Origin of the sequence: Shewanella sediminis HAW-EB3 (assembly GCF_000018025.1) — a bacterium.
In the GTDB taxonomy this organism is placed as follows: Bacteria; Pseudomonadota; Gammaproteobacteria; order Enterobacterales; family Shewanellaceae; genus Shewanella; species Shewanella sediminis.
The window spans coordinates 3806316-4037001 of the sequence record NC_009831.1 but is presented as its reverse complement, the minus strand read 5'-3'; the positions used below and the strand labels follow the sequence as shown (position 1 = coordinate 4037001).

171 protein-coding genes and 1 riboswitch (2 of these 172 only partly in view) are annotated in these 230686 nt (G+C 46.0%); of the genes, 95 read left to right on the top strand and 76 right to left on the bottom strand.

Annotation, left to right across the window (positions count from 1 at the left end; translation table 11 throughout):
* On the top strand, positions 1-830 hold the 3' portion of the coding sequence (gene rlmM, locus SSED_RS17355) for a 23S rRNA (cytidine(2498)-2'-O)-methyltransferase RlmM (protein WP_012143653.1). Its footprint begins 253 nt before the window's first position; only the last 830 of its 1083 coding nucleotides appear in the window; the start codon falls outside the window, past its left edge; the stop codon is at positions 828-830.
* A gap of 179 nt (positions 831-1009) precedes the next feature.
* On the opposite strand, the gene SSED_RS17350 is transcribed toward rlmM, so the two are convergent.
* Positions 1010-2017 carry an isocitrate dehydrogenase gene (locus tag SSED_RS17350; RefSeq protein ID WP_012143652.1) on the bottom strand — a complete coding sequence of 336 codons (1008 nt, stop codon included), beginning with the start codon at positions 2015-2017 and terminating at the stop codon, positions 1010-1012.
* A gap of 280 nt (positions 2018-2297) precedes the next feature.
* Here SSED_RS17350 and SSED_RS17345 point away from each other — a divergent pair, with 280 nt between their 5' ends.
* From SSED_RS17345 to SSED_RS17330, 4 genes are all read left to right on the top strand, one after another.
* Complete coding sequence (locus tag SSED_RS17345) at positions 2298-5123, top strand: alpha/beta hydrolase family protein (RefSeq protein ID WP_041421770.1); 2826 nt, start codon at positions 2298-2300, stop codon at positions 5121-5123.
* 124 nt (positions 5124-5247) lie between these two features.
* Complete coding sequence (locus tag SSED_RS17340; RefSeq protein ID WP_012143650.1) at positions 5248-5907, top strand: MarC family protein; 660 nt, start codon at positions 5248-5250, stop codon at positions 5905-5907.
* Between the two features lie 60 nt (positions 5908-5967).
* Positions 5968-6435: a methyltransferase family protein gene (locus tag SSED_RS17335; protein ID WP_150104356.1), complete on the top strand. Its 468-nt coding sequence runs from the start codon at positions 5968-5970 to the stop codon at positions 6433-6435.
* Between the two features lie 3 nt (positions 6436-6438).
* Positions 6439-7038, top strand: coding sequence for a GNAT family N-acetyltransferase (locus SSED_RS17330; protein WP_012143648.1), 600 nt, complete (start codon positions 6439-6441; stop codon positions 7036-7038).
* A gap of 432 nt (positions 7039-7470) precedes the next feature.
* On the opposite strand, the gene SSED_RS17325 is transcribed toward SSED_RS17330, so the two are convergent.
* The 6 genes from SSED_RS17325 to SSED_RS17300 form a co-directional block, all read right to left on the bottom strand.
* Positions 7471-7998 carry a hypothetical protein gene (locus SSED_RS17325; RefSeq protein WP_012143647.1) on the bottom strand — a complete coding sequence of 176 codons (528 nt, stop codon included), beginning with the start codon at positions 7996-7998 and terminating at the stop codon, positions 7471-7473.
* 450 nt (positions 7999-8448) lie between these two features.
* Positions 8449-8862, bottom strand: a complete 414-nt coding sequence (locus SSED_RS17320) for a DUF3192 domain-containing protein (RefSeq protein ID WP_012143646.1) — start codon at positions 8860-8862, stop codon at positions 8449-8451.
* Between the two features lie 159 nt (positions 8863-9021).
* Positions 9022-9789, bottom strand: a complete 768-nt coding sequence (gene xni / locus SSED_RS17315; protein ID WP_012143645.1) for a flap endonuclease Xni — start codon at positions 9787-9789, stop codon at positions 9022-9024.
* Between the two features lie 110 nt (positions 9790-9899).
* On the bottom strand, positions 9900-11252 hold the full coding sequence (gene ppnN / locus SSED_RS17310; protein WP_012143644.1) for a nucleotide 5'-monophosphate nucleosidase PpnN: 1353 nt from the start codon (positions 11250-11252) through the stop codon (positions 9900-9902).
* A gap of 109 nt (positions 11253-11361) precedes the next feature.
* Positions 11362-12918, bottom strand: a complete 1557-nt coding sequence (locus SSED_RS17305; RefSeq protein WP_041421768.1) for a GGDEF domain-containing protein — start codon at positions 12916-12918, stop codon at positions 11362-11364.
* A 312-nt stretch (positions 12919-13230) separates the two neighbouring features.
* Positions 13231-15387 (bottom strand): tetratricopeptide repeat protein, encoded by a 2157-nt coding sequence (locus SSED_RS17300; RefSeq protein ID WP_012143642.1) that lies wholly within the window; start codon positions 15385-15387, stop codon positions 13231-13233.
* A 175-nt stretch (positions 15388-15562) separates the two neighbouring features.
* Between SSED_RS17300 and SSED_RS17295 the strand changes: the two genes are divergently transcribed.
* On the top strand, positions 15563-17359 hold the full coding sequence (locus SSED_RS17295; RefSeq protein WP_012143641.1) for a M61 family metallopeptidase: 1797 nt from the start codon (positions 15563-15565) through the stop codon (positions 17357-17359).
* A gap of 84 nt (positions 17360-17443) precedes the next feature.
* On the opposite strand, the gene rdgC is transcribed toward SSED_RS17295, so the two are convergent.
* A complete protein-coding gene (rdgC, locus tag SSED_RS17290; protein WP_012143640.1) occupies positions 17444-18355 on the bottom strand; it encodes a recombination-associated protein RdgC in 912 nt (303 codons plus the stop codon).
* A gap of 291 nt (positions 18356-18646) precedes the next feature.
* On the opposite strand from rdgC, the gene SSED_RS17280 reads away from it, so the two are divergent.
* From SSED_RS17280 to SSED_RS17265, 4 genes are all read left to right on the top strand, one after another.
* Positions 18647-19591, top strand: coding sequence for a porin (locus SSED_RS17280; protein WP_012143638.1), 945 nt, complete (start codon positions 18647-18649; stop codon positions 19589-19591).
* A 246-nt stretch (positions 19592-19837) separates the two neighbouring features.
* Entirely contained in the window at positions 19838-20527 is a 690-nt protein-coding gene (phoB, locus tag SSED_RS17275; RefSeq protein WP_012143637.1) for a phosphate regulon transcriptional regulator PhoB, read from the top strand.
* 95 nt (positions 20528-20622) lie between these two features.
* Positions 20623-21942, top strand: a complete 1320-nt coding sequence (gene phoR, locus SSED_RS17270; protein WP_012143636.1) for a phosphate regulon sensor histidine kinase PhoR — start codon at positions 20623-20625, stop codon at positions 21940-21942.
* 237 nt (positions 21943-22179) lie between these two features.
* Entirely contained in the window at positions 22180-23151 is a 972-nt protein-coding gene (locus tag SSED_RS17265) for a PstS family phosphate ABC transporter substrate-binding protein (RefSeq protein WP_012143635.1), read from the top strand.
* Between the two features lie 1717 nt (positions 23152-24868).
* On the opposite strand, the gene SSED_RS17260 is transcribed toward SSED_RS17265, so the two are convergent.
* Entirely contained in the window at positions 24869-25699 is an 831-nt protein-coding gene (locus SSED_RS17260) for a collagenase (RefSeq protein ID WP_083758955.1), read from the bottom strand.
* Positions 25700-25907: 208 nt separating this feature from the next.
* Between SSED_RS17260 and SSED_RS17255 the strand changes: the two genes are divergently transcribed.
* Positions 25908-27701 (top strand): M1 family metallopeptidase, encoded by a 1794-nt coding sequence (locus tag SSED_RS17255; RefSeq protein ID WP_012143633.1) that lies wholly within the window; start codon positions 25908-25910, stop codon positions 27699-27701.
* A 605-nt stretch (positions 27702-28306) separates the two neighbouring features.
* Here SSED_RS17255 and SSED_RS17250 read toward each other — a convergent pair.
* Positions 28307-28792 (bottom strand): glutathione peroxidase, encoded by a 486-nt coding sequence (locus SSED_RS17250; RefSeq protein ID WP_012143632.1) that lies wholly within the window; start codon positions 28790-28792, stop codon positions 28307-28309.
* 279 nt (positions 28793-29071) lie between these two features.
* Between SSED_RS17250 and SSED_RS17245 the strand changes: the two genes are divergently transcribed.
* The gene (locus SSED_RS17245; protein WP_012143631.1) at positions 29072-29611 is read left to right on the top strand and encodes a YfaZ family outer membrane protein; all 540 of its coding nucleotides are present in this window, start codon (positions 29072-29074) and stop codon (positions 29609-29611) included.
* Positions 29612-29894: 283 nt separating this feature from the next.
* Positions 29895-31565: a diguanylate cyclase gene (locus tag SSED_RS17240; RefSeq protein WP_049772133.1), complete on the top strand. Its 1671-nt coding sequence runs from the start codon at positions 29895-29897 to the stop codon at positions 31563-31565.
* Positions 31566-31646: 81 nt separating this feature from the next.
* Here SSED_RS17240 and SSED_RS24865 read toward each other — a convergent pair whose 3' ends face one another.
* Both SSED_RS24865 and SSED_RS17235 read right to left on the bottom strand, forming a co-directional pair.
* Positions 31647-31817 carry a hypothetical protein gene (locus SSED_RS24865; RefSeq protein ID WP_190273168.1) on the bottom strand — a complete coding sequence of 57 codons (171 nt, stop codon included), beginning with the start codon at positions 31815-31817 and terminating at the stop codon, positions 31647-31649.
* Between the two features lie 246 nt (positions 31818-32063).
* The gene (locus SSED_RS17235; protein WP_041421765.1) at positions 32064-33455 is read right to left on the bottom strand and encodes an RsmB/NOP family class I SAM-dependent RNA methyltransferase; all 1392 of its coding nucleotides are present in this window, start codon (positions 33453-33455) and stop codon (positions 32064-32066) included.
* Between the two features lie 501 nt (positions 33456-33956).
* Between SSED_RS17235 and SSED_RS17230 the strand changes: the two genes are divergently transcribed.
* Complete coding sequence (locus SSED_RS17230; protein ID WP_012143628.1) at positions 33957-34628, top strand: class I SAM-dependent methyltransferase; 672 nt, start codon at positions 33957-33959, stop codon at positions 34626-34628.
* 31 nt (positions 34629-34659) lie between these two features.
* On the opposite strand, the gene SSED_RS17225 is transcribed toward SSED_RS17230, so the two are convergent.
* The 3 genes from SSED_RS17225 to SSED_RS17215 form a co-directional block, all read right to left on the bottom strand.
* Positions 34660-35451, bottom strand: coding sequence for a substrate-binding periplasmic protein (locus tag SSED_RS17225; protein ID WP_012143627.1), 792 nt, complete (start codon positions 35449-35451; stop codon positions 34660-34662).
* A 270-nt stretch (positions 35452-35721) separates the two neighbouring features.
* Positions 35722-36390: a glutathione S-transferase family protein gene (locus SSED_RS17220; protein WP_012143626.1), complete on the bottom strand. Its 669-nt coding sequence runs from the start codon at positions 36388-36390 to the stop codon at positions 35722-35724.
* A 57-nt stretch (positions 36391-36447) separates the two neighbouring features.
* Positions 36448-37119, bottom strand: coding sequence for a DUF2461 domain-containing protein (locus tag SSED_RS17215; RefSeq protein ID WP_012143625.1), 672 nt, complete (start codon positions 37117-37119; stop codon positions 36448-36450).
* A gap of 303 nt (positions 37120-37422) precedes the next feature.
* Between SSED_RS17215 and SSED_RS17210 the strand changes: the two genes are divergently transcribed.
* Complete coding sequence (locus tag SSED_RS17210) at positions 37423-39249, top strand: S8 family serine peptidase (protein WP_012143624.1); 1827 nt, start codon at positions 37423-37425, stop codon at positions 39247-39249.
* A 153-nt stretch (positions 39250-39402) separates the two neighbouring features.
* Here SSED_RS17210 and SSED_RS17205 read toward each other — a convergent pair whose 3' ends face one another.
* The 4 genes from SSED_RS17205 to SSED_RS17190 form a co-directional block, all read right to left on the bottom strand.
* Positions 39403-42390, bottom strand: coding sequence for a PKD domain-containing protein (locus SSED_RS17205; protein WP_012143623.1), 2988 nt, complete (start codon positions 42388-42390; stop codon positions 39403-39405).
* A gap of 243 nt (positions 42391-42633) precedes the next feature.
* On the bottom strand, positions 42634-43014 hold the full coding sequence (locus tag SSED_RS17200; RefSeq protein WP_012143622.1) for a hypothetical protein: 381 nt from the start codon (positions 43012-43014) through the stop codon (positions 42634-42636).
* Between the two features lie 23 nt (positions 43015-43037).
* The gene (locus SSED_RS17195) at positions 43038-44624 is read right to left on the bottom strand and encodes a S41 family peptidase (protein WP_041421762.1); all 1587 of its coding nucleotides are present in this window, start codon (positions 44622-44624) and stop codon (positions 43038-43040) included.
* A 248-nt stretch (positions 44625-44872) separates the two neighbouring features.
* The gene (locus tag SSED_RS17190; protein WP_012143620.1) at positions 44873-47017 is read right to left on the bottom strand and encodes an OmcA/MtrC family decaheme c-type cytochrome; all 2145 of its coding nucleotides are present in this window, start codon (positions 47015-47017) and stop codon (positions 44873-44875) included.
* A 753-nt stretch (positions 47018-47770) separates the two neighbouring features.
* Between SSED_RS17190 and SSED_RS17185 the strand changes: the two genes are divergently transcribed.
* Positions 47771-48505, top strand: a complete 735-nt coding sequence (locus SSED_RS17185) for a DUF599 domain-containing protein (RefSeq protein ID WP_012143619.1) — start codon at positions 47771-47773, stop codon at positions 48503-48505.
* Positions 48506-48624: 119 nt separating this feature from the next.
* Here SSED_RS17185 and SSED_RS17180 read toward each other — a convergent pair whose 3' ends face one another.
* Together SSED_RS17180 and SSED_RS17175 are read right to left on the bottom strand one after the other, a co-directional pair.
* Positions 48625-50562: a sensor domain-containing phosphodiesterase gene (locus SSED_RS17180; protein WP_012143618.1), complete on the bottom strand. Its 1938-nt coding sequence runs from the start codon at positions 50560-50562 to the stop codon at positions 48625-48627.
* A 257-nt stretch (positions 50563-50819) separates the two neighbouring features.
* On the bottom strand, positions 50820-52109 hold the full coding sequence (locus SSED_RS17175) for an O-acetylhomoserine aminocarboxypropyltransferase/cysteine synthase family protein (protein WP_012143617.1): 1290 nt from the start codon (positions 52107-52109) through the stop codon (positions 50820-50822).
* Positions 52110-52323: 214 nt separating this feature from the next.
* On the opposite strand from SSED_RS17175, the gene SSED_RS17170 reads away from it, so the two are divergent.
* Entirely contained in the window at positions 52324-52782 is a 459-nt protein-coding gene (locus SSED_RS17170) for a hypothetical protein (protein ID WP_012143616.1), read from the top strand.
* Here SSED_RS17170 and SSED_RS23735 read toward each other — a convergent pair.
* Together SSED_RS23735 and SSED_RS17160 are read right to left on the bottom strand one after the other, a co-directional pair.
* On the bottom strand, positions 52779-54230 hold the full coding sequence (locus tag SSED_RS23735) for an ATP-binding protein (protein ID WP_012143615.1): 1452 nt from the start codon (positions 54228-54230) through the stop codon (positions 52779-52781). The genes SSED_RS17170 and SSED_RS23735 overlap by 4 nt on opposite strands.
* On the bottom strand, positions 54223-54909 hold the full coding sequence (locus tag SSED_RS17160; RefSeq protein WP_012143614.1) for a response regulator transcription factor: 687 nt from the start codon (positions 54907-54909) through the stop codon (positions 54223-54225). Before SSED_RS17160 ends, SSED_RS23735 begins: the two co-directional genes overlap by 8 nt.
* Positions 54910-55119: 210 nt before the next feature.
* Between SSED_RS17160 and SSED_RS17155 the strand changes: the two genes are divergently transcribed.
* The 3 genes from SSED_RS17155 to SSED_RS17145 all read left to right on the top strand — a co-directional run bounded on the left by SSED_RS17155 (position 55120) and on the right by SSED_RS17145 (position 59085).
* Positions 55120-56379 (top strand): hypothetical protein, encoded by a 1260-nt coding sequence (locus SSED_RS17155; protein ID WP_012143613.1) that lies wholly within the window; start codon positions 55120-55122, stop codon positions 56377-56379.
* A gap of 156 nt (positions 56380-56535) precedes the next feature.
* The gene (locus SSED_RS17150; protein WP_012143612.1) at positions 56536-57360 is read left to right on the top strand and encodes a DUF3465 domain-containing protein; all 825 of its coding nucleotides are present in this window, start codon (positions 56536-56538) and stop codon (positions 57358-57360) included.
* 681 nt (positions 57361-58041) lie between these two features.
* Positions 58042-59085, top strand: a complete 1044-nt coding sequence (locus SSED_RS17145) for a hypothetical protein (RefSeq protein WP_012143611.1) — start codon at positions 58042-58044, stop codon at positions 59083-59085.
* Positions 59086-59183: 98 nt separating this feature from the next.
* On the opposite strand, the gene SSED_RS17140 is transcribed toward SSED_RS17145, so the two are convergent.
* On the bottom strand, positions 59184-60341 hold the full coding sequence (locus tag SSED_RS17140) for an MFS transporter (RefSeq protein WP_012143610.1): 1158 nt from the start codon (positions 60339-60341) through the stop codon (positions 59184-59186).
* Between the two features lie 101 nt (positions 60342-60442).
* On the opposite strand from SSED_RS17140, the gene SSED_RS17135 reads away from it, so the two are divergent.
* The gene (locus tag SSED_RS17135) at positions 60443-61225 is read left to right on the top strand and encodes an AraC family transcriptional regulator (RefSeq protein ID WP_012143609.1); all 783 of its coding nucleotides are present in this window, start codon (positions 60443-60445) and stop codon (positions 61223-61225) included.
* 177 nt (positions 61226-61402) lie between these two features.
* On the opposite strand, the gene SSED_RS17130 is transcribed toward SSED_RS17135, so the two are convergent.
* Positions 61403-62266, bottom strand: a complete 864-nt coding sequence (locus tag SSED_RS17130; protein WP_012143608.1) for a nuclear transport factor 2 family protein — start codon at positions 62264-62266, stop codon at positions 61403-61405.
* 325 nt (positions 62267-62591) lie between these two features.
* On the opposite strand from SSED_RS17130, the gene SSED_RS17125 reads away from it, so the two are divergent.
* Positions 62592-63263, top strand: a complete 672-nt coding sequence (locus SSED_RS17125) for a Crp/Fnr family transcriptional regulator (protein WP_041422261.1) — start codon at positions 62592-62594, stop codon at positions 63261-63263.
* 330 nt (positions 63264-63593) lie between these two features.
* Here the strand turns inward: SSED_RS17125 and tsgA are convergent, their stop codons facing one another.
* Together tsgA and deoD are read right to left on the bottom strand one after the other, a co-directional pair.
* On the bottom strand, positions 63594-64772 hold the full coding sequence (gene tsgA / locus SSED_RS17120; protein WP_012143606.1) for an MFS transporter TsgA: 1179 nt from the start codon (positions 64770-64772) through the stop codon (positions 63594-63596).
* A 143-nt stretch (positions 64773-64915) separates the two neighbouring features.
* Positions 64916-65620 carry a purine-nucleoside phosphorylase gene (gene deoD, locus SSED_RS17115; protein WP_012143605.1) on the bottom strand — a complete coding sequence of 235 codons (705 nt, stop codon included), beginning with the start codon at positions 65618-65620 and terminating at the stop codon, positions 64916-64918.
* Positions 65621-65910: 290 nt separating this feature from the next.
* On the opposite strand from deoD, the gene SSED_RS17110 reads away from it, so the two are divergent.
* Complete coding sequence (locus tag SSED_RS17110) at positions 65911-66453, top strand: hypothetical protein (protein ID WP_012143604.1); 543 nt, start codon at positions 65911-65913, stop codon at positions 66451-66453.
* A gap of 29 nt (positions 66454-66482) precedes the next feature.
* On the opposite strand, the gene SSED_RS17105 is transcribed toward SSED_RS17110, so the two are convergent.
* From SSED_RS17105 to fdxA, 3 genes are all read right to left on the bottom strand, one after another.
* Positions 66483-68285, bottom strand: a complete 1803-nt coding sequence (locus tag SSED_RS17105) for an HD domain-containing phosphohydrolase (protein ID WP_012143603.1) — start codon at positions 68283-68285, stop codon at positions 66483-66485.
* A gap of 355 nt (positions 68286-68640) precedes the next feature.
* On the bottom strand, positions 68641-69003 hold the full coding sequence (locus SSED_RS17100; RefSeq protein WP_012143602.1) for a putative quinol monooxygenase: 363 nt from the start codon (positions 69001-69003) through the stop codon (positions 68641-68643).
* Positions 69004-69527: 524 nt separating this feature from the next.
* Positions 69528-69851 (bottom strand): ferredoxin FdxA, encoded by a 324-nt coding sequence (fdxA, locus tag SSED_RS17095; protein ID WP_012143601.1) that lies wholly within the window; start codon positions 69849-69851, stop codon positions 69528-69530.
* A gap of 271 nt (positions 69852-70122) precedes the next feature.
* Between fdxA and SSED_RS17090 the strand changes: the two genes are divergently transcribed.
* Complete coding sequence (locus SSED_RS17090; protein WP_012143600.1) at positions 70123-71742, top strand: NAD(P)/FAD-dependent oxidoreductase; 1620 nt, start codon at positions 70123-70125, stop codon at positions 71740-71742.
* Between the two features lie 125 nt (positions 71743-71867).
* Entirely contained in the window at positions 71868-72566 is a 699-nt protein-coding gene (locus SSED_RS17085) for a pseudouridine synthase (RefSeq protein WP_012143599.1), read from the top strand.
* Positions 72567-72677: 111 nt separating this feature from the next.
* On the opposite strand, the gene SSED_RS17080 is transcribed toward SSED_RS17085, so the two are convergent.
* Positions 72678-74348 carry a phosphoethanolamine transferase gene (locus tag SSED_RS17080; protein ID WP_012143598.1) on the bottom strand — a complete coding sequence of 557 codons (1671 nt, stop codon included), beginning with the start codon at positions 74346-74348 and terminating at the stop codon, positions 72678-72680.
* A gap of 213 nt (positions 74349-74561) precedes the next feature.
* Between SSED_RS17080 and SSED_RS17075 the strand changes: the two genes are divergently transcribed.
* The 8 genes from SSED_RS17075 to SSED_RS17040 all read left to right on the top strand — a co-directional run bounded on the left by SSED_RS17075 (position 74562) and on the right by SSED_RS17040 (position 86394).
* Positions 74562-75002, top strand: coding sequence for a hypothetical protein (locus tag SSED_RS17075; RefSeq protein WP_150104355.1), 441 nt, complete (start codon positions 74562-74564; stop codon positions 75000-75002).
* Between the two features lie 171 nt (positions 75003-75173).
* Entirely contained in the window at positions 75174-76535 is a 1362-nt protein-coding gene (locus SSED_RS17070; protein ID WP_012143596.1) for a multiheme c-type cytochrome, read from the top strand.
* Complete coding sequence (locus SSED_RS23730; RefSeq protein ID WP_190273167.1) at positions 76528-78609, top strand: diguanylate cyclase domain-containing protein; 2082 nt, start codon at positions 76528-76530, stop codon at positions 78607-78609. Before SSED_RS17070 ends, SSED_RS23730 begins: the two co-directional genes overlap by 8 nt.
* Positions 78610-78617: 8 nt before the next feature.
* Complete coding sequence (locus tag SSED_RS17060) at positions 78618-79502, top strand: AraC family transcriptional regulator (protein ID WP_012143594.1); 885 nt, start codon at positions 78618-78620, stop codon at positions 79500-79502.
* Between the two features lie 562 nt (positions 79503-80064).
* Positions 80065-81675, top strand: coding sequence for an Ig-like domain-containing protein (locus SSED_RS17055; RefSeq protein ID WP_012143593.1), 1611 nt, complete (start codon positions 80065-80067; stop codon positions 81673-81675).
* 172 nt (positions 81676-81847) lie between these two features.
* Positions 81848-83494, top strand: coding sequence for an amidohydrolase (locus tag SSED_RS17050; protein ID WP_012143592.1), 1647 nt, complete (start codon positions 81848-81850; stop codon positions 83492-83494).
* A gap of 298 nt (positions 83495-83792) precedes the next feature.
* The gene (locus SSED_RS17045; protein WP_012143591.1) at positions 83793-84689 is read left to right on the top strand and encodes a type IV pili methyl-accepting chemotaxis transducer N-terminal domain-containing protein; all 897 of its coding nucleotides are present in this window, start codon (positions 83793-83795) and stop codon (positions 84687-84689) included.
* A 28-nt stretch (positions 84690-84717) separates the two neighbouring features.
* Complete coding sequence (locus tag SSED_RS17040; RefSeq protein WP_012143590.1) at positions 84718-86394, top strand: methyl-accepting chemotaxis protein; 1677 nt, start codon at positions 84718-84720, stop codon at positions 86392-86394.
* A gap of 99 nt (positions 86395-86493) precedes the next feature.
* On the opposite strand, the gene SSED_RS17035 is transcribed toward SSED_RS17040, so the two are convergent.
* Positions 86494-87009 (bottom strand): GNAT family N-acetyltransferase, encoded by a 516-nt coding sequence (locus tag SSED_RS17035; RefSeq protein WP_012143589.1) that lies wholly within the window; start codon positions 87007-87009, stop codon positions 86494-86496.
* A 214-nt stretch (positions 87010-87223) separates the two neighbouring features.
* A complete protein-coding gene (locus SSED_RS17030; protein ID WP_041422252.1) occupies positions 87224-88477 on the bottom strand; it encodes a YeeE/YedE family protein in 1254 nt (417 codons plus the stop codon).
* A 431-nt stretch (positions 88478-88908) separates the two neighbouring features.
* On the opposite strand from SSED_RS17030, the gene SSED_RS17025 reads away from it, so the two are divergent.
* Positions 88909-89772, top strand: coding sequence for a substrate-binding periplasmic protein (locus tag SSED_RS17025; RefSeq protein WP_150104354.1), 864 nt, complete (start codon positions 88909-88911; stop codon positions 89770-89772).
* 65 nt (positions 89773-89837) lie between these two features.
* Here SSED_RS17025 and SSED_RS17020 read toward each other — a convergent pair whose 3' ends face one another.
* Positions 89838-90500, bottom strand: coding sequence for an ankyrin repeat domain-containing protein (locus SSED_RS17020; RefSeq protein WP_223295921.1), 663 nt, complete (start codon positions 90498-90500; stop codon positions 89838-89840).
* Positions 90501-90632: 132 nt separating this feature from the next.
* Positions 90633-92141 (bottom strand): catalase KatE1, encoded by a 1509-nt coding sequence (katE1, locus tag SSED_RS17010; RefSeq protein ID WP_041421758.1) that lies wholly within the window; start codon positions 92139-92141, stop codon positions 90633-90635.
* Positions 92142-92338: 197 nt separating this feature from the next.
* Between katE1 and SSED_RS17005 the strand changes: the two genes are divergently transcribed.
* Positions 92339-92911 (top strand): Crp/Fnr family transcriptional regulator, encoded by a 573-nt coding sequence (locus tag SSED_RS17005; RefSeq protein WP_012143584.1) that lies wholly within the window; start codon positions 92339-92341, stop codon positions 92909-92911.
* A 92-nt stretch (positions 92912-93003) separates the two neighbouring features.
* Entirely contained in the window at positions 93004-93516 is a 513-nt protein-coding gene (locus tag SSED_RS17000) for a YgjV family protein (protein WP_012143583.1), read from the top strand.
* 134 nt (positions 93517-93650) lie between these two features.
* Here the strand turns inward: SSED_RS17000 and SSED_RS16995 are convergent, their stop codons facing one another.
* The 4 genes from SSED_RS16995 to SSED_RS16980 all read right to left on the bottom strand — a co-directional run bounded on the left by SSED_RS16995 (position 93651) and on the right by SSED_RS16980 (position 97693).
* Entirely contained in the window at positions 93651-95072 is a 1422-nt protein-coding gene (locus SSED_RS16995) for a DUF3300 domain-containing protein (protein WP_012143582.1), read from the bottom strand.
* A gap of 143 nt (positions 95073-95215) precedes the next feature.
* Positions 95216-96625, bottom strand: a complete 1410-nt coding sequence (locus SSED_RS16990) for an ATP-binding protein (RefSeq protein WP_012143581.1) — start codon at positions 96623-96625, stop codon at positions 95216-95218.
* Positions 96618-97313: a response regulator transcription factor gene (locus tag SSED_RS16985; RefSeq protein WP_012143580.1), complete on the bottom strand. Its 696-nt coding sequence runs from the start codon at positions 97311-97313 to the stop codon at positions 96618-96620. Before SSED_RS16985 ends, SSED_RS16990 begins: the two co-directional genes overlap by 8 nt.
* 53 nt (positions 97314-97366) lie before the next feature.
* Positions 97367-97693 (bottom strand): PepSY domain-containing protein, encoded by a 327-nt coding sequence (locus tag SSED_RS16980; RefSeq protein ID WP_012143579.1) that lies wholly within the window; start codon positions 97691-97693, stop codon positions 97367-97369.
* Positions 97694-97977: 284 nt separating this feature from the next.
* Here SSED_RS16980 and SSED_RS16975 point away from each other — a divergent pair, with 284 nt between their 5' ends.
* The 3 genes from SSED_RS16975 (at position 97978) to SSED_RS16965 (ending at position 102223) form a co-directional block, all read left to right on the top strand.
* Positions 97978-98964: a choice-of-anchor H family protein gene (locus SSED_RS16975; protein ID WP_012143578.1), complete on the top strand. Its 987-nt coding sequence runs from the start codon at positions 97978-97980 to the stop codon at positions 98962-98964.
* A gap of 92 nt (positions 98965-99056) precedes the next feature.
* Positions 99057-99563, top strand: coding sequence for a hypothetical protein (locus SSED_RS16970; protein ID WP_223295920.1), 507 nt, complete (start codon positions 99057-99059; stop codon positions 99561-99563).
* Between the two features lie 224 nt (positions 99564-99787).
* Positions 99788-102223, top strand: coding sequence for a TonB-dependent receptor (locus SSED_RS16965; RefSeq protein ID WP_012143576.1), 2436 nt, complete (start codon positions 99788-99790; stop codon positions 102221-102223).
* A 177-nt stretch (positions 102224-102400) separates the two neighbouring features.
* On the opposite strand, the gene SSED_RS16960 is transcribed toward SSED_RS16965, so the two are convergent.
* Entirely contained in the window at positions 102401-102835 is a 435-nt protein-coding gene (locus tag SSED_RS16960) for a carboxymuconolactone decarboxylase family protein (protein WP_012143575.1), read from the bottom strand.
* A 167-nt stretch (positions 102836-103002) separates the two neighbouring features.
* Between SSED_RS16960 and SSED_RS16955 the strand changes: the two genes are divergently transcribed.
* Positions 103003-103911 carry a LysR family transcriptional regulator gene (locus tag SSED_RS16955; protein WP_012143574.1) on the top strand — a complete coding sequence of 303 codons (909 nt, stop codon included), beginning with the start codon at positions 103003-103005 and terminating at the stop codon, positions 103909-103911.
* Positions 103912-104323: 412 nt separating this feature from the next.
* Positions 104324-104767, top strand: a complete 444-nt coding sequence (locus SSED_RS16950; protein ID WP_012143573.1) for a DUF4823 domain-containing protein — start codon at positions 104324-104326, stop codon at positions 104765-104767.
* A gap of 15 nt (positions 104768-104782) precedes the next feature.
* On the opposite strand, the gene SSED_RS16945 is transcribed toward SSED_RS16950, so the two are convergent.
* Positions 104783-105034, bottom strand: coding sequence for a hypothetical protein (locus SSED_RS16945; protein ID WP_012143572.1), 252 nt, complete (start codon positions 105032-105034; stop codon positions 104783-104785).
* 187 nt (positions 105035-105221) lie between these two features.
* Here SSED_RS16945 and SSED_RS16940 point away from each other — a divergent pair, with 187 nt between their 5' ends.
* Positions 105222-105488 carry a hypothetical protein gene (locus SSED_RS16940; protein ID WP_012143571.1) on the top strand — a complete coding sequence of 89 codons (267 nt, stop codon included), beginning with the start codon at positions 105222-105224 and terminating at the stop codon, positions 105486-105488.
* Positions 105489-105644: 156 nt separating this feature from the next.
* Here SSED_RS16940 and SSED_RS16935 read toward each other — a convergent pair whose 3' ends face one another.
* The 7 genes from SSED_RS16935 to SSED_RS16905 all read right to left on the bottom strand — a co-directional run bounded on the left by SSED_RS16935 (position 105645) and on the right by SSED_RS16905 (position 114195).
* Positions 105645-107279, bottom strand: coding sequence for a methyl-accepting chemotaxis protein (locus SSED_RS16935; protein WP_012143570.1), 1635 nt, complete (start codon positions 107277-107279; stop codon positions 105645-105647).
* 170 nt (positions 107280-107449) lie between these two features.
* The gene (locus SSED_RS16930) at positions 107450-108583 is read right to left on the bottom strand and encodes a hypothetical protein (RefSeq protein WP_012143569.1); all 1134 of its coding nucleotides are present in this window, start codon (positions 108581-108583) and stop codon (positions 107450-107452) included.
* A 369-nt stretch (positions 108584-108952) separates the two neighbouring features.
* Complete coding sequence (locus SSED_RS16925) at positions 108953-110290, bottom strand: MFS transporter (protein WP_012143568.1); 1338 nt, start codon at positions 110288-110290, stop codon at positions 108953-108955.
* A gap of 510 nt (positions 110291-110800) precedes the next feature.
* Positions 110801-111088: a ferredoxin family protein gene (locus SSED_RS16920; RefSeq protein ID WP_012143567.1), complete on the bottom strand. Its 288-nt coding sequence runs from the start codon at positions 111086-111088 to the stop codon at positions 110801-110803.
* Positions 111085-112377, bottom strand: a complete 1293-nt coding sequence (gene fixC / locus SSED_RS16915; RefSeq protein WP_012143566.1) for an FAD-dependent oxidoreductase FixC — start codon at positions 112375-112377, stop codon at positions 111085-111087. The genes SSED_RS16920 and fixC overlap by 4 nt, the downstream gene beginning before the upstream one ends.
* A gap of 91 nt (positions 112378-112468) precedes the next feature.
* Positions 112469-113413 (bottom strand): FAD-binding protein, encoded by a 945-nt coding sequence (locus SSED_RS16910; RefSeq protein ID WP_012143565.1) that lies wholly within the window; start codon positions 113411-113413, stop codon positions 112469-112471.
* 8 nt (positions 113414-113421) lie between these two features.
* A complete protein-coding gene (locus SSED_RS16905; RefSeq protein ID WP_012143564.1) occupies positions 113422-114195 on the bottom strand; it encodes an electron transfer flavoprotein in 774 nt (257 codons plus the stop codon).
* 1116 nt (positions 114196-115311) lie between these two features.
* Between SSED_RS16905 and caiT the strand changes: the two genes are divergently transcribed.
* The 20 genes from caiT to SSED_RS16805 all read left to right on the top strand — a co-directional run bounded on the left by caiT (position 115312) and on the right by SSED_RS16805 (position 147850).
* Positions 115312-116856: an L-carnitine/gamma-butyrobetaine antiporter gene (gene caiT / locus SSED_RS16900; protein WP_012143563.1), complete on the top strand. Its 1545-nt coding sequence runs from the start codon at positions 115312-115314 to the stop codon at positions 116854-116856.
* A 56-nt stretch (positions 116857-116912) separates the two neighbouring features.
* Positions 116913-118049: a crotonobetainyl-CoA dehydrogenase gene (caiA, locus tag SSED_RS16895; protein ID WP_012143562.1), complete on the top strand. Its 1137-nt coding sequence runs from the start codon at positions 116913-116915 to the stop codon at positions 118047-118049.
* Between the two features lie 211 nt (positions 118050-118260).
* A complete protein-coding gene (gene caiB, locus SSED_RS16890) occupies positions 118261-119487 on the top strand; it encodes an L-carnitine CoA-transferase (protein WP_012143561.1) in 1227 nt (408 codons plus the stop codon).
* A gap of 10 nt (positions 119488-119497) precedes the next feature.
* On the top strand, positions 119498-121051 hold the full coding sequence (gene caiC, locus SSED_RS16885; RefSeq protein WP_012143560.1) for a crotonobetaine/carnitine-CoA ligase: 1554 nt from the start codon (positions 119498-119500) through the stop codon (positions 121049-121051).
* 71 nt (positions 121052-121122) lie between these two features.
* The gene (gene caiD, locus SSED_RS16880; RefSeq protein ID WP_012143559.1) at positions 121123-121908 is read left to right on the top strand and encodes a crotonobetainyl-CoA hydratase; all 786 of its coding nucleotides are present in this window, start codon (positions 121123-121125) and stop codon (positions 121906-121908) included.
* 182 nt (positions 121909-122090) lie between these two features.
* Positions 122091-122942, top strand: a complete 852-nt coding sequence (locus SSED_RS16875) for a MaoC/PaaZ C-terminal domain-containing protein (protein WP_012143558.1) — start codon at positions 122091-122093, stop codon at positions 122940-122942.
* A gap of 378 nt (positions 122943-123320) precedes the next feature.
* Positions 123321-123911 carry a carnitine operon protein CaiE gene (caiE, locus tag SSED_RS16870; protein ID WP_012143557.1) on the top strand — a complete coding sequence of 197 codons (591 nt, stop codon included), beginning with the start codon at positions 123321-123323 and terminating at the stop codon, positions 123909-123911.
* 337 nt (positions 123912-124248) lie between these two features.
* On the top strand, positions 124249-125199 hold the full coding sequence (gene lipP1, locus SSED_RS16865) for a LipP1 family hormone-sensitive lipase (protein WP_012143556.1): 951 nt from the start codon (positions 124249-124251) through the stop codon (positions 125197-125199).
* A gap of 464 nt (positions 125200-125663) precedes the next feature.
* Positions 125664-126560 carry a LysR substrate-binding domain-containing protein gene (locus tag SSED_RS16860; protein ID WP_012143555.1) on the top strand — a complete coding sequence of 299 codons (897 nt, stop codon included), beginning with the start codon at positions 125664-125666 and terminating at the stop codon, positions 126558-126560.
* 133 nt (positions 126561-126693) lie between these two features.
* Entirely contained in the window at positions 126694-129000 is a 2307-nt protein-coding gene (locus SSED_RS16855) for a penicillin acylase family protein (RefSeq protein ID WP_012143554.1), read from the top strand.
* A 324-nt stretch (positions 129001-129324) separates the two neighbouring features.
* A complete protein-coding gene (locus SSED_RS16850) occupies positions 129325-129867 on the top strand; it encodes a hypothetical protein (RefSeq protein ID WP_012143553.1) in 543 nt (180 codons plus the stop codon).
* 389 nt (positions 129868-130256) lie between these two features.
* Positions 130257-132803, top strand: a complete 2547-nt coding sequence (locus tag SSED_RS16845) for a TonB-dependent receptor plug domain-containing protein (RefSeq protein WP_012143552.1) — start codon at positions 130257-130259, stop codon at positions 132801-132803.
* Positions 132804-133290: 487 nt separating this feature from the next.
* The gene (locus tag SSED_RS24165) at positions 133291-136146 is read left to right on the top strand and encodes a sensor domain-containing protein (protein ID WP_012143551.1); all 2856 of its coding nucleotides are present in this window, start codon (positions 133291-133293) and stop codon (positions 136144-136146) included.
* 173 nt (positions 136147-136319) lie between these two features.
* On the top strand, positions 136320-137522 hold the full coding sequence (gene trpB / locus SSED_RS16835) for a tryptophan synthase subunit beta (protein WP_012143550.1): 1203 nt from the start codon (positions 136320-136322) through the stop codon (positions 137520-137522).
* Between the two features lie 157 nt (positions 137523-137679).
* Positions 137680-138570, top strand: a complete 891-nt coding sequence (locus SSED_RS16830; protein WP_012143549.1) for a LysR family transcriptional regulator — start codon at positions 137680-137682, stop codon at positions 138568-138570.
* A 90-nt stretch (positions 138571-138660) separates the two neighbouring features.
* Positions 138661-139764, top strand: coding sequence for an efflux RND transporter periplasmic adaptor subunit (locus SSED_RS16825; protein WP_012143548.1), 1104 nt, complete (start codon positions 138661-138663; stop codon positions 139762-139764).
* Positions 139765-139772: 8 nt separating this feature from the next.
* Positions 139773-142856 carry an efflux RND transporter permease subunit gene (locus SSED_RS16820; protein ID WP_012143547.1) on the top strand — a complete coding sequence of 1028 codons (3084 nt, stop codon included), beginning with the start codon at positions 139773-139775 and terminating at the stop codon, positions 142854-142856.
* A gap of 1 nt (position 142857) precedes the next feature.
* On the top strand, positions 142858-144342 hold the full coding sequence (locus tag SSED_RS16815) for an efflux transporter outer membrane subunit (RefSeq protein WP_012143546.1): 1485 nt from the start codon (positions 142858-142860) through the stop codon (positions 144340-144342).
* Between the two features lie 302 nt (positions 144343-144644).
* Entirely contained in the window at positions 144645-146831 is a 2187-nt protein-coding gene (locus tag SSED_RS16810) for an OsmC domain/YcaO domain-containing protein (RefSeq protein ID WP_012143545.1), read from the top strand.
* Between the two features lie 209 nt (positions 146832-147040).
* Positions 147041-147850 carry a RecX family transcriptional regulator gene (locus tag SSED_RS16805; protein WP_012143544.1) on the top strand — a complete coding sequence of 270 codons (810 nt, stop codon included), beginning with the start codon at positions 147041-147043 and terminating at the stop codon, positions 147848-147850.
* A 40-nt stretch (positions 147851-147890) separates the two neighbouring features.
* Here SSED_RS16805 and SSED_RS16800 read toward each other — a convergent pair whose 3' ends face one another.
* The 3 genes from SSED_RS16800 to SSED_RS16790 all read right to left on the bottom strand — a co-directional run bounded on the left by SSED_RS16800 (position 147891) and on the right by SSED_RS16790 (position 151309).
* Positions 147891-148364, bottom strand: coding sequence for a response regulator (locus SSED_RS16800; protein WP_012143543.1), 474 nt, complete (start codon positions 148362-148364; stop codon positions 147891-147893).
* Positions 148351-149706 (bottom strand): ATP-binding protein, encoded by a 1356-nt coding sequence (locus SSED_RS16795; RefSeq protein ID WP_012143542.1) that lies wholly within the window; start codon positions 149704-149706, stop codon positions 148351-148353. The genes SSED_RS16800 and SSED_RS16795 overlap by 14 nt, the downstream gene beginning before the upstream one ends.
* Positions 149707-149884: 178 nt before the next feature.
* Complete coding sequence (locus SSED_RS16790) at positions 149885-151309, bottom strand: SLC13 family permease (protein WP_012143541.1); 1425 nt, start codon at positions 151307-151309, stop codon at positions 149885-149887.
* A 445-nt stretch (positions 151310-151754) separates the two neighbouring features.
* Between SSED_RS16790 and SSED_RS16785 the strand changes: the two genes are divergently transcribed.
* The gene (locus SSED_RS16785) at positions 151755-153020 is read left to right on the top strand and encodes a tetratricopeptide repeat protein (RefSeq protein WP_012143540.1); all 1266 of its coding nucleotides are present in this window, start codon (positions 151755-151757) and stop codon (positions 153018-153020) included.
* A gap of 323 nt (positions 153021-153343) precedes the next feature.
* Here the strand turns inward: SSED_RS16785 and pfaD are convergent, their stop codons facing one another.
* The 5 genes from pfaD to SSED_RS16760 all read right to left on the bottom strand — a co-directional run bounded on the left by pfaD (position 153344) and on the right by SSED_RS16760 (position 172431).
* Positions 153344-154969 carry an eicosapentaenoate synthase subunit PfaD gene (gene pfaD / locus SSED_RS16780; RefSeq protein WP_012143539.1) on the bottom strand — a complete coding sequence of 542 codons (1626 nt, stop codon included), beginning with the start codon at positions 154967-154969 and terminating at the stop codon, positions 153344-153346.
* 191 nt (positions 154970-155160) lie between these two features.
* Positions 155161-160974: an eicosapentaenoate synthase subunit PfaC gene (gene pfaC / locus SSED_RS16775; protein WP_012143538.1), complete on the bottom strand. Its 5814-nt coding sequence runs from the start codon at positions 160972-160974 to the stop codon at positions 155161-155163.
* Positions 160974-163271: a PfaB family protein gene (locus SSED_RS16770; RefSeq protein ID WP_012143537.1), complete on the bottom strand. Its 2298-nt coding sequence runs from the start codon at positions 163269-163271 to the stop codon at positions 160974-160976. The genes pfaC and SSED_RS16770 overlap by 1 nt, the downstream gene beginning before the upstream one ends.
* The gene (locus tag SSED_RS16765) at positions 163271-171565 is read right to left on the bottom strand and encodes a type I polyketide synthase (protein ID WP_012143536.1); all 8295 of its coding nucleotides are present in this window, start codon (positions 171563-171565) and stop codon (positions 163271-163273) included. The genes SSED_RS16770 and SSED_RS16765 overlap by 1 nt, the downstream gene beginning before the upstream one ends.
* Positions 171565-172431: a helix-turn-helix domain-containing protein gene (locus tag SSED_RS16760; RefSeq protein WP_012143535.1), complete on the bottom strand. Its 867-nt coding sequence runs from the start codon at positions 172429-172431 to the stop codon at positions 171565-171567. The genes SSED_RS16765 and SSED_RS16760 overlap by 1 nt, the downstream gene beginning before the upstream one ends.
* A gap of 399 nt (positions 172432-172830) precedes the next feature.
* On the opposite strand from SSED_RS16760, the gene fusA reads away from it, so the two are divergent.
* On the top strand, positions 172831-174879 hold the full coding sequence (gene fusA / locus SSED_RS16755; protein ID WP_012143534.1) for an elongation factor G: 2049 nt from the start codon (positions 172831-172833) through the stop codon (positions 174877-174879).
* 627 nt (positions 174880-175506) lie between these two features.
* On the opposite strand, the gene SSED_RS16745 is transcribed toward fusA, so the two are convergent.
* On the bottom strand, positions 175507-178425 hold the full coding sequence (locus SSED_RS16745; protein WP_012143533.1) for a cadherin-like beta sandwich domain-containing protein: 2919 nt from the start codon (positions 178423-178425) through the stop codon (positions 175507-175509).
* Positions 178426-178536: 111 nt separating this feature from the next.
* Positions 178537-178619, bottom strand: a riboswitch (cyclic di-GMP riboswitch).
* Between the two features lie 649 nt (positions 178620-179268).
* On the opposite strand from SSED_RS16745, the gene SSED_RS16740 reads away from it, so the two are divergent.
* The 5 genes from SSED_RS16740 to SSED_RS16720 all read left to right on the top strand — a co-directional run bounded on the left by SSED_RS16740 (position 179269) and on the right by SSED_RS16720 (position 184708).
* The gene (locus SSED_RS16740; protein ID WP_012143532.1) at positions 179269-180036 is read left to right on the top strand and encodes an outer membrane lipoprotein-sorting protein; all 768 of its coding nucleotides are present in this window, start codon (positions 179269-179271) and stop codon (positions 180034-180036) included.
* A gap of 56 nt (positions 180037-180092) precedes the next feature.
* On the top strand, positions 180093-181376 hold the full coding sequence (locus tag SSED_RS16735; RefSeq protein ID WP_012143531.1) for an ABC transporter permease: 1284 nt from the start codon (positions 180093-180095) through the stop codon (positions 181374-181376).
* Positions 181366-182598 (top strand): ABC transporter permease, encoded by a 1233-nt coding sequence (locus tag SSED_RS16730; protein WP_012143530.1) that lies wholly within the window; start codon positions 181366-181368, stop codon positions 182596-182598. The genes SSED_RS16735 and SSED_RS16730 overlap by 11 nt, the downstream gene beginning before the upstream one ends.
* Positions 182599-182732: 134 nt before the next feature.
* Positions 182733-183416, top strand: a complete 684-nt coding sequence (locus tag SSED_RS16725) for an ABC transporter ATP-binding protein (RefSeq protein WP_012143529.1) — start codon at positions 182733-182735, stop codon at positions 183414-183416.
* Positions 183413-184708: a hypothetical protein gene (locus tag SSED_RS16720; RefSeq protein WP_012143528.1), complete on the top strand. Its 1296-nt coding sequence runs from the start codon at positions 183413-183415 to the stop codon at positions 184706-184708. The genes SSED_RS16725 and SSED_RS16720 overlap by 4 nt, the downstream gene beginning before the upstream one ends.
* A gap of 130 nt (positions 184709-184838) precedes the next feature.
* On the opposite strand, the gene SSED_RS16715 is transcribed toward SSED_RS16720, so the two are convergent.
* The 7 genes from SSED_RS16715 to SSED_RS16685 form a co-directional block, all read right to left on the bottom strand.
* Complete coding sequence (locus SSED_RS16715) at positions 184839-185063, bottom strand: hypothetical protein (protein WP_041421753.1); 225 nt, start codon at positions 185061-185063, stop codon at positions 184839-184841.
* A 230-nt stretch (positions 185064-185293) separates the two neighbouring features.
* Positions 185294-185773: a cupin domain-containing protein gene (locus SSED_RS16710; protein WP_012143526.1), complete on the bottom strand. Its 480-nt coding sequence runs from the start codon at positions 185771-185773 to the stop codon at positions 185294-185296.
* Positions 185774-185962: 189 nt separating this feature from the next.
* Positions 185963-186199 (bottom strand): thioredoxin family protein, encoded by a 237-nt coding sequence (locus SSED_RS16705; RefSeq protein WP_012143525.1) that lies wholly within the window; start codon positions 186197-186199, stop codon positions 185963-185965.
* Between the two features lie 4 nt (positions 186200-186203).
* A complete protein-coding gene (locus SSED_RS16700; RefSeq protein ID WP_012143524.1) occupies positions 186204-187211 on the bottom strand; it encodes a permease in 1008 nt (335 codons plus the stop codon).
* Positions 187212-187359: 148 nt separating this feature from the next.
* Positions 187360-187950: a sigma-70 family RNA polymerase sigma factor gene (locus tag SSED_RS16695; protein ID WP_012143523.1), complete on the bottom strand. Its 591-nt coding sequence runs from the start codon at positions 187948-187950 to the stop codon at positions 187360-187362.
* Positions 187951-188173: 223 nt separating this feature from the next.
* Positions 188174-189427 (bottom strand): HD-GYP domain-containing protein, encoded by a 1254-nt coding sequence (locus tag SSED_RS16690; protein ID WP_012143522.1) that lies wholly within the window; start codon positions 189425-189427, stop codon positions 188174-188176.
* Between the two features lie 154 nt (positions 189428-189581).
* The gene (locus SSED_RS16685) at positions 189582-191507 is read right to left on the bottom strand and encodes a methyl-accepting chemotaxis protein (protein ID WP_012143521.1); all 1926 of its coding nucleotides are present in this window, start codon (positions 191505-191507) and stop codon (positions 189582-189584) included.
* Between the two features lie 245 nt (positions 191508-191752).
* Here SSED_RS16685 and SSED_RS16680 point away from each other — a divergent pair, with 245 nt between their 5' ends.
* Positions 191753-192691 (top strand): 4'-phosphopantetheinyl transferase family protein, encoded by a 939-nt coding sequence (locus tag SSED_RS16680; protein ID WP_012143520.1) that lies wholly within the window; start codon positions 191753-191755, stop codon positions 192689-192691.
* 242 nt (positions 192692-192933) lie between these two features.
* Here the strand turns inward: SSED_RS16680 and SSED_RS16675 are convergent, their stop codons facing one another.
* A complete protein-coding gene (locus tag SSED_RS16675; protein ID WP_012143519.1) occupies positions 192934-194124 on the bottom strand; it encodes an alginate export family protein in 1191 nt (396 codons plus the stop codon).
* A 507-nt stretch (positions 194125-194631) separates the two neighbouring features.
* Positions 194632-196632, bottom strand: coding sequence for an alkyl/aryl-sulfatase (locus SSED_RS16670; protein WP_012143518.1), 2001 nt, complete (start codon positions 196630-196632; stop codon positions 194632-194634).
* A 165-nt stretch (positions 196633-196797) separates the two neighbouring features.
* On the opposite strand from SSED_RS16670, the gene SSED_RS16665 reads away from it, so the two are divergent.
* From SSED_RS16665 to SSED_RS16650, 4 genes are all read left to right on the top strand, one after another.
* Positions 196798-197706, top strand: coding sequence for a LysR family transcriptional regulator (locus SSED_RS16665; protein ID WP_012143517.1), 909 nt, complete (start codon positions 196798-196800; stop codon positions 197704-197706).
* 96 nt (positions 197707-197802) lie between these two features.
* Positions 197803-198705 carry a LysR family transcriptional regulator gene (locus tag SSED_RS16660; RefSeq protein WP_012143516.1) on the top strand — a complete coding sequence of 301 codons (903 nt, stop codon included), beginning with the start codon at positions 197803-197805 and terminating at the stop codon, positions 198703-198705.
* A gap of 212 nt (positions 198706-198917) precedes the next feature.
* Positions 198918-199589: a hypothetical protein gene (locus SSED_RS16655; protein WP_190273166.1), complete on the top strand. Its 672-nt coding sequence runs from the start codon at positions 198918-198920 to the stop codon at positions 199587-199589.
* Between the two features lie 108 nt (positions 199590-199697).
* The gene (locus SSED_RS16650; RefSeq protein WP_012143514.1) at positions 199698-200477 is read left to right on the top strand and encodes a hypothetical protein; all 780 of its coding nucleotides are present in this window, start codon (positions 199698-199700) and stop codon (positions 200475-200477) included.
* Positions 200478-200730: 253 nt separating this feature from the next.
* Here the strand turns inward: SSED_RS16650 and queF are convergent, their stop codons facing one another.
* Positions 200731-201588, bottom strand: a complete 858-nt coding sequence (queF, locus tag SSED_RS16645; protein WP_190273165.1) for an NADPH-dependent 7-cyano-7-deazaguanine reductase QueF — start codon at positions 201586-201588, stop codon at positions 200731-200733.
* 60 nt (positions 201589-201648) lie between these two features.
* Here queF and syd point away from each other — a divergent pair, with 60 nt between their 5' ends.
* A complete protein-coding gene (gene syd / locus SSED_RS16640; RefSeq protein ID WP_012143512.1) occupies positions 201649-202302 on the top strand; it encodes a SecY-interacting protein in 654 nt (217 codons plus the stop codon).
* A 45-nt stretch (positions 202303-202347) separates the two neighbouring features.
* Here syd and SSED_RS16635 read toward each other — a convergent pair whose 3' ends face one another.
* Positions 202348-203121, bottom strand: coding sequence for a Zn-ribbon-containing protein (locus tag SSED_RS16635; protein WP_012143511.1), 774 nt, complete (start codon positions 203119-203121; stop codon positions 202348-202350).
* Entirely contained in the window at positions 203121-203453 is a 333-nt protein-coding gene (locus tag SSED_RS16630; RefSeq protein ID WP_012143510.1) for a hypothetical protein, read from the bottom strand. The genes SSED_RS16635 and SSED_RS16630 overlap by 1 nt, the downstream gene beginning before the upstream one ends.
* Before the next feature lie 162 nt (positions 203454-203615).
* On the opposite strand from SSED_RS16630, the gene SSED_RS16625 reads away from it, so the two are divergent.
* On the top strand, positions 203616-203972 hold the full coding sequence (locus tag SSED_RS16625; protein ID WP_012143509.1) for a DUF3192 domain-containing protein: 357 nt from the start codon (positions 203616-203618) through the stop codon (positions 203970-203972).
* A gap of 7 nt (positions 203973-203979) precedes the next feature.
* Here the strand turns inward: SSED_RS16625 and SSED_RS16620 are convergent, their stop codons facing one another.
* Positions 203980-204210 carry a DUF2789 domain-containing protein gene (locus SSED_RS16620; RefSeq protein ID WP_012143508.1) on the bottom strand — a complete coding sequence of 77 codons (231 nt, stop codon included), beginning with the start codon at positions 204208-204210 and terminating at the stop codon, positions 203980-203982.
* Positions 204211-204691: 481 nt separating this feature from the next.
* Here SSED_RS16620 and SSED_RS16615 point away from each other — a divergent pair, with 481 nt between their 5' ends.
* Complete coding sequence (locus tag SSED_RS16615) at positions 204692-205339, top strand: GNAT family N-acetyltransferase (RefSeq protein WP_012143507.1); 648 nt, start codon at positions 204692-204694, stop codon at positions 205337-205339.
* Between the two features lie 1522 nt (positions 205340-206861).
* On the opposite strand, the gene SSED_RS16610 is transcribed toward SSED_RS16615, so the two are convergent.
* Both SSED_RS16610 and SSED_RS16605 read right to left on the bottom strand, forming a co-directional pair.
* A complete protein-coding gene (locus SSED_RS16610; protein ID WP_012143506.1) occupies positions 206862-207251 on the bottom strand; it encodes a DUF3301 domain-containing protein in 390 nt (129 codons plus the stop codon).
* Positions 207248-208261, bottom strand: a complete 1014-nt coding sequence (locus SSED_RS16605) for a DUF3549 family protein (protein ID WP_012143505.1) — start codon at positions 208259-208261, stop codon at positions 207248-207250. Before SSED_RS16605 ends, SSED_RS16610 begins: the two co-directional genes overlap by 4 nt.
* Before the next feature lie 240 nt (positions 208262-208501).
* On the opposite strand from SSED_RS16605, the gene SSED_RS16600 reads away from it, so the two are divergent.
* The 5 genes from SSED_RS16600 to purU all read left to right on the top strand — a co-directional run bounded on the left by SSED_RS16600 (position 208502) and on the right by purU (position 212859).
* Positions 208502-208822, top strand: coding sequence for a YqcC family protein (locus SSED_RS16600; RefSeq protein ID WP_012143504.1), 321 nt, complete (start codon positions 208502-208504; stop codon positions 208820-208822).
* A gap of 1 nt (position 208823) precedes the next feature.
* Complete coding sequence (gene truC / locus SSED_RS16595) at positions 208824-209660, top strand: tRNA pseudouridine(65) synthase TruC (protein WP_012143503.1); 837 nt, start codon at positions 208824-208826, stop codon at positions 209658-209660.
* A 438-nt stretch (positions 209661-210098) separates the two neighbouring features.
* A complete protein-coding gene (locus tag SSED_RS16590) occupies positions 210099-210563 on the top strand; it encodes a flavodoxin (RefSeq protein WP_012143502.1) in 465 nt (154 codons plus the stop codon).
* Positions 210515-211984, top strand: a complete 1470-nt coding sequence (locus SSED_RS16585; protein WP_012143501.1) for a PTS transporter subunit EIIC — start codon at positions 210515-210517, stop codon at positions 211982-211984. Before SSED_RS16590 ends, SSED_RS16585 begins: the two co-directional genes overlap by 49 nt.
* A 41-nt stretch (positions 211985-212025) precedes the next feature.
* Entirely contained in the window at positions 212026-212859 is an 834-nt protein-coding gene (purU, locus tag SSED_RS16580) for a formyltetrahydrofolate deformylase (RefSeq protein ID WP_012143500.1), read from the top strand.
* Positions 212860-213053: 194 nt separating this feature from the next.
* On the opposite strand, the gene SSED_RS16575 is transcribed toward purU, so the two are convergent.
* From SSED_RS16575 to map, 4 genes are all read right to left on the bottom strand, one after another.
* A complete protein-coding gene (locus SSED_RS16575; protein WP_012143499.1) occupies positions 213054-213398 on the bottom strand; it encodes a DUF3718 domain-containing protein in 345 nt (114 codons plus the stop codon).
* Positions 213399-213650: 252 nt separating this feature from the next.
* Positions 213651-214475 (bottom strand): 2,3,4,5-tetrahydropyridine-2,6-dicarboxylate N-succinyltransferase, encoded by an 825-nt coding sequence (dapD, locus tag SSED_RS16570; protein ID WP_012143498.1) that lies wholly within the window; start codon positions 214473-214475, stop codon positions 213651-213653.
* 192 nt (positions 214476-214667) lie between these two features.
* Complete coding sequence (gene glnD, locus SSED_RS16565) at positions 214668-217247, bottom strand: bifunctional uridylyltransferase/uridylyl-removing protein GlnD (protein WP_012143497.1); 2580 nt, start codon at positions 217245-217247, stop codon at positions 214668-214670.
* A gap of 76 nt (positions 217248-217323) precedes the next feature.
* Positions 217324-218121: a type I methionyl aminopeptidase gene (gene map / locus SSED_RS16560; protein WP_012143496.1), complete on the bottom strand. Its 798-nt coding sequence runs from the start codon at positions 218119-218121 to the stop codon at positions 217324-217326.
* Positions 218122-218473: 352 nt separating this feature from the next.
* Here map and rpsB point away from each other — a divergent pair, with 352 nt between their 5' ends.
* The 13 genes from rpsB to lpxA form a co-directional block, all read left to right on the top strand.
* On the top strand, positions 218474-219202 hold the full coding sequence (gene rpsB / locus SSED_RS16555; RefSeq protein ID WP_012143495.1) for a 30S ribosomal protein S2: 729 nt from the start codon (positions 218474-218476) through the stop codon (positions 219200-219202).
* Positions 219203-219336: 134 nt separating this feature from the next.
* Entirely contained in the window at positions 219337-220185 is an 849-nt protein-coding gene (gene tsf, locus SSED_RS16550) for a translation elongation factor Ts (RefSeq protein WP_012143494.1), read from the top strand.
* Positions 220186-220274: 89 nt separating this feature from the next.
* Positions 220275-221012, top strand: a complete 738-nt coding sequence (pyrH, locus tag SSED_RS16545) for a UMP kinase (RefSeq protein WP_012143493.1) — start codon at positions 220275-220277, stop codon at positions 221010-221012.
* 74 nt (positions 221013-221086) lie between these two features.
* Positions 221087-221644: a ribosome recycling factor gene (gene frr / locus SSED_RS16540; protein ID WP_012143492.1), complete on the top strand. Its 558-nt coding sequence runs from the start codon at positions 221087-221089 to the stop codon at positions 221642-221644.
* A gap of 80 nt (positions 221645-221724) precedes the next feature.
* Positions 221725-222519 carry an undecaprenyl pyrophosphate synthase gene (gene uppS / locus SSED_RS16535; protein ID WP_012143491.1) on the top strand — a complete coding sequence of 265 codons (795 nt, stop codon included), beginning with the start codon at positions 221725-221727 and terminating at the stop codon, positions 222517-222519.
* Positions 222520-222537: 18 nt separating this feature from the next.
* Positions 222538-223395: a phosphatidate cytidylyltransferase gene (locus tag SSED_RS16530; protein WP_012143490.1), complete on the top strand. Its 858-nt coding sequence runs from the start codon at positions 222538-222540 to the stop codon at positions 223393-223395.
* 3 nt (positions 223396-223398) lie between these two features.
* Positions 223399-224586 carry a 1-deoxy-D-xylulose-5-phosphate reductoisomerase gene (gene ispC / locus SSED_RS16525; protein ID WP_012143489.1) on the top strand — a complete coding sequence of 396 codons (1188 nt, stop codon included), beginning with the start codon at positions 223399-223401 and terminating at the stop codon, positions 224584-224586.
* Positions 224587-224605: 19 nt separating this feature from the next.
* On the top strand, positions 224606-225991 hold the full coding sequence (rseP, locus tag SSED_RS16520) for a sigma E protease regulator RseP (protein ID WP_012143488.1): 1386 nt from the start codon (positions 224606-224608) through the stop codon (positions 225989-225991).
* Positions 225992-226020: 29 nt separating this feature from the next.
* Positions 226021-228504 (top strand): outer membrane protein assembly factor BamA, encoded by a 2484-nt coding sequence (bamA, locus tag SSED_RS16515; RefSeq protein WP_012143487.1) that lies wholly within the window; start codon positions 226021-226023, stop codon positions 228502-228504.
* Between the two features lie 69 nt (positions 228505-228573).
* On the top strand, positions 228574-229068 hold the full coding sequence (locus tag SSED_RS16510) for an OmpH/Skp family outer membrane protein (RefSeq protein ID WP_012143486.1): 495 nt from the start codon (positions 228574-228576) through the stop codon (positions 229066-229068).
* Positions 229069-229087: 19 nt separating this feature from the next.
* Positions 229088-230113 carry a UDP-3-O-(3-hydroxymyristoyl)glucosamine N-acyltransferase gene (gene lpxD / locus SSED_RS16505; protein WP_012143485.1) on the top strand — a complete coding sequence of 342 codons (1026 nt, stop codon included), beginning with the start codon at positions 229088-229090 and terminating at the stop codon, positions 230111-230113.
* Between the two features lie 29 nt (positions 230114-230142).
* Positions 230143-230604: a 3-hydroxyacyl-ACP dehydratase FabZ gene (gene fabZ / locus SSED_RS16500; RefSeq protein WP_012143484.1), complete on the top strand. Its 462-nt coding sequence runs from the start codon at positions 230143-230145 to the stop codon at positions 230602-230604.
* Positions 230601-230686, top strand: the 5' portion of a protein-coding gene (lpxA, locus tag SSED_RS16495; protein WP_012143483.1) for an acyl-ACP--UDP-N-acetylglucosamine O-acyltransferase. Its footprint extends 682 nt past the window's final position; the window shows 86 of its 768 coding nt (coding positions 1-86); its start codon is at positions 230601-230603; its stop codon lies beyond the right edge, outside the window. Before fabZ ends, lpxA begins: the two co-directional genes overlap by 4 nt.

Below are 230686 nucleotides of genomic sequence, written 5' to 3'. Positions count from 1 at the left end.
GGATCACGCCAATCATGGAAGCGTTATCCGACGTTAGAAATGCCGGCGAGCTACGAGTCGAGACACCGGATACCGATGCAGCAAAAGAACGAACTACTTTTTGCCGTAAATTTACTGTCCCATTAAGACAGAAGTTGAAGAACTCTGGAAACTTACTTAAAAAAGAGAGTAGCAGTCGCCCAATTATTCATGTCTGTTTTGTGGCTTCAGGAACGGCTTATGTTGGTTTTTCTTTTAGCAATAATAGTTCTCCCTATCCAATGGGGATCCCAAGACTGAAAATGGCCAGCGATGCACCTAGCCGTTCAACACTTAAACTCGATGAAGCATTTATCCACTTTATTCCAGAAGAGGAAAAAGAGCTGAGATTAAGCAGCGGCATGAATGCGGTCGATCTTGGCGCCTGTCCTGGAGGTTGGACATATCAGCTTGTTCGTCGTGGTATGTTTGTCGCCGCAATCGATAATGGAGCGATGGATGAAGGCTTAATGGAGACGGGGCAGGTTAAGCATTACCAGGCCGATGGTTTTCGTTTCGAGCCGCCACGTAAGAATATCTATTGGTTGGTCTGCGACATGATTGAGAAGCCTTCGCGTGTGGCTGAGTTGATTGAAGCCTGGGCGATCAATGGCTGGTTTAAAGAGGCGATGTTTAATCTTAAATTGCCTATGAAGAGTCGCTATCAAGACGTGACGACTATATTAGAGACCATGGCGACTGTGCTTAAAGAGAACGAGATAAAGAACTTCTCGATAAAATGTAAGCACCTTTATCATGACCGTGATGAGGTGACGGTTTACCTGAGTTTAAATCCGACTCAGGTTAGCTAATTAGGTTTTTATAGATTCAATAAAAAGGCCCTATGTGAAAACATAGGGCCTTTTGCGTATGGAACGCTTATGCCTATTTCCCAAGGATGGGCAGAAATAGGCTTTGCGTATAGGCTGCTAGAACCTAGAACCTAGAACCTAGAACCTAGAACCTAGAACCTAGAACCTAGAACCTGCTTTTATAATCGTTCAATCACAGCTTGTGTGAAATCGGTCGTACCATGGGTGCCGCCCAAGTCGCGTGTAGTACGGTCGCCTTCGGCAATCACTGCGGTAACGGCGGCGCGGATGCTCTCCGCTTTATCAGCCATACCTAAATATTCAAGCATCTGGATCGAAGCCAGAATAACCGATGTTGGGTTTGCCAGGTTTTTACCGGCAATATCGGGCGCACTACCATGAACCGCTTCAAAAATTGCCGCATCTTTACCTATGTTGGCACCCGGAGCCATACCTAAGCCACCGACTAAACCTGCACAGAGATCAGAAAGAATGTCACCGAAAAGGTTTGTCGTTACCATAACGTCAAAGTTTTCAGGGTTCATGACCAGTTTCATACACGTCGCATCGACAATCATCTCTTCGGTGATGATGTCAGGGTAACGTTGGCTGACTTCACGGGCGACTTTCAGGAAGAGTCCTGATGTCGACTTCATGATGTTAGCCTTATGAACGATAGTCACTTTCTTACGATTCTCTTTACGAGCGAGTTCATAAGCGAAAGTTGTGATCTGTTCGGCACCCTGACGAGTGATAATACTTGTCGCTTCAGCTGTTGCGCCATCATCTGAGACCGTCTGGCCCAGACCCGAATACATACCTTCGGTGTTTTCACGAACGGTAATGATATCGATATTATCGTATCGAGCCTGAGTCCCTTTGAAAGAGAGAACCGGGCGAACATTCGCGTACAGGCTGAATTTCTTACGCAATGATACGTTGATAGAGGTAAAGCCCTCACCAACAGGCGTAGTCAATGGGCCTTTCAGAGTAATACGGTTCTTCTCGATCATATCGAGGGTACGCTGGGGTAAAAGCTCACCTTGCTTTTCAAGCGCGGCTAAACCTGCATCGGCAAATTCATATTCAAAATCGCAACCGGCTTTATCAAGAATTTTTATGGCTGCATCGATAATGCTTGGTCCAATCCCATCACCAGGGATCACGGTTATAGTTCTTTTTGACATGGAGAGTCCTTCCACGGTTTGTCGTTACTGCTATGTCTGGCCATGTCTAAAGACACGGTAGTATGACTTGGAATTTGTTTTTATTGTTCACTGCTTTATTTTAAACACTTTTAAACAAATTTTACAGAAAATAGTGAGCAATCTCACATTTTTTTATATAGTGGAACTTGCAATAAACAAGGCTTATGACGATGATTGATCGTTAAAGGTTAAAAAAGTCGACTTTAGTCTAATGAAGGCTTGGGTTTACGTTAATAAAATAAGAAAAATGAGGAAGACCTTGAAGTCACTACCCATAGCATCTTTTATTCTTGCATCGGCGAGCCTGCTCACTGCCGGAGCCTACGCTTCATCCCCCTCCAACTCTCATTCAATCGTGCCTGATGACATTATGCATTTTGAATCATTGAAGAAACCTGTGGTTTCAGATTCCGGCACTATGTTGGCCGTCGAGGTGGCTCCCGATCGGGGTGATAGTCATGGACTGGTTAAGAGTCTGACATCGTCCAAAAAGTTTACTGTAGATGGCGGTTCTAAGCCTAAAGTGAGCCGAGACGGCCGTTTTGTTGCTTTTGTTGTGAAAAATTCGTTACTCGATTCTGAGATGGCATCTGCCAAAGAGAAGAAAAAACTCAAATCCGGCATGGTGTTACTCGACACTACATCCGGAATAGAAACGCGTTTTGAAAGAGTTAAAACGTTTGAGTTTAATGAAACCGGAACACACTTAGCCGTTTGGTTTGAAGCCGAAGAGAAAGAGGGTGATAGTAAAAAAACCGATAAAAACGCCGACAGTAAGAAAAAAGAGCAGAAAAGTAAGCAGGAAAAAGTTGATAAGTTCGATAAGGGAACCGAGTTTCAGCTTATCTCACTTAAAAATGGCTATAAGCAAAGCGTTAAAAATGTGACCCGCTTCTATTTTGATAAAGTAGGTAAGCATCTGGTGCTGGCAAGCAATGATGTGAAATTGAAAAAGCATCAACTGGTATCAATAAAACTCAATAGCAACGAAAAAGAGATTGTACGTCAGTACAGTGACCAACAGATTGGTGAGGTATCGCTGAGTGAAGACGGCCGATACATCGCCTTCACCCACGGCGTGGCAGCAAGTGCACCCTATGGGCGTGAATATAAGTTGTCTCTGCTTGAGATAGCAACCGGAGTCGTTAAACCTGCACCCGTTAATGATGAGTGGAAACTTAATCGTTATACCACATTGAGATTTTCACAAGACAGTAACCGACTCTTTTTTGGACGGGTTCCCCATGTGAGCCAACAGCTTGAGATCAAAAAGATTGAGAACCAAGCCGACCTCTTTAACGAAAAGATAGTCACAGGTCAGCGTGAGCTGCGTATCTGGCACGGTGATGACGCACGTATTAAGCCCAATGAGGTAAAACAGTACAAGAAGGAGCAGGAACGGACCTATTTGGCCGTTTTACATCTGCAGGGAAACAACCTTGTGCAGTTAGCCGATGAAGCTGTACCGGACATTGAGCTGCAGGAGCAGTCACGATTCGTTATTGCCAGCTCGGATATTCCCTATCGTAAGATGATCACCTGGGCCGGTTTTTATCGGGACTATTATCTGGTCGATCTTAATACGGGTCGCAAAATTCCATTCTTGACTCAGCAGCCCACAAATGAAGCGCCAAACCTCTCTCCTAAGGAGCGATTTGTCTCTTACTACCAGCAAGGGCAAGTGTATCTCTATCAGATTTCCCAAGATCGCAGACATAATCTAACCAAAGATTTGAAGGTCTCTTTTGCCGATGAGGACCATGATTATCCCTCTAATGCCCCTGGATATGGCTTTGGCCCCTGGCTAGAGAATGATGCCGGTCTATTGGTTTATGATAAATATGATATCTGGCAGATGAATACAGAATCTCTGGAGGCGTTCAAGCTTACGGCGGGTAAAGGACGTAAGCAGGGGATCCAATATCGAGTCACCGGCTTAGTGGAGGATGAGAATAGCCCCGATCTCTTTGCTATCGATCAGCAGGTGCTGCTCCATGGCTATAACGAGAAGACCAAAGGTGACGGTTATTATCAGGCAAAAATTGGTGTCTCCGGTGTGACAACCTTGATGGAGGGGGATTATAAGATAAAACCTCTCGCACGCAGCAAAGATTCCAATACCTTAGTGTTCTCGAAAGAGCGCTTCGACCTGTTTCCGGATCTCTATACCGCAGAGTACTCAGCGCCACAGGCAGCGACCCGTCAAACCGACTTGGATGCTCAGAAGCGTAAATTTAATTGGAGTCAGTCTGAGCTGGTTCACTGGACCAATGGTGATGGACAGCCGTTAGATGGTGTGTTGATTAAGCCGACAAACTATGAAGAGGGCAAGCGCTATCCGGTACTGGTCTATTTCTACCGTTTTATGAGTGACCGCTTGCATGCCTTTCCCCAGATGAAACTCAACCATAGACCTAACTTTGCCTGGTACGCCGATAACGGTTATGCCATCTTCCTGCCGGATATTCGTTTCGAGGTGGGTTATCCCGGTGCAACCTCTGTTCAGGCATTGACGTCCGGTGTGCAGAAGTTGATCGAAATGGGTATCGCAGACCCCGATGCTGTCGGGATCCAGGGACACTCCTGGGGCGGTTATCAAACAGCCTTTGCCGTCACGCAGACTCATATCTTTAAGGCTGCGGTAACCGGGGCTCCGGTCTCTAACATGACCAGCGCCTATAGCGGGATCCGTCATGGTAGTGGTTTGGCTCGTCAGTTCCAGTATGAAACCGGACAGAGCCGAATTGGTGAGAGCCTGTTCAGAGCGCCGCAGAAGTATATTGAGAATTCGCCTGTTTTCTATGCTGAACGTATCAAGACGCCTATGATGATCATGTTTGGCGATAAAGACGATGCGGTGCCTTGGGAGCAGGGAATAGAGCTTTATCTCGCCATGCGCCGTGCGGGTAAAGATGTGGTCTTTTTGCAATATCAAGATGAACCACATCACTTGAAGAAGTATCCGAATAAGCTCGATTACAGCATTCGTATGATGGAGTACTTCGACCACTATCTGAAGGGCAAACCCGCACCTGCCTGGTTAACTCAGGGCGAGGCATATACCGAATATAAGAAGGCCGACTAATTAGGCTGAGATTTTTTGCCAAGATAATAAAATAAAAGCCGAGTTTATTGCTCGGTTTTTTTATGGACAGCGCCTGTTTTTGTGGTAAGAATTGGGCATTAACTGCGTGAAGGAGTGGTGAAAGATGGATGGACTCTGGTTGCATCTTGGGACAGTTTTTATGGGGTTCTTTGCCATAATGAACCCTATTGCCAATGTACCGATATTTTTGGGGTTAACCTCTGAGGAGGATGAACAGACGACGAAAGCGATTGCCTTCAGAGCACTCCTGCTGGCATTTATTATCATCACTGTTTTTGCTCTGATGGGGCAGTTTATCTTCACTCTGTTTGGTATATCTCTCTCTGCATTTCGTATCACTGGGGGATTTCTGGTTTTTTTAATTGGCTTTCATATGCTACAGGGCAATAATTCCAGTGTGCATCATCCTGATAGTGCTCAGGTTGAGGAGAGTAAAGCCAAGAGCGGCGATACACAGAGGGAGGCTGCATTGAGTATTGCGGTATCTCCGCTGGCACTGCCCATACTTGCAGGTCCCGGCACCATAGCGACGGCGATGAGTTTCTCTGCTGTAGGGGGAGTCGCCGAAATGCTGATCACCATAGGTACCTTTGGCGCTCTATGCGTAGTGACGTATCTGTTCTTTATTTTTGGCGGCAGGTTGGTCAACTACCTGGGGAGTGCCGCGCTGGGTGCTATTACGCGTATGATGGGGTTGATCCTGGCCGTCATCGGAACTCAGATGGCCATAGAGGGCATAAAAGGCGCATTTGCTATCGGGTAGCGGTTATACCGACTCGTCGCCTGTCAAACTGAAGTAATGGAGAAGCATATGGAGAGGTTTATGGAGAAAGATCTGAAAGGTGCCGGAGTTAAAATTCCCCCGCCGGTTATTTTTATCCTGTTTATGTTATTGGCTCATGCAAATGAACTGTTATTTCCCATCGGGATAATCTTTGCGCCGGTGATAACCTATATCGGCCTGGGCTTGGTGATGACCGGGCTTATTTTACTGCTCTCCTTGTTGCTACAGTTTAAGCGGGTAAAGACCTCAATAGAGCCTTGGCAGCCGACTTCATCAATTATTAAGACCGGGCTCTATAAGTATTCAAGAAACCCCATCTATCTGGCCTTGTGTACCATCCCAATCGGGTTAGGCCTCTACTTTAGTCATATTTGGCTTATCACCAGTGTGATCCCATCTTGTATCGGTATCTATTATGTGGCCATCAGGCCCGAAGAGGTCTATTTAACCCGTAAATTTGGTGATGAGTATACTCGTTACCAGCAACAGGTTCGCAGGTGGTTTTAATCTATGTTTACGATTCCAAGAGTTAAGACAAAGCGAACCATGCTGACTATTTTGCAGTATTATGAATATCAGCTATTAATCGATTATTACCAGAAAAATAGCGCCCATTTAGCGCCTTGGGAACCAGAAAGGGATCCTGATTATTTCAATCCCACGAAGGTAAAGCGGAGGCTACTTGAGAGTAATGAGCTGTTTGCGGTGGGCGGAGCGGTGCACTTCGTTGCGTTTGCATTAGATGAGCAAGCCTGTTCCGGTAGCGACGAGAACCGCAGTGAGATTATTGGTGTTTGTAATTTTACCAATGTTATCAAAGGCTCCTTTCAGGCCTGCAACTTAGGTTACTCCATTGCCGGGGAGCATCAAGGCAAAGGCTTAATGAAAGAGATCTTAACGGCTGGGGTCGACTATATTTTCAGTGAGCTTAACCTGCACAGAGTTATGGCTAACTATATTCCTTCTAATACACGTAGCGGCCAACTGCTCTCATCACTGGGGTTTGAAGAGGAGGGACTGGCGAAGTCTTATCTTAAGATCGCCGGACAGTGGCAGGACCATCGACTGACATCGAAGATAAACCCAGAGTACTCAGAAACAGCACCGTGAATAGATTGCAAACCTTCTGGTTGCAACACCATTTTTTACTTATCGAATAACAAGTTTCAAGTATCTTCTTGGATGATTCATCTGACGGTGTCGGTATTAAGTTCGATATTGAATGGCATGACTTCAAATATAATTTATAGCCTGCGGCTCGCTGAATGTGCAGATACTTCTGCGAGGCGCCATGGACACTCCCATGTGGGCTCTGCCAAAACATCCATGTTTTGGAAGCTCGCAGCTGCATCTACACTGGAGTGTTTATCTCTTCGATTTTAGTTCTTTGTTATAAACACGTTTGTGGACACAAAAGAGTCAGAGCTTAGCCTCTAACTCATGAGCTTTTGGTTAGGAAAACTACGGCAATTAGATGTGCGGTAACGCCCGCGTAATAAGCGCGAGCTTGCGAGCGTCTTAATTGGCGCGCTTGTTAACAGTTTACTGAGCTTTTGCCAACGTTACTTCTTGATCTAACTTGCTAAAGTCCCAGTATGTAAAGTTTTCTCTCAATGAGAAGCCGCCTAGGCTCTCCTCCCATGTAAAATCGGTATCGCTTCCATTCCATTTTACGGAATAAAGCAGAGCATCACCCTTTTCGTTGCACTTTAGTTTCTTCGGTGTCCCATCTGAGAATTTATCTGCGGTTTCAATTTCTTTGTTAGCGCTACATGGAGTAACAAATTTTGCAAAACCGCTAAGACTGTAATCTTCGTTTTTATACACATAGACCACATAACCTTTTCTTAAGTTGGCCTTTCTAAGAATACTTTTACCTTCCACCTCACGAATCTGGATGCGATGATATTTATCATGCCAAACCCACTCGGTATCTGTAGCGTAACTGAGCTCTTTTTCATCTTTTTTCTTCTGCTCATTCTCGTCATAAAAATAGTAGCTGACACCAGCTACGACTGAGAGCAAAACAAGTGCAATAATCCCTTTTAGTAATGCTTTTATAAACTTCACGATGAACCCTATTTATTGACTGCTAACAGCTTACTCAATAGCAGCACGATAACGTTCTTGGCTGCTTGAATATTTAGGTAAAACTACCATCTACAACTCATTGCTGCAAAAGGATTATTCCTTATTTCGAAATAGAAAATACTAAAACCTGCCGATAAAAAGATGCGTGGGAGTTTATGAGGTCTGCATAAGGCTTTAGTGGGTTTCACTACAAGCTGATATTTAGCGGATAAAGCCTAATCGAAGAGATAACTTTCTTGTAAATCAGCCAGTGTGGATGCGGCTGTGACCGTCCGTGACTATAGGGATATACTTGTGTCGTGTCACAGAAGTATCTACACATCCCCTCGCCGGAGGCGATAGACAGCAATGAAGGTACAACCTTCAAACACACATTCCAATACAAAAAGAACCAAAGAAAAAATGTAATCAGCCTTCATTCGAAGGCTATCAGATATCGGTATTGCTACTGGTGCTGACACTGGTTTTAATTGGCTTCAGATACTCCTGATAGGATGCATCGCCCCATGAAATGAGCTTTTGATCTCTGAACAGTAGTGGCGTGCACTCATCTCTGGTTGTTTCACCATCTGACTTTGTATGGTGAGTACGATAGAAGAGTACCTGCAGGGTCGATTCGTTAACCATCTTTGCTTCTGAGAAGTCAGCCTTTCCCATCAGCGATTTTATTTGAGTGATCGACTGACCTATTGAGATCTCAGTGAGCTTGCCATTGATATAAGCCTGTCTGTCTTCCCAGTCCATCTCATCTACAGTGGGCTCATAGACGAGTACCACTACGGCAACGAAGGCGAGGTAAGCTGCAAAAATAGAACCGACTATAACGGGGAGTTTAGATTTCATTGGTACGATTGGTCCTTGGTATTAACGCAAACAATTTCGATTTCAGACTAACACTCACTAATATAAATCATAAATCAGTCAGATGTAATAAGATACCCTATCAGCTGTAGTTGGTGAATCACAAACAAGTAACTTAATGTTTACATTCATCGGGGGAGGCTATGCATTCGGATTAGGCAGCCTGAACTGGCTCAGGTTTATATTCAGCGGAATATCGGTCTGCAGTTGAACTAATTTATAACTCAACCTTGCCATCTGTTTGCCCGCTTCAAGTTTTTTAGCTTGCTTGGCCCCAATTTTATCCAGCGACGCATAGATATTGGCCAGTGAACGAAATGTTCTTAACAGCTCGATGGCTGATTTCGGGCCGATGCCGGGCACCCCGGGTATCTTATTTCCACTATCACCGGCTAAGGCAAGATAGTCGATAAACTGTGAATGCTCTACGCCTAACTTCTCCTCTCTCTCTTCAATCGTCATGTAATGCTGATTGAAATGATCCCACCTCTGAATATAGGGATCACTGAGTTGAGTAAATCCCTTATCGGTGGATACTATGATGGCCTTGCCACCATTGGCGACCAATTTACTCGCTAAGGTCGCGATAACATCATCGGCTTCTGATGCCGCATCAATTGAATTAACGCCTTGCTCTGCAAGGTATGACTTTAGGGCAGGTAGGGTGTTTGACAAGGCTTCCGGCATAGGCTTTCGGCCTTTTTTATAGTCCTCAAAGAGGTGTTTTCGCCATGAAATATCATCACCATCCCATACGACTGCAACGTGGGTTGGCTGATGGTATTTAACCAGCTTCTTGCAAGCTGAGCCTACACGAATATCGAGCCCATTTACGTCGTTTTCATTGGGTTGTGCCGCATGCATTCGGCGAACCAGGTTCATGCCATCAATTATTAAAAATGTGTTCATCGTGCCTATTTTTCAAGTGATTTAAATCAGATGTAGTGACTGTTGAGCCAGGTTGCCGTCATTTTTTCAATCAGGCTATCGTCATGCTCACTGCCGATAGCCTACATTGGCTAAGTATTGATTTTGTAACAGGGGACGTATTCGGTTCCCGGTAACTTCATTCTTTGCTGTTTAACGAATTCACTCAATAACTTATCCAATAATGCCATCAGATTGGGATCGCCTTTTATTTCAAAGGGACCCTCTTTCACCACACTCCTGATGGTTTCCATTTTAACATTACCGGCGACAATGCCGGAGAAGGCTCTGCGGAGATTCGCCGCCAGTTCGGCCTTATTGGATTGATAGTGTAAGTTCAGATTCCCCATCATCTCATGAGTCGGGATAAAGGGGAGTTGAAATTCCGGTTCAATCTTGAGTGACCAATTGTATTGATAGGAGTCTCCGGAGATTTTACGATGATCTTTTATCACATCCATACCATGGCTCATGATCCTTGCTACCCGGACCGGATCATCGATGACAATCTCATATTTGCTCTGGGCCTCATCACCTAAAGTTGCGGCAATAAACTCATCGATTCTCATGAAGTATTCGGCACTCTCTTTAGGGCCGGTTAATACTAACGGGAAAGGCATCTCTTCATTTTCTTTGTTAAGCAGTATGCCTAACAGGTACAACAGCTCTTCGGCCGTCCCGGCGCCACCGGGAAAGATCACTATGCCATGTCCGAGTCGGACGAAGGCTTCTAGTCGTTTTTCGATATCGGGCAGTATGACAAGCTCATTGACGATCTGATTTGGCGGCTCAGCCGCAATAATGCTTGGCTCCGTGAGTCCGATATAGCGTGCCTGACCGATACGTTGCTTCGCATGACCAATGGTGGCGCCTTTCATCGGCCCTTCCATGGCTCCGGGTCCACAACCCGTACAGATATTCATCTCTCTCAGACCAAGCTCATACCCCACCTCTCGGGTGTATTGAAATTCGTTGGCATTGATGCTGTGTCCACCCCAGCAGACCACAACGTTTGGATCTTCGAAGGGGATAACCTGTCCATTGCGCAATATGTCGAAGACAACATTAGTGACATGGCTGGAGTTAGTTAAATTGATGTGCCTGAGGTTTTCATACTTATCACTGAGATAGACAATGTCTCTCAGTACGGCAAAAAGGTGCTCTTGAATACCTGCGATAATCTTGCCATCGACGAAGGCTTCTTCCGGTGGGTTTACCAGTTCGATTTTAATGCCGCGTTCACGGCGCAGGACATTAATATTAAAGTTACTGAACTGTTTGAAGAGACCTTCGGCATTATCGCCCTGGATACCCGAGGCGAGCACTGCGAGGGAGCAGTTGCGAAAAAGTTGGTAGAGCTCGCTTTTGGCACTCTGTTTGACACGATCGACTTCGAGTTGAGAAAGCTGATCCATGCTTCCCCTTGGGCTTACTTTTACTATCATAGCAACTCCTTGGCAGTGACCGGAGTTCAAGGATGTGTTGTAAGGGCACCTTTAACGCGAGGTGACAAGCCTGATTTTCTATATCGAAAGCTTGTTAGATAAAATTGGCTTACACGTCGATGATAACTCTGTCTCTGCTTTCATGTTTAGCTCGGTAGAGTGCTGCATCGGCTCTTTCAAACGTTTCATTGATAAGCTCATTTTCTAAAATTTGTGCAGCACCTATAGATACTGTAACTGTAATTCTCTGATTTTTAAACTTAAAAGGAATACTTTTTACTTTTTCCCTTACTCGGTTTAAAAGATGATCAATATCTTCGGCATTGACATCCGGGATGATAAGTACGAACTCTTCACCACCGTATCGTGCAACAAACTCAGTATCTCTGAGAGAATTTTTTAGTGCCATAGCAATGACTTGCAAGGTTTTATCACCGGTACTGTGACCGAAACTGTCATTGATGGTTTTGAAGTGATCTATGTCGGCGACAGCAACCCACAGGGGGAGTTTTTGGCGCTGAAAATTACGAAACTCTTGATCCATTCTCTCTTCGAGTGCCGCACGGTTAGGTAGCTGAGTTAATGAATCGAGCAGGTTGAGCTTCTGTTGCTCGAACAGACGCTCCTTGTAGGTATTGGCTTCTTTACTGAGGTCATTAAGCTCTTTACGCATCGTCTCCATCGACTTTCGAAGCAATGTCTGTTCGCGTTCTTCCAATGCTTCCTTGCGGCCCAAGGCGGTGCGAATAGAGGCTAGATGTTCTGTGACCTGAGATTTAAGGCTATGAATGTCATCGATATCAATAATGGCTTCACCGACATCATCAACTCTTGAGTTTATCTCACGGTTTAGCTGTTTCTTTAACTGAAAACTGCGTTGGGTATTGTTGTATGAGTCGGTGACGACTTCCCTGACCGCAGACAAGGCATCATTGAGGGCGAATAAAAACTCTTGAGAAGCCGATTTTTCACGTGCAATATTATCAAGAAGTAGAGACAGGATGACTTGATAAGAGTCGATTAAGCTATCGACTTCGATCTCATTAGAGAGGGTTTCTTTGATAACGAGTACTTGATCACGCTGATCTTTTCTAAACTCTACCTCGGAAATCATATGTGCCAGCTCATGGGCCAGCTGTCTATGCTTAGGTAGAACAACGAGCTTATCACCTTGAGCTAGCTGCTCTTGTAATATGCTTTCATAAAAGCCAACCAGTTGTTCGACTTTCGGGATGTAGTCCCAAAATGTATGAAAAGGCTTGGCGAGATCTTTCTTATAGTAGTTGATCTCTTTCTTTACTTTATCCGGTACCGACTCAACCCTTTGGATCTGTCTGATGACGCGAGACAGGCTTGCACGGCTATCTTCGAGTTGCACCATGACATGGTTGTACTGTTGCTTAAGCAGTTGCTCTACTTCAACAAGCTCTGGGAGGGATTCTTCGACGTTGTCAGCATTGCTGAGCTGGTGTCTCAACTTGGCCAGTTTATTATCTAACTCGAGGTTTTGTCCTTTGCAAGCAAGGCTCAAGTGACCGATGAATTGCAGCAGTGTGTGCAACTTTTCATTGTTCCCTTCTGTCATTTCATCGAGAGCAACTTTTGCAGAATGGAGCTTTTGCTTTAATAAGCTGAGTTGAGATGTGCTCGCCATCGAATCCTTCATTGATAATCACGTCCTAGTTGGTACAGACAAAAAGTGAGCGATACTTAGATTTTTACTCAATTAAGTAACATTAATGGTATAGCAATCCCTTTGGAGTGCAAATTTCATTTGCGAGATCGAGACATATATACCCAAGCCACTTCGTAATGCTAGTTTCTGAGCTCCTGCACGGCAGGGCGACAAGCAAGCAATTTCTACATTATGAAATAGTAAACCAGAATAACGACTCCTGCTATTTCATACCTTGAAGCTTGTCACTTCTTGACTCGTTCAGTCCTGCATCTTCAAGTTATTTGACTATAACCATTCTAATCAATCTATTTCTGAATGTTGAAATTTCAGATCACTTTCCCATTTTGGCCACAAGATCAGTTTCTTATCGCCATTGGTCTCAACCTTGAGTAGTCCTCGAGCAATGCCTTTTTCCAGGTGCAGATATAAAGGGGGAGAGAAGATGGCCGAAGGAGCAAAGTTAAGGGCTTTTAATGTAACAAAATAGTCTTTATCTGTCCCCAGGCTGAGCGCCGCCGCTAACGTCATCTGCGAGGCGCCAAAGTGGATCTCCGGAGTGAGTTTTATTTGAGGATCGCTCAACAAAGGCATCGGAAGGTAGCCCATATGAATGCAGGTGTCTCCATGGACCTTATCGATTGCGTTACTGCATTTTTCCAGTAGTAGTCCCGCTTGAATAGGCTCTCTGACCGATATTACAAACAATCCGGGTCTAACCAGAAAAACCTTACCTGAAAAACACTGTGATATGGCTTCCATTTGAATCTTATTTATATTTGAACTTTCCTCAAGCCCTTGATGTATATCGTTATTCATCTGGTTTCTCAAGGATATCAATGCGATGGCTTTAGGTTTCTCTGTTCGATGAGTATTAAGCTCCTCGATGAAGCCTCTGTAGCCTGGGAGTGCGCTAATTGGCTCCAGATTATTGATTTCATTGGCATGGGCTAGTTCGGTAGATAATATTTCCCTCATGCGCCATTGATTAAAAGAGAACAGGGAGATTAATATCGCCGCAATCATCACAGTGATAAGGATGATTCGAGAGCGTTCCAACTGCTTGTTGAGTTGACTCTGTTCTGTCTTGATTTGATTTAGCTTAAGTTTTAATTTCTGCTCGGCAAGGATCGAAGGTGTATAACTCTCTTTGGTTACCACCTTTTCCTGCTCCATTTGACTCAGGGCTATCAGTTTATCTGTTAGGTTAAATGCCTTGTCATACTGCTTTAACCCTCTTAAGGCCTTAACGGAGTATTCGAGGGCTTCAATCTGTTCTTGTCTGAGAGAGAGGGCTTCGGCTATTGATAGTGCTGATGTTGCGTGCTTATCTGCCAGTTGCCATTTTTTATCTGCCACAGCAACTTGAGCGATTAACAGATCACTATAGACTTGATAGTGTTTACTTTTCCTTTCCACGAAAAGTGCGTTCGATTTAAGTAAAAAGTCTAACGCAGTGGTGCTATTACCACTGTTAAAATAGGCTTCGCCCAGATTATGGAAGTTTAACGCTTGAGCCGTAATGTTTTGGTTTTGTAAGTCGAGTTGTTGGGCGTTCAGGTAATAATCAATGGCTTGATTCCAGTCTCCCTGGTTCGCATATATCATAGCGATAACCGTCATACAATTAGAGCGGTAGCCGTTTTTTTCGAGCTTCTCGAAAGCCTGAGCGGCTTCATGAGCATATTGAAGCGCATCATCCCAAAGCTCTAAATCACGATAGACCCGGGCGATTTTAAGTTGAAGGTCGGCTTTTAAAAAAGGCCTATTTTGTCTATTCGAGAGTCTCAAGGCCTCGCTGTAATGTTGTACCGCGTCCGTGAGTTGGTCACGCTTGTTGTAATAGCTTCCAAGAGAGGCCTCGGCTTGGGCAATAAAATAATCGTCCCTGAGTTGATAGGCCATCTCCCGGTATTGATTAAGATAAACCAATGCCGGCTTATCCTGTCGTATGATTCTGTTTAAGTCGCCCAGATTGTCATAGGCGAGTAGTTTCAGCAGCTGAGATTTGATCTCTTGTTCGGGTAATATGGTGTTAATCGATTGTTCGTAATGTGGTATTGCCTTCTTGTAATCGCGAGTGCTTCTGGCTATGTAGCGCCCTGTTAACATCTGAAGGTAAGCTTGGTCATAGGTTGTGGTGCCTATGACTTCGAGTAGTTTGAGCAGGGATTCTGCTTTTGTGTATTTATTCTTTTCTTTGATGCTGGTGTCCAGATACAGGCGCGCCAGTAACTGCATCTTCTGTTTTAACTCATCAACGGTATAGCCTTGCTCACTCGAAACTTTGCTAAATTCGGCACTGGTATTGGCCTGGATAGGTAAGGATACCGATGCGATAACCTCTTCAAAGAGCTGGATCGGTGCCTCTCTGAACTTTATCTCAATGGCCTTATGATCTTGAGCATAGGCTAAGCTACTGAATAGAAAGAGAGTGATTGCAATAAGAATGGTGCGCATAGAATATCGATACCTCGCCCTCTTATAGGGACTTGCGGTGTTAGAGCGACTGCAGTTAATTAAATATTGTTTTTGTTGCAACTTGTGTCGAACTGCCAGATACGGAAGTGCGAGTGTTATACTCTTCGTCCGAACATCTTAAAAATAAAAACAATAATAACAGAAGGAAGCAAGAGTGAAACCTGTTGTCCCATTGATTTTAACTTTTAGCGGACTATTCTCTGCGACCATTCAAGCCGAAGTGAGTTACCGAATCGATCTGACCCAGCCACTGCACCACAGTGCAAGCGTGGAGGTTAATTTCCCTAAAACGAGTTCGAGTCACTTTACCGTCAACTTACCGGTTTGGCGTACAGGCAAGTATCAAGTATTGCCTCTGGCCGATAGCATCCGATCCTTTTCTGCCAAGGATGAAGCGGGTCAGCCACTGCCCGTTGTTCGTATGGCGAGTGGAGAGTGGCAAGTCGGGTTAACTCAGCCGACTGCGGTTTCAGTGTCATATCAGCTACATGCTAATCAGCTGGGAGAAAGAGTTGCACATATCGATGGGACTCACGCATTTTTGGATGCCAGTGGCGTGTTTGTCTACAGTCCCGAGTTCAGAGATGAAGCGATAACTGTGTCGATGCAGGTGCCTGACAGTTGGCGAAGTTATTCGGGGATGGCAAAAGGCGAACAAGCACATTCGTTTGTTGGCACCAGCTACGATGTGTTAGTCGACTCACCGATAGAGACAGGGATAAACCATCATAGACAGTTTAGCGCCGATGGGCGTGATTATGAACTCGTTGTCTGGGGAGAGGGGAACTACGATCTTGATAAGATGGTGGCTGATCTGACCAAGCTTAGTGGTCAAGCTAATGCGATTTGGGAGGGATATCCTTTCGAGCGTTATGTCTATATGGTCCACGCGACCAGCGGTGTCAGTGGGGCTACGGAACACCTGAACTCGACGATTATTCAACGTCCCAGGTTCAGCTTCCGTGAACGAAAAGATTATTTAGGTTTTATTAAAACGGCTTCCCATGAATTTGTTCATACCTGGAACGTAAAGGCATATCGCCCTGTGGGGTTGGTGCCTTACGATTACCAAAAAGAGAATATGTCTGAACTCTTATGGTTATCGGAAGGCTCTACCAGCTATTTTCAGAGTCAGTTACTCCTTCGCGCCGGGGTGATCACTGTGAAGGAGTTTTTTGACGATCTGGCCAAACGTATTGCCAAAAATGAGTTAACGCCGGGTCGGGAGGTCCAGTCTGTTGCCGAGGCGAGTGTCAATCAGTGGTCCAGCGGCGATGGTGATTATGCCATTAATCACAGTGCTAATATCTACTCAGAGGGGGTTCTCGCCTCACTGGCCCTCGATTTTTCTCTCTTAGATGAGTCAGGTTTGAAGCACTCCTACAGAGATCTGCATAAAGCACTCTATCGTGACCACAGGGTACCGGCAGGCTTCGATGTATCGGATGTGCAGCAGATACTAATGAAGTTGACCGGCGAAGATTATAACGCCTGGTGGCAAACACATATTAATTCGCCATTGAGTCTGGACTTTCCAGCTTTGCTGAAAAAAGCCGGGTTAAAGATGGATTACTCAAAAGATTCGAAAAGCATCCCATATACAGGGATGAAACCCGACTCTTCGCTTATTTTGACTCAAGTGTTGAGGGATAGCCCTGCATGGAATGCCGGGATTGTCGCCGGCGATGAGATTGTTGCCATCAACGGTCTTAAGGTCACTGCGAAAGGCTTCGATGCACGCATTAAAGACTTTAAAGCCGGCGGCCAGATTGAGATCACTCTGTTTAGTGATGACAGGCTTAAATCTGTGCTCTTAACCTTAGGCGAGCAGCAAAGTGGGCAGTTAATGCTTAAGAGTGTGAAAAAGCCAAGCCGTAGTCAGAAGGCCTTCTTTGAGGCTTGGTCAGGCATAGATTGGCCTTTCGATAGGAAAGGGCTGCTAAAATCTTGAGTTAGTTGAGTTAGTTGAGTTAGTTGAGTTAGTTGAGTTAGTAAAAAGGCGCCTTAGGCGCCTTTTTTTACAGCATGTAACGTATTAAATGCTGTCTTCTACACCGCCGAGCACTTCGACTAATGAGTTCATCAAGGCGATAAGCTCACTGCCCATTAAGGCAAAGTCTGCATCTAAGCGCGCCATAGGATCTTCAGTGCCGACCTCATCGTTGCCCGCTCTGAACTCTTCAGAGAACTTTAAACGTTTAATCCCGGCATCAGACTGCAGCAGGAAGGCGATAGACTGGCCGAAATACAGAGCCAGCTTGTGAACCTGCTTACCCACTTCAATGTGAGCGAGCACTTCATCTTCGGTGAGGTCTTGTTGCTTAAAGCGAACGATGCCGCCCTCATCGGAGTCAGTTTTAAGTTCGGCTTCATCCTGCATGATAAAAGGAGCCGGAGTCGAGTTTCCTTTTAACCATTCGGTTAACTGAGTCTCGATTGGGGTCTTAAAACTTAACGGAATGATAGGAAGTGAGCCCAGGGCTTTACGTAGCAGAGCCAGTAACTCTTCTGACTTAGCAGCACTTGAGCTATCGACGAGAATCATCTCAATTTCCGGAATGATCAGTGCGCGGATCTGACTGCGGCGAGTGAATGCACGAGGAAGCAGAGTCATGACGATCTCCTCTTTCATTGCATCTTTCTCTTTCTTTGCCAGTTTGCGATCTTCCTCGGCTTCAATTTGAGCAACTTTATCTTCGAGTGCTTCTTTTATCACCTGTGAAGGAAGGATCTTCTCTTCCTTTGTTGCACAGATAAGGTGTCTTTCACTGGCACTGTGTACCAGTGTTTGGCCTTGTTTTCCAAGTGCATTGGAAAAACCGAACTTGCTGATGTCTTGGCTTGAGCATGGAGAGAATGTGAAGTCTTCCAATGACTTTTCAAGAGCTTCTGTATCAACAGAGAAAGGTTTATTAAAACGGTAAACAGTCAGATTTTTAAACCACATAATAAGCGCTCAATCATAAATAAAGGCGCAGTGTAAGCCATTGGCCAGCTCGGGTAAACCGCAAAAAACTTATCCATATAGCAATGCTCAGCATAATTCATGAAACTGTCATATTCGAAAAATTGCTGCTGTAGCCCTTGGTAGATAAGGCTTTCAAAGGTTCCACTGCTTGAATTTCGTTCTTGTTTAACAAAGCTGAGTGGAGTTGAAATAAAACTGAAACAGAAACGTTGCAAACTTTCGGCCGTCCAAACCAATAACCAAGACGAACTGATACGTCGAAAGGATTTAATGATGAACGTTTTCTGTAAAACTTTACTGGCATCTGCTCTTGCTACTGCAACTCTGGCTTCTGCACATGCTGCTGAGCCGCTCACTGTATACGGTAAGTTGAACGTAACGGCTCAGTCTAATGATGTCGGTGGTGATGCTACAACAACGATTCAGAGTAATGCCTCTCGCTTCGGCGCAAAGGGGACATTTGAATTGAGTAACTCTTTGGAAGCTTTTTACACTATCGAGTATGAAGTCGATACCGGTGATGATACGAAAGAGAACTTCAAGGCACGTAATCAATTCGTGGGCCTTAAAGGCAGCTTTGGTGCCGTGTCTGTGGGTCGTAACGACACTATGTTAAAGCAATCACAGGGTAAGATAGATCAATTCAACGACCTTTCCGGTGATTTGAAAAACCTGTTTAAGGGTGAGAACCGTCTGGCTCAGACGGCCACTTATATCACTCCCTCTTTCAGTGGATTTAAGCTTGGTGTCACCTACGCAGCCGAAGGCGATAGCGACCAGCAAGGCCAGGATGGTTTCAGTGTTGCGGCCATGTATGGTGATTCCAAGTTAAAGAAGTCTCCTGTCTATGCATCGATTGCCTATGACTCAGATGTCAAAGGCTACGAAATTGTTCGTGCAAGTGTACAGGGCAAAATTGCAGGCCTTAAAATTGGTGGTATGTACCAGCAGCAGGAGAAGACCTTCGACGATGGTCAAGCCGTATCTAACGACAGTGATACAGGTTACCTCTTGAGTGCGGCGTATAAGATCGATGCGGTAGTCTTGAAGGCTCAGTATCAGGATATGGAAAACAAGGGCGATTCCTGGTCTGTTGGCGGTGATTACAAGTTAGGAAAGCCGACTAAGCTGTTTGCCTTCTACTCGAACCGTGCCTTTGAGGGCGATGAGAATGATGATAAATTCTTCGGCCTGGGTCTGGAACACAAGTTCTAATTTCAAATATCAGCGATAAGAATCAAGGAGGCTTCGGCCTCCTTTTGCGTTTTTGTCTGCTAATTAATCGACGCGATTGCCGGAACTGCTTTTGCTGCGATAAATTTAGTTCTTCATGTGCGACAATGTGAGGGGTTTATGACAAGTCACGCCGCTTTATGACAATATAAAGTTAGTTGATCATAATTTTGTAATATTACTGACCAATAATAGACGCGTGAACATTCATCGGATAGAAGATCGCATATGACTGCTAGGATATTAATTGTTGAAGATGAGTTAGCCATCAGAGAGATGCTAACCTTTGTACTGGAACAGCACGGTTTTACGACGACTGCTGCGGAAGATTTTGATTCGGCACTAGAGATGCTGTCTGAGCCTTATCCTGATCTGATCCTATTAGATTGGATGTTCCCCGGGGGGAGTGGAATTCAGCTGGCTAAGCGCTTGCGTCAGGATGAGTTCACCCGTCAGATCCCGATCATCATGTTAACGGCACGAGGTGAAGAGGAGGATAAGGTCAGGGGACTCGAAGTGGGAGCCGACGATTATATAACCAAGCCTTTCTCTCCCAAAGAGCTGGTGGCCAGAATAAAAGCGGTGATGCGTCGCAGTTCGCCAACAAGTTTAGAGGAGCCTATCGATGTTCAGGGGCTGATGCTGGATCCCACCAGCCATCGGGTGATGGTGGATGAGCAGGTATTAGAGATGGGGCCGACCGAGTTTAGGTTGCTGCATTTCTTTATGACCCATCCAGAACGTGTTTATAGCCGAGAGCAGTTACTCGATAATGTCTGGGGAACCAATGTCTATGTAGAGGACAGAACGGTAGATGTACATATCAGACGGCTTCGAAAGGCTGTCGAACCTTCGGGACACGACCGATTGATCCAGACTGTCCGTGGCGCGGGATATCGCTTCTCTACGCGTCTCTAGTTTTATACCTATTACATTAAATGAAGTTAAGTTGGGCACCCCGGATGATTTAAGTTATCTTGTGCCCAGCTTCTATTTATGGCCACGCAATTTATATGTTTGATTCATATTCAGGTTACCGACTGCTTTCCCGGTTAATAACCTACCTGTTGTTATGTTTTATTCTGGGTCTCATTGTAGGCCAGGTGGTTTGGGTTCTCCTTATCGGCGCTATCGCGCTACTTTTTTGGCATTATCGTCAACTCTCCCGACTCAACTTTTGGCTATGGCGTGACAGGCGTTTAACTCCTCCCAACGGCAGTGGCAGCTGGGAGGGTGTATTCAATGGTATCTACCGCCTTCAGGGTAAGAACAGGAAAAGAGTGTCTCAACTAGCCTTTCTGCTTGGTCAGTTCAGGCAGGGGGCGGAGGCACTGCCTGATGCGGCGGTGGTGCTCGACTCTGAACACAATATTATCTGGTGTAATAAACTCGCTCAGCTGCTGCTTGGTTTTGTCTGGCCGTTAGACCGTGGTCAACGTATCGATAACCTTTTGCGTCACCCGGATTTTGCTAACTACTTGAAGAAAGCGGAATATCAAGAGCCACTGGAACTCGCATCTCCCCATGCCGAAGGTCGTGTCCTTGAGATTAGGGTGATGGGATATGGTTCGGGGCAGTTTTTGTTGATCGCCAGAGATATCACCAGAGTAAGACAGCTCGAGGGGATGCGAAAAGACTTTGTCGCTAATGTTTCCCATGAACTCAAGACCCCACTCACGGTGTTGCAAGGTTACCTTGAGATGATGCAGGGAATGGCTGAGCCCGGCTCTCCTAACATTAAAGCCGTGGAGCAGATGCAGCAGCAGACGAATAGAATGCGCTCTATGGTAGAGCAGTTACTGGTGCTATCCAGAATCGAAGATTCGGCGGAAATAAACCTGGCGCTCACGGTTAATATGTCCCACATGATGGAGATATTAAAGGAGGAGGCAAATGCATTGTCCCAAGGTGAATATGAGTTGAGTTTCTATTGTGAACCCGACCTGCACCTCTATGGCAATGAACTCGAGTTACGTAGCGCCTGCTCTAATCTTATCTCCAATGCCATCAGGTACACAGAGCCTGGAGGTAAAATCGATATCAGCTGGAAAAAGGTGGCCACAGGGGGCATTTTCAGTGTTAGTGATAGTGGAGATGGTATTGCACCACAGCATATTGGTCGTCTGACCGAACGTTTTTATCGTGTCGACAGTGCGCGCACGCGGCAAAGAGGTGGGACAGGGTTGGGCCTCGCGATCACCAAGCATGCCCTCAGTCACCACCAGAGCGAACTTATGGTTACTAGTGAGCTGGGCAAGGGGAGTACATTCAGTTTCCTTATCCCGTCTAATCTTATGGAGAGCAAGACTGAAATCCTGGATGAACAGCAGTGAATGAGTTAAGGGGAGTACATTCCGTTTCCCCCTTTTATTTTTACCAGCTCGATGATCGCCTCAATAGATAAATCATTCTCATAAATTGCTCCTTGTCATCTAAGTGTCATATCAAGGTAATAGACTTGTCATCATTGGAACTGATACTGACTGCAACTTAACTAGCTAGCCAATATCTGGCTAGTCGACATTTAGCAAGTCAACATCTAGCAAGTTCGCTTAATACTGGAGCAAAGAATGAAACTGAAACAGCTTGTCAGTGCGGTTAGTTTTACAGCCGCTAGTGTATTTTCTGCAGCATCTATGGCTGCAATCGATCAGTCGCTACCTGTGTATGAAAAATCGAGTGGCGTATCGGGTAACCTTTCATCGGTCGGTTCTGATACTTTGGCAAACATGATGACACTCTGGGCTGAAGAGTTTAAAGAGATGTATCCAAACGTGAACATCCAAATTCAAGCGGCAGGTTCCTCTACAGCGCCACCGGCACTGACAGAAGGCACATCTCAATTTGGTCCTATGAGTCGTAAGATGAAGCCAAATGAAGTTGAAGCGTTCGAGAAGCATTATGGCTATCAGCCAACGGCTATTCGTGTGGCTATCGATGCCCTTGCAGTCTTCGTTCATAAAGATAACCCTATCAAAGGGTTAAGCATTGAACAGATAGATAACATCTTCTCTGCTACTCATAAGTGTGGCGGCAGCGACGTTAAGCGTTGGGGCGACCTTGGGTTAGAGGGGGGCTGGTCTGCCAGAGATGTGCAGCTATATGGCCGTAACTCAGTGTCGGGTACCTATGGTTACTTTAAGAAGAAAGCACTCTGTAAGGGGGACTTTAAGGCTAATGTGAATGAGCAGCCAGGGTCTGCATCTGTCGTTCAGTCGGTCTCACAATCGCTGAATGCTATCGGTTACTCAGGTATCGGCTATAAGACGGCTGGCGTTAAAGCGGTAGCTATCTCTAAGAAGGGCACTAAGTTCATAGAGGCAACGGCTGCGAATGCTGCAAGTGGTACTTATCCTCTGTCACGCTACCTTTATGTTTATGTGAATAAGCATCCGAATAAAGACTTAGCGCCTATGGACCGTGAGTTCCTGAAGTTTGCACTGTCGAAGCAGGGCCAGCAAATTGTTGAGAAAGATGGCTATGTTCCACTACCTCGCAGTGTAACGGCTAAAGACTTAGAGAAAGCGGGTATCCGTCTTTAAACCGCTAAGCACTAAGCACTGAATTTTATATTCGGGCACTCATTCGATTTTAAAGAATGCTATTTAAAAGGCCTCATAAGAGGCCTTTTATTGTTTAGACAAAAATATTATGTTCCCGCCATTCTCAATCCTTGTAGGAGCGGCTTTAGTCGCGAATACTTTTTCGCACCTCGCACCTCGCACCTCGCACCTTTCTTTATCTTTCAAATTTCAGGCAAAAAAAAACGACCCGATTAAGGTCGTTACAAGTTCCAAGATTTGGAATTAGGTGGGCAGTTGCGCTAGAAACTACCAAAAAGTAGAGATGATGATGAACAGTGAAAAAGCGGTAATCGATAATTATTAAGTGTTAACCATCGAAGCCATAAATTCGGTTCATATACTCAGAGTGCAACAAGCTTAAAAAGTTCATTGGTTTATCAGAAATAGTTAAAACAGATAATAAAAACTCACTATTTATAATCTTGATGTGGCTCCGCCTGATCGGTGAGGCGGTGCGGTGAGTTAGAGCCACGGCGGCTTGTTAGCGCTGAGGCGATCTTTTTTAACGGTGAAGCGTCATCAATCGAGCCGGACCGGAGATGGAAAACGGGCAAAAAAAATGGCAACCCTTATCGGGTTGCCATAAAAAGTTCGATAAACTTAAAAAGAAGAGTCTGACTGAGCGCTAGCAATGTCTGAGCCTTCTTTAGATAACCCAAACAGGTTACCAAGGGAGATGATGATGAACAGTGAAAAAGCGGTAATCGATAACTAGATAACTAATAATTTACTAGTGCTAACCATCGAAGCCATAAATTCGGTTCATATACTCAGAGTGCTGTCAGCTTAAAAAGTTCATTGGTTTATCTGAAATAGTTAAAATAAATAAGATCTCACTATTTTTTATCTCGCTATTTTTATCTCGCTATTTTATCTCAATACGGAGCTGACAGTTCGGTGAGGCGGTGCGGTAAGTTAGAGGCGCGATGGTTCGTTAGCGCTGCGGCGATCTTTTAAAACTGTGGTGCGTCATCAATCGAGCCGGACCGGAGATGGAAAATGGGTAAAAAAAATGGCAACCCTTATCGGGTTGCCATAAAAAGTTCGATAAACTTAAAAAGAAGAGTCTGACTGAGCGCTAGCAATGTCTGAGCCTTCTTTAGATAACCCAAACAGGTTACCAAGGGAGATGATGATGAACAGTGAAAAAGCGGTAATCGATAATTATTAAGTGTTAACCATCGAAGCCATAAATTCGGTTCATATACTCAGAGTGCAGCAAATTTAAAAAGTTCATAGCAATAGTTAAAATAGTTAAAAATATCTAAAAAGTTCAAAATTGTTTATATGCCGGGCTTACTCTCTTTGAAAGGCGGTTATACCGATTGGTATTAGTGCTGCACTATTCATTAGAAGAGGGGACTAGAAGCGGGTAACGAGAAGAGCGTAATGAGAGTCGCGGGCAAAAAAAATGGCAACCCTTATCGGGTTGCCATAAAAAGTTCGATAAACTTAAAAAGAAGAGTCTGACTGAGCGCTAGCAGGGCCTGAGCCTTCTTTAGATAACCCAAACAGGTTACCAAGGGAGAATGATGATGAACGGTAACAAAACAAAAAATGATGCAATGTAACGGATTCATAAAATAAGACAGACCATTTTTTAATTGGTTCAATCTTTCATCCCTTTTTTTTATCTATTTTCTTATATCTTTTAAAACTATTGGAAACAGAGGGCTTAACTTAATCTCTTTAACCAGCTCTGGAACTCCTCATCCATGCTGGTTCCCCACTCATTAACCAGGGCTTGATATCTTGGATAGTCGCCCTTACGGGTAAAAGAAAGCATGGTATCGACCTTATCTTTATGTTGCTCCATCATAAAGCGCACAGCGAGATAGCCCCACCGATAGACACGCTCACCGCCGCCATTTTTCTCATAGCTGGTGTTAAACAGCTCACTCAGTTGATAGTTTTTCCCTTCGCTGGTGGGTCTCTTCGCTATGGCAATGGCTGGTGCATTATCATCGCCATGAGAGATGTACTCGCCTAACCCTTCACTCCACCACACTAAGTGGGGGAGCAGAGGTGCTGGTTTGGGGCAGTATTCGGGGGCGCTGTGGGAGTCATGCAGTGATGCACAAAAATCACCATACAAGTTGAAGTGCCCATCTAAATAGTGCACATATTCATGTGCCAGGTTCCAGATCTGCCCCTTTTTTTCATAGGCAACAAATTCTGCCTGATTGTCAGCCTTGTGTGGTAACCCCTCTAAGAACATGCCGCCATTGTCACTGGGCACATCGAAATGAGCCGTCACATAGCGCTTGTAATCGTCACTGGAGTGGTAGACATTCGCTCGCATGCTCACATTATTATCATTCGTTACCGGTTTACCTTGAGTACCAAAAAGCTGATGAAACTTAACCTCCTGCTTACTCATTAGTTCACAGGCTTGCTCTATCTGAGTTTTCGTCAATGCTTGAGAGCGGATCACTATGGTGTCGCTGCATGCATGGTTCTGTATCAACACTTCAGGTAATGGCGCAATTTCCTGGCCTTGTACCATAGATGAGCACAAACATAAGATGCCGGTGATAGGGAGTAAATGAGTTCTGTTCACTAAATGTTTCCTCAAAAATGGCTTTTGTATACAATATCCGCCAAGTGTTTCATCTTAGTGTATTTATGTCAATTACCATGACAACCAAACCTAATGTAATATATTTAAAACGATAAGAAGTCTCTTACTCTGCCGCTTTTAAAAGGAAGAACCAGTGCCAAATCGATGGGATAACAATCACGACTATCATTCATTCGCCAACGTAGATGAAGTCAGAGTTCGACACCTTGCACTTACACTCGATGTCGATTTTCACTCTAAGCAGTTATCGGGTGTTGCCGAACTCGATCTGGAGTTTATCGACAAATCCTGTCGTGAACTTTGGTTGGATCTGCGCGAACTATCGATTATTAAGGTGGTGGATGATAATGAAGAGCTGTTAGCCTTTAACATAGATAGAGAGGACTCAGTCTTAGGACAGAGACTGAATATTGCATTGAAGTCGGCAACAACTAAGGTCAGGGTGCATTACCTTACTTCCCCCGATGCACAAGGTTTACAATGGCTGACGCCGGAGCAAACCAGCGGTAAAAAACTGCCATTTCTGTTTAGCCAATCTCAACCGATTAATGCAAGAAGTTGGATCCCACTGCAAGACAGCCCCAAGGCCCGAATAACCTTCGAAGCCAGTGTTACCGTGCCACTTGGCATGCGCGCCGTTATGAGTGCGATGAACGATGCCGGTGCGGATTTAGACGGGCTGTTTACCTTCTCGATGGAGAAGGCGATGCCGACTCACCTGTTAGCGATAGCGGTGGGAGAGCTTGCCTTTGGCAAAATTGGAGAGCGAACCGGTGTCTATGCCGAACCGGAAGTGCTGGCCGCTGCAGTAAAAGAGTTTGAAGACACCGAGAAGATGGTTGAAATTGCCGAATCCTTGCTAGGGCCCTACCCCTGGGGGCGATATGACATGATTGTATTGCCGCCCAGTTTTCCGTTTGGGGGGATGGAGAACCCACGACTGGCATTCATCACCCCGACCTTGATTGCGGGCGATAAGAGTTTAGTGTCCACCGTTGCCCATGAGTTGGCACACTCATGGACCGGAAACTTAGTCAGCAACGCCACCTGGCGAGATCTCTGGCTGAACGAAGGTTTTACGACCTACTTCACTAACCGGATAGTCGAGGCGGTATTCGGTAAAGAGCAGGCGGAGCTTGAAGTCGTCATAGAGTATGGACGCTTAAAGGAGGAGCTGGCGACAACGGCATTTGAAGCTCAAAACCTCCCCGCGAATGTACAGACACAAGATCCCAATGATGCCTTCAATCGCTTTACCTATGACAAGGCGTCAATGTTTGTTCACGATCTCGAGAAACGACTAGGTAGAGAGGTATTCGATAAGTTTCTCTATCACTATGTTCAGCATTTCGCATTTCAGGCGATAACGACCGAAGTGTTTGTTGAATACGCCAGAGATACGTTACTGATCCAACACGCCGATAAAATTACCGAGGCTGAGTTGTTAGAGTGGATCTATGGCTGTGGTATGCCTTCGTGCTTTACACCTCCTCAATCGGATAGTCTTGATAAGGTCGATGTTGCACTTTCAATGTGGTTGAAAGGGGCTAGCGCCGAATCATTAGCGACGCAGAGTTGGCGTGTACACCATTGGCAATATTTCCTGACTAGTTTGCCGGAAGTATTACCGCAGGCCCAGTTGATGGAGTTAGATGATTGCTTCAAATTAACGGCGTCTACCAATGCTGAAATCGCTTGTGACTGGTTCCGTGTGGCGATTCGAAACCATTATGACCCGGTCCTTCCTGCACTGACGGAGTACTTAATTCGGATCGGGCGAGGTAAGTTTGTCAGACCTCTGTTCTCTGAACTTCAGGTGGCGGGTTACGATACAGAGATTAAAGCAATTTATGATAAGGCCAGAAAGGGCTATCACCCATCTATCGTGGTTCAACTGGATAAGAGTTTAAAATTTACCTCGTCATAAACCGTATTAAGTTCGATTCATCGGTTTGGTAAGCTGCCGTGAGCTGTGTGGTTAGTCTGTCCGTTTCCTGGGGCTACTGCACTTATCACTGCTTTAAACAGACAAAAAAAATGGCATCCATTTTCTCTATCGAGTTGGGATGCCATAACATTCTTAATAAGAATCAGTATCTGGAATCGATAAGCAATTAGCGCTAGCAGTCTGCTTAACTCTTCCTGCGGGAACTCAGTTGAGACCCTAAAGGGAGGTGATGAACCATGATGAAAACATTAACATGTAACACTTAACTCGCTACATATATTCAGAGTGTCACTATGGCGAAAAGTTCAAATCGGGTAATAAATAGTTTAAAAAATCTTTTTGAATCGATCAAAATTCTTCGGCGTGCTCTTGTTGCAGACAAATGCTGCAGGCAAAAAAAGGGCAACCATCTGGCTGCCTGATGATCTCGAAAGATCAAGGGGACCGCGCTAGAAGTCCCGGGAGAATGATGAACAAGAAAAAGCATTTCGCTGTTCATATATTTTGATGCTCCAGAGACGTAAAAGTTCAAAAAGTAATCATGTTTTTTGTGGTTTTTTGCACGAATTTATTTATCTTATTGTTTATTCAAGTAAACTAATTATTCTCTTTTCTATCGATTCGGGTTTAGTGGTTGAGGCGTAACGCTCGAGAACCTTTCCGTCTGCATCGATTAAGAATTTAGTAAAATTCCACTTTATCCCTTCGCTGCCCAATATGCCTTTAGCCGATGATTTCATATATTGATATAGCGGGTGCGCTCCTTCGCCATTGACCTCTATTTTTTCAAACAGTGGGAAACTGACCCCGAAGTTCAATTCACAAAAAGATTGAATTTGATCTTCACTACCGCTCTCTTGTTCACCGAATTGATTACAGGGAAACCCCAGTATGACGAAATTATCTGGTCCATACTTTTCGTAGAGCGCCTGCAGGCTTTTATATTGAGGCGTGAAACCACAAGCACTGGCGGTATTAACTATGAGCAGTACCTTGCCTTTGAATTGAGAAAGCGAAACTGCTTCTCCCTGAATATCCTTGACCGAAAAATCATAAATGGATGTCGTCATCTCTTTTTCCTCATCTGTTTTGTTTAATATAACAACATAGACCATTGTGCGCAAGTGAGTTGCGCGCAACTCAATTGGCGTTTCGTAGCGCTGAACGCCGCGATACAGCCTGTCACATGGTGCCCGACCTTTGATTGAATGTTGTGAACTTAACCTGAATGTGAATATTTAATTACTGCCTTGTTTGTTTCTATTGTTTTTTATCTTTTTAAAACAATGATATATATTTTGGTGGTAGCGTTTTTGGTATTATTGTGAAAACGAAAAACTGAGGTTTATATGAAACTTAAAATGTGGGGTTGCGCACTCCTTCTATCCAGTGTTTCCATTACCGCTCATGCCAATGATTTTAGTCTTGGCCTGAATGATAATGTGATCTCCACCGATCTTATCTTCGATCTTAACAAACACTCCAATGCCTCTGTGGGTTATATCTACTCTAACGATGGCGGCCACCTTGCATCCACAGCCATGCACATAGAGCACGATGCAGGCATACATCATTTTGAAATAGGAGCTAAATATTCCTATGTCTGGGCAAAACAGAGTGCAAATGGCAGTGTCGTGGGAATTGGTGGTCGTTATGCAATGGACTTAGGCTCTAATGTATCATTTCATGCTTCAGGTTATTACGCGCCAACGGTACTCTCTTTCGGTAGCGTCGATGGCCAGTACGAATTAGACAGCAAGGTGCAGTTTAAACTCAATCCGAATCTGGCGTTATTTGCAGGTTACAGGAATATTCGTTTCCAGTACGACAATGCCTCAAACTCAACATTTGATAGTGGCTTCTATATCGGTGGACAGGCGAGTTTCTAAGCTTGGTATAGAGTTAGCCAATTTATCAATAGGCTGAAAAATCGCATTTATTCTGCGTAACAGTCCCAATCATAGGATTGTTACGCGGCTATCCTTCCTGACATGCGAGTGTCGCCAGCACCCCAATTCCCCCTCCAATATTTTAAACTCAGTAAATATGACCTATTAAGTTGCAAACCGCTCTTAGCGTTAATAGAATTGATCTTGTTGTCGCTTTGTATTCGACCCTCTTCGAGGAGCCGAAAAAATAACACCTATTCGCTATCTATCTGGGCTTATCGCAATGATCCATAGAGCGTGCGTTTTATTACTTCTGTGTTTGAGCCTTATCGGGTGCAGTTTCGTCTCCTTCGCGGCTCCCTCTCTGGATCAATCGTTTCTGTTTCATGCCTCTCCCCGTGAAAGTGCTCCCTCTAAGCACAGTGATGTGATGACGTGGATGTCAACGCTGGAAAAAGCCGACAAGATCGGTCTAACGGGTGGGAGTTATTGGTTAGCCATGCCTGTTTTGATGTATGAAGCTGAGCCTGAGTGGGTGATCAATGTTAGAAACTCAGTAGTGGAGTCACTGGATTACTACGTTATCGGAGATGATGGCAGTTATCAAAAGGCACACAGCGGCTACGATGCACCCTATGAATTCCTGTTCGATTATGGTCGCCAAGTTGAATTAAATTACGGCGTAGAGTACTGGTTAATTGTTCGAATGGAGAGCCGCTACTTCTCTTCGGTTCCTAAAGTGGAGCTAAATGCATACGGTGAACATAAGAGGAGTTCAGATCTGGAGGCGATGGCGGTGATCTTATGCCTCGGCGGCCTCTTGTTTATTGCTCTATATAATTTACTAATTTACACCTCAATTTTAGACCGGGCCTTTCTCTATTATGGCCTATATGTATTGGTTTACTTTGTAGGGTGGGGCTTAACTTTCCATATACCGGCTCACTTAATGAGCTTTCATAACTTAGAGCTTCATCATCTGTTCTTTATTGGTTTGCCGATTTTTAATATCCTATTTTATAAGCACTTTCTCCAGCTTCCTGAATATTCACCTCAGTTATGGTATTTAAGTAAAGTGTTGTTGTGGGCCTGTGTGATTGCCTTGCCGACAAGTATCTTTCTGGTCTCTCATACGGCGCTCATCGCCTCTGTGTTAATCATGCTCTGGATCGCGCTTGCCATCACATGTGGCAATGTTTGTCTGCTCAAAGGATTTTCCCCTGCACGTTATTTTATCTTTGCCTTTACCTGCCTGTTACTGCCAGCTGTGATTATCTTACCCGGTAACCTGGGACTCACTCCGGACTTTTTTGCGTACGCCGAGCTAGCCACCTTGGTGGGCGGCACCGCCGATGCCCTGCTTTTATCACTGGCGCTGGCAAATAAGATAAAGTTACTCTCCGAAGAGCGGAAAACATACATAGAAACATTAGGGGAGGCCTGGGAAAAGGTACGTCAAGATCGGCTGACCCAGCTACCGAATCGTCATGCGTTCGATGAGTTTATGCAGTCTGAGACATTACTTGGCAAAGATGCGAAGCAAACTCAGCATCTGTTTCTATTAGATCTCGATGGCCTCAAGCAGGTCAATCACCAGCTTGGGCATCAAGAGGGAGATTGTTTATTGCAGTATGCGGCTAAACAATTGACAGCCATCTGTGATGGGTTTGAAAACACGAGTCTGTTTCGTATCGGAGGCGATAACTTTGTTATTCTGGTATCGGTCGAGCAGACTCCCGATATCGAAGCCCGGTTAGCTGAACTCTCAATAACTATCGAAAAAGAGGGCGGTAAAGATACCGGGCTGAGCTATGGTTATGCCTTAAATCAGGATGCGAATGATGCCAGTGAGTGGTTGAGAACGGCAGATATGAATATGTATATTCGTAAGGCGGAGAAACGTCGACTCAAGCACAGCCAAAGCAGAACGATTCCGATGGATTCGTTGGTATAGCGTCTGGGCTGTGAGTCGCAGGAGCTTGTATCAATGTCAGTACTTGGCCTTAAACCACGAGCATTCCTTGCTTAGCTAAGGTTATTGCCACTTCTGCTCCTGATACTCACCTTCGAGCCCCTCGAAGTATTGACGCTTCTGAACTGACTCTTGCCTGCGTCTGTGCTTATTTCGCTTACTTCTCTGTTTAGCCTGACCATTTTCGTCCTCACTTTCCCAGAGCGGATCACTGTTTTCATAGAAGTTTGTCATATTCATCTCCAATTAAGCAGCGGCTAATTCCATGTGTCGCTGTCCTTTCTCATGCTGTGGAGATGAGAATAAAAACTCCCTATGACAAATCGATGACAAGATGATGAAAGAAAGATGACAGGCGGCTTAGCGAGTGCATCGGGTCAAGGTGTGAAATTGAGTGAGGAGAGGCATGGGGGCTGGTTCGTAAAGAAAAGGCGACCCGAGGCCGCCTTTTCTTTTATCTCACTTTACCATGGAGGGAGTTTAGCTTCGTCTCATTCGTGCCACAAACATACCGTCTGTATCGGCTTCGAACGGGAATACGGTTAGCATCTCTGTTTCGTTGCCGGTGAACGGGTGAGTGATTGACTCTAAGGTGAATTCACTCTGTTCGGCTAAAAAGGCATTAACCACCTCTTCATTCTCAACGGGAGAGAGTGAGCAGGTGGCATAGACTAAAGTGCCGCCACGTTTAACTGCCTGACTGCTTCTGCGCAGAATATCGAGTTGCAACTCAGGTTTGTCTTGTACCACTTCCACGGCATCTATCCAGCGCATATCCGGATTTCGACGCCAGGTGCCGGTGCAGCTGCAAGGCGCATCGACGAGCACGCCATCGAAATGGGCGTGAGGTACCGGCAGCTCATCGGATTTCCACGGGGAAACAGTGATCCCCTTAAAGCCGGCTCGCTTAGCTCGCTTGGCTAACTCCTCTAAGGGTTTGCGACGTATATCGGATGCTATGATACTACCAGTGGATTGAGAGCTCTGCTGAAGCATCAGAGATCTGAGCTGTAGGCTTTTCCCTCCGGCGCCGCTACAGGTGTCCCACCAAAGGTCATTCTCTTTGGGGGCACAGATATGGCCAATCACCTGAGAGCCAAGATCCTGTATCTCCAGCTTGCCCTCTTTATACAGAGATAAGCCATTCAAGTTAATGCTCTTATGGCCTAAGTTAATCGTGTCACTGAAATAGTCACTGGCTGTTGCCGGAACATCGACCAGATTGAGCTGCTCAATGGCGGTAGTTGTATCGATATTCTGAGCGCGGCTCCAGATAGGAGGGCGTGATGACAGAGACTCGACCATAGCCAATCGCTGCGCCGCATCTTCGATCGGACAAACCTGCCAGAACCACCCCGGTACCAGCTCATCGGTATCAAATGTCAGTGGGGCAAATTGTGCATTCATCCACTCACACTTGCTGCTCACGCAAGGGAATGCAGTCGATGGCGCATCCTGGTTATAGCTAGAGCCAGAAAAGTCGATACCTGAAAACTCTCCCCAGGCTTGAATTATGTCATGCCAGGCGTGTGATTCCATGGTCGCGGTTGCGGTGAGCATAGAGAACCAGGCTTGACTCGACTGAGCATCGCTGAATTTGTTTAACCAGCCCCACCAACGGAACATGGCAAACAGACTCTCACGGATCACGCGTCGGTCTTTAGAACCGTGCTTCTTATTGACTCTGAAATATTCGCCTACGACACGATCGGCGGGTTGCTGCTTATCCATAACCTGATGAAACAGCAGATATATGGTATTGGCGTAGCTCAGTGCCCGCTTCTGAGACGTGGTCTCGGCTTGTACATCTGTTATTGAGAGTAAGTCTTTTGGGGTGGAGTTACTTTGGCTCGAGTTCAAGGAGTCGCCCATGGGTAGTTGCCTAGCGCTGGTATTTATCTGGGCGCAAGTGTAACAGAAGTTGGGCAGCCTTAGAATGAAGGCTGGTGGCATTTTTTATGTGGGTTGTTGGTACCGGGGAGTGGGTTTGAAGTGTGTTCCTTCATTGGTATCTATCGCCTCCTGCGGCAGGCTGTGCAGATGCTTCTGTGAGTCGCCGCAAGCACTTCCATGTGGGCTCTACACTTGGTGATTTTAAAGAAGGAGATCTCTTCGTCTTGGCTGTGTTAATTGGTGGGAGGGGGCAAGGTGATATGTCAAAGTGTATGATTCTATTGGATTCAAAAATATGCCTTTACTGGTAATTTGATTTATCTAACACGCCAAACTGATTCTCGATTATCTAAATTCTCGGCTTCTCCGGACAAAATGGTCATTGCCTCACAGAAACCATGCTAATAAGTTACTAAAATAATTGTGAATAAATTGTGCTTTGCGGTTAGGTGGATTCAAAATCAAAAGAGATATCATGTGATGAAAGAAGTGATAGGTACTCAAAAATCCAGTTTGGCCAAACAGAAAAGTCACTGGGAAACCACTCTCTCAAGTAAGCCGGATATGTTTGGTGAACTACAGAGCGCTTGCGCTTCAATAGCGGTCGATCTATTTAAGAAAGAGGGAGTGAGTGACATTCTAGAGCTTGGAGGTGGCCAGGGGCGCGATACCATGTTCTTTGCTAAAAGTGGCTTTCAGGTTCAAGTGATAGATTATTCACCGTCTGGAGTTGTAGAGATAAAAGAAAAAGCAGCATCACTAGGGCTTTCTCATCTCATAACTGCCAAATGTCACGATATCAGAAACCCATTACCTTTCAAAAATGATTCACTCGATGCCTGTTATTCTCATATGCTCTATTGTATGGCGCTCACCACCAGTGAGCTTGAGTTCCTGTCAAAGGAGGTTAGAAGAGTACTGAAGCCAGGCGGCCTAAATATCTATACTGTCAGACATACAGGGGATGCTGATTATGCTGTCGGCACCCATCATGGCGAGGATATGTATCAGGCTGGGGGCTTTATAGTGCACTTCTTCTCAGAAGATAAGGTGAGACATTTAGCCGAGGGGTTTAAAATAGTTGAAATTGATGAGTTTGAGGAGGGGGCGCTTCCTCGAAAGTTATTTCGGGTGACCTTGAGAAAGGAATGAAGATAGTAGCTCACAAGCTTTTCCCAACCTCTTATTGATTATTACCGAACCATTTTTGTTTGAGCTTGCCGAGTTCTCCACTTTCTATGAGCTGTTTTTTGCCTTGTTCAAAGGCTTTGAATAATGTTTTGCGCCTGGGGTTACTCTTGAGAGATGCCAGGTACTCATGAGTAGAGTCGAGGATGGCGAGCTTTCGATATTTGTGTTTCCAACCTGCTTGTTTTAAAAAATAGTCCCAGCTGTATTCGTAACCAAGAAGGGCATCAATCCGGTTTGACGCTAACATTTTAAATCCTTGTTGACTGCCGTTGACATCAAATTTGATTATATCTGTGGTTGAGTTCCATCTATCCCCATAGTTGAAAGCTCTTTTAACACCAACTGTTAACCCTTCCAGCGATGCTAAACCTTGCCACTGTATTGTGCTGTCTGCATTTACATAAAGCGCAAAATTAATCTCGCTGATGGGCTCCTTTGAGTAATCAAATACCTTTAGTCGCTCTACGCTCTTTCCTGCCGGGAATAGAATATCAACTTTGCCGCTTTGCAGAGAGTGTAGCGCTCTGGCCCATGGTGTAACTGATATTTGAATCGAGTAGCCCATCCTATGGAAACTTGCTCTGAACACATCCCAGCTATATCCGCTAAACCCTACAGCATCTTGACCTACAGGAATGAACTGATTACTTTTGCTATCTTCACTCGCCATACAGAAAGGAGCGTAATCACTTAATGTTGCAACACTGATTACTTTATCATTAGCAAAGGAGAAGTTGCTGATTAAAAGTAAAGTTATAGCAATTAAGTGATGTTTATAGCGCATATAATCTCCAAATAACGTCCTTCGATAGCAGATTGACGAATATTTTTTAAATATAGCATTTGTGTACGACATCATTCTTTTTTCGCGGACAAAGCTAAGATGTTGGCTAACTAAGACTGCCATATCTAAAAGCCAGTTCGGCATCCATGCCTCTCATACTTGAGCCTAAGGTTTATGGGAATGCTATATAGAATCAAGTGTTATTTAATTTTTAGCGCATGATAAACGGGGTTTAGCGGTCAAACTGCCTCGCACCTCGTCGCTCTAAGCCTACTCCGTCACCATCTTCCTAATCTCCTTGGCTAGCTCCTCCTCGCTCAGTTCCGATGAAGGTGGGGTGACGATTCCTTTCTGAGAAGCGGGCCTTAGTGCTAACTCCTCAATCCAACGCTGAAGGTGGGTTAGTCCTGTGATATCGACACCGCTCCACTCATAGGTTCTCACCCAAGGCCAGGTGGCCATGTCGGCGATGGTGTATTGATCGCCCGCTATGTAGCGGTTGTCGGCAAGCTGGTTATTCATCACCTCGAACAGGCGACGGCTCTCATGTTGGTAGCGAACGATAGCCGCGGGAATTTTTTCCTGGAAGTAGCGATAAAAGACATTGGCTTGTCCCATCATGGGGCCGACGCCGCCCATCTGGAACATCAGCCATTGAGTCGCTTGCGAACGTTCCTTAGGGTTAGCAGGCAGGAATTTCCCCGTCTTTTCGGCGAGATAAAGCAAGATTGCACCGGATTCGAAGACGGTAAAATCATCGTTACCCCTGTCTATGATGGCAGGAATACGGCCATTAGGGTTGATGGCTATAAACTCGGGCCTTTTCTGCTCCCCAGCCATCAGATCGATATGGATAACCTGATAATCCAGTCCCATCTCCTCTAAGGCGATAGAGATCTTATGTCCGTTGGGTGTTGCTGCAGTGTAGAGTTCTATCATAGTTATTCCTTAGACTGCTCACAAACTTGACCTGTTCACAAGCTTAGCGAGTACGTATCAGTAATCCAGATCCAACGCGAAGCACAAATAACCCATCAGCTTCTGAGTCTGCTTGAATTCATTGGCACACCAATTCACAAAATCTTTGTCGTATATCTGCTTGGCGTCGATATTCTTGATAGCGATAAAGTCTTTTCGTTTAAGCTCCTCGAGCATGGGGTGGGCTTTATCATAGCCACGCGGTGGGCGCACTAAGCTATCTCCCTCCATCTCAAACCCTCCGGCTCTCAATTGCGCCAGCGCTTTCTTATAGGCATTGGGGTTCTCATCGAGACAGGTGCGGATCTTGTTTAGCGCCTTCGAATCGGGGTGCCAAATTCCGGCACCGAGAAAGCAACCTTCGTTGGCGATATGCAGATATAAACCCGGGGCGTGGACATCTTTGCCCTGAAAATGCCTGAACTGAATGCCGACATTGGTTTTGTAGGGGGTCTTATCTTTACTGAACCTGGCATCACGCTGTGGCCGCATCAAGCTGCCACCCACCTTCTTAGGCACCGCCGTCAGTCTGGGCGAGAGGGAGACTATATGCGGCTGCATGGCTTCGATGAATTTGAGTGCCGGCGTGCGCACCTCATCTTCATATCGAGCCTGATGGGATTTGAACCATTCGCGCTCATTGTTACTGGCGAGCAGAGATAAAAACGAAAAACTTTCCTGACTAAACATAGGGATGCACTACCCGATCACTGACTGGAGTTGGTAATGCTAGAAAGTAACACAGGAAGCCTGTTATCGGGGAAAAATAGGTGTTTGCGATTGGTAGATTTTAAATGTGACACAAAGTATTAGATTATACTTACATTTGTTAAATCTTTGTTGTTCTATTGTTATGTTTTGTGATGTCTGTTAGTTTCTAAAGCGTTAAGCCAACGATAATGTCGAAAAAAGCACGCTCAACAGTGAAAAGTGTTGCGGCATTATTCAGTAGCCATAGTAACTCTATACTAAAAAATAAATCGGAGAGACTTTATGAAATTATCTAAAATTGCGGGTGCAATCATTGCCCTGACAGTGAGTGTATCGACAACCGCAAAAGCAGATGACGATCGTTATATTATTCAAGTGGACAATAACAATAAAGGCATCGTTAAGGCGTTAGCTAACAAGCTTGGTGCTCAAATACATGTAGATGGAAATGGTTTTATTTCGGCAACGTTTGCCGGTAAAGACCTTTTACAGGTTAAAGGGTTACTGAATAACCCACACATTAAACTGGTCGAAGCCGACCAACGTCGTCACCTGATGTCTGCCTTCAGTGATGATGCGGGTAACCCTATGACTGAGCAGGTAACGCCTTATGCGGTTTATCAGTCTCAGGCCGATCAGCTTACCTTTAATGCCAATGCCGGTATGAAGGTTTGTATTATCGATTCGGGTCTGGATAGCAGTAATGGTGATTTCGAGTGGAATAACATTAGCGGTGACAATGACTCGGGTACGGGGAACTGGAATGACCATGGTGGCCCACATGGTACACACGTTGCGGGTACCGTAGCTGCGGCAGATAATGGTTTTGGAGTTGTAGGTATGGCGCCGGGCGCCGATCTGCATATCATCAAGGTATTTAATGAAGATGGCTGGGGCTACTCATCAGATTTAGCTAAAGCTGCCGATCTATGTAGTGCCGCGGGTGCTAACATCATCAGCATGAGTCTTGGTGGTGGTGGTTCAAACTCTACCGAATCCAATGCCTTTCAGGCATTTACCGATGCGGGTGGCTTGGTCGTGGCCGCTGCCGGTAACGACGGTAATAACGTACGTTCATATCCTGCGGGTTACCCCTCTGTGATGATGATTGGTGCGAACGATGCCGATAATAATATCGCCGATTTCTCTCAGTTCCCAACTTGTCTGTCTGGTCGCGGCAAGCGTGCGAAAGATGATGAGACTATCTGTGTCGAAGTGACGGCAGGTGGTGTCGATACCCTATCGACGTACCCTGCGGGTATGGCTACATCGGCAAACATGACTGCCGATGGTGTGGCTTACGCGAGCTCCGCGATGGAAAACTCTGGTGCTGTTAACGGTAGTACTTACTACATGGGTACCGCCGAGGCGACCGACGGTGGTGCTAACGGTAATATCTGTGTGATCGATCGCGGCGTGATCTCTTTCCACGATAAAGTGGCTAACTGTGAAGGTTCCGGCGGCGTTGGTGCGATCATCATCAACAATGAAGCGGGTATGCTCTATGCCACTTTAGGTGACACCAATACTACAAGTATCCCGGCTGTTGGCGCTGCCTTCGAAGATCGAGCGGCGTTGTTAGCTGCCGGCAGTGCGAATATCGATATCGGTACCTCTGACTTTGGTTTCATGAGTGGAACCTCGATGGCGACACCTGCGGTTTCTGGTCTTGCGGCGCTGGTTTGGTCAAATCATAACGAGTGTACGGGTACAGAAATTCGTGAAGCACTTAAAGCGACAGCCATGGACAGCGGCGCTGCGGGTAAAGATGATTACTTCGGTTACGGTATCGTCAAGGCGGCTGCAGCCGATGCTTACCTGACGGCTAATGGTTGTGCCGGTAACGGCGGTGGCACAGAACCAGGTGGTGACTTCACTCTTTCTGCGAGCGGTTATAAGAGCAAAGGCGTGAAGAAAGTCGACTTGAGCTTTAGCGGTGCGGCGGGCAGCAATGTCGATGTGTATCGTAATGGCAGCATGATTACTACTACATCGGCAAGTTCGACTTATACTGACTCAATCACATCTAAGGGCGGCGGTTCATACACCTATAAAGCCTGTGATGAAGGTACATCGACCTGTACTGGTGAGCAGACGGTTAACTTTTAAGTGATGTGTCGCCTCGACAGTGTGTTAAACCGTACTCGAAGCTACTGAGCTTAATTAAAGAAAAATAAAAACCGCAGCCTTCGCTGCGGTTTTTTATTATGACAAGCGTGCGTGGTGTAACCATCTGTTGCAGGTTCCAAGAGAACCGTGATTTTAAAAGATCACAGTCACCACCTCCGAGCAGTCTCCGCCGCCGGCGTTACACACCTGAATAGAATGATTGCCACCGCCTTTCAGGCCGGTGTTGAGATCGTAACCATAGGGTTCACTACTTTCTGCGCTAAAAGTAACGGCGTCAGCATTATCGAAGTAGATATCGACATCTGGGTATTGATACCACTGCAGGTCGATATGTTTAATTCCCTTAACCTTCCTGCCAGTGGCGGTGAGGCTGATGGGGCTTGCAGCATCGGTGGTGGCCGAAACGGTATTGGACTCAAGCGAGCTGCCATAACCGTTAAAGGCACTGATGCGGTAGTAATAGGTCGTGCCTGCCAATAATCCGCTATCGCTGAAAGTGGTGACATTAGCCCCTACCGAGCCTGCTGAGCTCCAGCTGCTTTGGTCGGTTGAGCGCTCGATATTGAAGCCAGATTCATTCTCCGATGTTTCAGTCCAGGCGATATCTATCTGGCTCGATGATATTGGCGTCGCAGTCTGCATGGACGGCGTTGCTGGCACATCACCGTCGAGCAGGGTCTCGCTACTGATATAGAGTTGCTGGATATAGACGGTATCTAAGCCTCGGCGTCCCGGGGTGTGATTTGTGTCCTCGACACGAATGCGTACATCCCCGCTGCTGCCCTGAGGCATAAAGAAAGACTTAAGTCCCACATTGTCAGTGTTCTGTACTCTTGTGAATTCGACATAGTCTGCGCCATTCACTGAGTAGGAGAAGCGCATCTGATCGCTGTCTGAAGAGCCTGTCATCCAGGCGTTCAGATGTATGGTCACTGTGTTACCCGATGAGACATTAAATAACCAGGTATGTAGCAAATAGCTATAGCGACTGCTTTTTCTGCCGCCGGACTCCCGCTCCCTAATTGTCTGAGCCGAGCTGTTATCGAAGGTGTCTGTGTAATTCCCTCCTACCGTACCCGAACCTAATATCTCGCCTTGTGCATATTGGTCCAGATAAGCCGGTGGTGAGATACTGATATCCGACAGTGTGACGCTATCCTGAACGCCTAAGTTATCGGTGACGGTCAGACTCGGAGTATATGTACCTTGAGCCGCATAGAGATGACTCGGATTGGCGGAAGTTGAACCGTTGCCGTCGCCGAATAGCCAGGCATAGGTAATGGTGCCCAAATCATCCTGATCTTTTGAGCCCGTACTATAGAATTGAACGCTATGGGGGGCGGTGCCTGAGTAGCTGTCGGCGTTGGCGATCGCAATCGGCGAGCGGTTAACCACAGAGATGGCCAGCGTGTCTGAGTCCGTGAGGTTGTCGGTATCGGTAACGGTCAGAGTGACATTATATACGCCCGGGGCAAGATATTCATGAGACGGACTCACTCCACTACCCACTCCACCGTCGCCGAAATTCCAGCTATAGTCGGTGATCCCGATATCATCGGTGGAGGCTGAACCATTGAAGAACGCGGTGATAGGTGCATATCCCGGAACATAACCAACTGAGACGGCGGCGGTCGGGGATTGTAAATTGCCGTCATTTTGCACGCTACCATTGATGGTATACCAGCCTAAGCTGCCGTAATCACTGTAACCGGTAGAGAGCTCGCCTTTACCAGTGCCATCCACCTTGAGGTAGTATTCTCCGCCGCTGGCAAAGCTGCCGCTGATCGCCGCGGGGAGTGAAGAGCTGGGGTTATTGCTGGCTATCAGAGTGCCTGAACTGTTATAGAGCTGAGCCAGAATATCCAGGTTCGGGCTTACAGCGGATGGCGAGATATTCAGAGTGAAACTTCCCGCGCCGGCAGTGAAGCTAAACATGTCCATATCATCACGGCGGCGTATCAGGCCGTTGCCATCGAGTGTGGTCGTGTCGCCATTGGGAGTTTCGCTTAACGCCGAGGCATTAGCGATACTATCGCCGTGATCATCGAGCATCAAAGGCGCGCCGTAATTCTGTATCACCTGAATATCATCTTGTTGCTGGTTCGCCTGGGGGTATTCCCCCTTGCTCCATTGGACGAGTTCGCGGTAATAGCCGACTCCCATGATTGGGGCCCAGCCAGTGGCGCCGGATCCATGTCCCTGGTAGTAGCTGGTGCCATCACTCTGTCCGTCGTGGCTAAGCCCAAGATTATGGCCGGCCTCATGAGTGATCGCTTCCCCTGCGCCGACAACGCTAGAGTTAAATACGAAGGCGGGTTTGTAATAATCGCCATTACTGCCGTAATCATCGAATATTCTTAAATAGGCGAAACCGCCGCAGCCGCAATTGGCGAAGTTATCTTGCGTGATAATAACCCGAGTTCCGAATGTCTGATCGGAAGAGGTGGTTCTCGTTATCTTGTCTGGTGAGGGTTCCTGGGTTGTCACATTTACATTAAATGGGGCAAAGTCTTCGGCTACCTGTTGCCACATCAGATAAATTCTATCGAGTTCGAGTTGAGTGAAGGAGGCCGAGGTACCGTCTGTGTTATAGGCGGGGGAGTTTATCGTGGTGACATTATTGGAGCTATTCCAGGCGGTACCTGTGGTTGTGTGACCGTCGAAATCGAGAAATATGGTTCGCGGTGCCCCGGGGCGGCTATTGAGACTAAAGGTCTCTACTTCATTGAGTGCAGTTTGGATTTCGCCGCCAGGATCGGATTCGGCGAGCTCTGTTGGTGCTTCAACTTCTACATAGAAGATATGAGCTCTGCGATCTAACCATACCGTCTTATCGGTTCTGATCAGTTTGGCAAACTCTGAAGTTGTCATTTCATATGCCGCCGCGACATCCGGCAGCTTATCGCCTAAAAGCCCGATGGCGTGTTCGCCATTGGCGGGTTCGGGGAGGTTGACGTCAGGGAAGGCTCGGTGCTGAGCGCCGGGATTAGAAGTAGCATCAGAAATGGTATTGGTGTTCGTCGTTGGGTTAGCAGCATTGGCATCTGATCCTGATAAACCTGCTGCAGATAAGGATAGGCTTAGTAGCGCGACCCTTATGATGTTAGCTCTGTAATCCATTACCGTTCCCCTTATTTAAGCGGCCGATAGTTACCTTAAGTCTAGCAGAGGCGCAGGTTTGAAGCGTTTTGTTACATTGTTTTCAATTCAAGTCGCGAATATCTTTAAGAATATTTTTTAGGAGAAAGGGGCTTTTTACCGAAAATAAGCGGTGAAATGATTAGGTGCTATGAGTCTTGGAAGAGGCAAAAACAGGCCGTAATAGGTTACGGCCTGTATGATCGATTAACTATTATTGATTAACTACTCAGCTATGCATTTCGATAGCGGTAAGGGACGATTTTGGTCACTATCTTCGTGATAGACAAAGCACTGCTTGCCCTGAATTAAAAGCTGAACCATATCGGGCATCTCAAAGTTTCGTCCCATGATCAGCTGACCATTGGGATCGGTATGAGGGGCACGACTGAGTGATAAGCGGCTGCTTTGCGTAAATGCGTCGTCTGCAATCAGTACCTCTTCAACCTTCAATAGGCTGGCTATCGCTTTCTGGAGTTCCGCGATACTCTCGGTCGAACTATTGCTCAGCAGCGCTGGGCTAGCCTCACTAACCCGCAGGTCCTGAGCTTGTAGCGAGCAGCCGGCGAGCAAGAGTAGCATTCCTGGTAAGTGGTGAATTTTCATCTCAACCTCTACTATTGGCTCGGTTACTGCGAGCTTTGAGTTAAAATACGGTTATTGTGCAGCACATTCTGGCTTCGGGTATCTTCCAAAATGAAACCGGTATCGATGAACTGAGCTCTTGGTTTTGCTTTAGCCGCCTTGCCCAGAAGCGTTGGGCATCGGTCGTTAGCGCGATAGTAAAGAGCGGCATTAAGCAATCGCTCATCGGTATCGCCTAAGGCATGGTTGAAGTCATCGCTCAGGCTACATCCGGGGATTTCACTTTCCAGAGTCGGATTGACGCTTGGGACGAAACCATCGGAATAGTCGCCGAAGCCTTTATCGTTCTCGCCTTTAAACTGTACGGTAAAGAATGTGGTGCCACAGTTTGGTGTCGGGTAGAAGCCATAAGGCTTGCCGCAAGTGGTATCCCCTATCTGGATAACTTCAATATCGATGCCGCGCAAGCCGTTCATCAGCGCCTCGCTGGCTGAGCAGGTATTGGCTGTCGTGAGAACAAACAGACGAGACAGGTTCAGGCTTGGCAGAGACTGACCGGCTCCGAGTAAGGAGGCATTAAAGCCAAGGCTCTCACTAAAGAAGGGCATAGGTGTTAAAGCCTGGCCCGTGACGGGATCGGTATTGGGGTGTTTGTCATTGAAGGTGCTGCGTTCAAATATTTTACCTTGGGTTGCCTGATTGCCGGCGATCATATAGCCAAGTTGACCAGCCATCGCTAGCAGGCCTCCACCGTTATATCTGAGATCGAGCACTAAGTCATCAACCCCTGCGTCGCTAAGGGTATTGACTGCATCGAACAGGCCACGCTCCGCGGTAGCGATATGTGAGTTAAATTGCAGGTAACCCACTCTTCCCGTGGTCGTTACTATTGTTGTAGTGTTCTGAACCGGGGTAGAGACAATAGTCTGCGCCGTCAGGGTCATATCACTGAAGGTCTGGCCATCTAAGTGTTTAAATGTGAAGTGGGTATGCTGGCCGGCGCTGTCGGGAAACAGGCCTCTGTTGAGGAGCGCTATGCTGGCGCTATCGGCCGCATCTTTTACATTCACGCCATCGATCTCTGTGACCACGTAGCCACGGGAAACGTGCTCGATCGATGCCGGCGAGTTTGGCTCGACATAGGTCACTGTTATCTTTCGGTCCTGAGTACCATTGGCCTGCTGAATGAAGAAGTGAGCGCCGTAGCCCACGGCGGCACCGGACTGGTTTAACTGTTCCCACTCGCTGGTGGGCATTGAGGAGTGGAATTTGTCCTTGGTATTACCCGTAGCTGACAACTCCTGGGTTTTTAACTGATTGAAATAGGGGATAACACCGAAAGGCGCCGGGTCGATATCGGCAATTTCGTCATACCAGAGGTAGGTATCGTTGCTCCAAGACCTTAGCCAGAGTTTCTCCGTCAGTTCGGAGCCAGTCTGATCGGCGGCACATTGACCGGCAAGTTCACTGTCGGGGGCAAATACCCCTGCCACCCATTGCGGCGTTCCAGAACTCCCGCCACCCGAGGAGCCCGAATCACCGCCCGAATCGGAACTGCCACCACAACCCGTTAAGGAAAAAAGGGTTGAAGTGAGTAGCAGTGTCAGTGTTTTTCCAGAGAGTAACTTCATAAATATTCCCTTATTAAACTCATGTTTCATATGGATACGAAATGAAAGGTGTGTTAATTGCTTGTGGTGTTTGTATTTTATACCACAACTTCCTTTTTGCGTATGCCGCACTTACCATTCTTTTTTGATGGGAAAATAAAAAGGCCTGAATACTCAGACCTTTTACTATTTTTCTACCGATTAATTTAGCCGCAAAGTGCTCGGCTAATTGACTCGGTTTCAGCTAGGTTGCTACATCTCTTCGAATATCAGAAACGGTGAGACTCTGCTAACTTGTCACTGGAGTGACACACTGAGCAAGCCTCGCCAGATAGTGTTACATCGACCACGACATCACCGTCGAAAGTGGCATTCACACCATCTTCAAGCTTCATTTCAAAATCAGCCCCATTTTGAATCATATGGTTCTTAAGTGAATCACCGCCATATGGGCCATGGCAAGACCAACATGTCGCGGCTCCCGGGCTGGTGGCAAAGAAGTCGGCGTCGACTTCATGGGTATTACGTGTGATTAGTGCATTCGACTTCTCAATCTCTTTAAGGTTGGCACTGCCATCAACATGACACTGAGAACAATCGTTTAAGCGTGCAGGGTACTTAAATACACGGTTTGATGCTTCACCCATATTCTGTTCTTCACGGTTTTGTGCATGTAAGGCATGAACAAAGGTGTTCCATGAGATATGGTCGAGTACCGGGTCTGCTGGTGCCTGCTCCAGTGCCATATGACCTTTATCCCACTCGGCATTGCCTAAGTTATGGCAAGCGACACACTGCTGCTCTAAGTCATTACGACGTCCGTGGTAACCGTACGCTTGATCGCCATGACAGGATGCACACAGTGCATTATCTACAACTTGGCGACGGCTATTATCGGTGAGTCCCTCTAAGGTAAAGAAGACTGATTTAGAGCGAATACGCTCAACCAAGGTGCCATCAGGAGTTGGAACACCGGTTTTTTCATCGGCCTTAACTTGTCCCTCAATCGCTAAGATCCCCGTTTTGAGATCGGTACCGATAGGAATGATCACACCGGTTGAGTTCTTAGATTTATCATCATCAAGCTGACCGGAAATGATGTAGGTGTATTCACCGGTTGCAGGGTTAGATGAAACAGGGTCAATAGATTCAAACTTGAAGTTAACGGAGTGGTTGGCTAAGCGGCCTAGTTCACCCGAGTCTTTAGTTTCAGTGGTTAACATGCGGTAGCCCGCTTCCATGTCCCATGAAACTGAGGCGCGAAGGGCATTAAATACCTTGGCTTCTTTTGGACTGGTGGCTAATGGCGTGTCTTCACTGTCCAGAATTTTCACGGTGAAGGTAATTTCAGCCGTGTTGTAGCTGTTGCCATCACGAACAGAGGTGCCTTGTAGGGTTGAAACTTGGGTTACATCGACACTATAAGCATCACGTGCCGCTTTTTTCGCGTCGACCTTAGTCAGGTGATATTGGGCTACATCATGACAAGTGGCACATGAGAATTGCATCTCTGGACCATGTTTTAGCTCTTCAGACGCGTGGCAGCTTAAACAAGCTTTATCATTCGTGGTATTTGCTAACCATTCTGCGCCATTTGGAAGGGCGTCGGTGGCTTCGGTGACATGACAACTGGTGCAATCATATGAGCTAATGACAAGCTCGCCATCGAGGCCGTTATGCCAGCGGTGAGCGCGTTCAACCATACTGCCTTTAGAGTCTTTTTCACCTGTCGTATGACAAGTCGCACATGCTTGTACATTATTGGCGTAATGTGGAGAGCGATCATAGCTGTCATAACGGGCATATGCGATATCGGTATGGCAGGCATTACAGCTTGCAGTGTCGATCATTGAACGAGTGGTTGTCACCGCCGAACCATCCATCATAAAGTCCACTTCAGGCATGATGTCTTGTACACTGCCAATGACCGGAATGCCGCCATAGGTTTGTAGGCGAACCATGAAGCGGTGTGGAAGATCTTGGTTAAATGTATAGTCCTTTCCACTCAAATCAAGCTCGTTTACGGGAGTGGTGTTGATTACGGTATAAGATCCATCTTGATGATCCGTTAAGCAGTCTTCAGCTTCGCTGGTACAGGTGACATACCCTAAGCCCTGGCGTTCGGTATAGCCTTGTTCCGATGTGGCCAGTTGTGAGCTCAGGAAGCGAACCGAACCGATACCGACCACAGGCTGATTAAGTTCATTTGTGATCTTAAAGCTCGCAGAACGCATGCCGGCATCATCGATACCATATTCAAGATACTCCAGGTGTAAGCTTTCGGCTGATTTTGCGATAATGATGCCACTTCCACCGTCGGAACCATCGGCTCCATCTTTACCATCGCTACAACCCGCTATCATTCCAGTCATGATAAGACTCAGAACGAAGCTCTTGTTTATTTGATTTTTCATCATTGCTCCAAATAGAACGTGTTTTTATTATGTTGTTATTTTTTTGTGAATATTATTAATTTGCAGGGTTTAATAAAATTTTTAAGTCATACCTTTTAGTTTCTTTTATACCTATTTGTTGGTGCTTCTGTATAAAGCGCTTCAAATATTAAACAAACATTAATATGTTTGTTTTTTCCAGAATGATTTATGTAATGTGAAATAGATCTTTACTTTGTAAAGGAGTAAGTTATTTGTCACTTATAGTAATGAGTGTGTTTATCATTTCTGAAGTGGATATAGCTTCGATAGCGCGTCGCGCTTGCATGCCTGCCGCTAACATGCTGTTTATTATTTGTTTTGTTGCCGCGACCTATGCGTGTCAAAGCTTTCTTGTTTACAATTAATTTACGTATGCTTTTAATTGCTCATTATTAAAGGCATCTTGTTATTTAGTGGTAGCTTAATTTGTGTTTTTTTATGGAAGCACACTTTATTTACCGGTCGATGTACGTTAACTTCAATAAGTTTAAATTTGGTTTCTTTATTAATATCTGTTCGAGAGTGAAACGTGGTATATGAAGGCGTGAGTGGTTTTATCTCTTCAGTCATCTGTTTTTAGCTGAACTATTTACAGGTCATTCGAGAGCATTAAGCCTGCATGAATTATCCCATATAGAATCACTACTACTTAGTGCGTTTATAACGGATCATGGCCAGCTAAGATTAAAACTGCTTTAATAGTGACTGATGTTGAATTTTATCAGGATTGTTATGGCTTTTACCGTTTTGGATCTCATCTCTTTAATCTGTTTTATCTGTTGCTGGGTCGGCTACACCTCCTTTGCACGTCGTAAAGCCAAGACCACCAACTGTATCGCTCGTTGTCTGCATCAACATCGAATTCATTGGATGAACGAGTTGATGACCCGTGAGGTGAGAGTCGGTGAAGCGGCACTTCTGGCCAATCTTGAACGTAATATTACCTTCTTTGCCTCGACTACCATGCTGATCCTTGCCGGTGTGCTAACGTTATTTGCTCAGGTTGAGCGCTTAGAGGCTGTGATTGCGTCAATCCCCTATACGGCGACCCCTAACGATGCCTTGATCCAGCTGAAATTAAGCTTATTGACCTTTATCTTCGTGATGGCCTTTTTCCAGTTTACCTGGTCGATGCGTCAATATGGTTTTCTCAATGTGATGGTCGGCGCCGCACCCATCGACCCAACGGGTGGCGGGGATGACAGACTTCGCTGCTATGCAAAACAGATGGCGATAGTGCAAGATCAAGCGGCGCACTCATACAATTATGGACTCAGGGCCTATTATTTTGCTATGGCGGTCTTGAGCTGGTTTTTCCATCCGGCCCTGTTCATCGTAACCAGTCTGTTTGTGGTCTATACCTTGTATGCTCGGGAATTTAACTCTAAGGCCGTGGTGGCCATTACATCCGGAATGCAGGTGTTGAATGAGCAGGAAGATAAGAAAAAAGCTTCCCGGCTCAAGTGAATAGCGGTTAAGACTTGACTCCACTCTCGGCTAGGGGGAACTATTGCATTGTTTAGATCGTTTGCATCGTTATCCAACACTGTAATTTGTTGTTGGAAGAACGCTATTCCATATAGGCCTTACTCTGTCAGGTAGTTTGACTCAAACTCATCGGCACTGGTCGGTTTGCCGTAGAGATAGCCCTGACCATAATCACAGTCTTCACTCTGGATAAACCGATCTTGCTCCTGTGTCTCAACCCCTTCGGCGATCACATGTAGGTTAAGCTTCTTACCCATGGCGATAATGGCCCGGGTGAGCTCTCTGTCCTGCTCATTCTTCTCTAGGTTGGTAATAAAGCAGCGGTCAATCTTCAGGGTATTAAATGAGTATTTCTGCAGATAACTTAATGAGGAGTACCCGGTACCGAAATCATCGAGAGAGATACGTATTCCCTGTGCTTGTAGCTTTTTGATCGAGTCATGGGCTAAGTGTTCATCCTGTAACAAGATACCCTCAGTGATCTCGAGCTCTAATGAGGTGGTGGGTAGCTGGTACAGAGTAAGCAGATCGGCGATATGCTCGGCAAAGTTGGGCGCTCTGAACTGCAGTGGTGATATGTTGATGGCAATTCTAAAGTCACTTTGCTGTAAGGCCTGCCAGTGAGCTGCCTGTGCAAGTGCACTATGGAGTACGAAGTTACCTATCTCGATGATCTGACCATTATGCTCGGCTAAGTTAATAAACTTGTCGGGTGGCACCTGTCCCAAGACCGGATTATGCCATCTCAGCAGAGCCTCTGCGCCGAGTATTCTATGGGTCTTTAAGCAGACTAAAGGTTGATAGTTAAGGTATAGCTCTTGATTATTGAGTGCATCGACCAGATGGCTCTCCAGTTGATAGCGCTGTTCTATACTGGACTGAGTATCTTGATTGAAAAAGCTATAACGGACTCCTTCGGTTTTACTTATGCTCATCGCAGCGCTGGATTTTTGTAGCAACTCCTCTGCCGTTGTTGCGTCGGTGGGGAACTGGGCAATCCCCATGCAGGAGGGAATGGTAATGGTGAACCCAGCAAGAGAGAAAGGGGCGTTACAGCAGTCTAATATTTTTGTTATCAGCTCCAGATCATTGCTTGCGGTTTTCTTATGGGAGCGGGCGATGACAAATTCAGAACCGGCAATGCGGGCGATTAAGGTATCTTTATCTAAGTACTGTTTTAATCTTTGACTGAATTGAGAAAGAACCTGATCGCCGATGAGGTAACCATAACTGTCGTTAATCGATTTGAATTTACGCAGACCGAAATAGAGTACCGTGACAGTTTCGCTCGCTTTGCTCTGTTTAAGCATCTGAGTGAGCGAGTCGATCAAGCCGGAACGCATAGGTAGTCCCGTGAGTTCATCATAGTTTTTTGAGTATTCGAGGCTAAATTCTGCCGAGGTTCTGTTCTCTATCTCCCGGATAAGTTTTGTGCTGAGTTCGGCCAGTTCATGGGTTCTGAGTTGCACCCTCGTTTCCAGGAGTTGATTCAGGTGTTGCAGCTTTTCTTGCTGGTACAGGGTGGCAAGGTTGGTGACTACCGCCTCTTGAAATCTGGCTAACAGGTGCCTGAATTTTTGGCTGTAACTGTGCTCCTTATTGTCGAGCATACATATGGTGCCGAAGGGAGTGTTATCGGGCCAGAGTAGGGGTAAGCCACAGTAGGCTATCATGCCAAGTTTTAGATCCGGGTTATTATCCCAGTCGCTGTCTTTTAAGGCGTTGGGAATATGCAACTCACAATTTTGCGCGATAACCGTTTCGCAGTAGAGACCCTTGCCTAAGTTATCGTTGTCATAGCGACGGTAGGGGTTTCCGGTGCTCTTGCTTGATGCAAACACCTCCATCTTATTGTCATTTTTGTGTATTCGCATGATGAGCACGGCCGGGGTGTCTACAATCTCAGAGATCAGATCCAGTGTCTGTTGCCAGCTATTGAAGATATCTTCGGGTACGCATATCTCGGTGGTATTGACCGATATATCATCAAGCAGGTGTTCGTCTTGTAAATGCCGTTCCGCGGCCTTAATCATCATCTTGCAACTGTCCTTTGTAATCGATTCCCATTAGTAAACTATAGCTGTTATATTGAATAGTGATAAGGCCTTAGCTTATGCTTTTAAAGGCTATTTTTGACTATTCATCCAGTAGGTTATGCGTTATTTATCTAACCATAAGAAAAGCTTAGGTTATCGGGGGCAAGCATACTTGGCTGCTCGATACCCGATAAAAAGGGGGGGCAAGCAGCCAATATGTAGGACCGTAATGGTATGGTTACCATTACGGATTGGCGTTAACCCGCCTGTTCCAGCGCCTGTGAGACATCGGCGATGATGTCATCGATATGTTCGATACCGACTGAGATACGTATCAAATCCTCACTTACGCCAGCCTTAGCCAGCTCAGTTGCATCTAACTGTCTGTGAGTGGTCGAAGCCGGATGGCAGGCGAGAGACTTAGCATCACCAATATTGACCAGTCGCAGTACCATCTTAAGGGCATCGATAAAGCGACCCCCCGCCTCTTTACCACCACCGGTCTGGTTCGATTTTATGCCGAAGCTGATGATCCCGGAGGCTTTGCCGCCCGTGATCTTGTGGCAGTTATCCTGGAAGGGGCTATTGGGCAATGCTGCGTAATTGACCCAACTCACCTTTGGATGTTGCTGAAGATATTCGGCTAAGGCCAAAGCGTTGCTGCAGTGACGCTCCATTCTCAGTGAGAGGGTTTCCAGTCCCTGAAGTAGCAAAAAGGCGCTTTGGGGAGCGAGTGCGGCGCCGGTATTACGCAGTGGTACGACGCGACAGCGTCCGATAAAGGCGGCGGGTCCGAAGGCTTGAGTATAGACGACACCGTGATAGGAGGGATCGGGCTCGTTCAGTAGTGCGAAACGCCGAGGGTGCGCGGCCCAGTCAAACTTGCCCGAGTCGATAATCACACCGCCGATGGTCGTGCCGTGGCCGCCGATATACTTAGTCAGTGAGTGGATCACGATATCGGCACCAAATTCAAATGGCTTACACAGCACAGGGGTCGCCACGGTATTATCGACAATCAAAGGCACGCCATGCTTATGGGCGATGTTGGCCAGACGTTCGAGGTCGACAATATTCCCCGCCGGGTTACCGATAGATTCACAAAACAGTGCCTTGGTATTATCATCGATCAAGGCTTCCAGGCCGTCGAAGTCATCGAAGCCAGCCATGCGTACATCCACTCCCTGACGCGGCAAAGTGTGGGCAAACAGGTTGTAGGTGCCCCCATAGAGTTGACTGGTGCTGACAATATTATCGCCTACCTGAGTCAAGGCTTGAATGGCGTAGGTTATCGCAGCCATGCCCGATGCCAGGGCGAGTGCGCCGATCCCGCCTTCGATGGCGGCCAGTCGCTGTTCTAACACATCTGTGGTTGGGTTCATGATGCGGGTGTAGATATTTCCCGGCACTTTGAGATCGAATAGATCGGCACCATGTTGAGTATCATCGAAGGTATAGGAGGTCGTCTGATAGATGGGCACGGCCGCTGCTTTGGTCGTCGCTTCAGATTCATATCCGTGGTGAAGTGCCAATGACTCGAGTTTCATATTGTCTCTGCCTATTCCTTTGAGTGAAAGTTGAACATAACAAATGGACGTCTAGAAGTCTAAATATTTACTTTTTAACTCAATAAAACTGTATAAGTCATGAAAAATGGGCCATTTCACAATTATTTACCTTACTTACATAAGCTTACTTACCAAGTGGCCGATAACAATGATACAAATACGCATCTTGTGTTGCAGTCATTGAGGGAACGCTATGAACGTGTCAGGAATGAATCTGAATAACCCACCGGTAAGCCCCGGGATTAGTCAGGCTAAGGTCGAGTCTTCTACAAAAACGCAAGCCGAAGCGGGAAGTGAACTCTCTCAGGGAGCGGTTACTAGTCAAGGTGATACTCGGGTTTCAATTTCCAAAGAGGGAAGGGATGCACTGTCATCGGACTCGGGTGGAAAGCTGCATGCTCAAGCACAGGCTCAATCGGCGGAGTCTTCAGAGAAGCCTAAGAAAAAAATTGATGAGTTGATAGAAGCAGTGAAGGAGAAGCTCGAGAAGCTTAAAGAGGAGCTAAAACAGCTGGGAAATGATAAGAGCGAGGCTGGCGAGAAGAAACGTAAGGCACTGCAGTCAGAAATTTCCGTCCTCACGGCTCAACTCATGGATCTGACCAATCAGAAGATGGAGCAGGAGAAAAAAGAGCAAGCGGGAGCCGCTTAACCCGTACCGGAACAGTTCTTCATAGCGAGCCTAACTGGGCTTAACCGGCAACTGAACCTGGCTCCGCCCAACTCGCTGCGACTCACCTCTAAGTGGCCATGCATTCGCCTCGTTGCGGCTTTAGCTATGGCCAAACCTAAGCCAAGGCCGCCGGTTTGCTGACTGCGGCTCCTGTCTATACGGGAGAAAGGCAGGAAGATTGAGTCATAATGTTGGCTCTCGATACCGGGGCCATCATCATCGACGCTAATAACAAGATGACTCTCTTCGTCATGTTTTTCGTGTCCACCGACTGCCACTGTTACCAGGACTCTGGATGTCGCGTATCTGAGCGCATTCTTGAGCAGGTTATCGAACATCAAACGCAGATAAACCGGGTCACATTCGAGTTGCTGTGGCTCCATATCTAACGTGACGTCTATAGCCTGATCTTGGTCTAACTGTTGTTTCTGGTTTAACAGCTGCACTCGGCTTTTAAAATATTCATCGAGGTTGATGAGCTGCTTGCTCTGGCACGCTTTCAGGCACTCTTCCTGACTTAGTGTGGTGTTGAGTTTAGAGAAGGTGAGCACCTGCCGGGTTAACTCATCGATGTCGTCGATATAACAGTCGATGTTATCGAGCAGTTCCCGCTCGTCAGCTTGCTGACAGCGCTTACGAAGTAATCCGGTTGCTAACTGAATTCGACTCAAGGGCGTGCGCATCTCATGGGGCACGGCTTGTGCGAAGATTTGATTTTCTTTCACCGTTTCGGTTATCGATTCTGCCATGCGGTTAAAGCTGATCGCCAGTGAATTCACCGGCTCGGAAAACGCTTGTTCGGCCCGGGCATTAAGCTCACCATTACCAAACTTTTGGTTGGTATCGATAAGCTGGTTGATCTGTTTCTGCAGTTGACGCACCGGATAGTAGAGAGTGGCACCAATGGCTAAGGCTGTAACGATAAGTAGAATAAAGGGGATTAACTCTCCGGGGTCTTCGTGCCATATTTCAGCAAGAGTTAATGGCTGTTTTCCATCATTATTTTCAAAAAGTAGGCTGGCGGGAGCCTGGTCGCCGATTAATATGGCACCCTTGGTACCATCGAGGGGATAGGCTGCGAGCAGTTGCTCATCATTAAGTCTATAGATGAATGAGCCGGCTATCTTATTGAGAAATTCACACTCCCCACACTCTGCTTTATCCTGCCACTGCTTCTGCCATTCAATGTTGAAATGGTAATGATTAAGCAGCATATCGTTGAAGTACTGCTCTGGAGTTAAACCTGAGCGGTTCAGGTCAGACTTAATTTCAGTGAAGACGTAATAGGTATCCTCATAAAAATCGACGGTATCGCTCTGTTCAATAAACTGTTCACTAAAATAGAGAGTGACAAAGATGCTGGCACACAAGGCCACAATCATGCTGACGTAGAGTCGGGTAAACAGTGGGGGAAGATAGTTAGCCATCGATCAACATATATCCTTTGTTTCGTACCGTTAATATGACCTTGTATGGTGGGGTATCGTCATTTAATTTCTTTCTCAACCCTGAGATCCGCATATCTACCGATCTGTCATTAAAGTCATAATCTATGCCTCTTAGGGAGCGACAACAATCGTCTCTGGATACGATGCACCCGGCATTGGATGCCAGAAGCAGTAACATCTCATATTCGGCCGCAGTCAGTTGGGGGGTGATTTCGCCGTAGCTGACGAGCTGTCTAGACGTATCGATATGAAGCTGACCCAAATTAAGCTGATTTTTTGCCGGCTGAGCGACTTGAGTCCGCCTGAGCAGGGCTTCAATTCTTGCTACCATTACATGGGGGCGCACCGGTTTTGTCAGGTAATCGTCGGCGCCCAGTTTGAGCAGACTGACTTCACTCATATCATCGGCGCAGGCGGTCAGTACGAGTATCGGCCCGGTATGGAAGGTGCGCACCTGTTTACAGATCTCGATGCCGTCTAAACCCGGTAACATCAGGTCGAGTATGATCAGATCCGGTTGATGTTGTCGTACTGCGTTTACCGCATGCAAACCATCGTCGATGATCTGTGTCAGATAATCTTCCGCTTCGAGATACATGGCGGTTAGCCGCGAGATCTCTTTATCATCCTCAATGATGAGTATGTTTGCTTTAGCCACGAAACCTTTCCTCTGTTTACCTATGACTCGATTTTCTGGATCAAAACACTTGAGTGTCAGGCTTAAGTTTACAGGGTATTTATCGTATTGGTAGCGTGCTTACATCCGCTTACATGGGGAGCCGCAGAGCTTACATCCTCTTACTCTGCGAGTGAAACTGTAATGCTAATGTTATCTCTCGAATGGTTCAGGTTGCAGGAGTGATATGTAATGAAGAGAGTATTAATGGCGGGTGTGCTCGCAACAGGTTTGGTGGGAGTCGTTGCATGTAACTCAGATTCTGGCAGCGAGACGGCGGTTACTACCGCTTCCGGAAATTCAGGCGGCTCCGGCTCGGTAAGTACCGGGTCAAGCAGCGAACTGTCGGCTGCGACTCAAGCCTTGGATATAAAGAGTGTGCCCGAGTCCCTTTCGGCGACCTACAGCGCGGCGCTTAAGTTTAATCGTTACACGCAAGTTAAAGCCCCTAATGGCAAGTCTATCCATATTATCGCTCAGGATAAGTTGTCCGATAATCAGATTGTCAGGTCGCGCTCAATTCTGACTCACTATCTGACCAATTTTCCGGGGTCAGAATATGGCAGTGACAAGTCGGCGGTTGCAAATAAGATGGCCGATAACGGCGCTATCTTGTTGCTGCTCAACGGCAGCGATGATGGCAGTAACCCTGCGACAAACCTAGGGGGGCAGCCTCTTTATCAGAACGAAATTCAGGTCGAGGGAGGAGCCTGGTATATCAATCAAAGCTTCGATGGGCACCGCGATGCCAGCTTCGAAGAGATACTTCATATGGTCCACGACTATGGTATCGGTGTGGATCAAAACAGCCAATTTATCGGGGCACTAGCCGATTATCAGGCCGAAATTCGCAGCGCTCAGATAACCGCCGTCAATGATAAGCTATGGGGTTTTGCTTCACCGGATTGGATTGCGGAGCTCACCACAGAGAACAGCCTGTCTCAGGAGTATCTGGCCTCAGTCGTCGACTCCTACTATGGTCTGTGGGGAGCCTGGTCAGGCAGTCAAACCCATGGTATGTGGGGAGAGTACGTGGCTAAAACCAGAGCCGAGATTGTTAGTGAAGATATGCAAGGCTCGGCACTGATGGGTAATAAGTTCTTTCATCCGTACCTTACCTATAATGCGAGAATAGATGAGAGCTTCAGTGGTGATTTTAGCTTGAAGTTTAATTCGAGCCTGGGGTATACCCATCACTCCCGATATCTTAAAGATGTTAGCCTGACTGGTGATAAGAGTAGCAACATTATTGTTAATAGCTTCGATAACCAGATCAAGGGAAATAGCGGCAACAATATCGTGATGTTCAGCGGCAGCTCATCACAATACAGCATTGAGAAACTGGGAGATGGCTCCAGTGTGGTTACCGATATGGTGGATGACCGGGATGGCATCAATAAGCTTATCGATATCGAAAGTGTCGCCTTTACCGATACAAATATCACGCTCTGAACCCGATATAGATAAGGGAAACGTATCTAAGCCGCTTTATCGAGCGGCTCTTACTGCTATCAATCAGAGGTCTTTTATTTTTCTATTTTATTCTTGCATTTAGGGGTACATTTGACGGAATTATCTGTCAGCTTGTGTTTGAGAAAGAAGAATTTAATGCATAATCGAATTGTAAAAGGGACCCTCGTTCGTTGGAAGGATGACAAAGGCTTCGGTTTCATTGAGCCTGAAACAGGTTCAGGTACTGACAGTCATACCGATATCTTTATTCATGTATCTCAGCTCAGGCATATGAGCAGGCGGCCACTGGAAGGGGATACCATCTTCTTTCAAATTGAGCATAAACCCGGTGGCAAACTTAATGCTATTGAGGCGCGCATCGAAGGTGTCGAAGTCAAAGCCCAGACAGAAGCTAAAACTAAGTCTAGGCTGAAGTCTAAAAACCGTACTCCAATCGGCCCCATTCTCTATCGCATAGGGATCATGATGGTGGTGCTGGCCATCGCAAGCTTTGCTTACAATCGTGCCATCGCCCCCTTCCTTGCCAGCTCTTCAACATCGGGTTTTGAGCTTGCCGTCAATGATTCGCTGCAACAGCCCCCAAGCTCGGTACAAAATGGCACTGCGCAGAAAGGTACTTCACAGTTAGGTACTTTACAGATAGCTGAGGCATTTAATAATCGGCAAAGTGGCCTGCAGGTTAACAGCAGTGGGACGGTCAGCAAGATATTGAGCGATGACAACGAGGGCAGTCGCCATCAGCGCTTTATTCTCCGTTTATCTAATGGGCAAACCCTGTTGATCGCCCATAATATCGACTTAGCACCACGGATAGCGGGCATAGGCGTCGGTGATAATGTGGCGTTTTATGGTCAGTATGAGTTCAATAACAAGGGGGGCGTTGTACACTGGACCCATCATGACCCTCAAGGAAGACACCCCGGTGGCTGGTTAAAGCATAAGGGACAAACCTACCAGTAATGACTTCTGGACACATTTTATTCCTATAAATAGTCTGGCCGTTTTTTATTCTCAGCCAGACTCACCCGCTTGGAGATGTAAACTCCTGCCTGCCAAAATTCATGTATTTCGCAAATACTTCAATGCCTGCCTAGATGAGAGTCACCCGTATTGGGATAAATGTTAACTTTATTCGGTCGATTTTTGATGAATCCTAAGGTGTTATCCGCTCTTTATCAATCAATGTGACAAGCTTCACATTTTATAGATTAGATTGAGTGTGCGTGTAACTGTTTGAGACTACATCATTTCATAGAAATATGACGCTTCAAGCCTTCATACCTTAAGGTTAAAACGGACTTAAAATCTGAGTGTATATAAGATGATTTTATATCGCTCCAGCCCGCGCCATTACTGAGTTTGTACTATATTTTAACCATGTAAACAGCGGTGCATTATGCGATGCATTTTGTGTCAAAAGGGCACGGAATCTGAGCAGGTGTTTGTAAGAAAAAGAATTAATGGATATATGCTACATACATGGAAGGGACGATAGTTAAGTAGCTTAAACTCATTCCGATACAGGCTTCGAAAGCTCATTAATAATGGTCGGAGCAAAGTGTTAAGGAAGTCGAATCGGCACCAGAATTAAACTGCCCCCGGGATAAGCTCGCAGTTTAGTTAGTTTTCCAGGAGAAAACGATGAAACATTCCAAAAAGGTTTTAACTGCGAGTATCGCCCTCTTGCTTGGTGTGAGTGGTGCGGCATTTGGTAACCTACTTGAAAATCCCGGTTTCGAAGTCGCTGATGGAGACGCGTTGAATGCTCTCGATTGGACACAAGATGCCGGCGCTGAAAGGTCTGGTGCTACAGGTTATGCTGGTGGTACACCAGCATGGTCCATGTTTATGAGCGGGGATGGTGAAGCTGTATATGAAGGTAGTGCCTATCAGGAGGTTGGCGGGCTTGATGAATGCTCACCTTACGGCTTAGCAACTTTCGAGGCAAATGGCTTTTACGATAACAGTGGCTTAGCCGGCTCTGTGGCTGGTATGACGGTTGCCTTTAATGTGGGCACCCCATTCGAAATGGCAAGCGATGGCGATAATGGCGGCTATGAAGAGATGACGGTGTTAGGCAATATTCCAGCCTGGGCTGTATCGGCAATTGTGACCGTAGACGGTATGCACCCAACCCCTTCTACTGAACCTAGCGTGCATTGGGATGATATCGATTTCTCCACCGACTGTGTCGCCGATTATGCTAAAGTCAGCGGTAAAGCCAGTGATAGTAATAGGCCTGGTAAAGGTAAAAATAGTGATGGCTGGAATCCTAGAGGGGCTTATTCATTCTCTGGTGCGATAGGTACCCTTGAGAGTGAGGCTTGTGAAGGGGCTGCTCCGGTCGGTATGTTGCATATTAACTATAAGAATGCGGGTTTCTCTTGTGACTTTACCCCTACCGCGCCAGTTGACTATGGCGAAGGCACAGCCACATTAGCCGTGAGCTATCTGTGTGAAATCGCCGATGGTGACGATCTGGAAGGAATAGCTGTGATCCAGTTGACTCAAGGTACTGGTTTACCTAAGGGGAAAAATAAAGATAGAGGCATGATCTCGGTCACCAATGATGATCTTGAAGATGAGGATGGTATTAACATTGATGCCGATGATGAAGATCCCGAAGCTAATCCTTTTAGTCTGACAAAAGGTAACGTAAATCTAATGCCTGCTGATTGTTCATAGTTGTGAATTATCTATTTGATGACGTGGAAAGTGCGTTATTAAAGTGTCGAGGAGCCAAAAGGCTCCTCTTTTTTATGACTAAATAGTATGAAGCCGGTTTACACTCCCTTCGTCGACAGAACCGGGGTTACGTTCTTGAGATTGAGCAGACAAAGAAGAGTCGTCAGCCCCGCCGCGAGCAGTAACACCAGCCCCAGATTCTGCAGCACTCCCGCCAGCGCCAACCCGGCGCCCAACATCAGGTAATAGGCCAGACCGAACAGGGCGCCGGCGCTTCCCGCCACCTGCTTATAATCGACCAGCGCCTGACTGAGGATATTGGGGATGGCGATACCGAACGCCTGTACCACACATACCATGGGCAGCAAGAAAGCCAGGCTCGACTGCAGCAGGTAGACACCAACACCGCCACACAGAGCGAGTATCGATGCCAGATTGATGAGTGTCACAGCTTGCCAACCTCTCGACAGCAGCCGCTTATTAATCAGGCTGCCTATCAATGAACCGAGCCCCAGAGCGATGCCGCTATAGCCAAACGCTATCGAGCTCATGTTAAGGTCTGCGAAGATAAAGGGGGCCAGCGCATAGTAGCTAAAGAGCATCAGGTTAAACAGGGCTGCTAAGGTTGCACTACGCATCACTTGTCCGTTGCATATCATCTGCTTAGCCAACGGCAATAATGGTACCGGCGTTAAGTGTTGTGGGCGTGTCTCCGACAGGCAGCATTGGCCTAGCAGTAATAAGACCAGACTCAGGCTTAGCAGAAAACTAAATACGCCTAAGTGTCCCAGGTTTTGTGCTATAGCACCGCCTAACATCAAGCCCAGCACGGGGCTGATTGAGATCCCCATTCCCATCACAGAAAATACCTTGCCAAGCTCAGGGCCTTCGAAGCTGTCGCGCAACATGGTTTGAGTGACGATTGAGCCAACAGCTGCGCCAAATGCCGAGATGATTCTGGCCAACAACAAGGTTTCGAAGTTTCCGGCCAATAGAGCGATGAACGCGCCTATACCATAGGTGATTAATCCATAAATCATCGCTTTTTTACGGCCTAGGGTGTCACATAATCGCCCCCAGACCACCACACCTATAGCAAAGGCAATAAAGTAGACCGAAAGCGTTTGGGATGCGGTTTCAAAGCTAACCCAAAATGCCTGTGAAATATGGGGAAGTGATGGACTATAGATGGTTTCAACGACCTGAGGAAACATCAACAGGGTTACCATTAGCCAAATCGGGGGGGGATTTTTCATCGGTTTATACTCATTAATACGGCTTCAATAGCGGCAAGTATAGTGATGTCACCGATGTCCGGTTATAATGATAAGAACGAAAAGTATCAGAATGGAGACAGATGGCGTTTATCAAGCAAGAGAACCGTTTCGATGTCGATACCTTGGATACGCAGGTGGTTGGTATTGCGGCCGATGTGGGCCGGCATGACTCGGGGATGCACAGGCATGGAAAGGCGCAGCTTCTTTATGCATCGCTTGGCTGCATGAACATCACCTTAGATAACACTCAGTGTATATTGCCCCCGACCAAGGCGGCATGGATCCCTGCGGGCGTCGAGCATTGTGTTCAAATGCGCAATGTCGTGGCCTATCGCTCCGTCTATTTCGATATCCGTAAGTTCTCCGATCTACCGCAAGAGGTGAAGATCATCTCGGTAAATGCCTTGCTGCAGGCATTAATCGAAAGGATGGCGATGTGGGAGTGGGATAAGCCGAACCGGGAGCAAGTCGCGGTCACTACTCTGTTTATCGAAGAGCTGGAGTCTGCCCCCCAGGAGTCTCTGTTATTACCTTTGCCAAGTGATCCGCGATTGAAGCCTTGGTTATCTGCACTGCAATCCGGGGATGAGCTACCTTTAGCCCTGAAAACGATGGCGAAGGGAATTGGCGCGAGTGAGAAGACCATATCCCGAATTTTCAGCAGGCAGACCGGTATGCCCTATCAGGCGTGGCGGCAGCAATGGCGATTACACGGTGCCATCGAGCGTTTAGCATTGGGGAGTTCGGTATCTGAGGTCGCCTTCTCGTTAGGTTTCTCCAGCGATAGCGCCTTTATCAGCTTCTTTAAACAGCATCTGGGTAATACGCCTAGCCAGTATATAAAAGCAAAAACAGCCGATTAGCCCCTTGGATTATCCGAACTGTAGACCAATGATACCAATCCGGATTGGTATTAAGAAAGAGCCCGATATCCAATGTGAATATCGGGGATTCTTTTTAAATGCTAGTTTTAAAAGCTTATTTTAACAGCTTATTTTAGAAGTTTAGCTCAGACATTTACCTTAGCGCCTTAGCGTGGCTTAAAGACCGCCGAACTTACCGTTGTTGTTCTTCCACTCTGAAATAGGGGCGATAGTTTCGATGACATCCCAGTGTTCGGCAACTTTGCCATTTTCGATACGAAACAGGTCGTAAAATGAGGTCTCTGCACCGCCCAATGTACCCTCGCTGATACTCAATACGAAGTTACCTTCTCCCAGTACCTTATAGTTCTTGGTATAGATCATCTCTATCCCTTGTTGGGCCATGGCTTCGAGGGCGGCGCCCAGGCCCGACACACCATCACCGATTTGAGGGTTATGTTGCAGGTAGTTGTCGCCATCGAAGTAGTTGGCCAGTTTATCGAACTCACCTTTTACCAGTATGGTATCGACAAAATCGGTTACCAAGGCCTTATTTTCTGCCGTTTTATCTAAGTCGGTTACCGTCGTTGAGCCATCTATCTGGCTATGGCCGCTCGGGTTGGGGAGGTCTGATGTAGCGATGAGATTATCCCAGTGCTCGACAATGACGCCGTCTTCGAAACGGAACAGGTCGAAACCAATCTTGGGGCCGAAGAAGTTATAATCGGTATGGGTAAAAACGAACTCCCCATCTTCGAATGCGCGGACCACATCGACCCTGGCGCTGCCTTCGGGTAACGCCTGTAGTACGGCGCCAAATCCTGCCAGGCCATCGCCGACAGAGAGGTTATGTTGGGTGTATTCGAGTGGGTTGATATATGAGATCGCCTGCTCATCGCCGGTTTCTATGCTGTTGAGTACCGCAACGGCCTTGTCTTTATTAGATAGCGTCATACTTTCCTCATTTGAGTTCGAATCATCGTTACACGCTGTCAGTGAAACTAACGCCATCACCAGTGCGCTCGCTATGGTCTTTTTCATTGTTTTCCCTCATCTCGATGTTTGTTTTTCTTGATGGGATAAGCTTAAACTTCTGCTTAAAATTACTGCAGGTTAATCGCGGCGAATAAATGGTGAATATCGAACCTTTGTGCTCAGATGTGATTCACAGCCTATATAATACCCGAGTTGCTGCTGAGTTTGTCAGCCTAACTTTTGGTGTTTTAACGCCTTTAGCCGTTAATCGAACCGGGCGGTGAGGGGAGTTTGAAGCAGCCTGTCTATCCAGCTTAATCTCGCATTCGTAATATGCTCGGGTATAATGAGCCCACAGGCCAATTCAGTTTTATTTACCAATGTATTTACTATGCAGTTAAAACCACTTTCGAAAGGTCGCTTTCATACGCTTTGGGAGCAGGAACATGGCGAGGTCGAGCGGATCATGCTCGATTGCATCAGTGAAACTAAAGTGGTGCCGGCTCATCAAAAACTGATGCAGCAGGGGCAGAAGGTGAGCTCACTTATCTTAGTGAAACAGGGTCGTGTCTCTTTAGGTTACTCAGCCCGCAATGGTCGCAGCTTTCAACTCGGCACCATGGATTGCGACTCACAGCTCTTTGGCGAGATGGAGTTTTTTAGTGACTACCTGTGTCAGCTCGACATTATTGCCGAAGAGAATGTCGAAATTGAGGTGATCTGTGGCGAGAAACTGCAGCTGGCGTTAACGAACAAACCTATGTTTGCGCTTTTCTTTGCCAGTGCAATTGCTATCGATTATCAAGACACCATAGATATTCTGACTCGTCGTATGTTATATCCTATTGCCTATAACATCGCTTATGATCTGTATCATCAGCATCTTAACGACCAACCCGTCGATGGCTTTACTAAGTGTTATCTGGAAGCGGAGCGGTTTGCGACAACCGATCGCGTGTATCGTCGCTCGGTAAAGAAATTAGAGGAGCTGGGGCTGATCCAAAGGGATAAGGAGGGCATCGTTATCTGCGATTTCGAGGGACTCAAAGCCTATATCGAATAGCCTGCGTATCTGCTTATTCTCTATTTCTATCAATATTAATGTAAAAATGAAAAGCCCTGCAAGTTTTGGTAAAACTTGCAGGGCTCAGATCGTTTTCAGTTCAGGCAATCTTAGATAAGGATAAGCTACGCTGTTTATCACTCTGTTGACTGGCGTTCATCATCAACAAACTCAGCCGCTTGGCACGTCTCATCCTTATTTTTCGCATTCTTGCCTTAACTCGAATCGTTCTCTTGTTTCGCATGTCAGTACTTTACTCAACCAGTCATTGTTCAAGATTGCAGTTGCAGCAATTATACCTATTTAAATCGGTATTTCATCATTAACAAGTTAAGCAGTCGCTAATCTGTTTTCTGCTGTTTTACGGCGAGAGATGATCAGCATACTTAAAATCATGGCGTAAATAACCGGGATAGCATACATCACGGTCTGTAGGCCAATAATGGTTTCAAACATGGAGCTTATCGCCGGGCTGAACATGGCGCCTGCACTGCCGCTGATTAAAATGAAGGAGACATTTTTACTGCTGGCCTGTTTCACAAATGAGACGCCGTAGGCGATAAAGGAGTTATAGAGTGCCGCACAGACAAAGCCGTAGCCGTAAGTGAGATATGACATCCACTCCAGTTTATCTGTGGTGACGATCACACTGGTGATGATTAAGGCCAGAGCCATCATCCCCATCAGGAAGTTTTGAATTTTCACGCGAGATACAATTGCAGTGGAGATCAGGGCGCCAACCAGGGCCGCCGACCAATACTGAGTGATGATGTTGCCCGCTTCTTCAAATGGAATATCGAACTTCTCTTTGACGAACATAGGAGCCCAGGTCAGGAAGGTATAGAGTGCCAACATGCCGAGGAACAGGCCGAGACCGGCACTGATTATTGAGAAATTCCATTCAGATTTTTCATCGTTACTCTCACCAGAATCCTTATCCACCGGACTATCACACAGGTCGAAATTCGTCATCAAGGCCATGATTGCCGTACCTAAAGCCACTAAACCTACGGCCAGATAGCTGTAGCTCCATGATAGTGCATTGCTCAGTGCGTACGTGGTTATCAGCGGAAATACCACTCCGGCGACATTAAAGGTAGCATCCTGTACCACTAACATGGTGCTCTGGATCTTCTCTTTCCATACCGATACCACTATGGTGCCTGCGATGCACAGACCCACACCGCCACACAGCCCGATAAGTGTCATGGCCATCATGACAATACTCAAAGATGAGGCGAAGTGAAGCGCCGCGGCGCTCAGGGCGATAGTCAGGTAACTCATTAGGGTGATACGTTTGACGCCTATCTTCTCGATCAGGAAGAAGGCCGCAACGGTACCCGCCAAGGAGCCGCCGTTGAGAAGGGAGAAAATTGATGCGACTTCATTAACGTTAGCCGAAAACTTCTCGGCGATAGGTTCGATTAACATTCCAAACTGAGTCGCAAAACCCGCCATGATAAAGTTGGCGAGAAAGCTCAACAGTGTGAGTGATATTTTGTTTTTCATCATCGGTCCTTTCTTCATCGATCTTTAGTGTCTTTTATAAGGCTCGCAGTTGATCCATTATTTGTTTTTTTATGGGCGAGTCTTAAACTGCCATTAATGATATCGATATACTGCGAGCGTGAACTGATAAGGCGTGCCTTGTATTAGCTACATGCTGTCTCTAAAGCCAGCTCGATCATCTGATTGAATGACAGCTGACGCTCTTCGGCTGACGTCTCTTCCCCGGTGAGACAGTGATCCGACACGGTTAGAATCGCTAAGGATTCGATACCCTGCTGGTGGGCCAAACCATAGAGACCCGCCACTTCCATATCGATGCCGAGTACCCCGAAACGCTCCAGTGCCGGGATCATATCCTCATCGGGATCGTAATACATATCGCCACTGAAGATGTTGCCCACCTTGACGCTGATCTGTTTTTCAACCGCTGAGCTATAGGCTTTATGCAGTAGGTCGAAGGTGGCCGAGGTGGCCATCTGGTAGCCGCTGCTGCGCTTTGCATTGGTGGGAGAGTCTGTGCCTGCCGCTTGTGCCAGGATCACATCGTGTAGCTTCACATCTTGTTGGGTCGCCCCCAAACTGCCGACACGTATGATGCGCTTCACACCGAAATCATTGATCAGCTCGTGAGCGTAAAGCACCATAGAGGGGATGCCCATACCGTGGCCCATGACGGAGATACGCTGGCCCTTGTAGAAACCGGTATAACCCAACATGTTACGTATATTGGTGATCTCTACGGCATCATCGAGGAACGTCTCGGCGATGTACTTGGCCCTTAATGGGTCGCCTGGCATGATGATGGTTTCGGCAAAGTCGCCCTTTTGGCCGTTAATGTGTGCAGTCATAACTATTTTCTCTCTTTAGTAATCTGGTATGAGTCATAAATTGATTCGATACTACGACCGACAGCGACAGGTCTATTAGGACAAAAGTCCGCAAGCAGGAATTAAAGTGAGAATTTTGAACCGATACTAGACAGCAAACCGTGAACAGGACGCTTGGGAAATGATTTCTGAAGACGCAGTTTCATTGAGTGAAAGCTGGGATTCTCCTACGGGAACAATTGACTCACATCTAGGTATGTTTATTCCCGCAGTGTAAAATGGTACGAAGGGTTTCAGTGTAATGGTAAAAAATGAAAAAGTTATACGATGGCAAGATGGTTAAGAAACAGGCTTTTATAGGCTGGTTGATCGCCATGACGGGTATTCTTCTGCAGTTTGTACTGGAAAACTTAGTATGGGGAGAGAGTCGACCAGATATGGCGGCCTACATCGTTGGTGTCCCCTTCGCCATAGGCGGACTTATCTTTAGCCACGCGCTTTTCACCATGCTCACGGGGGAGGAACGTCACCCCTTGGATCGCCTGGATGAAAACTTTGTCGATATCTATCAGGCCAACATGATCCGAATACGAAAGCATTTTAAGGTTTGTGCGGTCATTGCGGTGATTGGCGTCGGCTCGCTGGTCCTGTTTTTTACCACTCACGTCCCCATTTTTGGGGCGGGATTTCCGCTGGTCATGCTCGGCATCTTCTATTACGTTTTTGCGCTATATCGATGGGGAAGGTGTCCGGCATGCCATCATGTAGCAACCGATAGCAGTGGCCGCTCTGTGCAGCTGAACCTGAGTAAATGCCCACATTGCGGCGCTAAGCTAAGTAACACAAACAGTTGAAGGCATTGCTGCGAACTATCTGGCTAGGCTTACCGATTAACACTAATCCTGTCATGGGCTCTGCTACCCGTTTCATCGCTATTTAATGTTAGCCAGTTATCGAGCTTATCTACTGAGCCGATGCAGTCCTCCTTTATATTGACATGCAGAGTATCCAGTGAAATTCCTGTGTCGCACAGTAGGGCATCAATCGGGCCTAACTCCCCCTCGATTGGATAGTGTTGCTTATGCAACACGATAAAATCATCACCGTGTATCCTGAATATCAATGCCTCAGGAAATGAAAATATCAAGGATTGTGTCACATCGATAAGTATCTTATTGCCTTTTTCCCAACCTTGTTCTTTATTGTACTGGGTGAAATTGGTCAGTAAAATCAGGTTGATGCAGTTGTATGGGGCCTCGCTATACTTGTCACTGTTGATCAGAAGCATATTGTTCAGGTAGTCACGATTATAGGCGCCGGTTAACTGGTCCTTATAGAAGTAGGCAAACCGCTCTTTCTCTATCTCATTTACCGGTAGCTGGTTTGATTTCGGGCTGGCGACACCTTTCAAGGCTATCTGAGCTGCCTTAACGACTTCAGCGTTAAACTGTTTACCCCCCAGCAGTTGAAGCTCTTCGAGTGCTGATTGAATCGTTTTTCTGCCCTTGTAGACACGATCGGTCGTCATGGCATCGAACGCATCGGCAACACTCATAATTTGTGACAGCATAGGGATCTGTTCACCTTTCAGACCCTGGGGGTAGCCAGAGCCATCATAGTGTTCATGGTGATGACGCACTATCTCTGCAATCCCCTGGAAGATATCCACCCGCTTTAACATCTGGTAACTGGTTACTACATGTTGCTGAATTATTTTACGCTCTAAGGGTGATAGCCTTCCCGGTTTCAGCAGGATTGAGTCGGGTGTGGATATTTTGCCCACATCGTGAACCATAGATGCGCGATAGAGTTTATCTATGGCTCTGTCGCTGTAGCCCATCTGCTTTGCGATAAGAGATGCATATTTTCCAACACGTTTAGTATGGCCGGCGGTATAGCTGTCGCGGTTCTCTATCATGTCGACGATGGAAAAAATATGTTGCTCATAACTGGCGATTTTTTCTGAGATATAGCGCCTGGTGCGCCAGTATCCGAGTAAGATTGTTGCCACGCCGATTAACCACACTACGGCAACATAGGGGAGGCTGGCTTTCAAGCGTGAAACAGCACTAGTGTAATAGGGAGAGAGTGCAATCGACGCCGATATTCCACCACGCACATCACCAACCTTATAGCCTTGATGACCGTGACATTTTAAGCATCCCTCTTCGGTAAATAGCGGGATAATAAGCCTCATATGCTCCTGGCCATCGATGGGGTGGATTTCGTGATGGGGAGTTCTTGTATCTTCGATAATATTCAGAGAGTCAGATTCCCACTTATCGGCTTTATTGTCGGGGTTGAGTGGTGTATTACTGACTATGCGTCCCTTCGTTCCGTAAAGCTCAGAGTAGTTTTTCATCGTCTGCTTGATTGCGTAAGCAGGGTTCATGAGTGTTAACCCCTGGCCAGTCTCTGTTTTTATATCACGGTTGGGGATATGAGCCAGATATGGGTTGGGTTGGGTATGTTCGGTTATCGGTACATAGACCCCACCGTGGGAAGTGACCCAAGAGCGGTAGGCCAGATCTTTTTTTATGCTTACCGTGGCTTCTTTGAGTGCCAGCCTTTCGGCGTGACGATTTTCCTGACTAAACCAATTTATCAGGATGGAAACGATTAAGATTGTCCAGATTAAAAACAGCGTTACTACAATGAATTTGAGATACGTGACTTTAGTATTCACTCAACACTCCGTTCTTCCATGAAGCTATGCAACACTTGGTTATCGTAAGATTATCATGACCTTTCTCTGAGAAACGCTTCGACTCTTTGTTTTTAGGCATCAATCAATCGATTTTCCCCCACAATTTCACCTCCCTGATGGTGAGTGTAGAAAGGTTAAACGTCGTATTAGATTTAAGCAAGTAGAAAAAGGTCGAATAATTAGTATATCTATTTGATTTATTTGGTGCTGTTCGATTGCTTTAACTTGTTAGGTTTAGGGGCAGCATGGCATTCGCTAAGTCTGTTGAGCATGGTACGGACGCTCTTACCTGCAGTTTATCACTGACAGGTAAGAGTAGAGGTGTTTCGGTATGTTATTTGGCGCCTAATCCAAAGATGGGGGCGTCGTAGTCGTATCCTTCGTCCGTGTATGCGGTGACGATGGCATCATCGACCAGGCCATCTTTTGCAATGACCTGTGTATTGAAGAAGTGGTGTATCTGTTTACGGCGGCCATGTGCCGCCCAACTCTCACCATCGGCCCATATTTCATTAAACACGATGGGGTAGTTAGTCCGGGTGGCGCTGGGATGGTCAATCTGACGTGTGAGCATATATTGAATGCAGCCTTGCTCACGCAGAGCATCTGGCTCGAGTGCCTTTAATACTTCAAACAATTCAGATTCTTTACCGGCTTTTGGGCGAAATTGTGCGATAACATAAACGCGAGTAGACATTGAATTGGCCTCTTTCCATAGTTAAGAGAAGGGTTTACTTAGAAAAAATGGGGTAATCCTGTAACTACAGTATTCAGGAATTTTAGCCCATAGTGACTCGTGATGGCTAATAGTTAAACTTAACATATGAATCAGGGTGATAGTGCCCTTAGTTTCTATTCATGATGATATGTTTATTGTAGTTAGCCACTCGCTGAGTTTTATCTATGCTCACTTGTCAGTCGGCTTCGCTGTACTTCTAATACCAATCGGTATAAGAAAGTGGTCAACTCAGAGTTATTTTTGGCTGCATAATTCAAGGCGAAAGAGTGAGGGAATGGTGATCCCTTTTGAACTCATTCAACACAGAAGTAGGCTGCCAAAAACACTCCTGAAAGGCGAGTTTTAGCACTTCTGATACGGCGTTAACGAGCTTAAACGTAGAATAACTATGTTCCTCACTCGTTGCCTTGCCTCACAAGCGCTAAACTCTCGCTGAGTGACCACACCTTTATACCGATTGGTATTAATGTGGCTGGAGCAGACTAAATGATTAAGTGCTCTCTTTTATTTTTAACGCCATCCCATTCTTCTGCATCAGCCGGAGCCTCTTTTACCTCAGTGATCACGGGCCAAATTTGAGCAAGTTCGGCATTGAGTTCGAGATATTGCTCCATCCCTTCGGGTAGGTCATCTTCTTGAAAGATAGCTTGAGCCGCGCATTCGGGGACACAAAGGTCGCAATCGATACACACTTCTGGATTGATGGCTAAAAAATTAGGCCCTTCATGGAATGCATCGACGGGACAAACTGCTACGCAGTCGGTGTATTTACATCTTATGCAGTTATCTGTGACAACGAAAGCCATATTATTCTTCGCAACTTTGATTTGATTTCTGTTAAACTTCCGCTAGAAAGTCTAACTCGCAGTGCCGGGATCATACGGATCCAAACACGAATTTCAATGTTTTTCGATATCATCAAGTATGACAAATTGACGTGATAAACATATGAAAATCGTCTGCTCAGTATACCGCACCACTTTGACGTTTATTTTTGACTATACCCAAGCCACTTCGGAATTCTGCATATTGAAGTGGTTTGGGTATATAACCAAGTAACATAAATCTGGAAAAACCATGATACGCCTCTCTAATATTAAACTCGACCTCGATCACTCTCCAGAAGAGCTGACTCAAGCTATCTTAACCATGCTTAACATTGCGGCCGATGAGCTGGTTGAAACTGTGGTGTTTCGTCGTGGCATCGATGCCCGAGCTAAAAACCGTATCTTCCTGCTTTATACACTCGATGTCACCACATCGAAAGATGAAGCCCTGCTTGAGCAGTTTGCTGATAATCAGTCGATTAAACCAACGCCTGATATGAGCTATAAGTTTGTCGCTCAGGCGCCAGAAGATCTTGGTGAGCGCCCAGTGGTGGTTGGCTTCGGTCCATGTGGTATTTTTGCCGGTTTAGTGTTGGCGCAGATGGGTTACAAGCCGATTATCCTTGAGCGTGGTAAAGAGGTGCGTGAGCGCACTAAAGATACCTTTGGGTTTTGGCGCACCAAGAAGTTAAACACAGAATCGAATGTGCAATTTGGTGAAGGCGGCGCGGGGACCTTCTCTGACGGTAAGCTCTGGACCCAGATTAAAGATAAGAAACATTATGGACGTAAGGTACTCAATGAGTTTGTTGCCGCAGGCGCTCCCGAAGAGATCTTATTTGTCAGTAAGCCACATATTGGTACCTTTAAGTTGGTGAGCATGGTCGAGAAGATGCGCGCTAAGATTATCGAGTTAGGTGGCGAAATTCGTTTCAGCGCTCGGGTAGACGATTTTCATATCGAAGATGGACAGGTACTCGGCCTTACTTTAGCGGACGGTACTCAAATCAAGTCGAAGCATATCGCTTTGGCCATAGGTCACAGTGCCCGTGATACTTTCAAGATGATCTACGACAGCGGTATTTACATCGAAGCTAAGCCGTTCTCGGTTGGGTTCAGGATCGAGCATAAACAATCTGTTATCGATGAAGCTCTGTTTGGTAAATTTGCCGGTCACCCTATTTTAGGTGCGGCAGATTACAAGCTCGTTCACCATTGTAAGTCAGGCCGCTCAGTGTATAGCTTCTGTATGTGCCCAGGTGGCACTGTAGTCGCGGCAACCTCTGAGGAGCATGCGGTAGTCACTAATGGTATGAGTCAGTATTCACGTAATGAACGCAACGCCAACAGCGCCATTGTGGTCGGTATCGATCCAGACGATTACCCGGAACATCCATTGGCGGGCATCGAGTTACAACGTCAACTTGAGAAAGCGGCTTATGTGCTTGGTGGTGAGAATTATGATGCGCCGGCTCAGTTAGTCGGAGACTTCTTAACCGGGACTTCGTCTGCTGCAATTGGTGGTGTAGAACCCTCTTATAAGCCGGGTATTAAGCTGACGGATATGACGGGCCTGTTACCGCAATACTGCGTCGATGCGATTCGTGAAGCTATTCCTGCCTTTAATAAAAAGATCCGTGGATTCGCCATGGAAGATGCAACCTTGACCGGCGTTGAGACCCGTACCTCTTCACCTATCTGCATCAAGCGTAGCGATGATTTCCAGAGTATCAATACCAAGGGTTTCTACCCATCTGGTGAGGGTGCCGGATACGCGGGCGGCATTATGTCATCTGCCATCGATGGTATTAAAGTGGCTGAGGCAATGGCCTTAAGTATCAATGAGCAAGCAGACAGCAAATCAGCGTAGGAATTGTTGATTGGCTTAAGTTAACCAAACTCAATTCAACTCAATTCAACTCAATAAGGGGCTTACATAGTGAGTCCTTTTTTATTGGCCTGATATGGGCTAAATAATTTCGTTTTTGGACAGATATGCGGCTTGATAAATTTTTGTGTAAGAGTACTGAACTGACTCGCATTGAGGCGACGGCATTAATTGTTGCTGGTGAGGTGCTCGTCAATGGGCAAACTGTCACATCGGCGTCGACTCAGGTGCATGAAAATAACCGGATCACCTTGGATGGGCAAGTGCTCACCCCACGAGCCTCACGATATATCATGATGCACAAGCCCCTCGATACTCTCAGCTCAAATGTCGATGGCGATTATCCCTCTGTGATGAACTGCCTCGATGTCGATAAGGTGTGTGACCTTCATATTGCCGGACGTTTAGATGCCGATACCACAGGTTTAGTCTTGGTCACCGATGATGGGCGTTGGTCGTTTAATATTATTAACCCTAAGTATCATTGTGAAAAAGTTTATCGGGTTAGTTTGCGCGATCCTATTAATGATGATGTTGCCGGGAAATTTGCCTGCGGGGTTCAGCTTCAGGGGGAAGCGTCACTGACTCTACCGGCAAAGCTTGAGGTGGTGAGCCCAACAGAGGTGCTATTAACCATCACGGAAGGCAGATACCATCAGGTAAAGCGCATGTTTGCCGCCGTGGGGAATCGGGTTAACGGCCTGCATCGACAGCAAGTTGGCGATATCAAACTGGATATTGGGCTCGGACAGTGGCGGTATCTGACAACTGAAGAGATTAACTCATTTTCCGTGCTCCAGTTATAGTCCAGGCCGTTCTGTATTACCTATAGTTTTCGTAGAGTTTATCCAGCGCGATAACCAAGCATTTAGTATAGCCGTACAATGAAAAGAGACCGTAATTGTGCGAGCTTAGTTTCAATTCTGCAGTTGAGTGAGCCTCATCCCCTCTTGAGATGGGGTCTGCATACACTTTGCGAACATATCTAACTCTTTATCGTATTGCGTCGAGTGAACATTCAACATCCCCAACATGCTATGGAAGATATTGTCGTGACTGAAGGTATCTCTCTTTGCTTGGTCTTGAAGACAAGCGGTATCAATATACGGGCTTCGTTGCTCGGGAAACCAGGCCAATAAGGGGATGTGCTTCTGCTCTTCTGGGGCGAACGCATAGGGAAAACCGTGTAGGTAGGCGCCGGATTCACCGAGCGATTCACCATGATCGGAGACATATAGCATAGAGGGCTGTACATCCTGTGGCAGGGCATTGAGGCTTGCGATGACCTTAGATAACACCAGATCGGTATAGGCAATAGTATTGTCGTAGGTATTGAGCAGAGACTCAGGAGAACAATTTTGTATATCACTTCTTTGACAGTCGTCCTTGAAGGGGCGAGTTTCACTGGGGTAACGTCTGAAATAGGTTGGCCCATGAGAACCTATCATATGGAGCACAACTAGGGTGGTAGGAGCGCTTAAGTTTGCAAGTTTCTCTTGAAGCGGTTCGAGTAGCACTTCATCTAAGCAGTATTCACCATCACACAGAGGGTTATTGGATTTCACATCGATATTGATGGTGGGCACGCGTTCACACACACCCTTACAGCCATTGTTGTCTACCCAAAGTACATCGACTCCGGCCAGCGATACGAGATCCACTAAATTTTGCTCATACTCAGCATCAAGATTATCGAAACTGCTTCTGGTCAGAGCCGAGAACATGCAGGGAACGGACACCGCCGTTGCCGTTCCGCATGAAAACATATGCTCAAACGATATCAGCTTGTATTTTTCGGTGGCCTGGTTTGTCGGCTTACCATAGCCGTTGTATGAGAAATTTTGGGCTCTGGCCGTTTCACCCAGCACCATGACAATTACTTTTTTATGTTTAACATCGGTGTTGTTCAGACTGGGATGGCTGTCCAGAGTCTTAAAGCTTCTTGGCTCGGTAAAATATTGGTCTCTTGTGTATTTAAAACTGTCGACCAGATATTGAAAGGGGACGGAAGATTTTTGTAGCTGTCTGTTATTACGCCCAACAGAGGCGTAGTTAGGGTAAAAAAGAGCGGCGATGATGAGTATTGACAGTATAGAGGTCGCGACTAACTTTATTCTCGATACCAAAGACTTTAGCCTCGGGTAATGCTTAATTTTTACCAGCAGGATAAAGGCCGCCGGTAACACACCGGTAAACAGAAAGAATGCCGCAACATGCCAGTTCAGGTAAGACAATGCCTCTGCCGTATGGGTTTCAGCCGAATTTTGGATCATACCGTAATCGAATACGACGCCATAACTCACCTTGGCATAGAAAACTAAAGAGGAGATAAGAGTCAAACCGATCAGGACGGGCTTTAGCATGGGTCTTGCTGAAAAAAGTGAAAACAGAATCGTACATAGGTTGAATGCCAGAACCGGGACCGTGGCGAGAAATAGCAGATTAAAGTCATCTAAGGCCAGTACCGTGGTGGTCACCTCTTTCAGGAAAGGAAAGTTAAATACCAGAGTAAAGTAGAGTGCAACCAATAGGATAAGTTGATTCGTGCTCAATTGGCATTTTGAGAAACGGTTTAGCAAAGATGACATGATTTAAAGCCCTAGGATAGAGATGAGTTGCGGCGTAATGTTGGTGCTCATCCCTAAGCGCAGGAAGCATATCATCGGCAGCAGGTCTGGAATGTAAGCGGTTGTCCGCCTCAGGTAAGCGTATGTAAGCGCCCTGTAAGTAGGCTTCATCGGAAAGCCAAATTGGAGAGGGTGAGCTAGGCTGTAATTAGCGACTAGACTAATGGATCTGCGATGAATAGAGACCTTGTGATCTTCAGCAAGCGAGTAAGAGCGGTTTTTCAGAACGATAGAGCTAAGATCGATCTGCCTTTCTTCTCTGGTTTTCCGAAGAACTCCTGCCGCGGAGCTTCCATCTTCCTTGGCTACTTACTCAATGCACGTTTTCCTGACTCAATGATTGAGCTTATCCATGGTTCGAATCGATATAAAAATGAGCATCACTATTGGCTCGAGGTTGACGGTTATATATTCGATATCACCGCTGATCAGTTTGACCAATTTTCATCCCCCATCTATGCATCGCTAGCCAATCCGCTGCAAACCTATTTCTCAGTTATCGAACGAAGCTGCGTGACTAAATCATATATGGGTTATGCTCTGGAGGAGACGCTAAAGAGTGATATTCTGAGGAACTTAAATGTATTGCTAAGTAGTTGCAAAATGCCCTTCTGAAATAGCTGGATTATTAGTTGATTTGGTGGTCAAAACGGGGAGTAGATCAAAAGAGCTTCACTAATATAAACAGCAATATTGCCTTACTCTTTATAATCGCTATATTAAATGTAACAAAAAATAACAATTAGCTAAAAGCTAGTGAGCAACTCGGCAGGATTAAGGGTCTTGATGAAGAGTAAAAGAAGAGTATTAATCACTGTTTACCTTTTCTTAGCGGTAGTGTTCTGTCTGCTGAGCGGGTCCGTTTATTTTCATTATGACGTAAACGATAAGGCACATTATGTCACCTCACAGGAGTGTCAGCAGTGCCACAGTGTCAGATATGACTCCTGGAAAAATCAAACATTGCATCCCGTCATGTTTCATCCCATTAATAATCTGGATGAGATACAAGGTGATTTTGACATCGATACCCCTGTTGTCACCTTTAAAAAAGAGGAGGTTGAATTTGTCATAGGCAATAAGTGGGAGCAGGTCTATGCCAGAATGATCGATGGCGAATATTATCTATTCCCTGCCAAATGGCTGATAACGACTCAACAATGGATCCCATATAAAGTTGATAGTTGGAGAGATACTCCTATGTCGACCAATTGTAATGGTTGCCATACCACAGGGTTTAATTCCGAAACCTATGAATTTTCTGAGTATGGGATAGGTTGTGAAGCCTGTCATGGGCAGGCGAGTAAACACGTAAAGCTGCAACAGCGACTCGCCCCCGATACCCTGTGTAGCCTTTGTCATGCTAATGATCTCCCCCCTGAGGATAAAGAGATAATCGTGTCGATTAAAAACTCCGTCTGCGGACAGTGTCATAGCCGAGGTCAGCAGAGTCGAGGGAACGAGCACATGCAAACCAGCTTTAATTTTCCGTTGAACTATAAACCCGGAGAAGCGCTGCCAGCCGATTATCAGCAATCAACGAAGCAAAACGACAGTAAAGGCAAAAATTGGTGGGCTACGGGCTTATCAAAAAACAGGCATCAGGAATTTGCGGACTTTTCGGTATCGGCGCATAGCAAGTCTCTTCGAAACTTGAAAGAGAAAATGACACCAGACAGAGGTGAACTCACCGATGAGTGTCTCGAGTGCCACTCGGCAGATTATCGGTTTGCAGAAGAGGGCAGTAAACCAACACTCGAAACGGCTCAGGAGGGAATAACTTGTGTGGTTTGCCACGATCCCCATGGATTAGACCGTGAATTTAAATCATTACATGTGAGTGCCGAGCGTTGTGGCTCCTGTCATCTCGATAGTTTTTCAAATAAGGCTGCCGATACAGGCAGGGCGCATAGCCCCTGTCCACCGAGTGCGGCGATCTGTGCCGATTGTCATATGCCCTACATTATTAAATCCGGCGGAGCATTTCCTATTCGTAGTCATGCTTTTAAAATTGTACCACCTGCTGCTACTGAGGCACTGAATATGCCTAACTCCTGTCAGAATGGGGGGTGTCACGAGGATAAAACATTAGAGTGGGCTAAGCAGGCCTTCGATGAACATTATCCGGAATATACCGGAAATGAATAGGTTACCAACAAAGAGTAAGTTAACTAAATACTTTCCCTTCATGAAGAAGATAGGTTACAAGCTCACGGGGAGTTTCCTTGTGGCTATTCTGTTTGTACTTGCGGTTGGCCTGTTTTTCAATTTGAAAATGGTTCAGAGTAATTATTCACACCTGATGAATTCAGAGTTTCAAGGCATTTTAGATGCTCATGAGTTTGCAATGAAACAGTATGTCACCGCGTCCGAGACCTGGTCCAAGCATTTAGCGGATGAAAATGAGCTTAGAGATATTTTAAGCCGTTCCGAACTGTCTGCAGCGAATACAGAACATTTCTTTAAGGAGCATGAGGTTGTTTTCTTCGAGAGCACATTTGTTAATCTTCTCGACAACAAGGGAAAGGTGATCTATTGCTCCCATCAATGTGAATATCTCGGGAACTCGTTTTTAGGCGTTGAACTTATCCGGCAGGTGAGAAGAGCATTAACGACTAAGAGTGCGATTGTCGGAGATAGCGACAAGTTTGCATTTTATGCTGCCAGCCCGGTATTTAAAAAGGGCTCGACGACCGAGAGTATAGGCTTTGTCATTGTTGGGAAGATTATCGATGATAATTACCTGTCGAATATTCAATTGGGTGATGATGACATTGAGATGGCCATCGTTCGAGACAGGGCGGTAATGGCCTCGACAATAAAAATCGATGGTGAACCGCTTATCGATATTCCTCTGCCTTATTTGGAATATCTGCAGCTATTAAAGAAAACTGATGCAATCATTGAGATCACGTTTTCAAAACAGAAGTATTTTGTAACCGCTAAAAATCTTGTTCAAATGAGTGGGGGGATGCCGGGTTCTATTTTACTGTTGAAGCCTCGTAAAGAGCTTGAAAGTATCGAGTCTGCACTGTTTTCTCAATATATGTACCTGACGCTCTTGTCTTTAGTGATCATAATTGTATTAGGTACAGTCATCACCAGACGCCTTCTATCTCCGGTGATCAATCTAACGAAAGCCTCTATCGAGGTTGCCAGTGGAAAACAGGGGATAAGGGCCGAAATCCAGAGCAGTGACGAGTTTGCCGTATTGGCCAGAAATTTCAATACCATGCTGGTAACCATAGAGGAGCAGCACTGCTTTATCCAAAAGCAAAATGAATCATTGGAGGAGCGGGTCGAGGAGAGAACACAAGATCTGCACCTTGTGATGAATGATTTGAAAAAGCTGACCGTTGCCGTTGAGAAAAGCCCTGTTGGCATGCTCATCACCGATTCGACGGGAATTATAGAGTACGTCAACCCAATGTTTACAGAGCTGTCCGGCTATTCCAGGGAGGAGGCTGTGGGGCAAACGCCGCTAATATTACAGTCAGAACATACCAGTGAAGATAAGATTAAACAGCTCTGCCAACAGGTCTCTCAGGGACATTCCTGGCGGGGAGAGTTTTTGAATAAGACGAGTCATGAACAGCTGCTGTGGCATAGAGTGTTGATCACGCCAATTACGAATGAGGATGGTCTGATATCTCATTACTTAGGGTCGATAGAAGATATTACCGAGAAGAAAGAGAGCGAGGAGAAGCTAATTCAGCAGGCAACGTTTGATACCTTAACTCAGTTACCTAATCGCTTCTTGGCCGAATACCGCCTGAATCAAACACTCTCAGCCGCCCAAAGAGACGGCAAGAAAGGTGCCCTGCTGTTCCTCGATTTAGATAACTTTAAAGAGGTGAACGATACTCTGGGGCATCATGCCGGGGATGAGCTTTTGAAAAGAGTGGCGACCTTGATGAAGAATGCAGTAAGAAAAGAGGATACCGTTGCTCGCCTCGGTGGCGATGAGTTTCTGGTGATATTGAATCATATTCAAAAACGTGAGGATGCTGAGTCTGTAGCCGGTAAAATTATCAAATTGGTCGCACAAGAACCTCTGATTGAAAATTGTTCCATAAAGGTGTCAGCCAGTATCGGAATTGCCGTTTTTCCAGATGATGCGACTAAGGCTAAAAAATTGATGCAAAAGGCTGATACAGCCATGTATGTGGCCAAAAAACAGGGAAAGAATCGTTTCAGTTTTTTTAAGAGTGAAGATGAGTAAATAGTTTAATGAAAAGCATCAAAAATGTACCTAATGTTGAATTTCGAGCGCCTAACATTCAAAAATCAGGAGTCGAAGTTTTAGATCTCGATATTTTTTATAAGAAGTTGTCTCAGTGTAAATTCGATCCTTCAAAACCTCATCGAATTAACTACTTTTGCTTTATCTATATAACTGAAGGTGAAGGTGGGCACTTCATTGACTTTCAGTATCATACCTTTCAGAAGGGAAGCTTTATATTCGTCAATAAAAATCAAGTGCATGCGTTTGATTTAGACAGCCGTCCTCAGGGAAAGATGATCAATGTGACTGAAGCATTTTTCGACTCAATCCTGACCAATATCCGTCTTCCCCTCTTTACGCCGACTCATCTGGTGAGTTCATACCTGCCTGTGCTCAACTTGAGTCAGACTTTGACACAGACTTGTGATGCCTTGTTATTGGAGATAGATAGGGCGCAAACACCGGCTAACAGCGACCCCCTACTGATACAGTTGCTGTTTTCTTCTCTGCTGGTGGCCTTAGCTCGAGAGCGGAAAAGTAATACGGAGCACCTGAGTGAGACGCAGACGATGCGCTTCAATCAATTCCTGTTATCAATTGAGGAGAAGTTCACCCATACAAGAGAAGCGTCGGCCTATGCGGAGATACTTCATATTTCCTATAAGTCCTTGAACCAACTCTGCAAGCTGGCTTGTGATCAAACCGCTAAACAGCTGATCGATGCTCACACAATATTGGAGATTAAGAGAAGACTCATCATAGATAACTCTCAGGTACAGGAGGTCGCCTATGAGCTCGGCTTCGATGATGTGACTTACTTCGTTAAGTTTTTTAAGAGACACACTCTACTCACTCCCTCTCAGTTCAAAGAATATTCCAAGGCGAAATAACTCAGTTATGGTTCCGTTAGCGAGGCGACCTCTTATGAGGGCGTGACTGGCCTGTGTGAGCCGTTGCCTAACTTCAACCGACTCTAATCAGATGGGGCCTCTTCACTCTGTTGGCCCCGATATCTATCTGAGTTCACAAAATGACTTCAAGGTTCGAAAAGCACCATTTTAAAGCCGATAAGTCCATGCCAGAAAACGAATCTTTCTACTACTTTTAGGGTATTAAAGTATGGGGTGAGAAGTGTCAAATATGCTTCTCGCAAACAAACTAAGCACCGAAACCTGACTGCTGTTTCAATATCGTCAGTGACTGCATTTTCTAATGCCTTGGTGGTTTAAGTTTTGTCTGCGAACAGAGGGATAAAATTTTTCATCCTTAATACATATTTTAATCATAGAGATATACCTTGGAGTTAACTAACTGTTTTTCGAGGGTGTATATCTCACACAATAATTAGCTCTAATCAAAAAACGATACATGTTTTTTGAAAGAGAGTACTAACGGTTCTAGAATAAAAATAACATCCAATATATTGAGTAATAAATATATTAAGGGCATGTCATGATGAATATAAAAGATAAACACACACCATATAAGAAGTTAATACTGGCTGGTATGATCTCTATGCTGGTGGCTTGTGGTAGCGATAACGACGATCCGCTTCCACCACCGGAAGAAAATAATCCACCGATTGCTAATCCAAGCAGTGCTGAAACCACTATAGGTACCAGTATCCTGATAGACGCTTTGGCCAACGATACCGATCCCGATGGTGATCCATTGACTATCGAAACCGTGACCGTGACATCAGGCGCAGGAACAGCATTGATTCAAGATAATAAAATCTTGTTCGTGTCAGATAAAGTCGGTGCCACAGTACTCAATTACACCATCTCAGATGGTAATGGCGGCGAGGCAGAGTCGACTGTCACTGTCGTGGTGCTATCAGATGAAGTGGCCCTGGCCTATGTCGGTACAGATACTTGTATCGCCTGTCATACGGATAAAAAAACCTATTATGAGACTGGTCATAACTTCAAGCTGACTAAGGTTAATGGAGAGAAACCACTCTACCCGTTTTCCTCTATTCCTAATGGAATCCTGGAATTTTTTGATGTAAATAACACGCTGGGTAACCCTTCAAGCTGGGCAGATATCAGTTACGTTATCGGTGGTTACAAAAGCAGTACCATGTTCATCGACCAGAATGGCTACATCATGACAGGGAATGCGGTTGGTACATTCCCTGTTCCAGAGGGGACTGAAGCGAATGCTCACATGACGTGGCCCTGGAACCCGAATGATGCACCTGATTCACATGGCTATGATTACTGTGGTAGATGTCATACCACAGGTTGGCAAGATTACACCGAAGGAGCCGGTGATAACCGCAACCTGAACAGACAAGATGATATGCCGGGTATGGGCGGTACGTTCGCTATGACCGGTGTTCAGTGTGAAAGTTGCCACGGTGCCGGTAGTGAACACGTTAAGGGCCCGTCAAAACATAATATTGTTAAACTAGCTGATGCACGTGTTCCTGGCGATTACACTGCAGATGATATGGGATATGGTAAGCCGGCTACCTGTCAAGAGTGCCATACTACCGATGATGCCGTCAGACGCTACCCATCCTACGAGTCTCCCTTTGAACAGAAGTTTGGCGCAGGCACTCTGAATGCACGCTTGAAGCGGACCTCCGGCTTTGGCCCTGAAGGGCGCAGAGATGGCCGTGGTGGCAGACATGCTGCGACAACCTTGATTGGTGCCGATCCGGATACAGGCGTGGCTATGGGTAAGAAGAAGGACTTCACCTGTTCAACCTGTCATAACCCTCACCGGTCGGAAAACTATCAGGATCAACCTGGTCATGAAGACGCGATGGTAAGAGAGTGTACTGACTGTCATGACAAGGAGTTTGCCGACGTCCCTGGTAGCGAAATCGCTTCAGCCGCTCACGAGTTCATCGCCAAGTGTACCGATTGCCACATGCCTAGTGAATCTCACCTGCTCAAGATCGATCTCGAGGGGGCAAAGGACGACCCAAGACACTTCTCTGCAGACGGCGAGTATATGAAACCTTGGCTTCGTGCTTATGATAGTTGTTCAGGCTGTCATGCGGATGACTATGACGCGCGTGCCTCGAAGATAGGACAAATTCATAAGTATTAGTTTTAGTTTTCCTGCAACTTCCTGAGGCAAATCCTCTGAAGTCAGTCCCTTGAGGTATTAGTCCAGGGCAATGCCAGTCACCGCGAGTGACTGGCATTTTTTTTGATGATTTGCGCAATTATTACCCCGTGATAGTATCAAACAGATATCAACTGGAGCAGATCATAATAAGATGAAAAAAATAATAAAATCACTTCTCGCCAGTAGCATCATTCTCAGCTTTAGCTCGTTCGCCGAAACGAGTTTAATCACTAATATCAAAGGTTACAGTGTCAATGATGGCAAGCTGACTCAGTTTAAGGCTATCACGTTTAAAGGGGACAAGATCGATAGGCTTTTTGGCCAAGATGAGCCGTTACCCGATGATGCGGATATTAAACATATCGATGGTCAGGGACAAACCATGCTGCCGGGACTGATAGATGCCCACGGACATGTATTGGGCTACGGCCTCAGTCTGATGCGGGTACAACTCAGGGGGGCTAAATCTGAGCAAGATGCGGTGGAGCGGGTACAGTTATTTCGCGTCGAAAACCCTGAGCTTAACTGGATCCAGGGACGAGGTTGGAACCAGGTACTCTGGCCTGAAAAGTCATTTCCAACGGCAGCGACCCTGGACAAACACTTTCCCGATACGCCGGTTTGGCTCAGGCGTATCGATGGTCATGCGGGCTGGGCGAACAGCGCTGCCATGAAGTTGGCCAATATTGGCACTCAAACTCAGTCTCCAAAAGGTGGAGAGATCGTCCGTGATGCTAACGGAGAACCTACCGGGGTGTTTATCGATAATGCCATGGAGCTTGTCACCGAGAATATTCCCTCTCTGACACGCTCTGAACAAAAGAGTGTGCTGCTAACCTCGATGAATGCACTGGCAAAGCTTGGACTCACCAGTGTTCATGATGCCGGCGTGGGAAGCATGACCCTCGAGGTTTACCGGTCGTTAGCCCAGTCAGAACAGATGCCGATACGCGTCTATGCCATGGTCTCGGCAGCAGATGAGCAGTTTGAGAGCTTGATGGAGAAGGGGCCTTATCAGGATCCCAGAGACAAGCTGGTCATCAGCAGCGTGAAAATATCCTCCGATGGCGCCTTAGGTAGCCGCGGGGCTGCACTCATCGAAGATTACAGCGATCTCCCCGGTCACAAAGGTCTACTTCTGTACTCAGATGGCAAGCTGACAAATACCATGAAGATGGCAATGGAGGCGGGTTTTCAGGTTAACACTCATGCCATCGGTGATAATGCCAATAAACTTGTGCTGGATAATTATGAAGCTCTGATTAAACAGACCGGTACCCGGGATTTAAGACACAGGATCGAGCATGCTCAGGTATTAAGACTCGATGATATCCCTCGATTTGCAAAGCTTAATGTCATCGCCTCTATGCAAGCGACCCATGCCACCAGTGATAAGAATATGGCTGAAGAGAGACTCGGTAGTGAGCGTATTAAGGGGGCTTATGCCTGGCGAAAGTTGCTCGACTCCGGTGCGATAATTGCGGCCGGTTCCGATTTTCCGATAGAGTCGGCTAACCCTTTCTTTGGTCTGCACGCCTCCGCGACAAGGCAAGACCAGCAAAATTTGCCCGAGGGCGGCTGGTATAGTCAGGAGAAGATGACGCTTAGTGAAGCATTGAATAGTTTTACCCGTGATGCCGCGTTCTCAGCCCATCAAGAAAAACAAATTGGTCAACTCAAACCCGGTATGAAGGCCGACTTCATCTTAATCGATAGCGATATCTTTAACATTGAACCTGAGAGTCTATGGCAGACAAAGGTCAATCAAACCTGGGTAGACGGAGTGAGAATTTACTGAATGGGGAAATCGTTTATTGGGCAAATAGCCAAGGGTCTAATAGTCTTTAACTCTGTTTCAGAACATAATTCTAACGAAGAGTTTGTGCTCTTTATTTGTTCATAGAGTTTGACCATCTATTTTGCTAAATGGTCTCAAAAATATGTAAAGAAAACTTAACGATTTGATAGAGGGGTTTATATCTTAAGTTATTGGTAAATCAGCTTAACTTTGTAAGGATAGCGAGAGCTATTGCCTTGTTATTGGACTATAGTTTTATTTAGCTAAACATTTGGCTTTAATTGAAAGGATCTCGAAAATGAAACTCTATAACCTGTTTATCAGTTCGTGCGTTTTATGTGGCTTGATGTTGGGCTTTACCTTTTCAGCTTACGCTGAACCCACCTCGGCCGAATATGGTGTGATCTTAAACCTCTCCGGTAAGCAACGTATGTTATCTCAGAAGATGTCTAAAGAGGTCACTCTGATAGGACTTAGTGTCGACGCCGAAAAAAACCTCTCTAATTTATCTGCTACCTCATTTTTATTTGATAAGACACTTAAAGGTTTGAAAGAGGGAGATGCCTCTCTGGGTCTGCCAGCTACCGAGAGTAAACGTATCGTCCGCCAACTCGATAAGGTTGCTGGCATTTGGGCCGATTTCTACCCCGTGATTCAATCTATCATCACCTCAAAATCGGTGTCAGATGAGCAGCTGGCACTGATTGCCAGTCAGAATTTGCCCTTGTTGAAGCAGATGAATAAAGCGGTAGGTTTATATGAAAAAGAGGCGAAGAAGAGTGGGCTAAAAGCGGCGCCGGGGCTCGCAGCGACACTTAACCTTTCGGGTAAGCAGAGAATGCTGACTCAGAAAATGAGTAAAGAGTTTTTCCTCATAGCCCTGAGTCATGACATTGAGCAGAATAAATTGAACTTGCTGGAAACCTACTCCCTGTTCGACCGTACGCTCAAAGGGTTAAAAGGTGGTGATGAGGTGTTAGGTTTGCCCGGTACAAAACCTCAGCACATTCGCGAACAACTGGATGTGGTTGATGGCCTATGGGTGAAGTTTAAGCCATTAGTCGAGCAGGGAGCCGATTATAAAACGACAGCAATATCTCCGGCCCAAGTCGACGCCGTTGCTCAGTCTAACCTCCCACTACTCAAGCAGATGAATGCCGCAGTAAAGCTATATGAGAAAGAGGCGGCAAAATAGTAGAACTTAACTTAGCGGGGATAACTTTATGCTAATAAAAACGAAGTTATATGCAAGTGGCGCTCTACTTTGTGTTTTGCTTATCGGGATTAGTCTTGGTGCTATGGTCTCTTTTAATGGCCTGACTCAACGTTTTGAGCAGGTTGTAGATGCGTCATCGAGTAGTGCAAAGAGTGCCGAGAAGGCAACGCAAGGCTCGGCCAGCGGAAGCGAGCAACTTGGCGTCGTCAATGCCGACATGATGTCGATTGTCGATGGCATCAAGCGTGCAAATCAAAGAACAAAACTTATCAGTAAGAAAGTCGATGATATCAACGTGACGCTGACTGAGCTGATGGATACGATCGAAGAGCTATCGGAAGATGTGACCGACGAAGATGCGCTGTCTATTCTGGAAGAGGTTAGCGATGAGATAGGCGACATCAGTGAGCGACTCAGGCGTGAGGCATTAATTAATATTGTCGATTCGTCTAAAAATATGGACAACTTCAGCGTTCAAATTTCACAGCAGGCTGCTAAGGTCTCCGAGCTTGACGTCTTCTTGCGTCAGCAGGTTGAGGTGAGTCAGTCAACTCTGGATACCAGCGCCGAAATTAAAGATCTGGCGACTGAAGCTTCCGGCGAAGTGCAATGGCAGCAAAAACTGTTTGTGTCTGCGTTAGTGATTTTGGCTTTGTTGTCTATGGCCGCCGCGTTCCTTATCGTGCGGGCCGTGATTCATCCTATCAATAAGACTGTGCACCTTATGCAGGATATTGCCGATGGTGATGGCGACCTGACTCAACGCCTGGAGGCGGAGGGGGATGATGAGATGGCGTTAATTGCCGGCGCCTTCAATCGTTTCGTTGAAAAAATTCAGGTTCTGCTTACCGACGTCACCCACTCAATGGAGGAGTTACGTCAGGCCTCGAATCAAACCCTGCAAGCGATGACGGATGGCAATGAGGCGATGCACAAACAGCAGCAGGAAGTTGAACAGATCGCCACCGCGATTAATGAGATGAGTGTGACCTCTCAGGAAGTGGCCCAGAATGCAATTGGCGCCGAAACGGCAGCGGTCGAAGTCAATGGGCATGCAGATTCGGGTAAGCTGGTCGTTAACAGTGCGTTGAGTTCGGTTGCCAGCCTTGCCGATGAAGTACAAAGTGCAGTCGATGTCATCGATTCATTGGATCAAAAGTCTTCATCTATCTATTCTGTGGTTAATGTTATTCAGTCGGTATCGGAGCAGACAAACTTGCTGGCACTCAACGCTGCTATCGAGGCTGCCAGGGCCGGTGAGCAGGGGAGAGGGTTTGCAGTCGTGGCCGATGAAGTTAGAGCCCTTGCCGCAAAAGCGGAAAGTAGTACCAAGGATATTCGGGAGATTATTGATGAAATTCAAACTTTGACCAAGCAAGCTGTGACAGCAATGGAGTCGAGCAAAACGGTGAGTTCTGATACCCTGCAAGGTGCGCAATCTGCGAGTGAGGCGCTGGATGCGATAACCGGCTCCATGCACACCGTGACAGAGATGAATACTCAAATTGCTCATGCAGCGACCGAGCAAACCGGGGTCACCGACGAGTTGAATCAGAGGGTAATTCAGATAAGCGAGTTGTCTAACCTGACATCAATCCAAGTGTCAAATACGGTAGAGACTTGTGAGTCGTTAAATCGAATAAGCGAGACGCTTTCAAAGCAGCTGACTCAATTTAAAGTGTAGGCAAGATTCGAAAAGGAAAGTGTAAACCGGGAGCCAAACGGCTCCCGGTTTTTTATTTTAACGTGTTGTTTATTCGGGAATGCTGCTGTGGGCTCACTCTTAATCTGTTTTAGTCGATAACTGCTTATGAAATACCGTGACCTTATGCCCCATATAGCTATCTCTTCCACGTTCAATCATGCCCACTTTTCTGGCTAATGCTTCGGAGCCTCTATTACCTAACAGGATTAAGGCTATGGCTTCATTGATACCAAATTGCGGGAAGGCTTCCAGTGCCTTACTTCCGGCTTCGAAGCCTATTCCTTTGCCCCAATATTCCGGAAGGTAGCGATATCCTAATTCGACTTCGTTAAATTCGGTGACAAACTTTGGTCCACAAAAACCAATCACTTTTTTATCGGCTTTATGCTCGACAGCCCAGCGGCAATAACCTAACTCTTCATAGCTTGGAAGTATGACCTCATTGAGTATCTGCTCGGCTTGAGATACCGATGACATAGGTTCGCCTGGAATATAGGTCAATATCTCGGGAATGCTGTTAAGCAGGTATATGGCATGAGTATCCTGGTCGTTGAATTGCCGTAAAACCAGCCTGTCCGTTTCAGCAATAATCAAATCTAGCTCCCCCTCTATCCTTGATGACGATTGAATTTAACTTATTTATAACATATGCGCGACTAAGAGTGATAGATATCTGCTCTTTCAGAGTTTAGAAATTTTGTAAGCGGGAGTGTTGATGGGGGCTAAGGGGAATATCCAATGGCATAAGAGAGAGTGAAGTATTCCATTACTCTACTCTGTCTTAGGTTGTTCCACTGCTTTACTCTGGCTACTTTACAACCGCTTGATGAAATCGGTTGCCGATCACGCCGCCGACAAGCAAAAAGATCAGGTAAATCCAGCCAGATAGCGACAAGTTAGCGATAGGGGTAAATAGGGCGCCAACATTACAGCCATTGGCGAAGCGAGTACCCAATCCCATCAGGAGGCCGCCTAAGGCGAAAAGTGCGAACTGTTTCGGTGAATGATTAAGCTTAAATGAGAAGGCAAATTTTCCCATGAAGAGCACGGCCACCAAGGCGCCTAACATGATGGCAAAATTTTGCACTGAAATCCCATGGCTGAAGAATGGGGTGGTAAACATAGCCGTTGGGCGATGGGTAAAGTTGGCAATGTCATCTACACTGACCCCAAAGGCCATTAAGCCTTTAGCGAACCAGATCCCGAATGGCGTCGACGCGCCCCATCCAGCGCCTGTGGACATCATCATCACACCAAAGATTAAGGCGATAACGAGCGCCGTGGTCTTCATCTCCCATAGGTTACCCAACCACTGTCGATAGCTGTCGATACTCAATAGGGTGAAGCCTTGCTCAGTACCTCTTGCTGTCATTTTTTGACGTGCGATCTCTCCATCGACACCTAAGAATGATCCATTGGCGCGACGGTAGTTTTCATACTTCTTGGCGCAAAACACCACTATGCCGGCGAGTATCATCGTCATTAATACAGCCATAAAGTAGCCGTTTAATGGGCCCCAGCTAAATAGATCCGGGAGGTAGACGCCCTTACCGGTGAAGCTGGCTGAAGAAAATGCCGTCGTGGTGATCCAGCTCTGGGTCGCCTGGAGTGGAAAGCCTATGAAAACACCGGCGCCAAAAAAGAGCAATGTCGTTAACGCACGGGGAACATCACTCACCAACTCGACCATGACGCCTGTCGCGCAGCAGCTCGACAGACTCATGCCTGCACCAAACATCACGCCCCCCAGGAGTAAGCCTAAATTGATTGGATTAACCCAGAGATCGTAATGATTGATATCAGAATTGAGCAATAACCCGGCATTGATAACAGCGGTCACCACGAACATCAGCATTAAGGTTTGTAAGAGTTGAGTCGAGCCGCGCCTGTAGGCACGATTAACACTTCCGGCAAAACCAATCGAGCCCTTGGCTAAGGCGAACCCAAGACTTAAACCGAACAGTAAGCGTAAAAAAAGAGATGAGTCCTCAAGCAGTGTGCCACCTAAGACGAGGGTGACAATAAGGATTAAGACGGCAGATAGCGCTTGTTTTTTATTCATTAAGACAACAATTTTAAAGTAAATGAAGTAGATAACAGAGAAGTGACATTGGCTGAGTCGCCATGTTTCAACTGATAAAAACACAGGAGTTAAATGATGGGCGAATTGTCGTGATAACTCGGTTCCATGTCCAGTGTTTGATATGACCATTTGGAATATCTTGGTCGGTCTGGCTATATTGATTTTTGAGTCGTTTAAGCCGTTTTGAGACTCATTATTACAGGTTTCCTCTCTGGAATGGATTACTTGAGGGAGCAGGCAAGAGAGTTACCTCTTATCACCGAGGAGTTCTCCCCGGCAGTTGCTCAATAGTGGAGTTTTCGTTGGTGAGGTGACACTGAGGCTATCTTTATTGCTTCGATGGACAAAGGCGATTTCATCGACTAAAAGATCTTTAGGTGTATCGGAAAATTCGGCCGATGGAGAGCATCTTGAGTAATTGCATTTTGGCACTGAGTATTAAATCCTGGCATAGAGTTGCCATTCGTTTATTGGGCCGTAGCCTCTGCCTTGTAGGGTTAGTGTTGTCTATGGGGGCAGCTATTGGGGCTCCCGTCGCTTCAGCGTCACCTGACAGGCCATTTAGAGTCTGTTTTGAGATGCAAGATAATATGCCTTTTATTCAGGGGGTACCTGAGGATGGTGTGATAGTACTCGGTGAGCATGGAGTCTTAGCGGATCTGTTAATCCTTGCGGCAGAGCAGCATGGTATAGAGTTAAGCTTCTCCTTTATGCCTTGGAAGCGTTGCATTCAGCGGCTGGGTCAAGGCAAGGTCGATGGGATCATTGCCGCTATCTGGTCTTCTGAACGTGACTCATGGGGCGTATTTCCAAAGATGGGGGAAGCGGTAGATAATGAGATGGCTATCTGGTTTGTCGATTACCTCATCTATACTAAGTCAGGCTCTGGACTCAATTGGGATGGCAGTGATTTTTCTGGTGTCCGCCACGGTATTGCGGCACCACTGGGTTATATTGCATACCAAAAATTGAGTGAACTTGGGGTGTTACATGAGCAAAACCTCTCCCTTACCGATGGCTTCGCGCTATTGGCGTTGGATCGTCTGGATGGTTATGTGGTTGAGGAGAGCATTGGCCGCCGGGTTATTGATGATCTGCAACTGACCGATAAGCTAGTGTCGCTAACAACTCCTTTTATGCGTGTGCATTGGTTTATGCCTGTTTCTCATCAATGGTATAGGGCTCATTCTGAGTTCTCATTAGAGTTTTGGCTTACCCTGAAGGGTATCCGAGAAACTCAGGGAGAGGCCCTGTTGCAACATTATCTTGAGTAGCCTTCTGATCTCAAGTCCGAGCACAATTTCAAACCCAAGCCTGAGCTTGAACCCTAACTTAAGCGTTATCTTTGTAGTGAGCTTTCCATCTGTTGTAAGCGCTCGCTCTGCCCCCAATACAAGGCAAATTCATTTAATGTCATACCCGATTTGTTCGTTAAATAGGCATCACAAGTCTGACTGTAGAGGTGTTTCATTATTGACCATTCCCCCTTGATGAGCGCGCCCATGATGGCTGTGTTACCGCGTTTATCTTGAAGGCAGGCGTTGGATCCTCGTGCTAACAAGCTGAGTGTCGCTCTCTCCTGTCCGTTGTAGGCTGCAACCATCAGTGCGGTATAGCTTTGTGCATTTCGCTGATCGATGGGAAACCCGGCATCGATGAAGTGGGTTAACAGTTCGATATCTCCGGTTCTGGCTGCCGCAAAAAAGTAGTTCATGAGTTCCCTTGTTTGTTCACCGTGTTGAGGGGGAGTAACCTGGGCAGGATTTTGCTTGCTATCAGCCTTTAAGATATCCCTTGTTGCGGTGGTTTGCTTAACTTCTGTGACATTTGTATCAAGAGCCAAAGTGTTACCCGGGTGGGAGGAGATTGAAATTTCTTCTACAAGATCGAGTGTGCTTGCCATAGGAAGCGAGATATACAGAAGCGATATAAAAGTACTTACCGCCAGATTAACTGAGAGTAGTAGCAAAATGGATTTTATCGATAGTGAGCTTGTCATCATAATCTTAATATTTGATAAATATGGTATTAGTTTCAAAGTCGGGTTGCCCGCAAGACACACTCTTTGTGGGCAGAAAGAGCTAATTTACGTCTTGCGGGGCTTACTCGGTTAACACTTGCCCAAGTTTACAGTTTAACTTTTTATTCTTTTTTTCACTTCGCTCAGATCACCGTTCACGGCCTTAGTGAGTCGTTCACCAAAATCCTTATCGGCTTGATAGAAGTAGCTCAGCATCTGGTGCTTCACATTGCTATCTCTTACTTTCCCCAGATCGCCCGATAGGTTAGTAATAAGGTCGCTCCTGTCTTGTTTGCTTAAGCTACGGTACAAGATGCCTGCCTGAGTGAAGTTATCTTGCTTAGGGATAGCCGCCTGCTGAACCGTACCGGACAGAGGTGTGTTTACCGAACGATAGCGCGCATCTTCAGCCAGATCTAAGTTGACACTAGGTTGATAGTTAACATCAGAGCGTGTATTACCGAAATTAGCCGCTCCCTCTTGGTTATGATTAGCTACATTGGCCTTAGCTTGGTTGATCGGCAGCTGAGATAGGTTGGCCCCCAGGCGATACAGTTGAGTATCGGCATATGAGAAGATACGTCCCTGCAATAATCTATCTTCAGATGGCTCTATGCCCGGGATCAGATTTGATGGGGCAAATGCCGCCTGTTCAGTCTCCTGGAAGAAGTTGTCGGGAACACGATTGAGTGTCATGGTGCCCACCTTAGTTTCAGGCACATCCAGCCACATCTTGGTTGCATCGAGTGGGTTATAGTCAAACTTGTTCAGATCTTCAGGGCTTATTACTTTGACCTTAAGGTCCCATTTAGGGAAGTTACCTTGATCTATTTGGCTATAAAGATCATCGGTCAGGTGATTAAAGTTCTGCCCCTGTATTTTTGTGACTTCATTGGGTCTTAGTCCTTCGACACCCTGTTGACTCACCCAATGGAACTTAACGTATTTAACCCGGTTTTCATCATTAATAAACTTGTAAGCGTGTACACCCCAGCCGTCCATCTTACGGTAACTGGAAGGCGTACCTAAATTGGTATAAACCCAAGTCAGCATATTGGTTGCCGTCGCTTCGTGGCTGAAAAAGTCGAAGAAGCGGTTAGGGTCTTGCTTATTGGTTACCGGCGATGGTTTTAGTGAGTGCACCATGTCCGGAAACTTTATTGCATCGCGGATGAAGAATACCGGTAGATTGTTACCAACCAGATCCCAGTTACCCTGCTCGGAGTAAAAACGGGTGGCGAACCCACGGGGATCACGAAGAGTTTCAGGAGAGCCTTTGGAGTGGACCACCGTTGAGAAACGAACAAATACAGGTGTCACCTTATTTTTTTTAGCAAATGGTGCCGCTTGAGTGAGTTCACCGAAATCTCCACTCGAGATAAACTCTCCATGCACTCCAGTACCTCTGGCATGCACTACACGCTCAGGAATACGTTCACGGGCGAAGCGTTGTAGTTTCTGAATAAGTTGAACGTCTTGAAGAAGTACGCTGCCGTTACTACCGGCCGTGATTGAGTTTTGGTTATCACCTACCGGTGCACCATTGTCACGGGTTAATGTTTCAGCCTGTACGGTAAATGCCAGACTCATCGATATTACTAAACAGCTTTTTGTTAGATCCATTGGGGGGTCTCTTAAATGTATAACGTTGTGCTCTTTCTGCCTGTAAATATTATTGATCGATATGTGCGATTGCATGAAGTGGTATGTATCGATTCGGTGAATCTAGAAAATCTATTAGACCTGAATTAACTAAACATTTTCTCAATGGTTTATGTGCTAGTCTTGGCCGATAAGACTCGAAGAGGCTGGTTGTTTTGATGGTGAGTAGATTCACAGAGGTTGTTAATTTTTTCTCCGGTTTTGGCATTCCAAGTGAGGTGGTTAAATCACAACTGTCTCAATTCAGGTCGATCTCATTGGGCACAGCTGAGGTGTTACTCGTTCAGGGGGCGGAGCAGGACTATGGTTATTTTATTGTGTCTGGCACGCTTAGAGCATGTCATTACGGGGAGAGTGGCCTTGAACGATGTAAGGAGTTTTATTTTGAGGGAGAGCTATGTTTCCTCTATTCAAGTTGGTTGCAGGGAGTGGCGGCTCAATATCAAATCGAAACTATCTGTGATGCTGAAGTGATAAAAGTCCCCTTGAGCTTACTGGCATTACCTCATTTCTTACCCGCTAAAGTCGCACTATTGCAGCAACAACTGATATTTAAAGAGCAGAAAGAGGCCCTCTTATTACTCAATACCCCGGAACAAAGGTATCGGCACCTGCAGCAGTATTGGCCGCATTGGGTGAGTAAGCTTAACAACATTCAAATTGCCAGCTATATAGGCATCAACCCTGTCAGCCTGTCTCGATTAAAAGCGAGAATTAAGTGCGAAAAATAAAGAGAACAACTTAACTTAAGTTAATTCCTCCTTTGCGGTTTCTCCCCATAATCCCTGCATAATTTTTATCATAATTTTCGCAGGGGGAAACAGTGTCGGCATTTATCTGGTCTCAAGTGTTGATAGCCATTGCCATCGTATTCGATCTGGTATCATTTCAATTTAAGCAGAGGCAAAAAATCGTCTGTTGCTTATGTGTCTCAGGCATCTTGATTAGTGCTCATTTTGTTTTACTGGAACAGTGGACCGCAGCAGGCTTAATGTTGCTGGCAAGTATTCGTTATTTTTCCAGTATATTCACTACCTCTAAGAGGTTGATGCTCCTCTTTTTAACCAGCGCCTTAATGATCACCTTGATGACGTTTACCGGCTTAATCAGCTTGTTGAGTTTTAGCGGAACGGTATTTCAAACCACGGCTGCATTTTGTCAAAGCGACCAACGTCTGCGGCAGCTAATGATTGTGGGGACTTCTCTGTGGCTGATTCATAACTATCTGGCTGGTTCGCCGACCGCCGTGGTCATGGAGCTGTTGTTTATTGGCAGCAACATCATCGGCTATTACCGATATTATGGGGTGAGTCTGCGGCTGCAGGCTAGGTGCTGACTTTGTTCTATCGATTAGATGGCTAAAGACAGGGTTAAAACCAAAGGAAATACCGCTAAGTAGCGGTATTTCTTGGTTGATTATATTGGGTTTGTTACGTGTGGGCCATGGTGTTTAGCACCCGAGTCGGCTCATTAATCGCGTATCTTGGTCCGGGAGCCGCTTTGTTGATGCCCCCCGCTTTTATGAGATTTGCTCATATTGGCCGTGGAGTGACTCGGCCTGCTGGAGTTATGGCTCTGCTTTGGTTGTATAGAGCGTTGGGGTTGATGACTCTTCACCCGCTGATGGCTCTGCTTTGGTTGTGAAGAGCGTTGGGGCTGATGACTCTTCACAGGCTGATGGCTCCTCACATCTCGTTGATGGCTTTGCTTTGGCTGTGTAGAGCGTTGGGGCTGATGGCTCTTCGCAGGTTGATGGCTCTTCACATCTCGCTGATAACTTTTCACCCGCTGATGGCTCTTCACCTGGTTGTGGCTGGGAGTGTTATGAAGCTTATTAGTAAATTGCTGTTCACGACTCTTACCTAACTTACGATTCAGCTGATGGCTCTTGTTTCTATCAAGACTGTTATTCCGCTCAAGGCTGCTCCCCTTATGGAGTCGGTTGTTGCTCGCTTTTGCGTGACTCAGCTGATGACGCTCGGCTTTTCTCACCTGCTTGGTATGCGCCATGCTTGGGCGGTGGCTATTATATCTTTGCTTCACATGGTTACTGCGGTAAGCAACGCCACGTCTATGCTGTGGCTTATGCTGCCAGCGTTGAGCCCCGTGACTGGTGACGATTCTGCCTCTGTGACGATAGTGATGTGAATTATGATGGTGCGTCACCACAATATGGTGATTGCTCCAATGGAACGCACTGAAATAGAAGTTAAACCTGATATGTACGCCAGTGTTCCAGTAAAAATGTCCATAGGGACGGCGAACATAATATGGATAAGGGGTCCAATACACTGGTGGATAACGGTACCAGCGCCAATGTCCATAGACGACTCTGGGATCGTAGTAGGGTACATAGATCACCTCGGGTTGTGCAGGCTCAATGACAATCTGATTGTTAACCCGTGTCACCGATACATTGTCCATCTCTGACAAGCTATCGGCCTCATCGGCTTGCTGTCTCAATGATTGAATACTAGCGAGTAATCGGGCTTCATCTTGAAGGAATGCATCACCCAGCTTTTGAGTCCAGGTTAAGTCGTTACTGAGCTTTTCCAGCACGTTCGGGAAGGCGAGCAGGGCGATGACACTGGGATCCCACTCTTTTCCCTCTGCCTTCTCCATTAACTGCTCGGCTGGCAGAAGCGTATTTGTACTCTGCAATCGACTGGCTTCCACCACTTCCAGAGGATAGGTTGCCGCGATGAGTATGTGAGTGAGCAGACTGTCCGGATATAGGGCGATGGGGGCAAGCATCTGCTCGAGCTCAGCTTCACTAAAGGCTGATTGCGCCGTGTTACTGTTTAACTCTTGGGCACTGACATCTTGAATCAGTGCCACCGGAGTGAAAACTATCAATAGGGATAGGTAACACCATTGGATGAATGTTTTCATGTCGTCTCCAAACTCTTGTCTTTGACTTTAGAGTCATGATAAAGAGTCGAAGATGAACACAAGCTGAAAGGTAAAATTTTATTTGTAGGAGCGGCTTTAGTCGCGAAGCTTCTCCTAAATAAAATTCCCGGCTAAAGCCAGTCTTACCTTCTCCCAAGGCTGAAGCTTATCTCAAATTTAGCGCCGCCGAGACTTTCTGAAGTGGACACTGAAAGCTTGCCATTATAGCTGTCGATAAGATCGCGCACGATGGCAAGGCCTATTCCGTGACCTTGGCTGTATGAGTCGGCGCGAATGCCCCTCTCGAATATCTGGCTCTGTTGCTCGGGACTTATCCCATTACCGTCATCTTCTATCGCTATATTTAACTGAGTGTCACTCGAGGTGACGCTTAATAACACCTTTGACTTCGCCGCTTTGCAGGCATTATCGAGCAGATTACCCAGTATCTCGGTCAGGTCGGACTCATCGCCCTTAAAGATGGCCTCACTATCGACAGATTCGGTGATCTGTATCTCGGGGGCTCGGTAGATTTTCCCTAAGGTTCTGACGAGTTTTTCACTGACTGAACAGACCTTAACCCCTAAGTGCCACGAAGAGCCGGCCGCGCTTTGGGCGCGCTTGAGTTGATGGCCAATGATTCTATTGATCACGCTTATCTGCTCAAAGGAGCCCTGACTGAGATCTTTTTGACTCTGGATCACGGCTAAGGGCGTTTTCAGGCTATGGGCCAGATCGGACAGGGCATTTCGGTACCTTTTGCGCTGGCTTTGTTCAGTATTGAGTAATGTATTAAGCTGGCGCGCCACGGCTTGCAACTCTGTTGGGTAGTCTGCCTCGAGCTGCATGGCACGGCCTTGTTCGACATCACTGAGTTCCTGTTTAAACTTAGCTAAGGGCTTCAAGGTCCAGAGCAACCAAGCCAGCTGCACGCCGCCCAAGAGTGCCATTAAGATCAGTAACCAGGTCCAGAGTTGGCGGGTAAATTTATCTATCTGCAGCTGAAAGTCGGCCTGATCTTTGATGATATGAATCGTGATGGGGAACTGCTTATTTTGCCTCTGCTCGAAACTGGCGCTGAAGCTGTAGATAATATGGGGTTTACCTTCGAGCAGTATTTCGCCAAACTCACTCTGACCCGTTGCCGGATGGGGCAAGTGTTGAGGCGGTTCAGACGCTAGAAAGGAGTTTGATTGCCACAGCAGATGTTTAGCTGGTATTCCCGATGTGTTACCAGGTGTCGATATCAGAGCATATAAGCCGGATTGAATGACGTTAAATTGATTTTCCACCAATAGCTCTGGCATGAGTAAACGGTTATTGTCGACTTCGGTGACCGCTAACACTGAATAGAGGTAAGCGCTGAGTTCGTTTTTAGCGGCGCTTTTCACCTGTTGCTTGAAGGCGTCGTTAAGAGTGAAACCAATCAGGGGCAGCAGGACTAAGATCAACAGCAGGGCACTGACAACCAGTCTGGCCTTGAGGGAGTTAAGCAGGCCCTTATTAGGGTTAACTCCGGTCTCCGATTGAGATTGAGAGGACGGTTTACTCATCACTTTGTTCTGTTTTTTGCATCTGAGTCAGGCGATATCCCTGTCCCCGCAGGGTCTCGATGAGGCTAAATGAATTATCCGGATCCAGCTTCTTTCTCAATCTTCTGATAAAGACTTCGATAACGTTAGAGTCCAGATCGAAGTCTTGATCGTATATATGCTCCGTGAGTACGGTTTTAGATATCACTTCACCCGGGTGCAGCATAAAGTATTCAAATAACTTATATTCTGTGCCGCTTAGGGTGATCACCACATCACCTTTCTTGATCTCTAAACTGCTGGTATTAATGCTGAAGGGGCCGTTATTCACAACCGGACTGGCCTTACCGGCCGAGCGACGGATAAGCGCCTTGAGTCTGGCAACTAACTCCTCGGGATGAAATGGTTTCGTGAGATAATCGTCGGCGCCGGCATCGAGCCCCTCAACCTTATCTTGCCAGCTGTCACGGGCCGTTAAGATCAAAATCGGGAAGTCTATCTCCTGTTCGCGAAGTGTTTTGATTAATGCGATGCCATCGAGCTTGGGTAAACCAACATCAATAATGGCTGCATCGTAACGGTATTCGGTGCCCTGAAACAGGCCAATTTCACCATCATCGGCCACATCTATGTTGTAATTTGCGTCCACTAAATGCTGTTTTAAATTGGTTTGTAGCTCAATGTCATCTTCTACCAGAAGTACTCTCATGGTTTCATTCCTTAGTCATAAAGTGCTTTTATCTTTGATAACAAGATGTGAAGCTAATTTCTGCGCACGCTGCCGGTTTTGGCATCGACAGAGACATAAAACACCACTCCCTCGCTCGATATCAACTTAACTCTGTAACCCGGATGACCATTGACTCGGCTCGATTGTGCCTTGAGTACTTTTCCCTGATATTGACGTTTAACTAACTGAATAGCCTGTTCACGACTTCTGACTTTGAGCTGTTGGGGAGCTTTTTTCGATGTCTGAGCGGCGATGCTCATCGAAGCAGCGCCAATCCCTGGTAGTTGGGCACTCGATGCCTGTCCGAAAAACGGAATAAGAATACAGGTTGTGAGTACCAACATGGAACCAAATTTCATTAAATGCCCCGCTCAGTGCCAGGATAGTTGTTATAGGCTAGTGTAAAAGATCCCGTCATATTAAGAAACCAGCAATGGCCTTATCCTGAATGCCTGTTATCTCTTTCCTTTATCCATCTTCATATATCAATAACCGATCCCAGATGAACGTTAGCTGAATTTGCCTGCTGGCTTGAAAAGGGGGGGAGTTGGATTAACCGTTCAATTTTTAGCGTTCAGCTTGTGTTCACTTTGATCCGGCTCTAATGGCCTTAACAACCGAAAATATTAATGAGGCTTTGAATATGAACTCTAACTCGAATATGAGCCAAAAGAGACGAAACAGTATTTCCACTGATGAGCATAGATCGGGCGTTAACAACTCCTTCCCCCGCTCTCTGAAACCTGGTGTGTTTGGTGCCGGAATCTTGAGTATTCTGGTGCTGAACTTTGCTTTATTAGCCCCAGCCAATGCAGACACCGTGAGTCAATCCGAGGTGTTAGATGCTACAGGTTTGATTCAACAAACCTTCTCAGTAGGGCGTGAGATGAACCCTGCTCAATCAGCTCAGGGGGAAGGTGTGAACCTTGATGCTAGTGTTCAAACTGATAATGAGTTGCTGCAGATGCTAACTCAGAAAAAACTGCAACTGCTGACAAGCAGTGAAGGTGTTAAATCAGACGGTATGAGAACCAGAGAAGAGGTGATATTAGCCCATAAAAATGGTCAAACGTCTTCAAAGTATGCCAAACAAAAAATGGCTGGCGAAGCCGCTCAATTCGCTAACCCTATTTTCCATGAATTTTCTATTTATGAGGCCAGCAGTCGACTGTTCACAGACAATGATCTAGACGGTTTCTACCAGACGTTCAGCGTGACCTTCGATGCTGACTTAATCGGGTTTGGCAGTTATGAACGCGCCGATGTCTATGCCGAACTCTATCTGAGCCGGGATGGGGGCCCTTGGGTACATTACTATTCCACCGATATATTCACCATTATCGGTGACTCGAGTGACGATGATTTCGAGGTGTTAACGACGCTGCATACTGGCTACCCGGCAGATCATTACGATGTGTTGATCGACCTTTATGAGGTGGGGTTCGATGATATTGTTGCGACTATCAGCTCGGACGAGACCGATAACCTCTATGCTTTGCCGCTGGAGAGCAGTGACCGTGATGAAATCTATATCGGTGATAGCAGCAGTGAGGGACATGGTGGCGGATCACTCTCCCTGCTTGGCTTATTGGTTCTTGGATTTGTCTCCCTGAAACGCCGTTTAGTCTGATTCCGGTTTTTCAGCTTTATTCGTTATGAGCTTGGTATTACAATGCCTGGCTCATCTGTTTAATGCTGATAGAACAACTAAGCCGCAATTTTATGCCTAATACTCAAACACAAGACACTCATTCGCAAGACATTCAATCAACAGACTTGCGCGCTCCGGAGTGTGGGGCAACTCATGGGCGGGTTCAACTTACTGGTTGTAGCCAGGATATTGCATTGTGGATATGGGAAAACCTGGTGCCCTCATCGGGACGCGCCGACACCCTTCAGGGGGAGGTGATCCGTGCTATCGAATTGCTGGCCTGGGAAGCGCAGAATAATGGTAATCTCAACTGGGATAAGGAGTTCGACAGATTGGTCGACTTCTTGAGAGAGGTCTTTACTTCCAGTGGTTCGGTGATTGCGGCGACAATGAATGAAGAGGACAAGCTATCGGCGGCAGAGGATCTACACAGACTCAGCCATTTTCTTCTGCCTACCGAGTTAGATAGCCGTGTTTATATTGAAGAGTTGCCCTATGTAAAGGAAGATCTCTACGATAGATTGACCGAGCACTTAATCGGTTACTGCAGACAAGCACCGGAGCTGATTTACCGATAACCTAAGCCTATAAAATAACCGCGTAAAGTTTTCCACTTACCGATGGATGAAGCACATTGGTCAACACTTAAACAGCCTGCTTATCTTTACATTGTAAAAGTTCACCATAAACCCCGCTAAAACCCCAGTGGGGCGCACATATTTGTATCAGAGCCTGAAACAGGTGTTGTAATCTAAATGCAAATCGTTATCATTCGCTCAATTATTTGAGGGGATGATAACAGATGAATCAATTTCGTTTTTCACTACTTGCCGTTGCTTGTGCTTCAACATTTTTACCTATGACGCTTCACGCTGCACAGGCCGAAGGGCTGGAAAACACGGACGTAGAACGTATCACCGTCTATGGAAGACAAAATCAGGTAGTTATGAATTCAGGGCTGGCCACAAAGTCAGATATGTCTTTGATGGAAACGCCAGCGGCGGTTGTTATCGTCGATGAAGAATTGATTAACGCTCAGGGCGTCAACAGCCTGCAAGATTTAGTGCGTAACATCAGTGGCGTGACTCAGGCGGGTAATAACTATGGTATCGGAGATAATCTGGTTATCCGTGGTTTGGGCGCAAACTATACCTATGATGGTATGTATGGCGGTGCGGGCTTGGGTAACACCTTTAACCCTACACGGTCACTCACCAATGTCGAGTCGGTCGAGGTGCTTAAGGGACCTGCAACCGGGCTTTATGGCATGGGCAGCGCCGGTGGTGTGATCAACCTGATTGAGAAGAAGCCGCAGTTTGAGTCTAAAAACGAATTTGGTGTTGAGGTCGGTCAGTGGGATACCTACTCGTTAAGCTTGGATAGCACGGGTGGTTTAAGCGATAAACTGGCTTATCGCGTCGTGGCTAAAACGGCACGTAGCGACGGCTACCGTGATATCGGCACCGACAGGGATGAGGTGTACAGCTCACTTAAATATGTGTTTGACGATTCTCAAGACCTGATGTTGTCGGCATCCTATATCAATGACTCCATTGCCGTTGACTCTATCGGTCACCCTATCCGCATTTATAATGCCGACTCAGTCGGTGGTAAAAACGCCGGCGAGGCAAGCTGGGAAGACTTGATTAATGACCCTGAGGGTAAAGGCATCCAGCTGAGTGATGAGCAGCGCCAACAGTTAGCCGACTCATTAGCCAATAGTGATGGCCTGACGCCTTATGAGTTTGGTCATGCGGGCCTAATCTCACCTATGGCGAAAGATAACGAAGGAGAGGAGTTACGATTTAAGCTGACTCATAACATCTTCTTCAATGACAATCTGTTCCTTAATCAGCAGCTGCAGTACCGTGATTACACTTCAGGCTTCTCTCGCCAGACGGGCGCCTATAACTATGTGTACTGGAACCGTCGCGGCACCATCAACGCCGATCCCCGTGCCCCTCTGGTCGAAGATGGTGTCTTGTACCCGTTTGCCGCACGTCGTCAGGAGTACCGTCAGGTATCTGCCGATGAGACCTCATGGCAGTATTTCGCCGATCTCAGATATGACTTCGAGCTCGCAGGTATCGATAACGAGCTGTTAGTCAATGCTAACTTCGAAGACCGGAATATTCGCTTCAAGCAGTACTCTATCTATGACGCCGATAAGGTGATTAAAAACAAGGCGGGTGAGGTTGTCTACCAGGGAGCGTTGCCTTATATCTATGATATTCGCAAGCCAAACTGGGCTGAAGGGAGTTTTGAGGATCACGATCCTCTGATGACCAGCAACTATAACAAGAAGGTCAATGCATGGGGCGTCGGCCTGCAGCATGTCGGCTATTTCGATTATGGATTTACCACTCGTATCGGCGTAGCGTTTAACGAGATCAAGCAGATCTATGAGCACTTCGGTGTCGATGAGCGTTATCGCGCCAGCGCCGCAGAGCCTACACCGGAAGCCGATACCAGTGACAACGGCGTAACCTATAACTTAGGCGTGACCTATATGCCGACGGACGATCTCTCCTTCTTCGTTAACCACTCTAAGGGACGCACGGCTTACGGTGTCTTAGATGGTGTTGCCGGGAATGGTAAAGACAGAAAAGATTCTGAGTCGGTGAGTGACGACTTGGGTATGCGATTGAAGGCATTTGACGATCAGATGCTGACATCTCTGGTGCTGTTCAAGAGTTCACGCACCAACCTTAGATATAATAACCTGGATTTTGAAGCGGGTGTCAGTGGTCCTGAGGTGCAAGAATTTTTCTATGATGGCAGCGAAGAGACCACTGGTGTCGAGCTGGATATGAACGCTCATCTCAATGAGCAGTGGGCCATTAATGTAAACGGTGTTTATCAGGATGCGCGGGACAAGAAAGATCCAAATCGAAGCAGCTATGATACCCGCCAGAAAGGTGTACCTTACGTCACTGCCAGTGCCTGGGTCACCTATGGTGCCGAGTGGTTCTCGCTGAGCAGTCCACTGGACATCAGCCTGGGTGCGAAGTATGTCGATGAGCGTAGCACGAACTCAAGCTCATTCGGTATCCCGACCGGGTATGTACCGAGTTATACCGTGGTAGATACCGCTGTCAGTTATCAGGCCGACAGCTGGAAGTTACAGCTTAACGTGAATAACCTGTTCAACGAGACCTACTACAATAAGGCGATGTTCTTAGGTGGTATGCCGGGTGAGGAACGTAATGCTAAGGTGACATTTAGTTATCAGTTGTAGGCTCAGACGTAAGTTATAAGCTGTCAGCTACGAGCTACGAGCTACGAGCTACGAGCTACGAGCTACGAGCTACGAGCTAATGCTATAAGTTTGGTATCAGGCCTCTATTTTTTAGAGGCCTGATGTTTATTCTCTCACTAATTCCTAATTAATTAAGTCGCTCACTATTGTCGTGACTCAGTGTTTCATCTGTGTTGCCAAGGCAAAACGATTCCAGGCGTTGATCATAATTATTTGCATCATGGCCTCTGCGAGCTGCTCCTCTCCTAACTTCTCCAGAGTTGCCTGATAAGCTGTATCGGATACCCCTGAGTCGGCAATCAAGGTCATCTCATCGGTCAATGCTAATACCGCACGCTCTTTGTCATCGAATAACGGGGACTCTCTCCAGGCTGATATGGCGAACAGCTTTTGCTGTTCAATCCCGGCTTTTAGTGCTTCGGCGGTATGCATCTCGATACAGTAAGCGCACTGGTTAATCATAGATGCACGTATCTTAATCAGCTCTTTCAACTTAGCGGGAAGTGCCGTTTGTGAAAGGTAATTTTCAACACTAAGCATGGCGGTAAGTGCAGCAGGTTGTGTTTTAGCCAGATCGATACGTTTAGTCATGTCATCTTCTCTATCTTGATAAAGTGAGTCGCTCTATTGCGATGACCAAATTGTGCATCATTCGATATTGTGGGGGAATAGTCACTAAAGCTGAGATTGTTTTGCGTAAAACGCAAAGGTGAGCGATATTACTAGATATTAAAATTGACAGATGTGGGGAGAAACAGATGTTAGATTTGATTAAGGTGTTCCATCAGGTTGTCGAGTCGGGAAGCTTCTCACAGGCGGCGCAAGCATTAAATATGGCTCCCTCTTCCGTTGCCCGAAATATAGATAATCTGGAAGCCCTGATACAAACCACGCTCTTTAAAAGAAGTACTCGTCAGCTAATTCTGACCGAGGAGGGTCAATACTTTCACCTGCAATCGGCCAAGTTAGTGCAAGATGCAGATAAACTGCTAAGCGAAATGAAAGGCACTAACCCTGAACCCGAGGGAGTACTGCGGATCTCAGTATTTGAAAGCTTTGGTAATATTTATCTTGCTCCACTCATCCCTGAATTTCTTGAGCGCTACCCGAATGTTCAGATAGAGATAGAACTGGATAATAAAGTTGTCGATCTTAATAGTGAAAATATCGATTTGGCTATCCGCATAGGCACACCACAAGACAGTCGTCTGAAGGCGCGAAAGCTTCTCACTAATTATACCTCCCTTGTTGCCTCACCTGATTATATTCACACTCATCCAAGAATTGGAAAACCTGAAGATCTCCAACAACACAACTGTCTGCTGATCAGCCATGAGAGACAGAGGAATCACTGGTATTTCAGTAGAGGAAAAGTTGAGAAAAAGGTCTCTGTTACGGGGAATTTAATCTCGAAGGGGGGGTCACCTCTGCTCAGTGCTGCTCTGCAGGGGAGCGGTGTCCTGCTGTTATCCGACTGGATGGTTACACCCTATATAGCCAACAAGCAACTTATCGAGATCCTACCGGATTGGGCTGCAACGCACGGAGCCCAAGGCAGTGGTGAGATTTTTGCTATCTATAAAGGCACTCAGTATCCAAAGCCTCATATACGCGCTTTTCTCGATTTCCTAATCGAACAATTCAGCTTATTATCGGTAGTTAAGTGAATTGGTATCTGAATAAACTGGTATCTGGATACATTCGTTCGATAAATCACGCATATCAAATCTGGGAGATTAAACATGAAGAGGCATATCTGTATGCTTGCTGGTGGAGTGTTACTGGCGGGTTGCTCATCTACCTATCAGCAAAGTGAATTATTATACCAATCGGTATAAGAAAGTGATCTACTCAGAGTATTTTTGGCAAACTAATTCAAGGCGAATGGATGAGGGAATGGTGCTCCCTTGTGAAGTCATTCAACGCAGAAGTAGGCAGCCAAAAACACTCCTAAAAGGCGAGTTTTAGCGCATCTGATACTGTGTTAACGAGCTTAAACGTAGAATAACTATGTTCTTCACTCGTTGCCTTGCCTCAGAAGCGCTAAATTCTCGCTGAGCGACCACATCTTTATACTGATTGGTATTAAAACCCGAGGTTAAACTCGATCCAGCTATAGGTGTCGTTATCTCTGTACCTATGGATGGCAGCTACGGTAATAAGAAGTACCCGGGATCGGGACGTATGACGACGAACGCAGTTAGAAGTGCATTCTCTAAGCGGGCATTAAATGTCGATGTGACTACCGATTGCCACGGTGAAAACTGTTTAAGCACGCTCGATAAACAAGGGTTTGGTTATTATGTGAAACCCGAGATATTACATTGGGAAGATAGAAATACGGAGTGGTCGGGTAAGCCCGATAAGATAGAGATACAGTTGGTAATTTATGACCTCAACACACAAAAGCCTGTCGCCAGTACGAATTTTGCCGGAGAGAGTAAGTGGGCAAGCTTTGGTGGCGATCATCCACAAGACCTATTGCAGCTGCCGACACACAAGTATGTCGATTCGATCTATTAACAGGCTGCGTTGAGCTTATTTAAACGTGACCTTTCCGCCTACCATCTTAAATGCCGGTGTGCCTCTGACTAAGGAATCTCTGGCAAATACCTGACCACATTCGGGGCAAGTGCAGGGGACTCTAGTGTAGTCCTCGACAATGCGCTCCTTGAAGCATTTGACTAAGGCGCCTTTTCCTCCCTTGCGATACTTAAACAGCTGAGTTTTACACTTAGCGCAGAAGATGTCGACGGTGCGGGAGGGGCCTTTCTTATTAGGTTTTGCCATATTTGAGTTTAATTTAAGCTCTGTAAAGTTCTTATGCCCATTGTAATAAAAATAGGGGTATTACGCTAAAGTTAGCTATCATTTTCTAATGAGAAGAACTGTGACTGACTGGATAGGATCTCAGTGTTAAATAAATCGTACCGTTCTCCTTATCAACAGAGTCCCTAATCAAGTTTAAGGAAGCATCATGTCCCCTATTTTTAATATCAGGAAAGCGACGCCGTTAATTTTACTTACACTTGCCACCTTCACAGCCTTGCTCAGTGCCTGCAGTAATTACGATCCCGTTCCCGTAGAGAAGTGTAATGAAGTGGTTAAACACGCAAGGAAAGTGCTGGGGAGTATGGCACCGGATAGCAGGACCATGATGGCCGACTGCAAAGCGGCATCGGACAGTGAGCGAGGTTGTGTGATGGCGGCAAGTAAGAAGGGGGCGATTGCTCAATGCATGTAGGTAAATAAGGCCCTGTATGGCTCTATCCTTGGTCGAATTGAAATCGAGGAATTAAGGGCTTTCTCAGCTTTATAATGGATAGACGAACTGTGCACTCATCCAGGATCCCAGGTCGAGTGCTTGGGATCACTGAATAAGTGACAAGTCTGCCATTATTTAGGCGGTCTTAAATTGATCGACCATGCTCTTGAGGCCTAAGGAGAGCTGGCTTAGTTCGATACAGGCTTGCGCCGTCTGGCCGGCTCCGGTTGCCGCCTCCGATGAGGAGACGTTGATGGTTTCTACGCTACGGCTGAGATCTTCGGTCACCGAGTTTTGCTCGCTGCAGGCACTGGCGATCTGAATATTCATCGCCGCGATCTGTGTGACTGCTTGTTCAATCTCGGAGATCTTCTCGCCCGTGGAGTGGGTTTGTGACACGCAGCCACGGATCATTTCACAGCTCTGTTTAGTCGCAGCTCCGGCCTCGACGGCGCGGAGTTGCAGCTTCTCGATTATCTCGACAATCTGACGGGTAGAATCCTGGGTTCTTCCTGCCAGTGTGCGTACTTCATCGGCGACGACGGCGAAGCCTCGTCCCTGCTCACCGGCGCGCGCCGCTTCGATGGCCGCATTCAGGGCCAGCAGGTTTGTTTGCTCGGCAATGCCGCCGATAACATCGACCACCATGGAGATACTCGCTGAATCTTTCTCGAGCTGGGCCACCATCTCACCGGCATTTTCTATGACCTCAGAAACCTGCTGGATCTCGATGATGTTCTGTTGAACCTCTTGATTGCCCTGATCGGCACGCTCGGTTGCCGAATTTGCCGAACTCGAGGCATCTTCGGTATTCATGGCGACTTCATTGACGGTCGCCTGCATCTGCTGCATCGCAGTGGCAACCATAGTGATCTCATTTTGCTGCTGTGACATGCCCTGAGATGACTGCTCAGAGATGGCGCTCACCTCTTCGATCGAGGAGCTGAGTTGCACCACGGCGCCGCCTATCTCATCGACCAACTCACGCAAGTTTTTCTGCATGCTGATACAGGAGTCGGCCAGCTGGCCAAGCTCGTCATTGCCTATCTGGTCGCGTTTTATCTGATAGGCCAGATTACCATTGGCGATCTCTTCGGCCATAGTCATGACTTCACGCAATGGGTTGCGAATTTGTCGTCCAAGGAAGAGGGTCATCACTGCCATTAAGGTAAATAATGCCCCAACGCCGATATAGGTCTTCATGGTTGCCGTGCTGACACCTTCGAGCGTATTGGTGCGGTCTGTTTCCGTGCGTGCTAAATTGATCTCTGTCAGCTTGGTTAAGGCGTCTTGCATCCTGTTAAACTGTTTATATGAACTCAGCAGGTATGTGTTTGCGCCTGCCAGATCATTTTGCAGGACGATGTCGTTGAAACCACTCTGAGCACTGAGGTAATCTTGCCAGTTGCGTCTCGCTAATGTGAGCGCTTGGCGCTCCTCTTCTGTCTGAATGCTCTTTTCGTAGGTGTTGATCATATCGGTGACATCATCAATCATGTTGTCGGTTGTCTGCATCCAGCTTTTCATCTCCGGATCGCCGATACTGGGCAGGAAAGAGAACTGATCCCGGCGAATGAAGATGGTGACAAATTTTATTTTCTCGACTAATAAGACATTGGGTAGTACTTCGTCAGTCAGCGTCAGGATATTATCGCGTGTGTTATTCAGTCCCGATATAAACAGCATGCTAAGGGCTATTACTGCCACGGCGATGCAGCTAAAGGCCAGTGCAATTTTGTTATTAACCGATAAGTTTTTAATATTCATCATAACCGGAGATCCTCATTCCTTTGGTGGTAAAAAAAAGCCTTCGATAGGGCGAAGGCTGGGTCATAAGATGTCCATGTAATGTGTCGAGATGAGAACGTGTTGACCCTTAAACTGGAAGAGGAGCAATCAACCTGGGTGTAGTTGATTGCCTGTCTCCTCCGTGCTTGTGCTTAGAAGTAGTAAGCCATGGAGATGTTGAAGCGCTTGTCCCAATCATCACCGACTTCAGGCAGACCGATATGGTCGTTGTTTGCCGTTGAGAAGGTCATGTTCTTACCCATGATGAAGTCGATTTGGGTGTAAGTAGGACCTGCTGCGATCGCGGCGCCTAACACGTTTTGCATACTGTCATCGTAGGTTTCGTCGGCAACATCCGGTGTCATTAGGCCGAAGTCATTGTAGAACTTTACGCTACCCCAATCGGTCGGGATCGTTTTTGCCAGGTTGATACTGTATACCTGTGCCTTAGAGGCAATTTCATACTGCCAGCTGACCACTGCGATGGCGATCTTGTTGTCATCCGCGCTATCGGCTGCATCATACTCATACTGCATGGCTTGAAGTTGCAGGTTCCAGCCATGGAACTTGCTGTCAAGGCTAGCGGCAACGGCATATCTGTCGCCATTGTTACCGGTTTTAGCGTTATAGATCTGGCCAACTTCAACCGAGCCACCAAAAGTGGTTGAGCCGCCCTGGTGTTCCATGGTGTAGGTTTGGCGAAGGTTAAGCTGGTTTGTCTCTTCGTTGTTATACTCGGTACCGTTGATAGTGCCGGTATACAGGTCGGCTGCGTACTGTTTGTTTTCGCTTGGTCCATATTCGGCGCTCTTATAGAAAGCCATATCTGTGTGCCAACCGTTTTTCTCAAAGGTGGCTTTTACACCAATATCATAGTCGTCTTCGAAACCAAGGTAGTAGGGGAGGCCAAACCAATAGCTGTTAGAGATATATCCCAGGTTGCCAAATGGCACTTGGTTAATACCGAACTGAAGTTCCCACTCAGGATTGAAATCGTAGAAGCCGTAGCCATATTTGATATAGTTAGTGTCGGCAGTGAAACGGTAATCCGACTTTAATCCCCAGTTACCATGCTTACCGTCAAATCTTAGTGACGCCATGTTAAATGTCAGATCACCACCTTTATCTTTTGAACTCTCGCTGTAATCTTTATATGAGTAGTTAATACGCACGCCACCGTGGATATTAATGCCATCTTCTTCAGCGGCAGCCATGGTGTTGAAGCTACTTAATGCAATAGCACTTGCAATAAGAGAGATATAAAACGTTTTGTTAGTTTTCATCATCGTTATATTCCAATTGTATTTAAAGTTTTTAGTACTTAGTTTGTACTTATATTTAAAATGGTTTGTACTTATGTATAAAACAGTATGGGTAATTAAATACAGGCAAGTAATCCCCCCGTCTAATTACAGGTTATATTTAATTCATGGGTTCCGTACATATTCGACATCCTTTTCGGCTTGCGCGGATATCCTCCTCTAATTAATTAGGTTTTGCCGAAATATATTCGTCGATATATCGGCTGGTAAATATTTAAAGCTATAGAATTAAAGTTTAAGAGTATATCTTCATTCGATAACTTCTTGAGTCCCGTACCTTATCTGTACATGTTTTCAGATGTACGGGACTCTTTTAATATCTTAGATAATAATTTATCTACTTACTTCAGCTGAAGCTGTGAAATCAACTGAACTGGTTGTTTCTAATGTTAATCCTTTTGTTTCTGGTGCCATGAACACTGAAACAACTAATCCGATCAGTGATATGGCAGCACCGACAAGCAATGTCGATGATATGCCATAGGTGGCCATATAAACGGGCAGGGCATAAGTCGAGACTATGGTACCAATTCGGCTAAAGGACATCACAGCGCCAACGGCTGACGCCCGTATCTCTGTAGGAAACAGCTCATTTGGATAGAGCCACTGCAAGATCCCTGGACCACCTGAGAAGAAGGCGTAAATGGCAAAAGCGCCTACAATCAGCCAGATGCTTGGATTTGGCACTATGCCAAGTAGTGCCAGAGAGGCGGTCATAATGGCAAAGCTGCCGATTAAAAGTGGTCTGCGACCGATAGAGTTCAGCCAGTACATCGCTGGGATACACCCGGCCATAAAGAATATACTGATAACGATATTGCCCAGGGCCGCATCTTGTCCCTCAGTAAATCCAAGCAGTTCGATTATTTGAGGCCCAAATGTATATATGGCGAACATGGGAATAACCTGACAGCTCCATATGGTGCCGATGAATATAATTCTTTTTAAATAGATAGGTTCAAATAGTTTACTATATTTAGTCTCTTCCGCCTCTTCGAAACTAATATCGACATCCTTGCCAAAAAACTTATGCATTATTTCACGGCACTCTTCCACACGGCCTTTTTTAAGTAACCATCTTGGCGATTCAGGTAGGTGAAAACGTCCGAGTAGAATAACGAGACAGGGAATAACCGCACTACCAAACATCCATCTCCAGCCATCTTGAACATCGTAGAGAAGGTAGCCAACCATGTTGGCTGCAGTAGCACCAACGTACCACATGGCAGCAATGAAGCCCATTGTGAATGCCCGTTGCTTAGTGGGTGAGAACTCGGCAACCATAGAGGTGGCGATGGGGTAATCGGCTCCGATAACGATTCCGATTAAGAATCGTAAGATGACTAACTCTATAGGAGATGAGATAAACATGGTTGCAAATGAAAGCACTGCAATTGCAATAATGTCTATCATAAACATCTTCTTACGACCGACTATATCTGCCACATAGCCAAATAGCGCGGTTCCGATAAACAGACCGGCCAGTGTCGCCGCACCAACTAAACCGATCCACTGTGCATCTAAGCCTAATTCTGGTGTAAGTTGTTGAAGTGCAAGTCCAATAATAACTAATACATAGCCATCTAAAAATGGACCTCCGCTTCCCCAAAGCATTATTTTTCTATGAAGTGGAGTAAACTCCATATCATCGAAGTTTTTCTTTGAATTCATACTACTAACCACCAACTTTATTTGTTCTATTAATAGTGTTCGCAACCGTCATAGTCACGAATGGTTATAATGTTGCTTCAAAATTATTATTGAACCAATTTTGAACTAACGTATATTTCACCGAATCAGATAATCCTATGTTGAAATATTACAATATTTACAATTTAATAATGGTGATGTAACCAATGTTTTTGATTATATATTTTCATTTTTATTGTAAATATTGAAATTTATTTCAAACACAGGGTAATGCTTTATTTGGTTAAGCTTTTCTTTTAGCTTTTACCGCGCATTGAACAAATAAGCCTATGGGCTTCACATCTTTTTACCAGGTTGTTCATGTTATAAAATGAACACACGCGCTTATCAATAAAGCTAGAACCAAACATGTTAAGTTACTGTTCTTATAATTGTGTAATCAATAACTTTAACCGAGATAACATTATTCTGACTCTAAAACTGTAGGGGCCAGAAATATGGGTGTTCTATAAACACCCAGTTTCCAAATGGTTATCCATATCGGTATTCGATACCAAATGTTCCTCTTGGGTATTCCCATTTTTCTAAAATTGTGTCACCACAAAGAAACTTACAGGTACCGCACTCCAAACAACCCGCAGAATCGAAACGGATAGAGCCATCTTCTTCAAGTTTATACAAACCAGCAGGGCAGGCGTTTACCAATTTGCGATACTCGGTCATATTCGGATTATCTTTCAAGATAATATGTGGATGACCTTCATCTACATGAAACTTATTGACGCCAAGTTTTACGTCTACATTGACTGTTTCGGTCATATTGCAGTCACTCCTTTAATGCCATCTTTAATCAGGTTCATGTAACCCACTTCTTTACAGTGTTTCATGAGGGTCTTCCGAAGTGGTTGCGATTCGCTGCCATCTACTGTGAACATGCTTTGCATTATGTCGGCAACCATCTTTGGATATTCGTTGAAGATCCGTGGAGTCTCCATGAAAGCTGGAAGGTTCTTATAGAGTTTCAGATCTTTCATTACAAAGCTGTCTTCCAAAAGAGTCTGATATGAAGACAAACCTTGTGCACTGAAATCCTTGTTTGCACGCGCCGTTAATACGGCTTTCGCTGCCGCTTCGCCAGAAGCAATGGCAAGATCCATTCCGCGAACGGTGTAGCCGATGTTTAAGCAGAAACCCGCCGCATCTCCGGTTATCAATACGCCATCATCAACCAGTTTAGGGACCATATTTAAGCCAGCTTCCGGTACTACATGACCCGAATACTCGAGTAGTTTCCCGCCTTCAAGCAGAGGCTTAATGATTGAGTGATTTTTGAAGTCTTCAAGCATTTGTGGAACGGTTTTATCTGAGCTGCCTATATCATGCAGTCCGCAGACGATACCCAATGAGACTGTAGTTTGGTTGGTATAGATGAAACCACCACCCATCAAACCATTTGATGGCGAGCCGGCGAACAACCAGGCTGCGCCTTCATCATCTGAGAGATTAAATCTGTCCTGAATGACCTCTTTGGGAAGTTCAATCAGCTCTTTAGCACCCACAGCCATGGCATCGGCGTTTACTTTAGGTTTTACCATGCCTAATTTTTCACCAAGCACAGGGTTAACACCTTCGGCCAAAATGACAGCCTTAGCTATCAACTCATCACCGTCTGCATTAACACCTACGACTTTGCCATCTTTAGTAATCAGCTCATCGACACGAATACCGGTAATAAACTGGGCACCAACCTCTTCGGCTTTGGCCATCAACCATTGGTCAAAGTCACCTCGTAATACGGTATAAGATTCTTGTGTCGATGTTTGTGAACGGCCATTATGGTAGTCCAGAGTGACGCCGGTATCATCGGTTAGGAAGGTGACTTTTTCTTTAGTGACTTTTCTCTCTACCGGGGCTTCTTTAGCAAAGCCGGGAATAATCTTCTCCAGACTATGAGCATAGAGTCGGCCACCGGTCATGTTTTTGCTGCCGGCATAGTTACCGCGCTCAATAACGAGAACGTCCGCTCCCTCTTTTGCTAAAACATAAGCGGCAACGCATCCAGCAAGCCCGGCTCCTACGATAATCGCGTCAAATGCTTCTTCTTCCATACAAATTTACTCTTCACATAATTTGGGTTTTAACACCGGACATGAATGTGTCCGGTGTTACGTCGGGAGATTAATACGACCCGATCTTCAATTAACCTTTAAAGGCGCTGATCAGTGCCGGTACAACCTTATTCAGGTCACCAACAATTCCGTAGTCAGCATATTGGAAGATTGGTGCATTCTTATCTTTGTTTACCGCAAGAATAGTTTGTGAACCTAATGCGCCAACCATATGCTGGATCTGTCCAGAGATGCCAAGAGCCAGATAGAGTTCTGGTTTTAGCATGACCCCTGAAACTCCGATGTAACGCTCGCGCTCCATCCACTTTTCAGTTTCGGCAATCGGACGAGAACAACCCAGCTCTGCACCAAGTGCAGCACCGAGATCGGCAACCATCTGAAGGTTTTCTTGCTTGCCGATGCCGCTACCGATAGCAATGACGCGTTTTGCCTTACCTAAGTCAACGCTTTCACCTTGCTTAGCACGGCGTTCGATGCACTTGATCGCCGCTTTTGGTTCGATAAATGAAACCGAAACCGCTTCACCGGTTTTCGAATTGTCGGCTTGGGCGGCTTCGAATACGCCATTGCCGATAGTGATAAGCGCAATAGGTGATACGATTTTTTCTTCACCGATAGCCAGGCCGCCGTAGACCATGTGCTTGGCTGTTACGCCATCAGCTACAGTGACTTCAGAGGCATCGTTGATAACGCCGGCATTAAGTTGTACACCCAATTTTGCAGCCAGTGCTTTTCCGCGCTTGGTTGCACCGAGCAGCATTAAGGTATTTGTGTCGCCATTTGAGATGGCATGGGCCATAGTCTCAGCATAATCTTCAATAATCTTGCTGGTATCTTTTTCACCCAGGTAATACACATGGGTTGCACCCAGTGAGTATGCTTTAGCTATCTCATCTTCTGAGCCAATCACGAAAGCCGAGACTTTTTCGCCTAGCTGAACACCGCCGGCGATAACTTCAGGTAAACGGGAAGCGATATCACTAAATACCCATACATTAGACAGTTTGCTCATCATTTTTCCCCTTACTTAAGTGCTTTGCGCAGGTGTTCTGCAAATTCTGCGACTTGATCTTCATCATCGCCGTCAATAATGATCTGCTTACGTTCGGCCTGTTTTGGCGCCAGTACTGAAACAGATTCAACAAGAGCCGGAATTTCAGCAATCTCGAGATCTTCGGCACTTAACTTAGTTACCGGCTTTCTGCCTGCGGCTAAAATGGTCTTCATCGATGGGATCGTTGGTTCGTTGATGTCGGCTGAAACTGAGATAACGGCAGGAAGTGTGATCTCAAGAACTTCAACTTCATCGTCTAAGGCTCTTTCAACGGTAACTGTTCCGTCTTGGGCCGAAACGATTTTGCTTACCGCGTTGATAGTCGCGACTTCAAGCAGCTCACCAAGTTGTATACCAACTTGCTGTGCATAGAGGTCACCTGAACCATCACCACAAATAATCAGGTCGAAACCATTTTTTTGTGCTGCAGCGGCAAGAACGCGAGCAGTTTGGTGAGGTAGGAGGTGTTCGAATTTCTCGTCAACCACGACAGTCAGATCATCGGGTCCGCGAGAGAGGATGTCTTTACGTGCTTTGGGGTTGTCCAAAGCCTTACCGCCCATGCTTAAGGCTGTGATCTTGCATTCACCGACGAGGGCTTTGATCTCCACCGCTGCTTCTACCGCATTGAGATCAAATTGATTGATCTTTGGGGCTGCTTTACTTGTGTCCAGAATACCGTCAGCTTTCACTGTGATATCTTGCTCTTCGGGAACTAATTTGTAACACGTAATAATTTTCATTATTTCTCCAGTTTAGATATTACATACTTCTAAATTTGAGGTATGGCTATATTACTTATGATTTTACTTATATAACATCTGATAACGTTTTGACGGTCAAACCGCTGTATGCTTATTGTTTGTTGCCAATCCGGCGTATCAATAACGTTTATCTGTCGGTATCGTAAATAAATCATTTATAGCAACTTCAATATGTAGCTAGTGCTTAGTTTAAAAGTATATTGTTTTATTGCCGCATGTTGATTTAGTAAGTGGTGCAATTATATGACTAGAATTATCGACGCTAATGTTAGGCGGGTCACACTTATTAAGTGTTTGCTGTTAGTGTTTCTAACGTTAATATTAGCCGTTCTAATAGTCGTCTTCCTATAGGCTGTTTAGCGCTTTAAATACAAGGGTTTTTAGTTCGGGTAATAATAATATTAGCCCAGCTAATGGTGTCTTTTTTTAGTGGTTTTAATGCATGTTTTTAGTGCGGCTAATATTAATGTTAGCTCTACTAATGAGGGGTTTTAGCCGTACTAATATCACTATTAGAAATACTATTTAGGAGGGGCCGTGTTGCGGTGTTTTCTCTTAGTTTATGGTCTATCGCTCTCATTTTTCAATAAAATTCAGATTGAAATAAGTCCAGTATAAACAATAGGTTGCCGTGTGCTTGTCGTCGTCGCCACCTCAGGTTAACGAGTCATGTTCTTACGTATTACTGCTTTGTTACACCTCCCTCTAATCTCCTCTTTACCCCCTGTTTTGTGATGGAAATAACACTATTTTCTAAGTGGTTTTTTTCGTTTTTTTTCTATTTCAAATGATCGTGATAACGATCACTGAATAAGAAGTTCAGGGCATGCATTATTCTGCCGTCAACTAAGGAATATCAATTAATAAATTATCATTGTTTAATTGTTGGTTATTGTCTGTTGGTAAGAAAATGAAAAAGGTGTGTTAGGTTATTTTGATTTGCGTTTTTAACCATTCTTAATAGTTAGTCTTAATAGTCAGAGCTTTAATCTGACTGGCTATAAGTTAATACTAAGTGTTGATAAATACACAGATTGAAAGAACTTCGAAACCTTAACTATTATCCTCCTAAAAAAAAGAGGGAGATGTATTAAGATGAATGAAAAAACTTTGGATGTAGGTATCACTGAAGGAACAAAGAAGAAGGTCACCATTGACCCGAAAATCTTCTTCCCGTCATTGATTGTGGTCATATTGCTCTCTTACTTGACAGTTAGAGATCTGGATGCGGCTAATATAGTTATTAAGGATGTATTTCACTATTTAACCCACTCATGGGGCTGGGCATTTGAGTGGTACATGATCGCAATGGCAGTAGGTTGGGCCTGGCTGGTCTGGGGACCTTATGCAAATAACCGTTTAGGTCAGGAAACACCAGAATTCAGTACCGGAAGCTGGGTATTCCTGATGTTCGCCTCTTGTACTTCTGCCGCCGTACTGTACTGGGGATCGTTAGAGGTCTATTACTATGTGACTTATCCACCTTTCGAACTTGACTCCCTCTCGGTTCAAGCGAAAGAGCTTGGTGTCGCTTATAGTCTCTTCCATTGGGGACCTCTGCCTTGGATGGGTTACGGCTTCTTCACTGTTGCTTTGGGTTACTTCCTTTATGTTAAGAAGATGGATGTGGTTCGCCCCAGTGGCACATTAGAGCCAGTTTTGGGTAAACATCATAAAGGTATTCTCGGTACTATTATCGATAATATTTATGTTGTAGCACTGATTTTGGCTATGGGTACAAGTTTAGGCTTGGCGACACCTTTGGTGACTGAGTGTATCCAGTGGCTGTTCGGCATTCCACGTACCATTGAAGTCGATACTATCGTTATTTCAGCATGGATTATCTTTAACGCTGTGTGTGTAGCTTTCGGTCTGACCAAGGGCATTAAGATTGCCAGTGATCTGCGTAGCTACCTGAGTATCATCATGCTTGTTTGGGTGTTCCTTATCGGTGCAACCAGCTTCACAGTTAACTACTTCACCGAGTCTGTGGGTGTGATGCTTGATTACCTGCCTCGCATGCTCTTCTATACCAGTTCTATCAGTGAAGGCAGCTGGCCGCAAGATTGGACCGTGTTCTACTGGGCGTGGTGGGTCGTTTACGGTATCCAGATGTGTATCTTCCTGGCTAAGATCTCTCGTGGTCGTACCGTGCGTCAACTTTGTCTGACAATGGTGGGTGGTTTGACTGCTTCTACTTGGTTCCTTTGGACCATCCTGGGCAGTAACACCATGAATCTGATGAATGAAAATATCATCAACATGCCTCAACTGATTGCAGATCATGGTGCTCCCAGAGCGATCATCGAAACCTGGGCTGCTCTGCCAATGAGCACTATCACCATGTGGGGCTTCTTCATCTTATGTTTCCTCGCAACAGTTACCTTGATTAACGCCTGTTCTTACACGTTGGCAATGTCTACCTGTAAGGGTGCCGATGCCGACAACGAGCCACCAGTCTGGGTTCGTGTGGGTTGGTCTGTACTGGTCGGTGTTATCGGTATCGTGTTGTTATCACTTGGCGGACTTAAGCCGCTACAGACGGCGATTATTGCAGGTGGTGCGCCACTGATTGTCGTCAATGTCATGATTATCATCTCTTTCTTGAAAGACGCGCGTAAAAACAAATGGGCCTCTTAGTGTTGGCCAATGAGCCAGCACTTGAGCCAAGTAATAGTAATTTATAGGAATATACGATGGATTTTAAATTAAGCGACGAGCAAGAGTTATTCGTTTCTGGTATTCGCGATTTGATGGCGAAGGAGAACTGGGAAAACTATTTTGCAGAGTGTGATGAAAATAGTCAGTACCCGGAGAGATTCGTCAAAGAGCTAGCCGAGATGGGAATTGATAGCCTTTTGCTTCCTGAAGAGCACGGTGGATTCGACGCCGGAATGGTTACCCTTGCCGTTATCTGGGAAGAGCTTGGCCGTTTAGGTGCACCGACTTATGTCTTGTATCAGTTACCTGGCATCACAACGATTCTGAAACACGGTAACCAAGACCAAATCCAAAAGATCATGGAACTACGTGGTACCGGTAAGCAGATGTGGAACTCGGCTATCACTGAGCCAAGCGCAGGTTCTGACGTGGGTAGCTTGCTAACCACTTATAAGAGAAAGAACGGCAAAGTTTATCTTACCGGTAGCAAGTGCTTTATCACCAGTGCGGCGGGTACGCCTTACATCGTGGTTATGGCTAAAGATGCAGATTCAGAGAAGCCAATCTTTACCGAGTGGTTTGTGGATATGTCAAAGCCGGGTATCAAGTTAGGCAAGTTACCTAAGCTTGGTTTGAAGATGGACAGCTGCTGCGAGCTTCAGTTCGATGAACTTGAGCTGGAAGAGTCGGACATGTTTGGTGAAGAGGGCAATGGCTTCTTACGTGTTAAGGAGGAGTTTGACTCAGAACGTTTCCTTGTTGCACTGACCAACTATGGCGCTGCTTACTGCGCATTCGAAGATGCGGCTAAGTATGCTAACCAGAGGGTTCAATTCGGTGAGGCTATCGGTCGCTACCAGCTTATCCAGGATAAGTTTGCTCATATGGCTATCAAGCTTAACAGCATGAAAAACATGGTTTATGAAGCAGCCTGGAAGTGTGACCAAGGCACGATGACATCTGGTGACTCTGCAATGTGCAAATACTTTTGTGCGAATGCCGGTTTCGAAGTTATCGATTCTGCGATGCAGGTTCTGGGTGGCTATGCTATCGCTGGCGAACATCGTATCAGCCGTATGTGGCGTGACATTCGCGTCGACAGAGTGTCAGGCGGTTCAGATGAGATGCAAATTCTGACCCTTGGTCGTTCTGTACTTAAGCAATACAGATAATTAATGCTGGGTTAATCCGTACGGCAAGGCCTCCACATCTCTTGTGGAGGCAAATCAAATTCTTGCTCTGTTCCTGAAAACGCGCATCTGTCTTCATCACGTTTTCACGATCCCGTACGCCTTATCTTCAAATCCGATTTAGTTTTTATCAGAGATTGCCGACGCCATCGTCGTGCAGAGTCTTAGTTTGAATATAAAAGAGAAGGGTATTATGTCAAAGAAATTAACCACTCCTACGTTCGGCCCGCTATCCGGGGTTCGGGTTGTATTTTCCGGTATTGAGATCGCAGGGCCATTTGCTGCCCAGATGCTTGCCGAGTGGGGCGCAGAAGTCATTTGGATTGAGAACGTGGCTTATGCAGATACCATACGTGTACAGCCTAACTATCCTGAGCTGTCTCGTCGTAACCTACATGCCTTGTCTCTGAATATCTTTAAAGATGAAGGTCGTGATGCTTTCCTTAAACTGATGGAAACCACCGATATCTTCATCGAAGCGAGTAAAGGTCCAGCCTTCGCTCGTCGTGGCATCACCGACGAAGTCTTGTGGGAGCGTAACAAGAAGCTGGTTGTGGCTCACCTGTCAGGGTTCGGACAGTACGGCACCGATGAGTACACCAATCTTCCTGCTTACAACACTATTGCTCAGGCATTCAGTGGTTACCTGATCCAGAACGGGGATAAGGACCAGCCAATGCCGGCCTTCCCTTATACGGCAGACTACTTCTCAGGCATGACAGCGACCACTTCAGCCCTGGCGGCCCTATATCGTGTACGCGAAACGGGTGTCGGCGAAAGTATCGATATCGCTATGTATGAAGTGATGTTACGCATGGGTCAGTACTTCATGATGGATCATTTCAATGGCGGCGAGATGTGCCCGCGTATGACCAAAGGTAAAGATCCATACTACGCCGGTTGTGGTCTGTACACCTGTGAGGATGGCTATATCGTTATGGAGCTGGTCGGTGCGATGCAGATAGAGGAGATGTTCAAGGATATGAATATTTCTCATCTCTATGGTACAGAGGAGATCCCTGAAGGAACTCAGTTGATCCATCGCGTCGAATGTCCTTTCGGTGAGCAGGTTGAAGACTGCCTGGATGCTTATATGGCGACTCGCACTATCGAAGAGGTGTTAGCAAGATTCGCCGAGCTGAAAGTGGCCTGCGCTAAAGTGCTGACCGTTCCTGAGCTTGAGTCTAACCCACAATATGTTGCTCGTGAGTCAATCACACAATGGCAAAACATCGATGGCAAGACCTGCAAGGGGCCAAACGTGATGCCTAAGTTCAAGAATAATCCGGGTCAGATATGGCGTGGTATGCCGAAACACGGCATGGATACCGCGGATATCCTGAGTGACATTGGTTATTCACAAGAAGAGATCCAAAGTTTAAGTGAAAAAGGCTTGGCCAAAGTCTCTGGTAGTAAGTGAGGCATTGATAATGGATATCGTTGGTAGCAAAACAATAAGATGCATGTGGGAAGAGCGTGCGCGTAAATATAGTGATAACACAGCGTTAGTTTTTGAGGATGCTGCTGGCGATGTCCGAGAGTTAACTTATAGTGCACTGAACAATGAAATTAACAAGGCCGCAAATCTATTCCTTCAATTAGGTATTAATAAGGGGGATAAAGTAGCCGTACAGTTATATAACAGCCCTCAATTTATATTCTGTTGGTTTGGATTAGCAAAAATTGGCGCCGTTATCGTTCCTATTAATACACAATATGTCTATGGGGAATGTAAATACATCATCAATAAATGTGATGTAAAAGCGGTGGTTATTGAAGAGGAGTTTCTGCCTACCTTTAAAAGAATAGAGCAGGATGACGATAATTCAGTAAATAATATCTTAGTGACAAGGGTGGTAAGTTCAGATATTTCGAATGCCATTAATTTTGATCTGCTTTTGAGCCAGCAGTCTACTCAGTTAGAGAAGATGGTGCCCTTAAGCAGTGACGATGTAGTCGAAATTTTATGTACTTCAGGCACGACCTCCAGGCCCAAGGGCGTGGAGATCACTCATTGTAATCTACTGTTTGCGGGCTATTACACGGCTTGGCAAACCAACTTGAGAGCCGATGACACCTATTTGACTATGATGCCCAGCTTTCATATCGATTTTCAGTGTAATGCGGCTATGGCAGCGTTTACCGTTGGTGCGCGTCTGGTCATGCTTGAGAAGTACAGTGCGCGTAAGTTCTGGAAGCAGGTTTGTGATTACAGGGCCACTATCACCCACAGCATGCCGATGATAGTACGGACCCTGATGTTGCAGCCCGTAATGCCCAATGAACGCGAGCATTGTCTGCGTGATATGTTGTTTTTTATGCATATTTCAGATCAGGAAAAATTGGATTTCGAGACGCGATTCAAGGTTGAGCTGTTTAATTCCTATGGTATGACAGAGACCTTAGTCGGGCTGATTGGCGACACGCCAGGTGAAGAACGTCACTGGCCGTCCATCGGCAGGCCCGGACTATCTTATGAGGCCAAAATTACGGACGAAAATGGCAATGAAGTTGCGCCTAATATCGTCGGCGATTTGCGGGTCAAAGGTGTTCCCGGGAGAACCATACTCAAGGGTTACTATAAAGATCCCGAAGCGACGGCAGAGGTTCTGACTGCCGACGGTTGGCTCTACACCGGTGATAAAGGTTATGTCGATGAGAGAGGGTTATTTTATTTTGTCGATAGAAAGACAAATATGATTAAACGCTCCGGAGAGAATATTTCAAGCAGTGAAATTGAAAAAGCTCTTATGTCGCATCCCGATATTTTGGATGCAGCAGTTATCGGCGTACCCGATCATATTCGTGATGAAGCGGTTAAAGCCTTCGTTATTTTTAACGAGGGAGTGTCCTTGAGTATCGATGAAATTCTAAATTATTGTTCTGAAAATATGGCGAAGTTTAAAGTTCCATCTTTCGTTGAAATAAGAGAGTCATTCCCAAGAACCTGTACTTGTAAAATAGACAAAAAACTTCTTGCGTGACTTTAAGTTGAATTGAGTGAATTAATCTTTTAATGAGAGTCATCTTTGATGGCTCCGAATGGAGTATTAGCATGAGCGAATCATTACACGTCACCCGAAATGGCAGTATTTTAGAAATTACCTTGGACAGACCCAAGGCGAATGCCATCGATGCAAAAACAAGTTTTGAGATGGGTGAAGTCTTCCTGGCATTTCGTGAAGATCCTGAGTTGCGCGTCGCCATTATTACCGGTGCCGGTGCACGTTTCTTCTCTGCAGGTTGGGATCTGAAAGCTGCGGCAGAAGGTGAAGCACCGGATGCAGATTTTGGTCCTGGTGGTTTTGCCGGACTGACCGAGATCTTCGATCTGGACAAGCCGGTTATCGCAGCGGTGAACGGTTATGCGTTCGGTGGCGGTTTTGAACTTGCACTAGCAGCAGACATGATTGTTTGTTCTGAAAACGCCAGCTTTGCTCTACCTGAAGCCAAGTTAGGCATTGTGCCGGACAGCGGCGGAATGTTACGTCTTCCAAAATTGTTGCCACCTGCCATCGTCAATGAGTTGATGATGACTGGTCGTGGTATGGACGCCGAAGAAGCATTGCGTTGGGGCGTCGTTAACCGTGTGGTTGAAAGCGATAAACTGATGGATACTGCACGTGAATTGGCTCAGCAAATCGCTCAAGGTGCGCCTTTAGCCATTGCTGCTATTAAAGAAATTTACCGTGAAACCAGTGAGCTATCGGTAGAAGATGGATATCGCCATATCCGCACCGCAAGCTTGAAAAACTATCCGTCAGTATTGCGTTCAGAAGATGCTTCAGAGGGACCTCTGGCCTTTTCTGAGAAGCGCGATCCTGTTTGGAAAGGCCGATAATCTAACGATTAATTGCCTTAGTACCAATCTGTGGGATCCGGTGCTCCCGGTCCCACAGTTATCCGTTCAAATCTTAGTTTCATCTTGTTGTATCCATATCCTATGTGCTTTTTAGAGAGTCTCTGAAGGGACCTCTCTTCAAAATATCAGATGTTAGTCTTGGTAGGTAAAAGGAGTTTCAAATGGCGTTAAAGTTAGAGATGCAGGGGCAGACCTATGGTCCGTTCATTAATGAATATACCGAAAGGGATGTCATGCTGTTTGCACTGGGTTGCGGTGCGGCTAGCGACGGAAAAACAGATTTAGACTATGTGTATGAAAAGAATTTAAAAGTACTACCTATGTTTGCGGCAATCCAAATTGTCGACGCCGAAGTGACCAAGACCATAGATTACGGTTTCGAGTGGGGCGGCTCTCTGCACTGGGGCTTCGATCTCCGTATTCATCAGCCATTGCCCACCTGTCCCGGTAAACTAAGTACAAAAGTATTGTTAAAAGGCCTGTTCGACCGTGGCGAAGGTCGTGGCTGCCTGGCTCAGCATATCGGCGAAACCTTCGATGAAGCCGGCACTAAACTCTTTACCAATGAAAGCTGGGACTGCGCCCTCTATGACGGCGGTTTCGGTGGTCCCAAGGCGCCCAGAGACATAGTTGAGATGCCGGAGCGGGCACCGGATTTTGAAATTGAACAAGCTATCCCGCTGAATCAGGCGCTTATCTATCGATTATCCGGCGACGACCATCCTCAGCATGTCGACTGGGAGTATGCTAGGGAATTTGGTCACCCTAAGCCGAACCTACATGGCGTGAGCACGGCCGGTGTTGCCTGTCGCCACATTATTCAGGCGATGTTTCCCGGCGAACCTGAACGTCTGACGCGCTTTAAGACTCGCCTGACTAAATCTTTGTACCCGGGCAGCACGGTGAAGACCCAAATCTGGAGATGGGACGATAACTGCATTCATTTCAGAATGGTGGATGCCAACGATCCGGAGATGGTCTATCTGAACTTTGGCCTAATCGAGTGGAATTAGGCGAGTGGAAATAGTCGAGTGGAATTAGTCGAATAGAAATAACCTGATATACGTTTTTATGGTGAGCTCAATGATCCCATCAATATCGAAGACCCCTCGATATTCTGAGCTCACCAAATTTTTAACTCATTGGTATAAGAGAAAGTATCCGTTAATTTTTTGTGCTTTGAGTCAGAGAGTTAACCGCTAATTTCTTGGGTAATGCCAGAGAGTCATTTAGATGCCCTGTTATGGTCTTGAAAGAGTGAAGGCTGAAGCCGCTGGGCCAGATAAAATGAGTGATTTAAATGCCCTGTAATGATCTTGAAAGGGGAAGGCTTTAGCCGATGGTTAAATTGATGAGCCTGACAAAATAGATAGATAAAGAGAGTAATTTAAATGCCCTGTTATGAGTTTGAAGGTTTAGTGCCTGTGGTGGACCCCAGTGCGTATGTTCACCCGACTGCGGTATTAATCGGTGATGTGCTAGTCGGCGCCGATGTCTATATCGGGCCAAATGCGTCGCTGCGTGGTGATTATGGCCGGCTGATTTTAGAGAAAGGTTCCAATCTGCAAGATGGCTGTATCATGCATGGCTACGCCGGTATGGATACCGTGGTAGAGGAGAATGGGCATATCGGTCATGGTGCCATCTTGCATGGCTGTGTGATTAAGCGAAACGCACTCGTCGGTATGAACGCGGTGGTGATGGATGCCGCCGTGATAGGACCTGACAGTATTGTCGGTGCAATGAGCTTTGTAAAAGGGGGCTTTAAAGGGGCGCCGCGGCAGCTCCTACTTGGCTCGCCCGCTAAGGTCATTAGACAGGTGTCTGAGCAGGATCTCCATTGGAAAGGATTAAATACCCTGGAGTATCAGCTGCTTGCCGGTCGATCGTCGAGGTCCATGCAGGAGGTCGAGCCGCTGACTCGGGTGGAGGCTAATCGTCCACGTCTAACGGGTTCAACCGAGGTTCAGCCGAAAAGTTAGTGTAAAGCTGGCCGGTTTGAACTTTGGTTGGTTTGGGCTTTGGCTAGTTTGAACTCTGGCTAGTTTTAACTCTGGCCAGTTTGAATAAGGTTATACGCTTATCGAAGCGTGACAGTTTCCATGCCGCCTGACGAGTTTGATTACTCATCTGCTCTATTTCAATGGATTCAATTGATGATTATCAATCCCCACATCATTTGATTCTGTTGCTGTTAGTGATTGTCAGGCGGCATACCCTTTTATTGTTCAAGTAAGAATCTCAGAGAATCGACACGACAGGCAAATTCTGCCAATGCGTATAATTTGAATAGCATACATTTTAGATAAGGAGAGGAGCATGCCGCTCGATCCAAAAGTTGAACAGTTCTTGCAAGAGGTGCGTGACTCGGGAGCCCCGGCTTATGAAGATATGACGCCGGCACAGTCCCGACGTGAAGATCTAACCGCATTAGCCATAGCAATACCAAGCCGTAAACCCGAGACGGTTGCGGCCGTAGAGCATAGATTTATTCCGGGGCCGACGGCCGATCTGCCTATTCGTATCTATCGCCCCGAAGGCGTTGAAGATACAGCCGGTTTACAGCCCGGGCTTATCTTTATTCATGGCAGCGGCTGGGTAGTATCTAACATTGAAACCAATGATTCATTTAGCCGTGCCTTGGCCAACCGTACCGGAACCGTGGTCATTGCGATTAATTACCAGAAGGCACCGGAGCACAAGTTTCCTATCCCTATGGATGATTGTTATGCCTCGACACAATGGGTGTTCGAGTACGCATCTCAACTTGGTTTGGATGTGAACAGAATTGGTATTTTAGGCGACAGTGCCGGTGGTAATCTTGCCGCCGCAGTGTGTTTGCGCCTGCGTGATGAAAATGGTCCTAAGCTGGCTTATCAGGTTTTAGTCTATCCGGCTGTACAATACGGGTGGCATACTCCTTCGGCCGTCGCCAATGCCGAGGGTTATCTATTGCAGCAAGCGAGTATGAAATATTACTGGCATCACTATATGCGCAGCGAGGCCGATGCAAAAAATCCCTACTGCTCGCCCCTCGGTGCTGCCGACCATAGTGCGTTACCACCGACTTTTATCTATACCGCTCAGTATGATCCCTTGTGTGATGATGGCTGTCATTATGCGCAAAAACTTCAGGCATGTGGCGTGCCGGTAAAACATAAGATGTACGAGGGGGTTATTCACGGTTTCATTAAGATGTTGGGTGTGTTCGATCAAGCCGATGAGTTTCTCGATGAGGTCAGCGAAGACTTGAGTGCAATAATCGGTTAGTTAAATATCGTGTATATCAATTGAATCTTGATTGCTTAATTAAGCATCTATATATTAACGGCCAACTGAATTCAGTTGGCCGTTTTTGTAACTAACTGGTAATAACGTTCAAGTTATCAATGTGTGAACAATATTTTTATTAGAGTGATAGTCTGTAAACTGTCGATATTGTTTTAACAATCTAATTGAGTTAGCTTACGTGTTGAACTTATCGTTATAATTTCATTCACATTTTTATTTATAATTATATTTCTTTTCACAATTAAATTGATATGTTCATTTGCAATAACATTTACCTTTTTATTGGTGTTCACGTTATTGCAAATGTTTGTGAGCCCGGTCTTATAATTAAAAGATCCCACCCTGTTTAACTAAGGTGTAACACTTTATTGTGCGCCTGATTACATATTTTAAGTAAAAGCTTATGGTAACCTTCTGTAAGGTATTTCGATATGTAGCTAAGTATGAATAATAACATTCCGTTAAGAGCGCTTCAGATTTTTGAGTCCTGTGCAAGATTAGAAAGTTGCTCTCTTGCCGCTAATGAATTGAGTATTACTCAAAGTGCAGTGTCGCAACAAATTAAACAGCTGGAAGACTACTTCTTAGAGAAGCTATTTTATCGAAATGCAGGAAAGATCAACCTGACCGAGGCTGGCCTTGAGCTTCGGCAGAGACTGTCCCCCGTTTTTTATGATTTAAATAGTGTCTGCGCCAGTCTGGTCCCGACTATGTCAGGGGAGGTCAGGGTACACTCTTATACTTCTCTCGCGGCCAGATGGTTGGTTCCGAATATGGAGAAGTTAAGAAGGCAATATCCTGAGCTGAATATTAACGTCGGTATGTTTCAAAATGACATTGAAATGAGCGATATGATTGCCGATATATTTATCGTGACACGGGAGTCTCAAGATGGTTATGTTTTTAAACCGCTAATTAAAGAGACGCTGATTGCATTCTGTAGTCCTGACTACCTTGAAAAGTCGAAAGAAATTACCACGCAAAATTTACACGAGCACTGTTTGCTATTTTCCAAACATAAAGATTATGGCCTGGATTGGGATAGCTGGTTCAGGGATAACGGCGTCGAAATGAGTTCGACTCAGAAGAAGTTGGTGTTCAATCATAATATGCTTGCCGTTCAAGCCGCTATATATGGAGAAGGTATTGTACTGGGAGTTGAACAAACCTTAAGAGTCGAAATTGAATCCGGTAATCTGGTTAAATTAGATCTCCCTTCATGTTATTCAGGTTTTAATTATTCGATAGCTTATAAGGCATCGAAGCAGCGCGATGCCAGGATTATGAAAATCGTTGATTGGATCTGTGATAAATACCCCAGAGTGAGCGGTAGTAACTAATGAAGGGTTATGATTGAGCATGCTGTGTGCATATAAATGCATTTGCTGCTGATTTTTTGCTCTTTTCGTATTTAACATCAAAGTAACTTTCGCTATGATAGACAAAAGCATCTGTTAATCATGGCGTTAGTTAATGTTTAGAATAATAAGAATATTCCTGCTCGGAGCCTTAACACTCACCTTTCTCGCCGCAACGGGCATCTACCTTGGGCTTCACCTGAGTTTACCTAAGTTGTCGGGTCAATGGGAGAGCGGGGGCATTGCGTCTGATGTTAAGATTGAACGAGACCGATTAGGTACTGCGATTGTGAGCGGCGATAGTCGCCGTGATGTGGCATTTGCATTAGGTTATGCCCATGGTCAGGACCGTTTTTTTCAGATGGACCTGCTTAGGCGAAACTCCGCGGGCGAGCTCTCGGAAATATTTGGTGAAAAGGCGTTAAAGCTGGATGAATCTCGCCGTTTTCATCAGTTCAGAAAACATGCCGAAAACATCGTTGCCAAGATGCCGGTAACCGAAAAGTTATTGTTGCAATCCTATGCTTATGGCGTCAATGAAGCCTTAAAATCCATGCCCGTGTATTCATTTGAATACCTTCTCACTGGGGCGACTCCCTCTCCATGGAAACCTGCCGATAGTTTATTGGTCATCTATAGTATGTATCTGGACCTGCAGGCTAATACGGTTAAGCGTGACCTGGTGTTAGAGCAGATTAAACGATTTTATGGTGAGGAGATGTTGGCGTTTATTACTCAGCCAAGCTCCTTTCAAGCGGCGCTCGATGCCAGTATTCTCCTCATGGAAGATGTCAGTATTCCGAATCTCTCTCCCGAATTGATGGCGAGTGCAGTCAATCAAACGATTGAAGAACCCCTGGATATCGGCAGCAATAACTGGGCGGTAACCGGGGCGCTGACCGAGTCGGGACGCGCCATGTTATCCGATGACATGCACCTCTCATTTGCTGTACCTATCATCTGGTACCGTGCTCAGCTTAATTACCCGAACCCGATAACCAAAGAGAGTGTGCAGGTCACTGGGGTCTCCCTGCCCGGCGCGCCGGTCATTGTGATCGGTAGTAATAATAAACTTGCCTGGGGATTTACTAACGCCTATATCGACACGGCCGACTGGATAACGCTAGCCGTCGATGAACCCACTGTATTTGAGACAGAGCAGATCCCACTCCCCGATGGCAAGCGCCATGAATATAATATCGAGATGTCTCAATATGGACCGGTTCGCACTGTTGGCGGACAGAGATATGCGTTGAGCTGGGTGGCCCATAAAGACTATGCGGTCGATGTGGACTTGATGGGACTGGAGACGGCAACAGATGTGGCCGATGGTCTGGAGGTGGCGACAACAGTTGGGATCCCGGTACAAAACATGATGATCGTGGACGGGCAGGGCAACGCCGCATGGAAACCTACCGGTGCGATCCCATCACGTACTAATCCATCAGATGTCGCTCAAGATGCCTCAGAGTTCCAAGCCAAGGGGTGGAACCTTGACGAAACGTCGCTTCCCTGTGTGCTCAACCCTGAAAATGACCGTCTTTGGAGTGCCAATGCACGGGTGATGTCATCGAGTGAACAAGCCAGATTTGGTGATGGCGGGTATGCGCTCGGTGCGCGTGCGATGCAAATTCGCAATAATTTACAGGCAAATTCTCATTTCGATGAAGCAGCATTTTATCGGCTTCAGTTGGACAACCGTGCAGAGTTTTTAAAGCCTTGGCACGGCTATCTGCTTGAGCTGCTCTCGACCCAGCCCAAACGCTTTGCCAAAGATATTCAGCACCTTCGAGACTGGCAAGCGTGCGCCTGCTCAGGCTCGGTAGGCTACACCTTAGTCCGGCATTTCAGGGCGAAGCTAATCGATGCCAGTTTTGCACCTATAGAGACTGGTTTATCGAAACATAACTTATCTCTTTCGGTAGTTAAACGTTATCTGGAACCTGGAATGTGGCAGTTAATCGAGGAGAGACCTGAAACCTGGTTAGCCGATGGTTATGAAAGTTGGGATGACTTTGCTATCGATAGCTATCAACACTCTGTTGCCGAATTGTTGGCAGATCATAGTGACGGTGAGGAGTTAGCCGACCTGAGCTGGGGCAAGGTCAATGCCCTGAAGATCCAGCACCCCTTCAGTAAGCAGTTGCCAATTCTAAGCTCCTGGTTAGATATGCCAGAAGTCGAGGCCTTCGGTGACACCTTTATGCCTGCCGTCCAGCGCAGCTCTTTCGGTGCTTCACAGCGTTTCATCGTACAGCCTGGAGCCGAGGAAAATGCCATCATGACTATCCCCGGTGGTCAGTCAGGCCATCCCTTATCTGACTATTACCGGGCAGGGTTCGATGAATATGCTAAACAAGAGTCTACGCCTTTGCTACCGGGTGAGGTGCTGCATAGGATAGTCATAACACCGGTTCAATAACGCCCGGTAGCCTGACGGTTTGTTGGGCAAATAGATCGCCTTAGTCATCGCCTTAACCTCTTTACATTGTCAGTTTCTGTCGATGTGTTGAGGTTTTGCGTCTGATTGAAAAAAGTTTTACTCAGATAAAACATCTTCAATTGAACAATTGTGGTGAATAGATATTCGTATTTAGTATTTTTTTCCAATTTATCGGCTAAGAAAGGGATGTTTAAAGGTTATATCTCTTGCCAGGTGCTTTGTAAGTAAGTGCAATGATTTAAAATATGAAACCAGACTCTGTTAAGCTTGGATACAAATAATTACATTAGAGTCGGCAGCGCGATGAAGAACACCTGGATTACTGCACTCATTTTGAGTGTTGTTGCATTATCAGGTTGTGACAAAGATCTCTCATTTCAACTGGATGCGGTTTCAGAGTCTGAGTTTAGCTCTCAAGACAGTGAAGACGTTTTATTTACCTGTTATCTGCGAGTATACGCCACTAACCATCTGAAATACGGCGTTAAGGTTGGACCTCAGATCACGGTGTTTACCGATTCCGGCGCCCATCGATTTCGCATTGATTCCTGGGGTGACGATTGGGAGTACCTGATCGCCAATGACGAGGGGGAAGGTGAGGGGAACAGGCAACGCTTGTACTTTCGCGAGGAAAATGAACATCCAATGAGTTGTGCCAAGCTTGCCCAAGCTATCGACAAGAAAGCCTTTACACTCGAACTCAACCGTTGTGAGAAGGTAGACCAATCACCTGCCAGCTGTAACGTCGCCCTCGAAGTGGCCAGTGATGGGGTCGAACTCCACAATGCCCAGGAGAGATCACAGCAGGCGAATCAGGTGAGTTCGCACTCACCTGTTCGATCATAAACACGACTTTCTTCCTGAGTGAACTGAAGCCAAAATCGTAATCCTCAAAACCAATATTCAGTCTGTTTCACACGCTTATTTACGATCTTTCCCCTCGCTTTCGTTTGTTGCTCGTTTATGCGAGCGGCAAATAACTATTCATCTTCCTAAGTGCAACGTTCTCCCTTTTAAAGAGATGGGGTAAGACATAGATGTTAATCTTGTTGATAATATTTTTCATCTCGTTAACAAATTCGTTGACATTGTATCCATTAAAAGTGCATAAGTATTGTCTGCGTAGTCGAGTTTCGTGAAATTGCAACACGGAAACTATTTATCTAAAGCAGTCTTCAGAACTGATGGGATAAAGAGCGCGATGCCAGAGACCTTATAATAAAAATGGAAGCAATATGATGAACACAAGATTTCAACCAGATGGGTTAGCGCTGGCCATCGCCTTAGCTTTAACAAGCTCAAACCTTTACGCGGAAACATCCGAAGTAACACAAATCGATGCGAACGTGGAAAAGATGTCTGTACTTGGAAGCCGGGTATCGAGCCGTACGGCGACTGAGTCGGCTGTTCCCGTCGATATTATCAGTGCCGAAAGCCTAAGCCGTGGTGGCTTTACCGAATTGGGTCAGAGCCTGCAGGCGAGTGTTCCCTCATTTAACTTCAGCCGCACTCAAGTCTCCGATGGCTCCGATCTGTTTCGCCCGGCGACACTGCGCGGACTCCAGCCCGATCAAACCTTAGTGTTGATTAATGGTAAACGTCGTCATAACCAAGCTATTTTCGGCCTCAATGGCACAGTTGGCGCAGGCGCAGCGGGTACTGACATGAATGCTATCCCGCTTATCGCACTGAAAGATGTGCAGGTACTGCGTGATGGCGCAGCTGCACAATATGGCTCTGATGCCATCGCAGGGGTGATTAACTTATCACTCAAAGACACCACAGGTGAGACGACCGGTTACCTTCAAGGTGGCACGACGGGCGAAGGCGATGGTGACAACTATTCTATAGGGCTCAATACCGGTTTCGATCTCGGTGATGACGGCGGCTTTATCAACCTGTCTCTTGAGTACCGTGATGCCGACGGCACTAATCGTGCCCAGCCTGATATTGGTGGTTCTTCTACCATCGCGCCGGGTACCCTGTCCGATGATGTTCGTTGGGGACAAGGTAACGCCGCTTCCGAGTTTGAATCAGTTTTTTATAATGCCATGATGCCGGTGGGCGATGTCGAACTCTACTCTTTTGGTGGCTACTCTAACCGTACGGCGCTGGGTAATGGTTTCTGGCGTAACTTCGATGAAGCGGCTAAAAATATAGCCCAGGTGTACCCGGATGGCTTCCTGCCTCGTATCTATAATGAAGCGCAGGATATCTCTGTCGCCGCAGGTATACGTGGTGATATCAACGATGATTGGCTGTTCGATGTTTCGGGTGTTTATGGTCAAAACCGTTATGATTTTGATTCCAGAGATAGCATAAACGCTTCCTATGCGGCCGAGTACCTACACAACAACCCTGGTGCAACGGATGAAGATATCGCGGCCAACTCCGGGCCAACATCGGGTTATTCCGGTGGTTTCCATTTTGACCAGACCACATTTAATGCCGATGTCTCAGGCTTTGTTGAGATAGGTCGCGATGCTCCGCTCTATGTTGCGTTCGGTACCGAATACCGCACCGAAAACTATGAAATTGTTGCCGGTGAATTGGCCTCATATTCTTGCGGTATCTCTAATGCCGATAGCGCCTTTCCGTCGGTCATGGATCCGGATGTCTATGCTGGGTGTGGATTTCAGGCATACCCAGGCTTGAGGCCCGATGCCGCAGGTCAGGCCGACCGTAACAGCTATGCCTTCTATCTGGATCTCGAGACCCAGTTAACCGATACCTGGTCTCTGGGCACGGCGGCTCGATTCGAGGAGTTCTCCGATGCGGGCAGCGATCTGGTGTGGAAAGTCTCATCCCGCTATGAAGTGACCGATGACTTTGCCCTTCGTGGCGCGGTGTCTACCGGTTTTCGGGCGCCATCCTTGCAGCAAAGTGCCTATACGGCTTACACCACCAACTTAGGTCCGGGTGGTGTACTGTCTGACTCATTTACTGCTACCGCAGGTTCAGATTTTCCGTCGGCCTTAGGGGTCGACAGCTTAGACCTTGAAACCTCCGAAAACTTAAGTCTTGGCTTCGTCTTCAATGCGACCGACGCGATCTCGGTGACCTTAGATGCATACAAGGTCAAGATTAAAGACAGGATCACCTTGGGCAGCCTGCTCTCGGCCGATGACGTTGCCTTTAGCCCCGATGCCATGGCGGCATTGAACGCCACAGGCGCCGATCAAGCTAACTACTTCTCAAACTCGGTCAACTCGACGACGCAAGGTGTCGATCTGATTGTGACCTATCGTACTGACCTGTTTGATGGCGACTTCAATGCCACGCTGGCAGGGAACCTCAATGAAACTGAGATAGACAGTGTGAATGCGGCAGACGGGATCCCCGAGGATGTGGCGCTGGACGACCTTCAGCGTAGCTTCTTAACCGATGGTCAACCGAAGCAGCGTGCTACCTTAACCTTCGATTACAGCAGGAATGATTGGCGCGGTATGCTCAGAGCTAACTACTTCGGTGAAACTAACGTGACTTACTTCGGTAACGATCATATCGGTCTGCCCGATGAGTTATCGCCAACAGGCTCGTTCCTACCTACCAGCGTAGTGGAGGCTGCCGTGCTGGTGGATATCAATCTGGAGTACCAGTTCACCGAATCCTTGAGCGTCTCTGCGGGCATCAATAACATCTTCGATGTCACCCCAGATGAGCTGGGGGCGAATGAATCGCTCGATTTCATCACCAATCAGGCCTTTCAGTACCCGGTGCGCGCACTGCCTTACGGCTTCGACGGCACGACCTACACGGCAAAAGTTAACTTTAGCTTCTAGGTTTAGCTAAAGGGGTTAGTCCCCGTCGAGATAAAAGCCATCGAGGAGACTCGATGGCTTTTTGTTTTGAAGAGATCAGAGATAAGGTGTTACGAACTTATACCTTTGTTGCTCATTGTTATATTTAACATTCTTTCCTAAGTGGCTTTCTGAAGGAGCATACTGCTAGCCTAGTTATTTCAAGTTAGTGATTATTTTAATTGTAGTTTTTTATCAGGGCGTTAGTAAGCATGTGTGAAAACCCATTCTAGGAGGTGGATTGCAACTTGGAAACGGTTCCAAAATGACAATTCGTTAACATATTTGCATTAAGGATTATTTGAAATACCAGTTTAGTGATTGAAAACACAAAACATACCGTACGGTTAATTTATTATGTGGGCCGTTATTTGCTGGTCACTTAGGGTCGCATATCTTAAATCCAGCTTATTATTTTTCCTGACGGCGATTAACCTCGTTGGGCAGCCAGAGAGTCTATTAGAGAAAAATGGATATTTTCAAACTCATTACACCTATATCGTACTGGGTATTAGCTACTTTATGGGTGGTTATTATCGGTGTTTATCTGCTAAAACTCAGACAGTTAAGGGCTGAAGGGGCTGTAAGCAGAACGGTTACGGTTCTCCTTATCATCCTTGCCATTGATGCCTTCAGGACCATCGTTGAAAGTGTCTATTTCGGATTGTATTTCAACTCGCTGTACGGACTGATACCTAAGAGTATTGCCGATCTGCTATCACAACCCGCTTTGCTCATTATTCCGAAGCTAATCAACATTTTTGCTGGCGTTCTAGTCATCTTGCTTCTCATCAAGCGCTGGGTACCAAGAGATATTCATGAGCGCAAAGAAGCATTGCTCGCTCTTCACGCAGCAAAAAGCGCATCAGTCAATAACGAAAATTTGTTTAATTCTATTTTTAATGGCGTTACCGATGCTTGCATCTTTGCCGATTCGAATCGCAATATTGTTTCGATAAATCAAGGTTTTGAGCTCATGATGGGTTATGGCATTGATGAGCTCGAGGGGAAAACAGCATCAATCATTTATGAGAGTGATGAAGAGTACGAACGACAAGGTCGAATTCATTTCAATCTGGCAGCGAAAGAGAAAGTCACGCCTTATGAAGCGAACTATCGGCACAAGGACGGCAGTATCATTGTAGGTGAAACCAGTAGGATTGTTATTAGAACTCTTGATGATCAAATTTTGGGTTACGTTGGGTTTATCCGGGATGTCACAGACCGCAAAAAAGCTACGACAGCATTACAGGAAAGTACGGCGATGCTATCCCATCATGTACAGAATACCCCGCTTGGGTGCATCTCATGGGATAGCAATTTAAATTGTATCGAGTGGAACAAATCAGCCGAGAAGATATTCGGATACTCCCCTGACGAAGTTATTGGTCATGCTCTATTAGAGATATTGGTGTCTGAAGAAATTAGAGATGATATCAATAATATCGGTAAGATATTGTTTAAAGGTAATAAATGCACCAGAAGTTCAAATGAAAACATTACAAAAGATGGCAGGACCATCATTTGTGAATGGTATAGCACCCCGATCGTGGGGGTGAATGGTGAAGTCATCGGTGTGACATCACTGATTCTAGACATTACCGAGAGCAAGCAAGCGGAGCTAAAGCTAAAACATGCCGCCAGTGTATTTACCCACACAAACCAAGGCATCACAATCACGGACACCTCAGGAGTCATCATCGAAGTTAATGATGCTTTTAGCGCTATTACAGGCTACGCACGCGATGAGGTGATAGGGCAAAACCCACGGGTCCTTCAATCCGGACGACATTCACCTGAGTTCTATAGAGAGATGTGGGCCACTCTGCAAGCGGATGGGCATTGGACAGGTGAGATTTGGAACAAGCGTAAGAATGACGAGATCTATCCAGAGATGCTTACTATCAGCGCGGTGCTCGATGCTACCGGCAAGGTGCAAAACTACGTCGCCCTATTCAACGACATCACAGCGATTAAAGAGCATCAGGAACAGCTGGAACGCATTGCACATTATGATACGTTAACCAACCTGCCAAACCGCACACTATTGGCTGATCGTCTAACGCAATCCATGGTGCAAGTCCGGCGACGGAAGTCATCCTTAGCGGTCGTTTTTCTTGATTTAGATAAATTCAAAGATGTGAATGACGCTTACGGTCACGACGTCGGTGATAAATTGTTAATTGTTATCTCACGTCGCCTGAAGGAGGCTTTACGCGATATCGATACGCTGGCACGAATAGGTGGTGATGAGTTTGTCGCCGTGCTGATGGATATCGAAAAGGGTGAGGATTGTGAACCTGTATTGGAAAGGCTGTTAGAGGCTGCCTCTGGCTCAGTGACTGTGGAGGGGATTATGCTGAAAGTCTCTGCCAGTATGGGGGTCGCCATTTACCCACAAGATGGCATAGATGCAGACCAACTCCTGCGTCATGCAGACCAAGCCATGTATGTAGCAAAGCATGAGGGTAAGAACTGCTATCACTTGTTTGACACTGCACAAAATATTGCGATGCAGATTCGACATGATGATTTGCAGAGTATGCGCAAGGCTTTGGATCAAAGTGAATTTGTGCTGTATTACCAGCCCAAGGTCAATATGAGGACGGGAGCAATTATTGGTGCTGAAGCCTTAATTCGATGGCTCTCCCCTGAGCGTGGTTTAGTTGGACCTAACGAGTTTTTACCTGCAATTGAGAATCATGTTATTAGCATTGAGGTAGGCGAGTGGGTCATTGACACCGCACTGGGTCAAATAGCGGCATGGCAAGAGCTAGGGTTGGATATTCCTGTCAGTGTCAACGTTAGCGCTCTTCAACTACAACATGATGGCTTTGTAACTTGCTTGGCAGCACTACTGGAAGCACACCCGGAGGTAGCTCCGAGCTCTTTGGAAATAGAAGTACTTGAAACGAGTTTGATAGACGATGTAATGCAGGTCTCGGCAACCATGCTCGCCTGTATTGAACTGGGAGTGACCTTTGCTTTAGATGACTTTGGTACGGGCTACTCTTCACTGACTTATCTAAGACGATTGCCGGCGAGTTTGATTAAGATAGACCAAACCTTTGTGCTCGATATGTTGACGACACCAGATGATCTGGCGATTGTTGAGGGGGTTGTGAGCTTGGCTAAATCATTCAAACATAAGGTAATTGCTGAGGGGGTCGAGACCATCGCGCATGGCACTACACTATTACAAACGGGCTGTGAATTAGCGCAAGGCTATGGCATTGCGAGACCCATGATGGCTAAGGACATTCCTGAGTGGTCGGTTAACTGGAAGCCAGATGATGCATGGCGAGAGTTTAGCCCTCATGTGTGATGACTGGAGATTTGAATGATCTACCATGTTAGTTGGCAAAGACCCCTCTACTTCATAGTTATACTAATTGCTATTGGCCTCTCCTTGACTCTGTTATATATTGATCGGGTGTATCAAAAACGAACCCAATTAATGTCAAAGTAGCAATAAATACAGAAGTATAGAGAGGTCCTATGAGCAAGTTCGAATTCGCCCCCATGCCCGACAATCAAGGTTTTTTTGGTGAGTATGGCGGGCAGATTATTCCGCCTGAGCTAAAGAGTGCGATGGATGCGATTAATCAAGCCTACGAAGAGATTCGACAGACTCAAGGCTTCCAGGATGAGCTGATGCAGCTGTTCCAGGACTATGTGGGTCGCCCAAGCCCCATCTATCATGCCAAACGCTTAAGCGACAAACTCGGCGGCGCGCAGATCTATCTCAAGCGTGAAGACCTTAACCACACCGGGGCTCATAAGATCAATCACTGCCTGGGTGAGGCGTTACTCGCCAAGTACATGAACAAGAAGAAGGTGATTGCCGAAACTGGTGCCGGCCAACATGGTGTCGCACTTGCTACTGCCTGCGCCTTGGTGGGGATCCCTTGTGAAATTCATATGGGTCAGGTCGACATAGAGAAAGAGCATCCTAACGTTACCAAAATGAAAATCTTAGGCTGTAAGCTGGTGCCTGTCACCCAAGGTACTGCCACCTTAAAGGACGCTGTCGACAGCGCCTTTGTGGAATACCTGAAGAATCCGAAAGACTATCTTTATGCTATCGGCTCTGTCGTTGGGCCTCATCCTTTCCCTAAGATGGTGCGTGATTTTCAAAGCATTATCGGTCGTGAGGCCAGAGAGCAGTTTCAACAGAAATTTAATAAACTTCCCGATATCATCACTGCCTGTGTGGGGGGCGGCTCGAACGCCATCGGCCTATTCACTGCATTTCTGGATGATAGCGAGGTGAAAATTGTCGGCGTCGAACCTGCCGGTAAAGGGCTGGATACCACGGAGCACTCGGCTACCCTCACTTTGGGCACGCCGGGCGCCATTCATGGCTTTAAATGCTATCTGCTGCAAGATGAAGCGGGTGAGCCACTACCGGTTCACTCCATCGCCTCAGGCTTAGATTACCCGGGAGTAGGTCCCCAGCACTGTTACCTCAAAGATATTGAGCGTGCAGAATATGATTCGGTCACAGATGAAGAGTGCTTAGACGCCTTTATGACACTGTCGCGGGTCGAGGGGATTATTCCGGCTCTGGAGAGTGCCCACGCCGTGGCTTGGGCGATGCGCGAAGCCGCCAAGCTACCGAAAGAGTTGCAAATTTTAGTCAACCTGTCTGGCCGGGGTGATAAAGACGCCGACTATGTAGCCGACAAGCTTGGTCTTTAACACTTTGATGCTGAGTTAAAAAGCTATAGAGTCATACATTAAGCTTAGCCGTTTGCCCGGCTAAGCTTTTTTCGTTAATGCATCGGCGCAAGATAAATGTGATTGTGTTGTGGGCTTGATGAAATGGTTAATGATGGCGATTTTAAGGTTACTAAATATGCGAATAGAAGATCTGAAACTTTTTACTATTGTCGTGAAACTTGGCAGTTTTACCGCTGCGGCCACGGCTTTAGATCTGCCTAGGGCTAACGTCAGTCGACGGATTGGCGAGCTTGAAAAGTCCCTTAATGCACAGCTGTTTTTCAGAACGACCCGCCAGCTGAGATTAACCCAGCACGGCGAAGCCTATTATCATGAGCTGTTGACTGTGCTTGAGGGGTTTGAGCAAGCCAAAAACAAATTACATGATATCGATGATAAGCCTGTGGGCAAGGTTAAGGTGGGCTTTCTACCTGAGAGCGATGAGGCACTGCAGCCTATATTGGCCCGTTTTCAGGAACAATATCCTGACATTGAACTCGATTTACGCTTTACCAATAACTATGTCACCGATATTTACAGTCAGGGGTTAGATTTTGCTATTCACGGGGGCCGAATTCTGGATTCGGGTTTTATCGCCAGACGATTATTAAGTCTTGGGCGTTGCATGTATGCCAGCCCTGAATATATTGAAAAAAACGGCATGCCGAAAACACTAGATGAACTGAGAGAACATCAGTGTATTTGCTATCGCTGGCCGGACGGAACCCTTGATGATTGTTGGGATCTGCTCACCGAAACGATAAAAGTATCAGGCCGATTCAGTAGTAACCATATGGGATTTGTCCGGCGCGCTATCATAGGCGGGCAGGGCATTGGTTTTTTGCCTCCGCTGTTTGCATTTAATGCGATCGAATCGGAAGGGCTTGTGCGCATTCTGCCGCAATACCAGTCTAAGACCGAAGATGTGTGGCTCATCTATCCGGATAGGAGAGGGATAAGTCTCCCGACACGACTATTGATTGATTTTTTAGTAAAAGAAGTCCCTAAGCTCGCTACTTTGTCATGAAAATCATGACAGTGTTGTGCAATACACACTGATTATCTTGATTAGTTAAACATTTACACTCTGCCGCATTAGATATGTAGGGAGAGAGTAATGACAATTTCACGAACACTAGCCGGTTTTGGGCTGGCACCATTAACCTTATTGATATTAACCGGCTGCGGCCAAGCTCCGGCACAACCAAATAGCGTTATCACAAAAGCCGAGCGTCCAATACAAGTGATGACGCTAAGCGACCTGCAACAGGCCAACATCAAGCTCTTCTCCGGTGTCCTCGAAGCGACACAAACCGCTAAGTTGTCATTTAAAGTGCCGGGAACAATTGAAGCCATGCTAGTTAAAAGTGGCGATAAGGTCACCCAAGGACAAGTACTGGCAAGACTCGATCCCCATGACTATCAAGTATTAGTGCTGGAGTTGGAAGCGCGTCTGGCAGAAGCGAGTGCTTCACATGAGTTGGCCGCGGCAGAGCTCAAACGTGTTAAGCAAGCCATCGCAGATAACGCCATCTCAGCAGTCAATCTGGACCGGTCAGAAAGTGGTTATAAACGCAGCTTAGCCATGGTCAAGGTGATGAGACAAAATCTGCAAAAAGCGCAAGATGCCTTATCTTATACCGAGCTCAAAGCGCCTTTTAGTGGGGTTATTGGCTCGCAATCTCAAGAAGCCTTCGAACAAACCTCGCCAGGGATCTCGCTTTTCTCTCTCCATCAGCCGAATAAGTTAAAAGCGGTCGTCGATATACCTGAGAACTTAATCAGTAAACTATTTTTTAATCAAGAGGCTACAGTGAGTTGGTATGGTGGTTTAAAACCTGTGTCGGCCGTATTAACTGAAATGAACACCCTTGCCGACCCCATCAAACAGACCTATTCCGTGCAGTTCCTCTTAGCGCAAAGCTCACAACAGATGACACCTGGTAAGGCGATAAACGTATCGGTGAACCTTGGCGGCGGACAAGGCAGTTACTGCTTGCCCTATGCGGCCTTGGCGGGGGAAGGGGCGGCTCAAAGTGTTTATCTGGTGAAAGACCAAATGATAATCGAGAAGCCGGTCCAGGTTGACGCAATGGAGAAGAACTCTGTCTGTGTCAGTGGCGATTTAACCACTGGGGATACTGTCGTTACTGCGGGCGTGCACTTTCTTAAACCACAGCAACATATTGTGGCCACATCTGTTAATGCGTTTAGCTACTAGGAGTCGTGATGAATTTAGCCGAATTTGCCATTAAGCAGCGTATATTTGTGCTGTTCTTCAGTGTGCTTTGCGTGATTGTCGGATTGGTTTCCTACTTTGAGCTAGGTAAGCTTGAGGACCCCTCATTTACCGTAAAAAGTGCCGTGGTTGTAACGCTTTACCCTGGGGCTTCGGCTCAAGAGGTTGAGCATCAAGTTACCGACAAAATTGAGACTAAACTGCAAGAGATGGAGTCAATGTGGAAATTGCGATCCCTGTCTCGCCCAGGGAGCTCGATGATTTTTGTGGATCTGAAAGAGACGACCAACTCAAAAGATCTGCCTCAAGAGTGGGATCTACTCAGACGTAAAATCAGCGATGTGAAATTAACCTTACCGGCAACTGCCCAGATAAGTATCGTCCAGGATGAGTTTTCAGAAGTCTACGGCATGCTGTTTAGTGTGTATGGCCAAAACGCTGAACCCGAACAGCTACGCCAATATGCTAAAGAGCTGCAACGCCGCTTGAAAACCATAGAGGGTATTAAAAAGATTGAACTGCATGGGGTGCAGCAGCAGGCTGTATATGTAGACTTACCCGATGAACGGTTAGCGCAATACGGGATCTCTTCTGCACAAGTTATCAATCAACTCGCGACCCAAAACCTGACCTATGACAGTGGTAGTTTTGCTGCCGATAATGAGCGGATCCGTATCGATCAGAGTAGCGGGTTTAAATCACTGCAAGATATTAAAGATTTGATTATCAAAGGTGGAGTGGGTGAGTACAGTACCGGATTGATCCGTTTAGACGATATTGCAGAGATCAGTTTAGATTACCAAACACCGGCTACAACCTTGAGTCGTTATAATGGCATGCAGGCGATTACACTGGCGGTTAGCCCTGTTGCAGGTATCAATGTCGTCAGCTTAGGTGAGCAATTAAATCAAATTATCGGTGACTATCAACAAACACTGCCGTTAGGTATTGAGATAGGTAAAATAGCTTTTCAGCCAGATGAAGTGGACAAATCGATTGAAGAATTTGTCATTAACTTGCTTGAAAGTGTGTTGATTGTATTCGCGGTGCTGTTGATTTTTATGGGGTTCAAAAGTGCAACCATAGTCGGTGGTGGCCTTCTGTTTACGATTCTATTAACCCTGATCTATATGAACATTGCCGGGGTTGATCTGCAACGTGTCTCTTTAGGCAGCTTTATTCTTGCGCTGGGCATGCTGGTTGATAACGCCATCGTGATCACCGACCTGTTTGTAGTAAAGCTTAATAAAGGCATGGAGCGCACCAAAGCCGCGATTGATTCGGTAAAAGAAACATCTAAACCGCTATTGGCAGCCACTGTGATTGCGATTATGGGCTCGAGTCCGGTGCTGTTTTCTAAAACGGATTCCGGCGAATTTGCTATCTCAGTCTTCTTAATTATCTGCTCCTCACTGCTGTTCTCCTGGTTAGTCGCTGTCACGTTAACGCCGCTACTGTGTTGGCTGTGGATCAAGCCGGATGCGAAGAAGAACGCTGTCGAGACTAAAACGAGTCGATATCAACTGGCGGTAAATTGGACCGTTTTGAATCCGCTTAAAGCCATCTCAATGGTGATCCCATTGTTACTGGTAACAGCAATAGCTGTGCCTTATGTTGCTGTGAACTTTATACCTAGCTCAGACAGACCTATGGTGTTTCTCGACTACTGGTTACCCAATGGTGCCCAAATAGAGCAAACATCCTCTGATATGAAGAAAGTTGAACAATGGTTGATAGAACAACCCGAAGTGAGCAGTATTGCCAGTTATGTGGGGGCCAGTGCGCCGCGCTTTTCGGTCACGGTAGAGCCTGAGCCTTATGACACGAGTTATGGCCAAATTTTAGTTAATGTCGATGACTATGAAGGGATTGAATCGCTAACTAAACGTGGAGATATTTGGCTAGCGGATAATTTTCCCAATGCAGAGCCTCGTTTTAGAGCATTGAAGCTCGCTACCAAAGATAAGTTCAGCGTCGAGGCACGCTTTAGCGGCCCGGATCCCAAAGTATTGCATCGGCTGTCAGAGCAAGCGCAGTCGATAATGCGGTCTAATAGTCATTCCAAATACGTACGTGATGATTGGCGTCAACACAGTAAAGTGATAGCACCTGTGATCAACCAAGAGCAGGCTCGCCGCGCGGGACTTAATCGCACGGATATCTCCTTAGCGATTAAACGAGCCACTGAGGGGGTGCCATTGGGCACGCTGAATCAGGGAGATCAACTCATCCCGATTAGCTTTCGCAGTGCTAATGCTAACTTAAGCAATTTAGAAACCTTACCCGTACGTTCCCTGCTGGGGATCCACAGCGTACCCTTGGGCCAAGTTGTCGATAGTTTTGAGCTTAAATCGGAAGAGAGCCTAATCTGGCGTCGTAACCGCGTACCGACTATCACCGCCCAAGCGGATGTCTTCGATGCCACGCCTGCTGAGGTTCGTAACCAGATAAAAGCGCAAATTGAAGCCATTCAGTTACCTGCGGGCTATGCGTTTGAATGGGGCGGTGAGTATTACGATGAAAACCGCGCGATTACCGATACCTTAAGTCAGTTGCCGAAAGCGCTCTTGATGATGGTGGTGATCATGGTGGCAATGTTTAACGGCTTTAAGCAACCGGCGATTATCTTGATCACTCTTCCGTTAGCGGCGATAGGCGTGACCTGGACCTTGCTGTTGCTCGACAAACCCTTCGGTTTTATGGCGTTGATTGGAGCCATCACACTATCGGGGATGATCATTAAAAATGGCATAGTGCTGATGGATCAGATCGAGTTAGAACGGGCTAATAACAGACCATTACGTGACGCGGTACAGGCGGCGACAATCAATCGTACCATGGCCATTTCGATGGGGGCGCTCACAACCGCACTGGGGATGATCCCGTTACTTAGCGACCGCCTATTCGATCAGATGGCGGCAACCATTATTGGTGGGCTTGCTGCGGCTACGCTTTTGTCATTGTTTATCATGCCGGCATTCTACTGCTTGTTTTATCGCGGCTCGGATAAAACTAAAACAGACGCTATACCAGATGATTCAACGATAATCGCAGCTATACCGGAGCAAAAATAAAATGAATTTTTACCAAGTCGCCCCTGTTGTAGTGGCAATGATATTGGCTGGTTGTTCGGTCGGCCCGGATTATCAAAAGCCAGAAACAAATTTAGACAGTAACTTATATCAAGCGTATCTATATCAAAATACACCAGGGACTGAAGTCGGGGATACACAGTCAATAAAACATGCGTGGTGGACACAGTTTAATGATCCAATATTGAATCAATTGGTCATAGATGCACAAAACCAATCCATACCGCTTAAAATTGCCGCGCAGCGCATTCGTATGGCGCAGTCGTATCAAAGCGCCATAGAGTCATTTAAGGTGCCGACGGTAAATATAGGTGCGGGATTTGGCAACTATCAATTAAGTAAAAATGACCCATTAATAGGATCTGCTATAACGGCGATTAACCCAATCAGTGGCGAAGAACTTGGACTGGTAGATGATAACAATAGCGCTTTTTTTGCAGGTGCGACCATAGCTTGGGAAGTCGACCTCTTTGGTCGAATCGACAGACAGGTCAATGCTGCCGCTATTCGAAAGGAGCAGCTGGTTATCATGCGCGAGGGGTTAACCACGCTGATCACCTCTGATGTTATCCATAACTATCTGCAAATGCGCGGGGCACAGGAGCGTAAGCAAATAGCACTGCAGACGGCTGAAGATCAACGGCGTACTCTTGAATTGGTCAGACTCATGGTTAAGAGCGGGTTCGGTTCGGACCTTGATGAGGCCCGCGCCAAAGCAATGCTTGCAGCCACTCAGTCTATGGTGCCACAACTGGAGATTGCGGAGAATGCACATAAGCAGCGCTTAGCCATTTTATTGGGGGAAACACCCCTGCAAAGTCATCGGCGCTTTACTCAGGTTATGCCACTGCCAAGTTTTGATGGGGTGATCCCAACGGGTCTACCTTCAGAGCTGCTCAATCGCAGGCCAGATATTCGCATAGCCGAACGTGAAATGGCTGCCGTTAGTGAAGAGCGAGCGGCTGCGATCGCTGCACAGTATCCAAAAGTATTCTTAACCGGTGCACCGGGTGTGCTCGCTAAGGATTTTGACGATTTATTTAGCAGTGATTCTATCGCTTGGGCTGCGAGTGCCGGCATTAGTTGGAATGTATTCGATGGTGGTCGCGGTGATGCCATGGTAGATATGCAGCAAGCGCGTTTTGATGCCAGCGTTTTGGGTTATAAGCAGTCGGTGAACGCAGCCTTTGGCGAGGTGGAAACCTTGCTGCAAGGTTATGGCCATAGCCAGCAATATGTGCAATTAGTGAGTGAAGCAGAGGCTGCGACAAACTGCGCTGTAGATAAAGCCAAATCACTTTACAGGGCGGGTCTAAGCGATTACTTGTCTATTTTAGATGCACAACGGCAGCAAAATATGATGAAAGACCGGGTTGTCGCAGCCAAGCTGCAAACGGCGCATATGACGATTGGATTGCATAAAGCGCTTGGTGGAAACTGGCAAGTCGGTAGCGATTCATCAACATAGGCCGTTCTTAGTCAATCTGTCTGGGTCGGGTGATAAAGACGCAGAAGCTAAAGGGATGAAGTGTTCACTTCGTCCCTTTCTGTTTTCTACACAGCGAAAGATGTTCGCTATATGGTAGGTAGTACCATATTGCCAACGCAAAATTTAACAGAAGTAGATGAGCCCCAATAGTTAACGCGCTAAAGGCCCTTAATTAACCATTTACGTAATTAACCCAAGACTATTGCCTAAAAAACACCGATAATCCCCCCATTAGTAGGCAGGCCCGCCGATTTACAGCGCACGACTCTGGACAATATTCAATGGAAATCAAAGTTAATTTTCTCGACAATCTTAGACTGGAAGCGAAGTTTGACGATTTTACCGTCACCGCCGATCAGCCTATTCGTTACAAAGGCGATGGCTCAGCACCCAGCCCTTTTGATTATTTCTTAGCGTCATCAGCACTTTGTGCGGCCTACTTTATCAAGGTGTACTGTAAGGCGCGTGATATTCCAACGGAAAACATCAGACTGTCACAAAACAACATTGTTGACCCGGAAGATCGTTATAACCAGATTTTCCAAATTCAGGTAGAACTGCCTGATGATATTTCAGAGAAAGATAGAGTCGGTATTTTACGTTCGATAGAGCGTTGTACCGTTAAAAAGGTGGTACAGACAGGCCCTGAATTTAAGATTGAAACGGTTGAAAACCTCGAATCAGATGCCAATGCGATGTTGATGGGGCAACCCGATGGCGATGTCAGTACCTACATCTTGGGTAAAGATCTGCCGCTTGAGCAAACCATCTCTAACATGACGGGCATGTTAGCCGATCTGGGAATGAAGATAGAGATATCTTCGTGGCGCAACATTGTCCCTAATGTGTGGTCGTTACATATTCGCGATGCGGCATCACCTTCGTGTTTTACTAATGGTAAAGGTGCCACTAAAGAAAGTGCGCTTTGCTCGGCACTCGGTGAGTTTATCGAACGCTTAAACTGCAACTTTTTCTATAACGATCAATTTTTCGGTGAAGAGATTGCCAACAGTGAATTTGTTCATTACCCCAATGAAAAGTGGTTTGAGCTAGAAGACGACGATGCATTGCCGGCGGGGATCTTAGATGAGCATTGTTTAGACATTTACAACCCAGATGGTGAACTGGCGGGTTCTAATCTTATCGATACCAACTCAGGCATGGTCGAACGTGGCATCTGTACCATTCCCTATGTTCGCCATAGCGATGGTGAAACGGTACATTTTCCGTCTAACTTAATCGAAAACCTGTTCCTGAGTAACGGCATGAGTGCGGGTAACAACCTGCAAGAAGCCAAGGTGCAGTGTTTATCAGAAATTTTTGAGCGCGCCGTTAAAAGACAAATTATTGAACAAGAAATTGTCTTGCCTGATGTACCGATGCAAGTGTTAGAGAAGTACCCGAGTATCCTGGCCGGTATTCAAGGCCTGGAAGCACAGGGTTTCCCAGTTGTCGTTAAAGACGCCTCGCTTGGTGGTCAATTCCCGGTTATGTGTGTCACGCTGATGAACCCAAGAACGGGTGGGGTATTTGCCTCTTTTGGTGCGCACCCAAGCTTTGAAGTGGCGTTAGAGCGAAGCTTGACTGAGCTATTGCAGGGTCGCAGCTTTGAAGGCTTAAACGACGTGCCTAAACCTACTTTCGACAGCATGACGGTGACTGAGCCTGAAAACTTTGTCGAGCACTTTATCGATTCTACCGGTGTTATCTCTTGGCGCTTCTTCAGTAGCAATCATGACTATGATTTTTGCGAATGGGATTTCTCCGGCACTAACGCAGAAGAGTCTGAAAGCTTATTTGGCATATTAGCCGATATTGGCAAAGAGGCTTATATTGCCGAATTTGATCAGCTCGGTGCCTCGGTGTGCCGTATTTTGGTACCTGATTACTCTGAAGTGTATCCGGTTGAAGATCTGATTTGGGATAACACCAATAAATCGCTCGATTATCGTGAAGATATCTTAAATCTTCATTCACTCAATGATGATGAGTTAGCTGGTTTGGTCGAGCGTCTAGAAGAGAGTCAATTAGATAACCAAACTGACATTCCAACATTGATTGGTATTGTATTTGATGAAAATACCCCATGGGGTCAGTTGACGATTATTGAGCTTAAGATACTTATCTATCTTGCATCGGGCGAGCTTGAAAATGCCATTGAGCTTGTGGGTGAGTTCCTGCAGTACAATGACAATACAGTTGAACGTGGTTTGTTCTATCAGGCAGTCAATGCGGTGTTAGAAGTCACCTTAGATGAAGAGTTAGAACTTGAGCACTTTATTCATAATTTCGAAAGAATGTTTGGTAAAGAGACCATGGATAACGTGGTTGGCTCAGTGACCGGTGAGGTGAAGTTCTTCGGGCTGACTCAAACCAGCATGAAGCTTGAGGGCATAGAGCCACACCTGAGACTTATTGAAAGTTACAAGAAATTGCATCAAGCTCGTAAAGCCAAAGCGGTGAGTTAATCTCAGCAATTTGCATTCAATTTGTATTCAAGTTGTATTAGTTTGATACAGATAACAAGCCCGTCAATTGATGGGCTTTTTATTACCTCCATTTTATAGGAGGGTTACAAGCACAACTGTCCTGACACAGAGGAGTCTGGCGCGTACTCAACAACGCGGGGATCTGCTACACTGGTTTTGATTATTTTTTAACTTAAGATCAATTTGTTATGCAGCGCCCACCACTACGTCAAGCCAAAACTATCGATAACGTTTTTAATAGTGCCTATTGGCACCTTGGCCAGCAAGATTTTACCATTAATGAAATTCGCACCAAGCTTGAGCGTAAAACCGAAAACCAAGAATGGATTGATATCGTACTCGCCAAACTAATAGAGAACGGTTATTTAAAAAATAACTATGACTTTGCTATACGCTATTGCGAGTTGGCTTTTAGTAATGAACTCGGTACTGGCGCGATAAGACGTAAGTTACAACTGCGCGGCGTACCCGTTACAGAGATTGATACCGCTATAGAGCAAGTGATGGATGAGCAAAAAGTCGATGCCTTTGAGATGGCCACATCCAGGCTGCTAAGCAAATATGATAACTTTTATGGCACCAACAGAGAAAAAGTCTATGCCCAGATGGCCACAAAAGGGTTTTCCCGAGTAGAAATCGACCACGCATTATCACAGCATCCAGAACGTGAAACATTGCGCAGTAAATTAGCCGTAAAAGCAGACAAAGCCGACTTAACAACTGAAATAATCAAACTATTTAATAAAGGCAAAGGCGAAACCCTCATCCTGCAGGAATTAAAGCAGCGACTGATTGATGTGAGCGATTTCGAAGATACCTTGTATCAATTAATGCTAACAGGCGATATCGATTTTTATCAAAGCTGTAAAAATGAGCTGGCTAAAAAGCGCTATGACTTATCGGACTATAAAGAAAAGTCGAAAGCGTATGCGTATTTATCCCGTAAAGGGTTCGGCAGTGACGAAATAAAAGAGGCAATGAATCCGGATGATGACTAACTAAAAAAATATCTCAGACCTCTTTATCTATTTCTACTGTTTATCTTAACCGTTGCAATACCACGGTTTGATCGAGAATCGCTTGAAACGGTTCGTATTCAATCCCACTGTCAAAGATATATTCAGTGATTAATGTGGTGGCCATGTTCAGTAACTCTTCTGACTTCCAAGGTTTCTCAAAATAGCTCTCGACTCTGGCTCGATTGATGGCGGCAATGGTGTCCTGATGGGTTGCTTGGCCGGTTAATAAGATCTTTTTAGTCTGATGAAAACGGCGCTCTTGAGAGATCTCGGTGAGAAACTCCACCCCTGTTTTTTCAGGCATGACATGGTCAGAAATAACCAAGGCAATATACTCACCCTCAGCATCAAGATCGTCCATAACCTCCAGCGCTTCAATCGCCGATTCACAATCTTCGATATTGAAAAAAGCGGCTAACGGAGAGAGATCTTGTAGCACAGCACTCAGTACTTCTCGTTGGTCATCAACACAGATTATATTAATTTTTTCCATCAGTTCCCTCGATTTCCTGTGCAGGTACAGGCAGTTTTATCCTGAATATGGTTTTTTCATCATTGCTCATTACCGCAATACTGCCGCCGTAACTGTTTACAATTCGCTGAACGATTGAGAGCCCAAGCCCAAGCCCGAAAGATAACCCACCTTTTTTGGTGGTAAAGTTCGGTTGAAATATTTTTCTTCGCGTTACTTCATCAATCTCAGGGCCATTGTTAGCAACCGTTATCTGTACCATATTGCGTACGTGACGAGTGGATATCTCAATAGCTGGCTCAGAGGTATGACCTAACACATCACTGGCATTTTTAATAATGTTGACCCAGATTTGCACCAGCTCCGTTGAACTGGCTTTCAGTTTAGGCAACACCGCGGGGCTTATTTTTACATGAATGCCACGTAAACTATTGTGTAATAACGCCAGCGCTTTATTGATGCTATCGTTAACATCTAACCACTCTTCCGTATCCGTATCGGTTCGGCCTAATTGTTTCACCGATTTCACTATGCCCACCGAATGCTTAGAAGCCAGTCGCATATCGTGCAGATCCCTACCGATCTCCCAATAGCGCAGAGCTTGTTCAATATCGGTTAACCACGAGCTGTCGATTTCACCATGAGGTACGGCGCGGGCAAGCTTTCGGGCGCTATCACGGTCAATTCGATACTCCTTCATCAGCTCTTTTGCTCTGGCTCTAACCTCTGATGAACTCGCCTTCTGACCATAAAGTAAACCATGTTCGAGAAATTGCCTAGTATCCGGGTGACACTCTTCGATCAGATCAAATACGACTGTCTGTAATCGCTCCGTTTTGCTGTTAATAACACCGACCGCATTATTTAACTCATGAGCAATGCCCGCGGCCAGCTGCCCTAACGTGGTCATCTGCTCGGCGGTATTTAGCTTGTTCTGTACCGTTTCGCGCTCAACCGCTTCCATGCTGGCTCGGCGCTGTCTGCGCGCTAACTCTTTAACGATCACTGGTGTAAATTGAGCCGTTAGCGGGCCATATTTTTCTGGCGATACCACTGGTGTCGAAGTATCAATCCAAGCAAGCTCGCTGTTCTCTTTTGCGATCACAGTCGTTGACGCTTCGAGAGTTTCTGCAAAAAAACTGTGCACGCCAATAAAGGTTCCAGCGGGTGCGGTAAATACCTTGGTCTTTCTGTCTTTGGCTGTGGAAGAAAAAAAACCTTCTAACTCCCCGGACTTTACCCAATAGAGGCGATCGTTATAACCCGCCTGTTTTAAGACCACCTCGCCTGCAGGAATCGTTATTTGACGAAATGGATTCTCGAAATAATCTTCTATGAGTCGTTGTAGCGTCACTTTTTCCATTGTTTTTCTCTAAAGGATATAGCGCTAGGCTACTATCCGTTTCGCTAAGGGCTGACTATTTATAACAGACGCTCAAGGCTGACTATTTAAAACTGATGCTCAGGGCTGTTTATTAAAACTGATGCTCAGGGCTGTTTATTAAAACAGACGCTCAGGGCTGTTTATTTAAAACTGATGCTCAGGGCTGTCCAATAAAGCCCGTGATGTTCAAGATCCACACCATCACAAAGCTCAGTGAGACACCTAATACGCCAAGAATTATCCCAATTTTTGCCATCTGGTTAGTCTGAACGTGGCCTGTTGCATGTGCCAATGCATTCGGTGGCGTACTAATTGGCAACGACATACCGAGCGAAGCGGCGAAGGTAACAACTAAAATCAATGTTATCTCACCTCCGAGCGGCGTTAATGATGTCATCGACGTGCCTAAAGCCGCCATAATTGGCATTAACAGGTTCGCGGTTGCCGTATGTGACATAAAGTTAGCCATAATCAAACATAGCATCGCCGCCCCTAGCAATACCACATATGGTGAGAAGGCATCAAATGGGATACTGTGCACCATCAAGCGTGCCAGTCCTGTTTTATCGAGCGCGAGCCCTAATGCGATACCACCCGAAACCAGCCATAAAACATCCCAAGAGATCTTCTTAAGATCCTCTTTATTGATAATGCCGGTTAAAGAGAAAATAGCCACAGGGATCAAAGCAACGGTGTAAGAGTTCATGCCATGACGAGACCCCATCAACCATAATCCGATGGTCATAATGAAGGTGATGTAAACGGTAATCGCTTTTGGCGTTTTTAAAAATTTCCCTTTTATTTTAAGCTCTATCTTCTCTTGCTTAGCGGGAAAAAGATGGTTAATCAGGAACCAGGAAGCGGTCATCATCACCACCACAAATGGCACACCAAACATCATCCATTCACCAAAGGTAATGAGGTTATCGTCCACTAAATATTTAAGGGCAATAGCATTAGGAGGGGTTCCGATTGGGGTGCCGATACCACCAATATTGGCCGCAACAGGAATGCATAATGCGAACGCAATTTTACCGGGATCTTTCGGACCAAACAGCGCGATTACCGGGGTTAAAATCGACAACATCATCGCTGTGGTAGCGGTGTTGGACATGAACATCGAAAAGATTCCGGTGATCAGCATTAAACCTAGCATCACAAAACGAGGTTCACTGCCAAAGGGCTTTAATAACACCCTGGCCAAGTTGATATCCAAACGATATTTGGTTGCCGCCATCGCTAAGAAGAAACCACCAAGAAACAGCATAATGATTGGACTTGCAAAGGTCGCCATTATCTCGTTGTATTTTAACAGTTCGCCAAAGTTACTTTGATCTGACCCTAAGCGAAAAAGAATGAAGCTTTTATCGGACAACAGCAATAACTCTAATACGATAATCACCACGGATGTAGCATAAATTGGAATCGGCTCCATCACCCAACACAGTGCCGCCAATAGAAATATTGCAATCACTCGTTGTTGTATGATCGTTAAACCATCAAAAGGAAAAAAATGGGTCGGAAGGGATAAAACAATCAGAGGGATAAGAATGGGGATTATGTACTTCAAGTATTGTCGCATAGAGTGCTGCTTCCTTACTAAACAAACCAGGTCTTTTACTATATAAACAAGTTGTTTACATAATAAAAGAATTATCCATTAAACACAGATCTGCTACTTGGCGTCAGATCACCATTTAGACAAACGGCAAGAAAAGTGAAGTCAGAGTCAGACGAATCCCCACTTTTCCCCCACTTTTTTTGTTGGTTTCGTATATAAGTAAAGCGTTGATTACTTGCTATAGACTAGGTATGTTGGTGATTGGTAATGGGGGGCTATGATCTTCTACTCAAGACAAAACACTAATTAAAGGAATAATTTATATCGCATTATAATTTTCCTTGCAAACTAACTGATAAAGACAAATACAGTTGACTGTTTATGCAGAACGATATTTAGTCAACAATTTTCACATCATTATTAGGATGTTAGCCTGTAGAACATGTGCGCTTTAAAGGATAAGAATATGCCAAACAAAATCAAAATTACGATATTGACTTTAATAGCAATTTCTTTCGTCTTTGTTAATGAAAGAGCTTTTGCTTTCGGTGAGCATTTTAAGGAGATTACTAAACCTAACGAAATACGTCACATTAGAGTTACTGAAGATATATCTCTCGATATTTACTTGCCTCCTGGCTCTAATAGATCTGAGTTGCTTCCCACGCTATATGTAATGGATAGTCAGCATTACATGTACAATGCAATTGGCTATCAACAATCCCTTCGCTTTGGTGTCAATATTAGCCCAAAATATATTGTCGTTGGAATCAATACAGAAAAGTTAGAAGCTAGTCGCGGTGCATTATTAGGTGGCGATGCAGACAACATGATTGCGCTGATGGAAAACTCTATTGTTCCATATATTGAGGAAAACTACCCAAGCAATAAACGAAGAATGTATTTTGGTTGGCAGTTTGGAGCTATGTTCGGGATAAAATTGTTCAATGCGAACCCTAGACTTATTGAAGGGTATTTTCTGGCTAGTGGCCAGAACTACAGTAAAGAGCAACAGGGAAAGCTAGAGGATAATTTAAAGAAAAATAGTGGGTTGGGGAGTTATTTCTACCTTTCTCTTGGGGAGATGGAGCACCATACACTTGATGGCCATAAAGCAATTACTTCCCTCTTTGAAAAATACAAGGCAGCGGAAATAAATTGGAAATTTAGCTACTTTGATCGATTTTCTAGCAGATATGACCATCACACAACGCCATTGGAAAGTTTAACTCATGGCTTGGAATGGTATTTTTCAGATTATCCGGACTTAACTTTCCACTCTATTGATGACATTACAAACTTTGGTGGTGTGGCCGCTATAAAAGCCTACTACCAAAATCGTGCAAAGCGGTATCAGGTAAGCTCAGACGTAAGTGAACAATCGAAATTTAGTATGTTTCGCCACGCAGCACAAGTTAATGACTACAAACTTTTTATGAGTTTTGAGCAAGAATTGGGGATATATGAGATCACAGGCTGGTATCGATTCTTTGCTCAGTTCTTTTTAAAAAATAACGAAATTAAACGCGCAAAGGATACTTATAAAAAAGGCTTGTTGGAATATCCAGAAAAACATAGCTACTGGGCTGATCTTGCATCGATCTACGAGAATCAACAGGATTATCATAAAGCAATTGATTGTTATCAAAACGCTTTAAAATACACGCAAAAATCCGATCTTGTCTTTACCAAATATAAACAAAATGTTATTAGGTTAAACGATGTATTGTAAACTAGTGACTCAGTAGAGTCAGCGGACTCTGTAGTTGATTACTATTCAGTAAGCTAAATAAATTTCACCGAAGCCCAGTGAACCCAGCAAGAGATACTTGAAAACTTGCTATCTGGCAAGTTGAAGCGTTTTGGTGTGAAATTGAAGATACTTCAATAAAAAAGCCACCAGCACTAAATGCTCGATGGCTTTCGCTTTTTCTATTTCTTAAACTTAAAACTTACAGCTTCTCTTTTCCTAAAAGCCGCTCAAGGCTGACTTTCTTCAAAAGCCGCTCAGGGCTGACGCTTTTCCTCGCAACTCGCAACTGCTTTCAACTGCTCCTAAGCCATTCTCTGCGTCGGCTTCCAGCGCAGTAGCTCAGATGGTAACTTAACCCCTTGAGCGGTCAGCGAGTTCACGCGGTTGAGGTAAGCGGCGCCATACATCAGGTGCTTGGCTACATCGACAGCGTTACGGTCTTGGTAGTTATCTAGGTAACTGCCCTTGGCCCACTGGTTAAATGCGCCCAGTGCCGGGCCTGCCCAGATCTGGTAATCCATCTCACGACCAGCTTCACCTGAGTTAGACCAGCGGCTTGAAAGCCCTAAGTACCAGCGGAAGATCAGTGCCATCTTACGCTTAGGGTTGCCTTCAGCGCGTTCGATTTGCTTAGGGTCGCGCTCGTTAAAGTGCGCTACAGTGCCTGCCCAGATCTCATCTAAGGTTGAACGGAACACTTGCTTCTCAAGCTTCTCACGCTCAGCAGTTGGGATCGCTTCGATAGAGTCATAACGTGTGTACAGCTCATAAAGCTTGTTAGCACGCATTGGGAACAGAGTGCCGCGCTTAACTACCTGCAACTTAACGCCCATCTCGAACATATCCGCCGCAGGAGCCATCGTCACATCAGCCATCTCGGTGGTGGCAAGTAGCTTACGGGTATGCTCACTGGCACCTGCTTCAACACAGGCTTGGTTGACTGAGCCTGTGACAATATAGGCTGCGCCCATATTGAAAGTGGCAAGGGCCGCATCGGGAGTACCAACGCCGCCACCACAACCGACACGAATCGGTGTTGGGTAGTTGAACTTAGCCTGGATCTCCTCTTTAAGTGCGAGGATTGTTGGCAGCAAAGTAACCAGAGGACGATTATCAGTATGACCGCCTGAATCCGCTTCTGCTGTGATGTCATCCGCCATAGGAACAAGCTGTGCCAGCTCCATCTGCTCAGGCGTGATTGAGCCATCATCCACAAGCTTTTGCAGCATCTTAGCAGGTGCTGGCATCATGAACTTTTCGGCCACTTCGGTGCGGCTCACTTTTGCGATAACCTTGTTACCGACTACCACATTACCCTGTGCATCACGGCTCAAGCCTGCTGCGCGGTAGTAGACAATCTGTGGTGTCAGACCCAGGAATGCCGAAGCCTCAACGGTGCGAACCTTATGCTTAATAAATAGCTCTACGCTGCCACGCTCTAGTGCTGGCTCACTTGGGCTATGGATAAGGTTAAACATGTAGGGGCCATTTGGCAGTGCTGCCTGAATGCGGTTAATCGCTGCTTCTACGCGGCTTGGGATAAGACCCGCTGCGCCAAATGAGCATAAAATGCCTGCTTGACCAAGGGCGATAACCAGCTCTTCAGATGAGATACCGTTAGCCATCGCACCAGCATAATAGGCGTATTTTACCCCGTGCACACGGCGGAAGTTGCTGTCACCTAAGCTCTCAGTGCCAAGGGCTGGAGCAAAAGCACTGACTGGCTGATCGCCATTGGCACTCGATTCAGTAACCACTTGCGCTTCATGGGCGATACCCACACCTTTCTCGCTGTGGTTAACCACATAACAGCTGCGGCTAAAGTCTTTAAGTTGCTGCTCCATAGTGCCAACATCGAAGCTGATATCGCTGCTCTTCACAGCCCACGGCCAAGGCGCTAGGTTTTCATTTGTTGTCGTAGGATTCATTGTTGACCCTTAAGTTATCTGTTTTTAAGCTTTTAGCTTTTTATTAAATCAAATGTTGTTCGTTGCATGAATTGAGTTAGGACGCAGATACTTTTGCTCAATTTCCCGAAAAAAGCGCGCAGCCTATGACTATAGGTGAGCACTTTTGACACAGAAATTGAGTAAAATAGCCAGTCAATAACTCAGATTCATTAAGCCTCTTCGATGGATATTGCGATATCAAACACTTCGTAGATACGCAGGCCATCTTTACTTAGGCTCGCATTACCTGTGATTACCTTCTTACCATCAACATCTTTAACTGAGGTGATGCTGACATCCATAGACATCTGCTTGTTCAGTGGGTTGATCTGACCGCGATACTTCCACTTGATGTTCGATAGGATCTGACCAAACTTTGGATTTTTAAATCCAGCGCCAAGATCTTTACTGATGGCGTAAGTCTGCATGGTTTCGATAATCGCTTCAACACCCAGAGAGCCTGGCATAACAGGGTCCTGGTGGAAGTGGAACTGGAAGAACCAATCACTTGGGTCGATGGTGCGCTCAGCGTAGAGGTAACCAAGACCTTCGGTGCCGCCGTTATCGACTATTTCTACAGAGTCGATAAAGTTCAGCTGTCCACCGGCTAGGCGGTAGTGTGGCTGACTTGCAGGCGCATTAAAGTGACGACCGCTCTTGTCGAGTAGGTTAACCTTTGTATCTGCCGCAATACCTTTAGCGACATGCCAAGGCTGAGTGACCTTACCATTATCAAGGCCAAGCTGATCTTTTAGTGCATCACCCTTGAAGTAACCAAATACCGCAGTACCGCGATAGAAGGGCTCGCCATCTGTGCTTAGCTCGAAGCTAAAGCTCTGGATGATGTTGGTACCTGCCATAACGGTCGATAGAAGGCGTGAGTCGTTGCGGATTGTTTTGCCGCGAAGGTCGACTTCACGCAGAAGCTCACCACTACCATCTAAGTTACGGAAGAAGAGTTCAAGCCCCGGGAAGCCAAGGGTTGTACCCATGTAACCAGAGATGAAACCGTTTGGCTGTAGTGAAATCTCCATCAAGATAGAGTAAGGCATTACCGCTTGGTGGCTGTTTTTATCTAAGTACCAGGCATCCGTTGGCACTTCATATTCGGCGATACATGAAGATGGCTTCTTAAAGTCGCCACGCTTACCGTTTACTTCGATAACACGAGTCGTCACCTGCAGATCGCCACAAGGTGTACGTGGTGGGATCATGCCGCGGTAGATTGAGAACTCAGGGCCGAAACAGTTTTCGATGTTACCGGTCGCAAACTCAAACATGTGATACGGCGTAAATGGCACGGTATCTGGTACACGGTTCGGGTAATCTGGCGTGATTGGCGCCTCAACGTGTGAAATTGGGATAACGCCCTTGTTTGGCGCTTTAGTCAGATCCGGAATTTGTGCCATGAGTGGCGCGTTAGCTGAGGCTGGTTGATAAGTCTTTTGGCTAAGTGCCGCTGAAGGCTCACTCTCTATAGAAGCCGCAGGTGCGCTGCTCTCTGCAGTAAGAAGTGGATAACGAGTACACTCATCTTCCTCACGGATCATCACACCTAAGTTTTGGAAGTCCACTACTGGCTTACCATTTAGGATGATATCGATGTTTGCCTTAGCATATGGACGTGGGCTAAAGCCAATCTCAGTCACTTCCATACGGTAGGTTAGGGTGCCCGATTGTGGCAGAACCTGTCCGCGACAACGAACCTGCTGTGATGCATTCTCAAGAGGCTGGAAACGGCCGTTCTTAGTTTGAGTGTGCATACCTAAGTGCAGCATAAAGAACTGTAGCAACTGACCACAACCTTCAGCCATTAGCGAGCCTGCCATCACCTGGTCACCCTGGAAATGACATGGGAAGTACCAGTGATCGGGTTCGAGTTGCTTATGGCCTTCGATTAGACCAAGTCCCCAGGTGCCGCCGTTGCGCTCAACCTTACTCACCTGCTCAATCATCAGGAACTTCTCTGATGCAAAACATAGTGATGGTTGTGCAGGGCCTGCGTGAGTGGCGCCAAAACAGCCTTCGATATCGGCAGTCAATAGCTTATGGATATCGCCGTAGCTGAAGCTGGATTTAGGGCAATCTAATAGCGGGTTGAAGGTCTTCTTCACCACTAAGTTACGTGCTTTAATCTCATCTTCGGTGCGGATAACCCCTTTACCGTCGGCAAGCTCTTCATCGGTGAAGAAGCCTGCACAACCACCATCCATCTTAAGGATCATGGTATCGCCAACGAAACACTCGTAAGAGAAGAAGAACAATAGGGTCTCGCCGTTACGGGCGTAGTTGTTGATCTTAATATCGTATCTCAGGGTATCGCCGCCACGTGGCAGATCGCCCAGGAAAGTAAGCGTACAATCAAGCAGACGGTAAACGCGGTCGCCCTTGTTCTCAAAATCGATACCAAGGTAGCTAATGAGCATCAAGTCACACTGACCCGATTCAACCGCTACTGCCCATGGGATCTGGCCATCAACCAGGTAAGGCGCATCTAGCGGAATATCATATTCTGTGGTCATAGAACAAGGTTTGAACTCGTTCATGGTGGCATCGAGTTTAGTGACGCGCGATACCAACAGGTAATCTGTGGTCGGTAGACGTACGCGACGTGAGTAGCTGTCGATAATGGCGTAATCCGAACCGAATACGTTAGCGATATCACCCTCAGCGTACTCAACAAGATCGGCATAGTTCCAGATACATGGCTTAAGCTCAGGCGTTGGCGCAATGTATGGTGGTACGTTAGCGTGATCTGGCTTCAGCTCCTTCCCTTGGGGTAAAGAGCCAAGAACCGCGGCAGGCGCTGGTTGTGTGCTCAATGTATTTTCATATGAAACAGGCGCAGGGATCGCTGTGCTAGTTACCGGCTCTTGTCCTGTCACTTGTGCTAGCTGCTGCTTAAGCAGAGCGTCGGCCACTTTCATACCGGCTGAACGGCTCTTCAGGAATGCCTGATGAGCCTCTTGAGTCAGCTGCTGGTTTTGTGCAAATGCAGCCATATCGCCTGCTGAAACGTCTATTGTCTTGTTTTTCATAGGTGTACCTAATACTGGAGTAGGGCTAACAGGTATTGCTTGCGCTTGTTTTTGCTCTTTAGTTTGAGCTGGGCGCATTATTAGTGGCTTCTGCTGCTTCACAACTGTTGAAGCGCTGCCTTGAGCAAGTTTGCCCTGAATAGCGGCTAGGCTTGCAAGTGGTGTATCGACGATATGTTGATAGATATCACGACCACCTAAGGTGACCTGCTTCAGTAGCTGGTGCTTAGCATCTGATTTAAGCTCACTGCTTAAACGAGCACTAAGCGCGCTGTTTTCAGTTGGGCTTTGGCTGATTAATAGCTGCGAGACTTGATTTTCACTGCTATTAGCAACGATTGCAGCGCCTGCTTTTTGCTGAGACTGATTCTGAATTGATAGACTAAGCAGGCCATGAAGTAAGCCAGCCATTCCAGCAGCAGCAAAGCTGTGACCCACACGGCTATCTGCACTGGTGCTAATAGCATTTGGGAATAGCTTACTTACAGGCTCAGAAGAGATACTGCCAGGGGCGATACTCGTTTCAACGACCTTAACGGTGTTGATATCGACACCTGCTTGGGTCAGCAAGTTATCAGCAACTAGATTTACTTCTGTCACTCTGCCAAAGGCTAGTGCATCAAGGCTGCCGTATGATTTCGCTGAGTTAGCGTCATCAGGTACAAGTACAACAGCTCCAGCTCCTTCACCGACATTCCAGCTGCCACTGTTTTGGGCAGCACTCGCATCGATAGATACGGGCTCGACACTGTTTTTCAGTATCACCTGCTCAAAACTTCCAGAGAGATCAACTGCTGCGATAACCACAGCATCCAGGGCTTCGCTGGTCATCATATTCTGCGCGACATCGATACAGCGGCTTACCGACTGCTCGGCGGCAGAGATGGTAAATGCCGGACCATTGAAATCCCATAGTGAGGCGATTCGAGAGGCCATGATGTTGCCGATAAAGCTGGTGTACTGGTTGAGCTTAGCCGCATCGAGAACGCTATCCATTGTGATAGCTTCTAATGCTTGGTACTCATCACCCGTTAAGGTGACGCCTAGTGCCGATAGGCTCTGCTCAAGTTGAGTGTGCAGGTTAACACGGCCGCGGAACTGGTGAAGTTCAAGCTCAGTTTCCATAGCAACCAGTACTGCAACTTTTTGCCCTGGCTTTAACTTGGCGTCACGAATTGCTTCATCGGTGACCTTCATCAGCATTAGCTGCTGTGAGATAAGGCGATCATCTTCATTGGGCGGCAGCTTGAAGCGCAGGAAGTCTAAGTCGAAACTGTCGACATAGGCACCCTTGGGCGCAGCTGCAAGGCCAAATTCAGCTAGCAACTCTTGATGTTTCTCTAACCCTTTCCAGCGTTTCTTAGGTAGCGAGATAAAGCCATCTGTGTTTGATGTAATAGCATCATTTAGCTGGTTGATGCTATTAAGAGGACCAAAGTGAGAGGCAAGACCGCTTATCTTCATCGCATCAGGCTTAACTGCTTGCAGCGGCTGCGTGCTCGCGGTTTGTTGGCTAGGGGCTTGTTGAGTCGAGTATGACTCTAATAGAAGGTGTGCGTTACACCCGCCAAAGCCAAAGACCGACACACCAGCATGGTGCTTATCGTTACCCGCTTTTGCTGGCCAAGGTTGTACCTGGTTAGGTAACGTTCCTGTGCCAAATAGGTTGTTGGGCGAAGATATTGCATCGCTAATATTAATACTTGGCGGCAGTGCTCCCTCTTTCATGGCGAAGATCATCTTCATGATCCCCGGCATGCCAGCGGCGGTCAGCAGATGGCCTAAGTTAGACTTAGCTGAGCCGATCAACGGCGCTTTGCTACCTGCTAACTTATCTTCGAAGAAGGTCTCCATCGAGGTGAGTTCAATCTTGTCACCCAGCGGCGTACCCGTTGCGTGACACTCAATCACTTCGACATCTTTAGGCTCGATATCACTGGCGGCATAAGCACGTTCGAACGCTTTTACCTGACCCTTTGGATTAGGGCTAAGCACAAACTGCCCCTTACCATCGTTAGATAGGCCTACACCACTGACAACGGCGTAGATCTTATCATTATCGCGCTCGGCATCTTCAAGACGCTTTAGCACTAATACACCCGCACCTTCACCGGCGAACAGACCTTTACTGTCGCTATCAAATGGTACCGATACACCATGATCGGGGTAAGCGTGGAAGATGGAGAAACCCATGTTGATAAAGAAAGGATCGGCACCAGAGACCGCGCCCGCTAGCATCACGTCGGCTTTGCCTGCACTCAGGTAATCACAGGCAAGTTTTAGCGAGTAGACTGAGCTTGCACAGGCTGCATCTAAACTCAGTTGTGCACCGCCTAGGCCTAATGCGTCAGCAACTATCTTTGAGGCGTTGTGGGCAATAGCACCATTTGCGTTATCTAAAGCCGTTTCGCTTTGACTGCGCACGGTATGGGCATTGGTTGGATTTAGCTTGAAAGCGCGACTTCCCAGCTTATCTTGCAGGGCTTTTTCAACAGCACTGTGGTAGATAGGCAGAAACAGATCGTTCGAACGAGTCGTTGGGAACGATAGGGCACCCATGATGATACCCGTACGCTCAAGCGATGAACTACCTAAGGTAATTCCCGCATCAATCAGAGCTTTACGGCTGGTGTCTAGCGCCCATAGGAAGCTGTCATCTAATCCGGTTAAGCTCTCAGTTGGCAGTTGATAGCCGCTAGCATCGAAGCTGAAGTTCTCAATATAGCCGCCTTTATCACAGTAAAAGCGGTCTGATTGCCCCTGAACACCTTGGTAATCTGCGCTGTTTGCACCGAGTTTTTCATTGGTTAAGGTGGTACGTGAATCTCGTTTATCGAGCACGTTCTGCCAAAACTCACCGGGAGCCTTAGCATCAGGGTAGAGCGTAGCAAGACCGACTATAGCAATTTTGCTCTGCTTAGCGGCCTGTTTGTCTGAAGAAGACATTAAACTTCCCCTTGTAATGTTAGATTCGACATAGGTTCACTCTTGAGCTGCTTCGTGGTCGTTGTTTTCTGCAGTTGAGAAAGCGCGATTTCACGATTTAATCCCTCAATAAGTGGCTGAGCTGTGAGTGGAACTCGATGACTAATAAGTTGGCCTAATGCTTTAAGCAGGGTAGTGATATCATCACCGCCCTTTGCATTGACGGGCACTGTGCAGCAAGGAAAGTCTGTCGACTCGCCGCCACATTGGCGATCTTGTTTAGCGATCTTGTCGATGAGCGTACAGTTTTGTCTATCTGCACCTAGCTCGACAAATAGCTTAACGCCTTGCTTCTGAGCACTGTGAACCAGTGCTGTGAAGTCTAAGGTGTTGCAGAAAGTATCGGCGATTGAGCGGGCAACAACTTGACTGTCGAGACCACCATTAGCATTTGATACTGTGCTCTCACCTGAAGCTGCACTGATAAATTTGATATCATTTGGCAGCGTCTCTTCAAGCGGTTGATTGTAGAACTGCTCAACATTGCCGTGCTCCTCCATCGCTGGAGTGGTATGCATGGCCGTGACTCGGTTCGCTGCAATACCGCGCTTTTTCATCTGTGCTAATAGCTCACGGCACTGAGTCTCACAGCCTGCAATCACGCAGGTATCACCCTGAACAATGGCAAGGTAGGCGTGGGGGAACTCTGGGAGTAGCGCTTTAATCGACGCGGCTGGTGAGCGAACGACAAAGCTATTCCAGACAATATCGGCATCACTATTGGTTAACTGCCACGCTTTGCGTACTGCAGTGAGCTTACCCGAAATGGCGCTGGTAAATAGTGGATCGGTTTTCGTCTTCTCTATCAAGGCGTGGGGAGCGTTCCACACACCAAGACTTGCCCACATCGATGCCTCACCCATAGAGTAACCTAAGGCAAAGTTTGGCGTGATATTAAACTGTTTCACTAACAACTGAGTCAGTAGGTAGCTGCTACCCACACCTGCAATAGCGAGATCGCCAAGCTGCATCGCTGGGGTCACTTTAGGATCTAAGTGATAGATAGCATCGGCTTGAAACATAGACTTTAGATCACCTTCACGTTCGAGCTGTGAATAGAGTGATGGAAAGTATCTGTGTAGCTGACTAAACATATCGCTATAGACAGTTCCGACACCAGGGTAGACAAATGCAAGACCACTTTGATCTGCTCCGCCTAAAGGCTCAGCAGTAAAATAGCTGCCTGCGGGTGTGCGATATTGAGATGAGTGAGTTAGGCTATTATCACTCATTACATTTGGCAGTGTTTCACCCATGGCCGTGATCTCCTGAAGCATAGCTTCAATTGAACTTGCCTGTAGAGTAATGGCGTACCTGCTGATGCCAGCTGTATCACTGTGACTCTTCTCATATGAGACGAGGTTATCGCGCATCTGTGTTAGCAGTAAACCAGGCTCTGTAGTGAGTTTCGATTTTATCTTTGTAAGCTCGGCGAGCAGTCCAGCTTGGTTGTCTGCACAAACAACAAACTGCAATCGCTTAGTATCGATAATCGATTTTGGTGCGATAAAGCCTGTGCCTTGGGAGACAATAAAGCTGATGCAGCTCTTATCTGCGCTGTGGGCACTGTCGCTCTGATCTTTGATGCTATTCGTTAGGTTAATCGCCACCACACGTGCTTGATGGTGATCGGTAAACCAGTAGTGGCTAGTGGCTTGCTTAGGACCCATCGATGCTGCATCTCTATGGTGTGTACGAGAGGCAAGATCTTTGATTAACGTACACACGGCATCAAACTGCTCAGTGCTATTAAGCTGTGGCAGATCGAAGCGCTTGCTGACACTGTCAGACTTGCGCTTTGCTTGGCTTAATGCCTTATGCATACAGGTGTCTGTAAGCGACTTTTCTACAAGAGCTGTGCTTGCTGACTGCATCTGCATCGCTGCAAGTTGCGCGTGGGGGTGAATTCTATTTTGCGCCGCTTTTAGTGAATGCATCATCAACAGTGAGCTGGTCTCTGTTGAGATCTGCACTATCTTACCTTGCTCAATCGACTCGATAGTCGCTGTTAAGTTAGCTTCAAAATCATCGACCTTGATAGAGACAAGTTCAGTGGTTTCTAGCAATTTAGCGCTATGCAGATCTGGTAATAGCACAGATAGCTGCTTAGCCATCTCAGGCGTATCGGCAGTTAAACTCATGCTTAAATTTAGTGGCGCAGGAAGCACCAAGAGTGCGATGCGCAGTGGCATCTCACTCTTGATAACTTGATCACTGACGCTCGCTGCTGAATTAACAGGGGGTGTCGGCTTGACCATTAGGCTTGCTCTCCTTTAGCGCTTTCGTTTAAGAAAGCGCTATTGAGGTTCTTGCTGATAGTGACTTTCGCCCCTTTCATCATCGCGCTAAGCTCACCATTTTCATGGTAAAGCGCGACATTAGCCTCAAGTGAGCGAGCGCTGGTCTTAATGACCTCTAGCTCTAGCACTGCCTTATCACCAAATGCCAGCGGCTTATTTGAGATAAACTCACCGATAGCCGATGGTAAGCTAGCTGCACCGTATTTAAGTCTTGCCCATACAAGCATCGCTTGAAGTAGCAGATCTTCTGCAAATGGCTGGCTGCCACCAATATGCTGCGTCGCAACAAACTGGCCGCAATCAGAATCACTCACCCTTGGTAGTTGGCAACTGGCTAATAGGCCTTTGTTATCAAACTTAAACACCTGCTTTATACCCTGCAAACGTGGCCCGTGGAATAGGGTTCCGTTGCTATAGAGCTCAGCGGCATCCGTCACGGCTTCACCGAGTTCGGTAAACGATTTTGATGCTGCATCAACGTCACCCTCAGCACTGACTAAAGTCGCTTTATACTGCGGGCGACCTTGACTGCTGATTAAAGCATTCATTTGGTCGTTACCACTAGGCGTCAACTCCAGCGTCATCTCTTGAACATCACTGCTGTCGAAGATGATCCCCTTGAGCAGCTTGTAGTCGAGGACTTTAACTTGAGTGCCAAGCATCTCGCTCGCCGCCTCGCGCATCCACTGAATTGCACAGACAGTGGGGAGCACAGGGTTACCGCTAATGCGGTGGTCTTGGATAAAGACCATCGCATTAGGGTTTAAGGCTCTAATCAAAGAGACAGGTGCTAGCGGGCCCTTGGTCGCAAGACCCTGCGGGATCAGTGCGTTGTGCACCTCACCCGCATTAAGCTTTTTTACAGAAGCGTTTCCTGTAGCAGAGCCTTCAGCGTTTTTACTATTGTCGTCGCCACCTTGCATCGAAGTCCCGATAAGCAGCTGTACGCCTGTCTCGCTCAGTAGTTGCGTAGCAAATAGCTCAGCCCCTGCCTTTAACGGGATAACGTACACGCCGCGGTCGGTAAACATTTTCTTAAGTGCGTCGGTAACCATACCGCCATCCCAAGGACCCCAGTTAAAGCTCATCACCTTAGCCTGTGGATTACGGGCAGTGAACTGCAGCGCCGCCTTGTTTAGGATGTCGTTCGACATAGCATAATCGCTCTGACCTGTGTTGCCGTAGAAACCAGCAGCAGATGAGAACATCGCCAGTAGTTTCACCTTGCTTGAATCAAGTGCTGCAAGCAGGGCTTTAAGACCATTAACCTTAGTGCCGTACACGCGACCTAACTCTTCAACTGTCTTATCTTGAATATGCTTATCGGCAAGTACGCCTGCACCGTGGATAAGGCCAGTGATCTCATGTGAGCGACCTTTTAATGCTGCTGTGATAGCGGCTGTATCGGTCACATCCATGCTGACATACTCAGCACTTGCGCCAACTTGGGCAAATGCTTCAAGGGCTGTATTGATCTCGATAGAACTCTTAACAGTCCAGACTAATGATTCAACCTGCTTAGGGGTCGGCTTATTACCTGTAGAGATAATATGCGCAATCGCTGCGGGTTTTAGCTCGCTAATCTGTTTGTTTTCAGCCCATGTTGGGATAGCGAGTAGCTCGCTACGGCCTGCAAGGATAAAGTGAGACTTTGTACGCTTGGCCACTGCAAGGGCACATTCGAAGGTTACCCCTTTCGCTCCCCCGGTCACCAGTATTTTATCTGCACTATCAAGTGATGATGCCGCATGTTTACTGCTCGCTTCGCCTGCTATTAAGGTAGTACGTGAAACGTTACCCTTAGCATCGAGTGATAAACCGACCTCTGGCAATTGTGCATTACTATCGAACAACTCGTTAGTGACTGCATCAGCAAGGTGGGTTGCATCTAAGTTTGTAGCAATATCCAGAGCGCGGCAGAAGACAGTTGGCCACTCATGGCTCAGTGTCTTAGTTAAACCCGCAAGTGCTGCTTGGTTTAGCTCAGCATCTTGTAGCTGCTTAGTGTCTAAGTAACCAAAACCACCATCGATACGACTGACGGTGATAAAGCTGCGGCGCTTTTCACTTGCAGTTGTAAGTTTTGGCTGTAGCAGCTTCGCCCAAAGGAACGCTTGGCTAACGTGAGTGAAGCTGTCATTGCTTAGGTTAACGGCATCACTGACGTTGCTGGTATCAGCATCAGGTTGCAGGTGAATAAATCCACCAATATGGCCCAGTTGCTGCTCGATTTGAGCAATAACACCATTGATACCTGACTCATCAAGGTTGTCGGCTTGGAAGCTTGCTACATCACTGCTTAGCGGTGATTGAGCTGCGCCCTTAGGTAGACGTACTACGGCTACTTTAAGGCCTTGCTTTGTTAGTTTCTCTGCTAATACGCCTGCGTTATGACCATCATCGGTGATCACTAGGGTTGCGTCTGCGGCGAAACAGTCATTGATTTGATCCGCCGCATTAAGCTTTTTTAGCGCTACCTCGCTGTGAGGAGGAAGCTCAAGAGAAGAGGTAATTGTGTCTGCTACTGACTTAACGGCACCAGATACAGCAGCGCCAGCTGCGGCACCTGCATTAGTCAGTTTGCTGTTCATATAGCTCACGATTTCGCCCAGTGTACGACACTCGGCAAGATCTTCTGGGTTTAGCTCAGGAAGGCCTGGAAGCTCATCTTGAACAGTACCCAGAATTTCAACACGTTTGATAGAGTCGATACCAAGGTCTGCTTCCATATCCATGCTAAGTTCTAGCATCTCTGTTGGGTAACCGGTCTTCTCGGCAACCACTGACATCATGGTGCCTTGAACTTTTTCTGCAGAAAGAGTTGCAGAGATCGAGCCCTCAGCGGCACTAATATTAGGAGCCGCCGCAGCGCTATTCGTCGCAGGAAGTTTAGAGTTCATGTACGAAACGATTTCACCCAGTGTACGACACTCAGCAAGATCTTCAGGGTTTAGCTCTGGAAGGCCTGGAAGCTCATCTTGAACCGTACCCAGGATTTCTACACGCTTGATAGAGTCGATACCAAGGTCTGCTTCCATATCCATGCTAAGTTCTAGCATCTCAGTTGGGTAACCCGTCTTATCGGCAACCACTGACATCATAGTCACTTGGACCTTCTCGGCAGAAAGAGTTGAGCTCAAGGCTGTTTGCGCGCTCAAGGCTGTCTCAGCAGAAGCGGCAGTAGCAACAGGAGCTGCAGCGGCACTTGTATTAGTCCCTTCAGCTGGAAGCTTAGAGCCCTCAGCCAGTTGAGAGTTCATGTAGGTAACGATTTCACCCAGTGTACGACACTCAGCCAAGTCTTCAGGGTTTAGCTCAGGCAGGCCTGGAAGCTCATCTTGAACGGTTCCTAGAATTTCAACACGCTTGATAGAGTCGATACCAAGGTCAGCTTCCATATCCATGCTAAGTTCTAGCATCTCAGTTGGGTAGCCAGTTTTCTCGGCTACCACTGACATCATGGTGCTTTGAACTTTCTCTGCGCTAAGACCAGTAGAGAGTGAGCCTTCAGCGGCTTGTGAAGGTAAAGAGCCTGCGGCGCTTGTTGCTTGAGCAGTTGAACTTCCTGAAGGAAGTTTACTATTCATATAAGCAACGATTTCACCCAGTGTACGACACTCGGCTAGATCTTCAGGGTTTAGCTCAGGAAGACCTGGAAGCTCATCTTGAACCGTACCCAAGATCTCAACGCGCTTGATAGAATCGATACCAAGGTCAGCCTCCATATCCATCTCAAGCTCTAGCATCTCAGTTGGGTAACCGGTTTTCTCGGCTACCACTGACATCATGGTGCTTTGAACTTTCTCTGCGCTAAGACCAGTAGAGAGTGAGCCTTCAGCGGCTTGTGAAGGTAAAGAGCCTGCGGCGCTTGTTGCTTGAGCAGTTGAACTTCCTGAAGGAAGTTTACTATTCATATAAGCAACGATTTCACCCAGTGTACGACACTCGGCTAGATCTTCCGGGCTTAGCTCAGGCAGGCCTGGAAGCTCATCTTGAACGGTTCCTAAAATTTCAACACGCTTAATAGAGTCGATACCAAGGTCCGCCTCCATATCCATCTCAAGCTCTAACATCTCAGTAGGGTAGCCTGTTTTCTCGGCGACCACTGACATCATGGTTGCTTGAACTCTTTGTGCGCTCAGGGCTGTTTGCGCGCTCAAGGCTGTCTCAGCAGAAGCGGCAGTAGCAACAGGAGTTGCGGCGGCACTTGTATTAGGCAACTTGCTATTCATGTACGAAACGATTTCGCCCAGTGTTCTACACTCGGCTAGATCTTCAGGGCTTAGCTCAGGCAGGCCTGGCAGCTCATCTTGAACTGTTCCTAGAATTTCAACACGCTTGATAGAGTCGATACCAAGATCGGCTTCCATATCCATCTCAAGCTCTAGCATCTCTGTTGGGTAACCGGTTTTCTCGGCAACCACTTCAAGCATGGTTGCTTGAACTCTTTGTGCGCTCAGGGCTGTCTCTGAAGAAAGAGTCGCGCTCAGGGCTGTTTCTGCTTGAGCTGCAGGAGCTACAGCAACTGGAGTTACTTGTACTGGAGCTGGAGCTGCTTGATGGCTAACGGTCTGTACTGGCTTAGCCACTTGAACTGGAGCCACTTGAACCTGTGCAACAGGTGCTGGAGCAGCAACTTGAACTGGTGCAGGCTGAGCAATAGCTGTTTGTACTGGGGCTACTGGTTTAACTGTTTTAGCTTGTGGCTGAGAGAGTATTTGAGTTGGAGTGCCCGTTAGCATACTTAGCGCTGCAGTGTTGCTGCCGGCTTGCATCTCAAGGAACTGAGTGTGGCTCTGTAGTGTCTGTGCCTGAAGCTGGTGGAACTGCTCCATAGAGCGTTGTAGGCTTTCTGGTATTGCGATGCCGTTTCCAGCTAACTTGGTTTGTTCAGTCATTAAGGTCGTGAAGGTCTCACCGTATTGCTGCGGGATCTCCAGGAACTGCTGATGAAGTTCTGCTGCTTGCTGCTGCGCTGCAAAGAAATTAGTTAGCGCGTCATTGCTAACAGCCGCTGATGGCTTATTGCTAAGAACCGCTGATGGCTCTTTATTTAAAACAGGTGCGTTTTGAGACACTACTTGACTCTCTATAACTGTTGGGACTTCTACAATTCTTTCGACAACTTTTTCAACTTCTACGATCTTCTCAACTTCTACCACTTTCTCTACTTCAACTACTTTCTCAATGACCTTTTCTTCTACGATAGTAGAGCTGGTGACTGTGCCAGTTTCGAGAGATTTGGCCATCTTAGCGCGAGTGGCCTTGCTGATATGGTTTACGGCGTTAAGCGAGATGCTCATTGGCGACTTCTTCTCTGGGGCGGCGATATCGGCTTGGTATGGGTCGATATTATCGAGCTTGATACCGGCAACCGCTAGCTGTATCGCAGCTTGCTTAAGCTGTAGGTCGCTATCACCTTTAGGGCTTGGGTTGATAGAGATGGCGACTATTCCCGTTTTATTTGGGCCAGCCTTATCAGCAAGTGTTCCCTGAACCAGCTTTTGGAGTATGTTCTTAGGACCAAACTCAACAAAAACACGTGCTCCAGCGTCATACATAGCTTCAAGTTCAGCGGTAAAGCGTACCGATTGAAGCATATGCTTCTTGAACGAAGCCTTAATCTTAGCGGCGGTGTTATCGTAAAGCTCGCCCGTTGCGTTTGAATACAGCGCGCGGCTTGGCTTAGTGAATTTAGCGGCATCAATCGCTTTAGCAAATGGTGCTTGAGCGTGACCAACCAGTTCTGTGTGGAAGGCACCTGATACCGGCAGGTTGATTGCCTTGTAACCAAGCTCGCTGAGTGCTTTAGCTGCATCAGCAGTAGAGGCTGTAGGACCCGCAATGACAGACTGAGTCGGTGCATTGTAGTTAGCTACTTTTACGCCATCGAACTTAGCGATAGTCGCTTCAACAGCTTCAAGATCTTTAGCGTCTTTGGTGATGATAGCGAACATGGCACCGGCATCGGCTTCTACGCCATCTTTAGCTGGCGCTTTCGTCGCCATGGCATCGCCACGGGCAAACGCTAGTTTGTAGTAGTCTTCAGTTGAAATTGCGCCAGATGCACAAAGGGCACTCAGTTCACCAAAGCTGTGACCTGCAACCATATCGGCATTAAACCCAGCGGCGGTGAACAGCTCATATTGGCCCATAGAGATGGCGCCGATAGCACTTTGTGCATTGGCAGTGTTAGTCAGTACCGCTTCTTGTGCTTTAACATCATCTCTGTTGAAAACAGGCTTTGGATAAAGCGTCTGTGAAAGCGGGGTCTTGTCATTTTCAGCAAAGACTTTATCAGCGGCTACAAACTGCTGACGCATCTCTGGGTAGTAACAGGCAAGATCGCGACCCATGTTGAGGTACTGTGAACCTTGGCCAGCAAATAGTGCGGCAACCTTTCCTTCAATAGCATTAGCTCGGTAGCTAGTGCCACCAGGTTGTTGCCAAGCATCGTCGGTGCTGCTGGTTAGTTTTGCAATTGCTTGTTTGATCTGTGTCGCCAGCTCTTCGCTAGTGTTAGCCACTAAGCCGATACGCGCAGATTTTGAATCAAGTTCTCGTAGGCTGTAGTCTTTCGCTGCGTTAGCAATGATGAACTCGCTGCTTGCAGCCGCTGTCGCGAGTGCGTTTAGCTCTGTAATTAGCGCATCTTTTGATGCTGCGCTCACCAGGAAGCTTTGGGCAACTTGACGCTGACGGTATTTCGCTTTCTCAGCATCTGTGCGGCTGTGCTCTTTGTTGTACTCTTCCAGTACGAAGTGGAAGTTAGTACCACCGAAACCAAATGAGCTGATACCTGCACGGCGAGGCGTGCCGTCAACACGTGGCAGCCAAGGGCGTGTCTCAGTGTTTAGGTAAAATGGTGATTTTTCAATTTCAAGCTTAGGGCTTGGCTGGCTGATGTTAATCGTTGCCGGCAACACTTTATGATGCAGTGCAAGGGCAGCCTTAATCAAACCTGCAGTACCTGCAGTTGACTTAGTGTGACCAATTTGAGATTTAACAGAACCCAATGCAATGTGTTGCTTAGTGTCGTTGCCATCGGCAAAAACTGAGCAAAGGCCTGCAAATTCAGCTGCATCACCCGCTGCGGTACCTGTACCGTGAGCTTCGATAAGACCCAGAGTATGAGGCTCGAAACCTGCATCGTCATAGGCGCGTCTTAGGGCTTTAGCCTGACCTTCCGGGCGTGGTGCATAGATAGATTTAAACTTGCCATCTGATGATGAACCGACACCTTTAATTACCGAGTAGATTCGGTCACCATCGCGCTCGGCATCTTCGAGGCGCTTTAGCGCTACCATGCCGATACCTTCACCGATCATCATGCCTTTCGAGTCGATGTCGAATGGCTGAATGGTTTCGTTAGTAGTAAATGCGGGCGTCTTCGAAAAGCTCATGTACATAGACGGTGAGTTATCGGTACAGACACCACCGGTGATCATCATCTCAGAGCGGCCTTCTGTCAGCTCTGTCAGTGCCATACGCATTGCGGCGAGGGAACCTGCACAGGCTGCATCGACGACACAGTTCATGCCACCAAAATCGAAACGGTTAGCGATACGACCAGAGATAACATTGCCCAGAGATCCCGGGAACGAGTTCTCTTCCCAATGAACATATTGGTCCTGGAACTTCTTGATCAGCATCGCGCTATCTTCGTCGCTGATGCCGCTGTTCGCGAATACCTTCTTAAGTACCGGGTATTGCAGACGGGCTGTTAAGCTGTGGCTGATCTTCTGACCACCGCCCACACCCAGTGTGATACCAATCTTATCTCTGTCGTAACCTTCAGGCAGATGTGCATCGGCCAGAACTTCTTTAGCAACAATCAAAGAGAGTAGCTGCGAGCTATCAGTCAACTCCAGGATATTTGGCGGTAGGCCAAATTCCATTGGGTTGAAATCAACACCAGGCAAGAAACCACCACGCTTACAGTAACTCTTATCCGGCGTGCTCTTGTTAGCGTCGTAATACTCTTCCGGTTGCCAGTGAGTCGATGGCAATTCGGTGATCGCATCGATTTTTTCACTGATCAAGTCCCAGAACTTATTGAGGTAACGAGAGTTCGCAAAGATACTCGCCATACCGACAATCGCGATAGGCATATCTTTAAGACGTTTATTAAGACGTGAGTCAGCTTGTGAGTCCTGCTGTGGCTCAGCTGTTTTCGCTGAGGACTTATCCACTTTTACTGTCTTCTTGTCACTCGCTAAAGGCTTCTTTGAAGGTTTAGAGGTCTGGCTCATTATGAGTCTCCGCTGGGTGCCTGGTTTTCAGGCGTCTTGTTGTTAGTTGCCGCGCTTTTATGTGTGGTACCAGTATTGAGTCTGGCACCGGGGAAGCGCTGTAAAAAGGTGTGGTAGTTGCGAACGAGCAACTTACGCAGATGAAACGGCCCATGCTTAAGCACATAGGCGATGTATCGATTCGTGGCTTGGGTGTTGCCATCTTGGTATATGTCTAAATAGATCCAGTCGCTGCTCGGGTCGATGCCAAGCAGTATTGAACTTGGTTGCTCTTCGGTTAACTGAGGAGGGATAGTGAGAGACACTACCTGAACCACGTTATCGCCATCGGGACTCGGCATTGCCAATGTCTCGGCTAGCGTTTCGAAGTGAAGAGTATAAGTTTGAACATCACTGCCTTGAATGATGGGCAGTTGATTGAAGTATCGCTCGGGTACGTGAGGGCTCTCTATATCACTCACCCGTGATACGCCGTAACGTTTAAGGCATCTTGCTAACCCGGAGCGAGAAACATTGGGGTTAATAAAATTTTGCGTTACCCGAAGGAGTTTATCGAGTGGCATCTTAAGCTGATACCTCAAGCCTACAACCACGTATTCCTGAAGGGGGGTCAACGTTGTATTGAGATGGTGGGGCGTATTTGGCGTATTTTCGACAGAGTCACGTTTGCGCCACTTACGTACCGTGGCTTCACCTATGTTCAACACCTTGGAAAGTTGCGTGACTGAAAGGTCGGATTCTTGGATGAACCGACGCATTTCAGGCGTTGTGGTGGCATTGCGGTGCCGAGTCTCGGTCGCGCTTTGCGTACGTTTATCCGGATTTGAATTTTCCGGACTCATATTTTTTCGAGCTTGCTCTGCCATCGGTTCAGCGCTATTCCGTTAATAATCTACTGGGACTAAATACGACTTTATGACCGGGTAACCCTGCAGGAGTTCCCTGTTTGTCGTTATTTGTAGGGTGTTTTTTGACTAATGGTTGAGCAGACTACCTGACCTTAGTGTTCAACACAATCACCTGGGACTTAATATTTTCCCTTTAGATTGATTTGAGCTTACACTTGTACTCTATGTGTGTGATTTTTGTTTAAAAACAGGTAAGGAAAATAAAGCGTGATCCAGGTCAAATAACAGTCACTGGTACAAGTCTATACTCTATGGTAACAACTTAATTTTCTTCACTAGTAGCTTGCTACTTTCTATTAGCAGCAATGCAAAGGTTTAATCCATTTGACTTAATTTAATGACATGAAGGAGGCCACTATGGCTGAGTTTATAACCGAGCAGATCAGAAATCTGGCGGTGCTCGGACACACAGGATCGGGTAAATCCTCTCTACTGGAGGCATTACTCTTCCGCGCTAAGGCTATTGCTCAAAAAGGCAGGGTGGATAAGGGCACAAATCATGCTGATTTCACTGCCCAGGAAAAATCCCATCGCCACAGTTTAGAACCCTCCTTCTTAAATCTAGATTTCGACAACCACCATATCAACCTTATCGACACCCCCGGCATGCCAGACTTCTTTGGCCGAGCACTATTACCCCTGCCCGGCGTTGAGTCTGTCCTGTTGGTGATCAATGCATCGACCGGTATCGAGACGCTGACTCAAAGAGCATTCGAAGCGGCTCGAACCATGGGTAAGGTGGTATTGATTGCGATTAACCACATCGATGGTAATGAAGAGAGGTTACCGGGCCTCCTCGAAGAGATTCAGCGGCGATTCGGACCTCGTTGTCTGCCGGTCAATTTACCGACAGCATCATTAGATGATGTGGTCGATTGTTATCTTCATTGTGAAGAGGGCGCCGCCGATTCACTGTTTCACTCTGCGATGTCGGCTAAAGATGATCTAATCGATACGGTACTCGAAGAAGATGAGGAGTTGATGGAGGTCTATCTCGAACAGGGAGAGTGTTTATCCCCAGAGCAGTTACATGCGCCATTGGAAGCCGCGCTACGTATGGGGCATCTGGTGCCTGTGTGTTTCACCAGTGCAGAGCAAGAGGTCGGTATTGGATCACTGCTCGAGATCATCACTAAGTTGATGCCAAGTCCATTAGAGGCTAACCCGCCTCAGTTTGTGAAAGGGGCTGGGAGCAATCTTACACCGGTGGATGTGACTCAGAATGCCAGTGACCATGTACTCGCCCATGTATTTAGGATCTCCATCGATCCCTTCTTCGGACGAATGGGCGTGTTCCGCCTCTATCAGGGTACGGTCACCGTTGGTATGAAGCTGTTTATTGGTGAGGGACGTAAACCGTTTAAAGTTACCCATATATTTAAGTTACAAGGTGATAAGCAAATTGGGGTACCGCAAGCAGTTCCTGGTGATATCTGTGCGGTGGCCAAAGTGGATGAACTTGAAGTCGGCGCCGTATTACACGACAGTCATGATGAAGATCAATTTCATCTCCCTGAGCTCAATCTTCCTCAACCTATCTTCGGTTTAGCCGTGATGCCCAAGCGTCGAGGCGATGAACAAAAGATTGCCGAAGTTTTACATAAGTTGGTTGCCGAAGATCCAAGCTTAAGTCTGGCGAAGAATGATGCTGAAGGTCAAATGATACTTCAGGGGCAGGGGGACCTGCATCTTCAGATCGCGATAGAAAAAGCCCATGACGTGTTTAATGTCGATATGGATACAGATAAACCCGCTGTCGCATATCGTGAGACGATTACCGACAGTGCTACAGCAAGGTACCGCCACAAGAAGCAATCGGGTGGCTCTGGTCAGTTTGGTGAAGTCGAGCTGACGGTAGAGCCTCTGGAAAGGGGCGCCGGTTTTGAGTTTGTCTCTAAGGTCGTGGGGGGATCGGTTCCCGGGCAGTATATTCCCGCCGTTGAAAAAGGGATAAAAGAAGCCATGATTTCAGGCGCCTTAGCCGGGTTCCCTATGCAGGATATCAAAGTCTGTTTACTCGATGGTAAGCATCATAGTGTCGACTCGAAAGAGATAGCCTTTGTGATGGCGGGTAAGAAGGCGTTTCTCGATGCGGTTGCCCAGGCAACGCCGGTGATATTAGAACCCGTCGTTGAGATGGAAGTGGTTGTCGCACAGGAACACGTGGGCGATATCACAGGTGATATCAGTTCCTGTCGAGGCATGGTATGTGGTACTCAGGCTCAGGGGAATAGTAAAGTCGTTGTCAGCGTAGAGGCGCCGCTTGCGACTGTCGATGACTATTCGACCCGACTTAAATCTATGACCGGAGGGGACGGTCAGTTCAGCATGACCTTTGCCAGATACGATATTACTCCGGACAATGTACAGAAATCATTAATCAAATCGGTAAGAGAGGTCGCCTGAGTCTGAGTTTTTACTAGCTTGGGTAATTAAGATAGACCGCAGAGATTAATCATGTAAGCTGAAGTTTAAAATAGGGCCACATAGAAGTGTGGCCCTATTTTTTACAACTCAGTCTTATCAACTATGTGGTTATGAGTAACGAAAATGGCGTTCGAAAGGCTGTAGTCACGCTCAAAAATTTATCTTCGGGTAGTCGGATTTTTCAAAGTGAACAGATGTTGGCATTATTTGCCGATGGCAAAAGGCGTGAGCCGGCACCCTATAAACAAAAATTTAAACGCGAAGAGACCATTTCGATGACGCTCTCCTTCGGCCAGCGTTTATTTCCTATTCTACAAATCTATACTCGACAGTAACTGTTATTCTACGTAGATATTCAATCTAACTATGTTCTTCACCCCTTGCGAACAATATGGAAGTTGTGAACGGCATTTTTATTGTAATCTCATACCTATAATTGTTAAGTTTTTCACCCGATATGTTCTAGTACTAATGCGGAACTAAATTTTTATGATTGAAACCTATTATTGGGATACACATGATGAACACTTGGTGCTGAGAAAGGGGCTGATGCCCATAAAAAATGCCTGACAAGCAGGCATTTTATTTTTAGCGGTATCTTATGGGTTACTGCTTAGGACCAATCTCCTTGCTAACACCATGCAGAAAGTATTCCGTTGGTGCTGCGCCGTTGGCCTGACAATAGTCGAGGGCGTATTCGGCCTGAGCCTGAATGTCGGCTTTGGCACTCTTGCTCTTACCGTGTGGTACGACTACTGTGCTACAGGTATATGCGTCCTGCTCATCGGCATCCTGCCCCTGTGTGAGTATCAGATAGACTCGACCGTCCTGATTACCACTACGCTCCTGACGAAGACGTAAAGCATCACCACTGAACTTGGCATCCGGAGCAAATCTGCCATCACCAGAACCGGGTTGTGGAACTTCACGCTCATCACTCCACACGGTCGTCTCCAGGCTTGATTTCAATTGACGGTCACAGCTGTTGACCTTCAGCTCGAAGCCGATATCGGTCATTTTGTGGTTAGGTGACCAAAGGGTATCAGTTTCTACTATATGACTTAGCTTAGGCAGGCTGTCGTCAGCTTCACAGGTGTCGGTAACCTCGACCTTGAAATCACACTGGGCGCTGTGTCCATCGGTGTCGTTGACCGAGCAGCTAACGGGGGTTCTGCCCAGAGCGAACTCGCTGCCACTGGCGGAATCACAGTCGTAGTTCAGCTTGCCAACGCCGCCTACGGCCAGGATGTCAAAGTCTACCTGAGCGCCACTTTCCAGTACCGAAACCTGCGCCCCTACATTGTTGCAGCGAACAAATTTCAGCTCGTCATAGCTGGGGAGTTCTGGTTCAGCTGGCTGCTCTGGCGTATAGGTCACATCGGCTGATACAGATGCCTCGGTACCGGCTTCGTTAGTGGCCGTTACTGTGATGTTATTGTCACCTTCATCCAGCGGAACCTCAACGTTGACTACACCATCTTCGGCGCAGTCTTGCGTACAGACAACCACTGGGTCTTCGCCATTTTTCACATAGTCAACCTTGGCGATAGGGGTTTCGGTGTTCACGTTGGCCGTGATCACTAAGGTATCACCGCTGGTCTCCTGCGGAAGCTCACCTACACTGACCTGAATCTCGGTCGAAGCCTTCACTACCTGACCACAACCTACATCCAGAGTGACCGGAGGCAGTTCGGCTAAGGTTTCGCCGCCGTTGGGATTCAATGCTCTGACCTGCGGGGTAATGTCGTATGCACCCTGAGGCAAAGTCATCACCACCAGGCCATTTGCTGCTGCGGTAGACGCATAGAGCGGGGTACCGTAAGCGCTATCGACAGTGACCTGATAGTTGGCTTGTTCTTCCTGAAAATCGCTACCTTGGAAACGGCCGATGGCTCTCAGGTTTGGTCGGTAGAAAACGCCAGAAGTGGACTTGTACGCTAACTGGATATCATTAAAACAATAGCTTCTGTCGACGGTCTGGCTCTGACCTGGGATGATATCTTGTAGCGGGATAACAAGGTCCCGGATCCGCAATTGTGAGTTTTGATAACTGCCATTGGTGTTCGCTGTTGCAGTATCGAGGAAGCTTAGCTTAAAGTCGCCGACATTCCATTTAGAGGGTTCGCCCGCCAAGCCTCCCAGGATCAACTCATAATCACCATTGAACTCACCGCTTTCGGCATTAAATTGCCCGCTAAATCCGGCACGAGCCAAGCCACCTGTAGCATCATAGGTCGCGCCTTCGCTTTTGATATAGCTACCGGAAGCCATGACATGAGAGTTTGACAGGTAGATATAATCAGGAATGCCATCGGCATTGTTGTCTCTGTCGGCATCTCGATACAGGTCGGCAAGGCCGTTGTTTGTACCATTGCCTTCAGGGCCCGCTAACGTTATCTGGCCATTTACATAGCCGGGCTTCAGTACCAGAGTGTCTGCCAGATCGACGGTTTCACCGGCGGCGACCATCACTCTGCCATTTCTGCTGTTAAGGAAGGGAGTACGCAGATATTCAGTCTGGTATCCTTTGCGCAGCGCCATTTCACCATAGACAAAATAGCCAATGCCCGGAGATACCACATCACTTGGAACCAAATTTTCAAGAGTATATTGGCCAGCACCACCAACATGATCGATGCGGTAGTTGAGGTATGGGCCATTCGTGGCATAGATACGTGACAGGTAACCACTATCGAGTACCTCTTCACCAACGACGTCAATATCACCTTCGATAGCGCCCAGCTCCATAGCTCCGTCATCGATCACACACTCGACCGGAACCACAGTATCACAGGCTGCGGTTACCTTAACTTCGCACATGTTACGTACGGTGTCGCTGAAAGCATCGAGGCCAAAGTTATACATGACGTTCACCTTGGTGACACCGTCATGGCTTTGTATCGTCAAAAACTCTTGGCTGGTGCCGTTAGGAAATGCGAAATCCTGAGCCTTGAGTTCAAAGCGATTCGAGCCGGCAGTGGTTTCCTGATAGGCCAGGGTATAGCCGCCGTTGACGGCAACAGGTTCGCCCTGGCTGCTTTTAAATTGAATATCCAACAGTGATGCACACTGCTCAAAAACGACCGAAGCATCGGTCGCCGGCTCCGGCTGTACCGGGGTGGATAGGGTAGGCGACATAAGGTAACGTTCGCCGTAATTATCCATTCGCAGATCAGGCTTAACCGAATATTGAATACCGCTCTCAGAAGACTCGACAGTCAACTGGAAATTCTGAGTCATCCCCTTGTTACCGGGTATGTTGGCAGTGTTATTCAGGATCGGGGTGTGGTCGACACTATCGGCGCGAATATAGCTGTAGGCGATCCCCTTGGCTGCACCAGTGGTGGACAGTTCATTAACAATTTGCGGATTGGTGTTAGTAAATTTTATTGTACCGTTGATCTGGTTGGGGGTGAGTTGTGCTTCGGCATTGGCCTGGGACGTCAAAGTTGCCGAGCAGGCAAGCAAGACCAACAGACTCAATTTATTCAGGGGAAAGCGCGTTGGAATATATGAATGATCCATAATAGATCTCCGTACGTTCAGAGGCTAAAAGGCCTCAATAGCTCGAAAATAATGACAGGCAAGTGAGCGGAACGAACGAATAGGGCCAAGGCCCTGAACACTCCTACTCTTTTCGGTAACCGTTCGACCCCCGCATCTCTGCCTGGGCACTGGTTTTGCGTCGCCGGGTTACCCCGGTTTTGCCTTTATCGTAGAGCAGGTAATGAGTATGAGGCTTGATGCCCGCATATCATTGGCACTTTACGAAGTGAAATGTTGCTGCCAATCAATGTATCAAAGTGTTTCGCACCTTGATTTAAGCGAACCATACCGAGTAAAAAATTCGTTGGCAAACAAAAAAATTACAACGTGAGGCAGAAAATTGGCGCATAAAAACACCCAGCCGACAGGGAATTGACAAGTGTCAGTGGATTGCTTTTTTGACGAAATAAGTAAAAACAATAACCTATTTCACAAATCAAGATTGAGGCCGAGTCGCCCATATCTTGTAAAAAGATTTAATATTTAAGTGGTCTGATGTGATCTAAAGGTTAATTTTTGTGAGGGTGACCAGGGCTGAGCCCAAGGGGCAAGGCATCCTTCTTGCCTGAATTTAGCCTAAGAACAGCATTCATTGCTTTAAATTAGCCATAAGATAATCTGAAGGAGGTGGTTACCTTAGATTACTCATTTTTTTGACGGCAAAAAATATTTTTAAATTCCACTCTAAATCAAAAAATCGTTAATTTACTTTCCCAACTTCAATCAGTGTTTCGTTTTGTGCTCAATGGGTTATAGTTGGATAGGGTTAGGTTTACTTGCTCTGTTTTTTGGGGCTGGAACAGATAACTGGAGAGTTTCAATATGCGTCTATGGGTCATGATAAAAAGCCTATTATCAGGGATGTTATTAACTGTTTTTGTATCTGGTTATGTGAACGCAGAAACTGCGTCAGATATCGTAGATAGGTCAGATGAACAGATGCGCGGCGATTCTAGCTATTCGGTGGCGACCATGAAGATCATTCGCCCCGACTGGACCCGCACCATGAGTATGAAAAGCTGGACCAAAGGTCAGGATCTGTCATTGGTTCTGGTTACCGCTCCGGCGAAAGATAAAGGTAGTGCATCTTTAAAGCGTCAAAAAGAGATGTGGAGCTGGATCCCGAGTATCGAGCGAGTCATTAAAATTGCCCCCTCGATGTTAAGTCAATCCTGGATGGGATCAGATTTTACCAATGACGACCTGATCAATCAGTCCTCTATCGTGGTGGATTATGAGCATAAATTAATCAAAGAGGAGCTGTTCGATAACGATAACACCTGGGTTATCGACGCCATCGCGAAACCCGACGCTCCAGTGGTTTGGAGTAAGGTGAGATTATGGATATCGAAGCAGACCTACCTGCAGCGTAAAGTTGAATTTATCGATGAGTTTGATGAGTTGGTTAATACCATGGAAACCTATGATGTTAAGGAGCTGGGCGGTCGCAATATTGCAACCCGTATGACGATGATCCCTGCCGATAAACCCGATCAGAGAACCGAGCTTATCACCCATGAAGCTCAGTTTAATTTTGATATTGGCGATGACTTTTTCTCGCAACAGCAGATGAAAGAATTAAGGGATTAGTCTAATGCGGTCCTAGTGTCTAGGTTCTAGGATCTCGTTCCTTTTAAGGAAATCTTATGTTAATCAAACTGGCTTGGCGAAATCTGTGGCGGCAGAAGCGGCGCACCATTTTAACGGCAATGGCGCTGGCGTTGGCACTGCTTCTTTCTCTGTTTATGCGAAGTATGCAGGAGGGGAGTTATGCCAATAATATCGAGAACAGTGCTAAATTTTCAACCGGGTTGATTCAGTTACAGCATGTTGAGTTTGCGGAGAGTCAGAGCATTGAAGATCTCCTCCCGGCAACCGATGAATTTATCGCCGCCGCCCGAAAACTGGATGATGTGGAGCGAATATTACCCAGGCTGGAGTCGTTTGCTTTAGCGGCTGCCGGCGATAAATCAAAAGGGGTAATGGTACTGGGGGTTATGCCAGCCCTTGAAGATGAATACTCAAGTATCTCCGATAAAGTGGTTGAGGGTGAGTTTATCAAGGCCGATGACAAGTCGGTACTAGTCGGTCAGGGACTTGCCGATTATCTCTCTTTGACTGTGGGTGATGAGCTAGTGCTGTATGGGCAGGGCTATCGGGGCCAGACCGCAGCGGGGCTCTACAAGATTAAAGGAATAGTACATTTCCCCCTGCCTCAGCTGGATAACCTGCTTATCTATATGCCACTGCCATTGTCACAAACACTGTTTAGCACGGGTGAGCAGGTTTCTGCATGGGTTATCGATACCAGGGAGCTGACCAAACTCGAACAGACGATGGCCGATCTGCAGCGTGCTTATTCAGCCACTTTGCTAAAGAACAGCTCGCAGCACTCTTTACTGGATAGAAATGGGAAGAGTCAGGTAAATGTACGTGACTGGGAAGATCTCGCTCCCGAGATGGCGCAGCAGATCGCCATGGATAAGGCGGGAGGCATTTTTATGATGTATCTGCTTTATGGTGTGGTGGGTTTTGGACTCTTTGCCACTATTTTAATGATGACGCTTGAGCGTTATCGAGAGTTCGGTGTGATGATGGCCACCGGGTTAGTAAGGGCCAAGTTGCTTGGTCTGGTGATACTTGAATCGAGCTTTATCTCGCTACTTGGGGTCACGATAGGGTTGGCGCTCGGAACCCCTCTGGTGGTGTGGTTCCATTATCACCCTATTGAGTTAACCGGCGAAACTGCCGAGATGATGCTGGAGTTGGGCTGGGAGCCTATCCTTCCAATGCTGTTATCACCTTGGCTGTTTATCGATCAGATTCTTATTGTGCTTGGGTTAATGTTGCTGTGCTTACTCTATCCCCTGTGGCGGATCTACCGTCTCGATCTGGTTACCGCGTTAAAGGGAGGTGGCCATGTTAATTAAACTGGCTTGGCGTAACCTATGGCGCAATAAATTACGCACCTCGATCATGTTGTCCGCGATGGCTTTTGGCTTAATTGGTGTCGTTACCATGATAGGTTTTATGAACGGTATGTATGGCAATATGATCGACAATGCCATCTCCTGGCAGACCAGCCATGTTCAGGTTCATCATCAAGGTTTTGTCGATAACCCGGAAATTAATCTGACCATTGTTGAGCCTGAGCGGATCACTGCCGAGCTGGAGAGAATGAGTGAAGTCATCGCCTGGTCTGAGCGATTTATTGTCGATGGCATGGTGGCCTCGGCGCGGTCATCCCGCGGTGTGCGGGTCAATGGTGTCGATATCGACGCAGAAGCCAGGGTGACACCGATAGCTTCAAGCGTTAAAGAGGGCAGTTGGTTACCAGCAGAAGGGCGCCATCCTGTCGTGGTGTCATCAAAAACGGCACAACGCCTGCGGTTAAAGTTAGGCTCTAAGGTCGTGATCACCTTCAGTGATGCAGACAAAGATGTCACAGGTGCAGCCTTCAGAGTTTCAGGTATTTTCAGCACCCCCTCCACTAGTTTCGACGATGGCAATATCTATGTGAGGCGATCCGATCTGATTGCTATGGCAGGTATTGAAGGCAGTCATGAGATAGCTGTGTTACTCGATGACAGCAACAGCATGTCAAATGCCTTAGCAGTCATGGTGAGGGACAAAATCCGGTTAATCACCTCTAATGAGAACAACGTCAGAGACTGGCAGCAGATACAACCTATGTTGGCGTCAATTATCGCTCAGATGGGACCGAGTAATGCCATCTTACTGGGCATATTTGTCTCAGCCATGGGGTTTGGCGTGGTCAATATCATGTTGATGTCTGTGTTTGAGAGAACCAGAGAGTTTGGGGTGTTGATGGCGGTGGGTATGCAGAAGCATAAGGTGTTTGCACTGATTATATTTGAGACTAGCCTGCTTGGTGTAACAGGAGCAACCATAGGACTGGTGTCCAGCTTAGCTTTAGTAGAGCTGTTGCAAATTACCGGTATTCCTCTGGGTAATATGGCGGAAGGCTTGGGCGCATTTGGTGTCGATACCACACTGTATCCGCAGGTCGCCGCTAGCGAGTATCGTTACATCTTTATTACTGTGGTGCTGGTCTGCGTGTTAGCGGCCCTGTACCCGGCGAGGCAGATTTTGAAACAACGCCCTGTCGATGCCATGGCTGAAAAGCATTGATAGAACAGACAGAATTTGAATTATCATTGCGGTAGCGGTTTAAATTTAGCTAATGATTTTAGTCAATATTTTCAGTTGATATTTGGGCAAGAAGTTCGTTATGACTAGTCGCTAAGATGAGGGAGAGAACGGGTATGAGTATTCAAACGACTCAGCTTCGTAAAACTTATAATCAGGATACGGATTTTCCTGTTCATGCGGTAAAGCAGCTCGACTTGAGTATTGAACAGGGGGAGTTTGTGGCTGTAATGGGGCCATCTGGCTCTGGTAAAACCACGCTGCTGAATATGATTGGCGGCATAGATATCCCTAGTGCCGGTACCGTGGTTATTGACGGCATCGATATTTGCTCACTAAAAGATCAGGCACTTATTGCCTTTCGGCGTGACAATATCGGCTTTATCTTTCAGGACTATAGCTTGTTGCCGGTACTGACAGCCCTTGAAAATGTTGAATTTGTGATGCAACTGCAGGGACACAGTGAGAAGGAGTGCAGAGCGCGGGCTATCGCCTTGTTGAATCAGGTCGGGCTCGGGGATCAGTTACATAAAATACCATCGAAACTCTCCGGCGGGCAGCAACAGAGAGTGGCCGTCGCGCGAGCATTAGCACCGAGCCCCAGATTTGTGATGGCCGATGAGCCAACGGCTAATCTGGATGCTAAAAGCACGGCGGAACTACTCGATATAATGCAGCAGCTCAACGAGAAGGAGGGCACAACCTTTATCTTCTCGACCCATGATCCCAGGGTGATAAAACGGGCCAGAAGGGTGATCGTATTCGAAGATGGTCAGTTGACCGAGGACAGAGCTCAATGAAGCCTGTTTGGGGTTGTTGTTTATCTCTTATAGTGGCATTAGCCGCTACACAGAGCCGAGCCGCTCCCATTCCCGGCCTCGAGCCCGCCTCGAACTGGGATCTCGATGGTTATGTGAAATATATGGGCACAGGCACCTTTCCCGATACCAGCGCGGATCTTAGCGATCACCTGCTGCATCAAAGATTCAACTTTGAATATCGATTCGACAGTTCGTTAAGAATCAATATCGGCATGAGGAATAGAGTCTTCTACGGGGATACCTCGAAAACGCCGGGTTATGGAGATTTAATCGAGTTTGACCCGGGGTATTGGGAGATGTCATCGACCTGGATGGACAGGGATGGCTGGGTCGGCAATAGTCAGTTTGATCGTGCATATGTTAATTGGTCGCCAGGGGATGATTGGCAGCTGAGGGTGGGGCGTTTTCGCATCAATTGGGCCATGACAACCTTGTGGAACCCCAATGATATTTTTAATGCCTACTCGATTTACGACTTCGATTATGAGGAACGTGCCGGCGCAGATGCGGTGCTGATTAGTCGAAAACTGGGTTTTGCCAGTTCACTCAATCTTGTATATAACCCCAATCAGGACAGCGACCTCAATAGCTTTGCGGCGCGATACCTGTTTAATTCAGATGGTTGGGATATGCAGTTATTACTGGGTAAATCCGGCTTCGACCGCATCTTAGGGGCAGGCTTTGCGGGTGATATATCCGGTGCGGGCTTTCGTGGGGAGTTTACCTATTTCGATCCTATCTATGATCATTGGCCAAGATTGCCTGAAGTTGAAAGTGGTATAAATAGGCTGCCATCTAATATCTCCGACAGGGGGGGACTTTTCAGGCCGATCTCTATATCCCCTTCTCTGTCAGCGCTCTCTCCTGATGAGTTGGAGGCGACCAGTGTTTCGACACTCGAGGCCGATTACAGTTTTATCGGCAGGCGTAATTGGTTGATCAGAGGTTCGGTCCTGCATATATCAAATCCGACTGAGTCAGATAGCGCCTTGCTTTACCTTAATCTGCCGTTGACGGCCAGAACCTTGAGCTTTACCGATTGGACCTACTATTTCGATCTGGGTTTCGATATCTCATCCCTCAGCCGATTAACCTTGACGACCAGCTATTACCAGGATGGCTCCTATTTTATCGGGGCAAACGGCAGTTACTCTCTGGCCGATGACTGGCAACTATTAATGGTACTGCAACGCTTCGACGGCAGTAGCGATAGCCTGTTTGGCAAAACGGCTGCGACACTTGGATTTGTACAGCTTAAGTGGAGCTTTTAGGGTAGGTTTTCTTCGGGAGAGGAACTGGCTTGGTTATAGGAGAGAGTATAAACGTCTTTGATTGAGCCGACCCCCGACTCATTTCAAAGACGTTAAACTATCTGCTAAAAAGATGTTGATTTAGCAGGGATCACTCTTTGTCGTTCAAGTGTTTGACGATGGTTTCTGCCGCCTCATTCTCGGTGGCTTTCTCTTTAGTGCATTCAATATTGGCAGTTGGAGTAACGCCGGTGGCTTCTTCTGCAATATGTAACCAGTCCGGATGCCAATAGAAGCTGGCTCCGCCTATGGTGCTCCAATTACGCACTCCGCCTTTTTCACCTTGATAAATCAAATCTTGTATCTTATATGACATTGTTTAACCCCGATAAATATTTGTTATTAGAGTGTGTCATCCTGCGCTTAATGATATTTATTGTTTGGGAACTTGGTCACAAATAGAGGTTTTATCTGGATTGTTTTAAATTTTTGGAGGAAAGTTCCGGTTTGTTCTGCTACCGCTGGTGGTTGTCGGGAGCCTGATCAAAAGAGTCATCAGAATAGTGGCCAGTTGACTGGCCATTTTCCAATGAGTTAGCCACGATGCTAGTCTTGTGGGCGGCTTAAGCGACGAATAACCTCTTCATGCTGTGGATATTCGGCCAATAAACTTTCCTGACTGAAAAGCTCAAAGTCATCGAAGGTAAATCCGGGAGAAACCATGCAGCCTACAAGCGAGAAGCCGGATTGATTCATTGCGGAGCCAAATATACATCCTTTCGGTACCAGAAATTGTGGCCGCTCACCTGCCGCAAGATCCAGTCCCAGCTGCGCCGTCGTTAACTCTCCATCCTCAGCAATCATATAGATGGTTAATGACTCCCCCGCATGGAAGTACCACATCTCGTCGGCAGTTAAGCGGTGAAAGTGCGAAACTTCTCCGGTTCGTAGCAGGAAGTAGATGCTGCTCCATAACGCTCTTTTGTCGTCGAAACGGCTTTGAGAAGTAAAAGAGGAGCGATAGTAGCCCCCCTCGACATGTTGCTCCAACGCCAGTGCCTGAATGAATTCATCTGCTTTTTGCATACTGATTGCTCTCGATATAGATGGTTTTACTGAGTGTATGTCAGAGCTCTTTCAAACTCAGCATCGATAGCTAAAAAGTTAGAACTGATATCCATTTTCTTTTAAGGGAGGGGAATGTCCAATTTTAAATATGAGAGAAGCTAGCTGGTATTTACTAACCAACTAACTTCTTTAAGCTGATAATTGGTATTAATCGACGAACCAGGACTCGACGAGTTCTCGGGTCGGAACACTGCCCTTGTGTATCAACTGCTCATCTATGATCACCGCGGGTGTCGACATCACCCCGTACGCCATGATTTGTGATAGATCCTCAACCTTCTCAAGATTGATTTCTACACCGTTTGCCTCGGCTATCTCTTTAATAATCTGAGCCGTTGTTTTGCAGTTGGTACAACCTGAACCTAAAACTTTGATATTTTTCAAAATACTATCCTAATAAGTGTGGAGAGAAAGCATTGAACACCCAACCAACAAGGGTAAAGGCAGTCAACAGAACAAAAAACAGAGTGGCTAACAGACGCCATTGCATAACCTGTTTCAGCAAGATGAATTCAGGAAAGCTGGCTGCAACTGTACTCATACAAAATGCCAACGTGGTACCAATGGGCAAACCATTGATGATAAGGCTTTCCATTACAGGTATGACGCCTGTGGCGTTAGAGTATAACGGGATCCCGAGCAGTACGGCAGCAGGTACTGACCACCACTGTCCCTGACCTAAATGGGACTCTATCCAGCCTGCGGGAACAAAGCCATGAAGCGCCGCGCCAAGTCCCACGCCGATAAATACCCACTTCCATACCCGTTTGAAAATTTGAATCGTTTCCTGTTTCGCAAACTCGTGTCGCTCTTTCAGCGTCAGTTTTTGAGTTTGGACCAGATGAGCTTCAATACCTTTCGCCTGTTGATTCTGCCCACGCTTTAAGGCGTCAGCGGCAAAAGACTGTAACCAACGTTCTGCCTTTATAGCATCGAGAAACAGACCACCTAACATGCCTACAGACATGCCTACAGCGATATATAGCAGGGTGAACTTCCACCCCAGTAGGCTCATTAAGAGCAATACCGCAACTTCATTGATTAAGGGAGAGGTGATCAGAAATGCCATAGTGATCCCAAGTGGGATCCCCGCAGAGGTGAAGCCTAAAAAAACAGGAATACTCGAGCAGGAGCAGAAAGGGGTGATCACACCAAACATCGAGCCAAGCATATAGCCGACAAAGCGATTTTTACCGGCCAGATAATCACGAACCCGCTCGACATCTAACGAGGCCCGAATGACCCCAATGACGTAGATCATCACTATCAAGAGCACAAATATCTTGCTGGTATCTTCTACAAAGAAATGTGCCGCATCGCCCAGCTTCGTCTCGGTTTGTAAGCCGAGCAGATCGAAGACCAGCCAGTTGGCAAATTCAGTGAAAATTTGGAACATTGATTACCCCATTACAGCTTTTTACCGATTGGTATTAGTCGCGTTACTGTTCAGGCTAATATTTAAATTGAAATTCATTGAGCCTGAATTTGATTTACCTATAAGACGAAACTAAGTTGCAAAGGATGCATAAAAAAATAAAATATTTTTATTTTCGTGGTGTGTAGCAGCAAACGTTTTGATTTTCATCCAGTTTGACTTGGCAGGAGTTGCTCAGTTGTTGTTTAAGTTTTAAACGGGCCCTAAGCAGACGTGATTTAGTCGCACTGAGGGTGAGCCCATGGCGAGTGGCGTACTCTCCCTGAGGCATACCGTGAATATCGCACGCTTCGATGATTTCACAGTCCTGTGGCGGGAGTTCATTTAACACTCTGGGTAAACAGTTGGCTAATTTATCGACAACATCTTTATCGATGACATACTTATCGGTGAGGTAGGACTCTGACTCCTTGAGTTCCACATCTTCAACCATAGGTAACACTTGCTGTTTCCTGGCATGGTCAACAAGCAGGTTTCCAGCGACTCTGAATAACCATGCCTTGGTATTTCGAATGTCGCAGAATGCTTGTTTTTGGTCCATGGCACGAATAAAGACGTCATGTAATATATCTTGGGCCAGGGAGTCGTCGCGGGTTTGGCTTTTTAACCAAAATGACAATGGACTCTGATGTTGAAGCCAGGCCTCCATCAGGCAAGGCATGGTGTTGTTTTCATTGGGAGTCAAATTGGGTTCTTTCATTAGGCTTACAATCACGCCAACTTTAATCTGATAATAGATAAAAAAGTATCATACAAGCCAGATGAAGCATAACCCTGTCTTTGAAAAGTGAGAAGAGAGCGCAACCTAGGAAATATGGAAGGCCGGCAGCTCTCCACTCCTTTTGACCTACTAACCCTTATTTCAGAGCCCGAGGCTATTTGCTTAGTGCGTAGGGCCGTTACAAGCCATGCGTACAGGGAAGCTACGGGTTAGCTCCGCGAATGCTATCGCCAATGGCTATGCTGAAGCACCTCTCTTCGTGGCCGATTGCCAGATTGACGACATCGGCGTCCAGCTTACCGTTATTGGTAAAGTTTTCTAAAATTTTGCGTACCTCATCTAATTTCATGCCATCCCTGTAGGGCCGGTCTTGTACTAAGGCCTGAAAAATATCGGCAACGGCAATGATCCTGGCCTCTACGCTCAACTCTTTTTTGTTGGGGTGAAACGGGTAGCCGACACCGTTGAGTCCCTCATGGTGGAAGGCCGCCCAGTGAGCAATTTCATCGAGTCCATCTATATGACGAAGAATTTCAAAGGTTTCGTAGCTGTGCTGCTTCATGATTGAGAGCTCAATCTCATTGAGTGGGCCGGGTTTTTCTAAAATGCTGTCTGGTGTGTGCAGTTTGCCGAGATCATGCAGTAAGCCTGCAACTTCTATTTTTTCGCACTGTTCAGCAGATAAACCATAGATTGACGCAAGGTAACGGGCTAGCTGAGCCACCCTGATAGAGTGCTGTGCGGTAAAAGAGCTCTTCTGATCGACGATATAAGCCAAGATCAAGGAGAGCTGTTTAAGCTGAGCGATGCTTAATAACTGGCTGGTTTTTAACTGGCCCATGTCCCATGTATAACGGGTGATGTGACGGTTTTCCAATGCAATCCAGAAGGCTTCAGATGCTTCCAGTTCTGTGAAAGCATCGATCAGTTTAGGAGCAAAATAGCTGCCGGAATAATTAACGATGGTATTTACTATCTCTTTTCTGGCAAGCAAGATATCGGATTCATAATGTGTGGCAGCCATGATATCGATGCGATCCGCAAGGAAGATGAGGTTGGCCATGCGTGCATCTTGTTGAGTCAGATCTATCTGCTTTAGTTTTTCCCAGGGGGTGTGATGATACAAAATCGGCGTGGCAAATTTTGACAATGGCTCAAAATCTTTTAATAAACGATAGCCAATTTTGCAGTGAATATCGGCGTCACTCCAGTCAAAATAGTTGACCAGATTTGTATGCATCTGCTCGGTGGAAACGCCGCAATCGTGGAGTAAGCCCAGTTCAAATGCATACTGGATCTCACCGTCACTGAAACCGACTTGATGCCCGATCTGGCTGGCGATATAGCCGACGCGTTTACCGTGGTTTGTATCGTTCATCCCGACTTGAGAAACTGCGGTCTCAATCGCAATAATCATCTGACGAAGATCTACCTGTAACTGTGAAAGCGAACTCATTACGTCACCTTGATTTTATAGCATTTTTAAACCTTTATTGGCTATAAAACTCCATGTGTATAGCTCTCATACAGAAATGAAAGCTACTCCAAAATGTATATTATTGAGTTTAGTTCAATTTTCTATTCTTGTGGCTTTCTTTACTCCGGTTAAATTAAGCACTCAGCTTGAAGTGAGAACACGCTTCCTGCAGTGATGAACTAGACTCCATCAGTTGATGACACTGGTTAACCGTCTCTACCGCCGTTTGAGAGGTCGAGTGAATAACATTATCAATGTTATGTAATCCTTGATTGAGCTCGATAGCCGCTGCCGTGTGTTCTTCAGTGCCTTGGGCGACGAGTGACATCTGCAGGGCGGTTTCATTCATCTGATTGACGATCCGATTGAATGTCGCCGCGCTCTTGAGTGAGTCGTGCTCGCCTGTGCTAATTTTACTTATGATCTCCTTGATTAATATTGAACTGCGCTCCGCCGCCTCACTCGAACGTAGTGCCAGATTACGTACCTCCTCGGCGACTACTGAAAAGCCCCGTCCGTGCTCGCCGGCTCTCGCCGCTTCTATAGCGGCATTGAGAGAGATAAGGTTGGTCTGTGACGCTATCTGAGTAATGTCAGCCATGATCTGCTCAATTCTGGCTCCTGAGTGAGCGATCTCTTGCATGGATTGAGTTAATTTTTCCATGGACACCAACCCAAGCTTTGCTTCACTTAAGGCTTGTTGAGAATGTGAATGCAGACTCGAGACTGAATCGGAATTTAAGGTGATCTGACTTTCGATCTGATTCATTGCCGCACTTGTTGATTCGATTGATTTTGCTTGAATGCTGGTTCCGTCGGCGACCAAGTTCCCGTGCTGGGCCAACTGCATCGAACTGTTATCTATTACACCGGCTTTAGTAATCACGTTAGCAATAATTTGGTTAAGGTCACTTTGCATTTTTTTCAATGAATGACCAAGTTTATCGACACTACTGCAGGGTACTATGTTTCCCCTTAGATTACCGTTAGCGATATCACCTGCATGAGAGATATGATTTTTTTGCACCTTGATCAGCCGTTGCAGAGCATTGGCGATTTGACCTAACTCATCCTCTCTATTGAGTAGCTTTACCCAAGGTGTCTTAGAAATTGATTGGAGTTCAATATCTCCCTTTGCAAGATCATCGATAGCCGATACTAAAATGTGGATCATTTTGGAAATATGGTTGATTAATAGTATTAACACGCTTAAAACGACGATTGCAGTCAATATGGTTATGGCTAAGCTTGAGTATATCATTCGATTTTCGGCTATGAGTATCGGTGACTGCTTACTACCTGAGATGACAACCCAGCCTGTATTTTCTTCTCTCTCAATCCAACCAGTGTAGGGCTCATCACCCTCATGCCAGTCGATGAGTCCGTTCTGTTTACACAAAGAGGAGTATTGTTGGCTCTTATTACGGACTAATTCCGAATTCGGGTGGGCCAGGGGGGTGCAGTCACTGTTTAAAATAAAGCTTAAGTTATCCTTATCTTGCTCCGTGATATTAATGTAGCGATTGTAAAATTCGCCCAGAGGTAAGCTGATAAACAAGACGTCCTCAAACCTGGTCCTTGCCGATATAGTCAGTAAGGGCTTACCGTCAATACGGCTCAGTCTGGGCGGGGCAACATAGAGCTCGGCACCCTGCTTAATTTCATTGAAGTAATTCATCTTATGATAGTCAGAGCCGATACGCTCAGGATTGCTGGCAGATATCGCAACTCCGTTGGTGTCGAGCAGTGCGGCGTTTCTAAGATGATAGTTAGTTGCAAATCGGGTTAAATTTTCCGAAAGATCTACTACATCATTGGGGCTTTGTTTTAGTCTAATTACATCGGGAGCATTTTGAGCCAGGGAGGTCGCGAGTTGAGTGTTTAAAAAATACCAATTACTTAGGTTTTTAACGAGCAATGCATGGGACGATTTCACTTTTACTTCGTTGAGTTGGTGGATCTGTTGACTCGACTCCTGAGTCGAGAAGAGTGTCACGCCCAGTAAACCGACTAAGATCACCGGGAGAACGCAACGAATAAACTGTCCTTTAATCTGCATCACACACCTCAATTAGATTCTTATTTTATGACTCTATTCTTACATGTTGAAAATTTTAGTTGTATGATCTGGTCGAGATTAGTTGGGTGTATTTAACTGTGGTTTATGTTTGAGTTCACAGTTTTATGCTTGCCTGAAAGATTATAAGGCGACTTAACGAAAGCGAGATGAGCTGTTAATATCGACTCACTTTTAGCAAGCCACTTTTTAGCAATCCACTTTTAGCAACCCATTTTGGAGTTCGTTTGGCACCTAAATTATTACAACCTTGTTCATTGCCGACAGTTAAGCTCTACTTTTGTCCTCTGGATTTTACCTCGATGAACTTTGCGCAAGCTCAAATCATTCAATCTTGGCTGAGTGAAGATGAGTCGGTAAAGGTATCGCGTTATATTCAGCTCACTGCACGGGATAAAGGGTTAATGGTGCGCGGGTATCTGCGTGGTATCTTGTCGATCTGTTCAGGGTATAAACATGATGAGCTTATAGGTGACAAGGGGATCGCCCCCGGCGATTGGCGCTTTCAATATGGAGAGAAGGGCAAACCAAGCTTGGTTCCTGAGCAGAGGGAGATGACGGGGCTGGAATTTAATATCAGCCACAGCGGTAATTGGTTAGTCATCGCTGTAATCAAACAGTCAAGTGGTCAATCAGGCTCTTTAGGGGCTGCGTCTATGTCAGAGAATATCGAGCTTGGTGTCGATATCGAGCGCTATCGGACAAGTACCAATATCTATCCGATATTGAATCATTACTTTACTCAAGATGAGTCTGAGTCGTTATTGGCGCTGGATGAAGACGCTCAACGTGAGCGATTCTTCGACCTCTGGGCGCTGAAAGAGTCTTATATAAAGGCTAAAGGCTTAGGTTTAGCCCTGTCGCTTAAATCATTTAGTTTTGGGTTTAGCCATGCAACGGACCATGAGTTAGCCCTATATGAAGATAACACGCTTATCGAAACATTAAGTGTGCTGAGTAACCTGGAGCTTAACTTCCATAAAGAGTCGTCTCTTACAGAGTCGAAGCGAGATGCTGTTAGCAAATCTGCAAGTGATGAGTGGTCACTGTTTTTAGGACGGTTAAATTCAGAGTATCGTTTCGCCGTCAGTATTGGCTCTGCAGGTGACTTGGGTTTAGAGGCGCATAAAATGGATCTGAGTCGTTTGCTGACTCGATATCAATAAGCCATTACTTCGAATAAATTAAGAAGAAAAAAGAGCAGGGAGTTTAGCTATTACCAAAGGGTAATCGCTATCAGTCCTGCTCAAAAGGGAGTGAGAAGAGCGTCTTTTGTTTAATGTATGTCCTAATTAAACAGTGTCTCTGATTTTATATTCAAAAACAGAGCCGACCCTCTAATGCACTTTTTGCCTGGTATAGCTAAGTACTAAGTTCTAACTACTTAGTACTTTTGCTTAGTACTTTTTTAGTACTTAGCTTGAAGCGTTAGCCATAGCTTATCGGTATCATTCGAGAAACCATAACCGGCATCGGCGCCGCTAAAGCTGGCATACTTAACACCAACACTGTAGTGCTTAGCGAATGGGTATGTTGCGGCAACGCCCCACTCTTTACCCATGTCGATGTCGCCGTAGTCAGATTCGAACTTGTGGTATTTTGCCAGTAACTTAAGGCCTGCAAGTTTTGCAGTTAAGATAACATGCGTATCTACAATACCATTTTCCCAGTTACCCTTGCCGCCGAATAGGAACTTATCGGTCCAACCGTTGAAGGCATGCAGGGTTGCCAGCGGAGTGATAAAGCCGGCTGCGCCGTCATCAGATCCCAGAACTTCGTAGCCAACTTTAGCGCCGAATGCACCGAAACCAATTCCAGCGCCTAACTTGTAGTAGTCTGCTGTATATTTAGTCGGGTTATCGCCACCTTCAGATTGTTGGGCATATTCAGCTTCATAGCTAAGCTTAATTGCGTCCAGCTTTAGTTTGCCTGTTGCACGAACACCATAGGTATCGGTAGAGAAAGCAGCAACGTTGCTGTTATCAATCAGGTATGCGTAACCTGTGATATTGGCAATATCACCCGCTTTATAGTTCAGGTTGAGTAGGCTTGTTTCGTTTGTGTGCGACTCTTTTCCTGAACCTTCAGGGAAGATACGGTTTACATTATTCACATATGAGTAGTAAGCCGTTAAATTTTCAATCGCTGTATTTTTTACCGAAAATGCATCGTAAGTTTGTTCATTCTGACGGAAGCCTACACCACCAACGAAACGTTGGTTGTCCAGCAGGATACGCTGACGACCATATTTCAATAGTGTTTCTGCAGGCGCCTTATAACCAATGAAGGCTTGGTTAATTTGCGTGTACTCATAATCGGCAATGAGTGGCTCATTATCGGTTGAGCGAACATCGTCAACTTCTGCTAGCGCGAAGAAGTTATAGATATCACCTGTCTTGTAATTTAAGCGAGTACGGATGGTTGTTTGATCTTGTTTATCAACAGTATCGACATCAGCCTGTTCGAAACGTAAACGGAATTGAACTTTTACTTCAGAATCATCAATAAATGCTTTCTTTAGTGGGTCGACAGTGTCTGCTGCGACAGCGGAAGAAGCTAAACCAGCTAAAATTGCTAGGGTAAGTGCACGAACTTTCATTTTACAGTCCTTTTGTTTCATTATTGTTTCGTCATCATCTCAGGAGTGTTATACGCCTTGTTGCACTATGGTTTTCTTGATCTGAAACAAGTCTGGAGATTTTTTCAGATCTATAGTGGGTAATTGTGATTAAGATCAATAGCTTGTACTTATAAGGAGGTACTCCTAAAGTAGTATTTTATTGGCTTGTGCTAAAGTAGAGTCCGGTTAGTTGTTTGGTTTTTGTTGAATTGGTATCTGTCGGCGTAACAGATATTTCCGTTGTGAGCATCATCAGCGTGTGCTGATTGCAATAAACGAGAAAAGAGTAATGAAGATTTGCGCTTTAAAGAGCAGAATTTCTGCAAGACAGATTCTTGTTGAGAGGCGTTCAGGATTGGTTTTGAGAATATCAACTCACTCGGATCGGTTTACTATGTGGAAGATATGCTAAAGCCCCTGAACATCCTTGTTATCTGTCAGAGGCTATATTGGAGGAGATGACACTTAATTGAAAGAGGTTTTCAGTTAGTGAGTGCTCAGAGGGACTATTTCAAATTCGCTGTCAAACTCGACTAAGGTTGACGCTATTTTGTTGAACGCCTCACTGTCACCTGACATCGTCGCCTTACCTTGAGCTATGAGTTCCTTTATCTTCGCTTTTCCTAATAGTATGTGAGTGATATCGGCTTGATTCACCGTTAGCGTGGCATCCGCTTGCTTGGCTTTACTCACCTCGATATTGCTCAGGTTGCCGTTACTCATCTCGACATAGAGTATTTTACTATTGTCCGGAGTGATTATGTTCATCGTGATTAGCCCTAGTTCGGCAGCTTTCATGCTATCGACTTTCACGGCCAAAAAGTCGAACAGGGTCGGCAGATCCATCTCGCTGATGACATCGGCTGAAGCTGTTTTAGGTGTGCCCGGTTGAATGCCGGCTCTTAGCTCTTGAGCGCCAGTCAGATAGATGTTTCTCCAACCCGCTCCCTCGGCTTGATACCCTAACTGCTCATAGGTATCGGCAAGGAGTTGACGGGCACTGTGATTACCCGGATCGGCCATCACTACCTTATTGAGTGCTGTGGCAACGAAACGATATTCCCCCTGAGCAAAATCGACCTGGGCTTTAGTCATGACGGTTTCGGCACCACCCATATACTCGACAAATTTCATTGCTTCAGGCTGAGTCGGCAGCGGATTCAGGTTAGCCGGGTTCATGTCAAAATAGCCCAGGTACATGTTGTACACAGCTTTAGCGTTATGGCTGTATGTGCCGTGGTAGCCATTGGTATGCCAGGCCTTGAAGATTGACTCAGGGATAACCTCTTGGATCGCATCACCAATGTCTTGAATCGTCACTCCCTGATTGGCCAGTCGAAGGGTTTGATTATGTACGAAACCATAGTTGTCACGTTGCAGCCTGAGGAAATCATTGATCTCTTTATTTCCCCAAATCGGTGCCGAGTGAGAGGCAAACAGAGTCTGTACTTCACCGCCGAAGGCGTTGATCATCTCATTGATATCTTTTGACCATTTCTGGGAGTCACGGACTTTAGCCCCGCGTAGGGTATAGACGTTGTGCATGCCCTGATAAGTGAGCTCTGCTGTCCATAGCGCCTTCATCGAAGGAATGTAGGTGATCATCTCAGATGCTGCTTCGGTGCCGGAGGCATCCATAAAGATCATCTCCAGGCCATCAATGGTCAGTGTTTCCCATTTTCCGTCGCCATTGAGCGTGTAGTCGGGTTTAACGTAGGTGATCTCACCTTTCGATATTCCCTTACCAAGTGCAGCATCGACGATGCCGTGGTCATGCTTACCCAATGTTGCACCATATTGATAGGCGGCTCGTCGACTCATGGCGTTGCCGGCTAACACGTTTTCATCGACAATCTCTTTTGTGATGTTGTCTGAGCCATACACTTTGACATTAGGATAGATCTCCTGCACGCCACGAGCGCCGCCGAAGTGATCGGCATGGCTGTGTGAATAGATCATCGCAACAACGGGGAGGTCGCCGTCTTTGGGAAGGTTTTTCATGGCAAACTCAAGTGACAACTTCGCCGCTTCCTTTGTCAGCAATACATCGTAGGCTATCCAGCCGTTATCGCTGCGGATCAAGGTCAAATTTGACAGATCGGTACCGCGCACCTGATAGATGCCGTCACGGACCTTGTACAGGCCATTTGCAACCATATTGAGTTGTGCCTGACGGTGTAAAGACGGGTTGATCGAATCCGGTGCCTTATCGGTGAGGTATTCGAACTCAGAACGCATGATGGCTGCTGTTTTCTCATCAAGCTCGGCGATCAAGTTCTTCGAAGACTGCTCAAATGCTGCCCTGTCGGCGAAGTTCAGCGTCTTCGCCGTTGCCTTGTTGGCGTTGGCTGTGTGCAGGGTTGCATCTTTACCTTCATAGCTTACGCTGATGTGATCATGTTCGTGTTGCGCGGCAAAGGCATTAAGGCTAAACGCATTAAGTGACAATGCACTGATAATAGATACTGCAAGTATTGAATTCTTCATAGGTTGGACCTTTTCAAGAGTAAGCTGGTTTCAGTCCCTAATGGTCATTACGCTATGGAAACTGAACTGTTTCTAACTGTTGAAACTAGTTTATCCAGGTTGAATTGATAAATAATTAGGCTTAACCTGTATTGTAATATTTATATTATGAATATTAGGGCCCTTATGTCTCAAGATAAACCTCTGGATCTTAACTTACTTAGAGTCTTCTCTATCGTGTATAAAACAGCTTCATTCAGCCGCGCTGCTGAAGAGCTGGATTTGACTCAATCATCGGTCAGTAATGCCATTGCCAGATTGAAATTATCTATTGGTGAGGAGTTGTTTATTCGGGTTGGGAGAGGCGTCAGGCCAACCTCTGTTGCGTTGAACCTATACCAGCAACTTGAGCAACCTTTATTAGCTATTGAACAAGTGGTATCAAGTTTACACCTTTTTGATCCTAAGGTTAGCGAACGAACCTTCTATGTTTACGCCAATGAAACCATTTTTCATCTGCTGCAATCGCAAGTAGATGAATACCTGGTTGATAGTGGTATTGATATTGTGTTTCGTGAAACCCCTATAGTGGAGGAGCAGATAGAGATGGACCTTCAACTGGAGAAGGTTGATCTGGCCATTGATGTGTCTCAACCTAACTTAGCTTCCTTCGCTTCAATTAAGGTGTTACAGGATAGATTGAATTGTGTAGTCAGAAAAGATCACCCCAGAATTCAGGGAAGTTTAAGCCGCGAGCAGTATTTCGCTGAAAAGCATATTATTCATAATATGCGCCGCTCAAATTTGAGCATGGCTGATCTGATGACCAAAGAGGTTCTTCCCGCAAGAGAGATGTACGCTGAGCAATCATCTCTGTTAAGCATGTTGGCTACCGCGGCTAAATCGGATGCTATAGCGGTTGCGACTCAATCATATACCGATGCATATGCTGACTTGTTTGGTTTGCAGGTATTGGCGCTTCCTGTTGTTACTGAGCCGATTGATCTTTATATGGTGTGGAGCAGTAAGTTAACCCGAAATCCGGCTAATAAATGGCTAAGAGATACACTCTTGGGTCTGATAGAATCAAGATGAACAATATCTAGTTGAAAAATTGAGATATGTTAGGATGAGTTTTGTAAGTCTGGCTATATATTCATAATAGAATTAAGGGTTAAAGTGGAATGAAAAATGACTCTGCATAAGCAATTTGATGTGAATCTACTTAGGGTTTTTTTAGCTGTATGCCGTACAGGGTCGTACACCTTAGCTGCTGATGAGTTAGATCTGACCCAGCCCTCAGTGAGTAATGCTATCTCACGTTTTAAAGCCGTTATTGGAGAGGAGCTTTTTGTTAGATCGGGTCGCAACATAAAACCGACAGCCATGGCCAATTATCTCTATGAGCAACTTAATGACTCATTTTCTAATATTGAACAGACAATCTCAGGCTTAGAGGGCTTTAATGCTGCGACATCTGAGCGTCAATTCGTTATTTTAGCCGGAGATGTGGTTAGTCACTTCCTGCAGCCTGCTCTGGAGAAGATAGTTAAAGATCTTCCTATTGAAATTGTTTTTCGGGAGCCGCCGGATCATGATGAAGATATTATGGAAAAGCTATATCTGGAGCAAGCTGATCTCGTAATCGATATGCAACTGCCTATGGATCTTCGTTTCGAAAAGAGGTTGCTTATGCGCGAACTCCCCATTTGCGTAGTAAGCAAAGAGCATCCTCGTATTGGGGATAAGATATCCCGGGATGAGTACTTTGATGAAAGACATGTCGTGATCAAGATGAGGAGGTTTAATCTTACTGCCGTAGATCTATTGACTGACGAGGTCTTACCCGCACGTAAGGTTTATAGTGTTAAGTCCTCATTATTGACGGCTTTTGATAGCCTGGCTTCCAGTGATTCACTTTGTATATCTCCCAGAAGGTATGCTGAAGAATACACAGATATGTTTAACCTTAAGTTACTGGAGCCACCTTTTAAAATGAATGGTATTGATATTGAGATGGTGTGGAAGCGTAAACATGATAAAAACCCCGCACATATCTGGCTTAGAGAGCAGGTGTTATCTTTAGTTAAGTAAATATAGCCTGATGTGTTGTACCTGAATGAATTAGACTAAAGCATTCACACTGTGAATGTTTTAACCCCGTTAGGCGTTAGTTATCTTATGTGTGACCTTAGTTAATATAGCTTTACTGAATACCGGTTCGAATTGACTTGAGCTTAGTTATTCAACTTTTGGTTTAAGCATTTTGCTTACTACTTCTATATTCTAAGATGAGAGCACATATTATGACTTTACAAAAAACCGCTTTTGCCAGCGCATTATTTTCTATCCTTTTTTTATCGGCTTGTAGCTCGACTTCATCGGTAACCGATAACACTGACCCTGATTACTCTAACCCCGGCCTAGCTCTTCCGATAGAGATCCCTGGAACGCCACATAATCCAATTGAAACTACTCCTGACAATGATCACCCTGAAACCGATCCAGATTTTGGCTTACCAGATTTTGGTGACACCCCTGATTGGGGGGCGAGTAAAGAGCGTCCGGAAATAGGTGATAAGCCAGCCGATAATTCGCCTGAATTTGATGGGGATGATGGCTGGGGTAATGCCAACAAACCCAAACCAGATGTAAATCCTTATGAGCTTGTTATTAGTGAAGAGCATGGACAAGCTTATATCTACCGTAAGGAAGATGGTAAGACAATAGCAATCATAGAGCCTAATGGAGATGGTACTTACACGATCCGTGATGGCGCTATGTCTTGGGATAATACCTATGTTATCTATCAAAATGACTTAGGACAGATCAGCATAGATTGGGAGAAATCTGAGATTGATGCTGGTTGGGGAGCTGATAAAACACCTAAAAATGAGCGTTTAACTCAAGTTCAGCGTGAAAATATCAAGTCCAAGATGAAGACTGTCAAGTCAAAGCTCCAGCTTCAAAAGCCTTAGTCATTTCATTTTCAAAGGGACAACTTAGAAAAGTTCTCCCTTTGTTCAGGCTTTAGCTATCTCCACTCGAATCGAGTTTTTTAAATTTTAAGATGTATTGAGAGCTATATGAATAAGTTGTTAACTTATGTCGGCTGCTTTGTAGCGCTAATATCTGCCAGTGCCCACGCCAGCTCCATATCCAGTGAAATAGAGCTGATTTTTCCTCCTAAAGCCGCAGCCATAGAGCAAGAAGGAGGAGGTGAGCTCTTATATCAGTCCGTTGGCTTAGATGTGAAGATGCAAGATGGTGAGGCTGTTTATACACTAAACGCGAGTTTTGATATTGGAGAGACTTGGCGTGTGTTTGGCGAGTATGACAGCAATGATTTCTGGGAAGTGGGAATGGGGAAAAGTTTTTATACCTCATTTATGTTTACTGAGGTGACGGCTAAAGCAAATCGAGGCGGTTACAGCACAGGGATTTTTGCCGGTATTCCAGTGAATGAAACTGTCATATTGATGGCTGATACTAATTATAACTGGTATACCGATGAATATAGATTTGGCTTTGAACTAGGTGATGATTATCCCGGTGAACTGGGTTTTACCCCCTCAGATACCGTCGATATTATGCTAGGGGTGTCGTGGAGTGCCCATGAACGTATGAATATCAGTTATAGCTATAACCATGTTTATGATACTCGAGGTGGTACGAGCTGGGTGAGTGTTCCAGATCTTGATATTGATAAGCAGTGCTTTTTAGATATTAATTGCAGTAAGGGGAATTTCAATTATCACGATATTACTTTGACAACTCAGATTTGGAAATTTTCTCCTTATTTTACCTATACTTATTTTTCTGACAGAGAGAACTTCTATGAGTTTGGCCTCTCATTTAAATGGTAGTGTTTTGCTGAGCTACGAGCTACGAGCTACGAGAATCTTTAAATATTAGATTTAAGCCCTGAGAGCGGGCTGTTTGATATCACAACTAAAGAGCAGTCAAAGAGCTGCATCGCTCTCACTCTCTCTCATTAACAAATTGTTGGTGGGAGTCTTTTTTACCTGAAAATAATAACTTCTAAATAAAAGAGGATAGGTGATTAACCTATCCTCTTTTTGTCGTGTATTTAATCCGAACTTGCCAGCTAGGTATAGTTTATTGTCTTGCTAAACGATGACTCTCTGGTGGATTCTCAAAGTCACTGCGATAGGGATTGATGTCCAATCCACCGCGGCGGGTATAACGTGCATATACCGTTAATTTTGAACAGTTACAGAAGCGTTTCAGATCCACAAAAATTCGTTCGATACACTGTTCGTGGAACTCGTTATGTTGACGGAATGAGATGAGATAACGCAGTAGTTTCTCGCGATCTATCTTAGGCCCCTGATAGCGGATCATCACACTTCCCCAGTCAGGCTGAGAGGTGATTAAACAGTTAGACTTAAGCAGGTTCGAGTTGAGCGTCTCTGCAACCACCGCCTTGTCATCTGTGCTGTCCTGCAAATAATCGGGGTTAAAACTGTAATCGTTGACTTCAATATCGAGATCATCGATACAGGTTCCTGGTAGTTCAACGACCCGCTGAGTAGAAAACTGTTTTGGCTCGAGTACTCTGACTAAAACCTCACCCTCTGCACATTGACTTAAATCATCAGCCAGAGTGGATTGAACCTGCTCTACGCTGTCAAATTTGGTTTGGTTAAAGGTGTTAAGGTAAAGCTTGAATGATTTAGATTCGATCAAGTTCTGACTGTCAAAGCTTAGATAAAACTCGGCTATGGCAACCATAGGTTTGCCTTTGGCATTGAGCCATGACAATTCGTAACCCGTCCAGATATCGGTTCCATGAAAAGGGAGCGTTTCATTTAGGCCAATAGCATCGCGGTTAAGTTTACGGGGGACCCCTTGTAGCAGAGATGCGTCGTACTCAGCCTGATAGCCTGTCGCTTTACCAAGCGTTAGTTCAGAGAGAGCTTCTGCACCAGTATAAGGATCATGAACTTGTGTCATCAATAGGTTTTCCATGTCAAAATAGCCCTACATTATACTTAAATTTTGGACTTCTGCTAAGTGTCTTCTTTACCTGCATTAGATAATTTTTTTAAAATATATCACCAAGCTTACATAGAACAGCTAGGTGAATCCCCCCGGTATTACCCCCAAGGTGAAGATTCTCTCTGTATCGAGGGGGAGTTCGATGCCAGCTCTAATCTTGACGATACGGTAATGTGGCGGCCGGTAAAGAGGCAAGAGAGTGGCTCTTTTCACAATGTCGACAGGGCTCTGGAGATCACTTTACGAACTGAAATTAATGCTTTTTTTGGTGATTATTTTTCGGCGCCTCTGTTATTTAACTCCGAGTGGGGCGATGGGGAGTTATTACAAGTCTGGAACGACACCGATTTTGAGTATCTGCAGCAGAATATGATTGGTCATCTGATGATGAAGCGTAAGCTGAAACAAGCGCCGACCTGGTTTATCGGAGTGTTGGGAGATGGCGATAAGATGCTAACGGTCGACAATAGCGATGGCAGTGTATGGATTGAGATACCTGGCGATCAGCCCTGTGAAAAACTAAGCGGCAGTTTGAATGAATTTATCGCTGCTTTAAAACCAAGAGTCGCACCTCCTGAATTACATATTGAGGAGTCGATGCCTGAGCTCGATCATCCGGGGATTTGGCAGCGTATCAAGTTGATGTGGCGTAATTTAAGAGGTCATTAGATTCTAGGTTCTAGGACCTAGATTCCTAGAATCTAGCCCCTTCTTTTAAAGATGATCCCAGGAGATATTTGAGACAATTCTGCAAGCATCACAACGGAAATGAAACATATCCAGAAGTGGTTCTTCGAGTAACCACTCTTTATTTCCGCAACGTGGACAGGGGCGAGCCTTCTCTGAAGCCAGGTTATCTCCGCCAACGCGATAGAGGTAGTAGTAGGTCGGAATTTTTGTCAGATACTCAATCCTTCCTCTTAAATCCCAGCCACGACGAAATAGATCACTTTTCGGTGACGTAAGCTCCTCAAGTGCCGCAAATTCCGCTTTTGTGGCCGCAGCCATCTGTAACTCGTCGCAGGCTTGCCATTCAGTTTGCCAGCGAATAATGCGCTTGTGATCACCGTTAAATGTCGCTGGGAGTTGATATAGGGGGATAGGTTGTAGCGTGTCTCCATTACGAACGGGAGAACACATATGTACATAACTGGTATACAGCAGTTGCCAGCTGGGTGTTTCGGTACTGCTTACCTCTGAATTGATATCTTGCCCGATATATTTTTCTCTTGGGGCCAGTAGTTTAGCTTCTGTTAACTCGCTCAAAGCCAGCTCGACCCATGGGCTATTGAATCGTTTTGACAAACTGCTCTTTTCCGGCATAAGGAGTCTTGCTCTAAACTCACCTTCATTGAATGCGACGGCAAATTCACGTCCCAATACTTGACCATTAGCTCGATATGCTTCCAGTAACCCATTGATCGCTTTCTCTGCTGCGCTAATCGTAGTGTTGTCAAAACATTCAAATCTTAGTTCAACAACATGCATTACTTTTCCGCCTTATCTTTGTTGTTCTCTTCCAAAAAGGTTAATCGTTCATCCATCGCCTTATAAGCAGCCTTTAATTGCATGAGTTCTTTTTTTACTTCAGCAATTTCAGAGTACTCACCTTTTGGCTTGGATTTTTCCTGGGTCACCTGTATCTCAGGAAGTTGATCGATTAAATCCTGTGACAAAGATTTATACTGCTGTAACCCTTGTATGAGGATCGGCATCGGGACACTGTTACCAAGCTTGGTTTTGATCAGTGCAAGGCTAGGGATTTTGCCTGAAGTCGCAATAGATTTTGCTGCGGCTAATACCTGTTCTAATGGGCTCATAGTTAGTTAATTTTCTCATTGGTTAGTCGATATTACTAACATAAAAATTGTCGAATAAATAAAAAGCAAATTAAAACAGGTGGATACAGATTTGGCCTGTGATTTGCTTTATCTCCTCTCATCATAATAATGAAACAGGATGACATAGTGAAAACAAATTTAATGGGTTTAGTATTTATTGGGGTCGCAAGCTTAGCCCTAACAGGCTGTGTACTCAATGTTGGCGACAGTGAATCGGGCTGGGATAACCAAGCGAGCTGGGAGAAATCGCAAACTAAGAATAGAGCTAATTTAGCCAGATTGAGCCTGGGCATGAGCCGGGATCAAGTTCAGGTATTGATGGGGCAGGCCGATTTCAATGAAGCCTATATCCAGGAAGATAAAAAAGTACATGTACTCTTTTATCGTACCCAACATATGAATGGCGATGGAAAAACCACAAAAGATGAATGTACTCCTGTGGTGATCAGTAATGGTGCGCTCGTAGGTTGGGGGGAAAAGGCTTACGGTAATATTTAGGCCCTAGTCACTTTCTTAACTGGGCGTCTAAATGGTCGATGATTTCTGACCATTGGGCGTCTTCCTCTATAGACTCCTTTAAGAAACTCTTTTGCGACTCATTCCAAATGTCAGCCTGAAAAATAAGCACCTTATCAGGAATGATATGACTACTAATAAACGTAGCGATACTCTCTTCACTATTTTCCAAACCAAGTTGTTCGAACAGGTGGCTAAGGTCTTGCGGCGTTGTATCCATCTATAGCTCCTTGCTATCAATTAAGTCGATAAAAATATAATGCTAGTATCAGTATGGAACAAACGCCAAAAACTGACTATTTTTAAAGCGATACATGATTGATATTTACACTATTAAGCTTGCTTGCTACATTGTTATACCAATCAGTATAAAGATGTGAGTGCTCAGCGAGAGTTTAGCGATTCTGAGGCAAGGCCATTAATTGCTCCTGCATAAATGGCATTTGCAACATCCATGTTGCTCGCAGCGAGTGAAGAGCATAGTTGTTCTACGTTTAAGCTCGTTAACGCAGCATCAGAAGGGCTAAAACTCGCCTTTCAGGAGTGTTTTTGGCTGCCTAATTCCTCGTTGAATAACTTCACAAGGGATCACCATTGCATCATCTATTCGCCTTGAATTAGTTTGCCAAAAATAACTCTGAGTAGATCACTTTCTTATACTGATTGGTATTATAATTGATCTAGATCAAAGGTTAAAATTGATGACAAATGCTGAAGACCAACAATTAGAACAGTTTCGAGCCGTTTATCTTACTGCTGAAGATCTGCGAGTTGCAGCTTCTATACTCTATAACGCTTACCATGATGATCCATTTTTTTTCGATGCCCTGTATGGGGGCGATCTCGCGATGTACGAACAGAAGCTTAGAGGGGCGATTCGTGAGGAACTGAACGAATTATGGCAACAGGAGCAGGCCTTAATCGGGTTGTTTGATGATGATCGCATGGTCGGTGTTGCTTGCATCGTCACACAACAAGTGCCTTTAGGGGAGGCGAGATACTGGCATTGGCGTTTAAAGATGTTAATCAGTACGGGTTGGCAATCGACTCAGGCTTTAATAAATAAAGAGGCCTGTTTGTTAGAGCATCTGCCTAGTCCACGTTGTGGCATTTTACAATTTATTGCCGTATCACCAACCGAGCAGAATAAGGGCTTAGGAAGCCAGCTTGTTGAAGCTGTCTTGAGTTGGTGTGATGAGCAACCTGAACTCGATGGGATAGGGGTGTTTGTTAGTGAATCCAGTCATGCACAACTATTTAGTAAGCATAGTTTTGCCCTTTTAGAAGCCATATCCATAGGAAATGTAGAAGGGGAGTTACTCTTTTATCGAGGACACGAAAATGAGTAATTTCATCTGTCTATTCAATTAGTTTGCTTTGACTTCACAAAATCACCAAATCGGTGATCTCTGCATGCTCAGCTGCGCGTGTAAGAGATCTCTCACAAGTTTGCAGGTGGAGTTACCCGATACTTCTCTAATATCGCTGAAGTTAGAAGGTACTTATTATAATTCATTGTTTTACTACATTCTTTTGTATGTAGCAAAAGTTAACATATGTAACTGCTGCCGCTGTTTTTCTATCTGTGTCTGTATATTTTGTTAAAACGATTTAAGTATCGTGATGTTTGCCTGCTAACTGCGGCGTCCTTATCGGCTAAGGCCTTATTGCATAATAGAGCTCCTTTGTTCCGGGTTTATTTATTGCTCCGGGAATTGGAGATTTTGTTGATGATTTTTAGATATGCTTATGTAGAACAAGTAGATGGGGTTAGTTAGATACACTCGGTGGTGAATATAATTATTGAAATAAAAGAGTTGGTAACTAACGGGAATATAAAACCTTCAGCCGGATAGAGACGGATTTTTCCTCAGTTTTTACATTTATCAAAGGAGTATTTATTTTACTTATATCCAATCTGCCAGTCTTCTTGTGAGAGATCTCTTACATGAGTGTGAGAGATAAGAATTGTTTATGTGTAGTAAAACCTCACTCTATATGTTTTATCTTTCTTAAACAGTGGTTTATGGTAGATGCTGAAGTGAACTTTAGTTTTCATGAATGTTAAAGTTTAGTATTTGGCCAGTTTTTATCTCAATTTCCTCTAAAATTTAACTCGTACAAGGAAATACGTGAATGAATGGAAGCGATGGTCAGGATGATCAAAAGTGACTGATGGAACAGCACTGAAAGGAAACTATCAAGGATGAGGCACTCTAGGATGGCGTGCCAGACCTCAACTAGGGAAGGCTAAACAATCCAGGATGGAAGGTTTACTGTCTGGAAGACAGATATTACAGGGAGTGTATTGAAAGGATGCAACAGGGATGAGATTGGATAGGCTTACGGAGTGAGCCAGCTCAGTAAATGGATAACTGAGAGCAAGGATGAGTAACTACTTTTATAGTAGATACAGGGAAAAAATGGAATTTGTAGGGAAATACACGGAAGACGTTGGACACGCTTACGGATGAGCTAGCTCAGTAAATGGATGACTGAGAACAAGGATGAGTAGCTACTTTTATAGTAGATACAGGGAAAAAATGGAATTTGTAGGGAAATACACGGAAGACGTTGGACACGCTTACGGATGAGCTAGCTCAGTAAATGGATGACTGAGAACAAGGATGAGTAACTACTTTTATAAGTAGATACAGGGAAAACAGGATGTTACATGGATGATGCAGGGAGCACATTGAACGCATGGAAGGTGCAGGGAGCACAATAAATAGCGGGATAGCTTAGCAAAGAGATAAAGGGCGCGACTCCATATGGGGCCGCGCTTTTTCTTTATTAGTACAACAACTACGATTATCTTTCAGAATCTATTGGCTTACGGCTTACGGCTTACGGCTTACGGCAAATAGAAGCTTATTTACACTTGCCTGAATTACAACTACCGCGAGAGCCACAACTGCCCCCTACCGAGCCGCGAGCTTCCGGTGCTTCTAACCATTCGGGCTCAGGGAATATTGGCCATTGTACTTTCTGGATTTTCTTTCCGTGCATCCAAATGTGAGCCCGAAATTGATTAATACCGTCAGTGCTGAACTCGAGAATATATTTTGCTTTCCAGGTGAGGCCGCTGCTGCCACCTATGCTGGGTCTTGCCGACTCCATGGCAATAGCAAGCAGTTGTACCTTCTGTTTCTGGCATTCACGTTCAGCAAATACCCGGCTAAGTTCAGCCATCTGTCGAAGTTGCCAGAAAAATGCTGCAATAACAACGAGTGCAACAATGAGTAAAAAGTCTGTCATCATGCTTTTGTAACCTTAAATAATCCACCAATGGCAGCAGATAGCTGCGGACTTCTATTCGGGTTACGAAGCTCGGCAAGCATTTGAGTTCGTAACACAGGGATCACCACAATATCAGCAAAAATTTGATTAAAGAAGTGCTGTTCCTGCGTCGCGAGTGCTTCTAAGTAAATTGTGCGGGTTGCATCGTGTTTAAGTACAGTCCAGTTTCTGGCGGCTATGGTGATCAACGCATCGGCATTGAGTAACTGACCTTGGGCTAGATGCAAGACTGCCTCTTGGGTCAGCGATGAATGTGATGCCAGCGCTCTTAGGTAATAGAGTTTTGTTGTCTTATCAGCAGCGATTAACTTAGCTAATATGATTTCAGCCAGTTCTTTATCTATTGTTAAATGCTCCAGACACTGACAGATTGCGATCTGTACTTCTGTCGAGGCATATTCAAAACAAGCTTTAAGATGGTTAAGGTGATCTAACTCATTGGAACGAACACAGATGTCCGCAATGCCCTGAAGCCCAATTTCTTGCCAGTTTTCCGTCTTCACCTGCCCGGAAATATATTGGTAGGCAAACTCATATTGAGGTGAGGCTTTATCACCTAGCTGCTTACGTACCAAGGCGTTAAATATCGCGAGTTTTTCTGCCGAAGGTTTAAATGCAAATGGGTGGTTAGCCAATTTCTGTTGCTGTTCTTCTGATAATGTCTGCGCCGGGTCTCGTCCAAGAGCCTCCACAATCATCTTTATAAACTGGGTTCTTGGTGCCGGTGATAACAAGCCTCGTTCATCTAATGGTAATTTTAAAAACCAGATATAGTGCTGTTGGCTGGCATCCCAAAATACGATAGCAAATTGTGCATGCCCTTGTAGCGGAGATGGATAAGGTGAGTTCAGACTTTCTATTTCGTTAAACGCCATCATGTCGATGTGCTGGACTCTTCTTCCCATATCATAGACTTGGAATTGTGTATTAGCTGTTGTCAGGAACTGGCTGAGGGTCGTTATTTCTGTCATGTGGCTGCCGTAACGTAGATGTTCTGCTATTTAATGGGGGCTATTATACCCAAGCTACTTCAAGATGCGAGTTTCAGACATAGCCTGAGGTAGTCGAACATGCTTGTGATTTTTCTCTTATCTATAGGCATATAGAGAGAATGTAAGTGAGGTGGTATTATTGTCTAATAAGGCGGGAGGGCCACCAAGAGTGTGTTCGATGTTTCTACCATCATTTGTGTTGATTAGAAGGTGTGTTAAGTGCTCTATTTAAAGACGACTGAATTGCTCGATAAGTTAGAGAGTGAACTCAGGCTGCAATCACTATGGTCCTCAGAGAACCCCTCACAAGAAGCCATGAATGATAGTTCGCCCTTTAGTTGTGAAGCGATGCCTTTTGAGAATTGGGTTCAGTTTATTTTCATTCCTAAGATGAAAGATTTGATAGACAGAGGTCAGGCTTTACCCACTAACATTGCGATAGCGCCTATGGCCCATCATGTATGGAGTAGTAAGAAAAACTTACATACTTTGATTTTGATTTTTGACAATTTGGATACATTGCTCAGTGAACAAAGATAACATGCTAGAAGAGACGGTTGAAAAAGATCCAGATATAGCTGAGTCTCCGGAAATGGTAGAAGATGCTGTCGAAGAGTCAGCGCCCGAAATCGAGATTCTGTTTGAAGATGATGATGTGGTGGCTATTCATAAGCCTGCAGGCCTGTTAGTGCATCGCTCTTATCTGGCACGTCGCGAGCGTTTTTTTGCGATGCAATTAACCCGCGATAAAGTGGGTTGCCATGTATTTCCTGTACACAGACTCGACAGGCCAACCTCGGGTGTGTTGCTGTTTGCCAAGAGTAGCGAGATGGCCAATAAATTGTGTGAACAATTTGAAGCTAAAACTGTAGATAAGCATTACTTAGCCATAGTCAGGGGGAATATGCATGAGGCCGACACCTTAGATTATGCGCTTAAAGTGGAGCTTGATGATCACGGTGATAAAGATGTTGATCCTAATAAAGCTGCGCAAGATGCGGTAACCAGCTATCAGCCGCTGCTTAATACTGAAATCCCTTTTCCGTCGGGACGATATGCAACGAGTCGATATGCGTTGGTAAAGTTAACTCCGCATACAGGGCGTAAACATCAGTTACGTCGTCATATGGCTCATTTAAGACACCCTATTGTCGGCGACACAACCCATGGTGACGGTAAGCAGAATAAATTCTTCAGAGAACATTTCTCGATGAACAGACTATGGTTGATCGCCAAACACCTCTCTTTCGATCACCCCAGAAGTGGAGAGCGTATCACTATCGAAACAGAGCTTGAGGAGCAGTGGTTCACCTTGTTTGAGGCGTTTGGGTGGGATGAAGAGAAGTTAGCGACGGATAGATCTTATTTTATTGTGTAAGAAATCAAACGGCTGTATATATTCTCTTGTGTTTAGCGATGGCAATTACCAGGCTACGGTTTGCAACGGTTCTTGAAGTGTTCAGAGCATCAATAAGAAATGAGTAGTCTATAATCAATAGGTTACTCTTATCTTTCTAATGGCTTTTATTCTTGGTGTATCTACTTCTTGTGACTGCTTTCATGGTGTTGCGTGGTTTTATCTTCTGAATGCATAGATTGTGAGGGAGCATTTAAGGTGTTACCGGATTGAACCGTTCGAAAATAACACATGCGTCTGATGTGAGCTGAGCGATGAAGCTGTTTCAGGTGCTTTTGGCGATTAGAGTGGCGCATCTTATTGAGTCCTTGAAACTTCAATTGAATCAGTTGGCATGACGCTGTCAATAAAGTATTGTTTGGATTATAAGTCTAAATTGAACAGAGGGCGATCTGAAACATGAGAAAAGTGAATCTGATTTTTGGAACTGTCTATGGCAATGCTCAATTCGTAGCTGAAACCTTATGTAATGAGTTTCAATGCGAAGGTCGAGAGGTGGCATTGCTTCAACATGACGAATTAGGTGGTTTCACTCCTCCGCAAGATGAAGTCTTATTGATTATTTGTTCAACCACGGGACATGGAGATGTTCCGGATGACATACTTCCTTGGTTTGAAAGTATTAAAGCTACGGCACCTTACCTTCCTGAACTTAGGTACGGCGTGATCGCCCTTGGCGACTCGAGTTACGAAACTTTTTGTCGGGCTGGGATACAGTTTGATGAACTGTTCACTGAACTAGGTTCGCAGCGAATTGGTGATATTTTAAAAATAGACGCCTGTGAAACAATGGAACCTGAGGTAGAAGCAAAGGCATGGCTGCAAAGCTGGAAAGATCTAATCGACATGGAAACCGTTGCTTAAGTTATATTACTCAGCATTGGTTTAAATTTGCGCAAAGACTCAGTCAGGCGTTGTTGATCCCTATTGCCATTTTACCCGCGGCAGGGGTCATGATTGGTTTGGCCAGTAATCCCATCCCATTTATTCCTGAGCCGTTGTCGGTACTCATGTTAACTGTGGGCAATCTCATTTTTACCATGATGCCTATGTTATTTGCCGTCGCGGTATCGATAGGTTTTTGTAAAGATCAGGGCATCGCTGCATTCAGTGCTGTATTTGGCTTTGGTGTATACCTCTCAAGCATGGCCGCCTTGGCTGAAGTGTATCAAGTTCCAACTCGAACCCTCTTGGGGGTGGAGACCATAGATACAGGGATTGCCGGAGGAATGCTTGTAGGGGTTGTAACCTGTTTTGCGGTAAATCAAAGTCAAAAGTTACGTCTTCCTGCGGTTTTTTCTTTCTTTGAAGGAAGGAGAAGTGCCCCTCTGTTAATGATCCCTTTCAGCATTATTCTTGCCTATCTGCTTGTTCATATCTGGCCGTCGATGTCCTTATGGATAGAGCGGTTTTCCAATTGGGTCGTATATCAAAAGCCTGCTGAAGCCTTTGCGCTGTATGGTGCAGTAGAAAGACTACTCATCCCATTGGGATTACATCATATCTGGAACGCGCCGTTTTATTTAGAGATGGGGCAGTACGTTAAAGATGGGGAAGTGATAAGAGGTGAAGTGGCTCGGTATCTTGCCGGAGATCCGCTTGCAGGAAATTTGGCAGGTGGTTACTTGATAAAAATGTGGGGGTTACCTGCAGCTGCTCTGGCTATTTGGCGTTGTGCCGATAGAGGGCAGAGAAACAGAGTCGCTGGCATTATGATATCAGCAGCCTCTGCAAGCTGGCTTACCGGTGTTACTGAACCTATCGAATTTGCATTCATGTTTATTGCACCTCTGTTATTTTTACTGCATGCCTTGATGACGGGGATCGCTTATGCGGTATGTATTACGCTTGAAATCCATCACAGTATTGTATTTTCCCATGGGCTGGTTGATTTTTCTCTGTTGTTTGGCAATGCTAAAAATAGCGAGTGGTTTTTGATCTTAGGGCCATTGACGGCAGTGATTTATTACCTGATTTTTAGAGGGGCTATTTTACTCTTTAACCTCAAGACACCCGGACGAATGGAGCAAGATAGCAAACCTCAAGCCGGCTTACTGACGATTGTCAGGGCGCTTGGAGGGACCGATAATATCCTCGATTTAAGTGCTTGTTTGACTCGCTTAAGAATAAGTGTAAAGCAACCTTTATTAGTCGATAAATTAAGGTTGAAACAGTTGGGTGCCAAAGGGGTTGTCGTTGTCGGCAATGGTGTGCAGGTTGTTTATGGTACTAAGGCCGAAAGTATACGCCGACTATTACAAAGGTATATCGATACACGTTCTTAATTATATTTGTAAACATTAATTTTAACTTTGGGGAAATAGAGATGGAACGTAAAGTATTGATCACCGACTGTGCAGATGCACAGGGATTAATAACGAAAATCACTGGAGTATGTTTTAAGCATCACTTGAATATCATAAAAAATAGTGAATTCGTTGATAATGCTCAAGGACGCTTTTTTATGCGAACTGAGCTAGAAGGAGACTTCAATGATGCACTCATTTTATCCGATATCGATGAAGTGTTACCTGAGTCAAGTCACGTCAAGTTGGTCAATACGGCTAAGAAACGAGTGGTTATTTTAGTGACTAAAGAGGCTCACTGTCTTGGTGATATTTTGATGAAAGCCTATTACGGTGGTTTGGATATTGAAATTGCCGCGATTGTCAGTAATTACGATAGTCTTAAACCGTTAACGGATAAGTTTGATATTCCTTTTCACTATATTTCCCATGAAGGCGTGTCTCGCCTCGAGCATGAGAAGATGATGAGTAAAGTGATAGATAAGTATCAGCCCGATTACCTTGTTTTAGCAAAGTTTATGCGAATTTTAACGCCTGAATTTGTAGAGCAATTCCCCAATCGAATTATCAATATTCATCACTCATTTTTACCAGCATTTATCGGTGCGGCCCCTTACCGACAGGCTTGGGAGCGGGGGGTGAAAATTATTGGTGCGACGGCCCATTTCGTTAACAATTGCTTAGATGAAGGGCCAATAATTAAACAAGATGTCATTCCTGTCGACCACAGTTATAGCGCTGAAGATTTGGCCCGGTGTGGGCGAGATGTTGAAAAAAGTGTACTAAGTAAGGCGTTACAATTGGTATTGCATGAAGAAGTGATCGTGTATGGGAATAAAACTGTCGTTTTTTAAATCAGAGATTGGTATCCAAGTATGGCTAAGTGTTGATATTAATTCTGGACCTGTCTCAAAGTAACAAATTATGTGTCTATCGTTATTATCTTTTACACTTTAACCTTGGAACTGTAATGGGTTTCCTGACCGTTTAAAATAAAAAAACAGCCTCAAATGAGGCTGTTTTCATTTTTATGACTAATTAATAAGGCTTAATAGTTCACCGCCAACATCTCGTCTGAACTATAAGTCATAGCCAAATCTTTAATCGTTACTTGACCTTTCATATATGGGGCAATCTTACTGGCTGTTCTATCTGCACCATGACTCAATGCAAATTGATGATAACTCTGTCCATTACAAACTAAGCGAGGGAAGACTCTCTGCTTGTTAATACGATAGCCTTTCATCGTATCGTTGAATTTAAATAGACTGTTACTGGCTCCAGCTTTACAAACTTGTATCAATGTTTTTTCAATCTGAGGAGACATGGCTGCTGAAGCATTAAAAGCAAGTGGGGTCAGGATTATGGCTGCGATAGCAATGAACTTTTTCATGGTCGCTCCTAGCGTCTTTTATTCAGGGTGTGTTATTGAGTAAAGACCCTTTTCGACTGAAATGCTGTAAGCGATTTGTAGCTAAGTGTATCGAAATGTGCAGTTGGGAACAGACTGTTTCCCTGAGTAACAATTTATGTATTTCGACAAATTGGCATAAAAAATAATACCTGAATGGGCATAAAAAATCCCACCTGAAGTGGGATTTTATTTGTCTTTAGCTAACCCTTGAAACTCAGGGAAAGGGTGGGATTAGTCAACGATTCTTAATAGTTCGTTGATGCCCACTTTACCGCGAGTCTTAGCGTCAACTTTTTTGACAATAATAGCGGCGTAAAGATTATAGGTTCCGCATTTTGAAGGTAAGGTCCCTGAAACGACAACCGAGCCAGCCGGTACTCTTCCGTAATGAACCTCACCTGTTTCACGGTCATAGATACGGGTACTTTGTCCAAGATAAACGCCCATGGAAATAACGCTACCCTCTTCGACAATGACGCCCTCAACGACTTCAGAACGTGCACCTATGAAACAGTTATCTTCGATGATAGTTGGCCCTGCTTGTAATGGCTCCAATACACCACCAATGCCAACACCGCCAGATAGGTGAACATTCTTACCTATCTGAGCACAAGAGCCCACCGTGGCCCAGGTATCGACCATAGTACCCTCGTCAACATAGGCGCCAAGGTTCACATATGAAGGCATCAGAACCGTGTTCTTACCGATGAAAGAGCCTTTACGTACCGTGGCTGGCGGAACGACTCGGATTGCTTCCTCTTTGAAGCGAGCTTCATCGTAATCGGCAAATTTCATGGGAACTTTATCGAAGTATTTCGTTTCGCCACCATCGATAACACCATTATCGAAGATACGGAAAGAGAGCAGAACGGCTTTCTTTAGCCACTGATGAACGTGCCACTGGCCATCAATTTTCTCAGCAACTCTAGCTTCACCTTTATCAAGCATGCTAATTGCTTTCTCTACATCAGCACGAACGCTCGGTTCTACTGAGTTAGGGGTTATTTCTGCGCGAGCTTCAAAAGCTGCCTCTATGCGTTGGCGTAAAGCCTCCATTAACGTCTCCCAATTGTGTTATTGACTGAATCTGATTTAAAAAGGTTATACCAATCGGTATTATATACACAAGCCACTAAAAAGTGCTGCCGAGATATGAATATGAAAGAGTGAATTAGAATAACTCACTCAGAATTCAAATACTGGATGCACCGTTTGCTTGAGTCTTGCTCATAGGTTGTACAGTAAGCGCTAATATTGAGCAGGCTTTGTGAGTGCAGTGATTAAGTTCTGTCTCAACATCTCTTGTTGAATTTCATTCAGCTGCTCACCCTCGGTATTTTGCAGAATAAAAAAATCTTCTGCTCGCTCGCCAATAGTCGTTATTTTTGCTGCCAACAATTTGAGTTGGCATCGATAAAGAATATCCCCAACTTTTGCCAAGAGTCCCGGACTATCGAGTGCAATAAGTTCCATCATGCTGGTGCCATGGCGCCGAGAGGGCAAGAAATTTACCTGAGTTCGCACCCTAAAAGGTTTCATTTTCCGTGAAAGCTTCTTAAATTTTGGCAGCTTAGATGTGTCACTGTTTAGCGCTTTAATTAGTGTTTTTCTGAGTGCCTGAATTCGTGACACCCGCGATACAGGGCTTCCATCCTGCTCTAAAATGACAAAAGAATCTAGCACATATTGATCTTTAGAGGCCATGATACCGGCTTCGTGAACATTGATGTTTTTGTTGTCTAACACGGCCATAACGGTCGTGAATAGCTTAGGTTTATCTTTTCCATAGATGAACAGCTCTGTGCCACCTCTGGTCGTGTGCTTAGAGATAAGGACCAGAGGTTCATCTTGTTTATGTTTAAGTATGGCTTCTGCATGCCAGGCTATCTGATTAGGCTGATGGCGTAAAAAATAATCGGCTTTAAATCGCTGCCATAATACATCCAGGCTTTTCTCTTTCACGCCACGTCTGAGCAGCTCTTTTTTTGCCTTTGCCTGATGCTCCCTGACTCGAGCGCGAATATCGACAGGCTTCTCTTTGCCTCGGGCCAACACGCGTTGTGTGGAGAAATAAAGATCTCGAAGTAAAGAGCCTTTCCAACTGTTCCAGGTCTTTTCATTGGTGGCACAGATATCGGCAACGGTTAAGCAGTAAAGGTAACTCAGGTGTACCGAATCTCTGACTTTATCAGCAAAGTCGGCGACCACATCGGGATCGGAAATATCGCGTCTTTGCGCGGTGACAGACATTACCAAGTGATTTTCTACTAACCACGCAACCATCCGACCATCGTGATCGTTGAGCCCATGGAGCTTACAGAAATCGAGTGCATCAACAGCCCCTAGTTTACTATGGTCGCCGCCACGTCCCTTCCCAATGTCGTGAAACAGCGCCGCCAGCACGAGCAGGCCTTTTTTGGGTAATTGGTTGATGAGTACGGAGCCTAACGGAAACTCCTCTTTTTGATCAGTTTGAGCGAAGCTTTCAATATTTTGCAGGAGTCTATGGGTATGCTCATCGACCGTATAAGCGTGAAAAAGATCGAATTGCATCTGCCCCTCAATATCTCGCCAGGCGGGTAGATATGAAGATAAAACACCATGTCGGTGCATTAAGGACAAGGCGGCGATGCCTCTGGGATGGCGCAATATCTCTGAGAAGACAGCTCTGCATGCTGGAAGGTTCAACAATGCTTGCGTCTGGGCACGTCGGGCCTTCCTCAAGCTTCTCAAAGTCGGGGCATAAATACCCTGAATATTGGAGTTTTTTGCCGCATGGAGAAACAGCGTCATCAGCTGGACCGGGTCGTCAAAAAGGTTTTCTGTGATACTTTCTATAAACTTACCACGCAGTTGAAAGTCGTCGTTGATCCCTTTTATTTCCAGCGCTTTAGTATGACCCAGTGTGGCACGTTTAAAAAGCTGGAGTAGCATCTGGTTCAGCTCCATCACACGCCTTACGGTGCGATAGTAGCGTTTCATCATCTGCTCCACTCCAAGCTGTGTGGCATCTTCATAACCCAGAAGATCTGCTACCTGGCGCTGAAGGTCAAACAGCAAGCGGTTTTCATCCCGTCCGGAGATCAAATGAAGCGCGAACCTTAATTCCCATAAGAAGGACTGGCACTCGAGCAGTTCATTGAGCTCATCGGACTCGAGAAACCCATGGCCGACGAGCGCTTCAATGTTGGCAGCATCAAAGTAGCGCATAGCAACCCAGGAGATGGTATGGATGTCTCTTAAACCGCCAGGACAGGTCTTGATATTAGGCTCAAGATCGAATGCGCTTGCCTTAGCATGGCGTGCGATCTGTTCGTCACGTTTGGCGATGTAAAAATCACTTGCGGGCCAAAAATCATCGGCTCTGATACTCAGGTGTAAAGAATGATAAAGTGTCTGGGGACCACAAAGCAATCTTGCTTCGAGAAGATTAGTGGCTATGGTGATGTCATTTCGCCCTTGCTCAAGGGTTTGAGCCAGACTGCGAACACTGTGACCGACCTCCAGACCAGCATCCCATAAAAAAGCGATATACCGACTTAATGCCTGTTCGGCTTCGGGGGATAGTTCTGTCTCGATCAGGAAAAGAAGGTCGACATCGGACTGGGGGTGCAGCTCGGCGCGGCCATAACCTCCAACGGCAATGAGCGCGATGGGAAATTGATCTAACTGCTGCTCTTGCCACTGTTGCTGTAATAATTCATCGACGAATTGGCATCGTTGTGCGACTAAGTTTTTGATCGACTCCTCATGACGAAAGCGGGTGAGGAGGTCGTGGTTTTGTGAGAGTAGCTGAGCTTTGGCGAGTTGAGCTGATTCCGTGGTCATCGATGCCCTTGAGCTGGTTAGTTCACTGGCTTAACGTACAAATAGTTAAGCCAGTGCGGATTATAGTTCTAATAAACTAGTGATTAATCACTCTTGGAAAGTCCTCTTCTTCACGAAGAGTAAGTACTTCGACTCCGGTTTTAGTGATCAGCAGTGTGTGTTCCCATTGAGCTGATTTTTTACCATCTGAGGTCGTTACTGTCCAGTTATCATCTTTATCGAGAATGCAAGTATGGCGACCGGCATTGATCATTGGCTCGATAGTGAAGCACATGCCCGGGCGCAAGACGGTTTTGTCGCTGTTTTTATAATGCATGACTTGAGGCTCTTCGTGGAAACCAGCACCAATACCATGACCACAATAATCTTTTACAATGCTGTATTTCTCGAGGCCAGTTTTCTTAGTCTTAATAAATTTCTCAACTATGGTACCTATTTCGCCTAGTTTCATACCCGGACGAACTTTACGGATGCTGGCATAGAGGCTCTCTTGAGCGATGCGGCAAAGACGCGTATCTTTAGCGCTGACATCACCAATCAAAAACATCTTCGAAGTGTCACCGTGGTAACCATCTTTGATGACCGTGATATCGATATTAATAATATCGCCATCTTTTAAAGCGCGTGAACTTGGGATCCCATGGCAGATCACTTCATTGATTGAAGTACAGATAGACTTTGGAAAACCGTGATAGTCGAGAGGTGCTGAGGTTGCGCCATGTTCTTCTGTAAATTTAGCGCAGATATCGTTTAGCTCATCTGTCGTAACACCCACTTTAACAAAAGGCGCCACCATCTCTAAAACGTCAGCCGCTAATTTTCCGGCTGCACGCATTTTCTCGATCTCTTCTGCACTCTTTATCACTATACTCATTTAACTGTCTCTCGTGTGTCTTTTCATGGCGATTTCGGCGAGCATATTTTACATCAAAAGAGAGCGAAAATTTGTGTTTGCTCTCTCAATATGGTATAAAGCGCGCCGTTATGTTTGACTCTAACCCGTCTTTGGCAGATGCAAGATACTCTCTATTCAATAGGATTCTATTCAATAGGATGGAGATTCAAGCAAAATGCTCAAGCGGTTAAAGTTAAGATGGCGGCCATTATACATGGCTATTTATTAAATACTAAATCACACACGTTTCGACACATTCTTCGGGGTGCCTACATAGGTCGAAGATATGGGAAGCGTGGAGGTCTAACCCCTAACAATTTAAGGTAATAAAATGACTACAGTTTCAATGCGCGACATGCTACAAGCCGGTGTTCACTTCGGTCACCAGACTCGTTACTGGAACCCAAAGATGAAGCCTTTCATCTTCGGTGCTCGTAATGGTGTTCACATCATCAACCTAGAGCACACTGTGCCTATGTTCAATGAAGCACTTGCTTTCATCAGCAATGTTGCATCAAAGAAAGGTAAAGTTCTTTTCGTTGGTACTAAGCGTGCTGCAAGCGAAGCTATCAAAGAATCTGCTATCTCTTGTGAGCAGTTCTACGTCGATCACCGCTGGTTAGGCGGCATGTTGACTAACTGGAAAACAGTTCGTCAATCAATCAAGCGTCTTAAAGACCTTGAAAGCCAGTCTGTAGACGGTACTTTCGACAAGCTTACTAAGAAAGAGGCGCTAATGCGTACTCGCGAGCTTGAGAAGTTAGAAAAATCTCTTGGTGGTATCAAGAACATGGGCGGCCTACCTGACGTTATCTTCGTTATCGGTGCTGACCATGAGCATATCGCTATTAAAGAAGCTAACAACTTAGGTATTCCAGTTGTAGCTGTTGTTGATACTAACTCTTCACCAGACGGTATCAACTACATCGTTCCTGGTAACGATGACGCTATGCGTTCTATCCGTTTATACACTCAGTCTGTTGCTGCTGCCGCTAAAGCTGGTCGTGGTCAAGACCTTGCTGTACAAGCTGAGCAAGACGGTTTCGTAGAAGCTGAATAATTTGGTTTGATGCTAAGCATCTCCAAAATTAATTAAGCGACATGATAGGAAAACAGGGGCGCTTTTCACCTTAGGTGGTAACAGCCCCTGTTTTATATCAATTGAATTTTGAATTATCTGTAGAGGATTTAACAATGGCAATTACTGCTGCCCAAGTTAAAGAACTTCGTGACCGCACTGGCGCTGGCATGATGGATTGTAAGAAAGCATTGACTGAAACTGATGGTGACATCGAACTAGCAATTGATAGCATGCGTAAGAGCGGTGCTGCAAAGGCTGCCAAAAAAGCAGGTAACATCGCTGCTGAAGGTACAATCCTTATTAAGAATGGCGAAGGTTACGCTGCACTTTTAGAAGTTAACTGTCAAACAGACTTCGTTGCAAAAGACGCAAACTTCCTAGCATTTGCTAACGCTGTTCTAGAGGTTGCTGCTGCATCTAAAGTCACTATCGAAGATTTGAAAGCACAGTTTGAAGAGACGCGTATTGCACTCGTTACTAAAATCGGTGAAAACATCAACGTTCGTCGCGTTGAGTACATTGATGGTGCAAACCTTGCCTCTTACCGTCACGGTGAGCGCATCGGTGTAGTTGTTGCCGGTGAAGCTGACGAAGAGACGCTAAAGCACGTTGCAATGCACGTTGCTGCTTCTAAGCCTGAGTTCGTTAACCCTGAAGATGTTCCGGCTGATCTTGTTGAGAGAGAGAGAGCACTTCAGATCGAAATCGCTATGAACGAAGGCAAGCCTGCAGAGATTGCTGAGAAGATGGTTTTCGGTCGCATGAAGAAGTTCACTGGTGAGATCTCTCTTACTGGTCAAGCTTACATCATGGAACCTAAGAAAACTGTTGGCGCAATTCTTAAAGAGAAAGGCGCTACGGTATCTAACTTCGTTCGTTTAGAAGTTGGCGAAGGTATCGCGAAGAAAGAAGAAGATTTTGCTGCTGAAGTAGCTGCACAAATCGCTGCTACTAAGGCTTAATCTCCTTTGTAAGCACCCCTAAGGCCGTAGCATTTGCTGCGGTCTTATCGTATATATTTCCCTATCGGCATCAATTCAGGACAATAAAAATGAGCACGAATCCTAAACCTGCATTTCGACGTATTCTTCTAAAGTTAAGTGGCGAAGCCTTAATGGGCGAAGAAGGCTTTGGTATCGATCCTAAAGTATTGGATCGTATGGCTCAAGAGATTAAAGAACTGGTTGAGCTCGGCATTCAGGTAGGTGTTGTTATCGGTGGTGGGAACCTATTTCGTGGCGAAGGACTGGCACAAGCTGGCATGAACCGCGTTGTTGGTGACCATATGGGTATGCTTGCAACTGTGATGAATGGTCTGGCGATGCGTGATGCTTTGCATCGTGCTTATGTCAATGCAAGACTGATGTCTGCAATTCCTTTGAAGGGCGTGTGTGACGATTATAACTGGGCTGAAGCGATTAGCTTATTAAAGTCTGGTCGTGTTGTTATTTTTGCTGCGGGAACGGGTAATCCTTTCTGCACCACAGATTCTGCTGCATGTCTACGCGGAATTGAGATTGAAGCTGAAGTCGTCATTAAAGGAACCAAAGTAGACGGTGTCTATTCAGATGATCCGGTTAAGAACCCTGATGCAGTAAAATATGATGAAATGGGTTACGATGAAATTCTCGACAAAGAGTTAAAAGTGATGGATCTGGCAGCATTTACTATGGCTAGAGATCACAATATGCCATTATTGGTATTTAATATGAATAAACCTGGTGCCCTTCGTCGTGTAATAATGGGTGAGCAGGAAGGTACAATGATCAAGGCTCAATCAGCCGAGTGATAAAGGCTCCGGTAGCTGAAGCTGAGTGTTCAATAATAGAATAAGCAATTAGTGAATTAGAAAGGATATTTATCGTGATAAACGAAATTAAAAATGATGCAAAATCACGCATGGAAAAGTGCGTTGAATCCACTAAGACCCAAATGGCTAAAGTTCGTACTGGCCGTGCACACCCTAGTCTATTAGATACAATTAAAGTCTCTTATTACGGTTCAATGACACCGCTTAAGCAAGTCGGCAATGTATCGATTGAAGATTCACGAACTCTTGCTGTCAATGTTTTCGACAGTACGATGATCCAAGCCGTTGAAAAGGCAATTATGAGTTCTGACTTAGGACTTAATCCTATGTCTGCCGGTGCAACTATCCGTATTCCACTTCCGGCATTAACGGAAGAGCGTCGTAAAGATCTGATTAAAGTAGTACGCGCCGAAGCTGAAAATGGTCGTATAGCAGTGCGTAACGTTCGCCGTGACGCTAACTCAGACGTTAAATCTCTTGAAAAAGAGAAAGAGTGTACTGAAGATGATGTTCGTCGTACTGAAGATGACGTTCAGAAATTCACCGATGCTCACATCAAGCTGATCGATGAAATATTGACTGCAAAAGAAGCAGAGTTGATGGAAGTCTAATCTAGGGCTAAGAAACTAGAGTTCAGACGCCGTGTAGCGGTATACTACACGGCGTTTGTCTATTTTAAGGGTTGTAATAGATGTCAATCGACTCCCAATCTAGTTCAGAATTCACTCCTGAGGAGGTCGCTGAACTTGTGAAACTGTCAACTCCCAAGCACGTAGCCATCATCATGGATGGAAACGGACGTTGGGCACAGGCACAAGGGAAACCCAGAGTGATGGGGCACCGAGCCGGTGTAAAGGCAGTTCGTCGTGTCGTTAGCACTGCCAGAGAGATGGGAATAGACTCACTGACACTGTTTGCCTTCTCGAGCGAAAATTGGCGTAGACCCGATAAAGAGGTCACGCTGTTGATGGAACTGTTTTTTACTGTTCTACAGCGCGAGATTAAGTTACTGCATAAAAATGGTGTAAGGCTAAATATCATAGGGGATATTAGTCGTTTCCCAGAGCGTTTACAGAAACAGATCGCATCGGCTGAGGCGAAAACTGCCGATAACTCTGAGTTAATTCTTAACGTTGCGGCTAACTATGGAGGCCGTTGGGATATCATGCAGGCGGCTCAAACTTTAGCTAAAAAGGTCGAGTCTGGTGAAATGAACAGCAGTCAGTTCACCGAAGAGGCGCTAAATGAACATTTATGCATGCAAAATCAGCCTGAAGTTGATTTAATGATCCGCACTGGCGGTGATTTCCGTATCAGTAATTTCATTTTATGGCAGGCTGCCTATGCCGAGTTGGTATTTACCGATACTTTATGGCCGGACTTTGATGAAAATGCATTCAGGCAGACGGTAGCCATTTTTGCATCTCGTCAGCGCCGTTTTGGCTTAACGGGATGCCAGATCGAATCTATGCAGGCTCAGAAATAATTTTTAGAGGGATATTTTTTGCTAAAACAACGAATAATAACAGCAATTTGGTTAATTCCCTTGGTTTTGGGGGCTATTTTTTGGCTTCCTACGGAATACTTCTCATGGGCTTTGATCCCTGTATTCCTTATTGCGGCCAAGGAGTGGGGACAGATAATTGATAAACGCTGTCAAATAACGCAATGGAGCTTTACCGTCACCATAGGTGTACTACTGGTCGCGTTAAATATTTTTGTGCCTGCCGATGAACTTTGGTTTAAAGGGCACCTTCATCCCGTCTACCTGTCGGTTATCTTAATCGGTGCAATGTGGTGGGCAATCTCTTTTCTTTTAGTCCTCTCATTTCCGAAGAGCTCGGCCATGTGGCAAAAAAGCCATATGTTCAAGTCGATGTTTGGACAGTTGACTCTAATTCCATGCTTTGCCGCATTAATCGCCTTAAAAGGCTTAAGCTCTGAAGCGGCTCCCTATTACGGTGGAACACTCGTCTTTTTGGTTATGATCGTGGTTTGGGCGACCGATTCCGGGGCGTATTTTGCGGGGAAAGCATTAGGTAAACACAAGTTGATGCCCAATGTGAGTCCGGCTAAAACCATTGAAGGCTTACTGGGTGGTTTGGCTACCAGCATGATTGTTGTTTTCGGTATAATGACAGCTTCTCCCGAACAAGAGCTTGGGCTGGTGGTCGTTGTCACTCTATTCGTAGCCCTTGTTTCCGCTGTCGGTGACCTTTCCGAGAGTATGTTCAAACGTGTAGCCGATATTAAAGATTCAGGTACAATTTTACCCGGGCATGGGGGGATACTCGATCGTATCGATAGTTTAACTGCCGCACTGCCTGTATTTACCCTTATATATATTGCATTTTGGATGTAACCCATGCAGAGAATGGTAATTTTAGGTGCGACAGGTTCTATTGGCTCTAGTACGTTAAGTGTCATAGAAAGCAATCCTGATGCCTACAGTGTGTATGCTTTGGTCGCTAATACCAGTGTCGAAAAGATGCTCGCTCTGTGTGAGACACATCGCCCTCAAATTGCTCATATGGTCGATGGGCAAGCGGCTAAATCACTCAAGCAAAGATTACCTACAAGTCTGAATGTTGAAATCACCACTGGCGAAGATCAACTGATTGATATTGTCAGTGCAAGTTGTGTAGACAGTGTGATGGCTGCGATTGTGGGCGCAGCGGGTCTGGTGCCAACATTAGCGGCGGTTAAAGCCGGCAAACGTGTATTGCTTGCCAATAAAGAATCATTAGTCATGTCTGGTCGACTCTTTATTGATGAGATGAGGCGATCGGGTGCTCGGGTTCTTCCCGTCGATAGTGAACACAATGCGATTTATCAGGCTCTTCCTGAGTCTCTGCAGAGCAACATAGGTTACTGTGAACTGGAAAAAGCAGGCGTTTCTCATATTCTCCTCACTGGATCCGGTGGTCCGTTTTTAACCTCTGAGCTTGCTTCTCTGGCCTCAATGACTCCTGCACAGGCTTGTAAACATCCTAATTGGTCGATGGGGCGTAAGATCTCTGTCGATTCAGCGACCATGATGAACAAGGGATTAGAGTATATAGAGGCGCGTTGGTTGTTTAATGCAGCCGATGATCAGCTTAAAGTCGTTATTCACCCACAGAGTGTTATTCACTCTATGGTGCAGTATTTAGATGGCTCTGTTTTAGCTCAGCTTGGTAATCCCGATATGCGCACGCCTATCGCTCACTGCATGGCTTACCCGCAAAGAATTCAATCCGGAGTTGAACCTTTAGACTTTTTCAAAGTCGGACAGTTAAGCTTCTCAGAACCCGATTTCAATCGTTTCCCCTGTTTAGCATTGGCTATGGAAGCTTGCAAGCAGGGGCAAGAAGCGACGACGGTTGTCAATGCCGCCAACGAAATATCGGTTCAGGCATTTTTAGAAAACAAGATTAAGTTTACCGATATTGCTAAAGTAAACGAAGCCTGCTTAAGTCAGGTTGCACCGCAGTCGTTGAACAGTATTGAAGATATTATTCGGTTAGACCTTCAATCGCGCACCTATGCTGCAGAATGGGTTAAGAAAATTTAAATAATCTCTGAGGAAGGGAATGATAGATTTTTTATGGAACTTGGGTTCCTTTGTCATCGCTTTAGGCATGCTGATCACGGCACACGAATATGGTCACTTTTGGGTCGCCAGGCGTTGTGGTGTTAAAGTCGAGCGTTTCTCTATCGGTTTTGGTAGAGCGATCTGGCGTAAAGTAGGGCAAGATGGCACGGAATATGTGCTTGCCATGATTCCACTAGGTGGTTATGTCAAAATGCTCGACGAACGCGTCGAGGAAGTGCCTGATGAATTAAAAGATCAGGCGTTTAATCGTAAAAGTGTTTGGAAACGAATCGCAATCGTCGCAGCGGGTCCCTTAGCTAACTTTATTTTTGCTATCTTTGCCCTCTATTTCATGTATTTAATTGGCGTGCCGTCATTAAAACCCGTTATCGAATCTACTCAGCTAAATACTCCGGCAGCTCAAATCCAGGTTGATGAGCCTATGCTTATTACCTCTGTTGGTGGTAACACGGTTAGAAACTGGGAAGAGGTGACGTATGCCCTGGTGGGGCATATTGGTGATCCTGAGATCGATATCTCAGTGTCTCCCTTGAGTCGTAGCAGTGATTATTCTGACACTGAAACCACCCCCAGAGGGACTCACTACACCTTAGATACTAAAGGTTGGCAGTTTGATCCTGAAAAGGAATCACCGATAACGTCTCTGGGGTTAGGTATATTCAGACCTGAAATAACCCCTACTTTAGGTTTAGTCTCACCCGATGGTGCAGCGGCTGCGGCCGGCATTGAGGTTGGAGATACCTTAGTTGCGCTCAACGGCGAACCTTATGGCGAGTGGGATGATTTTGTCTATAGCATTAAGTCTTCACCTAACCAAGCCGTACAGGTCACAGTGAGACGAGATGGTGAACAGTTACAGTATAAAGTCATACCTCAGGCGCGTGAAAACGACCAAGGGTTGATGGAGGGGGTGATTGGTGTCGCTCCTACTCAGGCCGAATGGCCTGAGAATATGCAACTGCAGCTAGAGTATGGCTTCATTGAGTCATTTGGTGTTGCAGCAGATAAAACATGGCAACTTGTCGTCGTCAGCATTAAGATGATTGGCAAGTTGGTCACCGGCGATGTGTCGGTGAAGAATTTAAGTGGACCAATATCGATTGCACAAGGTGCAGGAAGTAGTGCTAACTATGGTTTGGTTTACTTTTTAGGTTTCCTCGCATTGATCAGCGTAAACTTAGGCATTATTAATTTACTGCCTTTGCCGGTGCTCGATGGAGGACACTTGTTATATTACTTCGTTGAAGTGATCACAGGCAGGCCTGTACCCGAGAAGATACAGGAAATTGGATTCAGATTTGGGGCAGCGATGCTGCTAATGTTGATGAGCATAGCGCTTTTCAACGATTTCTCCCGACTCTGAGCAAGACACACACATAACTAGAAGCGTCTATGAGATTTAATAAACTTTTTGCCTCGATGGTATTAGTCGGTGCGTCTTTATCAGGGAACGGTTGGGCAGAAACATTCCAACCTTTTGAAGTAACCGATATACAAGTGCAAGGGTTACAGCGTGTAGCTCTTGGTGCCGCGCTACTGACCATTCCAGTTAAGGTCGGTGATACGGTTGATCAAGTTAAACTCCAACAAGCAATTAAGAGCTTGTATGCCTCGACTAACTTCGAACATATCGAAGTGAGTCGTGATGGCGGTGTATTGGTGGTCACGGTCAAAGAGAGACCGACAATCAGTACCGTGACATTTGAAGGCAACAAAGATATCAAAGATGAACAGCTTCAGGAGAGTCTGGATGGCTCCGGGGTCAAGGTCGGTGAGTCATTAGACCGTACCATGTTATCGGGTATCGAGAAGAGTCTTCAGGATTTCTATTATGGTGTGGGTAAATACGGAGCTAAAGTTGAAGCTCAGGTTATTAACTTGCCTCGTAATCGTGTAGAGCTAAAGTTCAACTTTACTGAAGGGTTAGCCGCAGAGATCAAACAGATCAACGTCGTTGGTAATGAAGTCTTCTCCGATGCTGAACTTATCGGCATGCTGGAACTAAAAGACTATGTCGCCTGGTGGGATCTGTTCGGTGAGCGCCGCTATCAGAAACAGAAACTTCAAGCCGATCTCGAGACGGTAAAATCTTTCTACCATAACCGAGGTTATATTCGCTTCGATGTCACCTCGACACAAGTTGCGATGACGCCTGACCGTAAGGGTCTCTATATCACTATCAATGTCGATGAGGGCGAGCAGTATAAGGTTACAGAAGTTAACCTGACTGGCGACCTGATGGGGCGTGAGAAAGTGATGAAGGGTATTCTTCCTATTAAAGAGGGAGACATGTATAACGGTGCCGATGTGACATTTGCCGAAGAGATGTATGGCAAGTATCTGGGCCGTTTCGGTTATGCCTACCCGGAAGTTAAGACCTACCCGGAAATTAATGATGAGACTAAAGAAGTTACTCTTAACGTTAATATTCAACCGGGTAAACGCGTCTATGTACGTAATATCAACTTTTCCGGTAACCAGGTCACCAAAGACGAAGTAATGCGTCGTGAGCTTCGTCAGATGGAAGGTGCGTGGTTAAACTCGGCACAGGTTGAGCAATCTAAAGCCCGCCTGAACCGTTTAGGTTATTTTGAAACCGTAGATACCGAAACGGTTCAAGTACCAGGTACCGATGATCTGGTCGATGTTGCCTTCAATGTAAAAGAGCAGCCATCGGGTTCATTTAATGCCGGTGTCGGTTATGGTACTGAATCAGGGTTGAGTCTGCAGTTTGGTGTTCAGCAGAGTAACTTCTTAGGTACGGGTAACCAAGCGGGTATTAACCTAAATACTAACAAGTATTCAAAGAACGTGAATGTCTCTTATACCGACCCATACTTTACCAAAGATGGTGTTAGTTTAGGTGGTAGTATTTACTGGAACGAGTTTGACGCGCATGAGGCCAACCTCGAGCGTTATAAGAACAGCTCTTATGGTATTGCGCTTAACTCTGGTTTCCCTATCAACGAAACCAATCGAATTAACGGTGGTATTGGCTATCGTCATAACTCGATCTCTGAGATCTCGGCTTATGAGCAGGCGCTGCGCTTCTATAATATCTACCGTGACTCAGACGATCCGAATGCCGACCTGGCCTTCAATAACTTCGAGGCTAACTTAGGTTGGTACCGTAGTACGCTTAACCGGGGTACCTTCCCATCAGATGGTTCATCTCAGCGCTTGAGCACTAAGGCGACGATACCGGGTTCAGATCTGCAATACTTTAAGGCAGATTTTGATACCAGCTTCTACTTCCCAATCAACCGTAGTCACAGCTTTGTTATGTTGACTAAGGCTCGTGTTGGTTACGGTAATGGTTATGGTCAGTTTAACGATAACGATCAGATATTACCTTTCTGGGAAAACTATTACTCAGGTGGTAGTAGTTCCTTACGTGGCTTCAAGTCTAACTCTGTAGGCCCACGTTCATTCTACCTGTATCGAGGTAGTGAGCCATGTTCTCCGGATCCTTCGGGTTCGGGCTGTTATCTACCGGGCGATCCAAACCAAATTCAGGTCAGCGATGGTCGCTCAATTGGTGGTAATGCGATTGCAACAGCCAGCATAGAGATGATTGTGCCAACGCCATTTTTGGATGAGGCTTATACCAATTCAGTACGTACCAGTTTCTTCGTCGATGCCGGTAACGTATGGGATACCGAGTTTGATTATGACTCATACCGTTATCTTCCTGCACACGAGTTTGATAAGCTTGAAGATTATGCCGACCCGAGCCGGATCCGCGCATCTGCGGGTATGAGCGTACAGTGGCTGTCACCGATGGGACCTATGGTGTTTAGTCTTGCTTGGCCAATTAAGGAATACGAGGATGATGAGACTGAGATCTTCTCGTTCAATATTGGCAAAACTTTCTAAATTAAAACTAAGTTAAATTAAGAATAATCGGCAAGTTTTGCTGAATTAAAGGAGTCTATTTTGAAAAAGATGTTTAATCGCGCGATGATGGTTTTGGTTCTTCTTGCTGCACCTATTGCGGCACAAGCCGAGAAAATTGCAGTCGTTGATATGCAAGCCGTTTTCGAGCAGTTACCACAGCGTGAAGCGGTAAGCAAAACACTTAAAACTGAGTTTGGTGACCGTGTTGCCAGCGTTCAGAAAATGCAGGAAGAGTTGCGTGGCATGCTAGAGAAGCAGCAACGTGATGGTGCCCTTATGAGCGAGTCTCAGAAGACTGAGATGGTTCGTAAGATGGAGTCTATGAAGTCTGAGTTGCAGCTTAAAGGTAAGGCGCTTGATGAAGATATGCGTCGTCGTCAGGGTGAAGAGCAGAACAAGCTTTTAGTTAAAGTTCAGCAAGCTATCAACAAGATTGCTGAAGCTGAAAGCTATGACATGGTGCTTCAACGTGGCGCGGTTATCTATGTTAAGCCTACTGCCGATATCAGCAGCAAAGTCGTTGACGCACTAAGCAAAGGTTAATGGCAAAGGCTAATTATTGATGAAAAGCTACACCATAAAAGAGTTGGCTCAGAAGCTTGGCGGTGATATTCAAGGTGATGAGACTCTGGTTATTTCCAGTGTTGCTACCTTGGAGAATGCCGGAGCAGGCCAACTCTCTTTTTTAGCCAATTCAAAATATCGTGCCCAATTGGAATCAACCCAAGCGAGTGCGGTGTTGATCTCTCCTAAAGAGATTGATGGTTATTCCGGTAACGCGATCATTTTAAGCGATCCTTATGTTGGTTTTGCCCGTGTATCTCAGTTATTAGATACCACGCCAAAGGCTGCACAAGGCATTCACCCATCTGCAATTATTCATCCGACTGCTAAGCTGGGTGAAGATGTTGCAGTGGGTCCAAATGCTGTTATCGGTGAAAACGTCATCCTTGGTGAGCGGGTACAAGTTGGCGCCGGCTCGGTGGTTGGCCAAGACTGTATCTTAGGCTCAGGCACACGTCTGTGGGCTAATGTCACTATTTACCATGATGTTCACCTTGGTCAGGACTGCATTATCCATTCAGGTGCCGTGATTGGTTCCGATGGCTTTGGTTATGCCAATGAACGCGGTCAATGGATTAAAATTCCACAGACCGGGGGCGTTAGGGTGGGTGATCGAGTTGAAATCGGTGCCAGTACTACGGTCGACCGTGGTGCGATTGAGCACACTGAGATCCATGACGGTGTGATACTCGATAATCAGGTTCAGATTGCTCATAACGATATTATCGGTGAAAATACCGCCATTGCCGGCAACTCTACCATTGCGGGAAGCACCCGGATAGGTAAGTACTGTATCATAGGTGGAAACAGTGCAGTAGCGGGCCATCTGAGCGTAGCCGATGGCACCCATATCTCAGGTGCGACCAATGTCACCAGTATTATTCGTGAGCGTGGTGTCTATAGCTCAGCCACTATCGCCATGGACAATAAATTATGGCGCCGAAATACGGTTCGTTTCAGACAACTGGATGAGCTTTTTCAGCGTGTTAAAAAGCTTGAAAAAAGTGTACCAACAGAAGATTAACTGCCTAAAGGCGGATTAAGGAAAAATTAGTGTCAAATCAATTAAATACCATGGATATCAAAGAAATCATGAACTCTTTGCCCCATAGGTACCCATTCTTATTGATCGATCGTGTATTAGACTATACTCCGGGTGAGACGCTTCATGCGATCAAGAACGTCACTATCAATGAACCTTTCTTCCAGGGACATTTCCCGATCCAACCAGTGATGCCTGGCGTATTAATTCTGGAAGCGATGGCGCAGGCAACAGGCTTGTTAGCTTACAAGACAATGGAAGCTGCTGTTACTGATGATTCCTTGTATTATTTTGCCGGTATCGATAAGGCGCGTTTTAAGCGAGTTGTCGAGCCAGGTGATCAGTTACACTTTGAAGTGAAGATGGTAAAAGAACGCCGTGGGATTGGGGTGTTTACTGGTGTAGTTAAGGTTGACGGCGAGTTAGTTTGCTCGGCGGAAATCATGTGTGCTCGCAGAGAGATCAAAAAGTGATAGATAAATTAGCGTATATTCATCCTGATGCAAAAATTGGTAATAATGTCACTATCGGCCCATGGACCTATATTGGTGCAGA

What these genes read in the sequence shown, in the direction of transcription:
- SSED_RS17350 (WP_012143652.1), bottom strand. Translation starts at nt 2,017, where the DNA reads ATGTCAAAAAGAACTATAACCGTGATCCCTGGTGATGGGATTGGACCA.
- SSED_RS17340 (WP_012143650.1), top strand. Translation starts at nt 5,248, where the DNA reads ATGGATGGACTCTGGTTGCATCTTGGGACAGTTTTTATGGGGTTCTTT.
- SSED_RS17335 (WP_150104356.1), top strand. Translation starts at nt 5,968, where the DNA reads ATGGAGAAAGATCTGAAAGGTGCCGGAGTTAAAATTCCCCCGCCGGTT.
- SSED_RS17330 (WP_012143648.1), top strand. Translation starts at nt 6,439, where the DNA reads ATGTTTACGATTCCAAGAGTTAAGACAAAGCGAACCATGCTGACTATT.
- SSED_RS17320 (WP_012143646.1), bottom strand. Translation starts at nt 8,862, where the DNA reads ATGAAATCTAAACTCCCCGTTATAGTCGGTTCTATTTTTGCAGCTTAC.
- xni (WP_012143645.1), bottom strand. Translation starts at nt 9,789, where the DNA reads ATGAACACATTTTTAATAATTGATGGCATGAACCTGGTTCGCCGAATG.
- ppnN (WP_012143644.1), bottom strand. Translation starts at nt 11,252, where the DNA reads ATGATAGTAAAAGTAAGCCCAAGGGGAAGCATGGATCAGCTTTCTCAA.
- SSED_RS17305 (WP_041421768.1), bottom strand. Translation starts at nt 12,918, where the DNA reads ATGAAGGATTCGATGGCGAGCACATCTCAACTCAGCTTATTAAAGCAA.
- SSED_RS17300 (WP_012143642.1), bottom strand. Translation starts at nt 15,387, where the DNA reads ATGCGCACCATTCTTATTGCAATCACTCTCTTTCTATTCAGTAGCTTA.
- rdgC (WP_012143640.1), bottom strand. Translation starts at nt 18,355, where the DNA reads ATGTGGTTTAAAAATCTGACTGTTTACCGTTTTAATAAACCTTTCTCT.
- SSED_RS17280 (WP_012143638.1), top strand. Translation starts at nt 18,647, where the DNA reads ATGATGAACGTTTTCTGTAAAACTTTACTGGCATCTGCTCTTGCTACT.
- phoB (WP_012143637.1), top strand. Translation starts at nt 19,838, where the DNA reads ATGACTGCTAGGATATTAATTGTTGAAGATGAGTTAGCCATCAGAGAG.
- phoR (WP_012143636.1), top strand. Translation starts at nt 20,623, where the DNA reads ATGTTTGATTCATATTCAGGTTACCGACTGCTTTCCCGGTTAATAACC.
- SSED_RS17265 (WP_012143635.1), top strand. Translation starts at nt 22,180, where the DNA reads ATGAAACTGAAACAGCTTGTCAGTGCGGTTAGTTTTACAGCCGCTAGT.
- SSED_RS17260 (WP_083758955.1), bottom strand. Translation starts at nt 25,699, where the DNA reads ATGGTACAAGGCCAGGAAATTGCGCCATTACCTGAAGTGTTGATACAG.
- SSED_RS17250 (WP_012143632.1), bottom strand. Translation starts at nt 28,792, where the DNA reads ATGACGACATCCATTTATGATTTTTCGGTCAAGGATATTCAGGGAGAA.
- SSED_RS17245 (WP_012143631.1), top strand. Translation starts at nt 29,072, where the DNA reads ATGAAACTTAAAATGTGGGGTTGCGCACTCCTTCTATCCAGTGTTTCC.
- SSED_RS17240 (WP_049772133.1), top strand. Translation starts at nt 29,895, where the DNA reads ATGATCCATAGAGCGTGCGTTTTATTACTTCTGTGTTTGAGCCTTATC.
- SSED_RS24865 (WP_190273168.1), bottom strand. Translation starts at nt 31,817, where the DNA reads ATGACAAACTTCTATGAAAACAGTGATCCGCTCTGGGAAAGTGAGGAC.
- SSED_RS17235 (WP_041421765.1), bottom strand. Translation starts at nt 33,455, where the DNA reads ATGGGCGACTCCTTGAACTCGAGCCAAAGTAACTCCACCCCAAAAGAC.
- SSED_RS17230 (WP_012143628.1), top strand. Translation starts at nt 33,957, where the DNA reads ATGAAAGAAGTGATAGGTACTCAAAAATCCAGTTTGGCCAAACAGAAA.
- SSED_RS17225 (WP_012143627.1), bottom strand. Translation starts at nt 35,451, where the DNA reads ATGCGCTATAAACATCACTTAATTGCTATAACTTTACTTTTAATCAGC.
- SSED_RS17220 (WP_012143626.1), bottom strand. Translation starts at nt 36,390, where the DNA reads ATGATAGAACTCTACACTGCAGCAACACCCAACGGACATAAGATCTCT.
- SSED_RS17215 (WP_012143625.1), bottom strand. Translation starts at nt 37,119, where the DNA reads ATGTTTAGTCAGGAAAGTTTTTCGTTTTTATCTCTGCTCGCCAGTAAC.
- SSED_RS17210 (WP_012143624.1), top strand. Translation starts at nt 37,423, where the DNA reads ATGAAATTATCTAAAATTGCGGGTGCAATCATTGCCCTGACAGTGAGT.
- SSED_RS17205 (WP_012143623.1), bottom strand. Translation starts at nt 42,390, where the DNA reads ATGGATTACAGAGCTAACATCATAAGGGTCGCGCTACTAAGCCTATCC.
- SSED_RS17200 (WP_012143622.1), bottom strand. Translation starts at nt 43,014, where the DNA reads ATGAAAATTCACCACTTACCAGGAATGCTACTCTTGCTCGCCGGCTGC.
- SSED_RS17195 (WP_041421762.1), bottom strand. Translation starts at nt 44,624, where the DNA reads ATGAAGTTACTCTCTGGAAAAACACTGACACTGCTACTCACTTCAACC.
- SSED_RS17190 (WP_012143620.1), bottom strand. Translation starts at nt 47,017, where the DNA reads ATGAAAAATCAAATAAACAAGAGCTTCGTTCTGAGTCTTATCATGACT.
- SSED_RS17185 (WP_012143619.1), top strand. Translation starts at nt 47,771, where the DNA reads ATGGCTTTTACCGTTTTGGATCTCATCTCTTTAATCTGTTTTATCTGT.
- SSED_RS17180 (WP_012143618.1), bottom strand. Translation starts at nt 50,562, where the DNA reads ATGATGATTAAGGCCGCGGAACGGCATTTACAAGACGAACACCTGCTT.
- SSED_RS17175 (WP_012143617.1), bottom strand. Translation starts at nt 52,109, where the DNA reads ATGAAACTCGAGTCATTGGCACTTCACCACGGATATGAATCTGAAGCG.
- SSED_RS17170 (WP_012143616.1), top strand. Translation starts at nt 52,324, where the DNA reads ATGAACGTGTCAGGAATGAATCTGAATAACCCACCGGTAAGCCCCGGG.
- SSED_RS23735 (WP_012143615.1), bottom strand. Translation starts at nt 54,230, where the DNA reads ATGGCTAACTATCTTCCCCCACTGTTTACCCGACTCTACGTCAGCATG.
- SSED_RS17155 (WP_012143613.1), top strand. Translation starts at nt 55,120, where the DNA reads ATGAAGAGAGTATTAATGGCGGGTGTGCTCGCAACAGGTTTGGTGGGA.
- SSED_RS17150 (WP_012143612.1), top strand. Translation starts at nt 56,536, where the DNA reads ATGCATAATCGAATTGTAAAAGGGACCCTCGTTCGTTGGAAGGATGAC.
- SSED_RS17145 (WP_012143611.1), top strand. Translation starts at nt 58,042, where the DNA reads ATGAAACATTCCAAAAAGGTTTTAACTGCGAGTATCGCCCTCTTGCTT.
- SSED_RS17140 (WP_012143610.1), bottom strand. Translation starts at nt 60,341, where the DNA reads ATGAAAAATCCCCCCCCGATTTGGCTAATGGTAACCCTGTTGATGTTT.
- SSED_RS17135 (WP_012143609.1), top strand. Translation starts at nt 60,443, where the DNA reads ATGGCGTTTATCAAGCAAGAGAACCGTTTCGATGTCGATACCTTGGAT.
- SSED_RS17130 (WP_012143608.1), bottom strand. Translation starts at nt 62,266, where the DNA reads ATGAAAAAGACCATAGCGAGCGCACTGGTGATGGCGTTAGTTTCACTG.
- SSED_RS17125 (WP_041422261.1), top strand. Translation starts at nt 62,592, where the DNA reads ATGCAGTTAAAACCACTTTCGAAAGGTCGCTTTCATACGCTTTGGGAG.
- tsgA (WP_012143606.1), bottom strand. Translation starts at nt 64,772, where the DNA reads ATGAAAAACAAAATATCACTCACACTGTTGAGCTTTCTCGCCAACTTT.
- deoD (WP_012143605.1), bottom strand. Translation starts at nt 65,620, where the DNA reads ATGACTGCACACATTAACGGCCAAAAGGGCGACTTTGCCGAAACCATC.
- SSED_RS17110 (WP_012143604.1), top strand. Translation starts at nt 65,911, where the DNA reads ATGAAAAAGTTATACGATGGCAAGATGGTTAAGAAACAGGCTTTTATA.
- SSED_RS17100 (WP_012143602.1), bottom strand. Translation starts at nt 69,003, where the DNA reads ATGTCTACTCGCGTTTATGTTATCGCACAATTTCGCCCAAAAGCCGGT.
- fdxA (WP_012143601.1), bottom strand. Translation starts at nt 69,851, where the DNA reads ATGGCTTTCGTTGTCACAGATAACTGCATAAGATGTAAATACACCGAC.
- SSED_RS17090 (WP_012143600.1), top strand. Translation starts at nt 70,123, where the DNA reads ATGATACGCCTCTCTAATATTAAACTCGACCTCGATCACTCTCCAGAA.
- SSED_RS17085 (WP_012143599.1), top strand. Translation starts at nt 71,868, where the DNA reads ATGCGGCTTGATAAATTTTTGTGTAAGAGTACTGAACTGACTCGCATT.
- SSED_RS17080 (WP_012143598.1), bottom strand. Translation starts at nt 74,348, where the DNA reads ATGTCATCTTTGCTAAACCGTTTCTCAAAATGCCAATTGAGCACGAAT.
- SSED_RS17075 (WP_150104355.1), top strand. Translation starts at nt 74,562, where the DNA reads ATGAATAGAGACCTTGTGATCTTCAGCAAGCGAGTAAGAGCGGTTTTT.
- SSED_RS17070 (WP_012143596.1), top strand. Translation starts at nt 75,174, where the DNA reads ATGAAGAGTAAAAGAAGAGTATTAATCACTGTTTACCTTTTCTTAGCG.
- SSED_RS23730 (WP_190273167.1), top strand. Translation starts at nt 76,528, where the DNA reads ATGAATAGGTTACCAACAAAGAGTAAGTTAACTAAATACTTTCCCTTC.
- SSED_RS17060 (WP_012143594.1), top strand. Translation starts at nt 78,618, where the DNA reads ATGAAAAGCATCAAAAATGTACCTAATGTTGAATTTCGAGCGCCTAAC.
- SSED_RS17055 (WP_012143593.1), top strand. Translation starts at nt 80,065, where the DNA reads ATGATGAATATAAAAGATAAACACACACCATATAAGAAGTTAATACTG.
- SSED_RS17050 (WP_012143592.1), top strand. Translation starts at nt 81,848, where the DNA reads ATGAAAAAAATAATAAAATCACTTCTCGCCAGTAGCATCATTCTCAGC.
- SSED_RS17045 (WP_012143591.1), top strand. Translation starts at nt 83,793, where the DNA reads ATGAAACTCTATAACCTGTTTATCAGTTCGTGCGTTTTATGTGGCTTG.
- SSED_RS17040 (WP_012143590.1), top strand. Translation starts at nt 84,718, where the DNA reads ATGCTAATAAAAACGAAGTTATATGCAAGTGGCGCTCTACTTTGTGTT.
- SSED_RS17030 (WP_041422252.1), bottom strand. Translation starts at nt 88,477, where the DNA reads ATGAATAAAAAACAAGCGCTATCTGCCGTCTTAATCCTTATTGTCACC.
- SSED_RS17020 (WP_223295921.1), bottom strand. Translation starts at nt 90,500, where the DNA reads ATGATGACAAGCTCACTATCGATAAAATCCATTTTGCTACTACTCTCA.
- katE1 (WP_041421758.1), bottom strand. Translation starts at nt 92,141, where the DNA reads ATGGATCTAACAAAAAGCTGTTTAGTAATATCGATGAGTCTGGCATTT.
- SSED_RS17005 (WP_012143584.1), top strand. Translation starts at nt 92,339, where the DNA reads ATGGTGAGTAGATTCACAGAGGTTGTTAATTTTTTCTCCGGTTTTGGC.
- SSED_RS16995 (WP_012143582.1), bottom strand. Translation starts at nt 95,072, where the DNA reads ATGAAAACATTCATCCAATGGTGTTACCTATCCCTATTGATAGTTTTC.
- SSED_RS16990 (WP_012143581.1), bottom strand. Translation starts at nt 96,625, where the DNA reads ATGAGTAAACCGTCCTCTCAATCTCAATCGGAGACCGGAGTTAACCCT.
- SSED_RS16985 (WP_012143580.1), bottom strand. Translation starts at nt 97,313, where the DNA reads ATGAGAGTACTTCTGGTAGAAGATGACATTGAGCTACAAACCAATTTA.
- SSED_RS16980 (WP_012143579.1), bottom strand. Translation starts at nt 97,693, where the DNA reads ATGAAATTTGGTTCCATGTTGGTACTCACAACCTGTATTCTTATTCCG.
- SSED_RS16975 (WP_012143578.1), top strand. Translation starts at nt 97,978, where the DNA reads ATGAACTCTAACTCGAATATGAGCCAAAAGAGACGAAACAGTATTTCC.
- SSED_RS16970 (WP_223295920.1), top strand. Translation starts at nt 99,057, where the DNA reads ATGCCTAATACTCAAACACAAGACACTCATTCGCAAGACATTCAATCA.
- SSED_RS16965 (WP_012143576.1), top strand. Translation starts at nt 99,788, where the DNA reads ATGAATCAATTTCGTTTTTCACTACTTGCCGTTGCTTGTGCTTCAACA.
- SSED_RS16960 (WP_012143575.1), bottom strand. Translation starts at nt 102,835, where the DNA reads ATGACTAAACGTATCGATCTGGCTAAAACACAACCTGCTGCACTTACC.
- SSED_RS16955 (WP_012143574.1), top strand. Translation starts at nt 103,003, where the DNA reads ATGTTAGATTTGATTAAGGTGTTCCATCAGGTTGTCGAGTCGGGAAGC.
- SSED_RS16945 (WP_012143572.1), bottom strand. Translation starts at nt 105,034, where the DNA reads ATGGCAAAACCTAATAAGAAAGGCCCCTCCCGCACCGTCGACATCTTC.
- SSED_RS16940 (WP_012143571.1), top strand. Translation starts at nt 105,222, where the DNA reads ATGTCCCCTATTTTTAATATCAGGAAAGCGACGCCGTTAATTTTACTT.
- SSED_RS16935 (WP_012143570.1), bottom strand. Translation starts at nt 107,279, where the DNA reads ATGATGAATATTAAAAACTTATCGGTTAATAACAAAATTGCACTGGCC.
- SSED_RS16930 (WP_012143569.1), bottom strand. Translation starts at nt 108,583, where the DNA reads ATGATGAAAACTAACAAAACGTTTTATATCTCTCTTATTGCAAGTGCT.
- SSED_RS16925 (WP_012143568.1), bottom strand. Translation starts at nt 110,290, where the DNA reads ATGAATTCAAAGAAAAACTTCGATGATATGGAGTTTACTCCACTTCAT.
- SSED_RS16920 (WP_012143567.1), bottom strand. Translation starts at nt 111,088, where the DNA reads ATGACCGAAACAGTCAATGTAGACGTAAAACTTGGCGTCAATAAGTTT.
- fixC (WP_012143566.1), bottom strand. Translation starts at nt 112,377, where the DNA reads ATGGAAGAAGAAGCATTTGACGCGATTATCGTAGGAGCCGGGCTTGCT.
- SSED_RS16910 (WP_012143565.1), bottom strand. Translation starts at nt 113,413, where the DNA reads ATGATGAGCAAACTGTCTAATGTATGGGTATTTAGTGATATCGCTTCC.
- SSED_RS16905 (WP_012143564.1), bottom strand. Translation starts at nt 114,195, where the DNA reads ATGAAAATTATTACGTGTTACAAATTAGTTCCCGAAGAGCAAGATATC.
- caiT (WP_012143563.1), top strand. Translation starts at nt 115,312, where the DNA reads ATGAATGAAAAAACTTTGGATGTAGGTATCACTGAAGGAACAAAGAAG.
- caiA (WP_012143562.1), top strand. Translation starts at nt 116,913, where the DNA reads ATGGATTTTAAATTAAGCGACGAGCAAGAGTTATTCGTTTCTGGTATT.
- caiB (WP_012143561.1), top strand. Translation starts at nt 118,261, where the DNA reads ATGTCAAAGAAATTAACCACTCCTACGTTCGGCCCGCTATCCGGGGTT.
- caiC (WP_012143560.1), top strand. Translation starts at nt 119,498, where the DNA reads ATGGATATCGTTGGTAGCAAAACAATAAGATGCATGTGGGAAGAGCGT.
- caiD (WP_012143559.1), top strand. Translation starts at nt 121,123, where the DNA reads ATGAGCGAATCATTACACGTCACCCGAAATGGCAGTATTTTAGAAATT.
- SSED_RS16875 (WP_012143558.1), top strand. Translation starts at nt 122,091, where the DNA reads ATGGCGTTAAAGTTAGAGATGCAGGGGCAGACCTATGGTCCGTTCATT.
- caiE (WP_012143557.1), top strand. Translation starts at nt 123,321, where the DNA reads ATGCCCTGTTATGAGTTTGAAGGTTTAGTGCCTGTGGTGGACCCCAGT.
- lipP1 (WP_012143556.1), top strand. Translation starts at nt 124,249, where the DNA reads ATGCCGCTCGATCCAAAAGTTGAACAGTTCTTGCAAGAGGTGCGTGAC.
- SSED_RS16860 (WP_012143555.1), top strand. Translation starts at nt 125,664, where the DNA reads ATGAATAATAACATTCCGTTAAGAGCGCTTCAGATTTTTGAGTCCTGT.
- SSED_RS16855 (WP_012143554.1), top strand. Translation starts at nt 126,694, where the DNA reads ATGTTTAGAATAATAAGAATATTCCTGCTCGGAGCCTTAACACTCACC.
- SSED_RS16850 (WP_012143553.1), top strand. Translation starts at nt 129,325, where the DNA reads ATGAAGAACACCTGGATTACTGCACTCATTTTGAGTGTTGTTGCATTA.
- SSED_RS16845 (WP_012143552.1), top strand. Translation starts at nt 130,257, where the DNA reads ATGATGAACACAAGATTTCAACCAGATGGGTTAGCGCTGGCCATCGCC.
- SSED_RS24165 (WP_012143551.1), top strand. Translation starts at nt 133,291, where the DNA reads ATGGATATTTTCAAACTCATTACACCTATATCGTACTGGGTATTAGCT.
- trpB (WP_012143550.1), top strand. Translation starts at nt 136,320, where the DNA reads ATGAGCAAGTTCGAATTCGCCCCCATGCCCGACAATCAAGGTTTTTTT.
- SSED_RS16830 (WP_012143549.1), top strand. Translation starts at nt 137,680, where the DNA reads ATGCGAATAGAAGATCTGAAACTTTTTACTATTGTCGTGAAACTTGGC.
- SSED_RS16825 (WP_012143548.1), top strand. Translation starts at nt 138,661, where the DNA reads ATGACAATTTCACGAACACTAGCCGGTTTTGGGCTGGCACCATTAACC.
- SSED_RS16820 (WP_012143547.1), top strand. Translation starts at nt 139,773, where the DNA reads ATGAATTTAGCCGAATTTGCCATTAAGCAGCGTATATTTGTGCTGTTC.
- SSED_RS16815 (WP_012143546.1), top strand. Translation starts at nt 142,858, where the DNA reads ATGAATTTTTACCAAGTCGCCCCTGTTGTAGTGGCAATGATATTGGCT.
- SSED_RS16810 (WP_012143545.1), top strand. Translation starts at nt 144,645, where the DNA reads ATGGAAATCAAAGTTAATTTTCTCGACAATCTTAGACTGGAAGCGAAG.
- SSED_RS16805 (WP_012143544.1), top strand. Translation starts at nt 147,041, where the DNA reads ATGCAGCGCCCACCACTACGTCAAGCCAAAACTATCGATAACGTTTTT.
- SSED_RS16800 (WP_012143543.1), bottom strand. Translation starts at nt 148,364, where the DNA reads ATGGAAAAAATTAATATAATCTGTGTTGATGACCAACGAGAAGTACTG.
- SSED_RS16795 (WP_012143542.1), bottom strand. Translation starts at nt 149,706, where the DNA reads ATGGAAAAAGTGACGCTACAACGACTCATAGAAGATTATTTCGAGAAT.
- SSED_RS16790 (WP_012143541.1), bottom strand. Translation starts at nt 151,309, where the DNA reads ATGCGACAATACTTGAAGTACATAATCCCCATTCTTATCCCTCTGATT.
- SSED_RS16785 (WP_012143540.1), top strand. Translation starts at nt 151,755, where the DNA reads ATGCCAAACAAAATCAAAATTACGATATTGACTTTAATAGCAATTTCT.
- pfaD (WP_012143539.1), bottom strand. Translation starts at nt 154,969, where the DNA reads ATGAATCCTACGACAACAAATGAAAACCTAGCGCCTTGGCCGTGGGCT.
- pfaC (WP_012143538.1), bottom strand. Translation starts at nt 160,974, where the DNA reads ATGTCTTCTTCAGACAAACAGGCCGCTAAGCAGAGCAAAATTGCTATA.
- SSED_RS16770 (WP_012143537.1), bottom strand. Translation starts at nt 163,271, where the DNA reads ATGGTCAAGCCGACACCCCCTGTTAATTCAGCAGCGAGCGTCAGTGAT.
- SSED_RS16765 (WP_012143536.1), bottom strand. Translation starts at nt 171,565, where the DNA reads ATGAGCCAGACCTCTAAACCTTCAAAGAAGCCTTTAGCGAGTGACAAG.
- SSED_RS16760 (WP_012143535.1), bottom strand. Translation starts at nt 172,431, where the DNA reads ATGGCAGAGCAAGCTCGAAAAAATATGAGTCCGGAAAATTCAAATCCG.
- fusA (WP_012143534.1), top strand. Translation starts at nt 172,831, where the DNA reads ATGGCTGAGTTTATAACCGAGCAGATCAGAAATCTGGCGGTGCTCGGA.
- SSED_RS16745 (WP_012143533.1), bottom strand. Translation starts at nt 178,425, where the DNA reads ATGGATCATTCATATATTCCAACGCGCTTTCCCCTGAATAAATTGAGT.
- SSED_RS16740 (WP_012143532.1), top strand. Translation starts at nt 179,269, where the DNA reads ATGCGTCTATGGGTCATGATAAAAAGCCTATTATCAGGGATGTTATTA.
- SSED_RS16735 (WP_012143531.1), top strand. Translation starts at nt 180,093, where the DNA reads ATGTTAATCAAACTGGCTTGGCGAAATCTGTGGCGGCAGAAGCGGCGC.
- SSED_RS16730 (WP_012143530.1), top strand. Translation starts at nt 181,366, where the DNA reads ATGTTAATTAAACTGGCTTGGCGTAACCTATGGCGCAATAAATTACGC.
- SSED_RS16725 (WP_012143529.1), top strand. Translation starts at nt 182,733, where the DNA reads ATGAGTATTCAAACGACTCAGCTTCGTAAAACTTATAATCAGGATACG.
- SSED_RS16720 (WP_012143528.1), top strand. Translation starts at nt 183,413, where the DNA reads ATGAAGCCTGTTTGGGGTTGTTGTTTATCTCTTATAGTGGCATTAGCC.
- SSED_RS16715 (WP_041421753.1), bottom strand. Translation starts at nt 185,063, where the DNA reads ATGTCATATAAGATACAAGATTTGATTTATCAAGGTGAAAAAGGCGGA.
- SSED_RS16710 (WP_012143526.1), bottom strand. Translation starts at nt 185,773, where the DNA reads ATGCAAAAAGCAGATGAATTCATTCAGGCACTGGCGTTGGAGCAACAT.
- SSED_RS16700 (WP_012143524.1), bottom strand. Translation starts at nt 187,211, where the DNA reads ATGTTCCAAATTTTCACTGAATTTGCCAACTGGCTGGTCTTCGATCTG.
- SSED_RS16695 (WP_012143523.1), bottom strand. Translation starts at nt 187,950, where the DNA reads ATGAAAGAACCCAATTTGACTCCCAATGAAAACAACACCATGCCTTGC.
- SSED_RS16690 (WP_012143522.1), bottom strand. Translation starts at nt 189,427, where the DNA reads ATGAGTTCGCTTTCACAGTTACAGGTAGATCTTCGTCAGATGATTATT.
- SSED_RS16685 (WP_012143521.1), bottom strand. Translation starts at nt 191,507, where the DNA reads ATGCAGATTAAAGGACAGTTTATTCGTTGCGTTCTCCCGGTGATCTTA.
- SSED_RS16675 (WP_012143519.1), bottom strand. Translation starts at nt 194,124, where the DNA reads ATGAAAGTTCGTGCACTTACCCTAGCAATTTTAGCTGGTTTAGCTTCT.
- SSED_RS16670 (WP_012143518.1), bottom strand. Translation starts at nt 196,632, where the DNA reads ATGAAGAATTCAATACTTGCAGTATCTATTATCAGTGCATTGTCACTT.
- SSED_RS16665 (WP_012143517.1), top strand. Translation starts at nt 196,798, where the DNA reads ATGTCTCAAGATAAACCTCTGGATCTTAACTTACTTAGAGTCTTCTCT.
- SSED_RS16660 (WP_012143516.1), top strand. Translation starts at nt 197,803, where the DNA reads ATGACTCTGCATAAGCAATTTGATGTGAATCTACTTAGGGTTTTTTTA.
- SSED_RS16655 (WP_190273166.1), top strand. Translation starts at nt 198,918, where the DNA reads ATGACTTTACAAAAAACCGCTTTTGCCAGCGCATTATTTTCTATCCTT.
- SSED_RS16650 (WP_012143514.1), top strand. Translation starts at nt 199,698, where the DNA reads ATGAATAAGTTGTTAACTTATGTCGGCTGCTTTGTAGCGCTAATATCT.
- queF (WP_190273165.1), bottom strand. Translation starts at nt 201,588, where the DNA reads ATGACACAAGTTCATGATCCTTATACTGGTGCAGAAGCTCTCTCTGAA.
- SSED_RS16635 (WP_012143511.1), bottom strand. Translation starts at nt 203,121, where the DNA reads ATGCATGTTGTTGAACTAAGATTTGAATGTTTTGACAACACTACGATT.
- SSED_RS16630 (WP_012143510.1), bottom strand. Translation starts at nt 203,453, where the DNA reads ATGAGCCCATTAGAACAGGTATTAGCCGCAGCAAAATCTATTGCGACT.
- SSED_RS16625 (WP_012143509.1), top strand. Translation starts at nt 203,616, where the DNA reads ATGGGTTTAGTATTTATTGGGGTCGCAAGCTTAGCCCTAACAGGCTGT.
- SSED_RS16620 (WP_012143508.1), bottom strand. Translation starts at nt 204,210, where the DNA reads ATGGATACAACGCCGCAAGACCTTAGCCACCTGTTCGAACAACTTGGT.
- SSED_RS16615 (WP_012143507.1), top strand. Translation starts at nt 204,692, where the DNA reads ATGACAAATGCTGAAGACCAACAATTAGAACAGTTTCGAGCCGTTTAT.
- SSED_RS16610 (WP_012143506.1), bottom strand. Translation starts at nt 207,251, where the DNA reads ATGATGACAGACTTTTTACTCATTGTTGCACTCGTTGTTATTGCAGCA.
- SSED_RS16605 (WP_012143505.1), bottom strand. Translation starts at nt 208,261, where the DNA reads ATGACAGAAATAACGACCCTCAGCCAGTTCCTGACAACAGCTAATACA.
- truC (WP_012143503.1), top strand. Translation starts at nt 208,824, where the DNA reads ATGCTAGAAGAGACGGTTGAAAAAGATCCAGATATAGCTGAGTCTCCG.
- SSED_RS16590 (WP_012143502.1), top strand. Translation starts at nt 210,099, where the DNA reads ATGAGAAAAGTGAATCTGATTTTTGGAACTGTCTATGGCAATGCTCAA.
- SSED_RS16585 (WP_012143501.1), top strand. Translation starts at nt 210,515, where the DNA reads ATGGCTGCAAAGCTGGAAAGATCTAATCGACATGGAAACCGTTGCTTA.
- purU (WP_012143500.1), top strand. Translation starts at nt 212,026, where the DNA reads ATGGAACGTAAAGTATTGATCACCGACTGTGCAGATGCACAGGGATTA.
- SSED_RS16575 (WP_012143499.1), bottom strand. Translation starts at nt 213,398, where the DNA reads ATGAAAAAGTTCATTGCTATCGCAGCCATAATCCTGACCCCACTTGCT.
- dapD (WP_012143498.1), bottom strand. Translation starts at nt 214,475, where the DNA reads ATGGAGGCTTTACGCCAACGCATAGAGGCAGCTTTTGAAGCTCGCGCA.
- glnD (WP_012143497.1), bottom strand. Translation starts at nt 217,247, where the DNA reads ATGACCACGGAATCAGCTCAACTCGCCAAAGCTCAGCTACTCTCACAA.
- map (WP_012143496.1), bottom strand. Translation starts at nt 218,121, where the DNA reads ATGAGTATAGTGATAAAGAGTGCAGAAGAGATCGAGAAAATGCGTGCA.
- rpsB (WP_012143495.1), top strand. Translation starts at nt 218,474, where the DNA reads ATGACTACAGTTTCAATGCGCGACATGCTACAAGCCGGTGTTCACTTC.
- tsf (WP_012143494.1), top strand. Translation starts at nt 219,337, where the DNA reads ATGGCAATTACTGCTGCCCAAGTTAAAGAACTTCGTGACCGCACTGGC.
- pyrH (WP_012143493.1), top strand. Translation starts at nt 220,275, where the DNA reads ATGAGCACGAATCCTAAACCTGCATTTCGACGTATTCTTCTAAAGTTA.
- uppS (WP_012143491.1), top strand. Translation starts at nt 221,725, where the DNA reads ATGTCAATCGACTCCCAATCTAGTTCAGAATTCACTCCTGAGGAGGTC.
- ispC (WP_012143489.1), top strand. Translation starts at nt 223,399, where the DNA reads ATGCAGAGAATGGTAATTTTAGGTGCGACAGGTTCTATTGGCTCTAGT.
- rseP (WP_012143488.1), top strand. Translation starts at nt 224,606, where the DNA reads ATGATAGATTTTTTATGGAACTTGGGTTCCTTTGTCATCGCTTTAGGC.
- bamA (WP_012143487.1), top strand. Translation starts at nt 226,021, where the DNA reads ATGAGATTTAATAAACTTTTTGCCTCGATGGTATTAGTCGGTGCGTCT.
- SSED_RS16510 (WP_012143486.1), top strand. Translation starts at nt 228,574, where the DNA reads ATGTTTAATCGCGCGATGATGGTTTTGGTTCTTCTTGCTGCACCTATT.
- lpxD (WP_012143485.1), top strand. Translation starts at nt 229,088, where the DNA reads ATGAAAAGCTACACCATAAAAGAGTTGGCTCAGAAGCTTGGCGGTGAT.